The 165046-nt window shown below is 60.4% G+C and carries 166 protein-coding genes, 1 tRNA gene and 2 pseudogenes (1 of these 169 only partly in view); 83 read left to right on the forward strand and 86 right to left on the reverse strand.

What is annotated here, in order from left to right:
• From edd to KZX66_RS13105, 4 genes are all read left to right on the forward strand, one after another.
• A protein-coding gene (gene edd, locus KZX66_RS13090; protein WP_248079931.1) for a phosphogluconate dehydratase crosses the window boundary here: on the forward strand, nt 1-1072 show its 3' portion. 755 nt of this gene lie to the left of the window's left edge; only the last 1072 of its 1827 coding nucleotides appear in the window; its start codon lies off the left edge, out of view; the stop codon is at nt 1070-1072.
• Nucleotides 1069-2025 (forward strand): glucokinase, encoded by a 957-nt coding sequence (locus tag KZX66_RS13095; protein ID WP_248079933.1) that lies wholly within the window; start codon nt 1069-1071, stop codon nt 2023-2025. The genes edd and KZX66_RS13095 overlap by 4 nt, the downstream gene beginning before the upstream one ends.
• A gap of 86 nt (nt 2026-2111) precedes the next feature.
• Nucleotides 2112-2846 carry a response regulator transcription factor gene (locus KZX66_RS13100; protein WP_248079935.1) on the forward strand — a complete coding sequence of 245 codons (735 nt, stop codon included), beginning with the start codon at nt 2112-2114 and terminating at the stop codon, nt 2844-2846.
• On the forward strand, nt 2836-4302 hold the full coding sequence (locus KZX66_RS13105; RefSeq protein ID WP_248079937.1) for an ATP-binding protein: 1467 nt from the start codon (nt 2836-2838) through the stop codon (nt 4300-4302). The genes KZX66_RS13100 and KZX66_RS13105 overlap by 11 nt, the downstream gene beginning before the upstream one ends.
• A 43-nt stretch (nt 4303-4345) precedes the next feature.
• Here KZX66_RS13105 and KZX66_RS13110 read toward each other — a convergent pair whose 3' ends face one another.
• On the reverse strand, nt 4346-5275 hold the full coding sequence (locus KZX66_RS13110; RefSeq protein WP_248079939.1) for an AraC family transcriptional regulator: 930 nt from the start codon (nt 5273-5275) through the stop codon (nt 4346-4348).
• 329 nt (nt 5276-5604) lie between these two features.
• On the opposite strand from KZX66_RS13110, the gene KZX66_RS13115 reads away from it, so the two are divergent.
• Together KZX66_RS13115 and KZX66_RS13120 are read left to right on the forward strand one after the other, a co-directional pair.
• Nucleotides 5605-5946: an antibiotic biosynthesis monooxygenase family protein gene (locus tag KZX66_RS13115; RefSeq protein ID WP_248079941.1), complete on the forward strand. Its 342-nt coding sequence runs from the start codon at nt 5605-5607 to the stop codon at nt 5944-5946.
• Nucleotides 5947-5990: 44 nt separating this feature from the next.
• Nucleotides 5991-6233 (forward strand): hypothetical protein, encoded by a 243-nt coding sequence (locus tag KZX66_RS13120; protein ID WP_248079943.1) that lies wholly within the window; start codon nt 5991-5993, stop codon nt 6231-6233.
• Here the strand turns inward: KZX66_RS13120 and KZX66_RS13125 are convergent.
• The 5 genes from KZX66_RS13125 to KZX66_RS13145 all read right to left on the reverse strand — a co-directional run bounded on the left by KZX66_RS13125 (nt 6230) and on the right by KZX66_RS13145 (nt 13295).
• A complete protein-coding gene (locus tag KZX66_RS13125) occupies nt 6230-6853 on the reverse strand; it encodes a flavin reductase family protein (RefSeq protein ID WP_248079945.1) in 624 nt (207 codons plus the stop codon). The two genes, KZX66_RS13120 and KZX66_RS13125, sit on opposite strands and share 4 nt — an antisense overlap.
• A 124-nt stretch (nt 6854-6977) precedes the next feature.
• Nucleotides 6978-8297 (reverse strand): MFS transporter, encoded by a 1320-nt coding sequence (locus KZX66_RS13130; protein ID WP_248079947.1) that lies wholly within the window; start codon nt 8295-8297, stop codon nt 6978-6980.
• A gap of 166 nt (nt 8298-8463) precedes the next feature.
• Complete coding sequence (locus tag KZX66_RS13135; protein ID WP_248079949.1) at nt 8464-9798, reverse strand: sigma-54 dependent transcriptional regulator; 1335 nt, start codon at nt 9796-9798, stop codon at nt 8464-8466.
• Complete coding sequence (locus KZX66_RS13140; protein WP_248079952.1) at nt 9792-11558, reverse strand: ATP-binding protein; 1767 nt, start codon at nt 11556-11558, stop codon at nt 9792-9794. The genes KZX66_RS13135 and KZX66_RS13140 overlap by 7 nt, the downstream gene beginning before the upstream one ends.
• 213 nt (nt 11559-11771) lie before the next feature.
• A complete protein-coding gene (locus tag KZX66_RS13145) occupies nt 11772-13295 on the reverse strand; it encodes a fumarate hydratase (protein WP_248079954.1) in 1524 nt (507 codons plus the stop codon).
• 212 nt (nt 13296-13507) lie between these two features.
• On the opposite strand from KZX66_RS13145, the gene KZX66_RS13150 reads away from it, so the two are divergent.
• Both KZX66_RS13150 and KZX66_RS13155 read left to right on the forward strand, forming a co-directional pair.
• Nucleotides 13508-14440: an iron-sulfur-binding ferredoxin reductase gene (locus tag KZX66_RS13150; RefSeq protein ID WP_248079957.1), complete on the forward strand. Its 933-nt coding sequence runs from the start codon at nt 13508-13510 to the stop codon at nt 14438-14440.
• Between the two features lie 30 nt (nt 14441-14470).
• Nucleotides 14471-15220, forward strand: a complete 750-nt coding sequence (locus tag KZX66_RS13155; RefSeq protein WP_248079959.1) for an enoyl-CoA hydratase-related protein — start codon at nt 14471-14473, stop codon at nt 15218-15220.
• A 129-nt stretch (nt 15221-15349) separates the two neighbouring features.
• Here the strand turns inward: KZX66_RS13155 and pyk are convergent, their stop codons facing one another.
• Nucleotides 15350-16801 carry a pyruvate kinase gene (pyk, locus tag KZX66_RS13160; RefSeq protein ID WP_248079961.1) on the reverse strand — a complete coding sequence of 484 codons (1452 nt, stop codon included), beginning with the start codon at nt 16799-16801 and terminating at the stop codon, nt 15350-15352.
• Between the two features lie 175 nt (nt 16802-16976).
• Here pyk and KZX66_RS13165 point away from each other — a divergent pair, with 175 nt between their 5' ends.
• Together KZX66_RS13165 and KZX66_RS13170 are read left to right on the forward strand one after the other, a co-directional pair.
• The gene (locus KZX66_RS13165; protein WP_248079963.1) at nt 16977-17351 is read left to right on the forward strand and encodes a tetratricopeptide repeat protein; all 375 of its coding nucleotides are present in this window, start codon (nt 16977-16979) and stop codon (nt 17349-17351) included.
• 224 nt (nt 17352-17575) lie between these two features.
• A complete protein-coding gene (locus KZX66_RS13170) occupies nt 17576-17935 on the forward strand; it encodes a PilZ domain-containing protein (RefSeq protein ID WP_248079965.1) in 360 nt (119 codons plus the stop codon).
• Nucleotides 17936-17998: 63 nt separating this feature from the next.
• Here KZX66_RS13170 and KZX66_RS13175 read toward each other — a convergent pair whose 3' ends face one another.
• From KZX66_RS13175 to KZX66_RS13200, 6 genes are read right to left on the reverse strand one after another with little or no spacing between them, the layout of a single operon-like run.
• Nucleotides 17999-19333: a DUF58 domain-containing protein gene (locus KZX66_RS13175; RefSeq protein WP_248079967.1), complete on the reverse strand. Its 1335-nt coding sequence runs from the start codon at nt 19331-19333 to the stop codon at nt 17999-18001.
• Nucleotides 19334-19340: 7 nt separating this feature from the next.
• Entirely contained in the window at nt 19341-20336 is a 996-nt protein-coding gene (locus tag KZX66_RS13180) for a MoxR family ATPase (protein ID WP_248079969.1), read from the reverse strand.
• A complete protein-coding gene (locus tag KZX66_RS13185; RefSeq protein ID WP_248079971.1) occupies nt 20333-21490 on the reverse strand; it encodes a DUF4350 domain-containing protein in 1158 nt (385 codons plus the stop codon). The genes KZX66_RS13180 and KZX66_RS13185 overlap by 4 nt, the downstream gene beginning before the upstream one ends.
• Entirely contained in the window at nt 21487-23007 is a 1521-nt protein-coding gene (locus KZX66_RS13190) for a DUF4129 domain-containing protein (protein ID WP_248079974.1), read from the reverse strand. The genes KZX66_RS13185 and KZX66_RS13190 overlap by 4 nt, the downstream gene beginning before the upstream one ends.
• Nucleotides 22994-23974 carry a stage II sporulation protein M gene (locus tag KZX66_RS13195; RefSeq protein WP_248079976.1) on the reverse strand — a complete coding sequence of 327 codons (981 nt, stop codon included), beginning with the start codon at nt 23972-23974 and terminating at the stop codon, nt 22994-22996. Before KZX66_RS13195 ends, KZX66_RS13190 begins: the two co-directional genes overlap by 14 nt.
• Entirely contained in the window at nt 23971-24663 is a 693-nt protein-coding gene (locus tag KZX66_RS13200) for an RDD family protein (protein ID WP_248079978.1), read from the reverse strand. The genes KZX66_RS13195 and KZX66_RS13200 overlap by 4 nt, the downstream gene beginning before the upstream one ends.
• A 167-nt stretch (nt 24664-24830) precedes the next feature.
• Here KZX66_RS13200 and sbcB point away from each other — a divergent pair, with 167 nt between their 5' ends.
• A complete protein-coding gene (gene sbcB / locus KZX66_RS13205) occupies nt 24831-26258 on the forward strand; it encodes an exodeoxyribonuclease I (RefSeq protein ID WP_248079981.1) in 1428 nt (475 codons plus the stop codon).
• A 91-nt stretch (nt 26259-26349) separates the two neighbouring features.
• Here the strand turns inward: sbcB and mvaT are convergent, their stop codons facing one another.
• Nucleotides 26350-26724: a histone-like nucleoid-structuring protein MvaT gene (gene mvaT / locus KZX66_RS13210; RefSeq protein WP_003175830.1), complete on the reverse strand. Its 375-nt coding sequence runs from the start codon at nt 26722-26724 to the stop codon at nt 26350-26352.
• Nucleotides 26725-27070: 346 nt separating this feature from the next.
• On the opposite strand from mvaT, the gene purU reads away from it, so the two are divergent.
• Together purU and KZX66_RS13220 are read left to right on the forward strand one after the other, a co-directional pair.
• Nucleotides 27071-27919 (forward strand): formyltetrahydrofolate deformylase, encoded by an 849-nt coding sequence (gene purU / locus KZX66_RS13215; protein WP_017529236.1) that lies wholly within the window; start codon nt 27071-27073, stop codon nt 27917-27919.
• Nucleotides 27920-28003: 84 nt separating this feature from the next.
• Complete coding sequence (locus KZX66_RS13220; RefSeq protein ID WP_248079983.1) at nt 28004-28174, forward strand: hypothetical protein; 171 nt, start codon at nt 28004-28006, stop codon at nt 28172-28174.
• Nucleotides 28175-28187: 13 nt separating this feature from the next.
• Here KZX66_RS13220 and KZX66_RS13225 read toward each other — a convergent pair whose 3' ends face one another.
• Nucleotides 28188-30077: a methyl-accepting chemotaxis protein gene (locus tag KZX66_RS13225; protein WP_248079985.1), complete on the reverse strand. Its 1890-nt coding sequence runs from the start codon at nt 30075-30077 to the stop codon at nt 28188-28190.
• 192 nt (nt 30078-30269) lie between these two features.
• On the opposite strand from KZX66_RS13225, the gene KZX66_RS13230 reads away from it, so the two are divergent.
• The gene (locus KZX66_RS13230; RefSeq protein ID WP_248079987.1) at nt 30270-31748 is read left to right on the forward strand and encodes a helicase HerA-like domain-containing protein; all 1479 of its coding nucleotides are present in this window, start codon (nt 30270-30272) and stop codon (nt 31746-31748) included.
• Between the two features lie 4 nt (nt 31749-31752).
• Here KZX66_RS13230 and KZX66_RS13235 read toward each other — a convergent pair whose 3' ends face one another.
• A complete protein-coding gene (locus tag KZX66_RS13235) occupies nt 31753-32208 on the reverse strand; it encodes a DciA family protein (protein WP_248079990.1) in 456 nt (151 codons plus the stop codon).
• A 304-nt stretch (nt 32209-32512) separates the two neighbouring features.
• Between KZX66_RS13235 and secA the strand changes: the two genes are divergently transcribed.
• The 3 genes from secA to KZX66_RS13250 all read left to right on the forward strand — a co-directional run bounded on the left by secA (nt 32513) and on the right by KZX66_RS13250 (nt 37553).
• Entirely contained in the window at nt 32513-35248 is a 2736-nt protein-coding gene (gene secA / locus KZX66_RS13240) for a preprotein translocase subunit SecA (protein ID WP_248079992.1), read from the forward strand.
• Between the two features lie 123 nt (nt 35249-35371).
• The gene (gene argJ / locus KZX66_RS13245; RefSeq protein ID WP_248079994.1) at nt 35372-36589 is read left to right on the forward strand and encodes a bifunctional glutamate N-acetyltransferase/amino-acid acetyltransferase ArgJ; all 1218 of its coding nucleotides are present in this window, start codon (nt 35372-35374) and stop codon (nt 36587-36589) included.
• Between the two features lie 19 nt (nt 36590-36608).
• Nucleotides 36609-37553 carry a Nudix family hydrolase gene (locus KZX66_RS13250; protein ID WP_248079996.1) on the forward strand — a complete coding sequence of 315 codons (945 nt, stop codon included), beginning with the start codon at nt 36609-36611 and terminating at the stop codon, nt 37551-37553.
• A gap of 66 nt (nt 37554-37619) precedes the next feature.
• On the opposite strand, the gene KZX66_RS13255 is transcribed toward KZX66_RS13250, so the two are convergent.
• From KZX66_RS13255 to KZX66_RS13265, 3 genes are read right to left on the reverse strand one after another with little or no spacing between them, the layout of a single operon-like run.
• Nucleotides 37620-38198 (reverse strand): cob(I)yrinic acid a,c-diamide adenosyltransferase, encoded by a 579-nt coding sequence (locus KZX66_RS13255; protein ID WP_248079998.1) that lies wholly within the window; start codon nt 38196-38198, stop codon nt 37620-37622.
• Nucleotides 38199-38201: 3 nt separating this feature from the next.
• The gene (locus KZX66_RS13260; protein WP_248080000.1) at nt 38202-40238 is read right to left on the reverse strand and encodes an ATP-binding protein; all 2037 of its coding nucleotides are present in this window, start codon (nt 40236-40238) and stop codon (nt 38202-38204) included.
• 46 nt (nt 40239-40284) lie between these two features.
• A complete protein-coding gene (locus tag KZX66_RS13265) occupies nt 40285-41202 on the reverse strand; it encodes a putative 2-dehydropantoate 2-reductase (protein ID WP_248080002.1) in 918 nt (305 codons plus the stop codon).
• A gap of 123 nt (nt 41203-41325) precedes the next feature.
• Here KZX66_RS13265 and KZX66_RS13270 point away from each other — a divergent pair, with 123 nt between their 5' ends.
• Together KZX66_RS13270 and KZX66_RS13275 are read left to right on the forward strand one after the other, a co-directional pair.
• Nucleotides 41326-41811, forward strand: a complete 486-nt coding sequence (locus tag KZX66_RS13270) for a YajQ family cyclic di-GMP-binding protein (RefSeq protein WP_003175814.1) — start codon at nt 41326-41328, stop codon at nt 41809-41811.
• A 136-nt stretch (nt 41812-41947) separates the two neighbouring features.
• A complete protein-coding gene (locus KZX66_RS13275) occupies nt 41948-42790 on the forward strand; it encodes a mechanosensitive ion channel family protein (RefSeq protein ID WP_248080004.1) in 843 nt (280 codons plus the stop codon).
• A 192-nt stretch (nt 42791-42982) separates the two neighbouring features.
• On the opposite strand, the gene KZX66_RS13280 is transcribed toward KZX66_RS13275, so the two are convergent.
• On the reverse strand, nt 42983-44263 hold the full coding sequence (locus KZX66_RS13280; protein WP_248080006.1) for an OprD family porin: 1281 nt from the start codon (nt 44261-44263) through the stop codon (nt 42983-42985).
• A 743-nt stretch (nt 44264-45006) separates the two neighbouring features.
• Here KZX66_RS13280 and KZX66_RS13285 point away from each other — a divergent pair.
• Both KZX66_RS13285 and KZX66_RS13290 read left to right on the forward strand, forming a co-directional pair.
• Nucleotides 45007-45432 (forward strand): HIT domain-containing protein, encoded by a 426-nt coding sequence (locus KZX66_RS13285; protein ID WP_248080008.1) that lies wholly within the window; start codon nt 45007-45009, stop codon nt 45430-45432.
• A gap of 3 nt (nt 45433-45435) precedes the next feature.
• Nucleotides 45436-45642 carry a SlyX family protein gene (locus KZX66_RS13290; RefSeq protein ID WP_027605535.1) on the forward strand — a complete coding sequence of 69 codons (207 nt, stop codon included), beginning with the start codon at nt 45436-45438 and terminating at the stop codon, nt 45640-45642.
• A 70-nt stretch (nt 45643-45712) separates the two neighbouring features.
• On the opposite strand, the gene KZX66_RS26400 is transcribed toward KZX66_RS13290, so the two are convergent.
• Nucleotides 45713-46315, reverse strand: coding sequence for a cold-shock protein (locus tag KZX66_RS26400; RefSeq protein ID WP_282445919.1), 603 nt, complete (start codon nt 46313-46315; stop codon nt 45713-45715).
• Between the two features lie 426 nt (nt 46316-46741).
• Here KZX66_RS26400 and KZX66_RS13300 point away from each other — a divergent pair, with 426 nt between their 5' ends.
• From KZX66_RS13300 to nadA, 22 genes are all read left to right on the forward strand, one after another.
• A complete protein-coding gene (locus KZX66_RS13300; protein WP_122720393.1) occupies nt 46742-47215 on the forward strand; it encodes a Dps family protein in 474 nt (157 codons plus the stop codon).
• A gap of 183 nt (nt 47216-47398) precedes the next feature.
• On the forward strand, nt 47399-47740 hold the full coding sequence (locus tag KZX66_RS13305) for a ribbon-helix-helix domain-containing protein (RefSeq protein ID WP_248080010.1): 342 nt from the start codon (nt 47399-47401) through the stop codon (nt 47738-47740).
• 170 nt (nt 47741-47910) lie between these two features.
• Complete coding sequence (locus tag KZX66_RS13310; RefSeq protein WP_017139808.1) at nt 47911-48132, forward strand: zinc ribbon domain-containing protein; 222 nt, start codon at nt 47911-47913, stop codon at nt 48130-48132.
• A 108-nt stretch (nt 48133-48240) separates the two neighbouring features.
• The gene (aspS, locus tag KZX66_RS13315) at nt 48241-50016 is read left to right on the forward strand and encodes an aspartate--tRNA ligase (RefSeq protein WP_248080012.1); all 1776 of its coding nucleotides are present in this window, start codon (nt 48241-48243) and stop codon (nt 50014-50016) included.
• A gap of 136 nt (nt 50017-50152) precedes the next feature.
• Entirely contained in the window at nt 50153-50899 is a 747-nt protein-coding gene (locus tag KZX66_RS13320) for a YebC/PmpR family DNA-binding transcriptional regulator (protein ID WP_248080014.1), read from the forward strand.
• A gap of 157 nt (nt 50900-51056) precedes the next feature.
• Entirely contained in the window at nt 51057-51581 is a 525-nt protein-coding gene (gene ruvC, locus KZX66_RS13325) for a crossover junction endodeoxyribonuclease RuvC (protein ID WP_248080017.1), read from the forward strand.
• Nucleotides 51582-51649: 68 nt separating this feature from the next.
• Nucleotides 51650-52261, forward strand: coding sequence for a Holliday junction branch migration protein RuvA (gene ruvA, locus KZX66_RS13330; protein ID WP_248080019.1), 612 nt, complete (start codon nt 51650-51652; stop codon nt 52259-52261).
• Nucleotides 52262-53320 carry a Holliday junction branch migration DNA helicase RuvB gene (gene ruvB / locus KZX66_RS13335; RefSeq protein WP_248080021.1) on the forward strand — a complete coding sequence of 353 codons (1059 nt, stop codon included), beginning with the start codon at nt 52262-52264 and terminating at the stop codon, nt 53318-53320. It abuts the gene before it with no gap.
• Nucleotides 53321-53459: 139 nt separating this feature from the next.
• A complete protein-coding gene (gene ybgC / locus KZX66_RS13340; RefSeq protein WP_248080024.1) occupies nt 53460-53915 on the forward strand; it encodes a tol-pal system-associated acyl-CoA thioesterase in 456 nt (151 codons plus the stop codon).
• 1 nt (nt 53916) lies between these two features.
• Nucleotides 53917-54612, forward strand: coding sequence for a protein TolQ (gene tolQ, locus KZX66_RS13345; protein WP_032890916.1), 696 nt, complete (start codon nt 53917-53919; stop codon nt 54610-54612).
• Between the two features lie 23 nt (nt 54613-54635).
• Nucleotides 54636-55088, forward strand: a complete 453-nt coding sequence (gene tolR, locus KZX66_RS13350) for a protein TolR (protein ID WP_160384999.1) — start codon at nt 54636-54638, stop codon at nt 55086-55088.
• Nucleotides 55088-56161 carry a cell envelope integrity protein TolA gene (gene tolA / locus KZX66_RS13355; RefSeq protein WP_248080026.1) on the forward strand — a complete coding sequence of 358 codons (1074 nt, stop codon included), beginning with the start codon at nt 55088-55090 and terminating at the stop codon, nt 56159-56161. Before tolR ends, tolA begins: the two co-directional genes overlap by 1 nt.
• Before the next feature lie 17 nt (nt 56162-56178).
• Complete coding sequence (gene tolB, locus KZX66_RS13360; protein WP_248080201.1) at nt 56179-57459, forward strand: Tol-Pal system beta propeller repeat protein TolB; 1281 nt, start codon at nt 56179-56181, stop codon at nt 57457-57459.
• 55 nt (nt 57460-57514) lie between these two features.
• On the forward strand, nt 57515-58015 hold the full coding sequence (pal, locus tag KZX66_RS13365) for a peptidoglycan-associated lipoprotein Pal (protein WP_003209827.1): 501 nt from the start codon (nt 57515-57517) through the stop codon (nt 58013-58015).
• Nucleotides 58016-58021: 6 nt separating this feature from the next.
• Nucleotides 58022-58858 carry a tol-pal system protein YbgF gene (gene ybgF / locus KZX66_RS13370; protein ID WP_248080028.1) on the forward strand — a complete coding sequence of 279 codons (837 nt, stop codon included), beginning with the start codon at nt 58022-58024 and terminating at the stop codon, nt 58856-58858.
• A 164-nt stretch (nt 58859-59022) separates the two neighbouring features.
• Complete coding sequence (queE, locus tag KZX66_RS13375; protein ID WP_248080030.1) at nt 59023-59670, forward strand: 7-carboxy-7-deazaguanine synthase QueE; 648 nt, start codon at nt 59023-59025, stop codon at nt 59668-59670.
• A gap of 1 nt (nt 59671) precedes the next feature.
• Nucleotides 59672-60334: a 7-cyano-7-deazaguanine synthase QueC gene (gene queC / locus KZX66_RS13380; protein WP_248080032.1), complete on the forward strand. Its 663-nt coding sequence runs from the start codon at nt 59672-59674 to the stop codon at nt 60332-60334.
• Nucleotides 60335-60397: 63 nt separating this feature from the next.
• Nucleotides 60398-60473: transfer RNA gene (locus KZX66_RS13385), tRNA-Lys, on the forward strand.
• 236 nt (nt 60474-60709) lie between these two features.
• Nucleotides 60710-61285 (forward strand): NAD(P)H-dependent oxidoreductase, encoded by a 576-nt coding sequence (locus KZX66_RS13390; RefSeq protein ID WP_248080203.1) that lies wholly within the window; start codon nt 60710-60712, stop codon nt 61283-61285.
• A gap of 87 nt (nt 61286-61372) precedes the next feature.
• On the forward strand, nt 61373-61786 hold the full coding sequence (locus tag KZX66_RS13395) for a MerR family transcriptional regulator (protein WP_248080034.1): 414 nt from the start codon (nt 61373-61375) through the stop codon (nt 61784-61786).
• Nucleotides 61787-61859: 73 nt separating this feature from the next.
• On the forward strand, nt 61860-63434 hold the full coding sequence (locus KZX66_RS13400) for a lactate dehydrogenase (protein WP_248080036.1): 1575 nt from the start codon (nt 61860-61862) through the stop codon (nt 63432-63434).
• Between the two features lie 237 nt (nt 63435-63671).
• A complete protein-coding gene (gene nadA, locus KZX66_RS13405) occupies nt 63672-64730 on the forward strand; it encodes a quinolinate synthase NadA (RefSeq protein ID WP_248080038.1) in 1059 nt (352 codons plus the stop codon).
• Between the two features lie 67 nt (nt 64731-64797).
• Here the strand turns inward: nadA and KZX66_RS13410 are convergent, their stop codons facing one another.
• From KZX66_RS13410 to arcD (KZX66_RS13465), 12 genes are all read right to left on the reverse strand, one after another.
• Nucleotides 64798-65286: an RDD family protein gene (locus tag KZX66_RS13410; RefSeq protein ID WP_248080040.1), complete on the reverse strand. Its 489-nt coding sequence runs from the start codon at nt 65284-65286 to the stop codon at nt 64798-64800.
• A 94-nt stretch (nt 65287-65380) separates the two neighbouring features.
• Entirely contained in the window at nt 65381-65593 is a 213-nt protein-coding gene (locus KZX66_RS13415) for a cold shock domain-containing protein (protein ID WP_003175786.1), read from the reverse strand.
• 393 nt (nt 65594-65986) lie between these two features.
• On the reverse strand, nt 65987-67111 hold the full coding sequence (gene gcvT, locus KZX66_RS13420; RefSeq protein WP_248080042.1) for a glycine cleavage system aminomethyltransferase GcvT: 1125 nt from the start codon (nt 67109-67111) through the stop codon (nt 65987-65989).
• Between the two features lie 38 nt (nt 67112-67149).
• Nucleotides 67150-68526: an L-serine ammonia-lyase gene (locus tag KZX66_RS13425; protein ID WP_248080043.1), complete on the reverse strand. Its 1377-nt coding sequence runs from the start codon at nt 68524-68526 to the stop codon at nt 67150-67152.
• 101 nt (nt 68527-68627) lie between these two features.
• Complete coding sequence (gene gcvP, locus KZX66_RS13430; RefSeq protein WP_248080045.1) at nt 68628-71465, reverse strand: aminomethyl-transferring glycine dehydrogenase; 2838 nt, start codon at nt 71463-71465, stop codon at nt 68628-68630.
• A 10-nt stretch (nt 71466-71475) separates the two neighbouring features.
• Nucleotides 71476-71859 (reverse strand): glycine cleavage system protein GcvH, encoded by a 384-nt coding sequence (gcvH, locus tag KZX66_RS13435; protein ID WP_248080047.1) that lies wholly within the window; start codon nt 71857-71859, stop codon nt 71476-71478.
• A gap of 394 nt (nt 71860-72253) precedes the next feature.
• Nucleotides 72254-73762 carry a sigma-54-dependent transcriptional regulator gene (locus tag KZX66_RS13440; protein WP_248080049.1) on the reverse strand — a complete coding sequence of 503 codons (1509 nt, stop codon included), beginning with the start codon at nt 73760-73762 and terminating at the stop codon, nt 72254-72256.
• A 132-nt stretch (nt 73763-73894) separates the two neighbouring features.
• Nucleotides 73895-74257 (reverse strand): DUF5064 family protein, encoded by a 363-nt coding sequence (locus KZX66_RS13445; RefSeq protein WP_248080050.1) that lies wholly within the window; start codon nt 74255-74257, stop codon nt 73895-73897.
• An 18-nt stretch (nt 74258-74275) separates the two neighbouring features.
• Entirely contained in the window at nt 74276-75205 is a 930-nt protein-coding gene (gene arcC, locus KZX66_RS13450; protein WP_248080052.1) for a carbamate kinase, read from the reverse strand.
• Between the two features lie 87 nt (nt 75206-75292).
• Nucleotides 75293-76303 carry an ornithine carbamoyltransferase gene (locus KZX66_RS13455; protein ID WP_248080053.1) on the reverse strand — a complete coding sequence of 337 codons (1011 nt, stop codon included), beginning with the start codon at nt 76301-76303 and terminating at the stop codon, nt 75293-75295.
• A 69-nt stretch (nt 76304-76372) separates the two neighbouring features.
• Nucleotides 76373-77629, reverse strand: coding sequence for an arginine deiminase (gene arcA, locus KZX66_RS13460; protein ID WP_248080055.1), 1257 nt, complete (start codon nt 77627-77629; stop codon nt 76373-76375).
• Between the two features lie 24 nt (nt 77630-77653).
• Entirely contained in the window at nt 77654-79081 is a 1428-nt protein-coding gene (gene arcD, locus KZX66_RS13465) for an arginine-ornithine antiporter (RefSeq protein WP_248080057.1), read from the reverse strand.
• Between the two features lie 439 nt (nt 79082-79520).
• Here arcD (KZX66_RS13465) and arcD (KZX66_RS13470) point away from each other — a divergent pair, with 439 nt between their 5' ends.
• The gene (arcD, locus tag KZX66_RS13470) at nt 79521-80948 is read left to right on the forward strand and encodes an arginine-ornithine antiporter (RefSeq protein ID WP_248080059.1); all 1428 of its coding nucleotides are present in this window, start codon (nt 79521-79523) and stop codon (nt 80946-80948) included.
• A 94-nt stretch (nt 80949-81042) separates the two neighbouring features.
• Here arcD (KZX66_RS13470) and KZX66_RS13475 read toward each other — a convergent pair whose 3' ends face one another.
• From KZX66_RS13475 to KZX66_RS13505, 7 genes are all read right to left on the reverse strand, one after another.
• Entirely contained in the window at nt 81043-82392 is a 1350-nt protein-coding gene (locus KZX66_RS13475; protein ID WP_248080060.1) for a CoA transferase, read from the reverse strand.
• A 40-nt stretch (nt 82393-82432) separates the two neighbouring features.
• Nucleotides 82433-83776: a HAMP domain-containing sensor histidine kinase gene (locus KZX66_RS13480; protein ID WP_248080062.1), complete on the reverse strand. Its 1344-nt coding sequence runs from the start codon at nt 83774-83776 to the stop codon at nt 82433-82435.
• A gap of 68 nt (nt 83777-83844) precedes the next feature.
• Nucleotides 83845-84315 carry an LTXXQ domain protein gene (locus tag KZX66_RS13485; RefSeq protein WP_248080064.1) on the reverse strand — a complete coding sequence of 157 codons (471 nt, stop codon included), beginning with the start codon at nt 84313-84315 and terminating at the stop codon, nt 83845-83847.
• A gap of 164 nt (nt 84316-84479) precedes the next feature.
• The gene (locus KZX66_RS13490) at nt 84480-85157 is read right to left on the reverse strand and encodes a response regulator transcription factor (RefSeq protein ID WP_248080066.1); all 678 of its coding nucleotides are present in this window, start codon (nt 85155-85157) and stop codon (nt 84480-84482) included.
• A gap of 7 nt (nt 85158-85164) precedes the next feature.
• Nucleotides 85165-85572, reverse strand: coding sequence for a translation initiation factor 2 (locus KZX66_RS13495; protein ID WP_248080067.1), 408 nt, complete (start codon nt 85570-85572; stop codon nt 85165-85167).
• 106 nt (nt 85573-85678) lie between these two features.
• Complete coding sequence (locus KZX66_RS13500) at nt 85679-85978, reverse strand: YciI family protein (RefSeq protein ID WP_248080069.1); 300 nt, start codon at nt 85976-85978, stop codon at nt 85679-85681.
• Between the two features lies 1 nt (nt 85979).
• Nucleotides 85980-86576 carry a septation protein A gene (locus KZX66_RS13505; RefSeq protein ID WP_248080071.1) on the reverse strand — a complete coding sequence of 199 codons (597 nt, stop codon included), beginning with the start codon at nt 86574-86576 and terminating at the stop codon, nt 85980-85982.
• Between the two features lie 87 nt (nt 86577-86663).
• Between KZX66_RS13505 and KZX66_RS13510 the strand changes: the two genes are divergently transcribed.
• From KZX66_RS13510 to rluB, 5 genes are all read left to right on the forward strand, one after another.
• Complete coding sequence (locus KZX66_RS13510; RefSeq protein ID WP_248080072.1) at nt 86664-87527, forward strand: PHP domain-containing protein; 864 nt, start codon at nt 86664-86666, stop codon at nt 87525-87527.
• A gap of 13 nt (nt 87528-87540) precedes the next feature.
• Nucleotides 87541-88170, forward strand: a complete 630-nt coding sequence (locus KZX66_RS13515; protein WP_248080205.1) for an L-threonylcarbamoyladenylate synthase — start codon at nt 87541-87543, stop codon at nt 88168-88170.
• Nucleotides 88171-88290: 120 nt separating this feature from the next.
• A complete protein-coding gene (locus KZX66_RS13520; RefSeq protein ID WP_248080207.1) occupies nt 88291-88989 on the forward strand; it encodes a ScpA family protein in 699 nt (232 codons plus the stop codon).
• Nucleotides 88990-89001: 12 nt separating this feature from the next.
• A complete protein-coding gene (scpB, locus tag KZX66_RS13525; RefSeq protein WP_248080074.1) occupies nt 89002-89931 on the forward strand; it encodes an SMC-Scp complex subunit ScpB in 930 nt (309 codons plus the stop codon).
• 194 nt (nt 89932-90125) lie between these two features.
• Entirely contained in the window at nt 90126-91337 is a 1212-nt protein-coding gene (gene rluB / locus KZX66_RS13530; RefSeq protein WP_248080076.1) for a 23S rRNA pseudouridine(2605) synthase RluB, read from the forward strand.
• An 86-nt stretch (nt 91338-91423) separates the two neighbouring features.
• Here rluB and KZX66_RS13535 read toward each other — a convergent pair whose 3' ends face one another.
• Together KZX66_RS13535 and KZX66_RS13540 are read right to left on the reverse strand one after the other, a co-directional pair.
• Nucleotides 91424-92383, reverse strand: coding sequence for a leucyl aminopeptidase (locus KZX66_RS13535; RefSeq protein ID WP_248080078.1), 960 nt, complete (start codon nt 92381-92383; stop codon nt 91424-91426).
• A gap of 73 nt (nt 92384-92456) precedes the next feature.
• Complete coding sequence (locus KZX66_RS13540; RefSeq protein WP_163034543.1) at nt 92457-92594, reverse strand: hypothetical protein; 138 nt, start codon at nt 92592-92594, stop codon at nt 92457-92459.
• Nucleotides 92595-93232: 638 nt separating this feature from the next.
• Here KZX66_RS13540 and KZX66_RS13545 point away from each other — a divergent pair.
• Nucleotides 93233-94654 carry an amino acid permease gene (locus tag KZX66_RS13545; RefSeq protein WP_248080080.1) on the forward strand — a complete coding sequence of 474 codons (1422 nt, stop codon included), beginning with the start codon at nt 93233-93235 and terminating at the stop codon, nt 94652-94654.
• A 238-nt stretch (nt 94655-94892) separates the two neighbouring features.
• Here the strand turns inward: KZX66_RS13545 and KZX66_RS13550 are convergent, their stop codons facing one another.
• The 4 genes and pseudogenes from KZX66_RS13550 to KZX66_RS13565 form a co-directional block, all read right to left on the reverse strand.
• Nucleotides 94893-95036, reverse strand: a complete 144-nt coding sequence (locus tag KZX66_RS13550; protein ID WP_305393522.1) for a colicin E3-like toxin immunity protein — start codon at nt 95034-95036, stop codon at nt 94893-94895.
• Nucleotides 95037-95173: 137 nt separating this feature from the next.
• Complete coding sequence (locus KZX66_RS13555; protein WP_248080082.1) at nt 95174-95434, reverse strand: colicin E3-like toxin immunity protein; 261 nt, start codon at nt 95432-95434, stop codon at nt 95174-95176.
• Between the two features lie 11 nt (nt 95435-95445).
• A pseudogene (locus KZX66_RS13560) lies at nt 95446-95811 on the reverse strand (colicin E3/pyocin S6 family cytotoxin); the annotation flags it as partial.
• A 230-nt stretch (nt 95812-96041) separates the two neighbouring features.
• The gene (locus KZX66_RS13565; RefSeq protein ID WP_248080211.1) at nt 96042-96419 is read right to left on the reverse strand and encodes a cytochrome c; all 378 of its coding nucleotides are present in this window, start codon (nt 96417-96419) and stop codon (nt 96042-96044) included.
• Between the two features lie 70 nt (nt 96420-96489).
• On the opposite strand from KZX66_RS13565, the gene arfB reads away from it, so the two are divergent.
• Nucleotides 96490-96903 carry an alternative ribosome rescue aminoacyl-tRNA hydrolase ArfB gene (gene arfB, locus KZX66_RS13570; protein ID WP_042945196.1) on the forward strand — a complete coding sequence of 138 codons (414 nt, stop codon included), beginning with the start codon at nt 96490-96492 and terminating at the stop codon, nt 96901-96903.
• On the opposite strand, the gene KZX66_RS13575 is transcribed toward arfB, so the two are convergent.
• The 3 genes from KZX66_RS13575 to KZX66_RS13585 form a co-directional block, all read right to left on the reverse strand.
• A complete protein-coding gene (locus KZX66_RS13575; protein ID WP_248080084.1) occupies nt 96900-98096 on the reverse strand; it encodes an MFS transporter in 1197 nt (398 codons plus the stop codon). The two genes, arfB and KZX66_RS13575, sit on opposite strands and share 4 nt — an antisense overlap.
• Nucleotides 98097-98201: 105 nt before the next feature.
• Nucleotides 98202-98384: a hypothetical protein gene (locus tag KZX66_RS13580; RefSeq protein ID WP_248080086.1), complete on the reverse strand. Its 183-nt coding sequence runs from the start codon at nt 98382-98384 to the stop codon at nt 98202-98204.
• 363 nt (nt 98385-98747) lie between these two features.
• Nucleotides 98748-99059: a DUF962 domain-containing protein gene (locus tag KZX66_RS13585; RefSeq protein WP_248080088.1), complete on the reverse strand. Its 312-nt coding sequence runs from the start codon at nt 99057-99059 to the stop codon at nt 98748-98750.
• A gap of 161 nt (nt 99060-99220) precedes the next feature.
• Between KZX66_RS13585 and KZX66_RS13590 the strand changes: the two genes are divergently transcribed.
• Nucleotides 99221-100279, forward strand: coding sequence for an AraC family transcriptional regulator (locus tag KZX66_RS13590; protein ID WP_248080090.1), 1059 nt, complete (start codon nt 99221-99223; stop codon nt 100277-100279).
• On the opposite strand, the gene KZX66_RS13595 is transcribed toward KZX66_RS13590, so the two are convergent.
• From KZX66_RS13595 to KZX66_RS13620, 6 genes are all read right to left on the reverse strand, one after another.
• Nucleotides 100236-101690, reverse strand: coding sequence for a TrkH family potassium uptake protein (locus KZX66_RS13595; RefSeq protein WP_248080092.1), 1455 nt, complete (start codon nt 101688-101690; stop codon nt 100236-100238). The genes KZX66_RS13590 and KZX66_RS13595 overlap by 44 nt on opposite strands.
• Nucleotides 101691-101799: 109 nt before the next feature.
• Nucleotides 101800-103143, reverse strand: coding sequence for an imelysin family protein (locus KZX66_RS13600; protein WP_248080094.1), 1344 nt, complete (start codon nt 103141-103143; stop codon nt 101800-101802).
• Between the two features lie 162 nt (nt 103144-103305).
• Nucleotides 103306-105357: a bifunctional diguanylate cyclase/phosphodiesterase gene (locus KZX66_RS13605; protein WP_248080096.1), complete on the reverse strand. Its 2052-nt coding sequence runs from the start codon at nt 105355-105357 to the stop codon at nt 103306-103308.
• A 176-nt stretch (nt 105358-105533) separates the two neighbouring features.
• Nucleotides 105534-105731 carry a hypothetical protein gene (locus KZX66_RS13610; RefSeq protein ID WP_248080098.1) on the reverse strand — a complete coding sequence of 66 codons (198 nt, stop codon included), beginning with the start codon at nt 105729-105731 and terminating at the stop codon, nt 105534-105536.
• 156 nt (nt 105732-105887) lie between these two features.
• Complete coding sequence (locus KZX66_RS13615; RefSeq protein WP_003212997.1) at nt 105888-106484, reverse strand: Fe-Mn family superoxide dismutase; 597 nt, start codon at nt 106482-106484, stop codon at nt 105888-105890.
• Nucleotides 106485-106661: 177 nt separating this feature from the next.
• A complete protein-coding gene (locus tag KZX66_RS13620) occupies nt 106662-107264 on the reverse strand; it encodes a LysE/ArgO family amino acid transporter (RefSeq protein WP_248080100.1) in 603 nt (200 codons plus the stop codon).
• Nucleotides 107265-107355: 91 nt separating this feature from the next.
• Between KZX66_RS13620 and KZX66_RS13625 the strand changes: the two genes are divergently transcribed.
• The 10 genes from KZX66_RS13625 to KZX66_RS13670 all read left to right on the forward strand — a co-directional run bounded on the left by KZX66_RS13625 (nt 107356) and on the right by KZX66_RS13670 (nt 118473).
• A complete protein-coding gene (locus KZX66_RS13625) occupies nt 107356-108252 on the forward strand; it encodes a LysR family transcriptional regulator ArgP (RefSeq protein ID WP_248080102.1) in 897 nt (298 codons plus the stop codon).
• Between the two features lie 105 nt (nt 108253-108357).
• The gene (locus tag KZX66_RS13630) at nt 108358-109356 is read left to right on the forward strand and encodes an NAD(P)-dependent oxidoreductase (protein WP_248080104.1); all 999 of its coding nucleotides are present in this window, start codon (nt 108358-108360) and stop codon (nt 109354-109356) included.
• 127 nt (nt 109357-109483) lie between these two features.
• On the forward strand, nt 109484-110329 hold the full coding sequence (locus KZX66_RS13635) for an ATPase (protein ID WP_248080106.1): 846 nt from the start codon (nt 109484-109486) through the stop codon (nt 110327-110329).
• 117 nt (nt 110330-110446) lie between these two features.
• Complete coding sequence (locus KZX66_RS13640) at nt 110447-111706, forward strand: AGE family epimerase/isomerase (protein ID WP_248080108.1); 1260 nt, start codon at nt 110447-110449, stop codon at nt 111704-111706.
• A 104-nt stretch (nt 111707-111810) separates the two neighbouring features.
• Complete coding sequence (locus tag KZX66_RS13645; RefSeq protein WP_248080110.1) at nt 111811-113097, forward strand: ABC transporter substrate-binding protein; 1287 nt, start codon at nt 111811-111813, stop codon at nt 113095-113097.
• 87 nt (nt 113098-113184) lie between these two features.
• Nucleotides 113185-114093 carry a sugar ABC transporter permease gene (locus KZX66_RS13650; protein WP_003175732.1) on the forward strand — a complete coding sequence of 303 codons (909 nt, stop codon included), beginning with the start codon at nt 113185-113187 and terminating at the stop codon, nt 114091-114093.
• Nucleotides 114086-114931 carry a carbohydrate ABC transporter permease gene (locus KZX66_RS13655; RefSeq protein ID WP_015885553.1) on the forward strand — a complete coding sequence of 282 codons (846 nt, stop codon included), beginning with the start codon at nt 114086-114088 and terminating at the stop codon, nt 114929-114931. Before KZX66_RS13650 ends, KZX66_RS13655 begins: the two co-directional genes overlap by 8 nt.
• Nucleotides 114932-114933: 2 nt before the next feature.
• The gene (gene ugpC / locus KZX66_RS13660) at nt 114934-116094 is read left to right on the forward strand and encodes a sn-glycerol-3-phosphate ABC transporter ATP-binding protein UgpC (RefSeq protein WP_248080112.1); all 1161 of its coding nucleotides are present in this window, start codon (nt 114934-114936) and stop codon (nt 116092-116094) included.
• Between the two features lie 85 nt (nt 116095-116179).
• A complete protein-coding gene (locus tag KZX66_RS13665; protein ID WP_248080114.1) occupies nt 116180-117526 on the forward strand; it encodes a carbohydrate porin in 1347 nt (448 codons plus the stop codon).
• Nucleotides 117527-117627: 101 nt separating this feature from the next.
• Entirely contained in the window at nt 117628-118473 is an 846-nt protein-coding gene (locus KZX66_RS13670; protein ID WP_248080116.1) for a D-hexose-6-phosphate mutarotase, read from the forward strand.
• A 126-nt stretch (nt 118474-118599) separates the two neighbouring features.
• Here KZX66_RS13670 and KZX66_RS13675 read toward each other — a convergent pair whose 3' ends face one another.
• A complete protein-coding gene (locus tag KZX66_RS13675; protein WP_169851198.1) occupies nt 118600-119460 on the reverse strand; it encodes a MurR/RpiR family transcriptional regulator in 861 nt (286 codons plus the stop codon).
• A 219-nt stretch (nt 119461-119679) separates the two neighbouring features.
• Between KZX66_RS13675 and zwf the strand changes: the two genes are divergently transcribed.
• The 3 genes from zwf to KZX66_RS13690 are packed head-to-tail and all read left to right on the forward strand — an operon-like array spanning nt 119680 to nt 122529.
• On the forward strand, nt 119680-121146 hold the full coding sequence (gene zwf / locus KZX66_RS13680; RefSeq protein ID WP_248080118.1) for a glucose-6-phosphate dehydrogenase: 1467 nt from the start codon (nt 119680-119682) through the stop codon (nt 121144-121146).
• Nucleotides 121133-121846 carry a 6-phosphogluconolactonase gene (pgl, locus tag KZX66_RS13685; protein ID WP_248080120.1) on the forward strand — a complete coding sequence of 238 codons (714 nt, stop codon included), beginning with the start codon at nt 121133-121135 and terminating at the stop codon, nt 121844-121846. The genes zwf and pgl overlap by 14 nt, the downstream gene beginning before the upstream one ends.
• A 17-nt stretch (nt 121847-121863) precedes the next feature.
• Nucleotides 121864-122529 (forward strand): bifunctional 4-hydroxy-2-oxoglutarate aldolase/2-dehydro-3-deoxy-phosphogluconate aldolase, encoded by a 666-nt coding sequence (locus tag KZX66_RS13690; RefSeq protein ID WP_069076884.1) that lies wholly within the window; start codon nt 121864-121866, stop codon nt 122527-122529.
• Between the two features lie 114 nt (nt 122530-122643).
• Here KZX66_RS13690 and KZX66_RS13695 read toward each other — a convergent pair whose 3' ends face one another.
• Nucleotides 122644-123819: an aminotransferase class V-fold PLP-dependent enzyme gene (locus KZX66_RS13695; protein ID WP_248080122.1), complete on the reverse strand. Its 1176-nt coding sequence runs from the start codon at nt 123817-123819 to the stop codon at nt 122644-122646.
• 14 nt (nt 123820-123833) lie between these two features.
• Nucleotides 123834-124070, reverse strand: a complete 237-nt coding sequence (locus KZX66_RS13700; protein WP_248080125.1) for a DUF3820 family protein — start codon at nt 124068-124070, stop codon at nt 123834-123836.
• 209 nt (nt 124071-124279) lie between these two features.
• Here KZX66_RS13700 and KZX66_RS13705 point away from each other — a divergent pair, with 209 nt between their 5' ends.
• The gene (locus tag KZX66_RS13705) at nt 124280-124747 is read left to right on the forward strand and encodes a PA2169 family four-helix-bundle protein (RefSeq protein ID WP_248080127.1); all 468 of its coding nucleotides are present in this window, start codon (nt 124280-124282) and stop codon (nt 124745-124747) included.
• Between the two features lie 135 nt (nt 124748-124882).
• On the opposite strand, the gene KZX66_RS13710 is transcribed toward KZX66_RS13705, so the two are convergent.
• The gene (locus KZX66_RS13710) at nt 124883-125353 is read right to left on the reverse strand and encodes a MaoC family dehydratase (RefSeq protein WP_003175719.1); all 471 of its coding nucleotides are present in this window, start codon (nt 125351-125353) and stop codon (nt 124883-124885) included.
• 69 nt (nt 125354-125422) lie between these two features.
• Nucleotides 125423-126367, reverse strand: coding sequence for an alpha/beta hydrolase (locus KZX66_RS13715; RefSeq protein WP_248080129.1), 945 nt, complete (start codon nt 126365-126367; stop codon nt 125423-125425).
• Nucleotides 126368-126577: 210 nt separating this feature from the next.
• On the opposite strand from KZX66_RS13715, the gene fadD2 reads away from it, so the two are divergent.
• Together fadD2 and fadD1 are read left to right on the forward strand one after the other, a co-directional pair.
• Nucleotides 126578-128266 carry a long-chain-fatty-acid--CoA ligase gene (fadD2, locus tag KZX66_RS13720; protein WP_248080131.1) on the forward strand — a complete coding sequence of 563 codons (1689 nt, stop codon included), beginning with the start codon at nt 126578-126580 and terminating at the stop codon, nt 128264-128266.
• A 390-nt stretch (nt 128267-128656) separates the two neighbouring features.
• The gene (gene fadD1 / locus KZX66_RS13725) at nt 128657-130348 is read left to right on the forward strand and encodes a long-chain fatty acid--CoA ligase (RefSeq protein WP_248080133.1); all 1692 of its coding nucleotides are present in this window, start codon (nt 128657-128659) and stop codon (nt 130346-130348) included.
• 69 nt (nt 130349-130417) lie between these two features.
• Here the strand turns inward: fadD1 and KZX66_RS13730 are convergent, their stop codons facing one another.
• Nucleotides 130418-130795: a hypothetical protein gene (locus KZX66_RS13730; protein ID WP_248080135.1), complete on the reverse strand. Its 378-nt coding sequence runs from the start codon at nt 130793-130795 to the stop codon at nt 130418-130420.
• Nucleotides 130796-130994: 199 nt separating this feature from the next.
• Between KZX66_RS13730 and KZX66_RS13735 the strand changes: the two genes are divergently transcribed.
• The 3 genes from KZX66_RS13735 (at nt 130995) to def (ending at nt 132851) form a co-directional block, all read left to right on the forward strand.
• Nucleotides 130995-131180 (forward strand): CsbD family protein, encoded by a 186-nt coding sequence (locus tag KZX66_RS13735; RefSeq protein ID WP_248080137.1) that lies wholly within the window; start codon nt 130995-130997, stop codon nt 131178-131180.
• A gap of 181 nt (nt 131181-131361) precedes the next feature.
• Nucleotides 131362-132315: a YihY/virulence factor BrkB family protein gene (locus KZX66_RS13740; RefSeq protein WP_248080139.1), complete on the forward strand. Its 954-nt coding sequence runs from the start codon at nt 131362-131364 to the stop codon at nt 132313-132315.
• The gene (def, locus tag KZX66_RS13745) at nt 132312-132851 is read left to right on the forward strand and encodes a peptide deformylase (RefSeq protein WP_248080140.1); all 540 of its coding nucleotides are present in this window, start codon (nt 132312-132314) and stop codon (nt 132849-132851) included. Before KZX66_RS13740 ends, def begins: the two co-directional genes overlap by 4 nt.
• Before the next feature lie 38 nt (nt 132852-132889).
• Here def and KZX66_RS13750 read toward each other — a convergent pair whose 3' ends face one another.
• The 5 genes from KZX66_RS13750 to KZX66_RS13770 form a co-directional block, all read right to left on the reverse strand.
• On the reverse strand, nt 132890-133306 hold the full coding sequence (locus tag KZX66_RS13750) for a GNAT family N-acetyltransferase (protein ID WP_248080142.1): 417 nt from the start codon (nt 133304-133306) through the stop codon (nt 132890-132892).
• 325 nt (nt 133307-133631) lie between these two features.
• A complete protein-coding gene (locus KZX66_RS13755; protein WP_248080144.1) occupies nt 133632-134147 on the reverse strand; it encodes a hypothetical protein in 516 nt (171 codons plus the stop codon).
• A gap of 163 nt (nt 134148-134310) precedes the next feature.
• A complete protein-coding gene (locus KZX66_RS13760) occupies nt 134311-134946 on the reverse strand; it encodes a glutathione S-transferase (protein ID WP_248080146.1) in 636 nt (211 codons plus the stop codon).
• A 130-nt stretch (nt 134947-135076) separates the two neighbouring features.
• The gene (locus KZX66_RS13765; RefSeq protein WP_248080148.1) at nt 135077-135310 is read right to left on the reverse strand and encodes a DUF6124 family protein; all 234 of its coding nucleotides are present in this window, start codon (nt 135308-135310) and stop codon (nt 135077-135079) included.
• A gap of 316 nt (nt 135311-135626) precedes the next feature.
• Nucleotides 135627-136658: a LacI family DNA-binding transcriptional regulator gene (locus tag KZX66_RS13770; RefSeq protein ID WP_248080213.1), complete on the reverse strand. Its 1032-nt coding sequence runs from the start codon at nt 136656-136658 to the stop codon at nt 135627-135629.
• Nucleotides 136659-136871: 213 nt separating this feature from the next.
• On the opposite strand from KZX66_RS13770, the gene KZX66_RS13775 reads away from it, so the two are divergent.
• Nucleotides 136872-137405 (forward strand): gluconokinase, encoded by a 534-nt coding sequence (locus KZX66_RS13775; RefSeq protein WP_248080150.1) that lies wholly within the window; start codon nt 136872-136874, stop codon nt 137403-137405.
• Nucleotides 137406-137489: 84 nt separating this feature from the next.
• A complete protein-coding gene (locus tag KZX66_RS13780) occupies nt 137490-138842 on the forward strand; it encodes a GntP family permease (RefSeq protein ID WP_248080152.1) in 1353 nt (450 codons plus the stop codon).
• A gap of 74 nt (nt 138843-138916) precedes the next feature.
• Here the strand turns inward: KZX66_RS13780 and alaC are convergent, their stop codons facing one another.
• The gene (alaC, locus tag KZX66_RS13785) at nt 138917-140134 is read right to left on the reverse strand and encodes an alanine transaminase (RefSeq protein ID WP_248080154.1); all 1218 of its coding nucleotides are present in this window, start codon (nt 140132-140134) and stop codon (nt 138917-138919) included.
• A 194-nt stretch (nt 140135-140328) separates the two neighbouring features.
• Here alaC and KZX66_RS13790 point away from each other — a divergent pair, with 194 nt between their 5' ends.
• Nucleotides 140329-140811 carry a GyrI-like domain-containing protein gene (locus tag KZX66_RS13790; protein WP_248080156.1) on the forward strand — a complete coding sequence of 161 codons (483 nt, stop codon included), beginning with the start codon at nt 140329-140331 and terminating at the stop codon, nt 140809-140811.
• 60 nt (nt 140812-140871) lie between these two features.
• Here the strand turns inward: KZX66_RS13790 and KZX66_RS13795 are convergent, their stop codons facing one another.
• Nucleotides 140872-141369: a GNAT family N-acetyltransferase gene (locus KZX66_RS13795; RefSeq protein ID WP_248080158.1), complete on the reverse strand. Its 498-nt coding sequence runs from the start codon at nt 141367-141369 to the stop codon at nt 140872-140874.
• 116 nt (nt 141370-141485) lie between these two features.
• Nucleotides 141486-142340: a LysR family transcriptional regulator gene (locus KZX66_RS13800; protein WP_248080160.1), complete on the reverse strand. Its 855-nt coding sequence runs from the start codon at nt 142338-142340 to the stop codon at nt 141486-141488.
• Between the two features lie 88 nt (nt 142341-142428).
• On the opposite strand from KZX66_RS13800, the gene KZX66_RS13805 reads away from it, so the two are divergent.
• Nucleotides 142429-142941 carry a multidrug/biocide efflux PACE transporter gene (locus KZX66_RS13805; RefSeq protein WP_248080162.1) on the forward strand — a complete coding sequence of 171 codons (513 nt, stop codon included), beginning with the start codon at nt 142429-142431 and terminating at the stop codon, nt 142939-142941.
• On the opposite strand, the gene KZX66_RS13810 is transcribed toward KZX66_RS13805, so the two are convergent.
• On the reverse strand, nt 142840-143598 hold the full coding sequence (locus tag KZX66_RS13810; protein WP_248080164.1) for an SDR family oxidoreductase: 759 nt from the start codon (nt 143596-143598) through the stop codon (nt 142840-142842). The two genes, KZX66_RS13805 and KZX66_RS13810, sit on opposite strands and share 102 nt — an antisense overlap.
• Before the next feature lie 108 nt (nt 143599-143706).
• Between KZX66_RS13810 and KZX66_RS13815 the strand changes: the two genes are divergently transcribed.
• Complete coding sequence (locus KZX66_RS13815) at nt 143707-144603, forward strand: LysR family transcriptional regulator (RefSeq protein WP_248080166.1); 897 nt, start codon at nt 143707-143709, stop codon at nt 144601-144603.
• On the opposite strand, the gene KZX66_RS13820 is transcribed toward KZX66_RS13815, so the two are convergent.
• Nucleotides 144600-145517, reverse strand: a complete 918-nt coding sequence (locus KZX66_RS13820; protein ID WP_248080167.1) for a LysR family transcriptional regulator — start codon at nt 145515-145517, stop codon at nt 144600-144602. The two genes, KZX66_RS13815 and KZX66_RS13820, sit on opposite strands and share 4 nt — an antisense overlap.
• Before the next feature lie 121 nt (nt 145518-145638).
• Between KZX66_RS13820 and KZX66_RS13825 the strand changes: the two genes are divergently transcribed.
• Genes KZX66_RS13825 through KZX66_RS13835 form a run of 3 tightly spaced genes read left to right on the forward strand, consistent with a single transcriptional unit; the run spans nt 145639 to nt 148303 of the window.
• The gene (locus tag KZX66_RS13825) at nt 145639-146397 is read left to right on the forward strand and encodes a 5-oxoprolinase subunit PxpA (RefSeq protein WP_248080168.1); all 759 of its coding nucleotides are present in this window, start codon (nt 145639-145641) and stop codon (nt 146395-146397) included.
• A 56-nt stretch (nt 146398-146453) separates the two neighbouring features.
• On the forward strand, nt 146454-147332 hold the full coding sequence (locus KZX66_RS13830; RefSeq protein ID WP_248080169.1) for an allophanate hydrolase subunit 1: 879 nt from the start codon (nt 146454-146456) through the stop codon (nt 147330-147332).
• Nucleotides 147329-148303 (forward strand): biotin-dependent carboxyltransferase family protein, encoded by a 975-nt coding sequence (locus tag KZX66_RS13835; RefSeq protein ID WP_248080170.1) that lies wholly within the window; start codon nt 147329-147331, stop codon nt 148301-148303. The genes KZX66_RS13830 and KZX66_RS13835 overlap by 4 nt, the downstream gene beginning before the upstream one ends.
• Before the next feature lie 58 nt (nt 148304-148361).
• Here KZX66_RS13835 and KZX66_RS13840 read toward each other — a convergent pair whose 3' ends face one another.
• The 4 genes from KZX66_RS13840 to KZX66_RS13855 all read right to left on the reverse strand — a co-directional run bounded on the left by KZX66_RS13840 (nt 148362) and on the right by KZX66_RS13855 (nt 152795).
• Entirely contained in the window at nt 148362-149978 is a 1617-nt protein-coding gene (locus KZX66_RS13840) for an inorganic phosphate transporter (RefSeq protein ID WP_248080171.1), read from the reverse strand.
• A gap of 102 nt (nt 149979-150080) precedes the next feature.
• Nucleotides 150081-151103, reverse strand: coding sequence for a transporter (locus KZX66_RS13845; protein WP_248080173.1), 1023 nt, complete (start codon nt 151101-151103; stop codon nt 150081-150083).
• A 151-nt stretch (nt 151104-151254) separates the two neighbouring features.
• Nucleotides 151255-151569: a PepSY domain-containing protein gene (locus KZX66_RS13850; RefSeq protein ID WP_248080175.1), complete on the reverse strand. Its 315-nt coding sequence runs from the start codon at nt 151567-151569 to the stop codon at nt 151255-151257.
• A gap of 98 nt (nt 151570-151667) precedes the next feature.
• A complete protein-coding gene (locus KZX66_RS13855) occupies nt 151668-152795 on the reverse strand; it encodes a glycerophosphodiester phosphodiesterase family protein (RefSeq protein ID WP_248080177.1) in 1128 nt (375 codons plus the stop codon).
• A gap of 232 nt (nt 152796-153027) precedes the next feature.
• Between KZX66_RS13855 and KZX66_RS13860 the strand changes: the two genes are divergently transcribed.
• On the forward strand, nt 153028-153351 hold the full coding sequence (locus tag KZX66_RS13860) for a DUF2025 family protein (protein WP_248080179.1): 324 nt from the start codon (nt 153028-153030) through the stop codon (nt 153349-153351).
• An 8-nt stretch (nt 153352-153359) separates the two neighbouring features.
• Here KZX66_RS13860 and KZX66_RS13865 read toward each other — a convergent pair whose 3' ends face one another.
• Nucleotides 153360-153680, reverse strand: coding sequence for an antibiotic biosynthesis monooxygenase (locus tag KZX66_RS13865; protein WP_248080181.1), 321 nt, complete (start codon nt 153678-153680; stop codon nt 153360-153362).
• Nucleotides 153677-154378 carry a CTP synthase gene (locus KZX66_RS13870; protein ID WP_248080183.1) on the reverse strand — a complete coding sequence of 234 codons (702 nt, stop codon included), beginning with the start codon at nt 154376-154378 and terminating at the stop codon, nt 153677-153679. The genes KZX66_RS13865 and KZX66_RS13870 overlap by 4 nt, the downstream gene beginning before the upstream one ends.
• Before the next feature lie 80 nt (nt 154379-154458).
• Here KZX66_RS13870 and KZX66_RS13875 point away from each other — a divergent pair, with 80 nt between their 5' ends.
• Nucleotides 154459-155343, forward strand: a complete 885-nt coding sequence (locus KZX66_RS13875) for a LysR family transcriptional regulator (RefSeq protein ID WP_248080185.1) — start codon at nt 154459-154461, stop codon at nt 155341-155343.
• 31 nt (nt 155344-155374) lie between these two features.
• On the opposite strand, the gene KZX66_RS13880 is transcribed toward KZX66_RS13875, so the two are convergent.
• The 4 genes from KZX66_RS13880 to KZX66_RS13895 form a co-directional block, all read right to left on the reverse strand.
• Nucleotides 155375-155893 carry a DUF1003 domain-containing protein gene (locus tag KZX66_RS13880; protein ID WP_017529101.1) on the reverse strand — a complete coding sequence of 173 codons (519 nt, stop codon included), beginning with the start codon at nt 155891-155893 and terminating at the stop codon, nt 155375-155377.
• A gap of 84 nt (nt 155894-155977) precedes the next feature.
• Nucleotides 155978-157297, reverse strand: a complete 1320-nt coding sequence (locus KZX66_RS13885; protein ID WP_248080187.1) for a PAS domain-containing methyl-accepting chemotaxis protein — start codon at nt 157295-157297, stop codon at nt 155978-155980.
• Nucleotides 157298-157557: 260 nt separating this feature from the next.
• Nucleotides 157558-158616 carry a diguanylate cyclase gene (locus KZX66_RS13890; RefSeq protein WP_248080189.1) on the reverse strand — a complete coding sequence of 353 codons (1059 nt, stop codon included), beginning with the start codon at nt 158614-158616 and terminating at the stop codon, nt 157558-157560.
• Between the two features lie 191 nt (nt 158617-158807).
• Nucleotides 158808-159434, reverse strand: a complete 627-nt coding sequence (locus KZX66_RS13895; RefSeq protein WP_248080191.1) for a TetR/AcrR family transcriptional regulator — start codon at nt 159432-159434, stop codon at nt 158808-158810.
• Between the two features lie 123 nt (nt 159435-159557).
• Here KZX66_RS13895 and KZX66_RS13900 point away from each other — a divergent pair, with 123 nt between their 5' ends.
• Both KZX66_RS13900 and KZX66_RS13905 read left to right on the forward strand, forming a co-directional pair.
• The gene (locus KZX66_RS13900; RefSeq protein ID WP_248080193.1) at nt 159558-160610 is read left to right on the forward strand and encodes an MBL fold metallo-hydrolase; all 1053 of its coding nucleotides are present in this window, start codon (nt 159558-159560) and stop codon (nt 160608-160610) included.
• Between the two features lie 380 nt (nt 160611-160990).
• Nucleotides 160991-161446, forward strand: coding sequence for a hypothetical protein (locus tag KZX66_RS13905; RefSeq protein ID WP_248080194.1), 456 nt, complete (start codon nt 160991-160993; stop codon nt 161444-161446).
• A gap of 89 nt (nt 161447-161535) precedes the next feature.
• On the opposite strand, the gene KZX66_RS13910 is transcribed toward KZX66_RS13905, so the two are convergent.
• From KZX66_RS13910 to KZX66_RS13930, 5 genes and pseudogenes are all read right to left on the reverse strand, one after another.
• Nucleotides 161536-161916, reverse strand: a complete 381-nt coding sequence (locus KZX66_RS13910; RefSeq protein WP_248080195.1) for a helix-turn-helix transcriptional regulator — start codon at nt 161914-161916, stop codon at nt 161536-161538.
• Nucleotides 161917-162022: 106 nt separating this feature from the next.
• Entirely contained in the window at nt 162023-162973 is a 951-nt protein-coding gene (locus tag KZX66_RS13915) for a hypothetical protein (RefSeq protein WP_248080196.1), read from the reverse strand.
• A 167-nt stretch (nt 162974-163140) separates the two neighbouring features.
• Entirely contained in the window at nt 163141-163788 is a 648-nt protein-coding gene (locus KZX66_RS13920) for an HAD-IB family hydrolase (protein WP_053140030.1), read from the reverse strand.
• A gap of 71 nt (nt 163789-163859) precedes the next feature.
• Nucleotides 163860-164576, reverse strand: a complete 717-nt coding sequence (locus KZX66_RS13925; RefSeq protein WP_248080197.1) for an HNH endonuclease — start codon at nt 164574-164576, stop codon at nt 163860-163862.
• A 282-nt stretch (nt 164577-164858) separates the two neighbouring features.
• Nucleotides 164859-165046, reverse strand: a pseudogene (locus KZX66_RS13930) (ribonucleotide-diphosphate reductase subunit beta); the annotation flags it as partial.

The following is a 165046-nucleotide window of genomic DNA, read 5'->3' on the forward strand; positions in this document are numbered from 1 at the left end:
GTTGCGTGATGCGCTGACCCGCGAAGCCGCGCACCAGGTCACGCGCCTGACCAAAGCCAACGGCAATTTCACCCCGATCGGCGAGATCGTCGACGAGAAATCCATCGTCAATTCCATCGTTGCCCTCAACGCCACCGGCGGTTCCACCAACCACACCCTGCACATGCCGGCCATCGCCATGTCAGCGGGCATCATCCTCACCTGGCAGGACATGGCCGACCTCTCCGAGGTGGTGCCGACCCTGTCCCACGTGTATCCAAACGGCAAGGCCGACATCAACCACTTCCAGGCAGCGGGCGGCATGTCGTTCCTGATCCGTGAGTTGCTCGAAGCCGGTCTGCTTCACGAAGACGTCAACACCGTGGCGGGCAAGGGCCTGAGCCGTTATATCCAGGAGCCCTTCCTGGTCGACGGCGAGCTGGTATGGCGCGACGGCCCTATCGAAAGCCTCGACGAAACCATCCTGCGCCCCGTGGCCCGTGCGTTCTCGGCCGAAGGTGGACTGCGAGTGATGGAAGGCAACCTCGGGCGTGGCGTGATGAAAGTCTCCGCCGTGGCCCTTGAACATCAAGTCGTCGAAGCACCGGCGGTGGTGTTCCAGGATCAGCAGGACCTGGCCGACGCGTTCAAGGCAGGTCAGCTGGAAAAAGATTTTGTCGCGGTGATGCGCTTCCAGGGCCCGCGCTCCAACGGCATGCCTGAGCTGCACAAGATGACCCCGTTCCTTGGCGTGTTGCAGGATCGTGGCTTCAAGGTGGCATTGGTGACAGACGGGCGTATGTCCGGCGCCTCGGGTAAGATCCCCGCCGCGATCCACGTCAACCCCGAAGCCCAGAGCGGCGGGCCACTGGCGCGGGTGCGCGATGGCGATATCATTCGCGTGGATGGCGTAACAGGCACCTTGGAGCTTAAGGTGGACGCCGAAGAATTTGCAGCGCGCACGCCTGCCACGGGCCTGTTGGGCAACAACGTGGGGGCCGGTCGCGAGCTGTTTGCATTTATGCGCTTGGCCGCAAGCTCCGCAGAGCAGGGCGCCAGCGCCTTTACCTCTGCCTTGGAGACGCTTAAGTGAAGCTTGCGCTGGTCGGTGACATCGGCGGTACCAACGCCCGGTTTGCGTTGTGGCGGGATTCGGCGCTGCACTCGATTCGGGTGCACGCCACCGCGGATTACCAAAGCCCGGAAGACGCGATCAAGGTTTATCTGCAGGAAGAAGGCCTGAACATCGGCGATATCGGCGCGGTGTGCCTCTCGGTGGCCGGGCCGGTGAGTGGCGATGAATTCAAATTCACCAACAACCACTGGCGCCTGAGCAAGACTGCCTTTTGCAAGACCTTGCAGATAGATGAGCTGCTGCTGGTCAACGACTTCTCGGCCATGGCCCTGGGCATGACACGCCTCAAGCCCGACGAATTTCGCGTGGTCTGCGCGGGCACGCCCGAGCCGTTGCGCCCGGCGGTGGTGATCGGTCCGGGCACCGGCCTGGGCGTCGGTACCCTGCTGGACTTCGGCGCGGGGCGTTACGCGGCCTTGCCGGGGGAGGGCGGCCACGTCGACCTGCCCCTGAGCAGCCCGCGGGAAACCCAGTTGTGGCAGCACATCCACAACGAAATCGGCCACGTCAGCGCCGAAACAGCACTGAGCGGGGGCGGCTTGCCGCGTCTGTACCGCGCTATTTGTGCGGTCGACGGCCACACGCCGCTGCTGGAAACGCCCGAAGCCATCACGGCCGCAGGCCTGGCCGGTGATCCGCTGGCGATGGAAGTCCTGGACCAGTTCAGCATCTGGCTGGGCCGGGTGGCGGGTAATAACGTGCTGACCACGGGTGGGCGCGGTGGCGTGTACATCGTCGGTGGGGTGATTCCCAGATTTGCCGACTTCTTTATCAACAGTGGTTTCGCCAAAAGCTTCGCCGACAAAGGCTGCATGAGCGACTACTTCAAGGGCATCCCTGTGTGGTTGGTGACCGCGCCCTATTCGGGGTTGACCGGGGCAGGTGTGGCGCTCGAGCAGGCTGTTGCTTAGGTCGCAATGGCCCCTTGGCTTGCTCGCGAAAGGCGCTCGCAGGCGACAAATGCCTTAAGCTTGGCCATAACAACAAGGAGGACCCTGTGAGCGTAATCAGTAAATCGATTCTCCTCGTCGACGACGACCAGGAAATCCGCGAATTGCTGCAAACCTACCTCAGCCGTGCCGGCTTCCAGGTGCGTGGCGTGCCGGATGGCGCGGGGTTCCGCCAGGCGATGAACGAGGCGCCATGCGACCTGGTCATTCTCGATGTGATGTTGCCCGACGAGGATGGCTTCAGCCTGTGTCGCTGGATCCGACAGCACCCGCGCCAGGCCCAGGTGCCCATCATCATGCTTACCGCCAGTTCCGACGAGGCCGACCGTGTGATCGGCCTGGAACTGGGCGCCGACGACTACATCGGCAAGCCGTTCAGCCCCCGCGAACTGCAGGCGCGGATCAAGGCCCTGTTGCGTCGCTGCCAGTTCGGCCAGGAGCGTAGCGTGGGTGGCGATGTCTGGGAGTTTGATGAATGGCGCCTGGACATGATCAGTCACCGACTGTTCCACGTGGATGGCGAGGAAGTGATCCTCTCCGGCGCTGATTTTGCCCTGCTCAAATTGTTTCTCGACCATCCCCAGCAGATCCTCGACCGCGACACCATCGGCAACGCCACCCGTGGCCGCGACCTGATGCCGCTGGACCGTATTGTCGACATGGCCGTCAGCCGCCTGCGCCAACGCCTGCGTGACACCGAAAAGCCGCCGAAGCTGATCCGCACCGTGCGCGGCAGTGGTTACCAACTGGCAGCCAGCGTGGTTGCCGGCAATGCCCACTGAACTAGTGAGCGAACGCCGGCGCTTCCCGGTGCCGCGCTCACTGCTGGGGCGCATGCTGCTACTGACCTTGTTGGTGGTGTTGTTTGCCCAGGCGCTTTCCAGCGTGATCTGGGTCTCGCAGCTGCGCGCCACACAGCTCGAAGGCCTGGTCACCAGTGCGCGTAGCCTGGCGCATTCGATGACCGCCAGCGTGAGTTACTTCCGTTCGTTACCGGTGGCCTATCGCCCGTTGGTGCTCGACCAGTTGCGCAGCATGGGCGGCACCCGGTTTGTGGTGACCCTTAACGATCGTCCGCTGGACATGGAGGTCTTGCCCGCAACCCCGCGCAAGCAGGCGGTGCTGGTGGCCGTGGATGAAGTGCTGCGCCAGACCCTGGGTGCCGACGTGCATATCTCGGTGGAGTTCGTCAGCGCCGAAGACCTGCGCATTTTCAATGCCGGCCTCAAGCTCGACGAATTGCCGCGCTCCTGGGCCCATTACGCCTTGACGCTTGAACCGGTCAACCCGCCGGTGCTGGTGACCCAGATCCAGCTCGCCCCCGGCGAATGGCTGTACATCGCTTCGCTGCTGCCCGAGCCCTACACCAGCCTTGAAGAGCAAGGCCTGCCGTCCCAGCAGGTGTGGTTCATTGTGTTGACCAGCGGTTTTCTGCTGCTGTTTATCGGCCTGCTGGTGCACTGGCAGAGCCGGCCGCTCAAGCGCCTGGCGCGGGCGGCGCGGGATATGTCCCTGGGGGCCGATGTTGAACCGGTGGCCGAAGGCGGCGGCAGTGAAGTGGTGGAGGTGGGCCGCGCGTTCAATGCCATGCGCGAGCGCATCAGCCGCTACCTGACCGAGCGCAGCCAATTGTTCAGCGCGATTTCCCATGACCTGCGCACCCCCATCACCCGCCTGCGGCTGCGCGTGGAACTGCTGGAAGACGAGAATCTGCAAGCCAAGTTCGGTCGCGACCTGGATGAGTTGGAGTTGCTGGTCAAAGGCGCGCTGCAGTGCGTGAAGGACACCGATATTCACGAGAATATCCAGCCGGTCGACCTCAACCATGTGCTCGAATGTCTGGTGGAGCCTTACGTGGCGCCTAACGGCAACGGCCGCGTGACCCTGGATGGCGCTGCATTAACGACTTATCCAGGCAAGCCCTTGGCGCTTAAGCGCTGCATCGGCAACCTGATCGACAACGCCTTGAAGTATGGGCAGAACGCGCATTTGCATATCGAAGACGACGGCGCGCAGTTCGTCCTGCACGTGGATGACGAAGGGCCGGGGGTGCCGGAACAGCGTCTGGAGCAGGTGTTTGAGCCGCACTTCCGCCTTGCCGGTCAGCAACAGGGTTACGGCTTGGGCTTGGGGATTGCGCGAAATATCGCTCACAGTCATGGGGGGGAAGTGAGTCTGCAGAATCTTCGCGAAGGTGGCCTGAGGGTCACCTTGCAACTGCCCCGCGGATTGGACTGACTCTGCGCCGGCCAACTGTCGGGGCCGGCTTGCTCAGCGTGAATCAGATGCTTTGGCGCAGCCTGGCCAGATCGCGCAGAGGCGGCGCCCCAAACAACCGGCTGTACTCCCGGCTGAATTGCGACGGGCTTTCATACCCCACCCGATACCCGGCCGCCGAAGCTTCGAGCCCTTCGGCAATCATCAGCCGGCGCGCTTCCTGCAACCGTAACTGTTTCTGGTACTGCAATGGGCTCATGGCGGTGATCGCCTTGAAGCGGTGGTGCAGGGTCGAGACGCTGAGGTTCACTTCTTTGGCCAGGTCATCAATGCGCAACGGCTGTTCGTAGTTGCTGTTAAGCCATTTGATCGCCTGGCTCACTCGGTGGCTCTGGCTGTTGGCCACGGCGATTTCGTACAAACGATAGCCCTGGGGCCCACGCAGCAAGCGGTAAAGGATTTCACGATTGATCAACGGCGCCAGCATGGCGATGTCTTTGGGTGTATCCAGCAGGCGCGCCAGGCGCAGCACCGCATCGAGCAATTGATGGTCGATGCGGTCCACGTACATCCCACGCGATGTCGGGCGCGTGGGCACCCCCATGGGGCCAGCTTCGGCAATCAGGGCGGTGAGCTGCGCCGGGTCGATGTTGATGCGTACCGACAGGTTCGGGTCTTGCGGCGTGGCATCGATGATCCGTCCGGCCACCGGCATCGCCACCGAGAACACCAGGTAATTGAGCGGGTCGTAGGCAAAGATTTCATCGGCCAGACGCACCTCTTTGCTGCCGTTGGCGAGGATGCACAGCGCAGGCTCCACCAGCACCGGCATAAAGTCGCGCGGCGTGTTATGGCGGTTAAGGTACAGCGAGGTGATCGCGGTGCCGTAGGAGCCGTCTTCCCAGGTATGCCGGTGCACGATACCGGCCAGTTCGGCGCGCTGTTTTTCCATCTCGGCATCGAGGGGCGTGGGCTGATATTCGGGCGACGACATGGCGCGTCCTCTGCAGGCTGCTTTGATGGGGGTCAGCTTAGCGGCGGCTTTGCAAACAGTGTTAGGTCGATTCTGCACAATCCTTGCCTGATCCTGCGGCCTGTCGCCAATCAGGCAAGCGCGGGCCCGGTCATCTGCCTGAAATACGGCGTTTGCCCATGGCCTGAACCTCCCGGGCTTAAAGTGCGTTCTACGCGTCTCGCAGGATTGTGCAATAAGCCGGCAGGAATCGACTAACCGCGTCTGCACCGCCGCCGCTATGGTTGATCCTGTGGCAGCACACCCCCACAGTGCTTGCCGAGCATCACTTCTCAACGGGAGAGTCGAACATGTCCACCCCCATTCCCGCGAGCCATATGGCCTTTATCCGCGCCCGTAGCGGGTGCAGCACCGAACTGGGTGCACGCTTGAGCAGTTTGATCGAACCGGGCCGCGAGGCGCAGGGTTGCCTGCAATTCTCGTTGCAGCACTCCCAGGTCGACCCTGATGTTTGGCTGGTCTCGGGCTTCTGGAGCAGCGAGCAGGCGATGAGCGCCTACTTCAACTCACCGGCCCTGATGATCTTTACTGAGCTGTTGAACGACATGGTCGTGCGCAGCATGGACTTCCAGACCTTCACCGACGTATCCGCCGTGCGCGCCTACGGTGAGTACCTGCAACTCGCCGGCTGAACCGGTTTAGAATGGCCGACTTTCCATTGGCCAGGACCTGCAACATGGCACGTAAACAATTTGCCCACCACGAAGCCGTATCCGCCGTCGTACCGGGGGAGGGGGGCTACAGCGCCGCCGTCGCCGTCAAGGCCCTCGATGGCATGGGCGCCCCGCAGTTTCACAAGATCCTGGATGGGCAAACGTTCAAGACTGCGTCCGACGCCGATGATGCCGCCAGCGCGCAGCTTGAGCGGTTAAGCGATGTCGACGCAGACGGCCAACTGGTCTGGACGGCTGCGTCTTAAGCGTTAGGCCGGTACATCTTGAACAGCGCTTCCGGCCCCAGCTGGAAGTAGTCCGCCGGACCGCCGCCCCGCAGGATCGGCTCGGCGGCGGCGGTGTCGTAGATGCCATCCTTGAGCAGCCACTTGGCAATGTGCACCGCGACCACTTCGCCCAGCACCAGCCAACTGGGCACCAACGTGCTGTCGGCGCGTTGCAGCTGGATGATCTGTGTCACCTTGCACTCGAACGACACCGGGCTCTCACCGACCCGTGGCACGCCGACGATTTTCGAGGGCACCGGCGTCAGGCCGGATAACTCGAATTCATTCACCTCAGGCGCCACCGCCGCGCAGCTCTGGTTCATCTGCTCGGCCAGCGGGCGGGTGGCCAGGTTCCAGACGAACTCGCCGGTCTGTTCGATATTGTTCAGGCTGTCTTTACGCCCGACACTGGAAAACCCAATGATCGGCGGAATGTAATTGAACGCATTGAAGAAACTGTAGGGCGCCAGGTTCAGGCGGCCTGCGCCGTCATGTGACGAGATCCAGCCGATCGGCCGGGGGCCGACGATGGCATTGAACGGGTCATGGGGCAGGCCGTGACCGTTGGCGGGTTCGTAGAAATGGATATCGTCAGACATGGGCCGGGGTTCCTGCTGGGGTTCTGGGAGGGCGTAATAGTGCACCGCAAGGTCGCGGGTTTCAAAATAAAAAGGGGCTGTGCCGTTAACCGGCACAGCCCCCTCTTTTACGGGCGGTGAACCTTTAGTCGGTGGTAATCCGCGAATGTTTGCGGGTGTCTTTCATGGTCACGTAGACCAACAGCGACACGGCAATACAGGCGGTCACGTACCAGTAGTAGCCGGTTTCCATACCGATGCTCTTGAACCACAGCGCGATGTATTCAGCGGTACCGCCGAAGATCGACACGGTCAGTGCATACGGCAGGCCTACGCCCAGGGCGCGGATTTCGGTAGGGAACAGTTCGGCTTTGACCACCGCGTTGATCGAGGTGTAGCCGCTGACGATGATCAGTGCGGCCATGATCAGGAAGAACGCGCCCCACCAGGTTTGGATGGTGTGCAACGTGGTGAGGATCGGCACGGTGAACAGGGTGCCGAGGATGCCGAAGGCGATCAGGATCGGACGACGGCCGACCTTATCCGACAGCCCGCCGACCAGAGGCTGCAGGCACATGAACAGGAACAGCGTGGCAGCCGAGATGGTGGTGGAGTCGGAGATGCTCATGCCGACGGTGTTCACCAAGTATTTCTGCATGTAGGTGGTGTAGGTATAGAACGCCAGGGTGCCGCCCATGGTCAGGCCGACCACGGTCATCAGTTCCTTGGGGTGGCGCATCAAGGTGCGCATCGCGCTTTCCTTGGCTTTTTCTTTCTTGGTGAACGACTCGGTTTCTTCCATGCCACGGCGCAGGTACAGCGCAACCACCGCGCACAGAGCGCCGATGGCAAACGGGATGCGCCAGCCCCAGGCGTAGAGTTGTTCGGTGGTGAGTGTTTGTTGCAGCACGATCAGCACCGCCAGGGCAATGAGCTGGCCGGAAATCAGGGTCACGTACTGGAAGCTGGAGAAGAAGCCGCGACGCTCCTTGGTCGCCATTTCGCTCAGGTACGTGGCCGAGGTGCCGTATTCGCCACCCACCGACAGGCCTTGCAGCAAACGGGCGAACACCAGAAGGATCGGCGCGCCGATTCCGATGGTTTCGTAGCCTGGGCTCAGCGCGATCAGCAGCGAGCCGAAGCACATCAACAGCACCGAGGCCATCAGCGCGGCCTTGCGGCCCTTGTAGTCGGCATACATGCCCATCAACCAGCCGCCGATAGGGCGCATCAGGAAGCCCACGGCGAAAATCGCGGCGGTGTTCATCAACTGAGCGGTGGAGGAGCCGGCGGGGAAGAAGGCTTTGGCGAAGTACAGCGAGAAGGCGGCGTAGACGTACCAGTCGTACCACTCGACCATGTTGCCGACCGAGCCGCTGAAAATCGATTTGATCCGGCTGGTGGTGGTGCGTTCCTGTGCCGGCGCGGCCGCCGACCCCAGAGGCAAAGTGTTGGAGTTATCCATTGAAGGATCCTTCATCTAGTTGTTTTTATGGAGCGGCGCGAACGCTGCCTGGCTGGGGCTATAGCAGGAGCTGTGCCAGGTGGATGAAGGGCCGGTCTAGAGGGGTTGGCGGATTTTTTTGAGCGGAATGTCGCTGATGTTTTGGGGTGGGTGAGCGGAAATCCGCTCATTCATCCTTGAGAAACATGTCCCGGGCCAGGCCATGTCGCTGCATTTTTTCGTTGAAGGTTCGGCGGGGCAGTTGCAGCTCCGCCAGCACCGCTTTGATATCGCCTTGATGACGGGTCAGGGCCGCTTTCAGGCAATGAGCCTCGAAGGCTTCCTGCTGCGCGGCAAGGGATTGTCCGGCCTCGATGCCTTCCGGTTCCGACTCGCCAAGGCCCAGCACCTGGCGCTCGGCGGCGTTGGCCAGTTCACGCACATTACCGGGCCAGTCGTGGCTGAGCAGGCGCCCCAGCGCCGGGCCGCTCAAAGGTTCGGCGCTGCGGCCCAGGCGCTCAGCGGCCTGCTGCGCAAAGTGTTCATACAGCAGCGGAATATCTTCACGACGCTCGCGCAACGGTGGCAGGCGCAACTGCGCCACGTTGAGGCGATACGCCAAATCTTCACGAAAGCGCCCGGCACGGGCCTCTTCCAACAGGTCCGGCTTGGTGGCGGCGATGATGCGTAGATCCACGTGGATGCTCTGGTTGGAACCCAGCCGCTCCAGCTTCTGCTCCTGCAACACGCGCAACAGCTTGACTTGCTGGGCCAGGGGCATGCTTTCGATTTCGTCCAGGAACAGCGTGCCGCCGTGGGCATATTCGAGCTTGCCGATACGTTTGCCCTGGGCACCGGTGAAGGCGCCGCTTTCGTGGCCGAACAGCTCGGCTTCGAACAACTGCTCAGGGATCGCCGCGCAGTTGAGCGCCACGAACGGCTTCTTGGCCCGCGGGCCGAAGTCATGCAGGCAACGGGCGACCAGCTCCTTGCCGCTGCCGGTCTCACCGCGGATCAATACATTGACCGGCAAGCTCGCCAGGTCGAGCACCTGGCGCCGCAGGTTCTGCAAACTTCTGGACACGCCGAGCAGGCTGGATTCGAGCTGAGCGCGGTGATCGGCCTGCTGGTGCAGACGGCGGTTTTCCAGGATCAGTCCGCGTTTATCCAACGCCCGGCGCAGGCTGTTGAGCAGGGCATCGGGGCTGAAGGGTTTTTCGAGGAAATCGTAGGCACCGTCGCGCATGGCTTCGACGGCCATCGGCACATCGCCATGGCCGGTGAGCAGGATCACCGGCAAGTCCGGGTCGCGACGGTGCACCTCGGCCAGCAGCTCCAGGCCGCTGAGGCCGGGCATGCGCACGTCGCTCAAAATCACCCCGGCAAAGTCCCTGGGCAATTGCGCCAGGCAGGCTTCGGCACGGCTGAAGAGCTGAACCTCAAACCCCGACAGGCTCAGCCACTGTTCCACGGCCGCGCGAATACTGGCTTCGTCATCGACCACAATCACCGCGTTCAGCATAGGTCCGGCGTCTCCAGCGCGATCGGCAGGGTCAGGGTAAATACTGCGCCGTCGCCGAGGTTGCCGGCGATCAGTCGCCCGCCCAGTTCGTGCACGATAGCGTAGGACACGGCCAGCCCCAAACCGAGGCCGTCACCCACCGGTTTGGTGGTGAAAAACGGGTCGAACACGTTGTTCAGGTGTTCCTCGGCAATACCGCCGCCGCTGTCGCTGACGGTCATTTGCCACAGTTGCTGGTCGGCGTGCAGGCGGATTTCCAGGCGTTTGCGCGGTTTATCGAGCATGGCGTCGAGGGCGTTGCGCAACAGGTTGATCAGCACCTGTTCCAGGCGAATCGCGTCCCCGCGTACCCAGGCGGGGCGGGTCAGGTCGAGCACGACGCCGATAGCTTCATCGCGCAACCGCGCGTCAAGCAAGTGCAGGGATTGGTCGACCACAGTGGCCAGGTCCAGGCGTTCGCGCAGGCCGCTGGGGCTTTTGCGTGCGAAGGTCTTGAGGTGGCCGGTGAGTGCCGCCATGCGCGTGAGCATGTCGTCCAGCGGCGTGATGGCCTTGTAGGCGTCGTCCACGCGGCCGTGATCCAGCAGCAGGCGCAGTGTCGCCAATTGCATGCGCTGGGCGGTCAATGGCTGATTGATTTCATGGGCGAGGGCGGCTGACATCTGCCCCAGCGCTGCCAGCTTGGCCGATTGCACCAAGCCATCCTGGGCCGTGCGCAGGGCCTGGGTGCGTTCTTCTACCAGTCGCTCCAGCTCTTCGCGGCTGCGCTGGCGCAGGCGGGCCAGACGCAAGCGTTGGCTCAAGAACAGCGCCAGGAACACCAGGGCCAACCATGACCCTGCGGCGGCAAGGGCAGCGTTGCGTTGGTCTTCAAACGGAAACTGCGGTTTGCGCAGCAGGTGCAGGGTCCAGCCTTCGGCCTTCAGGGGCAGGGATTCCCAGATGTAATTGGCGCTGGCATCGGGGCCATCGACGCGCATCAAGTGGCTGTTTTCGTCGAAGCGTTGCAGCGTCTGGGTTTGCAGCGCCAGCAGTTGTTTTTTGTCGTATTGGCGGGTGGCCTTGAGTTCGGCCAGATCGCTGTCCGACAGCGGCCGCAGGCTGCGATAACGCCAGCCCGGCTGGTTGGCGATAAACACGATACCGCGTGCGTCGCTGACCAGCAGCAGGTCATTGCCCTGGGCCCACTCGCGCTCCAGCTCGGGAAACTCCAGCTTCACCACCATGGCGCCGAGGAACTGCTGGTGTTCGTCGAGCACGGCGCTGGAGAGGAAGTACCCCGGAATCCCCGTGGTCACCCCCACCGCGTAAAAGCGCCCGGTGCCCTGGCTTTTGGTCTGGCTGAAGTAGGGACGAAACGCGTAGTTATGCCCCACATAACTGCTCGGCAACGCCCAATTGCTGGCGGCCACGGCCAGGCCGTTACGGTCCATCAATTCAAGGGTTGAGGACTGCGCGGCACCGTTGATGCGTTCGAGCTTGCGGTTGAGCATGTCCTGGGTGGCGGCATCCAGGGGACCTTTGAGCGCATTGATCATTTCCGAGTCCAGGGCCAGCACGGCGGGCAGGGCGCGGTAGCGTTCGATCAGGGTATGCAGGGAATTGGCGTACAGCGCCAGTTGTTGATTGGCGCGAGCGGCATCGTCCACCAGGGCCTGGCGTTCGGCATGGCGCGTGGCCCATGCAGCGGCCAGTACCGCACCGGCGATAATCAACAGGGAATAGACGGTCAGGCGCAGGGGACGAGGGATCGCGATCATACGGATATGAACAGCTGCAATAAGGGGGGAGCACCATAACACGCGCTGCTTGAATCGAGTGGACAGCGCAGGTGTTGTGGTGAGCAGGCTTGTCCCGCACCGGGCGGGGAAGCGCCCTGATAAGCCACCGCGGTTCTTCGGCAGAACCGCGGTGTCTGGGTTCAGGACGGCTTCGCCGTCCAGCGCGGGGCGAGCCCGCTCACTACATCGTGCTTACTGCACTTCTACCGCGAGGCTTTCACTGATTTTTTTCTGCCAGATGGCAGGGCCAGTGATGTGTACGGATTCGCCCTTGCTGTCCACCGCAACGGTGACCGGCATGTCTTTGACGTCGAACTCGTAGATCGCCTCCATACCCAGCTCGGCGAACGCGACAACACGCGACTTTTTGATGGCTTGCGCCACCAGATAAGCGGCGCCGCCCACGGCCATCAGGTACACGGCCTTGTTGTCCTTGATCGCTTCGATGGCGGTCGGACCGCGCTCGGATTTACCGATCATGCCCAGCAGGCCGGTTTGCTCGAGGATCTGACGGGTGAACTTGTCCATCCGCGTGGCGGTGGTCGGGCCTGCCGGGCCAACCACTTCTTCGCGCACCGGATCAACCGGGCCGACGTAGTAGATGAAGCGACCCTTGAGGTCTACCGGCAGCGCTTCGCCTTTGTTCAGCATTTCGACCATGCGCTTGTGCGCGGCGTCGCGACCGGTGAGCATTTTGCCGTTGAGCAGGACGGTTTCTCCCGGCTTCCAGCTCTGCACGTCTTCCGGCGTCAGGGTGTCGAGGTTGACGCGACGGGCCGACGGGCCGGCTTCCCAGACGATTTCCGGGTAGGCGTCCAGCGGTGGCGCTTCCAGGGCAGCGGGGCCCGAACCGTCGAGCACGAAGTGTGCATGACGGGTGGCGGCGCAGTTGGGGATCATGCACACCGGCAGGGACGCGGCGTGGGTCGGGTAGTCCATGATCTTCACGTCGAGCACTGTGGTCAGACCACCCAGGCCCTGGGCACCGATGCCCAGCTGGTTGACCTTCTCAAACAGCTCCAGGCGCATCTCTTCGATACGGTTGGACGGGCCGCGTTTGATCAATTCGTGGATGTCGATGGACTCCATCAACACTTCCTTGGCCATCACCGCAGCTTTCTCGGCGGTGCCTCCGATGCCGATGCCGAGCATGCCCGGTGGACACCAGCCGGCGCCCATGGTCGGAACGGTCTTGAGCACCCAGTCGACGATCGAGTCGGACGGGTTGAGCATGGCCATTTTCGATTTGTTCTCGGAACCACCGCCCTTGGCGGCCACGTCCACTTCTACGGTGTTACCCGGGACGATGGAGTAGTGGATCACCGCCGGGGTGTTGTCCTTGGTGTTTTTACGTGCACCGGCCGGGTCGGCGAGGATCGAAGCCCGCAGTACGTTTTCCGGCAGGTTGTAGGCGCGACGCACGCCTTCGTTGATCATGTCGTCCAGGCCCATGGTGGCGCCGTCCCAACGCACGTCCATGCCCACGCGCACGAACACGGTAACGATACCGGTGTCCTGGCAGATCGGGCGGTGGCCGGTGGCGCACATGCGCGAGTTGATCAGGATCTGGGCCATGGAATCACGGGCTGCCGGCGATTCTTCGCGCAGGTAGGCCTCGTGCATCGCCTGGATGAAATCAACGGGGTGGTAGTAGGAGATGAATTGCAGGGCGTCGGCAACGCTCTGAATCAGGTCGTCTTGCTTGATCACGGTCATGAGTCGCGCTCCTCTATAAGGGAACATTCAATAAAGGTGGCTTCAGTGTTGCATCGGTCGGCTGAGGCCACCTTTCCAAGGCACGCCATTGGTGCAGGCGCGACGCTAAAAAGGCGCGGCAGTATAACCCGGCACGGTGGCCGATACACCCGACTATGGTCAAACTGTCGCAGGCATGATTCCCTGTGCGCTCCTTTGGATTGAGACGTTATATGCCTGAACTGCACGTCGGCGAACGCCACTGGTCGGTAGCCACCGGCAGCAACCTGTTGGATGCCCTGAACCAGGCGGGCGTGGCCGTGCCCTACAGTTGCCGCGCCGGCAGTTGCCATGCGTGCCTGGTGCGCTGTCGGGGGGCGGTCGAGGACGCGCAACCCGACGCCCTGAGCCCCGCGCAACGCCAGGACGGTTGGCGGCTGGCGTGCCAATGCCGGGTGGTGGGGGATGTGCAGGTCGACACGTTCGACCCGCTACGCGACGGTCTGCCGGCCGAGGTGGTGGGGGCCGATTGGCTGAACGCGACGGTGCTGCGCCTGCGCCTGCAACCGGAGCGTGGCCTGCGTTACCGGGCCGGGCAGCACCTGGTGCTGTGGGCGGGGCACCTGGCACGGCCGTATTCCCTGGCGAGCCTGCCCCAGGAGGATGCGTTTCTGGAGTTTCATATCGATTGCCGCCTGCCCGGTGAGTTCAGCGACAGGGCGCGCCGGATGCACGTCGGCGACCGCCTGCGTCTGGGCGAGCTGCGCGGCGGCGCTCTGCAATACGACCCCGACTGGCAGGCACGGCCGCTCTGGCTGCTGGCCTCCGGCACCGGCATTGGGCCTTTGTGGGGTGTGCTGCGTGAGGCGTTGCGCCAGGATCACCAGGGCGCCATCCGCGTGATTCACCTGGCCCATGATGCCGATGGCCATTACCTGGCTGAGCCCCTGGCGGCGCTGGCTGCCGTCCATCCGAACCTTACGCTGGAGCTGTGGACGGCGGCGCAGCAGACCCAGGCATTGGCACAACTGCGGCTTGTTTCCCGGCAAACACTGGCCTTACTCTGCGGGCACCCGGTCAGCGTCGAGGCGTTTTCCAAGCGCCTGTTCCTGGCCGGCCTGCCGCGCAATCAACTGCTGGCCGATGTGTTCCTGCCCCGTGGTTGAGTGCTGAACGTTACCGTCGCGAGACCCGCCATGACTGACGCCATCCTGCAGCAACGCGAGCGTGGGCTGCTGATCCTGCAGCTCAATCGACCGGACAAAAAGAACGCCCTGACCCGCGCCATGTATACGCAACTGGCCGAGGCCTTGGAGCGGGCGGATGCGGACCCGGCGATCAGCGCCGTCGTGATCCAGGGCAGCACTGAGTGCTTTACCGCCGGTAACGACATTGGCGATTTCCTCGAACAGCCGCCCAGCGATCTGGACAGCCCGCCGTTTCACTTTATGAACAGCCTGCTCAACTGCCGCAAACCGGTGATTGCCGCCGTTGCGGGGGCGGCAGTGGGGATTGGTACCACCCTGCTGCTGCACTGCGACCTGGTCTATGTCAGCCGCGATGCCCGCTTGCGTATGCCGTTCGTCAACCTGGGGCTGTGCCCGGAGTTCGGTTCGAGCCTGATCCTGCCGCGGTTACTCGGCCACGCCAAAGCCGCTCAATTGTTGCTGCTGGGCGAGGGCTTCAGCGGTGAGCAGGCGGCTGCATGGGGGATCGCCACTGAGGCCTTGGCCAGCGGGGATGCGGCGGTGGCCAAGGCGCGGGAAATCGCTTTGCGCTTTGACACCCTGGGGCCGGGCGCGGTGCAGGTGACCAAGCAATTGATGAAGAGCGTCGATCGCGAACAGTTGCGGCAGGTGATCGAAGAGGAGGGGGCGTTGTTTACCCAGCGGTTGAGGTCACCGGAGGCGATTGCGGCGTTGTCGGGGTTTATGGCCAGGCATTGAGGCGATTGCCCCTCCGGCGTTTTCGCGCGATTGCTCGCGGCGAGGTGACCGCATCAAATAAAGACACCTGCCGATAAAGCAAAAAGCCCCGCCATTCACAGGCGGGGCTTTGTTTTTTCAGTGTGTCACTCAGAACTGCGGGTCGCCCACGTGCAGGATCTTCATGCCGTTGGTGCCACCGGTGGTGTGGTAACTGTCGCCCTTGGTCAGGATGACCCAGTCGCCTTTCTCTACGACGCCGCGTTTGACCAGCTCGTCGATCGCCTTCTGGCTGACTTCGTTCGGTGCCAGCGACGCTGGGTCGAACGGAATGGTGTACACGCCACGGAACATGGCCGCGCGTGCCTGGGCTTCGCGGTGCGGGGTGAACGCGTAGATCGGCACCGAGGAACGGATGCGCGACATGATCAACGGCGTGTAGCCACTTTCGGTCAGGGCGATGATCGCTTTCACGCCTGGGAAGTGGTTGGCGGTGTACATGGCGGCCAGGGCGATGCTCTGGTCGCAGCTTTCGAAGACCTTGCCGATACGGTGGCTGGAGGTCTTGCTGGTCGGGTGCTTCTCGGCGCCGACGCAGATACGCGCCATGGCCTGAACGGCTTCCAGTGGGTACGGGCCGGCAGCACTTTCAGCCGAGAGCATCACGGCGTCGGTGTAGTCGAGCACGGCGTTGGCTACGTCGGACACTTCAGCGCGGGTCGGCATCGGGTTCTGGATCATCGACTCCATCATCTGGGTCGCAACGATCACCGCTTTGTTGTGGCGGCGTGCGTGCAGGATGATCTTCTTCTGGATACCGATCAGCTCGGCGTCGCCGATTTCCACGCCCAGGTCACCACGGGCAACCATCACGGCGTCGGAGGCCTTGATCAGGCCGTCGAGGGTTTCGTCATCGGCCACGGCTTCGGCGCGTTCGATCTTCGCCACCAGCCAGGCAGTGCCGCCGGCTTCGTCGCGCAGTTTACGGGCGTATTCCATGTCGGCGGCGTCACGCGGGAAGGACACGGCGAGGTAGTCCACTTCCATTTCGGCGGCGAGCTTGATGTCGGCCTTGTCTTTTTCAGTGAGGGCCGGCGCAGTCAGGCCACCGCCGCGACGGTTGATGCCTTTGTGATCGGACAGCGGACCGCCGATGATCACGGTGCAGTTCAGTTCAGTCGGGGTGGCGGTGTCGACGCGCATGACTACGCGGCCGTCGTCCAACAGCAGTTCGTCACCAACGCCGCAGTCCTTGACCAGATCGGGGTAGTCGATACCCACGACATCCTGGGTGCCTTCGGTCAGCGGATGGCTGGTGGAGAAGGTGAATTTGTCACCGATCTTCAGCTCAATACGCTTGTTGGCGAATTTTGCGATACGGATTTTCGGGCCTTGCAGGTCACCCAGCAGTGCGACGAAGCGACCATGTTTGGCGGCCAGGTCACGCACCAGCTTGGCGCGAGCCTTGTGCTCGTCCGGGGTGCCGTGGGAGAAGTTCAGACGGGCAACGTCCAAACCAGCCAGAATCAGCTGTTCGAGGACTTCCGGCGAGTTACTGGCCGGGCCAAGGGTGGCGACGATTTTGGTACGACGGACGGACATGCACAGACTCCTGAGTTCAAGCGCTGGGGAAGGCTACTATGCTCTTTCGTTGTAGTCATTGTTCGTTTGCACTACTTATCGACGATTGACTTGTTTTGGCTGCGGTTGAATAGACGAACTGTCTTGAAGATTTTTGACGAGGGGTCGATACACTGCACAAGACTGGAGAACCCTCATGCGAATTTTGCTCATTGCTGTACTGGCCGTCAGTGTTGTCGGCTGCACCCGCTGGTCGATGGACCACCATTTGAACAACGCCTACCGTGCGTACAAGGTCGGTGACTGCGAGCGCGTAACCCTGGAGTTGTCCCAGGTCGACCGCGAAAGCCGTACCCGCCGTTATGTGCAGCCAGAGGTGTCGATGTTGCGTGGGCAATGCCTGGAACGGCAGAAACTGTTCGTCGATGCGGTGCAGACCTACCAGTTCATCATCAATCAGTATCCGTCGAGTGAGTACGCCTACCGAGCCCGCGCGCGGCTGGACACCCTGCAACAGTTGGGGCATTACCCCGGCGCGAGTGTTGCTCAACCGCGCCCGGCCTCATTGTAATGATATTCGTCATTTGATAACTGGCCCACTGCCAGTCTTGGGCTATCCTTTGAATGTTCGTTTGTACAAGTTTCTGTCCGAACGAATGAGGGGCCCGGACTCGGCAGCTGTCTGGTGACAAGAAGTTGATCGTTGTCACACCGAGATCCAGGGAGAGCGAGCGTGTGCGCTCGTTCCGAATCACTGGCACGGCCTAGTCATGGCCACTGGATGGCGATCTCATCATGTTTACCGACCGACGGATCGAGCGGCATCAGCTACCGTATTTCCTGCAAGTGTTTAACCGCCTCACCGACAAGCCCATCGGGTTTCTGGGTAATGTCTCTGAAGATGGGCTCATGCTCATCAGCCAGTTGCCCATGATGGTCAATGCGGACTTCGAGCTACGCTTGAAGATTCCCGAGGCTGACGGCTCCTTCCATGCAATTGATCTCACGGCAACCTGTTTGTGGAGCCACGAAGACATCAACCCGCAGCATTATGATTCCGGGTTCAGCGTGCTCCGGGCGCCTGAGGAATATGGGCAGTTGATCAGCCTTTTATTGCATTACTTCAGTTTTGATCCTCTGCAGGCTTCTGCCTGAATACAGCGTGTTGTCGATCCGGCTCGGGCAGTGCTGCCCCTGCCGTGGTCAGGCGCTGATTTTTCAGAGCACGCCGGCTTTCTTCCAGCCCAGGTAACGTGTCACCAGGGCAGCCCCCATGTCGGATGGCAACGTATCCAGTACCGTCAGCCCATGAGCGTTCAATCGGTCATGCAGTTCATCGCGGGTATTGAGGTAGTCGACGGTGCCACTGTAGGCCAACGCTTCAGGCAGGGTTTGTACGGGCGTATGGCGCAGTTGGTCGAGCACTTCTTCGCGCAGGCTGGCCACCAGTACCCGGTGTTGGCGACTGATGCGCTTCACGGCGCTCATCAGCGCTTCATCGTCTTCATCGCGCAGGTTGGTCACCATGATCACCAGTGCCCGGCGCTTTTGCCGGGCAAGCAGTTGACTGGCCGCTGCCTCGTAGTCGGCGGTTCGTCGAGTGGTGTCCAGGTCATACACGGCGTTGAGCAGCAGGTTCAATTGGCTGCTGCCTTTGACGGGGGCCAGGTACCGTGGCTGATCGCCGGCAAAGGTGCTCAGCCCTACGGCATCCCCCTGGCGCAAGGCGACGTAGCTCAGTAGCAGGCAGGCGTTGAGGGCGTGGTCAAAATGGGACAGCTCGCCATCCTGACTGCGCATGCGTCGACCGCAATCGAGCATGAACACGATCTGCTGGTCACGTTCGTCCTGGTATTCCCGGGCAATGGGTGTGCGTTGCCGAGCGGTGGCTTTCCAATCGATTTGCCGCAGGCTGTCACCGTCACGAAACTCGCGCAACTGATGAAACTCGAGCCCCAGCCCCCGCCGTTGGCGCTGGCGTACTCCCAACTGGCTCAGCCAATTATCCACCCCCAGCAATTGCGCGCCGTACAAACGTGCGAAGTCCGGGTAGACGCGGGTGTCATCCTTGGCTTCGATAAAGCGCCGCGCCGACCACAGGCCAAAGGGGCTGGGCAGGTGGATTTCGCAACGGCTGAAGGTGAAGTGCCCGCGCCGCAGGGGGCGTAGGCGATAGCCCAGTTCACTGCGTTCGCCAGGGCGCAGTTCGATGGATTGGGGCAGGTTTTCCAGGCTCAGTCCATCGGGGACGTGATCGAATACGTGCACTGTCAGCGGCTGTGGGTAGTCCTGGCAATCCAGGGTCAGGCGTACCTCGCCCCAGCGCCCCAGCGCGAGACTGCCGGGCATCTGTCGCTGCACGCGCGGCGATGGCCGGCGGCGCAATCGCAGGGCGTCGAGCAGGGCCAGCAGCAACAGTGCCAGAAGCAATCCCCACACCACTGAGTGCAAGGTGACGGGCACCTTGAACTGCAAGGCCTGCGCGGTGCCCAGCAAGAGGCTCAACCCCAGCAGTACGCCGAGCCAGATCAACAGCAGACGGGTTGGCTTCATGGGCGGCTCATTGGCGAGGGGCCGGGATCTGGTCCAGTAACTGCTTGAGCACCTGGTCGACCTCCAGCCCATCGATGTCCAGTTCCGGCGCGATACGTACCCGATGGCGCAGGACTGCCAGGGCACAGCCCTTGATGTCATCCGGTGTGACAAAGTCGCCGCCGCGCAACAATGCCCGGGCGCGGGCACCGCTGACCAGGGCGATGGACGCCCGAGGGCCTGCACCGATAGCCAATCCCGGCCAACTGCGGGTGGCTCGAGCAAGGCGTACGGCATAGTCGAGGACTTGTTCGTCCAGGGGCAAGTCACTGGCGATCTGCTGCAGTTGCAGCACGTCTTCGGCCTGCAGCACGGTGCGCAATGGCTGCACATCCAGCATGTCGGCCCGTGACGAGCGCGTCACTTCGCGGACCATCTCCAGCTCCTGCTGAGCATCCGGATAGTCCATGCGCACCTTGAGCATGAAGCGGTCCAGCTCGGCTTCCGGCAGGGGGTAGGTACCTTCCTGCTCGATAGGGTTTTGCGTGGCCAGGACCATGAAGGGCTGGCCGATGGGCAGCGCCTCGCCTTCGAGGGTTACCTGCCGTTCCTGCATGGCTTCGAGCAGTGCCGCCTGGGTTTTGGCCGGGGCTCGGTTGATTTCATCAGCCAGCAACAGGTGGGTGAACACCGGCCCTTTGCGCAGTTTGAATTGTTCGGTGTGCAGGTCGTACACGGCATGGCCGGTAACATCGCTGGGCATCAGGTCCGGGGTGAACTGGATGCGCGCAAAGTCGCCGTCGAAGCAACGTGCCAGGGCGCGTACCAACAGGGTCTTGCCCAGCCCCGGCACACCTTCGAGCAATACATGTCCACCGGCGATCAGTGCGGTGAGTACATCGTCGATCACCGGGTCCTGGCCAATCACCGCCTTGCGCAGTTCAGTGCGCAGAGCCTGGGCTTGCTCGGTGGCGTGCTGCAGGGTTTCGGTGGTCAGACGGGTGGCGCTGGTTGGTTCGCTCATAGGGCATTCCTGAGGGTTTGCAGGCACGCCACCTGCCGGCTGAAATCGGCGCTGGACAGCCGTTTTTCCGGGAGGGGGTCGAGGGCTTGACTGATGACATGAGAGGGTTGGCGCGTCAGGTGTTCAAGTACTCGCCGTTGTTCTGCGTTGTCGAGGTGCTCAAAGCCAGGGTGGCGGCGCCGGGCGGCGCGCTGGATATCGCGCTGCAACGCCTGCAACAGAGTGCCCTGGCCGCTGCGGCGCAGCAGGAAATCGGCGCTGGCCTTCAAGTGTTCCTGCAACTGGCGACGAGCCTTGGGCGCCGGCGCTCGGACCGGGCCTTGGCGCATACCCGCCTGCCACAGCGCCACGGCGATCAGCGTAATGAGGGCCACCACTGCCTGGGGGAAATAACGCAACAACAGGGTGAGCAGGTTGTCTGGGTCGCTGTTGAACACCAGTGTCGCCGCCGTGCCCTGGGTCAGGTACCAGAGCAGCCAGGCGTTGTCGTGCTCAGCGATGCTCGGCGTCTTCCACAGGTCGCTGTCGGTGATCACCGTAACGCGGCCTTGCCCAAGGTTGAGTTGCATCAGGTGACTGGACCTGGCGCTGTTGGCTGAGAACTGCGCCAGGTGCTTGGGGTCGATGAGGTTGAAGTCGGTGTCGAAGTTGAAGTAGGCCGGCGCGGTTTCATTGTCGACATAGAGTTTGGTCAGGTCTGGCGCCTTCTTTTTGCGCGCCGGGGCAGGATCTTCCGGCTCGTCACTCAGGGTTTGTCGGATATTCAGGCGATCGAGCAACAGGTCACCGCTCTTGCCGGTTTCTTCATCCCAAAGAGCCTCGGCGACCAGCAGCAGATGACCTCCGGACCTGGCCCAGTCCAGCAGTTGCTCGACCTGGCGTGGCGACATGGCACTTCGCTCGCCCAGCAACAACAGGCTATTGCCCTTGGCCGGCAGGGTGGCCAGGCGATCAAGGCCTTCGGCATGTGCCACGGTCAGGCCTTGCTCACGCAGGAAGTGCTCGGCGGCCAGGTAAGGGTTAGCTTGCGCTTCTGGAGCAGGACCGCGATCCACCACTTCCTCGTAGGGGGTCGCTTTGCTCCAGATGAAAAGGCCTCCCGCTCCGATCAGGCACGCCAGCACGAGCCCCAGCCACAGCAATATTCGGTTCATGGCGTGCCTCCGGCACTGAACAGGGCACGCCACTCGCTGCATAATTTTTGCTGGGTCGGGGCTGAAGGGAGTTGATGACCGTAGGCAAGGTTCTGCCAGTGCCGTGTCAATTCATCACTGAAGGCCAGCAGTTGCGGTTGCTGCAATTGGTGAACACGTGCCAGCACCTGGCCTTCGGTATCGGCGCTTTTAAGTGGCAGGTTGAAATCGTGCAGCAATCGGCTCAGCAAACCGCGATACAGCAGACCGAGGGCTTCCCTTGGTTGGGTGGCCCACAGTTGCTCGGCGGCGCTGGCGAGATCGTCGGGCAAGGTCTCGGTGCCCAGTTCCAGACCGAACAATTGCGACGGTACTGGTTTGGTCGCTCTGGGACCGGGTGAGGGGCGTCGGCTGACAAATGTGGACAGCCAGTCACGGTAACGCCAAATCAGCAGGACCAGCCCACCCGCCAACAGGCCCCATAGCAGTACTTCGAGACCTTGGCCCAGATGCTTGAAGTTATTGCCGTTGAGGTGGTCGAGTAGCGCCTGCAACCACGCGGGGAGTTTACCGTCGGCGCGCGCTTTGCTCTTGGTGGCGGGCTTTTCTTCGCCGAAGCGATAACGGGTGACGGTTTCCGGGTTTTTGAACGGGGGGCTGTCCAGCAACGACTTGATGGACTGGCTAGCGTCTTGGGGGCTCAGCGGCTTGGCTTCCTGCGCCATCGCCGGTGGATTGAAAGGCAGCAATGTCAAACCGATGACCAGCACTATCAGCGAGGCTGCATTGCTCAGGCGCTGGCGCAAGCGACGGAACACCAGTTCAAGGTCCCACGCCTCCAGTACCGTGCGGCGATTGAGGTAGAGGCTGAAGCCGCAGGCGACATAAATGGGTTCCCAAAACACCAGGATCAATGCGTAGAAAGCATTGCCCAGATGCTCCAGCCACAGACCTTCGGAGTTGGGTGCCAGTGCCAGGCGTTGCCAATCCCAGTCCAGTTCGAGTTGCTGTGGAATGAAGAGGTAGAACAGTGCCATGCAGCCGAACCACAGCCCTATTTCCAGATGCACGCCTACGGTGGTCAGCCAACGTGCGGCACCGGCGTTACGTTGTAGCAATACGCCCAGTCGTTTTTGACGCGCCTGGCCGTCCAGGCCTTCGAGTTGGCTGACGGGCATTACAAAGCTGCGACTGAAGCTCAGTCGACGCCAGGTCAGGCTGGCCAGCAGTTGCCCTTTGAGCAACCGTGGCCATTGGCGTACGGCTTGCTTGACGGTGGGCGTTTCGCCGAACAGGGCCTTGGACAGAATATAGAGAGGCAAACGGTCGAAGGCTGGCTTGAACCACCAGAACAGGAACATGGCCATGGAGGGGTATTGCCACAACACCGCGGTGAGAACGGCGAATACAGGCAGGGTGACCATCGCCCAACTGCTCATCAGCAGCAGGCGATGCTCTCTGGCCATTAATACCCCAAGGTCCATGGCCTCCCAGGCCGTACGCGGGCGAATCACCACGCTGGCATCACTCAGGCGCATGGCGAGTCCGTCCGGCAAAGATCAGGTAAACGGCAACCAGCAGCCACAGAGCCGCCCCCACCAGGTATTTGATCCAAGGGGCGACCTGGGTGGTGGACGACCAGTAGGCTTCGATAAACGCGGCGATCAGCAGGAACACCATGACCCCGCAAAGCAATTGCACACTTTTGCGGGCGGCCAGTTGCAAGGACTCACCTCGGGTCAACTGCCCTGGCGCGATCAATGCCCAGCCCAGTTGCAAACCCGCTGCCCCGGCGAGGGCGATGGCCGTCAACTCAAACGCCCCATGGCCGATGACGAAGGACCAGAACGTCTGCCCATAGCCAATCTCTGTCAGGTGACCCGAGATCGCGCCGATGATCAGCCCGTTGAATATCAGGAAAAACACACTGCCCAGACCGAACAGCAGACCGGCGGCGAATGTCTGGAAGGCGATACCGATGTTATGCATCACGTAGTAGCCAAACATCATCCAGTCTTCGCTGGATGCCCGCTCGGCCGCTCGGCCCAACCGACTGGCCTCAGGGTCATACATGCCTTGCATCTCAGTCACTTGCTGGGGGCTGACAATGCTGTAGATCAGATCGGGAAACAGGTACACCAACAGGGCAATGCCCAGCAGGCTGCCAAAGAACAACACGCTGGCGATCAATACGAAGCGCCACTGTTCGCGTACCAGCCGCGGGAAATCAGCCATTACGAAACTCAGCACCTTCGCCGTCAATTGGCTGCGATGGCGATACAGTTGTTGATGGCCGCGTAACGCCAGTTGTTGCAAGGGGTCCACCAAATAACTGCTGTAGCCGCGCTCCTGGGCCAGGGCCAAGTGCTGGCACAGGCGCCGGTATTGATGAGGAAAGTCGGCTACATCGGCGGCCTTGGCCTTACCTTTTTCCAGCTGCGCCAGTTGTTCGGCAAAGGCTTGCCACTGGGGTTGGTAACGGTTTTCGAACAGGCTCTGCTTCATGTCGGCCCCAGCAGGCCGCGGGCCACGCCATTGAGCTGCTCTGCAGCGCGGGCAGGGGATACCTGCAAGGGCGTGGCGAGTATCGCGGCCAGTTCGTGTACGCGTTCGCCCGACAACTCACCCTGACGCTCGGCGAAGCCAAGGATCGCCCGCTGCTCGCTCAGGTCCAGGGCAAAGGGTAATCGCAGCGGTGCGGCTTGCGGCAGCTTGGGGCGCGTGACGGGCTGCTCACGGTAGACCACCAGCGTGCCCGCCGCCAAGTCACCCAGGCGTTTGAAATGAGGATGGTGCAGGCAACTGATAGCGCCCAGAAAGTAACCGAAAGGCAACATGTCGACGAACCGCAGCAGGTTGCGGATGAGCGACGCGGACCAGCCGATGGGCGTGCCGTCGTCCTGCACCACCCGCAGGCCCATGACCTGTTTACCCGGTGAGCAGCCCTGATTGAGCACTTCGAACAGCACCATGTACCACCAGCTCACCAGGAACAGCAGCAGTGAGCCCAGACCGATACCAATATTGCCGAGCAGCGCCAGGGGCACCATAAGCACGCCCATGATCACACCGCGTGCGCCGAGGTCGAAGGCAAAGGCCAGCGAGCGGGGCACCAGGCCAGCGGGGCGCAGTGGCAGGTCGATACCTTCCGGGGTTTCGATCTGGTAACGAGTGTCCAACGGGGCTGAGGGCATTGCGATCCTTGGCAGCGCAGAGCGTTTGGGAGACACGGATGCTAGCAGTGTCGGCGATGGAAGCAACTATTCAAGGTTTTACTGGATATTTATACAGTTAAATTGGCGCTGGCCCCTGGCGCTGTTCAGCGCCTAGACTTTGCCGATCTTTAATACAGGACCCGCTCGTGACCTCTATTTTCTGGTACGACTATGAAACCACCGGCATCAACCCGCGCAGCGATCGACCGCTTCAGGTAGCCGGAATTCGTACCGATCTCGAACTCAACGAGGTCGGCCCGCCGGTCAATCTTTATTGCCAGCCCAGCGATGACATCCTGCCCCATCCCGCCGCCTGTGCGATCACTGGCATTACCCCTGGCATATTGGCGGAAAAAGGCTTGGCAGAAGCTGATTTCATGACCCGTGTGCATGCGGAACTGGCCGCTCCGGGTACCTGTGGTGCCGGCTATAACACCTTGCGCTTTGACGATGAAATGACGCGCTACAGCCTCTATCGCAACTTTTTTGATCCCTATGCGCGCGAGTGGCAGGGCGGTAACAGTCGTTGGGACTTGATCGACGTCGTGCGTACCGCCTACGCCCTGCGCCCCGAAGGTATCGAGTGGCCCCAGCAGGACGGCCGCGTGACGCTCAAGCTGGAGCGTCTGACCGCCGCTAACGCTATCGATCACGGCCAGGCTCACGATGCGCTGTCCGATGTGCGCGCCACGATTGCGTTGGCGCGCCTGGTTCGGGAGAAACAGCCGAAGTTGTACGACTGGCTGTTTCAATTGCGCAGCAAACAGCGAGTGATGGATCAGGTACGCCTGCTGCAACCGATGGTGCATATTTCCGGACGGTTTTCCGCTGAACGTCATTACCTGGGGGTTGTGCTGCCCCTGGCCTGGCACCCGCGCAACCGTAATGCGTTGATAGTCTGCGACCTTGGTCTCGACCCGCAGGCGCTGCTGGATGCGGACGCGCAAACCCTTCGCGACCGCCTGTACACCCGTCGTGACGAACTGGCCGAAGGCGAGCTGCCGGTGCCGCTCAAATTGGTGCACATCAACCGGTGCCCGGTGGTTGCCCCCTTGAATGTGCTGCGTGCCGAAGATCGCCAGCGCCTGGCATTGGACATGGACCTTTATCAGGCGCGGGCGCTGCGGCTAACTGACGCACAAGAACGGTGGCGCGATAAGTTGACGCTCATTTATGCCTCGGAAGATTTTGCGCCGAGTGCAGACCCGGAACAGCAGCTTTACGACGGTTTTATCGGGGATCGCGATCGGCGCTTATGTGAACAAGTCCGCATGGCTGAACCCTCACAATTAGCACGCCAGCAGTGGCCGTTTGATGACTCGCGGTTACCCGAATTATTGTTTCGCTACCGGGCACGTAACTTCCCCGAGACGTTGAATAATGAGGAGCAACAACGCTGGAAACTTTTCTGTCAGCAACGCTTGTCAAATCCTGAATTCGGCGCACCCAATACCCTCGACGCATTTAACCAGGCTGCGCAGAAGTTGGCAGTTAGTGCGACGCCGTTTCAGCGGCGTGTGCTGGCCCAGTGGCAGGAATATGCCAATTCTTTAGCCGCCCGTGTGAATTCATAATCAGAATTGTAAACAGCATAAACGGGCAATAAAAAACGCCAGCAAGCTGGCGTTTTAATGTGTTGCGTATCAGGCGCAGGCCTGGCGAAGCTTAGCCCAGCAGGGTAGCCCAGCCTTCAACCACGTCACCGCCCCACTTGGCTTTCCACTCTTTCAGGGTTTTGTGGTTGCCACCTTTGGTTTCAATCACTTCGCCGTTGTGCGGGTTTTTGTATTGCTTGACTTTGCGAGCACGCTTGGTGCCGGTAGTTTTCACGGCACCACGAGGTGCTTTAACTTTAGACTCTGGATCCAGCAGCGCGATGATGTCACGCAGGGATTTGGAGTATTCACCCATCAGGGTGCGCAGTTTGCCTTCGAATTCCAGCTCGGTTTTCAGTTTGTCGTCTTGGGACAGGTTCTTCAAACGGGCTTGCAGTTCTTTGATAGCTTCTTCGGTGGCACGGTATTCGTTGATCAGAGACATGTGGACTACCTTATGTAGAGCGCTGATTGACAGGACAGTGGCCCAATAATAGTCAGGCAGTTTGCGCAAGTAAACATTTAAGGTCGCATTTATGTGAATTACGTTGAATGTTGTTATCACGCCTAAGCAATCGAGTTAATTACAAGGGCGTTGCGCTTAAGATAATTCACCTGATATTCAGGAGCGCCCTGCGGTGAGGCCGTAAATTCAAATACGAACGGTAAACCATAGGCTGACAAGGGGGATAGCGCGCCCCGGCGATCAGAATAAGCGTTAACGAATACTGCAGTTTTTCTGCGTAATCGCTAGAATGGCGGCCTTTGCGAAGTTCTGGAGTTTCCCCCTAATGCGCACTTTTCGGCTGGTGATTGCTTGCCCGGACCGGGTCGGCATCGTTGCCAAAGTCAGTAACTTTCTGGCCTCCCACAACGGCTGGATCACCGAGGCGAGCCATCACTCGGACAATCTCAGCGGTTGGTTCTTTATGCGTCACGAGATTCGTGCCGACACGCTGCCCTTTGGTCTTGAGGCGTTTCGCGAGGCGTTCGCGCCAATCGCTGAAGAGTTTTCGATGACCTGGCGTATCACCGACACCGAGCAGAAAAAGCGCGTGGTGTTGATGGCCAGCCGCGAATCCCACTGCCTGGCCGATCTGCTGCACCGCTGGCACAGTGATGAGCTGGATTGCGAAATCGCCTGCGTGATTTCCAACCATGACGACCTGCGCAGCATGGTCGAATGGCACGGCATCCCTTACTACCACGTACCGGTCAACCCACAGGACAAGGAGCCGGCGTTCACCGAGGTTTCTCGTCTGGTCAAGCAGCATGAAGCTGATGTGGTGGTGCTGGCGCGCTACATGCAAATCCTGCCGCCGCAGCTGTGCCGCGAGTACGCCGGCAAGGTGATCAACATTCACCACAGCTTTCTGCCCTCGTTTGTCGGTGCAAAGCCATACCACCAGGCCTCCCTGCGTGGCGTGAAGCTGATCGGTGCTACGTGCCATTACGTCACCGAGGAGCTGGACGCCGGTCCAATCATCGAGCAGGACGTGGTGCGCGTGAGCCACAGTGACAGCATCGAAGACATGGTGCGTTTCGGTCGCGATGTGGAGAAGATGGTGCTGGCCCGTGGCCTGCGATATCACTTGGAAGACCGCGTGCTGGTGCACGGCAACAAGACCGTGGTGTTCTGATCGACGGCGGTTGATTGAACAAAGAAGGGCCTGGGCGTTTAATCGCTTCAGGCCCTTTTTTTATCTGCCCATCAGGACAACGCCATGACCGATCCACTTGATAAAGCCACGTCCAAGGCGCCCGCGACCCTGGGAGAAGGCTGTTTGAGCCGGTTTGACCCTGATGAGCTGGACAGTGAGGACGGCACCGAGTTTCCAGGTGCCGCCGAGTTGTGGGCACAGGAGCAGGCCAAACCCGAGACCGCCGCCGACTAAAGCGGCGGCGCCATCAGATGCGGAAGCTGCCCACCAGTTGTTTCAGGCGAGCCGCCTGTTGTTCCAGATCGGTACACGCGCGCAGGGTCGATTGCAGGTTTTCCACACCTTCCTGGTTGAGGGTGTTGATCTCGGTGATGTCGACGTTGATCGACTCCACCACTGAGGTCTGCTCCTCGGTGGCCGTGGCGACCGACTGGTTCATGCCATCGATCTCGCCAATACGCTGAGTGACGCTGTTCAGGCGTTCACCGGCCAGGTTGGCGATACCCACGCTGTCATGGCTGTGACGCTGGCTTTCACTCATGGTGCTGACCGACTCGCGCGCGCCGACTTGCAGCTCTTCGATCATGGTTTGGACTTGCTGCGCCGATTCCTGGGTGCGATGGGCCAGGTTGCGCACTTCATCGGCCACTACCGCAAACCCGCGTCCTGCTTCCCCGGCACGGGCCGCCTCGATCGCCGCGTTGAGCGCCAGCAGGTTGGTTTGCTGGGAAATACTGGTGATGACTTCAAGAATCTGGCCGATATTCACGGTCTTGCTATTAAGCGCTTCAATGTTGCTGCTGGAGGCGCTGATCATCTCGGACAACTGGGTCATGGCCTTGATATTGCGCTCCACCACCTGCTGTCCGTCTTCGGCCAGTTGCCGGGCATCACTGGCCTGACTTGAAGCCTGTGCAGCGTTGCGCGCGATTTCTTGAGCGGCGGCACCCAGTTCGTTGATGGCGGCAGCCACACTGTTGGTGCGGTTGGCCTGCTCGTCGGAGTTGACCATCGACGAGTTGGAGGCGCTGACCACCCGCATTGCCACTTCATTTACCTGTTCGGTGGCCGAGGACACTTCGCGAATGGACGTGTGAATCCGTTCCACGAACCGGTTGAATGCATTGCCCAAAGTGCCGAACTCATCGTGATTCTGGATGGTCAGGCGGCGCGTCAGGTCGCCTTCGCCATCGGCGATGTCTTGCATCGCACGGGTCATCACATGCAGCGGTTGCAACAGGACGCGAATCAGCATGCCGAGCAGGGCGATGATGATGACCACGGCAATGATCGTGGCGATCACCGCCGAGGTGCGGAATTTACTGAGCATCGCATAGGCTTCGGTCTTGTCCACCGATACGCCCAGGTACCAGTTCACCGACGGCAGGCCCTTGATCGGCATAAAGGTGACGATGTTGTCCTTGCCATTGGCTTGGACTTCGCTGAAGTCGCCGCTGATCTTCGGTGTGTTTTTCGGGTACACGTCGGCCAGGGTTTTCATCACCAGGTTTTTGTCCGGGTGCACCAGCACTTTGCCGTCGGCGCTGACCAGGAACGCATACCCCATGCCGCCGAAGTTCAGCGCGCCGATGTTATCCACCAGGGTCTGCAGGCTCAGGTCGCCGCCGACTACGCCGATGCTCTGGCTGCCCTTGGCGCTGGGGGTGGCGATGGAGATGATCAATTGCCCGGTGGCGGCGTCGATGTACGGTTCAGTCAGGGTCGAGCCGTTGCTGCTCTGTGCGCCTTTGTACCAAGGGCGCACGCGCGGGTCGAAGCCGTCCGGCATCTTGGTGTCGGGGCGGATGGTAAACGCGCCTTTGCTGTCGCCCACGTAGGTCGCCATGAACGAAGAGGTGAGCGCTTTCTGTTCCAGCAGGGCGGCAACGGCAGCGGGTTCAGGGTTTATGGCGATGTTTTGTGCGGCGTTTTCCACCAGGATGATGCGCCCGGTGAGCCAGGTCTGGATGTTGCTGGCGGTGACGTCACCCATCTCATGCAGATAGCTGTTGAGGTCGTCGCGAATGGCGTTGCGTTGCAGGTAGTCGTTGTAGAGGGTAAACAACGCGAAAGCCGCGATGACGATAAGGGAGGCCGCAAGCAGGATTTTATGGCTGAAACGCAGATTTTTATTCATAGCTTGAAGGGTCCGCTAAGGTCTTAAATATCCAGCGCGGATCCTTGTGGGACGCGCGCAAGGGGAGCGTCAAAGAAAGTTTGATATTTCCGTTGGTCCCTGTAGGAACTATCTGAGCGTTTTTTAGATTTTGTGGGTCTCACATCTGTTTTATCGACCTGGCGACACGAAAGATTAACCATGGGTGACGAAATGCCTGATTCCACGCAACTCCTTATAGGGGCCGGCCTAGATGGCCAGCCCATCGCCCAGGCCATGCGCCTGGCCAATCGTCACGGGTTGATAGCCGGTGCCACGGGGACGGGCAAGACGGTTACGTTGCAACGCCTGGCCGAAGCCTTCAGTGACGCGGGTGTGGCGGTATTTGCCGCTGACATCAAAGGCGATCTCTGTGGCCTGGGGGCGGCCGCCAACCCGCAGGGCAAGGTGGCCGAGCGTATCGCCGGCATGCCTTTTTTGAACTACACGGCAAAGGCCTATCCGGTGACGCTGTGGGATATCCACGGGCAGTCCGGTCATCCGTTGCGCACCACCATCAGCGAAATGGGCCCGTTATTGCTCGGCAGCTTGCTTGAGCTGACCGACAGTCAGCAGTCGGCGCTTTACGCAGCCTTTAAGGTGGCTGATCGCGAAGGCTTATTGTTGTTGGACCTGAAGGACCTCAAGGCACTGCTCAATCACCTGCGCTATCACCCGGAACTGCTCGGCGAAGACGCCGCATTGATGACCACCGGCTCCAGCCAGGCGCTGTTGCGGCGTCTGGCCGTGTTGGAGCAACAGGGCGCCGAGGCTTTGTTTGGTGAACCGGCCCTGCAACTTGAAGATATCTTGCAGCCCACTGGCGACGGGCGTGGGCGTATTCACTTGCTGGACGCCAGCCGCCTGGTGCACGAGGCGCCGAAGGTCTACGCGACGTTCCTGCTGTGGCTGTTGGCGGAACTGTTCGAGCAGTTGCCGGAGCGCGGCGATGCCGACAAACCCTTGCTGGCGTTGTTTTTCGATGAGGCGCACTTGTTGTTCGCCGATACACCCAAGGCCCTGCAGGATCGCCTGGAGCAAGTGGTGCGGTTGATTCGTTCCAAAGGCGTTGGCGTGTATTTCGTGACCCAATCACCGGGGGACCTGCCGGACAGCGTGCTGGCGCAGCTCGGTTTGCGTATCCAGCATGGCTTGCGGGCATTTACGACTAAAGAACAGAAATCCCTGCGGGCGGTGGCGGACGGGTTTCGGCCAAACCCGGCTTTTGATGCACTGTCGGTGCTGACCGAGTTGGGCACGGGCGAGGCCCTGGTCGGCACCTTGCAAGACAAGGGCACGCCGGAAATCGTCCAGCGCGTGCTGGTGGCGCCGCCGCAATCGCGTATCGGGCCGCTCAGTGAGGCCGAGCGCGCCGGGCTGGTCGCCGGTTCTGCGTTGCAAGGCCGCTATGACAAGCCGATCGATCGCGAGTCGGCCTATGAAGTGCTGATGGCGCGTAAGGAATTGGGCCCGAGCGAAGAGGCCAGGCAGGCCACCGAGGAACCGAGCTTCACTGACAAGGCCGGTGCATTCCTGGGAACTGCAGCCGGCAAGGCGCTCAAGTCAGCCATGCAGCAGGCGGCCAACCAGATGGGGCGGCAATTGGTGCGTGGCTTGTTGGGATCTTTGCTCGGGGGCAGCAAACGCAAGTGATGGTTCAGGGCTTGGGCTTGGCGTGGGCGGCCAGCCGCTCAAGCGCGGCGCGCAGGCCCGGATCGCTGATGCCGTCTGCCGTGGCCTGGATGGTCTCGGCCGCAGTCTCCGACAGGTCCATGGTATGCCCCACCGCGCCTTGCTGGACGGTGGGTGGCTGCACCTTGAACTGGATGCGCGTCAGGCTCGCGAACTCTTCGAACGCCATCAACTGGCGTTGCAGGCGCTTTTGCTGATAGCGCAAACGTGTGGCCCAGTGGCCATCTGTGACAATCAGCAGCAGGTTGCCTTCACGCCAGGACGCCACATGGCAATGTTCACGTGCGGCCGGTTGCAGCTGGCTTTCGAGCAGACGTTGCAAATGGCCCAAGCGTTGCGCATGGCTAAAGATGGCTTTCAACGGCTTGGCTTCGCGAAGCAACACGCTTGGCGCGCGGGCTGTAAGAGGGCGAAATGCCATGATTGGACACCTTAAGTAACAGAGCGGCCATCTTAACAGAAAGCTTCTGCGCAGCCCGTGGCAATGCACCGCCGTGCTTTGCCCGTGAAATCAATAGGTAACTTCTGCACGTCATGGGTTGAAGTTCGCACAAAAGCCCTTATTTTAAACAAGCCCTCTCACTGCCCCATGTCAGCCTCGGGGAACAACGCCACTTTCCTCACCCACGATTCCGGGTAGAATGCGCGTTCGCATGCGGCCGTGAGGGCTGCTCGGGCCACTCACGGTGCGCCCTCCATCCCTATGTGTGGAAGAACCTGCCGATATGTTTGCGCCTTTGTTAAAGAAACTTTTTGGAAGCAAGAATGAGCGCGAAGTCAAACGCATGCTCAAGACGGTGCAGCTGGTCAATGCCTTCGAAGAGCAGATGGTTGCCCTGTCGGACGAGCAATTGCGCGCCAAGACCCAAGAGTTCAAGGCCCGCATAGCCAAAGGTGAAACCCTCGACAAACTGCTGCCTGAAGCCTTCGCGGTCGCCCGTGAAGCCGGTAAGCGCGTGATGGGCATGCGCCACTTCGACGTCCAGTTGATCGGCGGCATGACCTTGCACGAAGGCATGATTGCCGAAATGCGCACCGGTGAGGGCAAGACCCTGGTAGCCACCCTGGGCGTTTACCTCAATGCACTGTCCGGCAAGGGCGTGCACGTTGTCACGGTGAATGACTACCTGGCTCGCCGGGACGCCAACTGGATGCGCCCGCTGTATGAATACCTCGGCCTGACCGTCGGTGTGGTAACGCCGTTCCAGCCGCCGGAAGAGAAGCGTGCCGCCTACGCTTGCGACATTACCTACGGCACCAACAACGAATTCGGTTTCGATTACCTGCGCGACAACATGGCGTTCAGCATGGATGAAAAATTCCAGCGCGAACTCAACTTTGCCGTGATCGACGAAGTCGACTCCATCCTCATCGACGAAGCCCGTACCCCGCTGATCATCTCCGGCCAGGCCGAAGACAGCTCGCGCCTGTACACCGAGATCAACAAGTTGATCCCGCGTCTTGAGCAGCACATCGAGGAAGTGGAAGGCGTGGTGACCAAAGAAGGTCACTTCAGCATCGACGAGAAGACCCGTCAGGTCGAACTCAACGAAGCCGGCCACCAGTTCGTCGAAGACATGCTCACCCAGATCGGCCTGCTGGCTGAAGGCGAGAGCCTGTACTCGGCGCACAACCTGGGCCTGTTGACCCACGTGTACGCGGGGCTGCGCGCCCACAAGCTGTTTCATCGCAACGTCGAATACATCGTGCAGGATGGCCAGGTGGTCCTGGTTGACGAACATACCGGTCGTACCATGCCCGGTCGCCGTCTGTCCGAAGGCCTGCACCAGGCTATCGAAGCCAAGGAAATGCTCAACATCCAGGCCGAAAGCCAGACGTTGGCGTCCACCACCTTCCAGAACTACTTCCGTCTGTACAACAAACTGTCCGGCATGACCGGTACGGCCGACACCGAAGCGTTCGAATTCCACCAGATCTACAACCTGGCCGTAATGGTCATTCCGCCGAACAAGCCGTTGGCGCGTAAAGACTACAACGACCTGGTGTTCCTGACCGCCGAAGAGAAATACGCGGCGATCATCAATGACATCAAGGACGGCCTGGCCCAGGGGCGTCCGATCCTGGTGGGTACCGCCACCATCGAAACGTCCGAGCACGTGTCCAACCTGCTCAACAAGGAAGGCATCGAGCATAAAGTGCTCAACGCCAAGTTCCACGAAAAAGAAGCCGAGATCATCGCCCAGGCCGGTCGCCCAGGCGCATTGACCATCGCCACCAACATGGCCGGTCGTGGTACCGACATCCTGCTGGGCGGCAACTGGGAAGTGGAAGTGGCCTCCCTGGACAACCCGACCCCTGAGCAAATCGCCCAGATCAAGGCCGATTGGCAGAAGCGTCACCAGGCCGTGCTGGAGTCCGGCGGCCTGCAGGTGATCGCCTCCGAGCGTCACGAATCGCGTCGTATCGACAACCAGTTGCGTGGTCGTGCCGGTCGTCAGGGTGACGCCGGTTCCAGCCGCTTCTACCTGTCCCTCGAAGACAGCCTGATGCGCATTTTCGCCTCGGACCGGGTGAAAAACTTCATGAAGGCCCTGGGCATGCAGTCCGGTGAAGCGATCGAGCACCGCATGGTGACCAACGCCATCGAGAAGGCTCAGCGCAAGGTTGAAGGCCGCAACTTCGACATTCGTAAGCAACTGCTCGAGTTCGATGACGTCAACAACGAACAGCGTAAAGTGATCTATCACATGCGTAACACGTTGCTGGCTGCCGACAACATTGGCGAGACCATCGCCGATTTCCGCCAGGACGTACTCAACGCCACCGTCAGCGCACACATTCCGCCGCAGTCGCTGCCGGAACAGTGGGATGTTGCCGGTCTGGAAGCCGCATTGAAGAGCGATTTCGGTGTCGATTTGCCGGTCCAGCAGTGGCTTGACGAAGACGATCACCTGTACGAAGAAACCTTGCGCGAAAAACTGATGGTCGAGCTGTTGGCCGCGTACAACGAGAAAGAAGAGCAAGCGAGTGCCGAAGCACTGCGCACCTTCGAGAAACAAATCGTTCTGCGCGTGCTGGACGACCTGTGGAAAGACCACCTGTCGACCATGGACCACCTGCGTCACGGCATCCACCTGCGTGGCTACGCCCAGAAGAACCCGAAGCAGGAGTACAAGCGCGAGTCGTTCACGCTGTTCTCCGAACTGCTGGATTCGATCAAGCGTGATTCGATTCGTGTGCTGTCCCACGTTCAGGTGCGTCGCGAAGACCCGATCGAGGAAGAGGCTCGTCTGCGTCAGGAAGCCGAGGCACTGGCTGCGCGCATGCAGTTCCAGCACGACGAAGCGCCGGGTCTGGAAGCGCCTGAAGCCTTGGGCGAAGAGGTCGATGTGGCGCTGGCTCAGACCCCGGTTCGCAATGATCAGAAGCTGGGCCGCAACGAACTGTGCTACTGCGGTTCGGGCAAGAAATTCAAGCACTGCCACGGCCAGATCGAATAAGATTTTCGCCTGACGCTGCAACACTCCGCGCCGCGACCGGCTTTTGCCGTCGCGGCGTTTTGCCATTAATTTCACCGTCGATTCCGACGGCACAGACATCACCTATTTTTAAGGAGCGCATTCATGGCTGTTGGTCTTGGTCCTTTGCCCACTTTGCACCCGGTCGCCGGTTTTGAACTCGGTATCGCTTCGGCCGGCATCAAGCGCCCAGGGCGCAAGGATGTGGTGGTGATGCGCTGTGCCGAAGGCTCGACCGTCGCGGGCGTCTTTACCCTCAACGCCTTTTGCGCCGCCCCGGTGATCCTGGCCAAGCAGCGCGTTGCGGGCAATATCCGTTACCTGCTGACCAACACCGGCAATGCCAACGCCGGTACCGGTGAGCCAGGCCTGGTCGCCGCTGCGCGTACCTGCGCCAAGCTGGCCCAGCTGGCCGGCGTGGACGCCAGCCAGGTCCTGCCGTACTCCACCGGTGTCATCGGTGAGCCGCTGCCGGTCGAGAAAATCGAAGGCGCTCTGCAAGCCGCGCTCGACGACCTGTCTGTGGATAACTGGGCCGCCGCCGCCACCGGCATCATGACCACCGACACCCTGCCCAAAGGTGCGAGCCGTCAGTTCGTGCACGACGGCGTGACGGTCACCGTCACCGGCATCAGCAAGGGTGCGGGCATGATTCGCCCGAACATGGCCACCATGCTGGGCTACATCGCCACCGACGCCAAAGTCTCCCGCGATGTGCTGCATAGCCTGATCCTGGACGGCGCCAACAAGTCGTTCAACCGCATCACGATCGATGGCGATACCTCGACCAACGACTGCTGCATGCTGATCGCCACCGGCCAGGCCAACCTGCCGGAAATCACCGAGGCCAGCGGCGCGCTGTTCGCGGCCCTCAAGCAGGCGGTGTTCGAAGTGTGCATGGACGTGGCCCAGGCCATCGTGCGCGACGGCGAAGGCGCGACCAAGTTCGTGACCGTTGAAGTCAACGGCGGTGGTAACCACCAGGAATGCCTGGATGTCGGCTACACCGTGGCGCACTCACCACTGATCAAGACGGCGCTGTTCGCCTCCGACCCGAACTGGGGCCGCATCCTCGCTGCCGTGGGCCGTGCCGGTGTGCCGGACCTGGACGTGAGCAAGATCGACGTGTTCCTGGGTGACGTGTGCATCGCCAGCCGTGGCGCGCGCGCCGAGAGCTACACCGAAGCCCAGGGTTCGGCCGTGATGCAACAGGAAGAAATCACCATCCGCATCGAACTGGGCCGTGGCGAGTGCAGCGAAACCATCTGGACCACCGACCTGTCCCACGAGTACGTGAAGATCAACGCGGAATACCGGACCTGAAGCCTGGAGGAGAAGCGCGGTGAAACGAGTGCATGTAGCTGCAGCAGTGATCCGCGGTGTCGATGGCAGGATTCTGCTGGCACGCCGCGCCGATACCCAGCACCAGGGCTGCCTCTGGGAGTTTCCCGGCGGCAAGGTGGAGGCCGATGAATCGGTCGCCGCGGCCTTGTCCCGCGAATTGCAGGAAGAACTGGGTATTCAGGTCACTACGGCGCGGCCGCTGATCAAGGTGCAACACGACTACCCGGACAAACAGGTGTTACTGGATGTCTGGGAAGTCTCGGCCTTTACCGGCGAGCCGCACGGGGCTGAGGGACAACCCTTGGAGTGGGTGGCGCCTCGGGATCTGATCAACTACGAATTCCCGGCCGCCAACACGCCGATCGTTGCCGCTGCACGTTTGCCTGCCGAGTATCTGATCACCCCTGGCGAGCTGGAGACGCCGACGCTGTTGCGCGGGATTCAAAAGGCCGTCGCCGGTGGCATCAAGCTGATCCAACTGCGCGCCCCCAACGGCTACGACCCTAAATACCGCGATTTGGCGGTGGATGCGGTGGGCCTGTGCGCCGGCAAGGCGCAGTTGATGCTCAAGGGGCCGTTTGAGTGGCTGGGGGACTTTCCTGCAGCGGGCTGGCACATGACGTCGGCCCAATTGCGCAAATACGCGAGCAAAGGTCGGCCATTGCCGAAGGACCGCTGGCTGGCGGCCTCATGCCACAACGCCGAAGAACTTGCGTTGGCAGAGCTGATGGACGTGGATTTTGTCACCCTGTCGCCGGTGCAGCCTACCCAGACCCACCCGGATGCCCAGCCGTTGGGTTGGGAACAGGCGGAGCAGTTGATCCGTGGGTTCAGCAAGCCGGTGTTTCTGTTGGGCGGCGTGGGTCCTGCCGAACGAGACAAAGCCTGGGGGGCAGGAGCCCAGGGCGTGGCGGGTATCAGGGCGTTTTGGCCGCAAGGCTGAGGGTGTTCTGGCGGGCTTTACCGGGGGCTCGCCCCCGCTAAGGCCCTACCATTCACTGAATAACCCTCAGTGTGGCTTCGCCGCCGCTTGCCAAAGCACCTCCGCCACCCCCTGGCGCCGAGCAATCACGCGCGCGGCCACAAACAGCAAGTCCGACAGCCGATTGATATACGCCAGGCCGACCCCTTCCAGCGGCTCCAGCGCGTTGAGGTGCTGACACCGTCTCTCGGCACCACGTGCCAGACTGCGGCACACATGGGCCTGGGCAATCAGCGCTGAACCGCCGGGCAGGATGAAGTTTTCCAGTGAGCCCACTTCTTCGTTCCATCGATCAATCGCGGCTTCCAGCCGATCCACTTCCGCGGCGTTCAGCGCCTTGTACACCGGCATTGCCAACTCACCGCCGAGGTCAAACAGGCGGTGCTGGCAAGGTGTCAGCACTTCAATCACGTCTTTGAGCCCAGGGTGTTTTCCGCTTTGTTCTTCAAGGCCGGCCAGCAGCAGTCCCAGTTGGCTGTTCAACGTATCGACTTCGCCGATGGCCTCCACGCGTGGGTGGTCTTTGGGCACGCGGCGGCCGTCGCCGAGGCCGGTTTCGCCCCCGTCGCCGGTGCGGGTGTAGATTTTCGACAGGCGAAAGCCCATAGATCAGTGCTCCAGTTGGGTCAGTTCGGAGGGCGGCAATTGGCTGCCGGCCAGGGGGATGCGCAGGGTAAAGCAGGTGCCTTGGCCGGGGGTGGAGTGCACCTCCATCTGGCCCTTGTGGTTGTTGGTGATGATGAAATACGACACTGACAACCCAAGCCCGGTGCCCTGACCGATTTCCTTGGTGGTGAAGAACGGTTCGAAGGTGCGCTTGCGCACGTTCTCGCTCATGCCAATGCCGTTGTCTTCCACCTGGATCTCTGCCCACGGCGGGTTGAGGCGAGTGCGCAGGATGATGCGTCCCGGTTCGTGATCGTCTTCGCGCTGATGAATGGCCTGGGCGGCGTTTTTCAGCAGGTTGAGCAACACTTGTTCGAGCTCGTTCGCAGTGCCGGGCACGGGGCCCAGTTGCGGGTCGAACTGGCGGATGATCGCCTGGCCCTTGAAGTCGAAACCGATCGCCAGGTCGAAGTCATTGCCGGCGATTTCCACAGCCTGGTCGATCAGCGCCGGCAAGTCGCACGGCGCCATCTGGCGGTTGCTGCGGCGGCTGAAACTGAGCATGTGGGTGACGATTTTGGCGGCCCGCGCGCCGGCCTGCTGAATGCCGTCGAGCAATTGCGGAACCTCGCGGCCCTCCAGGTAGCGGTTGACCGTTGCCAGCTCAATGCCCGCCTGCTCGGCGTACTCCAGGTTCTTGGGCAAGTCCGCGGACAAGCGTCGACGGATGTTCTGCACGTTATGCAGGATCGCCCCCAGCGGGTTGTTGATCTCGTGGGCCATGCCCGCGGCCAGCCCGCCGACGGAGAGCATTTTTTCCGACTGCACCATCATTTCTTCCAGGGACAGACGCTGGGTGATGTCATCGATGCGGATGACCACGCCACGGCCGGCACCACCCGTCAGCGGATAGAAGGTCAGGGCGTAATGCTTGGGCTCGTCATCCTTGACCCACGTGACGCGTTCGATGCGCTCGACCGTGTGTTGCTCGATCGTGGCCTTGATCTGCGGCAGGTAGGGCTTGAGCGGTTGGAAGGCGAGGTAGATCGGCTGGTTCAGGGCTTCATCCAGGCGCGTACCGGAAAGCGCGCTGGCTTCCTGGTTCCATTGGGTCACGTACAGCTGTTCATCCAGGGCGATCAGCGCTGAGGGCATTGAGTCGATGATGCTGTTGAGGTAGTTCTGGAAACCGGTGAGTTTTTTCTCGATCTTGCTGCGAACCTGGACTTCCAGCTCCAGCTTGCGGTTGGTGTGGCGCGTCTCTTCGGCCAGGCCTTGGGCTTGGTCGTATGCGGCCTGGGAGTCGTCCCGTGCGCGTTTGAGCTGTTGCTCACGGGCTTCGATGCGCGACAGCATGGTGTTGAACGCTTCGGCCAGGCTGCCGATTTCATCGCGGTTGCCACGCCCTGCGCGCAGGGCGTAGTTCTCTTCGCGGGTCACCTGGCGCGACAGCTCTTCCAACTCGTGGATGGGGCGCGTGATCAGGCGTTTGATCTGCCGGGCGATGATCAGCCACAGCAGCACGCTGAAAATCAGGATGCCCAGGCTTGCCGTCAGCGTGCCGGTATAGAAGGCCATCGGCAGTTCACTGCTGGCCACCAGCAGTAAATGTCCGGACGGCTGGCCCGGGCGGGGCAGGGTAATCACTTGGTTGCTGCGAAACTCGGAGACGCGCCACGCTTCGATATGCCGGTAGTTGTCGGGTAATTGCAGACGGTCACCGTGTTGCATCTGGGCCAGGAGATTGCCTTCGCTGTCATAGAGCGCGGCAGCGCGCAGCGGCGAATAGCTGGTCAGCTCGTTGAGCAATGCGTTGGCTTTGGCCGGGGATTCGAGGGCTTCGGCGGCGAGGGCCGGGTTGGACACCAGCCGGCCGATGGCCTGCAACGCCTGGGGCGCCATGCTTTCCTGGGAGATCCAGTAGGCGGCGCTGATAAAGGTGAGATTGGCCACCAGCAATACGGTGGTCAGCAGCACCAACAGGGCGGCCAGCAGTTTCTGCCCTACCGGTAAGTTTTCAAGACGCTGGCGCAGCGGCATCAGGGTTTTCCCAGGTGATAGACAGGCGGGCAGGGTAGCGCGTGCCTCAGTCGCGGGGCAATCCGCGTGCAACCAATAGCTCGATCAAGCGCACCTGCAACTGCTGTAAATGCGGCAGCTTCAAGTGGTGGCGGGCTGCAGCTTGGCAAGCATAGCCCAGCAGGTAGCTGATTTCGGTGCGGCGGGCGTTGGCGACGTCTTGGTACATGGACGAGTAATTGGCGGCGGTGGCGTGGATCACCCGTTCCACGTCCTGTTGCAGACCCTCTGCGGCGGCCGGTTGGCCGCAGCACGCCAACAGTTCGGAGAGTTCGGCACACAGGGTTGCGACTTCGCATTGATGTGCTTGCAGTTCGCCATTGCGGCAGTTGTAAAGCACCGTCAGCGGATTGATCGCGCAATTGAGCGCCAGCTTGCGCCACAGCCGCGTAAGGATGTCGGCGCTCCATTGATGGGGGATGCCAGCGGCGTGCAGGTCGTCCAGCCAGACCGGTGGCGTCGGGTGAGCGGCGTCGCCCAGCCAGGTATGGCCATGGCCGGCAAACACCACGCGCCAGTCACCGTCGCGGAAGGCGCCTTCGGTGCTGGAGGCGAAGATGCAGCGCGCCAGGGGCAGCTGTGCGGCTACCGCATCCTGGCTGCCGAGGCCGTTTTGCAGCAGGATAAGCTCTGCATCCGGCACCAGGCGATGGTGCAGCTGTGCGACAGCGTTTTGCGCGTCGTAGGCTTTGCATGCCACCAGCAGGCGATGGATTGGCTCCGGGCTGTCGGAAGTTTCGCCGGCTACCGCATAGGTGTGCGCCACGCCATGCTCCACCAGGGTCAGGCCTTTGGAGGCCCTGTAGCTGGCCAGGCGCGTATCATCGCGCAGGATCAACCGCACCGGTACGCCGGCGCGAGCCAGGCGCGTGGCCCAGAGCGTGCCCAGGCTGCCGGCGCCGAGAATATGCCAGGGGGTCGACATCAGTTTGTACTCCGAAAGGCCGCCTGCGGTGAACGGGGCGAAAGAACCGCTATAATGCCCCGGCATTTTAGCTCGGGCGCGCTCCATCTCTACTGAGTCCGCCCCTTATATTGGAGAAATCACATGCCTTCGTTCGACGTGGTATCTGAACTGGACAAACACGAAGTCACCAACGCCGTCGAGAACGCCGTCAAGGAACTGGACCGTCGCTATGACCTGAAGGGCAAAGGCAGCTTCGAGTTCAAGGAAAAGGAACTGACCGTCAACCTGACCGCTGAAGCCGATTTCCAGCTGGAAGCGATGATCGAAATCCTCAAGCTGTCGCTGGTCAAGCGCAAGATCGATGCCCAGTGCCTTGAAATCAAAGACGCCTACGCTTCCGGCAAGCTGATGAAGCAGGAAGCCGTGCTCAAGGAAGGCATCGACAAGGAGCTGGCGAAGAAGATCGTCGCCCACATCAAGGATGCCAAACTCAAAGTCCAGGCCGCCATCCAGGGTGAGCAGGTCCGTGTGACCGGTAAGAAGCGCGATGACCTGCAAGAGGCCATTGCGGCCCTGCGCGCCAAGACCTTCGACATGCCGCTGCAGTTCAATAACTTCCGCGACTGATGGCACTTTGCGGAACCCAAGGGCATTTTTGACGTCCCACGCCCCGGAATCCGCGCCTACACTTGAGCCCTACGGGGCTCATTTGCGTTTTTAGGCAGTCAATAAAGCCGCACATCCGCCACACAGGAGAAACCGCATGGATTTAAACGCTGAAATGGATCACTTGATCAAGACTTCACAGTCGTGGATCCCGATGATCATGGAATATGGCAGCCGGGTACTGCTGGCTGTGATCACCCTGGCCATCGGCTGGTGGCTGATCAATGTGTTGACCCACCGCGTAGGCCGCCTGCTGGCTATGCGCAACGCAGACCTGGCGCTGCAGCACTTCATCACCAGCCTTGCGAACATCGCGCTCAAAGTCATGCTGATCGTCAGCGTTGCCTCGATGATCGGCGTGGCCACCACCTCGTTCGTAGCAGCCATCGGTGCCGCTACCCTGGCCATCGGCCTGGCGTTGCAAGGCAGCCTGGCGAATTTCGCCGGTGGCGTGCTGATCCTGCTGTTCCGCCCGTTCCGCATTGGTGACTGGATCGAAGCCCAGGGCACCTCGGGTACTGTCGACAGCATCCAGATCTTCCACACCGTGCTGCGCACCGGCGACAACAAGACGGTGATCGTACCGAACGGCATCCTGTCCAACGGCATCATCACCAACACCAACCGTCAGCCGACCCGCAAAGTGGTATTTGACGTGGGTGTGGACTACGAGGCGGACCTGCAGAAAGCCCGTGAAGTGTTGCTGGAACTGGCAAAAGACCCGCGCGTGCTGACCGACCCGGCTGCGGTGGCGGTGGTGTCGACCCTGGGCGATAGCTCAATCACGGTTTCCCTGCGTTGCTGGACCAACACCCCGGATTATTGGGATGTGGTGTTTATGCTCAATGAACTGGCGCGTGATCGTTTGAAGGCAGCGGGGATTGATATTCCATTTCCGCAGCGTGTTATTCGCGTCATGCAGGAAGCTGCACCGAAGTAACGGGAAGCGTCATGTTTAACTTGGCCGAAAGGTCAGGTTAAACGTGTTGGTTTAATCTCATTAGTTACTTAGCTTGCTAGTTATTATCGGGCGACATGAAACTGCAATAAAAAAGCCGCTCCCTTGCAAACAGGGGAGCGGCTTTTTGTTTAAGGCCGAAGCCTTAAGTCATCGTTGTAATTAAACCGACAATTACAAGATGTTCAGCGGGTAGTTCGCGATCAGACGCAGTTCGTCGATCGAAGGCGAACCGTAGTACACGCCATCGCCGGAGCGGTAGGTCGCTTGACGCAGACGCAGGCTCAGGTTTTTGGCCGGGCCGCTCTGGATCACGTACTTGGCTTCGATGTCGCGTTCCCACTCTTTGCCGTTCGAGGTGGTGGCGGTGTTGGCGCCGCTACCGGTTACGTAACGGGTCATGAAGCTCAGGCCAGGAATGCCGAAGGTCGCCATGTTGATGTCGTAACGAGCCTGGTATGACTTCTCGCCTTCGGCGTTGAAGTCGGAACGGGCAACGGAGTTGGCCAGGAAGATCGAGCCGCCGCCGTCTACGCCGTAGCCGTAGTCGCCGTCGCCAGTGACTTTCTGGGCTGCCAGGGTGAAGGTGTGAGCACCGACGGTGTAGGCGCCCTGCAAGCTGAACGCGCGGTTGTCGAGCTTGGTGGTGCCATCTTTTTCGGCGCGTTGCAGGCCTGCGCCGTCGCTTTTGGTGTCATAGATGTTGAAGTCCAGAGCAAAGGACTGGTCATCGCTCAGCGCGTGGGTCCAGTTCACGTTGCTGTAGTACTTGCGGAAGTAATCTTCAGTCTTCGCGTAGTACAGACTGCCGGTGAGCTCTGGGGTGAACGAGTACACGCCGCCGACAAAGTCGGTCTTGGTCAAGCCCAGGCTGTCATGGAACGTCTGGTTTTGTGCGACGCTGGAAGTGAAGTGACCGCCTTCCAGTTTCAGGCCCTTGATCTCGTTGCTGGTGATCGAGATGCCTTGTGGCAGTTCCGGCAGCAGACGGCTGTCGTCGGAAGCGAACACAGGGGCTGTGGTGTATTGGTCACCGACTTTCAGGACGGTATTGGAGATACGGAACTTAACCGCGCCGCCGCCTTTGGAGTAGTCGTCCTGGGAACGACCGTCAGAACCGGTTGGGAACAGACCGGTACCTGCGCGACCTTTGCCGCTGTCGAGTTTCACGCCCAGCAGGCCGATTACGTCAACACCGACACCGATGGTGCCTTGGGTGAAACCGGACTCATACAGGGCGTTGAAGCCAAGCCCAGTCTCTTCTGCACGGCTCTTGGTGCCAGGGCCCGACGGGTTGTTGCGGAAATCGCGGCTGAAGTACAGCGCGCGAGTATTGATGCTGAAAGTGCTGTCTTCAACAAAGCCCTTGGAGTCGTCCTGGGCGGACGCCATTGCGAACTGCGAGGTGCCTGCTGAAACAGCCAGGGCGATCATGCTCCACTTCATCACGCGCATCGTGATTTGCTCCTTTGGTTTTAGGAAGAGTACTGCCGTCCCACCTGTATTTTTATCTGGGCGGCTCTTTCTTTTTTGTGTCGGCGCAAAGTTATATCACGCCGACGCTATTGACGATACTTACCCATCTTTCCTTTCAGCTTCTTTACGAGGCTGTCGTAAATTGCTAGCTCCCTGTCGCAAATCCACAGTCCACCTGTAACCGGACTGACAACTTCAATGCTGTTTTCAGACCTCTCGCGAAGTTTGAAGCCTTCCGTGAGATGCATTGAAACGCCACTGTTCTTTATCGCGAAACAGAGGCTTCCCAACCGCTGTCGTTGCCGACGATAGCTGTGAGAATGCAACAAGCGCGCCCAAAACGGTAACCGAATGTCATTTTTTCGTGAAAAACATGAAAAGCCTGTAAAAACCGCATAAGCACGGGCTTTTTACGCCGTTTGGTTTGGGCGTGACGCCCGACTGTTACCGCTGTGTGGTGCTGCGAAAAGCCTGTTCTTACGAAAAACGTTACCGGTTCACCCTCTCGGTGGGTAGTTGACGGATCCCTTTGAAGCACAAGTGGGTCATTTTGGTGCATCCCGGTGAGGCCCGAGTTAGCGTAGCTCAAATAGTGAGCTGCATCGAAAGAGGGCAGAATTTTTGCGCAAATGCGCAGACTTCAGTGCAATCGCCGTGAAAGCATGAGGCATTCGACGGTATGCTGGGCCCCAGAATCTGACCTGCCGAATGGAGTGCCCGCGGTGTTCGCCTTAGATCAACGCCTGCAACAAGACACACTGGTCATCGGGGACTTCCCGCTGTGCCGCCTGCTGTTGTCCAACGACTCAAACTACCCCTGGTTCATTCTGGTGCCGCGTATCGACGGTATCAGCGAAGTGTTTGAGCTGGATGTCGCAGATCAACAAACGCTGTGGCAAGAGACGACGGCGCTGGCGCAGTTATTGAATGATGGCTTTGCCGCCGACAAGATGAACATCGGCGCGCTGGGCAATGTCGTCAGCCAGTTGCATGTGCATGTGATCGTACGTAAACGCGATGACGCCGCCTGGCCGGCACCGGTGTGGGGCAAGCATCCGGCGCAGCCGTACACTCAGGCACAAGTCACGGCGATTCTGGCGCGTCTGCGCGAGCTGCCGCTTGCCGGCTTCACTTTTACCCAGGGCTGAATCATGGACCTGCAAGACCGCGTCACCGACTTGGAAAGCCGCCTGGCGTTTCAGGACGACACCATCGAGACCCTCAATGACATCCTGGTCGCCCAGCAGCGTGCGGTTGAACGCCTGCAACTGCAGATGACCGCATTGCTCAAGCGCCAGGAAGAAATGGGTGGGCAGTTCGAAACGTCCGAAGAAGAGGCGCCGCCGCCTCACTATTAATCTGCGTGCAATAAAAAACCGCGACCCAGCAAGGCTGGATCGCGGTTTTTTATGGCTGCGAGCGCGGGTGTCAGCGACGCGGCAATGCAGCGATCACGTCTTCGGCTTGCAGGCCTTTGTCGCGATTCATCACGGAGAACTCCACGCGCTGGCCTTCCACCAGAACGCGATGGCCTTCGCCGCGAATGGCCCGGAAGTGGACGAAGATATCGTCGCCCGAATCACGGGAAATAAAGCCGAAGCCTTTGGACGTGTTGAACCACTTGACGGTACCGGTATCCCGATTGGTCATGTCGTAGTTTTGCGACGCGGCCGCCGGGGACGAACGGTAGAAGCTGATGGCCAGGTGAAGAACGATGGCGACCACAGCGATCACCAGGCTGAGCAGGATGGCCGGGTGGCCGCCGACTTCAGGCATGGGTGCCAGGAGGGTGAGGGTTTGTAAGACAACGGTCAGTACCAGCAGAGCGCTGACCAGGTTTTGCAGTTGATGACGGGTGCCTTTGTTCCAGTAAGGGATTACCGGGGCGAGCGTCAGGTTAAGAAGGCCGAACAAGGCCAGGTACAAGGCATCGTGTTGTTGCAGGTAGGGCAGGCTTTCAGGCTGCAGGCTTGGGATAAAGGACAGCAGCAACGCTGCAACGCCCGTTAGCAGGTGGACGATTTTCAACATTTTGATTAACTCACGTTAAGACGGATCACAAGGAAGAGCTGACTGGCACGGTTCGCTTCTGAACAATGGGAGGCGTTGGGCACGTGCGCGGGGATCAGCCTATGCCGCTTGCCGTGGAGATTAACGGCGGCGACACGCTACCTATTTAACAGCAAAGGCCGTGCCTACTCAAATCAAGCATTTGCGGGCGTTTCGGTGCCTTTGGCATTTCTTCGCCAAACGCCTGTCCTAGACATGCGCAGGTGGTTTGGGTCGAGGTACAGAAAAATGCTTACCTTGTTCAAGATTTGTCTGTCGCTGAGGAAGACGTTACACCCGGGACCATTTGCCGCACCTATGACGAGTCGGGCTGCGCATCATCGGCTCTCTTGCTAGAGTGGTCCTGCACCTGACTCAATGAATGCTTGTCAATTGAAGGGGATAAACATGGCAATCGATATCGGTATCAGCGAAGCAGATCGTAAATCCATCGTCGACGGGCTTTCACGACTGCTCTCCGATACCTATGTACTGTACCTGAAGACCCACAACTTCCATTGGAACGTCACGGGCCCCATGTTTCGTACGCTGCACCTGATGTTCGAGGAGCAGTACAACGAACTGGCGCTGGCGGTGGACTCTATTGCCGAGCGTATCCGCGCCCTCGGGTTCCCCGCACCGGGTGCCTATTCTATTTACGCTCGCCTTTCTTCTATCAAGGAGGAGGAGGGGGTGCCGAGTGCGGAGGAGATGATCAAGCAATTGGTGGCGGGCCAGGAAGCGGTGACGCGGACCGCGCGCGGCATTTTCCCATTGCTCGACAAAGTCAGCGATGAGCCCACTGCGGATCTGCTGACCCAGCGCATGCAAGTGCACGAAAAAACCGCATGGATGCTGCGGTCCCTGCTCGAAAATCAGTAAGTCTCGAACCTGAGTGGCGCCGGCCTGGCGCCATTCGCTTTGTTTCTGCGCACTTCCTGGCGTTGTCCTACAACTATCGACTCCGCGTCTTCTGGCTGCCGCCTGTCTCCCTGCTGTTCCATAGAGCCATCGCCCAATGGGAGCAACCCATGGGTCAGTGTTTGGCAATGGAGTGTCAGGTGTATGTCACGCGGAGTGGGTAATGGAGCGATGGAAAATTGTGGTTTTCATAAAGTAAAGGTCGACCCCTTTGCCAAAGGGTTCGACATGGGGCTGGCCAGGCCGTTGTCCCGATCAGTCAGGCTCAATGGGTTTTCCACGTGCCTGCGGCTTGAACAGGTCTATTGGAATATCCTGGCTGAAATAGCCCGGATCAACGCCTGTTCTGTCAGTGCGTTGCTGTCCTACGTGGATCGGGAAGTGCATTTGCGCTATGGCGGTGTGAAGAACTTCAGTGGTCTGGTCAGGGTGGTGTGCGTGGTTCATCTGCTCAAGGACCATGTCGCTCCTTTAAACCCGGAGTAAACCTATGGTGCCGGAGTCGGTCCGTCGCCCTGGCGGGCGAGGCTCCGGGTAGAAAGCCGGCTGCGCTGCCTCGATTTACCAGATATAATCCCGCGCTTTGCTACGCATGCCGGGGCTTTGCCTCTGAGGCAGGCGTGGCGCAGTAACGATCTGATCGCCGAGACATCGCCATGCCCATGTACGACTATCAATGCGCTTCCTGTGGTCATCAGTTGGAAGCCATCCAGAAGATCAGCGCAGCACCGCTGGTCGATTGCCCGGCCTGCCAGGCCCCTGAGCTCAAGAAGATGTTGTCCATGCCGGGCTTCCGCCTGAGCGGCGGTGGCTGGTACGAAACCGACTTCAAGACCGGCGCCAAGAAGAATCTGGCGGGCGGCGACAAAGCAGACTGAGTTGAACTCTACGCGCCGGCTCCTGCATTATCCGTCCCCTGCTTAACTGTACGGTGACGAGGCACGCCTGCCACCGAATTACGAATTACGAGAAGTGAAACCACGACCATGATGCGCAGCCACTATTGCGGCCAACTGAACGAGACCCTGGAAGGTCAGGAAATTACCCTTTGCGGATGGGTTCACCGTCGCCGCGACCACGGCGGGGTGATCTTCCTCGATATCCGTGATCGTGATGGTCTGGCCCAGGTGGTGTTCGATCCGGACCGTGCCGAAAGCTTCGCCGCCGCCGATCGTGTGCGCAGCGAGTACGTCGTGAAGATCACCGGCAAGGTTCGCCTGCGTCCGGCTGGTGCCGTGAACAAGAACATGGCCTCCGGCGGTATCGAAGTGCTGGGCTATGAGCTGGAAGTGCTGAACGAGTCGGAAACCCCGCCGTTCCCACTCAACGAATACTCCGACGTCGGCGAAGAAACCCGCCTGCGCTACCGCTTCCTGGACCTGCGTCGTCCGGAAATGGCCGAGAAACTGCGTCTGCGTTCGCGCATGACCACCAGCATCCGCCGTTTCCTCGACGAGAATGGCTTCCTTGACGTAGAAACGCCGATCCTGACCCGGGCCACCCCGGAAGGCGCGCGTGACTACCTGGTGCCGAGCCGTACCCACGCCGGTTCGTTCTTCGCGCTGCCGCAATCGCCGCAGTTGTTCAAGCAACTGCTGATGGTGGCCGGCTTCGACCGTTACTACCAGATCGCCAAATGCTTCCGCGACGAAGACCTGCGCGCTGACCGTCAACCGGAATTCACCCAGATCGACATCGAGACCAGTTTCCTCGATGAAAAAGAGATCATGGGTCTGACCGAGCAAATGATCCGCAACCTGTTCAAGGAAGTGCTGGGCCTGGAGTTCGGCGAATTCCCGCACATGACCTTCGAAGAGGCCATGCGCCGCTACGGTTCCGACAAGCCGGACCTGCGTAACCCGCTGGAACTGGTGGACGTTGCCGACCAGCTAAAGGACGTCGACTTCAAGGTGTTCAGCGGCCCGGCCAACGACCCGAAATGCCGCATCGCCGCCCTGCGTGTGCCAGGCGGCGCGAGCATGCCGCGCAAGCAGATCGACGATTACACCAAATTCGTCGGCATCTACGGTGCCAAGGGCCTGGCGTACATCAAGGTCAACGAGCGCGCCAACGGTGTTGACGGTCTGCAATCGCCGATCGTGAAAAACATCCCCGAAGCCAACCTGAACGTGATCCTGGATCGCGTCGGCGCGGTCGATGGCGACATCGTGTTCTTCGGTGCCGACAAAGCCAAAATCGTCAGCGAAGCCCTGGGTGCCCTGCGTATCAAGCTCGGTCACGACCTGAGCCTGCTGACCTGCGAATGGGCGCCGATGTGGGTCGTTGACTTCCCGATGTTCGAAGAGAACGACGACGGCAGCTTCAGCGCCTTGCACCACCCGTTCACCGCGCCGAAGTGCTCCCCTGCGGAGTTGGAAGCCAACCCTGCAGGCGCGCTGTCCCGTGCCTACGACATGGTGCTCAACGGCACCGAACTGGGTGGCGGTTCGATCCGTATCCACCGCAAAGAGATGCAGCAAGCGGTGTTCCGCCTGCTGGGTATCAACGAAGCGGAACAGGAAGAGAAATTCGGCTTCCTGCTCGACGCCCTCAAATACGGCGCGCCGCCGCACGGTGGCCTGGCCTTCGGCCTGGACCGTCTGGTGATGCTGATGACCGGCGCCCAGTCGATCCGTGAAGTGATCGCCTTCCCGAAAACCCAGAGTGCTGCGGACGTGATGACGCAGGCACCCGGTGTGGTGGACGCCAAGGCGCTGCGCGAGCTGCATATTCGCCTGCGCGAGACACCAAAAGCTGAGTAAGGCTGCTGCGTGAAAGCGCGATAGAGTTTCAGGCAGTCAAAAAGGCGCATCTTCGGATGCGCCTTTGCGTTAAAGCGCTACATTCCGCCGAGGGCGGAGTTGACCAAGGTTTCTAGAGAATTTTCGGAGTTGTGTTATGGCTGGCCATTCCAAGTGGGCGAACATCAAGCACCGCAAAGAGCGACAGGATGCCAAGAAAGGCAAGATTTTCACCAAGTGGATCCGCGAGCTGACCGTCGCCGCCCGCCAGGGAGGTGGTGACCCCGGCTCCAACCCACGTTTGCGCCTGGCACTGGACAAGGCCCTCGGCGCCAACATGAGCCGCGACATCATCGACCGTGCGGTGGCCCGCGGTGCCGGCGCGGCCGACACCGACGACATGGTCGAGTTGACCTACGAAGGCTACGGCCCCGGCGGCGTGGCGGTGATGGTCGAGTGCATGACCGATAACCGCAACCGCACTGCGGCCGCTGTGCGCCATGCGTTCAGCAAATGCGGCGGTAACCTGGGCACTGACGGTTCCGTGGCCTACCTGTTCGAGCGCAAGGGCCAGATTACCTTTGCGCCGGGCACGGACGAAGATGCGCTGATGGAAGCGGCCATGGAGGCGGATGCCGACGACGTGGTAACCAACGAAGACGGCTCCATCGACGTGTTCACCTCCTTCGCCAGTTTCTACGCCGTGCGTAATGCGCTGGAGGCGGCGGGGTTCAAGGGCACCGACGCGGAAATCGTGATGCTGCCGACCACCAGTGCCGAACTGGACCTGGAGGGTGCACAGAAGGTGCTGAAGATGCTGGACATGCTCGAAGACCTGGACGATGTGCAGAACGTGTATTCGAACGCCGACATCCCGGAATCCGTGGCCGAACAGCTAGGCTGAAGAATGATGTAGATCCAAATGCGCGAGGGGGCTTGCCCCCGATGACGGTGTGTCAGTGACTTATAAATCGACTGAACCGCCGTTATCGGAGGCAAGCCCTCTCCCGCATTTGAACGTTGGTGTATCAACAAATGTGTTTATCCAACCCGCAGGCGTTATGACTTTAATCCTAGGTATCGACCCCGGTTCGCGCATCACCGGTTTTGGCGTGGTGCAACACACCCCGCGTGGCTGTGTTTACGTGGCCTCGGGGTGTATTCGCACGGGGGCGGGTGAGCTGGCCGAGCGCTTGCAGATTGTCTACCGCGGCGTGCGTGAAGTGATCCAGACCTACGGCCCGGTGACCATGGGCATCGAAAAAGTATTCATGGCGAAAAACGCCGATTCGGCCTTGAAGTTGGGCCAGGCCCGTGGCGCCGCGATCGTTGCAGGCGCCGAGGAGGGCATGGAAATCGCCGAGTACACCGCGACCCAGGTCAAGCAGGCCGTGGTCGGCACCGGTGGCGCCAATAAAGAGCAGGTGCAGATGATGGTCATGCACATGCTCAAGCTCACTTCAAAACCGCAGATCGATGCTTCCGACGCCCTGGCTATCGCCATTTGCCATGCGCACACCCGTTCCAGCCTGCTGCCTCATGGCTTGGGCACTGCACGCAGTCGTGGCGGACGCCTGCGTCTCTGATAGCATCAGCGCAATCGAATTTTGCGGTCAGGCCTTGATCTGACCCCTACGCTTTAAGGATCTGAACCGTGATTGGACGCTTGCGCGGCACCCTGGCTGAGAAACAGCCGCCGCACCTGATTCTGGATGTCAATGGGTTGGGGTATGAGCTGGAAGTGCCCATGACCACCCTGTATCGCTTGCCGTCCGTAGGCGAGCCGCTGACCTTGCACACCCATTTGGTGGTACGCGAAGACGCGCAATTGCTCTATGGTTTCATTGGCAAGCGCGACCGCGACTTCTTCCGCGAGCTGATCCGCCTCAACGGCGTAGGCCCCAAACTGGCCCTGGCATTGATGTCGAGCCTGGAAGTGGACGAATTGGTGCGTGCCGTCTCGGCCCAGGACACTTCGGCGCTGACCAAGGTGCCGGGGGTCGGCAAGAAGACCGCCGAGCGCTTGTTGGTGGAGCTCAAGGACCGCTTCAAGGCCTGGGAGGTTGTGCCGAGCATGTTTGCCCTGGTGCCCAACCAACCGGATATGCCGCCAGGCCAGGTGGCCAGTGCCGAGAGCGATGCGGTCAGCGCGCTGATTTCCCTGGGCTACAAGCCGCAGGAAGCCAGTAAGGCCGTGTCGGCCATCAAGGACAAGAACCTGAGCAGTGAAGACATGATCCGCCGAGCCCTGAAGGGAATGATTTAAGTGATTGAAGCTGATCGTCTGATCGCGGCCACCGGCTCGCGCGACCGTGAAGAAGTCCAGGACCGTGCCATTCGCCCCCTGAGCCTGGCCGACTACATCGGCCAGCCCACCGTGCGCGAGCAAATGGAGCTGTTCATTCAGGCCGCACGCGGGCGCAGTGAGTCGCTTGACCACACGCTGATCTTCGGCCCGCCGGGGTTGGGTAAAACTACGCTGGCCAACATCATTGCCCAGGAAATGGGCGTATCGATCAAATCCACCTCCGGCCCGGTGCTGGAGCGTCCGGGTGATCTGGCGGCGCTGCTGACCAACCTTGAGCCCCATGACGTGCTGTTTATCGACGAGATTCACCGGCTATCGCCGATCGTCGAGGAGGTGCTGTACCCGGCCATGGAGGACTTTCAGCTCGATATCATGATCGGCGAGGGCCCTGCGGCTCGTTCGATCAAGCTCGACCTGCCACCGTTCACCCTGGTGGGGGCGACCACCCGTGCCGGCATGCTGACCAATCCGCTTCGAGACCGTTTCGGTATCGTTCAACGTCTAGAGTTCTACAGCACTGCAGACCTGGCGACCATTGTCAGCCGTTCGGCCAGCATTCTCGGTTTACCACTGGACCCGGAAGGCGCATTTGAAATCGCGCGCCGAGCCCGTGGCACACCTCGAATCGCCAACCGTTTGCTGCGCCGCGTGCGTGATTTTGCCGAAGTACGCGCCAAGGGCCACATCACCAAGGCTGTGGCCGACCTGGCCTTGAACCTGCTGGACGTGGATGAGCATGGGTTTGATCACCAGGACCGGCGTCTGCTCTTGACCATGATCGAGAAGTTTGACGGCGGCCCGGTAGGGGTCGACAGCCTGGCTGCGGCCATCAGCGAGGAGCGCCATACCATTGAGGACGTGCTGGAGCCGTACCTGATCCAGCAGGGCTACATCATGCGTACGCCCAGGGGGCGGGTGGTGACGCGCCACGCCTACCTGCACTTTGGCTTAAACATTCCGTCACGATTGGGTGAGATGCCTGTGGTAGACGAATTTCTTGATGCGGTTGACGATTAAAAAGGCTATGTGGGTCGATTTATTCGAGGTTTGTGCTGTCCCAGTGTCTGGCGTCGTCATTCAGTCGTAGGAAATGTCATCGAGAATGCAAAAACAGTTGCCCAGCCGGATTGGCAACCTCAGGAGTAAGCACTAGAGTATGCGCGCGCAAAACGGGGAACAGTCGTTCGCACATCGCTGTCGCGTTTATTACGAGGACACCGATGCCGGCGGCATCGTGTATTACGTCAATTACCTCAAGTTTATGGAGCGGGCTCGAACCGAGCGGCTACGGGAGCTGGGCTTTGCCCAATCCCAGCTGGCAGGGGAGGACCTGTTATTCGTCGTGCACTCCAGCGAGGCGCGTTACCACGCACCGGCGCGATTGGACGACGAGCTGCTGGTCAGCGCTGAAGTAATCGAATTGAACCGTGCCAGCCTGCGTTTCAAGCAGCAGGTCAGGCGGGCAACGGATGCAACGCTGCTCTGTGAGGGGCAGTTCCTGGTGGCGTGTGTGCGCACCAACAGTTTGAAACCTCGGGCCATTCCCGAAACTCTACGTGCGGCCTTTGCCGCCGTGAGCGGCGCGGGTAAACAATCAAAGCAGGAGATTTAGCGTGGAACCTACCGTCGTCGACCATTCCTCCATGTGGAGCCTGGTCAGCAATGCCAGTGTTGTGGTTCAACTGGTCATGCTGATCCTGGTAGCCGCATCGGTTACCTCTTGGGTCATGATTTTTCAGCGCAGCAACCTGCTGCGTGCCGGTCGACGTGCCCTGGAGAGCTTTGAAGAGCGCTTCTGGTCGGGTATCGACCTGTCCAAGCTGTATCGCCAGGCCGGCAGCAACCCCGACCCGGACTCGGGCGTCGAGCAGATCTTCCGTGCCGGTTTCAAGGAATTTTCGCGCCTGCGCCAGCAACCGGGTGTTGATCCGGAAGCGGTGATGGAAGGCGTCGCCCGTGCCATGCGCGTGGCCATTTCCCGCGAAGAAGAGAAACTGGAGCAGAGCCTGCCGTTCCTCGCCACCGTAGGTTCCGTCAGCCCGTACATCGGCCTGTTCGGTACCGTGTGGGGCATCATGAACTCTTTCCGCGGCCTGGCCCAGGCTCAGCAAGCCACCCTGGCCACAGTGGCCCCAGGTATCGCCGAAGCCCTGATCGCCACCGCGATCGGCCTGTTCGCCGCGATCCCGGCTGTTATTGCCTACAACCGTTTTGCCGCGCGCGGCGAAAACCTGATTGGCCGTTACTACACCTTCGCCGATGAATTCCAGGCGATCCTGCACCGTAAAGTGCACACCAGCGAAGAATAAGCAGGTACTCCCCGATGGCTTTAATCACTCGAGCTCGAACCAAGCGCAAGCCGGTCGCCGAGATGAACGTAGTGCCTTACATCGACGTGATGCTGGTGCTGCTGGTGATCTTCATGGTGACCGCGCCGATGCTCAACCAGGGTGTGAAGGTTGATCTGCCCAAGGTTTCCAGCGAAGCCTTGCCTCAGGACAACAACACCCAGGTGCTGACCATTTCGATCAAGGCTGACAAGACCTACTACTGGAACCTTGGCAGCGAAGTCGATACCCAGAAGCAGCAGGACAAGGCCCTGACCCTGCCGGCGATGACCGACGCGGTGACCAAGATCATTCGTTCCGGCAACGAAGGCGGCAAGCATACCCAGGTGTTCATCCGCGGCGACAAGTCGGTCGACTACGGCTCCGTCATGGGCGCCATGGGCGGGCTGCAGAAGGCCGGCGTCGGTAACGTTGGCTTGATCACCGAGGCGCCCTGATGCAGCAACAGCGAGAGCCGTCCGCCTCGGAGAGCTACTTCTGGCCTAGCGTCTGGGCAATTGCCCTGCACGTCCTGGTCTTTGGCATGCTGTTCGTCAGCTTTGCCATGACCCCGGACCTGCCGCCAGCCAAGCCGATCGTGCAGGCGACCCTGTATCAGCTGAAATCGAAAAGTCAGGCCACCACCCAGACCAATCAGAAGATTGCGGGTGAAGCCCAGAAGTCGGCTGCGCGCCAGACTGAAGTCGAACAGATGGAACAGAAGAAGGTCGAGCAGGAAGCGGTGAAGGCTGCTGCGGAACAAAAGAAAGAAGAGGCGGCTCAAAAGGCCGAGGAATCGAAAAAGGCTGACGAAGCGAAGAAGGCCGACGAGGCGAAAAAGGCTGATGAAGCCAAGAAAGCCGAGAAAGCTGCCGAAGCGAAAAAGGCCGAAGAGAAACAATTGGCTGATATAGCCAAGAAGAAGTCTGAAGAAGAAGCCAAAAAAGCAGCTGAAGAAGAGGCCAAGAAAAAGGCCGCTGAAGAAGCCAAGAAAAAGATCGTCGAAGACGCGAAGAAGAAAGCCGCCGAAGACGCCAAGAAAAAAGCTGAAGCAGACGAGGCGAAGAAGAAAATCGCCGACGACGCGAAGAAGAAAGCTGCCGCCGATGCCACCAAGAAAAAGGCCCAGGAAGCAGCGCGTAAATCCGCCGAAGAGAAAAAGGCCCAGGCCTTGGCAGATTTGCTCTCCGACACGCCGCAGCGTCAGCAAGCCTTGGCCGATGAGCGTGGCGATGAAGTCGCGGGCAGTTTCGACGATTTGATTCGGGCGCGGGCAGCAGAGGGTTGGACCCGTCCGCCTTCGGCACGCAAAGGCATGACAGTAGTGCTGCAGATCGGCATGTTGCCGGACGGTACGGTGACTTCGGTCACTGTGGCCAAGTCCAGTGGTGACGGTTCGTTCGACAGTTCGGCGGTTGCCGCGGTCAAGAATATTGGCCGGTTGACCGAGATGCAGGGAATGAAACCAAGCGACTTCGCTCCCTATCGTTCATTCAAGATGACATTCACACCTGAGGATCTAGCCTTGTGAGAAACCTTCTTCGAGGAATGCTTGTCGTTATTTGCTGTATGGCAGGGATAGCGGCGGCGGATGAAAAGAACATCCTGGTCACCAGCGGTAGCGACCGGGCCACCCCGATCGCTGTAGTACCGTTCGGTTGGCAGGGCGGCAGTGTGCTGCCGGACGACATGGCCCAGATCGTCAGCGACGACCTGCGCAACTCCGGCTACTACGCGCCGATTCCCAAAGGCAATATGATCAGCCAGCCTAACCAGGCCAGCGAAGTCGTGTTCCGTGACTGGAAAGCGGTAGGCGCGCAATACCTGATGGTCGGCAACATTGTGCCGGCCGGCGGTCGCCTGCAGATCCAGTACACCCTGTTCAACGTGGCGACCGAGCAGCAGGTCTTGACCGGCAGTGTTTCGGGCACCACCGAACAATTGCGGGACATGGCCCACTACATTTCGGACCAGTCGTTTGAAAAGCTCACCGGTATCAAGGGGGCTTTCTCGACACGTCTGCTGTATGTAACGGCTGAACGTTTCTCCGTAGACAACACCCGCTATACCCTGCAACGTTCGGACTATGACGGCGCGCGCGCTGTAACCTTGCTGCAGTCGCGTGAGCCAATCCTGTCGCCGCGCTTTGCACCGGATGGCAAGCGTATTGCCTACGTGTCGTTCGAACAGAAGCGTCCGCGTATCTTCGTCCAGCACATCGACACTGGCCGTCGTGAGCAGATCACCAACTTCGAAGGCCTTAACGGTGCGCCGGCCTGGTCGCCGGATGGTTCGCGCCTGGCGTTCGTACTGTCCAAAGACGGCAACCCGGATATCTACGTGATGAACATGGCTTCGCGCCAGATCACACGTGTGACCAGCGGCCCGGGCATTAACACTGAACCGTTCTGGGGAAAGGATGGTTCGACCATCTACTTCACCTCTGACCGGGGCGGCAAGCCACAAATCTACAAATCGAGTATTGGCGGTGGCGGTGCGGAACGAGTGACCTTTATTGGTAACTACAACGCCAACCCTAAGCTTTCGGCTGATGAAAAGACGTTGGTGATGATTCACCGTCAGGATGGTTTCACTAATTTCCGGGTTGCGGCCCAGGATTTGCAGCGTGGAACGGTAAAAATCCTTACAGATACCAACCTTGATGAGTCAGCTACTGTTGCGCCCAACGGCACCATGGTAATCTACGCCACCCGCCAGCAGGGCCGGGGAGTCTTGATGCTCGTGTCCATTAATGGACGCGTGAGGCTCCCGCTTCCTACCGCTCAAGGCGAAGTCAGAGAACCGTCCTGGTCCCCTTACCTGAACTGACGCGGCGCTACAAAAAGAAGTACTTAACACACTGGGGTTCATTAGGAGTTTCACGATGGAAATGCTGAAGTTTGGTAAGTTTGCTGCTCTGGCTCTGGCTCTGTCCGTAGCCGTTGGTTGCTCGTCTAAAGGCGGCGACAATGCCGGTGAAGGCGCAGCTGTTGATCCAAACGCTGGTTACGGCGCTAACACTGGTGCAGTTGACGGCTCCCTGAGCGAAGAAGCTGCTCTGCGCGCTATCACCACTTTCTACTTCGAATATGACAGTTCGGACCTGAAACCAGAAGCCATGCGCGCTCTGGACGTTCACGCGAAGGACCTGAAAGCTAACGGCGCTCGCGTTGTTCTGGAAGGTAACACCGACGAACGTGGTACTCGTGAGTACAACATGGCACTGGGCGAGCGTCGTGCGAAAGCCGTTCAGCGCTACCTGGTACTGCAAGGTGTTGCTCCAGGCCAACTGGAACTGGTTTCCTACGGTAAAGAGCGTCCAGTTGCTACTGGCCACGACGAGCAGTCCTGGGCTCAAAACCGTCGCGTCGAACTGCGTAAGTAATTCGTCATGCGAACGTGCCGTCGTGCTCTGACTGTATTGGCTCTCAGCTTCGCACCGCTTGCGGTGTGGGCTGCGGTTCCTGTAACGGATAGCAACTCTGGCTATAACAATAGCGGGAGCAGCTATCCGCCAGCAGGTTATGGCACGAACGGCGCCTATGCTGGGGGGGCGGCTACGTCCGCTCCCTCGGCACAGGGCGAACTGTTCAACCAGTTGCAACGCATGCAGGATCAATTGGCGCAGCAACAGGGCGCAATTGAAGTGCTGCAAAATCAAGTGAACCAGCTCAAGCAAGAAGGCCTGGAGCGTTACCAGGATCTTGATCGACGTATAGGAGCCGGCGTTACACCAGCCGCTACTCCAGATAATTCTTCTACCGGTGGTGCGCCAAGCGCCGCCGCCGGTGGTGCGGCAGCAGGGGCCGCGGCTGCGGGCCAGGCCCCTGCCGCCAGCAGCGAACCGGGTGATCCGGCGAAGGAAAAACTGTATTACGATGCAGCCTTCGACCTGATCAAGGCCAAGGACTTCGACAAGGCCAGCAAAGCCTTTACCGCATTCCTTGGGCGTTACCCCAACAGCCAGTACGCGGGCAATGCCCAATACTGGTTGGGCGAGGTGAACCTGGCAAAGGGTGATTTGCAGGGGGCGGGCCAGGCATTTGCCAAGGTCAGCCAGCTGTACCCCAAGCATGCCAAGGTGCCTGATTCGCTGTACAAACTCGCTGACGTAGAGCGCCGCCTGGGTCATACCGACAAGGTCAAAGGCATTCTGCAGCAGGTCGTCGCCCAATATCCGGGGACTTCCGCTGCTCAGTTGGCTCAACGGGATCTGCAACGTTTGTAAGCAACGCAGCCCGTTTAGAAGAAACCCGCGCCTGGCGCGGGTTTTTTCGTTAGAATCCACGCCCTTTTATGAAACACGCTTTTTGGGGCCTGCGCGTTGGCGGGGTTCCTCTAAGTGCCTGACGGAGGCGGACAGCCTGTTTAGCTGTTACGCCCGTGGCGACTATGCAAGACACATTACGTATTACCGAAGTTTTTTACTCGTTGCAGGGTGAAACGCGAACCGCTGGGCTGCCCACCGTATTTGTGCGCCTCACCGGTTGCCCGTTGCGTTGCCAATACTGTGACAGCGCCTATGCCTTCAGTGGCGGCACCGTGCGCACCCTGGACGACATCCTCGAGCAGGTTGCTGGCTTCAAGCCGCGCTACGTCTGCGTGACCGGGGGCGAGCCGTTGGCCCAGCCCAATGCCATTGCGCTGCTCAAGCGGCTGTGTGATGCCGGTTATGAAGTGTCCCTTGAAACCAGTGGTGCCCTGGACATCTCGGCGGTCGACCCACGCGTCAGCCGCGTGGTCGACCTCAAGACCCCGGGTTCCAAGGAGGCGCACCGCAACCTCTATGACAACATGGACTTGCTGACGGCCAACGATCAGGTCAAGTTCGTTATCTGTTCGCGCGACGACTATGACTGGGCGGCCTCCAAGTTGATCCAGTACGGTCTCGACCGTCGTGCCGGCGAGGTGCTGTTCTCTCCGAGCCATCACGACCTCAATGCCCGCGACCTGGCTGACTGGGTCGTGGCCGACAATCTGCCGGTACGCCTGCAATTGCAGTTGCATAAATACCTGTGGAACGACGAGCCGGGGCGCTGAGATGAGCGAGCAAAAGCGCGCGGTCATCCTGCTGTCCGGCGGCCTCGACTCTGCCACGTTGGTGGCCATGGTCCGTGCTGACGGCTACAGCTGCTACACCATGAGCTTTGACTACGGCCAGCGCCACCGCGCCGAATTGAATGCCGCCGCGCGTGTCGCCCATGACCTCGGTGTGGTGGAGCACAAAGTGATTGGCCTGAACCTCAGCGGCATCGGCGGCTCTGCCCTGACTGACAGCGCTATCGACGTGCCGTTGGCGCCTACCCAGGGCATTCCGGTCACGTACGTACCGGCGCGCAATACGGTGTTCCTGTCACTGGCCTTGGGCTGGGCCGAAGTGCTGAATGCCCGCGATATATTTATCGGCGTGAACGCCCTTGATTACAACGGCTACCCGGACTGCCGTGCGGAATACGTCGAGGCGTTCGAACGCATGGCCAACCTGGCGACAAGGGCCGGGGTAGAAGGGCAGGGGTTTCGTATTCGGGCGCCGCTGCAGAACCTGAGCAAGTCAGACATCGTGAAGGCGGGCGTAGGACTAGGCGTGGATTCCTGCTATCAGGCCGACGATGCCGGTCGTGCATGTGGGAAATGCGACGCCTGCCGACTGCGTGCCGAGGGCTTCAAAATGGCCGGAATTACGGACCCAACGCGTTATTTCTGATTTATTTCAAATAAGGTGTTGAATAATCCTTAGAAATCAGTATTATACGCGCCACCACACAGCGGGTCGTTAGCTCAGTTGGTAGAGCAGTTGGCTTTTAACCAATTGGTCGTAGGTTCGAATCCCACACGACCCACCATTTTTGGCGGTTTAGAAAATCCGGAAGGCCCACGCAAGTGAGGATTTCCGGGTTTTTTTTTGCCTGGGATTTGGCGAGTGCGCAACGCACTGAGTGTCACGAAAAAATCGCCTGTTCAGGCCCATCGCAACTGCATCTCGGCGCATGCCGCCAATACCCGCCGACAACCCTCCTGTTGACTCTCCCGTTAAGGGCACACCCTATTCTGGGCGTCCAACGTTCAGGGTGAAGTGATGATGGGCAAGCGAGTATTGGTAATTCTGGGACATCCCTGCGCCGACAGCTTTTGCGGCGCATTGGCCGACACGTATGTGCAAGCCGCAATACGTGCCGGGCATGAGGTGCGTCTGCTACGAGTGGGGGCGCTGAACTTCGATCCCGTGCTGCATGAGGGCTACAACCGGATCCAGCCGCTGGAACCCGATCTGCTCCAGGCTCAGGTCGATATCACGTGGGCGCAACACCTGGCATTTGTCTACCCCATCTGGTGGGGTGCTATTCCGGCGCTGATGAAAGGCTTTTTCGACCGGACGTTCCTGCCTGGTTTTGCCTTCAAGTACCGTGAAGGCAAAGCCTTTCCCGATAAGCTGTTAAAGGGGAGGACGGCCCACCTGCTGGTCACGATGGATACGCCTCCCTGGTATTACAAGTGGGTTTATCGCATGCCGGGCGTGCACCAGGTGCGCACAACCACGCTGGCGTTCTGCGGTATCAAGCCGCTGAAAACCCTGATGTTCGGACCAATTCTGGGTTCCGGTCTGGCCCGGCGTGAAGCCTGGCTCAAGCACGCGCAGGCGATCGCCGAGCGTTGAGGTCCTCAGGTTCCCGATCCCGGACACATGTGTGAAGATGCGATGCGCCCTCGTGCGCCCATTCCTGCGCCGTGATAGGGACTTTTCATGTATATCGGCAAAGCCGCCCTGCTGTCGGGCACCACTGTTAAGACGATCCGCCATTACGAGAACATCGGCTTACTGCCGCCGCCCGTGCGTGAAGGTAAGTATCGGGTTTACAACCAGCAAAGTGTCGAGTTGCTGATGTTCATCAAATGCGCTCAGCAACTGGGCTTCAAACTCAAGGAAATGCAGGCGATCCTTCAGGATCACCGGGGGCAGGCACTGCCCTGGGAATTGGCCTGCAAGGCCATTGCAGATAAAAAATACGAGCTGATAACCCGAATCCAAAATTTGCAAAGCCTCTACGATGGCCTTGAACAGTTTGAAAGCAGCCTCGAGGACGCCCGATATCAGTGCCTCGCTGCGCCGGCAGGTGCAGCTAATATGGCGTCATTGAGTTCGACGCTTCATCAGTGATTTTTTTATCGCTTGCCTCGCGTCCGAGGGTTTGTGTTAAATCGAGTTCGTTCACCTCAAGACAGGGATTGTCATGACGACGCTTTCGCCTATCAGCTCCGCCATCGCACGCGCTATTCGGCCTATCGAACCTGCCCCCGTCAGTGTGGTGCAGAACGCCGCTGGCGCCGTTGCCCGCCCTTCGTCGGTGGTCAGCCTGGGCAATGTGGTGTCCGACACGCTATCCGATACTTATTCGCGCCGCGGGCAACTGCCTGGCCAGGAGCTCGTGCGAGCGTGGGAGAACACCAGCCAGGACGCCCTCAGCAAGACGATTAATACCAACTTCAACGCGCTGTCCACGGCCAGCCGCTTCAGTGGCCTCGGTGCGAGCCTGATAGAGCAGTTCGCCAAGGGCGGCACGGACATTTCCCAGTCTGTGCTCTATGCGAGCGCCGACCGCGCGCAAAATGCCGGCGAGATGCGAGTCGACCAATCGCTGCTGCACAGCAAGGCCGACAACCAGGTCAGCCTCAGCATCAAGACGGCCAGCGGAAAAACCGTCACTTTCAGCCTGTCCAGCCAGAACGATGGCCTGGGCGTAAAGGCAACGGTCGAGGGTGGCAGCCTGAGCGATGACGAGCTCAAGGCGGTTGGCCAATTAGGCAGCGCCTTCCAGGCGGCGATCGATGGCCTTGGCGCAACGCCGCCCAAACTTGATCTGGGCAAACTGACCACGTTTGACTCGAAGGTATTGGCGTCGGTGGATCTCAACGCCAAACTGAAGACGCTGGAAGGGCAGAACCAGACCCTGGCCTTCCACGCGGATACACAAAGCCGCACCACGCGCATGAGTGGCCCAAGCGGCGAAGTGAGCCTGGCCGTGGACCTGAAAAACGCCGCGATCCTGGGCAATGCCCAGCAACAGGCCAAGGCCTTGAGTAGCTACCTGGCTCAATTTGATCGTGTGCAGGAGCGTGGCAACGCCAAGGCCGAGCTGATGACCCTGTTCAAGGACGCATTCAGCGCCTTGAACAGCAACTACCCGCAGGGCGTCGGCCTCCCCGAAGCACTCACGCGCAACCCGACCGACCAGGGCATACTGACTGGCCTGGCGGACTTCAAGGCCTCCATCAAGCAGGTCAGCGAATCGTCCAACCCGATGCGCCCGTCTGAAGTCGACAGTTTTGCTTACAACGTGTCGCAAAAGACCCGGGTCAGCGGCAGTAGCCAGTTGGATCGCAGCGTTACCCAGGACCAGCAGTCGAGCCTGTCGGCCAGTTACCATAAGGGCCTTGATGGCAGTAAAAATCCCGGTCTGACGCGCGATGAAAACTCGCAAAACTACCTCTACGTCCAGGTTGAGGACAAGGCCAGCACGTCGGCCAACCTGTCTTACAAAGACGGCCAGTTGATCAACGCTTCGGTTTCCCAGGAGGCCAGCCAGGTGACCCGCACCCAGAAATACGTATTGGGCAAGTTGGTGGACGAGACCTTCGTGCCCAAGCAGGCCTCGGTCAGCCATGACTACGTGGTGTTGCTGGAATATGCGGCCACGGAAAGCAAAAAATCCAAGGACGCTTTGGAGGAGGCTACCTTGAAGGACGCCCTGGCGAAGATGCATGAATCAGTCATGTTGCAGCAGGACCCCAATGCGCTGACACGCTGAGGGCACAGACGAAAACGGGAAGCCCCAGCGCAGGGGCTTCCCGTTTTTTTGCCTGAAAGACGCACCCGCGAATACCAGATTAGGCTTTTGAATCCATTCGATATTCTGTAGCCTTGCGCAGCTTCACCTTTACCCGTGCTTGATGAACACAATCACTTCGTCCGGCGGCGCCCGAAGGGCTCCAGAGCCGGTGGTACACTCGACTTTCGCGCAACTGCGCCTGCAGGTCTTGCGAACATGACGCACATTTCCGAACGCCTACTGGTTCAAGCCCACCTCGATGCCAAGCAGCCCAAGGCGCTAAGCGCCGAGGAAGAGGCAAGCCTGCGTACCGCCATCGCCGCCGAGCTCAAGGCTCAGGACGCGGTGCTGGTGGCGCACTTTTATTGCGATCCGGTGATTCAGGCCCTGGCCGAAGAAACTGGCGGCTGTGTCTCCGACTCCCTGGAAATGGCCCGCTTCGGCGCCGCCCACCCGGCCAAGACCGTACTGGTCGCCGGTGTGCGTTTCATGGGCGAGACCGCCAAAATCCTCACCGCCGAAAAACGCATCCTCATGCCAACCCTGGAAGCCACGTGTTCCCTGGATCTTGGCTGCCCGGTGGATGAGTTTTCGGCATTCTGCGACCAGCATCCCGAGCGCACCGTGGTGGTGTACGCCAACACCTCGGCGGCGGTTAAAGCGCGGGCCGATTGGGTGGTGACCTCCAGCTGTGCGCTGGAAATCGTCGAAAGCCTGATGGACAACGGCGAGACCATCATCTGGGGCCCGGACAAGCACCTGGGCACCTACATCCAGCGCCAGACCGGCGCCGACATGTTGCTGTGGGACGGTGCGTGCATCGTCCACGAAGAATTCAAGTCCAAGCAGTTGGAAGACATGAAGGCGCTCTACCCGGATGCGGCGATTCTGGTGCACCCTGAATCCCCGACCTCGGTGATCGAGCTGGCTGACGCGGTAGGCTCCACCAGCCAACTGATCGCCGCAGCGCAGCGTCTGCCGAACAAGACCTTTATCGTCGCCACCGACCGCGGCATCTTCTACAAGATGCAGCAGCTGTGCCCGGACAAGGTCTTCGTCGAGGCGCCTACGGCCGGCAACGGTGCCGCGTGCCGCAGTTGTGCACATTGCCCGTGGATGGCGATGAACACGCTGGAGCGCACCTTGCAGTGCCTGCGTGAGGGCAGTAACGAGATCTTCGTCGAGCCTTCGGTGATCCCCCACGCTGTGCGCCCGCTCAAGCGCATGCTGGATTTCACCCAGGCAGCGCGCCTCAAGCTGGCGGGCAACGCCTGACTTCGGCTGAATGCGTTAAATAGGGTGGGGGGAAGCCGCCTCCCACCCTTGATTGGCGTCGCCCTGATTACTTCTTCTGTTTCGGAATCCGCACCAACTGCGTATCCGAATAAATGTCATGCCAGCTGCGTTTGTGCTTGTCGAACAGTGACCAGACAAAGCCCAGCCCCACGCACAACCACGACGCAATCGACACCACAAAGCGCAGCAGCGCCTGCCACAGGCTGATGCGCGAGCCGTCGGCATTCTGCACGCGCACGCCCCACACCTGCATGCCCAGGGTCTGCCCGGAATGGGTCCAGAACTTGGCGAAGAAGCCAAACAGCACGAACAATAAAATCGTCGACAGCAACGGGTCGCCGTCCAGTGCGCCGGATTCGGTGAGGGTGCGCATTTTGGCTTCGCCGACGAACGCGATCCAAATCAGTTTGTAGATAAACGCGGTGACGATCAGCAGGGCGGTGCACAGCAGGAAATCGTAGAACATCGCTGCCAGACGACGGCCCAGGCCAACGGCGGGGAAGTCGCCTTGGGGGCTCAGTAAGGGTTTGGACATGGCAGGGCTCTCGGAATAAAAGACGCAGTTTACGGAATCGCGCCCATAAAAAAGCCCCTGATGTCATATCAGGGGCTTTTTGTCGCAGAAAGAATCAGGCTTCTGCTTGTACTTCGTCAGCCTGCATGCCTTTTTGGCCCTGCACCGCAACGAAAGTCACTTTCTGGCCTTCTTTGAGGCTCTTGAAGCCGTTGCCCTGAATAGCGCGGAAATGCACGAACAGATCCGGACCGCTTTCTGGAGTGATAAAACCAAACCCTTTCTCGTCGTTAAACCACTTGACGGTACCGCTCTGACGTTGGGACATTTTCTTATTTCCTTGACGCTAAAAATTAATGACAGCCCCTTTCACATGAAAGAGTACTGGGCTGGGTTGCAGGAAAGTAAGAGACGTCGAACGGGTTGTAGCACAACTACTTCAGCTACTGCCCAGGTCCAGGTTCCAAGCGACCCATGCAAACACAGTGGGCAAACTCTACGCCAACTAATATGGAAAAAACAAGCCCCGCAAAACCTCAGGTTTTGCGGGGCTTGGTGACACTTCGCGGAATAATCTGCACTAGCCTTATTCGATAGAACGGATCACTTGTTATAGGTTAATCCCTATAACAATGACTATCGTGGGTGCACTGTTTTATGGCGGTTGCGTTACAGATTAGTGCACGTTTTCGCAACTGCGTTACTTATAGGAACAGTCAAATCAACCGCGGAAGTAACGCTGTGGCACGAATGGCATTTTACTTACACGAAGAGGCACCTTTTTCCCACGCACCAGCGCAGAAACCTCGGTGTCCAGCGCCGTGAACGCGCTGTCCAGGTAACCCATGGCCAGCGGGCCACCCAGGCTCGGGCCAAAGCCGCCGCTGCACACGCTGCCGATGACGGTGCCGTGTTCGTCGACGATCTCTGCGCCTTCACGTACCGGCGTGCGCTCTTGCGGCAGCAGGCCCACACGCTTGCGGCTCACGCCGGTCTGCTGTTGGGTGAAGATGCGGTCGGCACCGGGGAAACCACCGGCGCGCGCGCCATCGGTACGACGGGGCTTGGAGATGGCCCACAACAGGCTGGCTTCGATTGGTGTGGTCTCGCTGTTCATGTCGTGGCCGTACAGGCACAGGCCGGCTTCCAGGCGCAGCGAGTCGCGGGCGCCCAGGCCGATGGCTTGTACTTCGGTCTCGGCCAGCAGACTGCGGGCGAGGCTTTCGGCGTTGGCGGCAGGCACGGAGATTTCAAAGCCGTCTTCACCGGTGTAACCCGAGCGGCTTACGTAGCAGTCCACACCCAGCAGGCGCAGCGAGGCGAACTGCATAAATGTCATCTTGCTGGCTTGCGGTGCCAGGCGCGCGAGCACTTTCACCGCCGCCGGGCCTTGCAGGGCCAGCAGGGCGCGCTCTTCGAACAGCGGCTCAATGGTGCATTGATCGCCGATGTGTTGGCGCAAGTGTGCCAGGTCCTGATCCTTGCAGGCGGCGTTGACCACCAGGAACAACTCGTCATTGCCCAGGTTGGCGACCATCAGGTCGTCAAGGATGCCGCCGTTTTCGTTGGTGAACATGGCGTAGCGCTGCATGCCCACCGGCAGGTCGATAATGTCGACGGGCACCAGGGTTTCCAGGGCTTTGGCGGCGTTGGCGCCGGTCAGGCGGATCTGGCCCATGTGAGACACATCGAACAACCCGGCCTGATCACGGGTGTGCAAGTGCTCCTTCATCACGCCCAGCGGGTATTGCACCGGCATGTCGTAGCCGGCGAAGGGCACCATGCGCGCGCCCAGTTCGATGTGCAGGGCATGCAATGGGGTTTTCAACAGGGTTTCGGTGGACATATTCAGCTCCTGAAAAACGTGCTGGCGCGCCGTAGGCGTCAGCACTCGATAATGTTGACCGCCAAACCGCCACGGGCGGTTTCCTTGTATTTGCTTTTCATGTCGGCGCCGGTCTGGCGCATGGTGCGGATGACCTTGTCGAGGGATACAAAGTGCTGCCCATCGCCGCGCAAGGCCATGCGCACTGCATTGATGGCCTTGACCGAACCCATGGCGTTGCGCTCGATGCAGGGCACCTGCACCAGGCCGCCAATCGGGTCGCACGTCAGGCCGAGGTTGTGTTCCATACCGATCTCGGCGGCGTTCTCCACCTGGGACACGCTGCCGCCCAAAACTTCGCACAGCGCGCCTGCGGCCATGGAGCAGGCCACGCCGACTTCACCCTGGCAGCCGACTTCGGCGCCGGAGATCGAGGCGTTTTCCTTGTACAAAATGCCGATGGCGGCGGCAGTGAGCAGAAAGCGCACCACCCCGTCTTCGTTGGCGCCGGGGATAAAACGCATGTAGTAATGCAGCACCGCCGGCACGATCCCGGCCGCGCCGTTGGTGGGCGCCGTCACCACGCGCCCGCCATTGGCGTTTTCTTCGTTGACCGCCAGGGCGTACAGGTTGACCCAATCGAGCACTGACAACGGGTCGCGCAACGCCGATTCCGGGTTTTTGCACAACTGGCGATGCAGGGCCGCGGCGCGGCGCTTGACCTTCAAGCCACCGGGCAGAATCCCTTCATTGCGACAGCCCGCGTCCACACAGTCCTGCATCACCTGCCAGATCTTCAGCAGGCCGCTGCGGGTTTCCGCTTCCGGGCGCCAGGCACTTTCGTTGGTCAGCATCACCTGGCTGATTGACAGCCCGTAGGTGGTGCAATGACCGAGCAAGTCCTTGGCGTGCTTGAAGGGGAAGGTCAGGGGCGTGGCGTCTTCAACAATACGGTCAGCGCCGGCGGCGTCTTCGTCGACCACAAAACCACCGCCGACCGAGTAGTACTCGCGGCTGCGGATCTGGATACCGGCGGCATCGAAGGCGCGAAAAATCATGCCGTTGGGGTGATAGGCGAGGGGTTTGCGGATCATCGCCAAGTGTTCTTTCTCGTTGAACGCAATGCTGTGTTCGCCGAGCAGGTTCAGGCGGCCGTCGCTGCGCATCTGCGCGAGGCGTGCGGCGACGGTTTCAGTGTTCACGGTGTCCGGGTGTTCGCCTTCCAGACCCAGCAATACGGCCTTGTCGCTGCCGTGGCCTTTACCGGTGGCGCCGAGGGAGCCATAGAGTTCGACCTTGAGGCCGGTGGTGCTGCTCAGCAGGTTGTCGCGCTTGAGGCCTTCGACAAAACGCGCGGCGGCGCGCATCGGGCCGACGGTGTGGGAGCTGGAAGGGCCGATGCCAATCTTGAACAGGTCGAACACGCTTAAAGACATGGTGGCTCCTGGTGGCGCAGTGGCGAGCTACACGCTACAAGCGACAAGTAAAAGCCCAGCGGCTCTTTCTTGCGGCTTGCAACGTGATGCTTGCAGCTGCTTTATGCATAAAGCTCGATTGAGGGGCACGCACACACCAGGTTGCGATCACCAAACACGTTGTCGACGCGGCCCACCGGCGGCCAGTATTTGCCTTCGATCAACGACGCAACCGGGTACACCGCCTGCTCACGGCTGTACGGGTGGCTCCATTCGCCAACCAGTTCGGCGGCGGTGTGTGGCGCGTTTTTCAACGGGTTGTCGTCCTTGTCCAGGGTGCCGTTTTCCACGGCGCGAATTTCTTCGCGGATGGCGATCATGGCGTCACAGAAACGGTCCAGTTCTTCCTTGGATTCGCTTTCGGTCGGCTCGATCATCAGCGTCCCAGCCACCGGGAACGACATGGTCGGGGCGTGGAAGCCGAAGTCGATCAGGCGCTTGGCCACGTCGTCCACGCTGATGCCACTGCTGTCCTTGAGCGGGCGCAGGTCCAGGATGCATTCGTGCGCCACCAGGCCGTTGCTGCCGGTGTACAGCACGGGGTAGTGCTCTTCCAGGCGACGGGAAATGTAGTTGGCATTCAGGATCGCCAGTTGCGAGGCGCGCTTGAGGCCTGCGCCGCCCATCATGCTGATGTACATCCAGGTGATCGGCAAAATGCTCGCGCTGCCGAACGGTGCGGCGCAGACCGCGCCTTCCTTGCGTTCCATGGCCGCATGACCGGGCAAAAACGGCGCAAGGTGGGACTTGACGCCAATCGGGCCAACGCCGGGGCCGCCACCGCCGTGAGGGATGCAGAAGGTTTTGTGCAGGTTCAGGTGGGACACGTCGCCGCCGAACTTGCCCGGTGCGCAGAGGCCCACCATCGCGTTCATGTTGGCGCCGTCGATGTACACCTGGCCGCCGTTGTCGTGGATGATCCCGCAGATTTCACGGATGCCTTCCTCGAACACGCCGTGGGTGGACGGGTAGGTGATCATCAGCGCGGCGAGGTGCTCGCGGTGCTCGACGGCCTTGGCGCGCAGGTCTTCGATGTCAACGTTGCCGCGGGCGTCGCAGGCCGTCACCACCACACGCATACCGGCCATGTTGGCGGTGGCGGGGTTGGTGCCGTGGGCGGACGAGGGAATCAGGCAGATGTCGCGGCGTTCGTCGCCACGGCTCTGGTGGTAGGCACGGATGGCCAGGAGGCCGGCGTACTCACCTTGGGATCCGGCGTTGGGCTGCAGCGAAATCGCGTCGTAACCGGTGGCCGCGCAGAGCATGGCTTCCAGTTCGGTGGTCAGTTGCAGGTAGCCGGCGCTTTGTGCGGCGGGGGCGAACGGGTGCAAGGCACCGAATTCGGCCCAGGTCACCGGGATCATTTCGCTGGCGGCGTTGAGCTTCATGGTGCACGAGCCCAATGGGATCATGGTGCGGTCCAGGGCCAGGTCCTTGTCGGCCAGCTTGCGCAGATAGCGCATCAGCTCGGTTTCCGAATGATAGCGGTTGAACACCGGGTGGCTGAGAATCGGCGACTGGCGCAGCAGGGCGGCGGGCAGCGTGCTTTGCGTCTCGGCGAAGGCTGGCAGTGCTTTGCCCTCGGCGAAGAGGCTCCACAGTGCTTCGATATCGGCCTGGCTGGTGGTTTCGTCGACGGACACGCCAACACGCTCGGCATCCACCACACGCAGGTTGATGCGCTGGGTGCGGGCCTTGTCGTGCAGGGCAGCGGTCGCGGCGCCGATGTTGAGCGTGAGGGTGTCGAAGAAGTGCGCTTGCTCGACCTTGAGCCCCAGTGCGGTCAGGCCCTTGGCCAGGATCGCGGTCAACTGGTGAATGCGCTGGGCGATCTGGGTCAGGCCTTTGGGCCCGTGGTACACGGCGTACATGCTGGCGATGTTGGCCAGCAGCACCTGGGCGGTGCAGATGTTGCTGGTGGCTTTCTCGCGGCGGATATGTTGCTCGCGGGTCTGCATGGCCAGGCGCAGGGCCGGCTTGCCGAAACGGTCCACGGACACCCCGACCAGACGGCCCGGCATGTCGCGCTTGAACGCGTCCTTGGTAGAGAAGTACGCCGCGTGCGGGCCACCAAAGCCCAGCGGCACGCCGAAGCGTTGCGCGCTGCCGATGGCGACGTCGGCGCCGAACTCACCCGGCGGGGTCAGCAGGGTCAGGGCCAGCAGGTCGGCGGCCACGGCCACCAGTGCGTTGGCGGCGTGGAAGCGTCCGGTCAGTTCGCGGTAGTCGAATACATCACCGTTGCTCGCCGGGTATTGCAGCAAGGCGCCGAAAAACGCGCTCACGTCGCTCAGTTCGCGCTCATCGCCCACCACCACGTCAATGCCCAGTGGCTCGGCACGGGTACGCAGTACGTCCAGGGTTTGCGGGTGGCTGTGGACCGAGGCGAAGAAGGCATTGCTGCCTTTGTTCTTGCTCAGGCGTTTGCAGAAGGTCATGGCTTCGGCGGCGGCGGTGGCTTCGTCGAGCAGAGAGGCGTTGGCGATCGGCAGGCCGGTGAGGTCGCTGATCAGGGTCTGGAAGTTGAGCAGCGCTTCCAGGCGGCCTTGGGAAATTTCCGGCTGGTACGGCGTGTACGCGGTGTACCAGGCCGGGTTTTCCAACAGGTTGCGCAGGATCGGCGACGGCGTATGGCAGTTGTAGTAGCCCTGGCCGATGTAGGTCTTGAACAGTTGGTTCTGGCCGGCGATGGCTTTGATCCTGGCCAGGGCGTCGGCTTCGCTCAGGCCGTCTTCCAGGCCGAGCACGCTGGTGCCCTTGATGCTTTCCGGGATGACGCTGGCGCTCAGGGCTTCCAGGGAATCGAAGCCCAGGCTGGCGAGCATCTGCTGCTCATCTTCCTGGCGTGGGCCGATGTGGCGGGCGATGAATTCGTTGGCGGTGCTCAAGTTGATCGTCATGGCGCGCTCCTCAGGCTTCAGCGTTGGCTTTGATCAGGCGGTCGTACGCATCCTGATCCAACAGCTTAGCCACTGCGCTGGCATCGGCCGGTTTAAAGCGGAAGAACCAGCCTTGGCCCATTGGGTCTTCGTTGACCAGTTCAGGGCTGCTTTCGAGGGCCGGGTTTACGTCGAGCACTTCTCCGTCCAATGGCATGTAAACGCCGCTGGCTGCTTTGACCGACTCCACGGTGGCCGCTTCAGCGCCCTTGTCGTAGGCCTGCAACTCCGGCAGTTGCACGAAAACCACATCGCCCAGCGCGTTCTGCGCAAAAGCGGTAATGCCTACGGTCACGCTGCCATCGGCTTCGGCGCGCAGCCATTCGTGATCTTCAGTGAAACGCAACTCGCTCATGGAAACTCCTCAAGGCCAGATTCGTCTGGTGGACGGGATTGGAATAATGGGGGTTGCCAAGCAAAATCGCGGCCAATGTTATTAAATCCTTATAATTCAATAAGTTAATAAAATGGGTTATGACGTTATGCCATTCAGCTGTAGCGATTTCGCTACAGTCGGACCTTCGAAAAAAAGCCTATGTGGATCAAAGCCTTGCATGGCGCGCGAAAAGCAGGGTTGTAGCGATATCGTTCCACTGTAGCGCTTTCAGTACAGCGGATGTCGTTCTCAGACCAAATGTGCAGGTGGGTTTGGGTGGGAGGGGGCTTTTGAGGACTGCTGCGCAGCCCCGGCGCGGGGCAAGCCCGCTCACCACCGAGAGCCGCGCGCCACCGTTAACCAGCTTCCCTGCTCAGGGCTTGTTGGGGATGCCGTACTTGCGCAGGCGATGGGCGATGGCCGTGTGCGAGGTGTGCAGGCGGCTGGCCAGTTGGCGGGTCGAGGGGTAGTGGGTGTAGAGCTTTTCCAGCAGGTCGCGCTCGAAGTCTTCCATGGCCTGTTCCAGGCTGTCGATTTCGCCGTCGCTTTGGCGTGCCACCGAGGTGCCGGCGATGTCCAGGTCGCCAATATCTATGAGGCTGCTTTCGCAAATGGCGGCGGCGCGGAAGATCACGTTCTGCAACTGGCGCACATTGCCTGGCCAGCGGTTGCCCAGCAACGCCGGGTAAGTGCCGGGCGCCAGGCGGCAGACCGGGCGCTGAATCTGCGCGCAGGCCTGCTGCATGAAGTAGCGGGCCAGCAGGAGGATGTCCTGGCCGCGTTCGCGCAGGGGCGGCACTTCGACGTTGAGCACATTGAGGCGGTAGAACAGGTCTTCGCGGAAGGTGCCTTCGCTGACCATTTTTTCCAGGTCGCGGTGGGTGGCGCTGAGGATGCGCACGTTGACCTTCACTTCGCGGTCGCCGCCGACCCGGCGAAAGCTGCCGTCATTCAGAAAGCGCAGCAACTTGGCCTGCAGGTACGGCGACATCTCGCCGATCTCATCCAGAAACACCGTGCCTTGGTTGGCCAGTTCCATCAGCCCGGGTTTACCGCCGCGCTGGGCGCCGGTGAAGGCGCCGGGGGCATAACCGAACAGCTCGCTCTCGGCGAGGTTCTCCGGCAGCGCGGCGCAGTTCAAGGCCAGAAACGGTGCACTGGCGCGCGCGCTGATGGCGTGGCAGGCGCGGGCCACCAGCTCTTTGCCGGTGCCGGTTTCGCCCTGGATCAACAGCGGCGCATCCAGGGCCGCCACTCGCTGCGCGCGCGCCTTGAGCGTACGGATTGCCGGCGATTCGCCGAGCAGCGCGTCAAAGCCTTCGGCATGGTCGTGGTGCAGCGCCGACAGTTGTTCACCGATACGGTTGGGCTGATACAAGGTGAGCAGCGCGCCGGCGTCGGTGATCGGCGTCGCGTCCAGCAGCAAGGTCTGGCCGTTGACGCTGATCTCGCGCAGGGGCAGGCGAAAGCCGTTTTCCAGCAGGGTGTCGAGCAGCGCCGCGTCGTTGAACAGTTCGGCGATGCTTTCCCCGGCAGGTTCGCGCCCATAGAGAGCGATCAGTGCCGGGTTCGCCAGCAGGATCTTGCCCGCGCTGTCCAGCGCCAGGACCGGGTCGGTCATGGCGGCCAGCAGGGCGTCCAGTTGCAGGTGGCGACGTTGGCCGGGAAGGATGTCGACCACGGTCACGGCCTGTACACCCTGCACACTGAACAGCGCATCGCGCAGTTCTTCAAGCACCTCGGCGCTGAGCGTCGGCGCATCGATGTATACGTTGGGCGGCACCATTTCCACCGCATCCAGGTTGAGATTACGCCCACCGAGCAGGGCCAGGACTTCCTGGGTAATGCCGACGCGGTCGATAAAGCTGACGTGGATACGCATGGAGACGATTCTGAAGAGCGAGAGGCGGCAAGTATGCCTTGGTGGAAGGGGTCAGGTGAAATCTGAGGGCAAACAGAGATCAAAAATGTGGGAGCGGGTGTGCCCGCTCCACACGAGGGATTTGCAGTGTCGCTACGCCAAGTGCTCGGGTTTGACCGGATCGCCGGATTTCATATCCAGCTGCACGCGTACGTCTTCAAACATCAAGTCGTAGTGCTTGTGCTGCGCGCCGACGCTGCTATGGGTTTTGGGAATACCGTACTTTTCGACAATCTTGGTCACATTGCTGGCGAAGTTGTACGCCTGATCCTTGGGCAGGAAGAACGTTTCCTTCATATCCGTGCCTTGAATGCTGCCATGCAGGGTGAACTGCATGCCCTTGCCTTCGTGATCATGGGTGATGACTTCGTAGTCCAGGCACAGGTCGTAGCTGACATCGTCCTTGTTCAGTGCATGTCGCTCGATATGCAGGTGACCGGGTTCAAAGGTGGCCATAGGCGTCTCTCCTTTACTTCACAGATAGGTGATGCCAGGTGCTGCGGTGCTGATGCGTGTGCCGGCAGTGCCCTGGACGATGGCTTCGATGTCCGAGAGTGAACCGATCACCGCGGTTTTGCCAGTTTGGCGGGCGAACTCGCACGCGGCTTGCACCTTGGGGCCCATGGAGCCAGCGGCGAAGCCGAGTGTTTCCATGTCGTCGGGGTGAGCCTGGCTGATCGCTTTCTGGGTCGGTTTGCCGAAGTCGATAAAAGCGGCGTTGACGTCGGTGGCGATCACCAGCAGGTCGGCATCCAGTTGCGCGGCGAGCAAGGACGAACACAGGTCTTTGTCGATCACCGCTTCAATGCCGCGCAGCTTGCCGTCTTCGCCATACATCGTCGGGATGCCGCCGCCGCCGGCGCAGATCACGATGGCCTTTTTCTCCAGCAGCCACTTGATCGGGCGGATTTCAAAAATGCGTTTAGGGCGAGGGCTGGCAACCACACGGCGGTATTTGTCGCCATCGGGGGCGATGGCCCAGCCTTTCTCGGCAGCGAGCTTTTCCGCTTCAGCCTTGCTGTACACCGGGCCGATGGGCTTGGTGGGGTTCTGGAAGGCCGGGTCCTTGGCGTCCACTTCCACCTGGGTGAGCAGCGTGGCGAAGGGCACTTCAAAGTCCAGCAGGTTGCCCAGTTCCTGTTCGATGATGTAGCCGATCATGCCTTCGGTTTCGGCGCCCAACACGTCCAGCGGGTAGGGTGAAACGCTGGTGTAGGCCGCCGCCTGCAACGACAGCAGGCCGACTTGCGGGCCATTGCCGTGGGCGATCACCAGTTCGTTGCCGGGGTGGATCCTGGCGATCTGTTCTGTGGCGATGCGGATATTGGCGCGTTGGTTGTCCGCGGTCATGGGTTCACCACGGCGGAGCAGGGCGTTGCCGCCCAGGGCTACGACGATGCGCATAATGCAATCCTTCTAGAGTTCAGCCTGTGAGCACAGGACACCCTGTGGAAGGGAGCTTGCTCCCCGCCACATTTGACCGTGTGGCCTTTAGATATCCGCCAGTGCCGACACCAGAATCGCCTTGATGGTGTGCATGCGGTTTTCCGCCTGCTCAAAGGCAATGTTGGCCGGCGACTCGAACACCTCTTCGGTCACTTCCACGCCATTGGCCAGGTTCGGATAACGCGCGGCAATGTCCTTGCCAACCTTGGTTTCGCTGTTATGGAACGCCGGCAGGCAGTGCATGAATTTCACTCGAGGGTTGCCCGAGGCTTTCATCATGCTGGCATTGACCTGGTACGGCAGCAGTTGCTCGATACGCTCGTCCCACGCTTCGACCGGCTCGCCCATGGACACCCAGATATCGGTGTGGATGAAGTCCACGCCTTTCACGGCTGCTTTCGGGTCTTCGGTGATGGTGATACGCGCGCCGCTTTCTTCGGCAAACGCCTGGCATTGCTTGATGAAGTCTTCGTGTGGCCACAGGGCTTTCGGCGCGCCGATGCGCACGTCCATGCCGAGCTTGGCGCCGATCATCAGCAGCGAGTTACCCATGTTGTAGCGCGCGTCGCCCAGGTAGGCGTAACTGATGTCATGCAGCGGCTTGTCGCTGTGCTCGCGCATGGTCAGGGTGTCGGCGATCATTTGGGTCGGGTGGAATTCAGCGGTGAGGCCGTTGAACACCGGAACACCGGCAAACTTGGCCAGCTCTTCGACGATTTCCTGCTCAAAGCCACGGTACTCGATGGCATCGAACATGCGCCCGAGCACGCGGGCGGTGTCTTTCATGCTTTCTTTGTGGCCGATCTGCGACGACACCGGGTCGATGTAGGTGACGTGGGCACCCTGGTCGTGGGCCGCGACTTCGAAGGCGCAACGGGTGCGGGTCGAGGTTTTTTCGAAGATCAGCGCGATGTTCTTGCCCTGCAGGTGCGGACGCTCTGTGCCGGTGTATTTGGCGCGTTTGAGGTCGCGGGACAGGTCCAGCAGGTAATTGAGCTCGCGGGTAGTGTGGTGCATCAGCGACAGCAGGCTGCGATTGCGCATATTGAAAGCCATGGTGGATCTCCTTCGGTTTAGGTTATCCCCTTGGCCGGCGCCTTGTGGGCGGCGGCCAAGGTGTGAAAGTCAGTAGTCGATTGGGTCGCGGATAATCGGGCAGGTCATGCAGTGACCGCCGCCACGGCCGCGGCCGAGTTCACCGGCGCTGATGGTGATGACTTCCACGCCCGCCTTGCGCAGCAGGGTGTTGGTGTAGGTGTTGCGGTCGTAGCCGATCACCACGCCAGGCTCCACGGCCACCACGTTGTTGCCGTCGTCCCATTGCTCGCGCTCGGCGGCGAAGCTGTTGCCGCCGGTCTCGACCACGCGCAGGGCCTTGAGGTTGAGCGCTGCGGCCACGGTCTGCAGGAAGTTGGTTTTCTCCCGTTGGATATCGATGCCGTGCGGCTTGCTGTCGTCAGGGCGCAGGGTGAAAGGCACGATCTGGTTGACCACTTCGGGGAAAATCGTCACCAGGTCGCGGTCGCAGAAGCTGAATACCGTGTCCAGATGCATCGCCGCGCGGGATTTGGGCAGGCCGGCGACGATCACGCGTTCCACGGCTTTGTTTTTGAACAGGTTGCGCGCCAGTTGGCCGATGGCCTGGTGGGAAGAACGCTCGCCCATGCCGATCAGCACGACGCCGTTGCCAATCGGCATGACATCGCCACCTTCAAGGGTGGAGGCGCCGTGTTCCTGGTCGGGGTCGCCGTACCAGATCTGGAAATCGGCGTTGGTGAACTCAGGATGGAATTTGTAGATGGCGCTGGCTAACAGGGTTTCCTGACGTCGCGCCGGCCAGTACATGGGGTTGAGCGTCACGCCGCCGTAGATCCAGCAGGTGGTGTCGCGGGTGAACTGGGTGTTGGGCAGCGGCGGCAGAATGAAGCTGGCGTGGCCGAGGAAATCGCGGAACATCTCGATGGTCTTGCCGCCGAAGCTGCTTGGCAGGTCATCGGCTGAGACACCGCCGATCAGGAACTCGGCAATCTTGCGTGGCTCCAGGCTGCGCAGCCAGGAACTGACCTCGTCGACCAGGCCCAGGCCTACCGTGTTGGCGGTGATCTTGCGCGCCAGGATCCAGTCCAGCGCTTCGGGGATGGCAACGATATCGGTCAGCAGGTTGTGCATTTCCAGCACATCAATGTCCCGCTCGCGCATTTTGGTCACAAAGTCGAAATGGTCGCGCTTGGCCTGGGCCACCCACAGCACGTCATCGAACAGCAGTTCATCGCAGTTGTTGGGGGTCAGCCGCTGGTGGGCCAAACCTGGGGAGCACACCATGACTTTGCGCAGTTTGCCGGCTTCGGAATGTACGCCGTACTTCACTTTTTCCGTGGTCATTTCAGATCCTCCAAGGAACAACAATTACAGGGTCAGGAAACCGTCGTAGAGCCCATAGGCCGCCACGAGGGCGCCAATGACCACTGCGGCAAAAATCAGTTTCTCGACAGGGGTGAAAATCGGTTTGCCCAGTTCATGCTTGGCCTTGGCGAACAGGATCGCGCCGGGCGCATACAGCAGGGCGGAAAGCAGCAGGTATTTGGTGCCGCCGGCGTAGAGCAGCCACACCGCGTAGATCAGCGCGACGGCACCGATGAACAAGTCTTTCCTGCGCTCTTTGAGGGCGTTTTCGTAGGTCTCGCCGCGGACCGCCAGCAGCAGGGCATACGCCGCCGACCACAGGTAAGGCACCAGGATCATCGAGGTGGCGAGGTAGATCAGCGACAGGTAAGTGCTGGCGGAAAACAGCGTGATCACCAAGAACACCTGGACCATGGCATTGGTCAGCCACAGGGCGTTGGCCGGCACGTGGTTGGCGTTCTCCTTGCGCAGGAACTCCGGCATGGTGTGGTCCTTGGCGGCTGCGAACATGATCTCCGCGCACAGCAGCACCCACGACAGCAGCGCACCCAGCAGCGAAATGATCAAACCGACGCTGATCAGCACCGCACCCCAGTGGCCCACCACGTGTTCCAGTACAGCCGCCATCGACGGGTTTTGCAGTTTGGCCAGTTCCGGCTGAGTCATGATCCCCAGGGACAGAACGTTCACCAGCATCAGGAACAGCAGCACGGTGATAAAACCGATCACGGTGGCCTTGCCCACGTCGCTGCGTTTTTCGGCGCGAGCCGAGAAAATGCTCGCGCCTTCGATGCCGATGAACACCCACACGGTGACCAGCATCATGTTGCGCACCTGGTTCATCACACTGCCCAGGTCGGGGTTTTTCAGGCCCCAGATGTCGGCGGTGAAGATCTCCAGCTTGAACGCGAACACAGCGATCAGCACGAACAGCACCAGCGGCACGACCTTGGCGACGGTGGTCACCAGGTTGATGAACGCTGCTTCCTTGATCCCGCGCAGCACCAGAAAGTGCACGGCCCACAGCAACACCGACGCGCCAATCACCGCCGCCGGCGTGTTGCCTTCGCCGAAGATCGGAAAGAAGTAGCCGAGGGTGCTGAACAGCAGCACGAAGTAGCCGACGTTGCCCAGCCAGGCACTGATCCAGTACCCCCACGCGGACGAGAAGCCCATGTAGTCGCCGAACCCGGCCTTGGCATAGGCGTACACGCCGCCATCGAGGTCAGGCTTGCGGTTGGCCAGGGTTTGGAACACGAAGGCGAGGGTCAGCATGCCGACGGCGGTGATCAGCCAGCCGATCAATACCGCGCCGACATCGGCGCTGGCCGCCATGTTTTGCGGCAGAGAGAAAATCCCACCACCAATCATTGAACCCACGACCAGTGCAACCAATGCGCCCAGTCGAAGTTTTCCGGGAGATTCAGACATTGCATAACTCCAATGCAGGAGAAGAGAGACCACAGAATAAATCCGTGTGCTAATCAAACAGCTGACTCAGATCACTTCATTGGCACATTCCATTGTGAATTAATGACTTGGGGCTAAATCATCAGGCAATATGCTGCCTTGCAAAGCCGCGTTCCAGAGCGGTTGCTGCGAGATAATTAGTTATTTGGTGCTGCGTATGGACGATTGAAGTTAGACCGTTTTTCTGAATAAGCAAACTTTTCACGCAGGCGACGATAAATGGCGCAAAAGCGACAGAAGTAGTTGCTGTATTTAAATTCTAAATAAGCCTAAAGATTGTCATGCCGTTGAGTTATGAGTGCGCGGTTTTTATTGCGCTCTCTAATAAACGCTACACTCGCTGAGTTAATTAGTTGAGTACACGGTGGTCAGCTCATACTTTATGGATTCAGGAGTCTGCATGTCTCAACCGGCCGAAAAACTTCGACTCAGCGCCCTGATCGCCCTGGTGGTGGGTTCGATGATTGGCGGAGGGATCTTTTCTCTGCCGCAAAACATGGCCGCACGCGCTGAGGTGGGGGCGGTGTTGATCGGCTGGGCGATCACCGCCGTCGGCATGTTGACCCTGGCTTTTGTGTTCCAGACCCTGGCCAATCGCAAACCCGAGTTGGATTCCGGGGTGTACGCCTATGCCAAGGCGGGTTTCGGCGATTACATGGGGTTCTCGTCCGCCTGGGGGTACTGGATCAGCGCGTGGATGGGCAACGTTGGCTACTTTGTATTGCTGTTCAGCACCCTCGGCTATTTTTTTCCGGTGTTTGGTCAAGGCAATACTCCGGTGGCCATTGGTTGTGCGTCGTTGCTGCTGTGGGCCGTGCATTTCCTGGTGATGCGCGGGATCAAGGAGGCGGCGTTCATCAACCAGATCACCACCGTGGCGAAGATCGTGCCGTTGCTGATGTTTATCGTGATCGCCGCCGTGGCATTCAAGGCCGATGTTTTTACCCGCGATATCTGGGGCCTGGGCAATCCACAGATCGGCAGTGTGGTCGATCAAGTGCGCAACATGATGCTGGTCACCGTGTTTGTATTCATCGGTATCGAAGGGGCGAGTATCTATTCGGCGCGGGCCGAGAAGCGCTCGGACGTCGGCCGGGCCACGGTGATCGGGTTTCTCGGCGTGCTCGCGTTGTTGGTCATGGTGAACGTGCTGTCCCTGGGCGTCATGAGCCAGCCGGAGTTGGCCGGTCTGCAAAACCCTTCCTTGGCCGGAGTGCTTGAGCACATCGTCGGTCCCTGGGGAGCGATGTTGATCAGCCTCGGCCTGGTGGTGTCGCTGCTGGGAGCCTTGCTGTCGTGGGCGCTGCTCTGTGCAGAAATCCTCTATGCCACGGCCCATGACAAGACCATGCCGGCCTTTTTGAAAAAGGAAAACGCCAACCAGGTACCGATCAACGCCCTGTGGCTGACCAACCTGATGATTCAGGTGTTTCTGGTGATCACGCTGTTTTCCCAGAGCACCTACACCACGCTGATTTACCTGGCGTCGTCGATGATTCTGGTGCCGTACTTGTGGTCGGCGGCCTATGCGGTGTTGCTGAGCGGGCGCGGCGAAACCTATGAAGGCGCCCAAGGCCAGCGCATGAAGGATCTTTTGGTGGGATTGATTGCTCTGGGTTACGCGGTATGGCTGCTCTATGCCGGGGGCCTGAAGTACCTGCTGCTGTCGGCGCTGTTGTACGCACCGGGCGTGATCCTGTTTGCCCTGGCCAAGCGCGAACAGGGGCAGCCGTTATTTACCCACCTGGAAAAAGGCATTTTCAGCTGCGTGCTCGCGGGCGCGGGGCTGGCTGCGTATGGGTTGTACAGCGGGGTATTGGCGCTTTGATCGGGGTGGCGAGCGGATTGGGGGGCTGCTGCGCAGTTCGGCGCGGGGCGAGCCCGCTCACTCCAACAAGCGTGGTGCCCACAGCAAAGCGTGTTCACCACTGCGGGCGGTGTGAGCCCAGTTCGCCCGCGGGCAAATCCCACTGCAACGGGGAGCCGCTGATGGTCAGCGGCGCGAGCAAACGATGGGCCGGGCCCCAGGCGGTTTGCTCAATCACCTGCCCTTGATCACCGGGTGCTTCGGCGCGTAACGCCGGTTGCTCCGGCACCGGGCCTGCCTCCACCAACAGCTTGGCCGTGCGCGCCAGCGACAACCGCGCCGAACCGCCACGGCCGGTTTGCAAACGTTCGCTCAAGGCGCGTATCACGCTCGCCGCCATCAAATACCCGGTCGCGTGATCCAGCGCCTGCACCGGCAGCGGCAGCGGAGTGTCCGACTGTTTCCAGACCATCCCTGCGTGGGCAATACCGCTGCTCATCTGCACCAGGCTGTCGAAGCCCCGGCGATTGCGCCACGGGCCGCTCCAGCCATAGGCGTTAAGACTGACGTCGATCAGACCGGGGGCGAGGGCTTGCAGTTGGCTGGCGGTGTAGCCCAGTTGCTCCAAGGCGTCGGCGCGGTAACCGTGCAGCAGGATGTCGGCGTCTTTGAGCAACCCTTCAAACACCTGACGGCCTTCGGGCGTCTTCAGGTCCAGACGAGCGCAGCGTTTGCCCAGGGTCATTTCCGGCACCACGCCGGGTTCGTTCCAGGTGGGGGCGTCGATGCGCAGTACGTCGGCGCCCAGCCCGGCCAGAAAACGGCTGGCCACGGGGCCGGCCAACACACGGGTCAAATCCAGCACCTTGATACCGGCCAGCGGGCGCGCCACCGAGCCGAGCCAGGGTTTATTGCAGGTTGTCTCGTAGGCCTGGCGCTGGACCAGCGCCTCGGCATTCACCGCCAGCCCCTGGGGATGGGCTTGCCAGGCCGGCCACGAACGCATCTGCGCCGCACAGCCGCCGGCTTCGACGATCGCCTGTTCCAGCTCGGCGGCATGCCATGGCGCGACGTGCCTGGCCATTTCGGCACGCTCAGTCACTTTGCCCAGTACCCGCTCGGCGGCGGCCCGATGATGGGGCGCGTTAGTGTGCAGGCGGATCCAGCCATCGGCGCTGGCGTAGTCGCCGGCCACCGGGTCCCACAGGGGCGGCACGTGCCAGCCCACGGGGCGAATCGAGGACGAGAACCAGAAGGACGCGAGGCGTCGGTCAACGCTGACGCCGGGTAAACGGTCGGTCTGTTGGCGGATCAGCTCTGCAACCGCTTGCCCGGCGGCGCCGATGCTGGCGCTGGCCAACTCGGTCACGGCGTAGGTCGAGGGCAGCGCACCGGCTTCGCTAAAGGCCAGTGGCGTGAGGGGCAGGTCGAGTGCGGCTTGGATGGGGGTCAGCAGGTCAGTCATCAAAGGCCCTCCGTAAGAGAAGGGCCACTATAAAAGATCATCACACCGACGTGGCAACCCCCGGTTCCAACGGCAGATCAATGCTGGCGATGAAGCCGCCGTCCGGGTGGTTGGCCAGGATCAGGCTGCCGCCATGGCGTTCGGCGGCGCGCCGCGCGATGGCCAGGCCAAGGCCATGGCCCTGCGCGGTCTGGCCGGGGGCGCGATAGAAGGGTTCGCCCAGTTGGCTCAGGTATTCGGCTTCGACGCCGGGGCCGTGGTCGCGCACGCTGATCAGAATGCGTTCGCCGTGGCGCTGCGCCTGCAATTGAATGGCCTGGCCTGGCGGGTTAAAGCGTTGGGCGTTGCGCAGCAGGTTATCCACCGCCCGCTCGATCATGGTTGGCCAGCCCTTCAGATGCAGGTCAGGGGCGGCGGTCAAGTGCACCTCCTGGTCCGGCGCACTGAGCTGGGCGTCCTTTTGCAGGGTTTTGAGCAGGGGATTGAGGTCGACGTCTTCGGCGCTGGCGTTGTCGGCATCGACACGGGCCAGCACCAGGATTTCGCTGATCAACGCTTCGAGGCGGTCGCACTCGCGGGTCAGGCGTGGCCAGAGTTTTTCCCGCGCTTCGGGGCTGGCGCGTTCGGCCAGGGCCAGGGCGATGCGCAGGCGGGCCAGGGGCGAGCGCAGCTCGTGGGACACGTCGCGCAGCAACTGGCGCTGGCTGCCTATCAAGCTTTGCAGGCGAGCGCCCATGCGGTTGAAGTCGGTGGCGAGTACGCCGAATTCATCGCGACGATTGGCCAGGCGCGCCAGGCTGTTTTGCTGGTAGGTGGCCTGGCCCAGGTCATGCACGGCACCGCGCAGACGGCTGAGCGGACGGGTGATGGAGAGGGTAACGAACAGGCTGAACAGGGTCAGCACCACCAGGGCAATGGCCAAGGCGCTCAAGGGCCAGGTCAGGCTGCTGCGGTGCCATTGATCGAGTTCCGGGTGCGGGATGCGGTAGATCAACAGGTAGGTGTCGCCGGTCTTCTCGCTGGTGTATTCGGCGGTCAGGCGTCGCCAGGGCAGGTGGCCTTCCTGGCTGTCGTTCTGGCGGGCTTCAAAGGCGGCGGCGCGGCGCGGGAAAGTACCGCGCACCACCGGCTCGCCGCTTTCGTTGAGCACTTGCACGTCGATGTGGTACTGGCGCTTGCGCTGTTGCAGCAAGTCCTGGGCGGCGTTCTCACCTTGGGCTTCGTAGAGTTGGGTCCACTCTTGCGCCAGGTTATTGAGGCCGGGGTGACGGCTGAGAATCCAGGCATCCTGATTGAGCATGTGCCCAAGCAGGATCGACAACCCGGCAACCAAGGCGATGGCCAGCCAGAAGCTGGCCAGGATGCGCCAGAACAATGAACGCACAGGAAACCCTCAAACAGGAAAAGCCCAGTGGCGGGGGCCACTGGGCTGGGAGCATTAACGCGAGGGCATTATTGCGCTTTTTGCGCCTGTTGCGCTTTCCAGGCCTGGAATTCCTTCCACTCGGCACGGCGCTGTTCTTGCCGCTTGATGATGTCGTCGAACTTCTTCTGCTGGTCCGGCTTGAGCACGGCACGGATATCCGCCTGGGTTTTCTGCTTGCCGGCGGCGATTTCGTCCTGCATGGCCTTCTGGTCAGCGGCCGGCAGTTTGTCCAGGTACTTTTTGGTCAGGTCTTTGCGAGCGTGCCATTGGTCGCCCATCAGCTTGCCGATCTGCTGACGCTGTTCGCGGCTCAAGTCCAGTTGGCTGAAAGGACCGCCTTTGCCGCGCGGACCGTGTTCACCGTCGTGGCCCGGCCCGCCCATCATGTGACCTTCAGGGCCGCCCATCGGGCCTGGGCCTGGGCCTTCCGGCATGGCGGCCATGGCAACGGTCGGCAGGGCTGCGGCGAACATCAAAGCGATAAGGGTCTTGCGCATGGTGATTCTCCTGTCTCTATTCCGGTGAGTCCGGATGTGAGTAGATTACGGAGATCAAGGTCAGCCGCCGTCAGCGGAGCGTAAAGGTTTGGTAAGGGGGAGGGGGGCAGCTGCGAGCGTTCAGCGGCAAGTGGAGAGCCGCTGACTTGCTGCGTGCAACTGCTTCAAACGCTGTAATAGTAACCTCGGCTGCGCAACGCAACGATCCGTGGCCGACCATCCGGGTGCGGGCCGATTTTTTTGCGCAGGTTGCTCACATGCATGTCCAGGCTGCGATCGTAAAGGGTCAGCTTGCGGCCCAGGGCGATCTGCGCCAGTTCCTGTTTGTCCAGGGGCTCGCCGGGCTGGCGCAGCAAGGCTTCGAGCAGGCGGCTTTCGGAGACGGTGAGGGTGAATTCCTGCTCATCGATACTGACCACGCCGCGCACCGGGCTGAAGCACAGGTCGCCCAGTTCCAGTTGAGTGGACACGGCGGCCGGGTGGCTGCGGCGCAATACGGCACGCAGGCGCGCGGTAAGCTCGCGCGGATCGCACGGTTTGGCCAGATAATCATCGGCGCCGAGTTCCAGGCCGAGGATGCGGTCCAGCGGTTCGCCCCGAGCCGAGAGCATCAGCACGGGCAGCTCCGGGTGGTCGTTGCGCAATTGCTTGAGCAACTCCAGGCCGCTGCCGTCGGGCAGCATGACGTCGAGCACCACGGCGGCCGGTGCGCTGTCGGCCAAGGCCTTGCGCGCGCTCAAGCCATCGTGACAGGCACGCACCTGGAAACCTTCCTGGCTCAACCAACTGCTCAGCAGCTCGCAGAGCTCCTGGTCATCATCTATCAGTAACAGCTCGCTCATGACTCACTCAATTTAGCCATTGTCGACGGCGACGGTGCCCACCGCTGGCGAAGATCCCGCACAGCAAGGCGATCAGCGCGACGGCCCCGCCGGTGACAAACCACTGCTGTTGCTCGGTCAGCCATCGGCTCAAGGCGACGCCCTGTGAATCTTTGAGTTGCTGTGCCAGGCGTTGGTTCTCTTGGCGAAGGCGGTTCAGTTGAGCGTTTTCACGGCTGGCATCCGCGCTTTGCAGTTGCTTGCTCAGCTCTTCACGCTGGCGTTCGCTTTCTTTCAAACGTTGCTGCAGCTCGGTGATCTGGGCGCCGGCACTCAAGGACAGGGGCGTGGAACTGCCGGTGTTTGAGGTTTCTTCAGCGTGGGCCGTAGCCCCGATCATTAACACTGCCAATAGACACAACTGACGTAAGCGCATCGGAACTCCTGATTCCACACGAATATTCAGAATGTTGTCGGCAGGTTACCGGGAATAATGAGCAATTAGGAGCGCGCCGAACGCAAATGGTTCGGCGCGACCCTGGTCAAGGCAGGACTTGCTTGAACGGCTTGATCACGACGTCGGCGTAAACACCGGCTGCAACGTATGGATCGGCCTTGGCCCAGGCCTGTGCGTCGGCCAGGGAGGCGAACTCGGCCACGATCAGACTGCCGGTGAAACCGGCGTCGCCTGGGTCGTTGCTGTCCACGGCCGGATGAGGGCCGGCGAGCACGATGCGCCCCTCGGCTTGCAGCACTTTCAGGCGCTCGACGTGAGCTGGGCGTACGCTAAGGCGTTTTTCCAGCGAGTTTTCAACGTCGGTGGCAATGATTGCGTAGAGCATGTCAGTCCTCGGTTTTCGGCGTGGTGGGCTCGGTGTCATGCAGGTGGCGCGACAGGTAGATGCCCTGGCCGACCAGGAACAACACGGTCATGCCCAGGCTGCCGAACACTTTGAAGTCGACCCAGTAGTCCTGGAATGTGAACGCCACGAACAGGTTGGCGGCGCCGCAAAAGATGAAAAACACGATCCAGGCCACGTTCAGGCGTGTCCATACCGGCTCCGGCAGGGTCAGCGCATGGCCCATGATCCGCTTGATCAGCAGGCGGTCGCCGATGAAGTGGCTGCCGATGAACGCCAGGGCGAACAGCCAGTTCACCACCGGGGCTTTCCATTTAAGGAAGGTTTCGCTGTGAAAGGCCAGGGTCAGGCTGCCGAAAACCAGGCACGCGACCAGGGTCAGCCATTGGCTTTTTTCCAGTTTGCGCTGGGAGATGAAGAGCGCACCGTAGACCACGATGGAGCTGATGATCAGCACCGCGGTGGCGCTGTAGATGCCGCCGACAGTCAGCTCATGGCCGGCCAGATCGACGACCCGAGGGTCAAGTTTGTAAACGATGAAAAACAGCAACAGCGGGATGAAGTCGATGAATTGTTTCACAGTAAGAGCCAGAAGCTGGATGTGGCGGCATAATAACAAACATCCTTGGTTGCGAAAGCGCCAGCTGACTTGAGGTTACAAACACCCGTGAATGTTGATTTGCACTGCCACAGCACGGCCTCCGACGGCGCCCTGGCGCCCGCGGTACTGGTTGCGCGTGCGTTTGAAAAAGGCGTGCGAGTCCTGGCGTTGACTGACCACGACACCCTCGAAGGCCTTGATGAGGCCCGTACGGCGGCCCATGCCTTGGGCATGCAACTGGTCAACGGTGTCGAATTGTCCTGCACCTGGGGCGGCGCCACCATTCATGTGCTCGGTTATGGTTTTGATCAAACCGCGCCGCCGCTGGTACAGGCCATCGCCGATTTGCACGATGGCCGCTGGCTGCGGTCCGAAGAAATAAGCCGCAAGCTCAGCCTCAAAGGCATGCCCAACGCCCTTGAAGGCGCCCGCGCCATCCAGCAGGAACTGGGCGACAGCGGTAATGCGCCGGCCCGTCCGCACTTTGCTGACTGGATGGTGCGTGAAGGGTTTGTCAGGGACCGCGCCGAAGCCTTCCGCAAATGGCTGGGCGCCGGCAAGTTGGGCGATGTGAAGCAACATTGGCCGACCCTTGAGGACACCGTCGAGACGCTGCGGGCCGCCGGGGCCTGGGTCAGCCTGGCGCACCCCTGGCATTACGATTTCACCCGCAGCAAACGCCGCAAGCTGATAGGCGACTATATTGGAGCGGGCGGCCACGCTATCGAAGTGGTCAACGGGCATCAACCCGCCGAACAGGTCGGCAGCCTGGCGATACTTGCCCGCGAGTTTGGTCTGCTGGTCAGTGCCGGCAGTGACTTTCATGGCCCAGGCGGCTGGTCCGAGATCGGCGAGTATCGCCCCGTCCCGGACGATCTGCCGCTGTTGTGGGGGCGATTCAAGCATGACCCCATTATTGCCACCGTCTGAACAGGTAGAACACGTGAGTCAATTCTTCCAGATTCATCCGGAAAACCCCCAGGCGCGCCTGATCAAGCAGGCCGTTGAGATCATTCGCGCCGGTGGCGTGGTGATCTACCCCACCGATTCGTCCTACGCCATTGGTTGTCAGATCGGCGACAAGGGCGCGGTCGAGCGCGTCAGGCGTCTGCGTCAGCTGGACGACAAGCACAACTTCGCGCTGATCTGCAGCGACTTGTCGCAACTGGGGCTGTTCGCCAAGGTCGATACCGGTACCTTCCGCCTGCTCAAAGCGCACACACCGGGGCCCTACACCTTCATTCTCAACGCTACCCGCGAAGTGCCGCGCCTGCTGCTGCACCCCAAGAAGCGCACCATTGGCCTGCGCGTGCCGGAGCACCCGATTGCCCTGGCGCTGCTGGCCGAGTTGGGCGAGCCGTTGATGAGTGTGTCGTTGATCATGCCGGGCGATACCGAGCCCCTGGAAGATCCTTACGAAATGCGCCAACTGCTGGAAAAACAGGTGGACCTGATCATCGACGGCGGTTTCGGCGGCGCTAAAGCCTCCACCGTGATCAACCTGGCAGATGGCGAACCCGAAGTGATTCGTGTGGGCTGCGGCGATCCAGCGCCCTTTATGGTCGAGGCCTGAATGTCGTCTGTGGAAACCGTCGACCCGCAGGCGGGCGCCCAGCAGGAACTGCCGTTTGCCATGGTGTATGGTCAGGCCGTGCTGGAAATGCCGCTGGATCTGTACATTCCGCCGGACGCTCTGGAAGTCTTTCTGGATGCCTTCGAAGGCCCGCTGGACTTGCTGCTGTACCTGATCCGCAAGCAGAACATCAATATCCTCGACATCCCGGTGGCGGAAATTACCCGCCAGTACATGGGCTATGTCGAGTTGATGCAGTCGGTGCGCCTGGAACTGGCGGCCGAGTACCTGGTGATGGCCGCCATGCTCGCCGAGATCAAGTCGCGCATGCTGCTGCCGCGCTCGGAGACGGTGGAGGCCGAAGAGGACGACCCGCGCGCCGAACTGATCCGTCGCTTGCAAGAGTACGAACGTTTCAAGGCGGCCGCGGAAGGTATCGACGGTCTGAGCCGTGTGGGCCGTGACGTGGTGGTGCCCAAGCTCGACGCGCCCGAGGCCCGTGCGCGAAAGCTATTGCCGGACGTGAGCCTGGAAGAATTGCTGATGTCCATGGCCGAGGTGCTGCGCCGTGGCGATATGTTTGAAAGCCACCAGGTCAGCCGTGAGGCCTTGTCGACCCGCGAGCGCATGAGTGATGTGCTGGAGCGCCTCAAGGGCGGCGGCTTCGTGCCGTTTGTCGAGTTGTTTACCCAGGAAGAAGGGCGTCTGGGGGTAGTGGTGACCTTTATGGCGATCCTTGAGCTGGTCAAGGAATCCTTGGTCGAACTGGTCCAGAATGAGCCTTTTGCGGCTATCCACGTGCGGGCGCGAGCCGAATAAAGAGCTGAATCGATGAATCTGACTGAACCCCGCGAACTGGCCCCTTTGCTGGAGGCTTTTCTCCTGGCCTCGGGCAAGCCGCAATCCCTGGAGCGCCTGTTCGAACTGTTTGAAGAGGCCGAGCGCCCCGAACCGCCGGTTTTCAAAAAGGCGCTGGAGATCCTGCGCAAGTCCTGTGACGGCCGCGCCTTTGAACTGCGCGAAGTGGCGTCGGGTTATCGCCTGCAGATCCGCGAGAAATTTTCCCCGTGGGTCGGTCGCCTGTGGGAAGAGCGTCCGCAGCGCTATTCACGGGCGATGCTGGAGACCATGGCGCTGATTGCCTATCGCCAACCCATCACCCGTGGCGAGATCGAGGACGTGCGCGGCGTTGCGGTCAACAGCCATATCGTCAAGACGCTGCTGGAGCGTGAGTGGATCCGCATCGTCGGTTACCGCGATGTGCCGGGCAAACCGGCGATGTTCGCCACCACCAAAGTGTTTCTCGATCACTTCAACCTGAAAAACCTCGACGACCTGCCACCGCTCGCCGAACTGCGCGAGATGGAAGCCGAGCCGGTGCTGGACTTCGACGACGCGCCGGTGCCCCCAGGCTTGCAGGAGCTGGCTGACGCGACGGCCGAGCCGGAAGAGCCCAAGGACGAAACCAGTTTCCATACCTTGCTGCTGGAACTGGACGACATGGAGCAGGGCATCAAGACCGACTTTGATGACTTGTTGCGTGATGGCGCCGCCGAGCCTGAAGCCGCGGTAACGGCGGACGTTGAGGCTGAGCCGGAGACCCCGGAGCCCGAAGAAGACATCCTCGGCGTGGCACAAGCCCGCGAAAAACTCCTGGCCGCCGTCGCCGCCCTTGAGCAACCGCCCCTGAGCGACGAGGAAGACGAAGCCCGGGCCCTGGCCGAAGCCATCGAGAACGAACGCCGCCAGTTCGAAGACTGAGGCCGTCTCATGGTGCTCCGGGCACCACCGGTCGGCGGAAAAACCGATGACGTCGGCCTTATCGACTAGTCTCTGATGCGCAACGCGCGCCATACGCGTATGATTCGCGACCCTTTGCCGACCTATTCGGCGAAAGCCCAGCTTTCAACACTCTTCAGGCCAGGCCTGAATCGACCCACCGGGAGGTGCTTACGATGAACGACAAAGACCAGAACGACAGCCAGGAAATCGGCCCAGCAGGCGAAAAACTGCAAAAGGTGCTGGCGCGTATCGGCGTGGGCTCGCGCCGCGACGTCGAAGCCTGGATCACCCAGAAGCGCATCAAGGTCAACGGCGTCGAGGCCACCCTCGGCCAGCGCGTCGACCTGCACGATGCAATCACCATTGATGGCAAGGTCATCAAGCGTGAAGAGGCCGCCGAATCGGTGCGCCGCGTGATCATGTACAACAAGCCCGATGGCGAGATCTGCACCCGTGACGACCCGGAAGGCCGTCCGACCGTGTTCGACAAGATGCCCAAGCCCAAAGAAGGCCGTTGGATCAACATCGGTCGTCTGGACATCAACACCACCGGTTTGCTGATGTTCACCACCGACGGTGAACTGGCCAACCGCCTGATGCACCCGTCCTACGAGATGGACCGTGAATACGCGGTGCGTGTGCGCGGCGAAGTCGATGACGAGATGATCGAACGCCTCAAGGCCGGCGTGGTGCTGGAAGACGGCCCGGCCAAGTTCACCGACATCAAGCAGGCCCCTGGTGGCGAAGGTTTCAACCATTGGTACCACTGCGTGGTGATGGAAGGCCGTAACCGCGAAGTGCGTCGCCTGTGGGAATCCCAGGGCCTGGTGGTCAGCCGCCTCAAGCGCGTGCGTTTCGGCCCGGTGTTCCTGAACTCCGACCTGCCGATGGGCCGCTGGCGCGAAATGAGCCAGTACGAAGTCGACATCCTCAGTGCCGAAGTAGGCCTGACGCCGGTTGCTATGCCGCAGATGAACGCCAAGAGCAAAGACAAGCTTGAGCGTATGCAGCGTAAATCGTCGCGCCCTGTGGCCCGTACCGAGCGCGTGGCCCGCACCGTGCGCCCGGCGCTGGATGCACCAGCCACCGGCGGGCGTATCTCGCGTCAGCCGCACATCGAAGGTGAACGTCGCCCAACGGCACCGTCCCGTCAGGAAGGCGAGCGTGCCCCGCGCGCACCGCGTCCTGCGCCGGCCGGTGGTCGTAGCAACCGTGGTGAAGCGGATCGCCCAGCCGACAACGCCAGCACCAAGCGTCCAGCCAAGCCGGCAGCGAACAAGCGTCCTGGCCCGAAACTGGTCGCCGACGAGCCGTCGGGCAAGCGCCGTGGCGCTCCGGCCGGTTCGGGTCAGCGTCCTGGTTTTGGTCGCAAGAAGCCGCAGTGATTTAATCGCCGCATAAAGAACGCCAACCCCAGGGTTGGCGTTTTTTTTTGCGCTGAATTTGAAATACCAACACCTGAGGGAGTGGCTCAGAAAGCAAATCTGCCATCGAACACCGGCTTGTCATCCAGCGCCAACACCCCACTGGCAAAGATCAAGTCCAGGTGATGACTGCCTTTCTGGCCGCCGCCCAAGCCCAGGTGCAAACCGCAATGGCGCTCCTCGAACCCGGCGTTGCGCGCATACAGGTCCAGCACCCCTTCGTTGGTGCCGATGCCCAGTTCCTCCACGCGGCGATTGGACGGGTTGGCGTTCAGGTACTTATTGAAATCATCCACCAGTCCCGGCACGTCACTGGCCACGCTGCAGACGGTCGAGTTCTCGATCCACAACTCCAGCGGTGACTCCAGCACGCCGTATTTGCGCGCAAAGGGGATGGTGCTGAGAAAGGTGCCGACAAACCGTACCTGGCCATTGATGGCTTCGCTGTGGGTGGCGATTTCGCCGGGGGCCAGGTCGTGGTTGCCGACGCCGTTGATATTGGTCCACTTTTTGATGCTGCTCAGCGGCGTCTCCAGGCGGGAGCCGTGCTTATCAGTGAAGCGCAGAACATTGGCCTGGGACATGCGTCGGATCAGCGTGGCATTGAGATCGGCGATGCGCTGGGGCGCGACGCTGAAGGTGTCGTAGAAGTAGTCGCCGTAATCCTTGAACAACAGCGACTTCTTCCAGTGTTCGGCCATCACGCCCTGTAGGGCACGGATAAAGTCCGGGCCTTCGGCGCGTGGGTTGGGCAGCGTGGATGAATCGTAGAAAAACACGTACAGGTCGCACGTCTCGATGGCTCGCGCCAGCGTATCGGGGGCGGCCTGGTCCAGGCGCTGCCTCTGGACATTGAAGCGCGCGGCGCTGCTGTGGGTGATGGCCTGGGCGATGGCGTCGTAGCGCTCGGTATGGCCCAGCAGCACCGTGGGGCAGCTCACGCCGCTGAGGGCCGGGTGATGGGCGAGGTAGTAGAGAAAGTGTTCGACGGCGCGGGCCTTGTCCATGACGGGTGTCCTTCTGTGCCTTGGGTAAGGGGGCGGGCGCCATGCGCGGCGCCCGCCGGATGCCTGCCGGTGGTTAGAACGGCCACATCGCGGTGCCGAATGGCACGACGGCGTCTGCTTGCATCATTTCGACGGCGGCGTCGTGGGTCGGCGCTTCAAACCAATCGTCGAGTTGCAGTTCGGTTTCCAGGTCGTTTTCCAGTGCTTGCATGGTGGATCTCCTAGAGGACGGTATTTGAGAACGGCTCGCCAGCGGGCTTCGCCGGCAAGTGGAATGAACCTAGGAGAGGCGCATGGTTTATGCAAAATGTTTATTGCCACGGTTTCATTTGGATTTTCTTTTCTGTTTTTTCTGCAGGTTTTTTTCTTGAAGAAATTCAGAGAGCTGGCGGTGTCGATTTATCCGGTGGGTGCGTTCGCCAATTTTCCTTCGTGTGACATTTGTAACGCGGATTTTCCGCGTTGTAACGATTAGTTTACGCTTGGTCCTCGCGCTCATTGCGTCGACATTTGCTGTAAGGAATAGCTGACAGATCGTCGCATGCACCTTTCGGGTGCGGGCGTAAGCGGTCGAGCGGTGTACAATGCGCCGCGTTTTACTGTGACTCCCTTGCGTAACCACGCAAAAGGCCAAGACCTCTGGGTGTACCCACCCTGATCACTCCGCCCTGCCACGAGCCGGACGGGTTCGATTTCGTCACAGATAAAAACAAACAGGTGACGCATGACCGTTAGAAAGACGCTGTACTCCTGGTGCCTGCGCTGGGGTTTGAGCGGCGCTGCTTGAGTCGTCAATTCAAGGCAGCAACCTGCATTCAACATCATCAAACCTTGCGTGAGAGCCTTTTCATGAGTGGACCCCATTCCCCTTCGGGCGAGCTGAAACGCGGCCTGAAAAACCGTCATATCCAGTTGATCGCCCTCGGTGGCGCCATCGGTACCGGCCTGTTCCTGGGCTCGGCCGGGGTGCTCAAATCCGCCGGTCCGTCGATGATCCTGGGCTATGCGATCTGCGGCTTTATTGCCTTCATGATCATGCGCCAACTCGGCGAAATGATCGTCGAGGAGCCGGTTGCCGGCTCCTTCAGCCACTTTGCCCACAAGTACTGGGGCGGTTTTGCCGGCTTCCTGTCGGGCTGGAACTGCTGGATTCTGTACATCCTGGTGGGGATGTCGGAGCTGACGGCCGTCGGCAAATACGTGCACTACTGGTGGCCGGAGATCCCGACGTGGGTCTCGGCGGCGGCGTTCTTCGTGCTGATCAACTTGATCAACCTGGCCAACGTCAAAGTGTTCGGCGAGGCTGAATTCTGGTTTGCGATCATCAAAGTGGTGGCCATCGTCGGCATGATCGCCCTGGGCAGCTACCTGCTGGTCAGCGGCAGCGGCGGCCCGCAAGCCTCGGTGAGCAACCTGTGGGAACACGGCGGCTTTTTCCCCCATGGCGTCGGCGGCCTGGTGATGGCCATGGCGATCATCATGTTCTCGTTCGGCGGCCTGGAAATGCTCGGTTTTACCGCTGCCGAAGCCGACCAGCCACGCACCGTGATCCCCAAAGCGATCAACCAGGTGATCTACCGCATCCTGATCTTCTACATCGGCGCATTGGTGGTGCTGTTGTCGTTGACGCCGTGGGACAGCCTGCTGTCGACCCTCAACGCGTCCGGCGATGCCTACAGCGGCAGCCCGTTCGTGCAGGTGTTCTCCATGCTGGGCAGCAACACCGCCGCGCACATCCTCAACTTTGTGGTACTGACCGCGGCGTTGTCGGTGTACAACAGCGGCACCTACTGCAACAGCCGCATGCTGCTGGGCATGGCCGAGCAGGGCGATGCGCCCAGGGCTCTGGCCAAGATCGACAAACGCGGCGTACCGGTGCGCTCGATCCTCGCCTCGGCGGCGGTCACCCTGGTGGCGGTGCTGATGAACTACTTCATCCCGCAACACGCTCTGGAATTGTTGATGTCGCTGGTGGTGGCCACGCTGGTTATCAACTGGCCGATGATCAGCTTCTCGCACTTCAAGTTCCGCCAGCACATGAACCGCACCGGCCAGGTGCCGTTGTTCAAGGCGCTGTGGTACCCCTATGGCAACTACATCTGCCTGGCGTTCGTGGTGTTTATCCTGGTGGTCATGCTGATGATTCCGGGGATTCAGGTGTCGGTGTACGCGATTCCGGTGTGGGTGGCGTTTATGGCGGTGTGTTACTGGGTCAAGAACAAGCGCCGTGCTGAAGCGGCGCTGAACCCTGCGAGCGCGGGGTTGAAGTAAGCGGCGTCATGTAACCAGAACCGGCAGACGGTGTGATAACGCTGCCTGGACCGCCTGAAAGCAAATGCCCTGACGTGTCGGGGCGTTTGCTTTTCAGGGGTGATGAAAAAAGAGAACTGGACGTCTGGTATTCCAGTGCTCTCACCACCGAAGTTACCAATGCTGCGATCATATCTATCTCTTTCTTTGCCCTCATAAAAGGCATCTCGGTCTGTATCACTCGTGTGCATCTTTGTAATCAAACGCGATGGAAGTAGTCGCTTTCTGAAAAAGCAATCTCATGAGAGAAGTATGTTTGGATCGGTGATAACCACTCCTGCCGCAGTTCAAACATGCCGTTATTGATGTCCTCGTTTACTGACAACCCGAGCTTGAAAATCACGGAGTAATCGTTTCCTCAATCCGCAGAGTCCTCCCTTCCGCTTAGCCACTTTGTGGTTCTGTCGAACCATTCCAATCTCACTTTGAGTCCCATGTGGCTCCCATCACTGAACTGTATACTCGCTGCCAGTACCATACTCAGTATGGCCAAGGCCCCTGATGGTGGAATGAAATCTGGTAGTCATAGTTGTCTTGTTTTATCTCATGTTTGAAGTGAGGTTGTAGGACCGCTATCCACTTTTTCTTAAGATTGTAGGCGCCATCGAAAATCTGATAGTCTTTCTCTAGCTCAAGCGAAGCAAGTATCGAATGAGTATCTTCAAATATAGTTGACGCTTCTTCTCCAACTCCGAACTTCGTAGGTTTTTCAAACCATTCGAGTATGACTCTGAGACTCATGGATGTTTTCCTCACAGGTATTTTTTGATGTTTCTCTTTGGATTTGGCTGTTTTGTTCTTTCGCCAGTTATATGATTGAACGCACCAATATGGCTGCCGTCACTTATTAAGTAAACTTCCAGTTCCCCTTCTGCCGAGTCCCATTCAAAGATTTTTCTGTTTTTGGCATCCATCCATCGTTTCCGTACACCCGCACCTCCCTGCTTTGGGGTCATTCCTTTTATGCTCCTCAAACCAGAGAAACCGGTGATTTGTTCCGTAGTCGGCGCCGTGTGATAACCGTGACCCAGTGCAGGAAGTGTTTTTCTTCGAACACTCACCACCACATACAGCGGCCGAACCCCCGACTCCACCGGGAACACCAGAATAAAATCCCGATCATGATGGGCTCACTTCCTTGTGTGGGGGGAGTGAGCCTACGAGGGAGGATCAAGTAACTGGAATTGGCATTATTCGATGATAAACGTGGGAAAAGTAGACGGAAAATTCAGTTTGTTTCGAATGCATTTTTTAATGCTGAGTGTGTACCACGCGACCCCCCGGGGCTGACAGCGTTTCCGGATGCGGTACTCAGTCCCTCGAAAAGCTCAGGTAAAGGTGGAGCCATTCACCGGCTTTTTAAAATCACACCAGTCATGTATTGATTCAAATCGCGAAAATCCTCAACGCTCCACGCATGCGGCGGTACACGCACTCCATTCTCCTGTAATGTTTTTGGAATCAGGCTTCCGTTAGGACGAAGGATGACCGAAGAGACAATAACCCCCGGATAATCAGCCAGGCGTTTTTTGAACGCGGGCGTCGTCAGGTCAGGTGTAGGCGGGCTGCTTTTCCTGGCCAATGGTCCCGTCGCCTTGAGGTCCGCTCCGTGGCACATGGCGCATCGCTGTGAATACAGAGTCTTGCCGTTGGCACTATCGGCGAAGGACTGCGAAGTTTGAATGAGTGCTAAAGTGCCGAGCAAAGCCATCAAGGGTATTTTCATTCCACGGGTGACCTTGTTGCCTATGTTGTTATCCACGATTGGCTTATCCGTTGCCTAAGGTTTTTCAGTAATGCTGGTCATTTCCAACAACGTGCACCTGCCCGATGCCGAAATCGAGCTGACTGCCATCCGCGCCCAGGGCGCTGGTGGGCAAAACGTCAACAAGGTGTCGAGCGCGGTGCACCTGCGTTTTGATATTCCGGCGTCGTCGCTGCCGGATTTCTATAAAGAGCGGCTGCTGGCACTGCGTGACAGTCGCATCACCAGCGACGGCGTGTTGATCCTCAAGGCCCAGCAATACCGGACCCAGGAACAGAACCGCGCCGATGCGCTGGAGCGCTTGGTGGAGTTGATCCTCAGCGCCACCAAGGTCGAGAAGAAACGCCGCCCGACCAAGCCCACTCTGGGCTCGAAGAAACGCCGCCTGGAATCCAAGACCAAGCGCGGCAGCATCAAGGCCGGGCGCGGCAAGGTCGACTTCTAAGCGTCGCGTGTTTCGCGGGCCTTGGGCGCCTGCCGGTACAGGTACACGCTCAGCAGTAAACCGCCGAGGGCGGCGAGGGCGGCAAACAGGAAGATTGACGCAAAGCCGAAGCCTGCCGCCACTGCCCCGGCCAACGGGCCGGTGATGCCCAGTGACAGGTCGATAAACAGTGAGTAAGCCCCCACCGCCGAACCGCGGCTCGATGCGGGCACCAAATTGACTGCCTCCACCCCCAGCGCAGGAAACACCAGCGAAAACCCAAACCCGCTCAAGGCAGCGCCGGCCAGGGCCAGGTGCGCATCCGGCGCCAGCCACAGCAACAGCAGGCCAAGGATCTCCACTGACAGGCAGGCGATCGCCACGCGAAAGCCGCCGATACGGTTGATCAAGTTGCCGAACAGCAGGCGCGCGCCAATAAAGCTGGCGCCGAACAGGCTCAGCGCCCACACCGCGTTATCCCAGTGTTGGGTGGTGTAATACAGGGTGATGAAGGTGGCGATGGTGCCAAAGCCGATGGAGCCCAGGGCAAGCGCGCAACCGTGGGGCAAGACGCGACCGAGTACATTCATGAACGGCAGGCGCACGCCGGTCACAATCGGCGCCGCGACTTTGTTCCAGGCCAGCAGTAAGCCCAACAGCGCCAGCACAATAATGCTGACGCCCATGCTCCACAGCCCCAGGTGACTGACCAGCAGCACGCCCAGCGGTGCGCCGACCGCCAGCGCGCCATAACTGGCAATGCCATTCCACGAGATGACCTTGGCGGTATTGGCCGCGCCTACCCGGCCGATGCCCCAGCCGATGGCACCCGAGCCGACCAGGCTTTCCGCGCTGCCCAACACCAGGCGGCCCACCAGCAGGCTGCCCAGGCTCAGCGCCGGCAGGCTGGCGGACCAGGCCGCGATCAGCATGAACACCCCGCTCAGGCCGCAGCCTGCCAAGCCGATCAGCACGGCGCGCTTACTGCCCAAGTTATCGATGATTTTGCCCGCGTACGGGCGGCTCAGCAGGGTCGCCAGGTACTGCACGCTGATGACCAATCCGGCAATCACCGCGCCATAGCCCAGCTCGCTGTGGACATAGCCCGGCAATACGGCCAGGGGGATGCCGATATTCAGGTAGCCGATGAAGGTGAACAAGACGATGGAAACAACTTGCAGCGTGACCGCCATGGGGCGCTGGGTATCTGGCATGGGGAGAGGTCCACTGTCGCAGCAGGTAAAGATAGGCTGCTAATGATAGCGGTGCTTTGGCCCGAACAGGACGGTAAAACGCAAAAACGTCGGATCAACCAGACTTCAGGCTTGCGCGGGGGCCAGCAATTGCGTGGTGACCAGGGCCGCCAGCGCGTTCTCCTGGGTGCCGAAGCGCTTGAGCAGCAAGGCCTGCTTGTCTGCGCTGAGGCGGTTCCACACCTCGACCATCTGCAAGGCAGCGTCGAGTACAGCGGTGTCCGGGGTGTTGGGGAGGTTGTCGGTCATGCGGGGTACCTCGGGTCATTCAGGCGGTGTGGAAAGCGCGCAACGGTGCGCTTTCCACACGGTCTGGTACGGCGTCAGTCCTGGCGTTCGCTGTCGACTGGTTTTGCTTCTTTGGCCTCAGGCTGCTGGGGGCTGGCCTGCTGCGGTGTTGGCTGCTCAGTTTCGTGCAGGCTTGGGAAGGGGAGATTAGGTATCTCGTGCATCGTCGTCGCTCCTCGCAAAGTCTGTTTTATCAATCGCAGGTGATTCCGCGCTCTCAAAAAGCTTTCGCAGGATACAGCACTGTAAATGACAAAAAGACTTTTAAATCGACGGATCAACGAACCTTCTGCGTTTTTGCGCAAGTGACACGCTGCCGCAGGGCTAGAACGGCACCTTGCCCAGAATCATGTCGCGGTACATCACAAAGTCCCCGAGCAAGCTGTACAACGGGTGCTGAAAGGTCGCCGGGCGGTTCTTTTCGAAGAAGAAGTGGCCGAACCAGGCAAAGCCGTAACCGGCAATCGGCACGGCCAGCAACAGCCCCAGTGACCCCCTGCCAATGGCGTAGGCCAGGATACCGATCACCAGAGTGGTGCCAATAAAATGCAGGCGCCGGCAGGTGCTGTTGGCGTGTTCGGCCAGGTAGTAAGGGTAAAACTCGGCGAAGCTATTGAATCGCTTGACGTTTTCCACAGTGACGAGCCCTTTGATTGTTGTGCCGCCGGGCAGATGTTCGGCGGGGAGCTTATTTGAGTCTAGAGTGAACACTGGTAACAGCCAGTGACATTAGATGCCACTTTAGTATCCTTGGCTTCCTGGCTGCCGTTTTGAGCCTGCTTTATTAAGAAGACGCCATGAGCGAACGAACAACTTCTGCAAGCTGGGCAATGGGGATCGTCAAGGCGCTGGAAATGGATGGCCTGGACTGCCGCAGCCTGTTCAAACAAGTGGGCCTGGATTACGCGGCCCTCGATGACCCCGACGCACGTTTTCCACAGGACGCCATGACGCGCCTGTGGCAGCGCGCGGTCGAACTGTCGGGCAACCCGGCGATTGGCCTGAACATGGGCAAAGTGGTGCGCCCGGCGTCGTTTCATGTGGCCGGTTACGCGTTGATGTCCAGCAACACCCTGGCTGAAGGTTTTATGCGGCTGGTGCGCTACCAGCGGATCATCGCCGAAAGCGCTGACTTGAGTTTCCGACTGTTGTCCGAAGGCTATGCGCTGATTCTGACCGTGCATGGCGACCATCTGCCGCCCACCCGGCAAAGTGCCGAAGCGTCGCTGGCCTGTGCACTGGCGCTGTGCGGCTGGCTGACGGGCCGCACCCTGCAACCGCGCAAAGTCCTGCTGCAAGGCGAGCCGCCGGTGGACCTGACGCCCTATAAACAGGCGTTCCATGCGCCGCTGGAGTTCAACGCGACGTATGACGCGCTGATCTTCGAGCGTGCTGATATGGAGGCACCGCTGCCTACGGCCAACGAGGCCATGGCGCTGTTGCATGATCGGTTTGCCGGTGAGTATCTGGCACGCTTCTCTGAAAGCCGCGTGACCCATAAGGCACGCCAAGTGCTCTGCAGATTGCTGCCCCAGGGCGAACCCAAGCGTGAAGTGGTGGCTCAGACCCTGCACCTGTCCCAGCGGACCTTGCAGCGGCGTTTGCAGGAGGAGGGCACCAGCTTTCAGACCCTGCTCGACGACACCCGTCGCGAACTGGCCGAGCAATACCTGGCGCAGCCGAGTATGACCCTGTTGGAGATCGCCTATCTGTTGGGCTTTGCCGACCCGAGCAACTTTTTCCGTGCGTTTCGCCGGTGGTTCGATACCACGCCCGGCGAATACCGGGCGCGGTTGCAGGAGGCGTCGACGGTCAGTGACGCCAGAACGCCGGGATACACAGAACAAAGACTGTAATGATCTCCAGGCGGCCCAACAGCATCCCCAGGGACAAGATCCATTTGGCGGCATCCGGCAGGCTCGAGAAGTTGCCGGCCGGGCCGATGGTTTCACCCAGGCCCGGGCCGACGCCGGACACGGTGCTGGCGGCGCCCGTCAGCGCGGTCATCCAGTCCAGGCCCAGCAGCGACAACGCCAGGGCGATGGCGCAGATGGTGATGGCGAAGAAAAACGAAAAGGTCAGAATCGAACGCACAATTTCTTCGTCGAGCCGGTGGCCGTTGTACTTCTGCTTGATCACCGCACGCGGGTGAATCAACTGGTTCAAGTTGGCCTTGAGCAGGATATAGGCCACCTGGAAGCGGAAGATTTTGATCCCGCCGGCGGTCGAGCCCGAACAGCCGCCGATAAACCCCAGGTAGAAGAACAGCATCAGCGAGAAGTTGCCCCACAGGCTGTAGTCCCCTAGCGCAAAACCAGTGGTGGTCACCACCGAGGTCACGTTCAGCGCTACGTGGCGCAGGGCTTCGAGCCAGTGCAGGCTGGTCGTCCACCAGTACCAGGTGCCGAGCACCAGCCAGGTCACCACCAGCAAGCCGAGCAAACCCTGTACCTGTTGGTCCTTGATCAACGCCTTGCGGTTGCCGCGCAAGGTGGCCACGTACAAGGTGAACGGCAGGCTGCCGAGGATCATCACCACCACCGCTACCCAGTGCACCGCCGGCTGTTTCCAGTGGGCCAGGGACTCGTCGGAGGTGGAGAAACCACCAGTGGAAATCGCCGACATCGCGTGGTTGATCGCATCGAACAAGCCCATGCCCGCCCACCAGAACGCCAGGCTGCCGAGGATGGTGATGCCCACGTAGGCCGCCACGATCAGCCGCGCCACCATGTGCGAACGGGGCATGACTTTTTCCGAGCGGTCCGAAGATTCGGTCTGGAACAGGCGCATGCCACCGATGCGCAGCAGCGGCAGAATCGCGACCGCCATGCCGATAAAGCCGATGCCGCCGAGCCAGTGCAGCAGCGAGCGCCACATCAGAATCCCCGGTGACATGCTGTCCAGCCCGCTCAACACCGTAGAACCGGTGGCGGTGATGCCGGACATGCTTTCAAAAAACGAGTCGGTGTAGCTGATGTGCTGGGTCAGCAGAAACGGCAGCGCGGCGAATACGCACACCACCACCCAACTGGTGACGGTGAGCAGGTACATGTCCCGCGGACGCAGGTGCACATGCTCGGGGCGCCCGGGAATCACCAGCGCCAGGCCGGCGATAAACGTGATCATGCTGGCCCACAGGAACGACGGCAGGTCGCTGGTGCGTTCGAAGATCACCAGGGTGGCCATGGGCACGACCATGGCGATCGCAAGGGTGATCAGGAAGATGCCGATGATGAAACCGATGATGCGTAGGGTCGGCAACGCCATGAAGTTCGCTCGAGATGGGGCAGAGGCGCCATTCTACCTGGGGTGCAGGGCATGTAAACCGCCCATGAAAAAGGCGACCCGAAGGTCGCCTCGTTCAACTGCACACGAATCAGAACTCGTGATCAGCGTTATCCGGATTCAGGTCGCTGATGCCCAGCTTGCCCGCCGCGGCTTCGATCGAACCGGTCTGCTTGACCAGGGCCGCGATTGCGTCGCGCACGATCTGGTTGCCCGCATCGTTACCGGCTGCGATCAACTGGTCGTAGTGCTCACCCTTGTTGGCGTGATCGACCATGACCTGAATTTTCGCTTCGGTCGCGGCCAGGTCGGCCTTCAATGCGCTGTCGGCTGCCGGGTCGGCCTTGGCCACCAGGGACGACAGGCTGGCGCCGGTCATTTTGGTGCCGTCAACGCGGGTGTATTCGCCCAGGTAGACGTTGCGCACGCCCTTGGCGTCGTAGAAGTGCGAGTAGTGAGTGTTGTCGCTGAAGCAGTCCTGCTCGTCTTCCGGCGAGTTGGCTTCCAGGGACACCTTCATCCGCTCACCGGCCAGTTCGCCCAGGGACAGGCTGCCCATGCCGAACAGCATCTTGCGCAGGCCATCGGTGGCAGGTTCTGCCTCCAGGGTGGCGCGGTAGTTGTCTTCAACGTTTGGTTTCCAGTTGCCGACCATTTCCTGCAGGTCGCTGACCAGCAGTTGGGTCACGGCGCTCAGGTACGCACGGCGACGCTCGTTATGGCCACCAGTGGCGCCGTCGCCGGTCAGGTAGTCCGACGCAGGACGGTTGCCGGCGCCAGGGCCGGTGCCGTTCAGGTCCTGGCCCCAGAGCAGGAATTCGATGGCGTGGTAGCCGGTGGCGACGTTGGCCTCGGAACCGCCCAGCTCGTTCAGGCTGGCGAGTTTTTCCGGAGTGATGTCCTTCACGTCAACCTTGTCTTCGCCGACCTGCACTTCAGTGTTGGCGATGATGTTGGCAGTGGCGCCAGGGTTGCCCAGGGCGTGCTCGTAGGATTTGTCGACGTAGTCGATCAGGCCTTCGTCCAGGGGCCAGGCGTTAACCTGACCTTCCCAGTCATCAATGATGGTGTTGCCGAAGCGGAACACTTCGCTTTGCAGGTAAGGCACGCGCGCGGCAACCCAGGCAGCGCGGGCGGCTTTCAGGGTGTCGGCGTTCGGCTTGGCGAGGAAGGCGTCGATTGCAGTCTGCAGGGTTTTTGCGGTGGTTTCGGCGTCGCTGTACACCGCGAACACCATGTCGGCGTAATGCGCGACGACAGCCTTGGCGGCCGCTTCATCGACCTGGCCGGCAGGGGCGGCAGCCGCTGGAGCGGTAGTGCTGGCGGCCGGGGTCGGCGCCTGGTTGGCAGCAGGTTTGTCTTTACCTTCGCCGCAACCGGCTAGAGAAATGGCAATGGCCAGCAGACTGGCGGTGGCCAGGGGCATACGAATCATGGCGAACATCCTGCTTCGGTTGTTGATAGGGCGCGCGGGGGAGCGCAAAAACTGCGACATAATGCGAAAGATTTGCATTTTGTGTAAAGGGTTATACGCAGGAAATATCAACTATCTCGTGTGTGGCAAGCCTGCGAGCCACAACCCGCCCCGTTTGCCCCGTCAAAGAATGACGGCGTTGTTGCGCTCGGCCTGCTTCAAGAAAGCCGCAAGTTCCCTGGCCTGCAAGGGTTTGCTGTAGTAATAACCCTGACCTTCGTGGCAGCCCTCGGAGATGATATAAGCCTCCTGTTCCGCGGTTTCCACGCCTTCGGCGATCACCTGCATGCCCAGGCTTTTGCCCAGTTGGATGATCGCGCGCACGATGGTCGCGTCGTCGTCATCGTCCAGCAGGTCCTGGACGAAGCTCTTGTCGATCTTGATCTTGTCCAGCGGCAGACTCTTGAGGTAACTCAGCGATGAATAGCCGGTGCCGAAATCATCGATGGCGATCAACGCGCCGGAGCGGCGCAGGCTCAACAGGTGCTGGGCGGCGGTGCTGATGTCTTCCATCAGGCCGGTTTCGGTGACTTCCAGCTCCAGGCTGCGCGGCGGCAGGCGGTAGATCTGCATCAGGTTATTGACCACCCGTGGCAACTCGGTGTGGTGCAATTGCACGGTGGACAGGTTGACCGCCATGCGCAGCGCGGTGAAGCCCATGTCGTGCCATTCGCGCAGTTGCCGGCAGGCCTGGTCCAGCACCCACTCGCCAATCGGAATGATCGTGCCGTTCTGCTCGGCCAGCGGGATAAACAGGTCCGGCGGAACCAGCCCGTGTTCCGGGTGCTCCCAGCGAATCAGCGCCTCCACCCCCACCACGTGCTGGTCGCGGTAGCTGATCTGCGGCTGGTACACCAAATGAAACTGGTCGCGGCCCAAGGCGTCGCGCAGGTCTTTTTCCAGCTCGCGGCGGCGGCGCATTTCGCTGTCGACGCTGGCGATATAGAACTGATAGCGGTTGCGCGAACGGCTCTTGGCCAGGGTCATGGTCTGTTCGGCTTTTTGCAGCAGCTTTTCGGTGCTGTCGCCGTCTTCCGGGAACAGGGTGATGCCAATGGTTGCGCGCAGGCGGATCTGCTCGTGGTCGAGGGCGAACTCCGCTTCGAGGTCATCCAGGATACTTTGCGCCAGTTCGGCGGCTTCGTAAGGCTGGTCGATGTCGGCTTGCACCAGGGCGAACTGGTCGCCGCCCAGCCGTGCGAGGGTGCCGAGGCGGCCGCTGTGGGCACGCAAGCGATCGGCCAGGGCCAGCAACAATTTGTCGCCGGCCTGGTAGGTAAACTGCTCGTTGACGCTTTTGAAGTCATCCAGCCCCACGCACAACACCGCCACGCGGCGCTGGCGCCGGCCAGCGTCGATCAGGATCTTGTCCAGTTGCTCCTGCAGCTTCTGGCGGTTGGGCAGGCCCGTCAGGAAATCGTACTGCGCCATGCGCAGCAGGCTGCTTTCGGCTTCGTGGCGCAGGTGGGTATTGCGTTCGATGGACTCGAGCAATTGGTTCGCGGTGTTGATCCACAGCCCCAACTCGTTGCGCTCGTGGCCCTTGAGTTGCGGAATCTTATGCTCGCTGGGCCGGTCCGGATTGATCGAGGTCAGGTGCTCGATTATCCGCGACAACGGTTTGGTCAGCAGCCAGTGATACACCAGGTACAGCACCAGACCCATGGCCAGCGCGCGTAGAACCCCGGAGATAAAGATGATCACCGAGCTGACAATAAAGCCCTGGCCGTAGGTGGCGGTGTCGAGGGTGATACTCAAATCGCCGTAATATTCGCTGTAGGGGCCTTTGCCAACCAGTGCAGTGGTGAATGTGCGCTCTTTGCCAAGTATCAGGTCGGTCAACCAACGGCTGGGGGAGTGCTGCAAGGCGCGGCTTTTTTCCGCCAGCATGGTTTCGTTGGGATGGCCGATGGAGGCCATGCGCACGGCCTCGTCCTGAAACAGGCCTTCGATCACCTGCATACCCATCTCTCGGTCCAGGCTGTAGACGGCTTGGGTCGAGGGGTCGCGGAACATGTCGAGGATGCGTTGGGCATCGCCGTTCACGGCCTGGCGTGTCTTGTAGGCGTCGAAGACGATCTGCGCCACGCTCAGCGCCACGCCCACGATCAATGCAGACAGCAGCACAACCCGTAGCAACTTCACCGACAAGCTGTTTTTGAGTTCCAGCTTCAAAGGGGCATTCCTTGTCTCATGCGGGTGGCCTTCAATATGCCATGAGTATTGGCAATCTGATGGCGGCCGTCAAAGGAACATTGGGGCGTGAGCGGCGGGAAGCGGGCGAATGAAGGCGGGGCAGGAAGAGGGCGGATAAAATCCGCCGCTCTCTGGTACGGCACGCGACGGTTTTATCAGTTGAAATTGATCTGAACAGCGTTGCTCTGGTGCGTATCTGCGCCGATTTTGCCTTGGTCCTGGCTTGCGTTCGCGCTTTTTGCGTCTACCAGCTTTCCGAGCAAATCCATGCCTTTGCCCAGCAAATCCATGCCTTGACCGACGATTGGCATCACTGATGACACCGCCGACATACCCATCGATAACGGATCCATTGCACACTCTCCTGCCTGAAATGAGAGAGGTATTTCTCTCGTTGTCTGGGTGGCGAATTCGTTTCGGTGAGTTCCACACTTCCCGCATGGCGTTCCTTTTTAAGCGTCCACAAAAAAGCCCGGCGATCGCCGGGCTCTCTCTACTGCAAGGGTTGCTTAGGCAGTGAAGGTCTTGCCTTCGAACTGCTCAGCCACGAACTTCCAGTTGACCAGGTTCCAGAACGCTTCCACATACTTCGGACGCACGTTGCGGTAGTCGATGTAGTAAGCGTGTTCCCACACGTCGCAGGTCAGCAGCGGGGTGTCGCCGCTGGTCAGCGGGTTGCCGGCGCCGATGGTGCTGGCCAGGGCCAGGGAACCGTCAGCCTTTTTCACCAGCCAGCCCCAACCGGAACCGAAGGTGCCGACGGACGTCTTGGTGAATTCTTCCTTGAACTTGTCGAACGAACCGAACGCAGCGTTGATGGCTTCAGCCAGCGCGCCGGTAGGTTGGCCGCCGGCGTTTGGCGCCAGGCAGTTCCAGTAGAACGTGTGGTTCCAGACCTGAGCGGCGTTGTTGAAGATGCCGCCCGAAGAAGACTTGACGATTTCTTCCAGGGTCTTGCCTTCGAACTCGGTGCCTGGCACCAGGTTGTTCAGGTTCACGACATAGGTGTTGTGGTGCTTGTCGTGGTGGTACTCCAGGGTTTCCTTGGAGATGTGCGGCTGCAGGGCATCGTGTGCGTAGGGCAGCGGCGGCAATTCGAAAGCCATGATAATTCTCCTAATCAGGTCAGTTGCGGTGAGCGCAAGGCCGATCACGGGCGGCCAAACAAGCGCCGGGGAGTTTGTACTCTTTGCGGCGCAGGGGCAGGATCATAGCACCGGGGGTGCGGCAAAACCACGCAACAACTGTGTGGGATAGAGGTTCCAGAGCCTTTTGGAATAACTTCACGATGCGCTTATTAATTGATAGGCCACGCTGAACATCATCACTGCCACCAGCAGGTCCAGCAGGCGCCAGGTCGCCGGGCGTGCCAGCCACGGCGCGAGCCATGCCGCGCCGAGCGCCAGGGTGGCGAACCACAGAAATGACGCGCTGGCGGCACCGGCCACGTAGGCGCCGGGTTCGGTCTGTTGCGCCCCCAGCGAGCCGATCAGCAGCACGGTATCCAGGTAAACGTGGGGATTGAGCAGGGTTACCGCCAGGGCGCTGAGCAACACCGCGCGCAAGGAGCGGCTCTTGAGGCTGTCGCCTTGGTCCAGGCTCTGTTTCGAGCAGGCCCTGCGCAACGCACACGCGCCGTACCACAACAGGAACGCGGCGCCGCCCCAACGCGCGACCGCCAGTAATATCGGACTCTGCGCCAGCACGGTCGCCAGGCCGAATACCCCGGCCGCCACCAACAACGCATCGCAGACCACACACAGCGCCGCCACCGGCAGGTGGTGTTCACGGCGCAGGCTCTGGGCCAGGACGAAGGCGTTTTGCGTGCCGATCGCCATGATCAGCCCCAGGGCCACCAGCAGTCCGTTCATATAGCTTTGCCACATAGGTAAAGTTCCTCTCATCGATGCTGGTCATTCTCGGGCTCGACGCGGTATAAGAAAAACCAATATTGCTGATCGCTCATTAGAGAAACTGATGTTCGACTATAAGTTGCTTTCCGCCCTGGCGGCGGTGGTGGAGCAGGCCGGCTTCGAACGTGGCGCCCAGGTGCTGGGGTTGTCACAGTCGGCGATCTCCCAGCGCATCAAACTGCTCGAGGCACGCATCGGCCAGCCGGTGCTGGTGCGGGCGACACCACCCACGCCCACCGATATCGGCCGGCGCCTGCTTAACCACGTGCAGCAGGTGCGGTTGCTGGAGCGCGACCTGCAAGGCCAGGTGCCGGCGCTGGACGAAGAAGGCATGCCCGAACGTCTGCGCATCGCGTTGAATGCCGACAGCCTGGCGACATGGTGGGCCGAGGCCGTCAGCGATTTTTGTGCCGAGCAGCATTTGCTGCTCGACCTGGTGGTTGAGGACCAGACCGTAGGTCTCAAGCGCATGCGCGCCGGCGAAGTGGCCGCCTGCATCTGCGCCAGCGAACGCCCGGTGGCCGGGGCGCGCAGCCTGTTGCTCGGCGCCATGCGCTACCGTGCGCTGGCCAGCCCGGCGTTTATTGCCCGGCACTTCCCCCAGGGCGTGCGTGCCGACCAACTGGCGCGCACGCCGGCGCTGGTGTTTGGCCCCGATGATTTCCTGCAGCACCGTTACCTGGCCTCCCTGGGGGTGGAGGGAGGTTTCGAGCATCACCTGTGCCCGTCGTCTGAAGGTTTTATCCGTCTGACAGAAGCCGGGCTTGGGTGGGGGCTGGTGCCCGAACTGCAGGTGCGCGATCAGCTTGAAAAAGGTGTGCTGGTGGAGTTGCTGCCAGATAAGCCGATCGATGTGCCGTTGTACTGGCATCATTGGCGCAATGGCGGACAACTGTTGGGCTTGTTGACTGACCATCTGGCCCAGGTGTGCGGTCAGTGGTTGGTGCCCTATCAGCCGTGACGGGCGTCAAGCTGCAGCCTGCAAGCGAAAAGCTTGCGCACCGTTTTTAACTTGCAGCTTGCAGCTTGAAGTTTGGCGCTCGCAACTGCATCCGTAGGAGGCTCCATGAAAATTCTGGTCACCGGCGCAAGCGGCTTCATCGGCGGGCGCTTTGCGCGTTTCGCCCTGGAGCAGGGCTTGGACGTGCGGGTCAACGGGCGTCGCGCCGAAGGCGTGGAGCACTTGGTCAGGCGCGGTGCCGAGTTTATCCCGGGCGATCTGAATGATGCCGACCTGGTGCGTGACCTGTGCCGCGATGTTGAAGCCGTGGTGCACTGCGCCGGCGCCGTCGGGCTGTGGGGGCGTTACCAGGACTTCTATCAGGGCAACGTGCAGCTTACCGAAAACGTGGTTGAGGCCTGCTTGAAGCAGCACGTCGGGCGACTGGTGCACCTGTCCTCGCCGTCGATCTACTTCGATGGCCGCGATCATCTGGGCCTGACCGAAGAGCAAGTGCCCAAGCGCTTCAAGCACCCCTATGCCGCCACCAAATACCTGGCCGAGCAAAAGGTATTCGGCGCCCAGGAGTTCGGTCTTGAAGTGCTGGCCCTGCGCCCGCGGTTCGTCACCGGTGCCGGCGATACGAGCATCTTCCCGCGCCTGCTTAACATGCAGCGCAAGAACCGCCTGGCGATCGTCGGTGACGGCCTGAACAAGGTCGACTTCACCAGCATCCACAATCTTAACGAAGCGCTGCTCAGCAGTTTGCTGGCCCCCGGCTCTGCGTTGGGCAGGGCCTACAACATCAGCAACGGCACGCCGGTGCCGGTGTGGGATGTGGTGAACTACGTGATGCGCCAAATGCAGTTGCCTCAGGTGACCCGCTATCGGTCCTACGGTTTGTCCTACAGCGTGGCGGCGCTGAACGAAGCATGCTGTGCGCTGTGGCCCGGACGACCGGAGCCCGCGCTCTCGCGCCTGGGCATGCAAGTGATGAACAAAGATTTCACCCTCGACATCAGCCGGGCCAGGCATTATCTGGATTACGCGCCCAAGGTCAGCCTATGGGCCGCCCTCGACGAGTTCTGCAGTTGGTGGAAAGCCCAGGATCCGGGGGGCAACTAAGGTCACACCAGGCAACACATCGGGAACCGAATTCAGGGTTCCCGGTCGATCAGTGCGTCGGGGCAGCGGTTTATACTCCCGTCGCTCGGCGTTCCCGCCAGCCACTTCAGCGATTCAGGGTTGATTCATGCGTAACGATGCTAACGACGACTTCGACAACGTTCCCAGCCTGCGGGCCGATCTCGGGGATGACGATGATTTCGAACCTTCACCGGCCACCTCGGTGCGTTCGCGCACCACGCCCGTGGTCAAGGTCAAGGGCGCCAGCACCGGCCCGTTGTGGGCGCTGATCGGCGCACTGCTGATCGCCTTTGCCGGTTTGGCCTGGTGGAGCTTCCAGCAGATCTCATTGATGGGCCAGCAATTGGTCGCCACCCAGGAAAGCTTCGCGCGCATCAGCGAAGAAGCGGCGGGGCGCCTGCAGGACATTTCCGGCAAGGTCGTCGCCAGCGAGGCCAGCGTAAACAATGGCAGCGAGGCGCTGAAACTGCAGATCAAGCAACTGGAAAGCCAACTGCTGGAGCAGGGCAAGCAGCAGCTCGGGGTAGCCGGCCAGGCCACAGAGCTGGATAAACGTTTGGCGCAAATGACCGCCAGCACCACGGAACTCTCCACCGCCAACAGCAAGCTGCAAGGCCAGGTACAAGCCTTGACCGATGCCGTTGCCAGCCTCAAGGCGGCGCAAGGCGACGGCGGCAAGCGCGATACCGAGATCAAGGAATTGGCTGCCGACGTGGCCGCCCTGAAAAAACAAGGTAACCCGAGCGCTGCGATTGCCCGCCTTGAGCAGGACCTTGTCGTCCTCAAAAGCGCCCAGGACAGCCAGCCGGCCAACAGCGATGCGCCGACCAACAAAGAGTTCGACGTGTTCCGCATCCAGACCACCCGCAATATCACCACCTTGCAGAGCCAGGTACAAAACCTGCAGCAGCAGCTCAATACGTCCGCCAAGAGCCCGACGCCCGGTCAGTAACGCGTGTCCTGGAGAAATGTCACCGCCCGGTGACATTTCCGATCCCCTTCGTTACATGCCCCGCGCACGCCCTTGTTTAGACTCCGGTCATCCCACAAAAAACAATAAGGGCCACCCATGACCACGCCTCCACTGCCTGCCAGCAGTTGGCTGAACGCGCCTGCCCATTACGCCTGGCTCGCCGCCGAAGGCCAGCGCCTGCTGTCATTCGCCAAGGCCTCCCGTATGCCTGACGGTTTTGGCAACCTGGATGACAAGGGCCATCTCCCGGCCGATGCCCACGCCGAAACCATGAACACCGCACGCATGACCCACAGCTTCGCCATGGCCCATGCCATGGGGTTGCCGGGGTATGCCGCATTGGTCGAACACGGTGTTGCGGCTCTCAGCGGGCCTCTGCGCGACACTGAGCACGGTGGCTGGTTTGCCACGTCTCGTGCGCTGGATGGCAACACCGGCAAAGCCGCCTACCTGCATGCCTTCGTCGCCCTGGCCGCCAGCTCTGCCGTGGTCGCGGGCGCGCCCGGTGCGCACACCTTGCTCAATGACGCCGTCCATATCATCGACCAGTTCTTTTGGAGCGAGGAGGAGGGCGTGATGCTCGAGTCCTTTGCCAAGGACTGGAGCGGCGTCGAAGCCTATCGCGGTGCCAACAGCAACATGCACGCCACCGAAGCCTTTTTGGCCCTGGCGGATGTCACCGGTGACACCCGCTGGCTGGACCGTGCGCTGCGCATTGTCGAGCGGGTGATTCACAGCCATGCCGCCGCCCATCAATTCATGGTCATTGAGCATTTCGATACCCAGTGGCAACCCTTGCTCGATTACAACGCAGACAACCCCGCCGACGGCTTCCGCCCTTACGGCATCACCCCCGGCCACGGCTTTGAATGGGCGCGACTGGTGCTGCACCTGGAGGCCGCGCGCCTGCAAGCCGGGCTGGTCACGCCGGACTGGCTGCTGAGCGACGCCAAAGGTCTGTTCGCCAGTGCCTGCGAATACGCCTGGGCCGTGGATGGTGCGCCCGGCATTGTCTATACGCTGGACTGGAACCACCGCCCGGTAGTGCGGGAGCGATTGCACTGGACCCACGCCGAAGCGAGCGCGGCGGCCCAGGCTTTGCTCAAACGTACCGGAGAGTTGCATTACGAAACCTGGTACCGGCGGTTCTGGGAGTTCTGCGACAGCCATTTTATCGACCGGCTCAATGGCAGCTGGCACCACGAACTCAGCCCGCATAACCAGCCCAGCAGCAGCATCTGGGGTGGCAAGCCGGACCTGTACCATGCCTGGCAAGCGGTGGTGCTGCCTGCACTGCCTCTGGCGCCGAGTATGGCCAGCGCGTTAGGCGCTGGGCGTTATGTCACTAACTGGTGACATTTGGGCATCCCTTTGTTACCTGCACTTGAAATATCCATGTTTAAACTCCGTGCAGCGCAAGCTCCAGACTTGCATGCATAACAACAAGAAAAGGTATTCAGATGAACGCGATTAATCGCCTCGCCGTAGCTATTTCCGTTGCCTCGTTGTTTCCCCTCAGTGCATTTGCCGCCGACTCCAAAGGTACGGTTGAAGTTGTGCATTGGTGGACCTCGGGTGGCGAAAAAGCGGCTGTAGATGTCCTGAAGGCCCAAGTCGAAAAAGACGGCTTCACCTGGAAGGACGGTGCTGTCGCAGGTGGCGGTGGCGCCACGGCCATGACCGTGCTGAAAAGCCGCGCGGTGGCAGGCAACCCGCCAGGCGTCGCCCAGATCAAAGGCCCCGACATCCAGGAATGGGCATCTACCGGTCTGCTCGACACCGACGTCCTGAAAGACGTGGCCAAACAGGAAAAGTGGGACTCGCTGCTCGACAAGAAAGTCTCCGACACCGTGAAGTACGACGGTGACTACGTGGCCGTGCCGGTGAACATCCACCGCGTCAACTGGCTATGGATCAACCCGGAAGTCTTCAAGAAAGCCGGCATCACCAAAAACCCTACCACCCTCGAAGAATTCTATGCCGCCGGCGACAAGCTGAAGGCCGCAGGTTTCATCCCGCTCGCCCACGGTGGCCAACCTTGGCAGGACAGCACGGTCTTCGAAGCCGTTGTTCTGTCGGTGATGGGTGCCGACGGCTACAAGAAAGCCCTGGTCGACCTGGACAACGGCGCACTGACCGGTCCGGAAATGGTCAAGGCCCTCACCGAGCTTAAGAAAGTCGCGACCTACATGGACGTCGACGGTAAAGGCCAGGACTGGAACCTGGAAGCGGGCAAGGTCATCAACGGCAAGGCCGGCATGCAGATCATGGGTGACTGGGCCAAGTCCGAGTGGACTGCCGCCAAGAAAGTCGCGGGCAAGGATTACGAGTGCGTAGCCTTCCCGGGCACCGAAAAAGCCTTCACCTACAACATCGACTCCCTGGCGGTGTTCAAGCAGAAAGACAAAGGCACCGCTGCCGGCCAGCAGGACATCGCCAAAGTCGTATTGGGTGAAAACTTCCAGAAAGTCTTCAGCATCAATAAGGGCTCGATCCCTGTGCGCAATGACATGCTGACCAAAATGGAGTCGTACGGTTTCGACTCCTGCGCCCAGACCGCCGCCAAGGACTTCCTGACAGACGCCAAGACCGGCGGCCTGCAGCCAAGCATGGCGCACAACATGGCTACCACTTTGGCGGTGCAAGGTGCGTTCTTTGATGTCGTGACCAACTACATCAACGACCCGAAAGCCGACCCGGCCGACACCGCCAAGAAACTCGGCGCTGCGATCAAGTCGGCTAAGTAAATAAGCTACAAGCTGCAAGCTACAAGTGGGCGCGGTTGTCTTCGCTTGTAGCTTGCAGTCGCCCTTATTCTTTCAGTGGATTTTCCCATGAGTTCTGTTGCTGTGTTCAGCAAAGCCTCGCCGTTCGATGCGCTGCAGCGCTGGCTCCCCAAACTGGTGCTGGCGCCCAGCATGTTCATCGTGTTGGTGGGTTTCTACGGCTACATCCTGTGGACGTTTGTACTGTCGTTCACCACGTCTACGTTCCTGCCGAGCTACAAATGGGCGGGTCTTGCGCAATACGAGCGGTTGTTCGACAACGATCGCTGGTGGGTGGCGAGCAAGAACCTGGCGCTGTTTGGCGGGATGTTCATTGGCATTACCCTCGTTATCGGCGTGACGCTGGCGATTTTCCTCGACCAGAAAATCCGTCGCGAAGGCTTTATCCGCACCATTTACCTGTACCCGATGGCGCTCTCGATGATCGTCACCGGTACCGCCTGGAAATGGCTGCTTAACCCGGGCATGGGCCTGGACAAACTCCTGCGTGACTGGGGCTGGGAAGGCTTCCGCCTGGATTGGCTGATCGACCCGGACCGCGTGGTCTACTGCCTGGTGATCGCCGCCGTGTGGCAAGCCTCCGGTTTCATCATGGCCATGTTCCTGGCCGGCCTGCGTGGCGTTGATCAATCGATCATCCGTGCCGCGCAGATCGACGGTGCGAGCCTGCCGCGCATTTACTGGAGCGTGGTGCTGCCAAGCCTGCGTCCGGTGTTCTTCAGTGCGGTGATGATTCTGGCGCACATTGCGATCAAGAGCTTCGACCTGGTGGCGGCCATGACCGCCGGCGGCCCTGGCTACTCGTCCGACCTGCCGGCGATGTTCATGTACTCGTTCACCTTCAGCCGTGGCCAGATGGGCATGGGCTCGGCCAGTGCAATCCTGATGCTCGGTGCGATCCTCGCGATCATCGTGCCTTACCTCTACTCCGAGCTGAGGACCAAACGTAATGACTAGTCTCGCTTCTAAACCCGCCATCAGCCTGAGCCGCATCGCGATCTACGCGGTGCTGATCCTCGCGGTGCTGCTGTACCTGGTGCCGCTGGTGGTGATGCTGCTCACCAGCTTCAAAACCCCGGAAGACATCAGCACCGGCAATCTGTTGAGCTGGCCCACCGTGGTCAGCGGCATCGGCTGGGTCAAGGCGTGGGCGACGGTGGATGGCTACTTCTGGAACTCGATCAAGATTACCGTTCCGGCGGTACTGATCTCCACGGCCATTGGCGCATTGAACGGCTATGTGCTGTCGTTCTGGCGTTTTCGTGGCTCGCAGCTGTTCTTCGGCCTGCTGTTGTTCGGCTGCTTCCTGCCGTTCCAGACCGTGCTGCTGCCGGCGTCGTTCACCCTTGGCAAGATGGGCCTGGCCAGTACCACCACCGGCCTGGTGTTTGTGCACGTGGTCTACGGGCTGGCGTTCACCACGCTGTTCTTCCGTAACTACTACGTGAGCATTCCCGATGCGCTGATCAAGGCTGCCCGCCTGGACGGTGCCGGCTTTTTCACCATCTTCCGTCAGATCATTCTGCCGATGTCCACCCCGATCATCATGGTCTGCCTGATCTGGCAGTTCACGCAGATCTGGAACGACTTCCTGTTCGGTGTGGTGTTCTCCAGTGGCGACTCCCAGCCCATCACCGTGGCGCTGAACAACCTGGTCAACACCAGCACCGGGGCCAAGGAATATAACGTTGATATGGCGGCGGCGATGATCGCTGGGCTGCCGACCCTGCTGGTCTATGTGATCGCAGGCAAGTATTTCGTGCGCGGCCTCACGGCCGGCGCGGTCAAGGGGTAATCATGGCTACGCTTGAACTTCGCAATGTAAACAAGACCTATGGCGCGGGCTTGCCCGACACCTTGAAGAACATCGAACTGTCGATCAAGGAAGGCGAATTCCTGATCCTGGTCGGCCCTTCGGGTTGCGGCAAGTCCACCCTGATGAACTGCATCGCCGGTCTGGAGACCATCACCGGCGGCGCGATCATGATCGGTGACCAGGATGTCAGCGGCATGAGCCCCAAGGATCGCGACATCGCCATGGTGTTTCAGTCTTACGCGCTGTACCCGACCATGAGCGTGCGCGAGAACATCGAATTCGGCCTCAAGATTCGCAAAATGCCTCAAGCCGACATCGACGCCGAAGTGGCGCGCGTGGCCAAGTTGCTGCAGATCGAACACCTGCTCAATCGCAAGCCGGGCCAGCTCTCCGGCGGCCAGCAGCAGCGCGTGGCCATGGGCCGTGCCCTGGCGCGTCGGCCGAAGATCTACCTGTTCGACGAACCGCTGTCCAACCTCGACGCCAAGCTGCGCGTCGAGATGCGCACCGAAATGAAACTGATGCATCAGCGCCTGAAAACCACCACCGTCTACGTCACCCACGACCAGATCGAAGCGATGACCCTGGGCGACAAAGTGGCGGTGATGAAGGACGGCATCATCCAGCAGTTCGGCACGCCAAAAGACATCTACAACAATCCCGCCAACCAGTTCGTGGCGAGCTTTATCGGCTCGCCGCCGATGAACTTCGTGCCCCTGCGCCTGCAGCGCAAGGACGGTCGCCTGGTGGCCCTGCTGGACAGCGGCCAGGCCCGTTGTGAGCTGGCGCTGAACGTGACCGATGCCGGCCTTGAAGACCGCGACGTGATCCTGGGCCTGCGCCCGGAGCAAATCATGCTGGCGGTGGGCGAGGGCGACAGTGCGTCGAGCATTCGTGCTGAAGTCCAGGTGACCGAGCCGACCGGCCCGGACACCCTGGTGTTTGTGCAACTCAATGACACCAAGGTCTGCTGCCGCCTGGCGCCCGATGTGGCCCCTCAGGTGGGTGAGACCCTGACCCTGCAATTCGATCCGGCGAAGGTGCTGCTGTTTGACGCCAACACCGGTGAGCGCCTGGGCACGGCAGCGTCACTGCCGACGCACGGGCATGCCGATAACGTGGCCCAGTTCAAGGGTCGCTGAGCACGTTAACCTGTTGTTTTAGCTAAAAAATGTAACCCGCGTTAGATAAAAACAGTTTAATAACAATAAAGACGAGGATGTAGGGATGAAAAAGCAACACAACAACACCCGGCTGATCTGCCAACTGTCAGCTGCAGCCGTTCTGGTTTTGTCCGCCAATGCGATGGCGGACGAGGCTTTCAGCGCCGACTCCAAATGGATGACCGGTGATTGGGGTGGTGAACGTACCAAGCTGATCGAGCAAGGTATCGACATCAAGGCGGACTACGTTGGGGAAATGGGCGCCAACCTGCACGGCGGCTACAACGACGACAAAACCGGGCGTTACTCCGACCAGTTCGGTCTGGGCGTGGCACTGGATCTGCAAAAGCTGTGGGGCTGGGATAACACTCAGGCCAAGATCCAGTTGACCAACCGTAATGGCCAGAACATTTCCAACGACCGTATTGGCGACCCGCGTGCCGGCACGCTCAGCTCGTCGATGGAAGTCTACGGCCGTGGCCACATGGTGCGTCTGACCCAGTTCTGGATCCAGCACCAGATGTTCGACAACAAGCTGGATGTGAAACTCGGTTACTTCGGTGAAGGCGAAGATTTCAACACCTTCCCATGCGACTTCCAGAACCTGTCGTTCTGCGGTTCCCAAGTGGGTAACTACGTCAGCACCTGGTACAACTGGCCGGTCAGCCAGGCGGCAATCCGCGTGAAGTACCACATCACGCCTGAACTGTATGCGCAGATCGGTGCTTACAACCAGAACCCATCGCAGCTCGAGCACGGCAACGGCTTCAAGCTCAGCGGCAGCGGCACCAAGGGCACCGTGATCCCGGTGGAATTGGTCTGGTCGCCGAAGGTGAACAACCTGCCGGGCGAATACCGCGTGGGTTACTACAAGAGCGCCGCCGATGCCAGCGACGTGCGTGAAGACGTCAACGGTAACGATGCCGCTACCACGGGCGCCAACTACCGCACCCGCAGCAGTAAGAAAGGCTACTGGTTCGTTGCCCAACAACAACTCACGACGCACAACGGCGACGCTTCGCGCGGCTTGAATATTGCGGCCAACGCCACCTTCCACGACAAGGAAACCAACCTGGTCGACAACTACCAGTCGATCATGCTGGTGTACAAAGGCCCATTCGATGCGCGTCCAAAAGACGACGTCGGCATTGGCGCGGCGCGTTTGCACGTCAACGATGACGTGAAGAAAAACTCGGAACTGCTTAACGCTGCCAACGGCGTGAGCGATTACGACAACCCGCTGTACACGCCGATTCGCGAGACCGAATACAACTTCGAAATCAACTACGGCTTCCACGTCACCAACTGGTTGACCGTGCGTCCTAACCTGCAATACGTCGTGCAACCGGGCGGCGTGGATAAAGTCGACAACGCGCTGGTGGCGGGTCTGAAAATTCAGTCGACCTTCTAACGCTTTGCGATAAGCTCCTTCTCTCTGTGCGCATTTGCGGGTAGCCATGGCTATCCGCTTTTTTTTGAGCAGCACTGCGATGAATTTCAGGACCGTGGCACATGCATGAGCATCCGCTGCAACGCTTTTTCAAATCCTTGCGCGAGCGTCCGGTGTTCGCCTGGGAACGCTTTCAGCTGCGCGACGTGTTGGTGATTGACCATCCGCTGTGCCAGGCGGTGTTCAGCCGTCAGGGCGCGCAACTGTTGCATTTTCAACCCCGTGGCCAGAAACCCTGGCTGTGGTGCGCGGCCAAGTGGCCTCAGGTCGGTGCCATCCGTGGCGGCGTGCCGGTGTGCTGGCCGTGGTATGGCCGTCACCCGAGCGAGAACGCGTGGCCATCCCACGGTTGGGCACGGTTGATCGACTGGAAGCTGCTCGACACCCGCACCGACGACGACGGCGTGCGCCTGCACTGGCAATTGCAGCTGTGCGACTGGCAGGTTGACCTGCACGCGCACCTGGGCGACACCCTGGAGCTGCGCTTGAGCACCGAGCACCAGGACGAGTTGCCGTGCCAGTTGAGCCATGCTTTGCACGCTTACTGGCGTATTGGTCACGTCGACGAGATAGCGCTGTCTGGGCTTGATGGCGCTCAAGGTTACGACCAGCTCAATCGCCAGGTCTGCCAGCAGGAAGGCGAGTTACGGGTGGAGGGTGGGTGCCAGCGGGTGTTTCAGCATGAGGGTGAGTTGCACCTCAAGGACCACGCCTGGCAGCGCGAACTGTGCATCGACACTGGCGACAGCGCTGACACCGTGGTGTGGCATCCGGGCAGCCGGCCGCTGCTGGGGGTGAGCTTCAACGAGGCGTCGGGGTTTGTGTGCGTGGAGTCGGCGGTGGCCGGCGCCCGTTTGGCGCCGGGGGAGAGAGCACACCTGAGTCTGCAGGCCCGTGCTGGGCTTTAGCGGTGTGGCTGGTGGGCTCTTTGCGAGCAAGCCCGCCCAATTCGCGCGTATTTCAAGGTCGAAATCGGTCAAACGTGGCGCAGGGCTCGCTCGCGAAGGGTTGGAACTGACGGCAAAGATTGCGGCTTAGTTGAACTCATCCCCCACCGGATACCGACTGTCATTCAAGCTCTCTTTGATCTTGCGCAAATGCGGCTGGAAATCCACGCCACGGCGCAAGGTCATGCCGGTCGCCAGCACGTCCAGCACGGTCAACTGGATGATCCGCGAGGTCATCGGCATATAGATGTCGGTGTCTTCGGGCAGCGGAATGTTCAGGCTCACCGTACTGGCCTTGGCCAGTGGCGAGTTCTCGGCGGTGACGCCGAGCACTGAGGCGCCGTTTTCCCGCGCGATACGCGCCACTTCCACCAACTCACGGGTACGCCCGGTGTAGGAAATAATCACGAACAGCTCGCCCGTATGGGCCACCGACGCGATCATGCGCTGCATCAGCACATCGGCGTGGGCCGTGACCGAGAGGTTAAAGCGGAAGAACTTGTGCAGTGCATCCATGGCCACCGGGGCTGACGCACCGAGGCCGAAGAAATGGATCTGGCGCGCCTGGATCAGCAGGTCTACGGCCTTGCTGATCAGGTTGGGATCCAGTGCCTGGCAAGCGCTGTCCAGGGACGCGATCGCGCTGCCAAAGATCTTCTGGGTGTAGGCCTCGGGGTTATCATCGGCCTCCACGGCGCGGCTGACGTACGCCGCGCCGCTGGCCAGGCTTTGCGCCAACTGCAATTTAAGTTCAGGGTAACCGCTGACGCCGAACGAACGGCAGAAACGGTTGACCGTCGGTTCACTGACCGAGGCGGCTTGGGCGAGGGCGGCGATAGAGAAGCGGGTCGCCTGCTGCGGGTTGAGCAGGATGACCTCGGCGACTTTTTTCTCGGCCTTGTTCAATTCTTCGAGGCGGTTCCGGATCTGTTCCAGAAGATTTCGCACGCGGTCCATTCAGTCTTTCCTTCGGGCGACGATGCAAATAAAGGGCGGCAGCCAATCGACGAGTGGCTTTTCGCGGTGGCCTATCCTACTGAGGGTAGCTGAACACCACCACTCGGAATGCGTATTTCCGGAAAATGTTGTGGTTATTACTACATTTTTCCTTGAGTGATGCCTTGAAAAAAGGTATTTGTAGCTTAACTTGATAAAAGAACAAACATCATGCCTTCGATAACCGTAGAACCCTGCACCTTTGCCCTGTTTGGCGCCTTGGGTGATCTGGCGCTGCGCAAGTTATTTCCTGCCCTCTATCAACTCGATGGCGCCGGGCTGCTGCACGACGACACGCGCATCCTGGCCCTGGCCCGTGAAGCCGGCTCCGAGCAACAGCACCTGGCGCACATCGAAAAAGAGCTGCGTAAGTACGTCGGCAAGGAACTGGACGAAACCATCGTCCTGCGCTTCCTGGCGCGGCTGACCTACGTGCATGTCGACTTCATGAAAGCTGACGACTACGTGGCCCTGGCGGAAATCGCCGGCACCGCGCAGACCCTGATCGCTTACTTCGCCACGCCCGCAGCGGTTTATGGCGCGATCTGCGAAAACCTGTCCAAGGTTGGCCTGGCGGAAAACACCCGCGTGGTGCTGGAAAAACCCATCGGCTCGGACCTGGAATCCTCGCGCAAGGTCAACGACGCCGTAGCGCAGTTTTTCCCGGAAAACCGCACGTACCGTATCGACCACTACCTGGGCAAAGAAACTGTCCAGAACCTGATCGCCCTGCGTTTTGCCAACAGCCTGTTCGAAACCCAGTGGAACCAGAACTACATCTCCCACGTGGAAATCACCGTGGCCGAGCAGGTCGGTATCGAAGGCCGTTGGGGTTACTTCGACAAGGCCGGCCAACTGCGCGACATGATCCAGAACCACCTGCTGCAGCTGCTTTGCCTGATCGCCATGGACCCGCCGGCCGACTTGTCCGCCGACAGTATCCGCGACGAGAAGGTCAAGGTGCTCAAGGCCCTGGCGCCCATCAGTCCGGACGGCCTGACCACCCAAGTGGTACGTGGCCAGTACATCGCCGGCTACAGCGCCGGCAAAGCGGTACCGGGTTACCTGGAAGAAGAAAACTCCAATACTCAGAGCGACACCGAAACCTTCGTCGCATTGCGGGCCGATATCCGTAACTGGCGTTGGGCCGGGGTGCCGTTCTACCTGCGCACCGGCAAGCGCATGCCGCAAAAGCTGTCGCAGATCGTTATCCACTTCAAAGAACCGTCCCACTACATCTTCGCCCCCGAGCAGCGCTTGCAGATCAGCAACAAACTGATCATCCGCCTGCAACCGGACGAAGGTATTTCCTTGCGTGTGATGACCAAGGAGCAGGGCCTGGACAAAGGCATGCAACTGCGCAGCGGCCCGCTGCAACTGAATTTTTCCGACACCTATCGCAGCGCACGCATCCCGGATGCTTACGAGCGTCTGCTGTTGGAAGTGATGCGCGGCAATCAGAACCTGTTTGTTCGCAAAGATGAAATCGAAGCCGCGTGGAAGTGGTGTGACCAGTTGATCGCCGGGTGGAAAAAATCCGGTGATGCGCCCAAGCCGTATGCGGCGGGGTCCTGGGGGCCGATGAGCTCCATTGCACTGATCACGCGGGATGGGAGGTCGTGGTATGGCGATATCTGAATTGAAACTGCCTCAGGGCGTAACGGCCCATGAGTACCGCACGCCGGCATTGTTGGCCGAAGGCCTGGCCAACGATGTGGCCGAGCAACTGCGCGCGGCCATCAGTGCCCGTGGCGAAGCGACCCTGGTGGTGTCCGGTGGCCGCAGCCCCGTGGCGTTTTTCCAGCACCTGGCCAAGCAAGGCCTGGACTGGTCCAACGTCACCGTCACCCTGGCCGATGAGCGCTGGGTGCCGGTAGAGCATGCCGACAGCAATGCCGGTTTGTTGAAGCAGCACCTGTTGCAAGGCCCGGCGGCCAAGGCCAAATTTTTGAGCCTGTACAGCGCCACGGCAACCCTTGAAGACGCTGCAGAGCAGGCCGATCGCCTGCTCGCCGAATTGCCGGCCATTGATGTGCTGGTATTGGGCATGGGCGATGACGGCCACACCGCATCGCTGTTCCCCGACAGCCCGAATCTGGCGCACGCCCTGCAGGCCGACGGTACCCGCCGTTGCTGGCCGATGCTGGCGCCGACCGTGCCGCACCAGCGCCTGACCATGAGTCGCGCGTTGCTGGCCACGGCCAACTACACCGTGCTGTCGATTTCCGGCAGTGCCAAATTGACGACCTTGAGCGCCGCCCTGGCCAGTGACGACGTTGCTGCCATGCCGATTCGCGCGTTTTTGCAACCTACATTAGAGATTTACTGGTGCCCATGAGCCAAGGATCAGCCGCTATGAAAAGCCCTCAACCGACCGTTTCCATGGCGGACAAAGTTGCCCTGATCGACAGCCTCTGCGCCAAGGCGCGGATCCTGCCGGTGATCACTATCGCTCGCGAACAGGACATCCTGCCGCTGGCCGATGCCCTGGCGGCCGGTGGTTTGACCGCCTTGGAAGTGACCCTGCGTTCCGAGTTCGGCCTCAAGGCCATTCAGGTGCTGCGCGAACAGCGCCCTGAACTGTGCACCGGCGCCGGCACCGTGCTCGATCGTCACATGCTCGAAGCGGCCGAGGTGGCGGGCTCGCAGTTCATCGTCACCCCCGGCATTACCCGCGACCTGCTGGAAGCCTCGGTGCACAGCCCGATCCCGTTGCTGCCGGGTATCAGCAATGCCTCCGGCATCATGGAAGGCTATGGCCTGGGTTACCGCCGCTTCAAGTTGTTCCCGGCCGAAGTCAGCGGCGGCGTGGCGGCGATCAAGGCCCTGGGCGGCCCGTTCGGCGAGGTGAAATTCTGCCCCACCGGCGGCGTCGGCCCGGCCAACATCAAAAGCTACATGGCGTTGAAAAACGTGATGTGCGTGGGCGGTAGCTGGATGCTCGACCCTGAGTGGGTCAAGAACGGCGACTGGGCGCGTATCCAGGAAGTCACCGCCGAGGCGCTGGCGCTGCTGGATTGATCTGATTTACCGAATCGTTGTTGCTGTGCTTGACGGCATTTTTGCGGTGCACTTGGTCGGTGTACCGCATTTTTTTTGCCTGCCAAAACCCGCGGGGCGCCCGCTCATCGATCGCTAGTCCGTATTGAGTCGCCCAATCGCATTGGCCAAGGCATTGATCTGCAATGCCGACGTGACCAACCCCGGCGTCACCCGAATACAGGTACCAAACGCTGCCCCCGTTCGGGTGGTCACAAACAGGTCGTGCTCCTTGAGCAAGCGATCCACCATCAGTTCCTGATCGCGCCCAATGAACTTGAAGGCGGTGATCCCGCAATACAGTCGCGGGTCATCCGACGTCAGCACCTCAATGCCTGCGAGAGGCCGCACCTGGCCCACCCATAAATCCCGCAGGTAGTTCACCCGCGCACCCTTGGCCGCCGCGCCGCCCAAGGCCCGATGTTCCTCAAATACCAATGGCAGGGTCATCAGCGCTGGAAAGTTCGGTGTGCTGTAGGAGGTGCGAGCGCGTACATCCGTGATGGGGTAGTGAAACTCGCCCATGTCCGGGTCGATATCGGCCAGGCGCTCCGGGGCGATGTACATAAAGCCCAGGGTCAGTGGCGCGCCGATCCATTTGTGCAGGTTGAAGCCTGCGAACTCAATACCCAGCGCGGCCAGGTTGAAATCGATCTGGCCCAGGGCGTGGGCGCCGTCGAGGATCACGTCGATGCCATGCTCGCGGGCGTGCCTGGCAACCTCGGCAACGGGCATTACCAGGCCGGTGCGGTGGGTGACGTGGGTCAGCGCCATCAGCTTTAAACGTGGGTGCCGGGCGAAGGCATCGCGATAGGTCTGCACCAGGCTGTCGACATTCGCCGGATGCACGTGGCACACCTCGATCACCTCAACACCACGAACCCCGGCCAACCATCGCATGGCGCCTTTGACCGTGTCGTATTCCAGGTCGCTGATCAGTATCTGATCACCCGGTTTCAGGCGGTTGTAGTTGCGGATCAGCGATTGCAGGGCTTCGGTGGCGTTGCGGGTGAAGGCGACCGCCTGTGGATCTACGTCGATCAGCTCGGCCAATTGCCGGCGGATCTCGACGTTCTGGCCTCGCTCGAAACGTTGGCGCACGTGCACCGAGTTGCTGCGATTGATAAACGCGACGTGCTCCAGGTACTGCGCCTCTACGTCACGGCTCATGCGTCCGAAGTAGCCGTTTTCCAGATTGATCGGACCTGGCTCCAGGGCATAGCGCCCGGCGATGGCCTGCCAGTGACGTTCGTTGTCTGCATTCCTTGGCATGGCGGGGCTCTCAATTAATGGCGAGGGGCGGGTTTGCCGTGTTTCGCGCGCAGCGGTTCGAGCAGTTCGCAGAGTCCGTTGTGGTCGATTTCCTGCATCAAGGCCAGCAAACCACCCAGTTCACCGTGGGGGAAACCTTCGCGGGCAAACCAGTTCAGGTAAGGCCCCGGCAGGTCGGCGATGATCCGGCCTTTGTATTTGCCGAAGGGCATCTGGCGGGTGATCAGCAGTTCCAGTTTTTCGGGGTTCATGGGCTTTCAGCGGCGAGAGTAGAGACTTGGGAAAATACAGGCATTCTGCATGAAGGCCAAATGACAGATCATGCAAATAACGTCGATACAGATGGTTCAATAATTTTTAAGTTGTTGATATTTAAAATAAAAGTACTTTTTAAAAACCTGGCACGGGCGCTGCAATCACTAAGACAACCCTTTGTTTAACCTGCCTAAGGAATTGGAAAATGACTGATATCAACAAAGAATCGATCTCTGTACTCAACGACCTGATCGAGACCAGCATTGACGGCCAGAAAGGCTTCAAGGAATGCGCCGAAGACATCAAGCATCCAGAGCTCAAGGCGCTGTTCGCCAAGCGCTCCGCTGATTGCGCCACCGCCGCCGCCGAGCTGAAAACCGCTGTGCGTGCCCTGGGTGGTGATCCGGAAGACTCCGGCAGCGTGGCTGGCGCGCTGCACCGTGGCTGGGTCGACGTGAAGTCGATGGTCACCGGTAAAGACGAAGAGGCTGTGTTGAACGAAGCCGAGCGCGGTGAAGACCACGCACTCAAGGCTTACAAAGACGCGATCGAGAAGATCAACAAGCACAACCTGCTGGGCATTCGTGACCTGGTTGAGCGTCAGTACCACGGCGTACAGCGCAACCACGACCAGGTAAAAGCCCTGCGTAACCAGGCTCGCGCTCAGTCGTAAGCCCTGTGCTGTAAATGTGCTAAGAAAAGCGGGAGGGGGTTTGCTCCCGATGGCGGTAGATCAGTCCATATCCGGTGACTGACAAGACGCTATCGGGGGCAAGCCCCCTCCCACATTTGTTGTGTGGCGCTTGAATCAGCCGATGCTGATCGGCGGCAGCTCGGTCAAGGTCACGACCTGCTGTTTGCGCGGCGCAAGGATTTCCGCCTCGCCGTCCACCACCAGCTCATCACGCTGGTTGAACACACGGGTGGCAATGCGTACACGAAACTTCGGCAGTTTCTCAAGGATCTCCAGGCGTACGGTCAAGGTGTCGCCGATCTTGACGGGCTTCTGGAAGCTCATCTGCTGGCCAATATAGATAGTTCCCGGCCCAGGCAGCTCGCAGGCTACCGCTGCGCTGATCAAGGCGCCGCTGAACATGCCATGGGCGATCCGCTCCTTGAACATGGTCGCTTTAGCGTATTCGGCATCCAGGTGCACCGGGTTGTGGTCGCCGGACATCGCGGCGAACAGCTGGATATCGCGCTCTTCAACCGTTTTGCTGTAGCTGGCGGTCTGGCCGACTTCGAGGGCTTCGTACGGGGTGTTGGTTACCTGGGTCATCTAAAGGTGCATCCTGTGGCTAATCGGTAAGTATCGGCCGATTTTAATCGGCTGATTTTAAAATAAAATTTATTCGCAGCGGGCCGGCCTGCGCAAAGTCAGGGCCTGGTCGAGCCATGCCAGCAGATCTGCGGTCACTTCATCGCGGTTGGTTTCGTTGAACACTTCATGACGCGCCTGCGGGTAAATGTTCAATTGCAAATGCCGGCTACCGGCCGCACGCAGTGCGTTGGCCAGGCTGGTGAGACGCTTGCCCTCACTCACCGGATCACATTCGCCGCCCATTACCAGGATCGGCAGGCCCGGATCGATCTGGGCGAGATTGGACGCTTTGCTGATTTGCTGCAAGCCGCCGAGCAGGTCGACCCACAGCTGGTTGGTGCAGCGGAAACCGCAGAGCGGGTCGTTGATGTACTTGTCGACTTCAACCGGGTCACGGCTGAGCCAGTCGAATGCCGTGCGGTTGGGCTTGAAGGCTTTATTGAACGAGCCGAACGACAGGAACTCGATCAGCGCACTGCGGCCGCGCAACCCCTGGCGCAAGCGCTCGGCACGGGCGATCACTCTAGCGGCGCGGTACAACGCCACCGGCTGGAAATTCGAGCCGCTGAGAACCGCGCCATGCAGGCTGGCACTGTGGTGCAATAGGTAGGCCTGCGCTATGTAGCTGCCCATGCTGTGGCCCAGCAGAATGATCGGCAGCCCCGGATGCTGCTGGCCGATGTGCTGGTTGAGGCTGGCGAGGTCGCCCACCACTTTGTTCCAGCCATCCTTTTCGGCGTACAACCCCAGCGTGCCTTCATCGGCGGTGCGCCCGTGGCCGCGCTGGTCCGCTGCGTACACGCCGTAGCCTGCGCCGCACAAGGCCTCGGCCAACCGCCCATAGCGCCCGCTGTGCTCGGCCATGCCATGGGACAGCATGACCACCGCAAGTGCCGGCCCGTCAGGCATCCATTGATTGACGTACAGGCGGCTGTGGTCATTCGCGGTCAGCCAGAAGGTGCTGTGGTTCATGGCGCTTCCTTTCTTCAGGGTCTGCTCGGGTCGTTGCAGTGTATAGCTGATCTGCCGCAGGGCGCGGTATCTGCCTACGCGTCAGGTGCAAGATTCATACAATCAATGACACGATTGAGTGTATTTGCCTGTTTGGCCATAGCTGCTAACGTCCCCAAAGCTCCGCTTTCTATAAGCGGCCGGACACACTCAGGTAAGAGGACAAGAATAATGCAACCTGAATTCTGGAATGACAAACGCGCGGCGGGCGTTCCCAGCGACATCGACCTCTCAGCCTATAAATCGGTGATCGAAGTTTTCGAGCGTTCCTGCAAGGCCTTTGCCGACCGTCCGGCATTCAGCAACATGGGCGTTACCCTGACCTACGCCGAGCTTGAGCGTCAGAGCGCGGCGTTCGCCGGCTACCTGCAACAGCACACCGACCTCAAGCCCGGCGAGCGCATCGCGGTGCAGATGCCCAATGTGCTGCATTACCCCATCGCGGTGTTCGGCGCCCTGCGCGCCGGGCTGATTGTGGTCAACACTAACCCGCTGTACACCCCGCGCGAGATGCGCCATCAATTCAAGGACGCCGGTGTGCGTGCGCTGGTCTACCTCAACCTGTTCGGTTCGCGGGTGCAGGAAGTGTGCACAGATACCGAGATCGACTACCTGATCGAAGCCAGGATGGGCGACTTCATGCCCGCCGCCAAAGGCTGGCTGGTCAACACATTGGTCGACAAGGTCAAAAAGATGGTCCCGGCCTATCACCTGCCGCGTGCGGTGTCGTTCAAGCGCGCGCTGCGCCTGGGCGCGGGCCTTGGCCTGACCCGCCACCCGGTGACCCTGGATGACATCGCCGTACTGCAATACACCGGCGGCACCACCGGCCTGGCCAAGGGCGCGATGCTCACCCATGGCAACCTGGTGGCTAACATGCAGCAGGTGCGCGCCTGCATGTCGCAGACCGGCGACGACGGCCACCCGTTGATCAAGGAAGGGCAGGAGGTGATGATCGCGCCGCTGCCGCTGTACCACATCTATGCCTTCACCGCGAACTGCATGTGCATGATGGTCTCGGGCAACCACAACGTGCTCATCACCAACCCACGGGACATCGGCGGGTTTATCAAAGAGCTAAAAAAGTGGCGCTTTACCGGGCTGCTGGGGCTCAACACGCTGTTTGTGGCACTGATGGATCACCCCGACTTCAAGAGCCTGGATTTCTCCCACCTCAAACTCACCAACTCCGGCGGCACCGCGCTGATCAAGGCCACGGCCGAGCGCTGGCAGCAACTTACCGGCTGCGCGATCGGCGAGGGCTACGGCCTGACGGAAACCTCGCCGGTGGCCAGCACCAATCCCTATGGCGACAAATCCCGCCTCGGCACCGTGGGCATCCCCGTGCCGGCGACGGCGATGAAGGTGATCGATGATCAAGGCGTCGAGCTGCCCCTGGGCGAGCGCGGCGAGTTGTGCATCAAGGGCCCGCAGGTGATGAAGGGCTACTGGCAGCAGCCGGCCGCCACCGCGGAGGCCCTGGACGCCGAGGGCTGGCTCAAGACCGGTGACATCGCGGTGATCGATGAGGATGGCTTCGTACGTATCGTCGATCGCAAGAAAGACCTGATCATCGTTTCAGGTTTCAACGTGTACCCCAACGAGATCGAAGACGTGGTGATGGCGCACCCGGCCGTCGCCAACTGCGCAGTGATCGGCGTGCCGGACGAGCGTACGGGCGAGGCCGTGAAGCTGTTTGTGGTGGCGCGCGCCGAAGGGGTCAGCCTTGAGGAGTTGAAGAGCTACTGCAAGGCCAACTTCACGGGGTACAAGGTGCCCAAGCAGATCGTGCTGCGCGATTCGTTGCCGATGACGCCGGTCGGCAAGATCCTGCGGCGTGAGTTGCGCGACATGGCGTGATATTGAATTAAAAAGCAATCAAAAATCTGGGAGCGGGCGTGCTCGCGAATGCGCGGTATCAGTCGACATGTTCAGTGACTGAATACGCTGTATTCGCGGGCACGCTCGCTCCCACATATGGTTCAGGTGTGCTGAAAGCCTTATTCCAGAGCCTTTTACTGCGGTATTTGAGCGTCGTTTAAAGTGTGACCAGATATTGTAGGACAGTCATGATTATGACTGTAGGACCCTCTTTAGGCTCTAGTCGGCCTCTGGCAAAGCTGCTACTCTCGGCGCGCTTTGTGACGTCTCGGCCTGCTTGAAAGCGCCAGATTCACCTAAAAAAACATACACCAATAATAATCGCATCAAATGCGATGATGAATTCGCGTCGCTGAGGAGTGGGCTTCCATGCACGAAGACTTTTGGAAGGATAAGTACCCCGCCGGGATTGCTGCACACATCAATCCAGACGAGTATCCAAATATTCAGGCGGTACTGAAGCAGTCCTGCCAGCGCTTCGCTAACAAACCGGCTTTCAGCAACTTGGGCAAGACAATCACCTACGGTGAATTGTACGAATTGTCCGGCGCCTTCGCCGCGTACCTGCAACAACATACCGACCTCAAGCCCGGCGATCGAATCGCCGTGCAACTGCCCAACGTCCTGCAATACCCGGTCGCCGTGTTCGGCGCCATCCGCGCCGGGCTGATCGTGGTCAACACCAACCCGCTGTATACCGCGCGGGAGATGGAACACCAATTCAATGACTCGGGCGCCAAAGCCCTGGTATGCCTGGCCAACATGGCCCACCTGGCGGAAAAGGTCGTACCCAAGACCGCCGTCAAGCACGTGATCGTCACGGAAGTCGCCGACCTGCTGCCGCCGCTCAAGCGCCTGCTGATCAACAGCGTCATCAAGTACGTGAAGAAGATGGTTCCGGCCTACCACTTGCCGCAGGCGATCAAGTTCAACGACGTGCTCGCCAAAGGGCACGGTCAACCGGTGAGCGACGTCAGCCCGGCCAGCAGCGATGTGGCCGTGCTGCAATACACCGGCGGCACCACCGGAGTGGCCAAGGGCGCGATGCTCACCCATCGCAACCTCGTCGCCAACATGCTGCAATGCAAGGCGCTGATGGGCTCCAACCTCCACGAGGGCTGCGAGATCCTGATCACCCCGTTGCCGCTGTACCACATCTATGCGTTCACGTTTCATTGCATGGCGATGATGCTGATCGGCAACCACAACATCCTGATCAGCAACCCGCGCGACTTGCCGGCGATGGTCAAGGAACTGTCGAAGTGGAAGTTCAGCGGCTTTGTCGGCCTGAACACGTTGTTCGTGGCGCTGTGCAACAACGAAGGCTTCCGCAAGCTGGACTTCTCCGCGCTCAAGGTCACCCTGTCGGGGGGCATGGCCCTGCAACTGGCAGCGGCCGAGCGCTGGAAGGCTGTGACCGGCTGCAGCATCTGCGAAGGCTACGGCATGACCGAGACCAGCCCGGTCGCGACGGTCAACCCGATCCAGAACATCCAGATCGGCACCATTGGCATCCCGGTGCCCTCGACCCTGTGCAAGGTCATCACCGATGACGGCGTGGAGTTGGACCTGGGCGAAGTCGGCGAGCTGTGCGTCAAGGGCCCGCAGGTGATGAAAGGCTACTGGCAGCGTGAAGACGCCACCGCCGAGATCCTCGACAGCGAAGGCTGGCTGAAGACCGGTGACATCGCGATCATCCAGCCGGACGGCTACATGCGCATTGTCGACCGCAAGAAGGACATGATCCTGGTCTCCGGCTTCAACGTGTACCCCAACGAGCTGGAAGACGTACTGGCAGGCCTGCCGGGCGTGCTGCAGTGCGCGGCCATCGGTGTGCCGGACGAGAAGTCCGGGGAACACATCAAGCTGTTCATCGTGGTCAAGCCGGGAGCCACCCTGACCAAAGATCAGGTGATGGAGCATATGCGTGCCAATGTTACCGGCTATAAGGTGCCCAAGGCCGTGGAGTTCCGCGATGCATTGCCGACCACTAACGTGGGCAAGATCCTGCGGCGTGAGTTGCGGGATGAAGAGTTGAAGAAGCTGGGTCTTAAGAAGTAACCCATAAAAAACCCCGCAATGCGGGGTTTTTTAATGCGTGCTGCCTGACGTGCGGTTTTAACCTCGTTGTTACAGGGCAAACTGCGCGAAGCTCACACCCGCACCGGACGGGCGCACATCCTTGAGGAACGAGTCCTTATCGGCGCTCAGCTCCAGGGTGATCTCCGGCTTGCGCTTGCCGGCATTGCGCACTACGAGCCCTTCGAGTTTTTCACGCAAGTAAGCCGTCGGTACCTTCAGGTGCAGCAACTGATCGGACTCGGCGTCATGCATCAACAAGTGAATCCACTCGTACTGGCCCACCGCAATACGGCCTACCGGCAGGTCGAACCACCAGATATTGCGTTTGCGGTCCAGGTCGGTGAAATGGCAGTTGTTGACGCCGAGTACGGCACCGCCCAGTTCGGTGTTTCTGCGGGCGATAGCCTGTGCTTTATTGAGTTTCATAACCTTCCTACGGGATCTGTTATTCAGCGGTATAGCCTGAATGTGCCCGGCATTCTCGTGGGTTGGCTGCAAAACATAAAGTCAAACCTGCCGCTTTCGATCAAATGCCCGCCGAAAATAATTGAAACTCTGCCGAACGGCCTCCGGTCAATCTTTAGGTAATGACCAAAACCCTTGATTGTTCCTTCGGAGAAATACCATGAGCAGCACATCGGATAAGGCAAAAGGTTTGGCGAACGAGGCAGTGGGCAACATCAAGCAAGGCGTCGGCAAAGTAACCGATAACGACAAGCTGCGTGCTGAAGGCGTGATCCAGGAAAAGAAAGGCGAAGTGCAGCAAGCGGTCGGTGACACCAAAGACGCAGTCAAGAAAGCGACCAAGTAAGTCGGCGTCTAAGGCGATGCCTGGACTGCACAGCGGCCATCCACGGATGGCCGTTTTTATGTGCGCCTTTGCAACTAAACTTTCGAAATTGTTTCAAAGTCGCCAAATGGGCTACTTTGATGTAGAAAACGGCCCCTGAGTCGCCCGCGACCTCACCCTCTTTGCGGCGAAAGGAGACGCTATGATTTTTTCGGTTCTCGATGGCCTCAAGCTGCACAAGGTGCTGGCGCGCACCATCAAGGAATTCGTCGACGACGAGATGTCCACCTACGCCTCGGCACTGGCCTACCAGATGCTGTTTTCGCTGTTCCCCTTCCTGCTGTTCCTGATTGCCCTGATCGGTTTCCTGCATTTGCCGGACTTTTTCAGCTGGTTGCGCCTGCAATCGGAGTTGGTGTTACCGCCCCAGGCCCTGGAGCAGGTCAACCCGGTGATCGACCAGTTACAGCAGTCCAAGGGCGGCCTGCTGTCGGTAGGTATCGTGATTGCGCTATGGACCGCGTCGGCCGGTGTGCGCCTGATGATGAGTGCGATGAACGCCGCCTACGATGTGGTCGAAGGCCGGCCGATCTGGAAGCGTTTCCCTCTGTCGATTTTCTACACCGTCGGCATTGCCGGCATGCTGCTGGCCGCCGCCGCGTTGATGGTCCTCGGCCCGCAGGTGATGGAGTGGCTGGCGGGGCAGATTGGCATGCAGGAATTCGTGGTGACCCTGTGGACCATCGTGCGTTGGCCGCTGATCGTGATTTTGCTGATGTTCGCCGTGGCCCTCATGTATTACGTCATGCCGGATGTCGAGCAGAAATTCCGCTTTATCACCCCTGGCTCCGTGCTGGCGGTGGTGGTATGGATCGTCGCCTCCCTGGGGTTTGGCTACTACGTTAAAACCTTCGCGGACTACAACGCGATGTATGGCAGTATCGGTGCGATCATCGTGCTGCTGCTGTACTTCTATATTTCCGCGGCGGTGCTGCTGCTCGGTGCGGAGATGAACGCAGTGATCGAACATATGTCGGCCGAAGGTAAGGGCCCTGGTGAAAAGGAGTTCGATGAGCCCGGCCACACCGTTGAAAAACAGCACGTCTCTGGCCTCGGCCGGGACCACTCCAAGCCCACTCCTGAGCCTGATCAATGATCCGTGAAATCCTGAAAATGGGTGACGAGCGCCTGCTGCGTATCGCGCCTGCCGTCCCGCCAGAAATGTTCGACAGCCCCGAGTTGTGGCAATTGATCGATGACATGTTCCAGACCATGGAGCACGTGGGGGGCGTCGGCCTGGCTGCCCCGCAGATTGGCGTTGACCTGCAGTTGGTGATCTTCGGCTTCGAAGCCAGCGAACGCTACCCGGATGCCCCGCCGGTGCCGCAGACCATCCTGATCAACCCCTTGATCACTCCGCTCAGCCCCGTGCTGGAAGAGGGCTATGAAGGCTGCCTCTCCGTCCCAGGCCTGCGTGGCGCGGTGAATCGTTACCAGCAGATCCGCTACGAGGGTTTCGACCCCAAGGGTGAGCCCATCGTGCGTTTTGCCGACGGCTTCCATGCGCGGGTGGTGCAGCATGAGTGCGACCACTTGATCGGCCGCCTGTACCCGTCGCGCATTACCGACTTCAGCAAGTTCGGCTTTATCGAGGTGATGTTCCCCGACATGGACCCTGCCGCTGACGAATAAACCCCGCTCAAGCCCCACCAAAGCCCTGTAACAGGTGATCACCCCCGAGGCGAAAGCCCCATCGCGATCATCGGCTTGTTGCGCTTATAGCGCACCAGCCGTTCGCTGAGCGATTGTGGCAACACCGTGTCTTGGGTGAACCCCATGCGCCGATACAACCCCTCCAGGTCTGGATGGCACAGCAGCCACACCGTCCCTTCCACCTCGGCCACCGCGCGCAGTATCAAACGTGTGGCCAGCCCCTGGCCGCGGTAGTCCGGCGCCACAAACACCCCGGTCAGGAACTGCCCGCCCACCACGGGCGTCAGGCACAGCCCGGCGACAATCTCGCCATCGCGTGCCACCCATAAGCGACCACCCTTGAGTGCCTTCATTGGTGAGTTGTGGCTGCGGTAAAACTTGTTCAGCAGCGGCCACAGGGGCTCTGCCAGCGGTTCGATGGGCAACTCGGGCATGGTGTTCAGGCAGCGTGGTGAAGGGGCGGGGATTATAAGCGCCTTCTGCCGGGCAATAGGTGGTATACCCAGTGCTGCATCCCTTCACAGTGGAGTACGCAACATGGCCAAAGGTATGGATTCAAAGAAAGCCGCGAAGAAAAAACCGGCAAAGACCGCCGATGAAAAACGTGCCGACAAGAAAGCCAAGAAGTCCGACAGCGGTCTGTTCGGGCATTGAGTAGCTTTCAGCTCAGGGGTGTTCGACGGCAGACACGTTTCCTGTCGGTACACCCCGTCGAGGGGTGGGAGAGCAAGCCCTCCCGCCTTTGATCATCTATGAGGCTTAGATCGCCGCCAGGGTTTCTTTCAGTGTTTGCGCCTGCGGGTCTACCGCTTTAGCCGTCAACTGCTGCTCTTGTTGCTGTTTCAAGCGCTCGGCCACTTGCTGGGTAATCGCGTCCTGCTTTTCCTGGGACATGTTCTGCACATCCGCTTCGGTCAAGCCCTGCTCCTTGAGCAGTTGCTCACGGATGCGTTCTGCCGGGGATTTGCTCATGTAGTCGGTGAACTCCGACCGTGCGCCGGAGGCAGACGTGGCCGCAGGCACTTCGGTCGAAGTCGAGGTCGTGGCGGCCGCTGCGCAGGCTTGCAACTGCACGCGGGTCTTGGCGAAGGCTTCGTCGATACGGCCGGCGGCCTTGTCCAGATCCTTCTGCGCGGCCGGCATGGTCACGCTTTGCTGCGCGGCCTGCACGGCACCGCTGTACAACGCACTGGCGGCGGCGTTGGCGGGGTCCATGTCGGGCCGCTTGATCTTTTCGACGATCGACATGGCTTGAGCGTTGTTGTTAACCAGCATGATCGGTCACCTGTGTAAATGTACGGTGTGACAGCTGGAGCAAATACCGTGCCGGGCGCGGAATACCCGTATTTGTTGGCGATGGCATGGCCGCTGCGGCAACAGTTGTCCCCCGGCCGGCCATGCGTTGCCGTCTGCGCTGTACCAGCGGCGCGTCGGGGATTCAGTTAGCGAGGTCGAGTGCGAACGTCTTGAAGCCGGGATGCTGGCCGAGTCGTTGGTAGTACGCTGCGACGGCGGGGTAGGGCGGGCGCTCCATCGGGGTCATCTGCCAACGGTGCACCGATAGTCCGATCAGGATATCGGCCAGCGTGAACTCATCACCCGCCACATACGCGCCGGTCTTGGCCAACTGTTGCTCCAGAATGCCCATCTTGTCGTTCCAGACCTTCACGGCGATTTTAATCTGCCCGGCGTCGAGGCCATCAGGGTTGTTACGCACCAGGGCGGTGAATGCATCGCCCCAGGCGCGATTGAGCTCTGTGGCTTGCCAGTCCATCCATTGCTCCACACGGGCCCGTGGGGCGGGATCGGCAGGGAGCAGGTCGTACCGTTGGTAGAGGCTGACGAGGTAACGGCAGATGGTGTTCGACTCCCACAGCACACCGTGGTCGTCGATCAGCACCGGTATTTGCGCGTTGGGGTTCAGGGCGAGGAATTCGGCGGATTGGGTGGGCTTGAAGCCGATGCCCCAGTCGTCCTGGTGTGCGTAGTCTATGCCCAGTTCGTGGCAGGTCCAGAGCACTTTGCGCACATTGATGGAGGAGGTGCGACCCAAGATTTTCAGTGAGTGTCCCATGATATTTCCCTCGCATTTGGAGAGCAGCCAATCTAACAGGCACCCTAAGCGACGGCGAGACTTCAACGCGCGAGTAGATTAAAAATGTGGGAGAGGGCTGGCTCCCCACACGTTTGACCGGGCAGAAGCCTTAGCAGCGCGGTGTATGTTGGTCGATGGCCTTGCCGACCAGCAGGACGGACAGCTCACTCAGCTGATGAATGGCCAGGGCGACATCGCGCTGTTTGCCGCTGAGTTCATCTGACAGGTCGAGCAGCAAGGTGCTGACGGAGCACATGGTTTCGTAGCTGTTGATCAGCAGGGTTTCGGTGGGCGTCTCGGGGATGACGGTGAAGAGCGCATGCGTGGGATGGGTGCTTTGCATAATTGAAGTACCTGATTTGGGCTGATACCTCATCGCTACTAAACGAGGGTGGCAGCTGTACGCAAGTTAGTAGACCGGTACCCCACACAAACCCGGCGCACCCGAAGGCGCCCTGCGCACAGCCACCATCAAGCATCGATAGGCTCATGCATCTTGTGTGAGCAAGGTCGGGCTACTAAACCCGATCACCGAGAAATTCAGCGACCGGCAAACCTTAAAGACCGCTACTCATGCGCACAAGCCGGCGGATTCTGACGTAAGCGTAGGCAACCGGGCAAGGCGCTTACCGCAATGTCAGGCGCTTCCTACAAGGGGCCTACGTACTCTCCCGCACCTGCAATTCAAATCCCATATCTACTACGGGCTTGGCGATCTTGTTGCCCGCCATGATCGTCAACAAATGCTCTGCCGCACGCCGACCAATCGCCTCACGCGGCGTGCTGATGCTGCTCAGGCGCGGCACCATAAAGGACGAGGCCGGCAGGTCGTTAAAACCCAGCACCGCCACGCGCTCCGGCACCTTGATGCCATGGCGCAGGGCTTCGAGCAGTGCGCCCTGGGCCAAGTCGTCGTTGCCGAAAAAGATCGCGTCCACATCCGGGTGCGCCGCGAGCAACTGCAGGAACAGTTCACCGCCCAGGCCCACGGAGGAGGGGCGCGGAGTGAGCAGCTCCAGCGCCGGGTCATACAACCCCGCCTGTTGCAGCGCGCGGCGGAAGCCTTCGCCACGCAGCAAGGTGCGTTGGTCCAGTTGCGCGCCGATATAGGCCAGGCGCTTGCGCCCACGGGACAACAGATGCGCCGCCGCGGTTTCACCGGCCGCCAATTGCGAGAACCCCACGCAGTTCACGCCAGCGTTAGGGTCCAGGTCCATCATGTAGACGCAGGGCACGTTACTGGCCTCGACCATCCGTCGGGCACTTTCGGTGCGATCAAACCCTGTCAGCAGCAACCCCCGTGGCTGGTAGGCCATGTAGTTGCGCAGCAGGTTTTCTTCTTCATCGCGGGAATAGTGGAAGTTGCCGATCAGCACTTCGAAGCCCTTGGGCCGCAGTATCTGATGAATGGCTTCCAGTGTTTCGATAAACAGGAGGTTGGACAGCGATGGGACCAGCACCACCACCGAATGGCTCTGGGCCGAGGCCAGGGCACGGGCGGCGGGGTTGACCACGTAGCTGAGTTCGGCAGCGGCCTGCTGCACTTTTTCCACCAGGTCCACGGCCACGGTGCTGATGCCACGCAAGGCGCGGGAGGCGGTAATCGGACTGACGCCGGCCAGGCGGGCAACTTCATTGAGGGTCGGGCGACCCGTGGTGCGCGTATTTTTATCGTTCTTAGAGGTCATCAGGCGGCTTGCCAAACAAAAATCGAGGCACTAAGGTAGCGCTGTCTCCAAAAGGCTGCAAATTCTTGAACAAAGGGTTGCCTGATCCTGTTCAAAGCGTTGGAGCGGATGCACGCGTCACTCCATAAAAAAAGACAAGACGGCGCGGGAAAAGCCTGTTTTTGCACTAGCCTTACAGCGTGCAAAGGTAGCGCTATCTGCGTCCTGAGGTGTTCCATGAGTCAACCTGTTACCGCCCTGGTCATCATGGGTGTTGCCGGCTGTGGCAAGACCAGCGTCAGCGAGGCGCTGTGCCGCCTGAACGGCGCCACCGCCATTGAAGGCGACAGCTTTCACCCCGCCGCCAACATCGAAAAGATGAGCGCCGGCCACCCCCTCAACGACGACGACCGCGCCGGTTGGCTCGACATCCTGTGCGATGAACTGCGCCGTTCGCTCAAGGCCGGTGAACACCCGGTACTCACTTGCTCAGCCCTGAAAAAGAAATACCGCGACCACCTGCGCGAAGCTGCGCCGGGTTTGGGTTTCGTGTTTCTGGAACTGACCCGTGAAGTGGCCTCGGACCGCGTGTCCCATCGCCCCGGTCATTTCATGCCGGCGAGCCTCATAGACAGCCAGTTCGCCACCCTCGAATCGCCCAAAGGCGAGCCGCTGACCCTGGCCCTCAACGCCAGCGAAGACAGCGTCGAAGCCCTGGCCGAGCAGACCCATGCCTGGTGGCTCAAGCACGGTTTTGAACGAACTCAATAATTTTTTGCCGGAAAAGATAGCGCTATCCCCGGCAGGAAATTCATCACCCGCTTTAATAACAACAACAAACAGGAGAGACCCCCCATGTTTGGCATGTCCCACGAGTCGTACCTGCTGTTAGATGCAGTCGTCACCATCATCGGTTTGATCGTTCTGATCACCAAATTCAAAGTGCACCCGTTCATCGCACTGATCATTGCGGCCGGCTTTCTCGGCCTGACCTCGGGCATGCCCGTGGACAAGATCATCAAGGCCTTCCAGGACGGTTTTGGCGGCGTGCTCGGCTTTGTCGGCATCATCCTCGCGTTGGGCACCATGCTCGGCAAGATGATGGCCGAGTCCGGCGGCGCCGATCAGATCGCTCAGACCCTGATCCGCGCCTTCGGCAAGGAAAAAGTGCAATGGGCCATGATGTTCGCCGCGTTCCTGGTGGGCATCCCGCTGTTCTTCGAGATCGGTTTTGTGTTGCTGATCCCGCTGGTGTTTATCGTCGCACGGCGTACCGGCGTGTCGCTGATCAAGATCGGCATCCCGCTGCTCGCCGGCCTGTCGGCGGTGCACGGTCTGGTGCCGCCGCATCCAGGCCCGTTGCTGGCCATCGGCGTGTTTGGCGCGGACATCGGCAAAACCATCCTGTACGGCCTGATCGTCGCACTGCCGACCGCCATCATCGCCGGCCCGATCTTCGGTACGTTTATCGCCAAGTACATTCCGGGCAACCCGTCCCAGGAACTGGTCGACCAACTGGCCCGCGAGACCGATAACAAGTCGCTGCCAAGCTTCGGCGTCACCCTGGTCACCGTGCTGTTACCGGTGTTCCTGATGCTGCTTAAAACCTTTGCCGACATCGCCTTTGCCGAAGGCAACGTGGTGCGCAACTGGATGGACATGATCGGTCACCCGATCACCGCTTTGCTGCTGGCCCTGCTGCTGTCGCTGTACACCTTTGGCAGTCGCCAGGGTATTCACGCCAAGCAGATCCTCAAGCTGCTCGACGCCAGCCTTGCGCCGACCGCCGCGATCATCCTGATCATCGGCGCCGGTGGTGGCTTCAAGCAGATGCTGGTGACCAGCGGCGTGGGTGACGTGATCGGCCATATGGCGGTGAACGCGCAGATCAACCCGATCCTGCTGGCATGGCTGGTGGCGGCGGTGATTCGTGTGGCGACCGGTTCAGCGACCGTGGCGACCATCACCGGCGCCGGCATCGTGGTGCCGGTGGTGGGCATGATCCCTGGGGTCAACCGCGAGCTGCTGGTACTGGCGACGGGGGCGGGCTCGTTGATTCTGTCTCACGTCAACGATGCAGGGTTCTGGCTGGTCAAGCAGTACTTCAACATGACCGTGGCCGAGACCTTCAAGACCTGGACCGCGATGGAAACCATCCTGTCGGTGGTGGCGTTGATCTTCATCATGTTGCTGTCGTTGGTGGTCTAACCGACACATGTGTATGGGGTGATCGCCCCATACACTGTGGGAGCGGGCCAGCCCTCTCCCACATAGTGACCGCGTCAGGCGTCGGTTTTTCTAACTGCGCCATCCGCCCGGAACATCCCGCGAATGCCCCGCACTGCCTGGCGTATCCGGTCCTGGTTCTCGATCAGCGCAAAGCGCACATGGTCGTCGCCATACTCGCCAAAGCCGATCCCCGGCGACACGCACACCTTGGCTTCAAGCAGCAGCTTCTTGGCAAATTCCAGCGAGCCCATGGCGGCATACTGCTCGGGGATCTTGGCCCAGACGTACATCGAGGCCTTGGGGTTTTCCACCATCCAGCCCAGCTCGTGCAGGCCCTTGACCAGCACATTGCGGCGCTGGCGGTACTGCTCGGCGATGTCTTTGACGCACTGCTGATCGCCTTCCAATGCGGCAATGGCCGCCACTTGCAGCGGGGTAAAGGTGCCGTAGTCGTGGTAGCTCTTGATCCGCGCCAGGGCGTTGACCAGCTCCGGGTTACCCACCATGAAACCGATGCGCCAGCCGGCCATGTTGTAGCTTTTGGACAGGGTGAAGAACTCCACCGCAATATCCTTGGCGCCCGGCACCTGCATGATCGACGGGGCTTTCCAGCCGTCGTAGACGATATCGGCGTAGGCCAGATCGTGGATCACCAGCACGTCGTATTGCTTGGCCAGCGCAATCACGCGCTCGAAGAAATCCAGTTCCACGCACTGTGCGGTGGGGTTGGAAGGGAAGCCAAGAATCATCATTTTCGGCTTGGGGATCGAGCCGCGAATGGCCCGTTCCAGCTCGGCAAAGAAGTCCACCCCAGGCACCAGTGGTACCGACCGCACCTGGGCGCCGGCAATCACGGCACCGTAGATATGAATCGGGTAGCTCGGGTTCGGCACCAGCACTGTGTCGCCCTGATCCAGGGTGGCCAGCATCAAATGCGCCAGGCCTTCCTTGGAACCGATGGTCACGATGGCCTCGGTTTCCGGGTCGATGTCCACTTCGTAGCGGTCTTTGTACCAACGCGAAATGGCGCGGCGCAGGCGAGGAATGCCCTTGGAGGTGGAATAACCGTGGGTGTCTTCGCGTTGGGCCACTTGCACGAGTTTTTCGACAATGTGCGGCGGCGTGGGGCCGTCGGGGTTGCCCATGCTCAAGTCGATGATGTCTTCGCCACGACGACGCGCGGCCATCTTCAGCTCGGCAGTGATGTTGAATACGTAAGGGGGGAGTCGATCTATGCGCGCAAAGCGGCGCGGCGAACCTTGGTCTGCCATTGTGGCCTCGAAGTACGTAAGCGCCCGGAACCGTCCGAGCGACGTCGGCCACTGCGGTGGCCTGCGGGCAGACAATACGGTCGATGATGGCCAGTTGTCCAGATGCGTAGGAAAATTTTCTACAGGGCACGTAGCGTGGATATGCCCCTATACTCGATGCGGGTTTGTTCCCTCATAAGAAGGAGACTGTTCGTATGGATCAGCAGACAAAACAACCGTTAGAGCCACGCATGGAAGCAGGCAAAGCCCTGGTGATCGCCGGGGTGCAAGGGCGTTATTCAAAGGCCACCGTGGGCGATATCCCCAAGTTATGGGAGTTGTTCGACTCCTGCGTAAAGGACATCAAAAAACGCGTCGGCGCTTTCACCTATGGGGTCTGCCATAACCCTGGCCACGGCGAATTCGACTACATGGCAGGGGTGGAAGTCCCCAGCAAAAGCGACGTGCCGAGCAACTTCGAAGGGGTGGAAATTCCACCCCTCAACTACGCCGTATTCGCTCATTACGGGCCGGTGCAGGCGTTGGAGCAGACCTACGAACGCATCATGTTCGAATGGCTGCCGCACTCGGGCTACAAAGTGATGGGCGCGGATTTCGAGCGCTATAGCGCTGACTTTGACTCGAGGAAGGGCACCGGAACGGTGGAGATCTGGCTGCCGGTTGGCGAAAGAGGCTGAGCCCGCGGCCAGTGTCACGTAAACAGAGGCGGGCCTGTAAACCTTATGTTTACGTGACATTCACCCCGTGGGCGTGAGGGCCCGGCTCAACCTGCGCTCATAGCCAACCCGCCCCTTATACGCCTCGCCGCAGTCCTGCCAGCCCGCGCCCAGATACAAGCCCATCGCCGCGACATTGTCCGCGTCCACCGACAGTTCCAATCCCTTGATCTGCGGCCACGCTTCAAGCGTCGCCAGCGGCAACGCCTGCATGCACGCTTTACCGAACCCACGGCCCTGTTGCCGCCGATCCACTTGCAAGGCATGCAGCGTGGCGCTGTGTTCATCGGCCCAGTGGGGCAGGCATGGCGCTCGTTTGAGCAGGAGGAAAGCTACCGGCGTGTCATCGGCCAGCAAGGCAAAGCCCTTGACGCTGGGGTTCGGCCTGGCCAACAGCGCATTGAGCGCGCAGTACATATCGCCGCAAAACGGCAACTGCTCCGGGTGAACTTCGAGGGCGCTGAGCTGCTGTTGCTGCACGGCAGTCAGCGTCTCGTAAGGGACAAGGCGGGTGTGCATCGGGGTGTCCGAAGGGCTGCAAGTAGCGCGCAGTCTATCGGGTTTGCCCCAGGGGCGGGCGAGTTGAAGAGGGACTCTGCCCATCAACCGATGTGCATCACAGGTGTGATGTTCAGTTATTCCAACATCTTGCCCAGCAACCAACTGCCCGCCGGCCCTGGCGGGTGGTGCCGTGACCACAGGGCGTCGACGGCCACCGAACGCGGCCAGCCACGCACCTTGAGTTCGACCAGTTGCCCGCCACCAAAGCGCTCCGCCAGCCAGCGCGGAATAGGCGCCCAGCCGAAACCCAACTGAGCCATTTCCAGCAACATCAAATAACTGGGCGCCGACCAGACCCGGCCATTGGCGCGGATTTCATTGGGGTTGATGATGCTGGCCAGGCGCAGTTCGCGGTGTTGTTGCAGAGCGTGCGCGGTGATGGACTTGAGCGCTGCCAAGGGGTGTTTCGGCGACGCGAACAGCGCAATTTCCGTGTGTTCGTCCACGGTCGCCGCAGTCAGGTCCGCTGGATAAACGTTCTGTTGCTCAATAAACGCAATCTGCGCCCGACCACTTTGCACCAGGGCGATCAGGTCTTCGCATTCGGCGATCAGGCATTCGAGTTCCAGGTCCGGGTAGCGCTCATCGAAGCAGCGCAGGGCGACCTCGAAGCGGTCGGACTGGTAGGTGTCCGACATCGCGATGGTCAGCTTCGGCTCCAGGCCCTGAGCCAACTGGCTTGCAGCCAGCGCCAGACGGTTGCTGGCCTCCAGTACCTGCTCGGCGCGTTGCAGCAAGACATGGCCGGCGGGGGTGAGCGTGGGTTTGCGGCTGCTGCGGTCGAACAGCACCACATCCAGGTCGATTTCCAGGCTTGCCACGGCCGCGCTGACGGTCGACTGGCTTTTGCCTAATTTACGTGCGGCGGCGGAAAACGAACCCTGTGTGGCCGCCTGGACAAACGCCTGCAGCACTTCATGAGACGCCATGACTATCGCCTTGATCGATGGTTATTGGTTATGAAGTATCGAGTCAAAGGGTAATGATGGCAACCATCATCACCTGCGGAGACGGCGCATGAGCCCGACCAAATCCATCACTGAACGCGTCGGCCAGGCCATCGGTTTCGAAGCCCTGGCCTTGTTGATCTGCACCCCATTACTGGCGTGGATCATGGATAAACCGGCCCTGGAAATGGGCATGGTCACCCTGGCGATCAGCCTTATGGCATTGACCTGGAACGTGATCTTCAACGGCCTGTTCGACCGCCTCAAGGTGCGCCTGCAACTGGCCGACAACGCCCGGACCCGGATACTCCACGCCCTCCTGTTCGAAGGCGGGCTGATCCTGGTGTGCGTGCCGTTGATCGCGGCATGGCTTAACGTCAGCCTGTTGCAGGCGTTTATCCTCGACATCGGCGTACTGCTGTTCTTTTTGCCGTACACCTATGTCTATCACTGGGGCTATGACGTACTGCGCGAAAAGCTCTTACAAAAACATGCCGCCCGAAGCCTCGATACGCTGGCCGGTGATCCAGTGGCTGCCGTCGGCCAGCAGCGCGGCGATCGCACCACCGATATCCTCCGGTAAACCGACACGGCCCAGGGCGGTGTTGTTGGCCACCATGGTATTGAGGTCGGCATTGTCGCGTACGGCGCCGCCGCCGAAGTCGGTTTCAATGGCGCCGGGGGCCAGGGTGTTGACGCTGATGCCACGCCCGCCCAACTCCTTGGCCTGGTAGCGGGTCAGCACTTCCATCGCGCCTTTCATCGCCGCATACGCCGCATAACCGGGCAGGCTGAACCGGGTCAGACCGCTGGAGACGTTAAGGATGCGGCCACCGTCGCGGATCAGCGGCAAGAGCTTCTGAGTCAGGAAAAACGGGCCCTTGAATTGGATCGCGACCAATTGGTCGAACTGGGCTTCGGTGGTTTCGGCAAAGCTGGCATGAATACCGATCCCGGCGTTGTTGATCAGAAAATCCAAGCGATCCTGTGCGAAGACTTCCGTGAGCACGTCAGCGACATTGCCGACGAAAGCGTCGAACGTCGCGCTTTGGCTCACGTCCAGGTGCAGCATCGCGGCGCGGCCCCCAAGTTGTTCGATCTGGGCCACCACGGCCTGCGCCTCGTCGGCCTTGCTGTGGTAAGTGCCGATGATGTCCACGCCTTGTGCAGCCAGGTGCAGCGCGGCGCTTTTGCCCAAGCCACGGCTGGCGCCGGTGATGAGTGCGATTTTACGGGTCATGGTGCAGTCCTCTTCGGTTGTCAGTGTGGGATTGAGTGTATTTGTCCGCTCACAACGTGATAAACAGGGCCATACCGGAATCACTGGCCGGATAAGGCGAACAATCCCATGAACAAACTTGAGCTGCTGCGCACCTTCGTGCGCGTGACCGAACTGTCGAGTTTTACCCAGGCCGGTGAGAGCCTGGGCCTGCCGCGCTCCACGGTGTCCGAACATGTCCGGGCGCTGGAGGAACTGCTCGGCGCACGCCTGTTGCAGCGCACCACGCGCAAGGTGCAGGCCACCCAGGACGGTCGCGTGTTGTATGAGCGCAGCAAGGACTTGCTGGCCCATATGGAAGAACTGGAAGGCATGTTTCGCCAGGATGAAGCCCAGCTGTCCGGGCGCATTCGGGTGGACATGTCCAACGTCATGGCACGGGACCTGATCCTGCCGCGCCTGCCGCAGTTCATGGATGCCCACCCGCTGATTGAGCTGGAGATCAGCACCACCGACCGCCAGGTCGACCTGCTCGCCGAAGGCTTCGATTGTGTGTTGCGCGTGGGCGCGCAGCCTGATCAAACCGTGGTAGCGCGGTGGCTGTGCAGCATGCCGATGATCAACTGCGTCAGCGCCACCTACCTGCAACGCTTCGGCGTGCCGCACACACTGGCCGACCTGGCCAATCACCATCTGGTGCATTACGTGCGGCCGTTGGGCTCACGCTCGCCGGGGTTCGAATACATGCTGGGCAACAAGGTGCAACGCATCACCATGGCCGGGCGCGTCACGGTCAGCAGCACCGACGCGTATAAGTCGGCGTGCCTGGGTGGCTTCGGGATCATTCAGGTACCGGCGTTGGGCATTGGCGATGAGTTGGCCAGCGGTGAGTTGGTCGCGGTCCTGCCGGACTACCCGGCACCGCCGCTGGACGTGTCGTTGCTGTACGCCGGGCAACGGCATCTACCGCTGCGGGTGCGGGTGTTTATGGAGTGGCTGGCCGACACCTTGCAAACCCAGCTTTAACGCCTGGCCGACAACTGCTGCGGCGCCAGGAATGCATCGTGGAAGTAATCGCGAAACGCCTGCATCGCCGGGGTAAAGGCGCGCTCGCGGTGCCAGGCCAGGCCCACGCTCATGGGCGTGACCGGGTCGGTGACAGTCAGGGTTTCGATGCGCTTGCCTTCCAGTGACCAGGGCCGGTGTACCAGGTCCGACAGAATCGCCACTCCGCTGCCATTGGCAACCATGCTGCGCACCGCCTCCACCGAGCTGGTGCGCAGGCGCACATCCGGCGTCTGCCCGGCCTGTTCCCAGTAACGCATGGCGCTGTGTTCGGCCTCGTCGACGGTGAGCAGGATGTAGGGCTGCTGCGCCACGTCCGCCAGGCTCACGGCGCCGCGTTCGCACAACGGGTGATGGCTGGGCAGCCACAGGCGGCGCTCGGAGTTGAACAGAATTTCAGAGACGATATCGGGGTGCTTGAGGTTGGCGGTGAGCACCACCGCCATGTCGAACTGCCCGTCGAGCAAGCCCTGTTCGATGGCCTGACGCTCTTGCTCGAACACCTCGATGCTCACGTCCGGGTGCCAGTGCTCCAGGCGTTGCAAGTGGTGCGGCAGGAAATAACCCAACACCGTGTAACTGGCCGCCAGGCGCAGCACGCCGCTGGCGCGGTGGTCGGGCAACGGGCTGTTCAAGGCGTCGTCGACACTGCGCACGATCACGTAGGCCCGATTGAGAAAATGCCGTCCGGCGTCGGTCAGGCTCATGCCCTGGGCCGAGCGCACAAACAGCTGCACGCCGAGCATCGCCTCCAGCTCCTTGATCGCCGTGGTCACGGCCGACTGGGAAATGTTCAGGTGGATTGCCGCCTGGGAAATCTGGCCGATCTCGGCGGTGGCGACAAAGTAGCGCACTTGACGCAAGGTCAGGGACATCGGCCTCTCCAATCGGTAGGCGTATCTGATTTTCAGAAGAAGGCCCATCTGATAATAGATCTTCCCAAGGGGTCAAGACGCAGCCTACTTTTCTTACATCACCTTGGGCGGAGCGACTTCGATGCAGGCAGTGGATTTCAACTCGGACATGGGCGAAGGCTTCGGCCCCTGGACCATCGGCGATGGCGTCGACGCGGAACTGATGGCCTACATCAGCTCGGCGAATATCGCCACCGGCTTTCACGCCGGCGACCCCGGCACCATGCGCCGCACCGTGGCGCGTGCCAAGCAGTTGGGCGTGGCCATTGGCGCGCATCCAGGCTTTCGTGACCTGGTGGGGTTCGGCCGTCGGCATATCAATGCGCCGGCCCAGGAACTGGTGGACGACATGCTCTACCAGCTCGGCGCGCTGCGTGAGATCGCCCGTGCCCAAGGCCTGACCCTGCAACACATCAAGCCCCACGGTGCGCTCTACATGCACCTGGCCCGCGACGAAGAAGCCGCGCGACTGCTGGTGCAAAACCTGCAACTCATCGAGCCGACGCTGTTGCTGTACTGCATGCCAGATTCGGTGATCTGGCGGGTCGCCAAAGAGCTGGGGCAACCGGTGGTGCGCGAGTTTTATGCCGACCGTGAATACGACCTGACGGGCTCAATCGTGTTTACCCGCCAGGTGCGTGCGCTGGATCCTGCAACGGTGGCGGCGCGTGTCCTACGGGCTTGTCAGACTGGGCTGGTGCGCACCGTGGAAGGTGAAGACCTGTTTATCGAATTTGACTCCATCTGCCTGCACAGCGACACCCCTGGTGCCCTGGAACTGGTGGAGGCGACCCGCGAGGCGTTGGACCTGGCGGGCATCCTGGTAAGAACACCCCAATAAGATCACCTCATTACTTTTTTGCCTGCCTTTCTATAACGATTCCAAGAGGAACAGACATGGCTGAAACGTCCCCCATCCGCTACAGCTTCGGCGGCGATGAACACCTGTTCGCCGAGGTCAGCGACAGCATGTCGCTGCAGGCCTTCTTCAAGGGCATGGCGGTGACCCGTGCGGTGGAACGCCTGGCGTTGGACGGTGTGCTGGATGTGTGCCTGGCCAATGCCTCGTTCCAGATCCGCTTCGACCCCGACCGGATCGCGCCCCATGTGCTGCTCGACGCCGTGCAAGGCGCCGAAGCCCAGGCCGTGGCCGAACGCACCTTGCACACGCGCATCATCGAAATCCCGGTGCTCTATAACGACCCCTGGACCCACGAAACCCTGATGCGTTTTCGCGACCGCCATCAGGACCCCGGCGGCACCGACCTGGAGTACGCCGCGCGCATCAACGGCCTGGCCGATGTGGACGCGTTTATCGCCGCCCACAGCGGCGCGCCGTGGTTTGTGTCGATGGTCGGGTTTGTGGCGGGCCTGCCGTTCATGTTCCAGATGGTCGAACGCGCGCGGCAATTGCAGGTGCCCAAGTACCTGCGTCCACGCACCGACACGCCCAAACTCACCCTCGGCCACGGCGGCTGTTTCGGCTGCATCTACTCGGTGCGCGGCGCCGGTGGTTACCAGATGTTCGGCGTGACCCCGGCCCCGATCTACGACCCGGCGCAGCAGTTGGCCTACCTCAAGGAGCACATGGTGTTCTTTCGCCCCGGTGACATCGTGCAGTTCAAACCCATAGAGCGCGATGCATACGATTTGGCGGTGGCCGAGGTGGACGCCGGACGTTTCGACCTGCGCATCCGCCCGGTGGAATTTTCCCTCGATGCGTTTCTCGCCGATCCCATCGGCTATCCGAAAACCCTGCAGGAGGCGCTGGCATGATCAAGGTCCTCAAACCCGGCCTCGCCACCTCGGTGCAGGACCTCGGCCGCGAAGGCTATTACCACTTGGGCATTCCGCCTTCGGGGGCCTTGGACCAGTACGCGTTGAGCGCGGCCAACCACCTGGTGGGCAACCCGCCTGGCGCGGCGGGGCTGGAATGCACCTTGATCGGGCCTGAGTTGGAGTTCCAGCAGGATGCGCTGGTAGCCGTGAGCGGCGCGTTAATGTCGCCGCGCCTGGACGGTGAAGTGGTGCACCAGGACACCGCCTTCCATGTGCGTGCCGGGCAGGTGCTGCGTTTTGAGTTTCCCAAGGCCGGCGCGCGCACCTACCTCGCCGTGGCCGGCGGTATCGACGTGCCGCTGGTGCTCGGCAGCCGCTCCACGTACACCCTCGGTGCACTCGGCGGGTTTCACGGGCGGCGCTTGCAAGAGGGCGACGAGTTGCCCCTCGGCGAACCCAGCGGGCAGGGGCGGGCCGGCAACAGTCTGCCGATGGCGTTGCGCCGTTCGGTGGGCGGCGATATCACCCTGCGTGTCGTCCCCGGTCTGTATTACGAGCGCCTGACGGCTGCGGCTAAAAGCAGCTTTTTCGCCGAACCGTGGACCGTTGGTTCCGAAGCGGACCGCATCGGTTATCGCTTCAAGGGCGGCAGCGCGTTGAGCTTCGAGCCGCGGGAACAGCCGTTCGGTGCAGGGTCGGACCCTTCCAATATCGTCGACAGTTGCTACCCCATCGGTTCGATCCAGGTGCCGGCGGGGTTGGAGCCGATTGTGTTGCATCGCGATGCGGTGTCAGGCGGTGGCTACGCGATGATCGGCACCGTGATCAGTGCCGACCTGGACTTGATCGGGCAGATGCAGCCGAACCAGCGGGCGGGGTTTGTGGCGGTGACGTTGGAGCAGGCGCTGGAGGCGCGGCGGGTGTACAAAAAACGGCTCAAGGCAATGACTGCGCTGTTCAACCATTAATGCCCGTTTCGCAAGTGGGAGGCGGCGAGCCCCTCCCATCTGTTCAATCGGTGTCGCGTCAGAAGAGTTTAGTGAACAGCCAGTAGAGGCTGCCGGATAACACAATCGCCGCCGGCAAGGTCAGCACCCAGGCCATCAACAGATTACGGATGGTGCGCATCTGCAAGCCCGCGCCATTGGCCACCATGGTCCCCGCCACGCCGGAGGACAACACGTGGGTGGTCGACACCGGCAATCCATACATATCCGCCGCGCCGATGGTCAGCATCGCCACGGTTTCCGCCGCAGCGCCTTGGGCGTAAGTCATGTGGGTCTTGCCGATTTTCTCGCCGACTGTCACGACGATGCGCTTCCAGCCGACCATGGTTCCCAGCCCCAGGGCGATGGCCACGGCGATCTTGACCCACAGCGGAATAAAGCGCGTGGCGTCGTCGATCTGCTGCTTGAACAGTTGCAGCTTGCTTTGGGTGTCGGCGTCAAAATTGCCGACCTTGCCTTTGTCCATCAGGCGAATGGTTTCGCTGGTCAGGTACATGTCGTTACGCACGTTGCCGACGGCTTCGGCGGGCACTTTGGCCAGCGAGCCGTAACCTTTGACTTCTTCACCGATATGGCCGGTCAGCGAGGCGAGGGCCGGCACCAGTTGCGGGGTCGGTTCTTTGGTGCGCACATAAGTCGACAGGATCGGTCGCGGGTCACCCGGCAATGCCTGTGGCGCGGTTTTCATCAGCGCCACCTGGGTCACTTCGGCCACCGCCGCAAACTGCAACGACTGCTCGGCGGGCATGGTGCGGTTCAGCGCATAGGCCATCGGCAGAGTGCCGACCAGAATCAGCATGATCAGGCCCATGCCTTTTTGCCCATCGTTGGAGCCATGGGCAAACGACACGCCGGTGCAGGTGGCGATCAGCATGCCGCGGATCCACCACGGCGGCGGGCTGTTGCCTTTGGGGGCTTTGTACAGGGCGCGGTTCTTCACAAAGGCGCGCAGGGCCAGCAGCAACATTGCGGCAAACGCGAAACCGATCAGCGGCGACAGCAGCAGCGCATAACCGATCTTGATTGCCTGGCTCCAATCCACGCCGCTGGTGCCATCACGCCCGTGCATCAAGGCGTTTGCCACGCCCACGCCGATGATCGAACCGATCAGTGTGTGGGACGACGACGCCGGCAGCCCCAGCCACCAAGTGCCCAGGTTCCACAGGATCGCGGCGATCAGCAGGGCGAAGATCATGGCGAAACCGGCCGAGGAACCCACCTGCAGAATCAACTCCACCGGCAGCAGGGCGATGATGCCGAACGCCACCGCGCCGCTGGACAGCAACACACCGAGAAAATTGAAGAAGCCCGACCACACCACCGCAAAATGCGGCGGCAGCGAGTTGGTGTAAATCACCGTTGCCACCGCGTTGGCGGTGTCGTGGAAACCGTTGACGAACTCGAAACCCAGGGCGATCAGCAGTGCCACGCCCAGCAGCAGGAACGGCGTCCAGGTGGTGACCACCGTGCCCAGTTCTTTCATGTCGTGCATCAGGCTGTAGGCGGTGAACAACAGGCCCATGGCCAATACGGCGAAGAAAATGATCACCGTCACCAGGCTGGGTTTTTTGTCCAGCCTGGGGGTGGGATCAGCGTGTGAGGTGTGGGTGGAGGCGGTGAGTGACGGGGTGGCCATGCCGGAGCATCCAGATAATGAAGGATGTCGTTCATAGTCATTGCAGAATGTTACAAAGATGCTGCCCTATGTCAGTCTTTGGGTGATTGAGCGCGCCGCTGGTCAGTAATCCCTGCGCTTGCGAAAGGCCCAGCGCCCGGCAATCAGGGTGAAGGTCGCCACCAATGCCACCAGAATCCAGAAGCCTTCAGGGTCCTGGGAAAGCGGTACGCCGCCGACGTTCATGCCGAAAAAACCGGCGATGATGTTGATCGGCAACGCCAGCACTGTGACCACCGTGAGGGTGAACAGTGTGCGGTTGCTTTGTTCGTTGAGGTTGGCGGCAATCTCTTCCTGCAACAGCTTGATGCGTTCGCCCAGGGCCGTGAGGTCGTTGATGATCAGCGCAAACTCTTCAGTGGATTTGCGCAGTTCTTTCACGTCTTCCTTTTGCAGCCATTGCGGTGGGCGGTTGAGCAGGCGCAACAGTGAACCCGGCTCCAGCGCCAGCAGGCGTTGCAGGCGCACCAGCACACGACGGGCGGCCCCCAGTTCGGCGCGGTTGGTGGACAGGCGCGAAGACAGCAACTGGTCTTCGATGTGGTCGACGCTGATGCTGGTCTTGCGCACGATCTGCGTCAGCACTTCGCCCTGGTCGCGCAGCAAATGCACCAGCAACTCCAGGGGCGAGCGAAAGCGTTCGCCGGCTTTGACCGAGGAACGCAATTTGTCCACGGAGTGCAGGGGTTGCAGGCGTGCGCTGATCAACAAGTGGCTGCGGGCGCACACCCACAGCGTGGAAATATCCGACGAGACCATGCTGTTGAAGTTGAACACTACGTCGTTGACCACGGCCAGCAAGGCCGAATCGACATGTTCGATACGCGTGGAGCGCGAGCCCTCGTGCAGGGCTTCGAAGAATTCTTCCGGCAGATCCAGATGCGCCTGCATCCAGCGCTCGCAGGCGGCGTGGGCCAGGTTCAGGTGCAGCCACAAAAACTCTTGCGGGTCTTGTGGTCCTTTCAATGCCGCCAGCGCCGCGGCCGAATCAAGCTGTTCGCCTTTTTCACCGGCGCGAAAACGAAAACCGTAAAGCAGGCCAAACAGATCGGAATCCTGATGGCTGTGGTCAATGCTGTGGTTCATGGAGGCTCGCAGAGAAAGCGCCTGTAGGACGTTTCACAGGATCGCGTGGGCGAATCATTGCAAGCCGATATGACGGTTATGTGACGGTTTAACGGTACCCATAAAAAAACCGCGTCACCCGAAGGTGACGCGGTTTTTTTAGAGATTTAACTCAGGTGTCTTGCTTGTTTTCCAGCACAGCGCCGGTTTTGGCGTCGAGCTTGACTTCAAACTTCTTGCCTGCGGTGTCGGTCAGATCGACTTCGTAGACATATTCATTAGCCATACCGTGTTTAGTGTCCAACTCGGTGTCGGTGATGGTGGCGCCCTTGTGCAGGTTGACGGCGGCGGCGTTGAGCTTGTCGAAAGGCATCACGGCGCCGGACTTGAGCAGGCCTTCGATCTGGTCCGGACGAACATCAGCCTGGGCCAGGCCGGCAGTCAGGGTCAGGGCAGCGGCAGTGAACAAAGCGGTCAAAGTTTTCATGGTGTGTCCTTCTTTGGTGAGCTGTTTAAGTGGCGCCAGATTAACCAGCGCAACTTAATTCATCCTTAATGGCGCACTGAGATCAGCGGCCGTCTCACTCAGTATTTATAGTCGTTGAGCAAATCCTGCACGCTCGACGACGGCCAGCGCTTGTAGAACTTCAGCAGTTCGGCGGCGCGGTTGGTGAAGATGCCGTCGACGCCGGCGTTCATCACTTTTTCAAAATCCACCGGCTCATCCACGGTATAGACATGAACGAGCAAGCCTTTGTCGTGGGTCAGCTTGTTCATCTCAGGCTTGACCAGGTCGGAGTAGCTCTGGTCGCCATGGTCTGTCAGTTCTGCTGACGGGCCGGTGCCGATGGCGCCGAGGCGCTTTGCTTCGTCGACCCACTTCTCGAATTCGGCGGCGTCTTTCGGCTCTTGCTTGGCGTAGTAGGCGGCCTTGGTCGGCTCGCCGGACTCGGCGAAGGTCTGCTTGGATTTCGGTTCGATGCTGCCTTCGCCCACCCACAACAGCAGAATTTTCGGGGTGTTGGGCATCTCTTTTTGCAGCGCTTCGAGGCTCGCGGTTTCAAAGGTTTGCAGCACGACGCGGCCTTTACCCTGGCCGACGCCGGTCTTGCTCTTGCCCAGCTTGGAACCGGCGGAGCTCAGCCAGCCTTTGTCCAGCAGCTTGTTTTTCAGGTCGGCTTCGATGCCGGGGAATTGCTTGGGTTCTTTGGTTTCGATGTACAGCCCGGGTTTGTGCTCGGGGTTGCCTTCGGCGATCTTGATGATGTCGTCCAGGCTGAGGATCTTCAGGCCGACGAAACCCGGGCGTGCGCGGTCCGGGTAGGCGGCGTTGAACCAACTGCCGGCGTCGAGGGTTTGCAATTCTTTCCAGGTGAATTCGTTGGCCGGCGCATCTTTGCGCTCAGGGAACTTGGTGGCCACGTCGGTGGTACGTTGCAGGTTGTTGTCGTGCAGGGCGAACAGCACGCCGTCCTTGCTGCGTTGCAGGTCCAGCTCCAGGTAGTCGGCGCCCAGGTCGCGCGCGACCTTATAGGCAGCGGCGGTGGATTCCGGAGCATCGTACGAGGCGCCTCGGTGCGCGATCACGGCGGGGTACGGGATGCCTTCGTTAGTTGCCAATTCAGCCGGGCTGATCGGGTCGGCCGCCTGCGCCTGGCCAAGGCCGAGCATCAGAGCCAGCAGCAAGGCGCTCTTGGTAAACGTGACAGGCATATGCGAAGTCCTTTCGTGGAGGTAGCTTTGAGAAGGCCTCCTTTTTAACAATTGATTGCCAAAGGCGCTATCACCAAACCGACATTAACGTGCGCAGGCGCCAATTTTTTCGGTTTTTTTGCCAGGCATTGCAGTACTCTTGAGCGCAGCCGCCCCATCAGAGGGCGGTACTTTTCGCCACGCGTGTAAACCATCTTTCCAGTCCCAGTGGGACTTTTCAGTGAGGTTTACCATGCGCATCACCTCCGAGCTTATCTGCCAGGCCGCCGACGCACTCCACGGGTTTGTGGGCCTTAACCGCAAGACCGGCCAGTACATCGTGCGTTTCAGCGAAGATTCTTTCGGTATGGACGTGGCCGATGACGGCATTATCCCTACCGCCGAATTCGTCTGGCTGCCGGCTCCCGAGCAAACCATGACCCTGTCCCGCGAGCGTATCCAGTTGCTGCTGGACCAGAACATCGACGACCGGATCAACATCACCGAACCGCTGCGCGTGTATATGCGCCGGGTGGAGATCCCGCAGATCAGTGCGTTGCGCAGTCTGGTGAGTTGACATTGCGCTCAGTGGGCAAAGCCATAAGCCCTCTGCACCTTGCACACCCGTGTATGAAACGCCGAGTACCAGGTAGCGCGGCCTTGCTCGCGCACCGCCTGGTGCTCGGCCTGTTGCTTCCAGGCCAGGATCGCCGCTTCGCTGCTCCAGTACGACACGGTAATCCCCAACCCATCCTCCCGTGCCGATTCCACCCCGAGAAACCCAGGCTGCTCGCGTGCCAGCGCCAGCATACGCGTGGCGGCTTCGGCGTAACCCTGATCACCTTCGGTGCGCAGTGAGCTGAAAATCACCGCGTAATAAGGCGGGGCCGGCGTTGTGGCGATCATACCGCTTGCCCCTGGCAGGCCTTGAGCCAGGCGATCGCCAGGGGGGGGGTGATGCCCTTGAGCGCCGCACGCTCGGGTTGGAACAAGGTGGCGACAAAGAACGGATGATCCAACCACTCAATCGCCCGCAGGTCACCTGCCGCATCGTAGCCGCTGGGTATCACATCGCCCTCGAGCAACGCGTCGGCAAACGCGGGGTTCATGCCATAACGGCAGCGATAGCCTTCCTCAATAGTGAGCGTACCGTAGGCCTCGGCGATGCGCGTGTAAGGCACCAGACGCACCGTGTCGCTCGCTTCCACCAGCGCGCAGCTCAGGGGGGTGATCACCGCGCGTTCAGCGTCGGGTGCCAGCTCGCCATGTTCGGCATCGGCCCAGCCCAGCACGTTGCGGGCATATTCGAGCACCGCATGTTGAAAACCGCCGCAGGTGCCGAGGAACGGTCGCTTGTGTTCGCGGGCAAACCGGATCGCGCGCAGTGCGCCGTCGGGATCACGGTAGGGGCTGGCGGGCACGCACCAGAAACCGTCGAACTCATGCAGGGACGGGGGCAGTGTATCGGTGTCGAGCCAGTGCACCTGAATGCTCAGGTCCAGGTTGTCGGCGGCCAGCGTTAAGGCGACCGGTATGGCCTGGTGGGCGGTGACGTCAGGGTTGTAATCGCCGATCAGGGCGAGCTGCAGGGGGCGGGTGTTCATCGTATGCGGTCCATGGCTTGTGGGGGGCTGGGTAGCACTATAGATTGGCGTTCACGCAATCAATATTGGCGTTTGCCCATATGCTCAATGCAACCACGCACTATTCACTGGAGTATGCCGACCTGGCGCTGATCCTCGCCCTGGTGCGGGGCGCCAGTCTGGCGCGGGCCGCGGCGTTGCTGCGGGTGGATGTGTCCACAGTGTTCCGCGCGGTGCGGCGTCTGGAAGCGGCGCTGGGCCAGACGCTGTTTGAAAAAAGCCGCGCCGGTTACCTGCCCACCAGCCTGGCCAGAGACCTGGCGCAACAGGCCGAGCGTGCCGAACAGGCCCTGGAAGCGGCGCGCATTGGCGTGGAGCAGGGGGGTGAAGTGATCAGCGGCACGGTGCGCCTGACCTGCACCGACTCGGTGTTGCAAGGCCTGCTGCTGCCGGCGCTGGCGCACTTTATGCCACAGTACCCGGCGCTCACGCTGGAGCTGAGTACCTCCAATGATTTCGCTAACCTCAGCCGTCGCGATGCGGATATCGCCCTGCGCTTGACCAAGACGCCACCGGAGCATCTTGTAGGACGCTGCCTCGGCACTGTGTCATACGTCGTGTGTGCCAATGCCGACTATGCCCGGCGCCATGCCGATCGCGAGCTGGCTGAGTTGGCCTGGATCGCCCCGGATGATTTCCTGCCCGACCACCCCACCGTCGCCTGGCGCCGCGAACACCTGCCGGGCGTGCGCCCTGGCTATCGTTGCAACAGCATGTTGTCGGTGACCGAACTGGTGCGGGCCGGGCTCGGCGTGGCGGCGTTGCCCGACTTTTTGTTGGATGACGCCCTGCAACCGCTGGGGCCGGCATTGGCAGGGCACGACACGGCGCTGTGGTTGCTCACGCGTCCCGACTGCCGGGCGTTACGCTCGGTGGTGACGTTGTTTGATGAACTGGGACGGCATGTGCGCCTGTTGAATAAATGAGCGTTTAGGGCGCACTCCACCGACCTGGGCTTCAGGTTTTTCTCACAAAATGCTCATGCATTTCACACGTCAGGGTTTCGATGTGTTCCGTCAGTTGTTTGGTCATCTCTGTGAGCCGGGTGTTTTGTTCGAGCAGTTCCAGCAGCTGTCTGGTGGTCTGCGCGGCCTGGGCCTGGCGTTCGGTATTGGCGATGGCCAGGGCCTCGCGGTGTTGCGCGTCGGCGTCTGACTGGGCCTTGTCCCGTGCCGCTTGCCGGGTCTGGGCCAGCAGGATCAACGGTGCGGCATAGGCCGATTGCAGGCTGAAGGCCAGGTTGAGCAGGATGAACGGGTACACGTCGAAGTGGGTGATGCCGGTGGCGTTCAGTGCCACCCACAGCACCACGATGGCGGTTTGCGCGCCGAGGAAGGTCGGCGTGCCGAAGAAACGGGCGAACGCTTCGGCCTTGAGCGCAAAGGTGTCGTTGCCGAAGGTGGGCGCCAAATGGGCATGGGCGCGGTGGAAGCGCAGGTGGTCAACGGGCGCTGTGTCGGGCTTTTCTGAGTGCATGGCGGGCTCGGGTCATCATCGTTAAGACAGGGATTGACTATAACCCTGGCGACCTGTCTTACCCATGAATAACCCGTAACCTGCTTAGCGCCCGGCGCGCTCACTGGCAAACGCACTCACCGCCTGTACCGCCTCGCTGGTGCCCTCGCGAATCTGCAGAATCACACTGCCGACCCGATTGGCCAGATCCACCCCTTGGGCGGCGCGGTCGCGGGTGCCGTCCATGCTCTCGATGGCCAAGCGGGTTTCGTTCTGGATCATCGCGATCATGCTGGAAATTTCCGCCGTTGAGCCGCTGGTGCGTGCCGCCAATTGCCGGACTTCGTCGGCCACCACGGCAAATCCGCGTCCTTGCTCACCGGCGCGTGCGGCCTCGATTGCTGCGTTGAGCGCCAACAGATTGGTCTGGTCGGCAATGCCGCGAATGGTGTTGACGATGGTGGTGATCTGCTGTGATCGCTCACCCAATTTGGCGATAAGTTGCGATGAACCGTCGATGTCGGCGGCAATTTCGCGCATGCCGTTGGCACTCTGCTGGATCACCTCGGCGCCTTTTTCGGCGATGTCCCGGGTACTCAGGGAAATGTGGTACGCCTGCGCCGCGCTGGCAGCATCGGCCGCGTGCTGTTGCACGCTTGCGGTCACGTCAGAGGCGAATTTGACCACTTTGCACAGCTGGCCGCTGGCGTCGTACACCGGGTTGTAGTTGGCTTCGAGCCAGACCGTATGACCGTTTTTATCCACGCGTTCGAACTGGCCGCTGAACAGCTCGCCCTGGTTCAGGCGCTGCCAGAACTCCTTATAGGCCGTGCTGTTGACCAGCTCCGGCGGGCAGAACAAACGGTGATGCTTGCCTTGGATCTGCGCAAGGCTGTAGCCCATGCGCTGCAGGAAATTGGCATTGGCGGTGATGATGGTGCCGTCGAGGTTGAACTCGATTACCGCCATCGCCCGGCCAATCGCTTGAAGTTTGGCGTTGGCTTCGCTTTCGGCTTGCAGGCGCGGGGTGACATCCATGGCGTACTTCACCACCTTGACCACCTGGCCCGTAAAGTCACGTACCGGGTTGTAGCTGGCTTCCAGCCACACTGACTGACCCTGGTGGCCCACGCGTTCGAACGTCCCTGATTGAAATTGGCCGTTGCGCAGGTTCGACCACAGTTGGTTGTACTCGGCACTGCGGGCGAATGCAGGCGTACAGAACATACGGTGGGGCTGGCCAAGGACTTGCTCGGCGCGGTAACCCAGGGTGTTCAGGAAGTTGTCATTGGCGCGCAGCACATGGCCTTGCAGATCAAATTCGATCACAGCCATGGAGCGCTCGATGGCGTCCAGCAGGCCTGTCTGTTGGGCAAGGGTGTGTTGCAGCGTGCTGATGGTTTTTTTATGCGCGTTGAATAGCATGTTCGCGGGCTCGGACAAGCAAGCGTATGAGGTATCCCTGATTATTCGCGTACCCCCGTAGGCGCTGGGCCTCACGGTTGGCATGCTCATTGTCAGACTTCCTGGTGCTGACAGAGGGGGGAACAACGGGTTCAGAGTGATCAGCCTGACAAGAAGTTCGCTCCGGGAGGAGGACCTTTTTTGGGTAGGCGACCAGTGGCGGCATTTTGCTATTGTCGAGGGCAGGGCGGACGGTTCAGGCGATGTGCATCAGGGCAAATTCATGCGAACTGGGCAACCCGCGTGTCACTGAGGTTGACCCGGTTCCGACCCGTATGTTTGGCGGCATACAGGGCCCGATCCGCCGCATTGAGCCACATGGCCGCGTCGGTGAAGGCGGGCTGGAAATCCGCCAGGCCGATGCTCAGGCTCACGCGCAGCTCCGGGATATGGGGCGCGCGGTAATTGCTGAAGGTTTCACGCATGCCTTCCATGATGCGCGCGGCTTCTTCCAGGCGCATTTGCGGAAGAATCACACAAAACTCGTCACCGCCGTAACGGCCGGCCAGATCGTTTTGCCGCAGGTTGCGTCGCAGCTCCAGGCTCAGTTGGCGTAGCACGGCGTCACCGACAATATGGCCGTGGGTGTCGTTGATCTGTTTGAAGTGATCAATATCGATCAGCGCAATGGTGGCACTGCTTCGCTGCTGCTGGCACTCATGGTACTTGAGCTGCAACAGGTCCTTCCAAGAGCCGTGGTTGAGCAGGCCGGTCAGGCTGTCGATACGACTCAAGGCGCTGAGGGCGCGCTTGTGTTCCGACAGTTTGATCGCCAATTGATAGCAGACCATGCCGATGGCCATCGGGTAGAGGGTGAGCATTGGCAGGCACGCGTAAACCTGCGCCATGTTGACGCTGGGGTTCAAGTGCACACCAAACAGCAACCCCGCGACCCCGACGCCGAGCAGTTGGGCCAGTGCACCGCGTAACAGCAGGTGCTTGCCGCCAGCGGCGACGTTGTTCATCGACACCATCGACAGCAGGGTCACCGTGATGAGCGGCGTAAACTGCAAGGTCGCAGCCCAGAACCCGCTGAATAACGCGTCATACATCAGGTTGCGCTGTTCGGCGTCGTAGGGGACTTTGGCGCGGGTTGCCAGTTGATACGCCAAGTGGGGCCAGACAAAACCATTGACCAGCAGCAAGGCCCAGACCCAGTCCGGCATCGCCAACGGATACAGGGCCGCAGTCACACCGATGCTGCACATGGCGGCGCCGATGATTCTTGGCCTGTAGATACGCCTGGCAAACGAAAGCCCTTTGCCTTGTCTGTTTTCCATAAATGTCCGGTTCAACTGCTTTTTACCTGTACGGCGGTACGCGCGCGTTGGATTAGCCGTTGATCGGATAATCCCGGTGAATATTGTCAGTGATCGGCGGGGTATTAATCAGTGTCCTTAGAGGCCATTTGCGCAAATGACAGGGCGAAAGCGTCAAAAGCGACCTGAAATGTCGCGCACGCAACAGGGTGTTACTGGGGCTGAGGGCGCGAGACTTCGTAACCGGCCAGGAACAGGTCGATGGCGGACTCGATCACACTGGCCTGGTTGGCCGCATCGAGGGTTGGTTGACCCAGCGTGATCTGTGGCCAGAACGCAAACGCCTTGAGCAGGCTCTGGATCTGGTGCGCGGCAAATGCCGGGTCGGTGCAGGACAGGCGGCCGTCTTCCTGGGCCGCGCGTACCCATTGGGTGAAGCCTTCTTCGCGTTGGCTCAGGCGGGTGACCATGTCTTGGGCACGTTCCGGCGAATGGATGGTGGCGGCGATAGCCACGCGGGCCAGGTCCAGAAAGTTAGCGTCCGACATCATCTTCATCTTGGCCTGCAATAGCCCACGTAACTGCTCGCGCAGGGGGCGGTCGCTGGCGTAGTTAACGTCCAGTTGCGCGACGCTGCTGGCCCAGAGCTGATGAAGAATTTCGGCAAACAATTCTTCCTTGCTGGGGAAGTGGTTGTACACCGTACGCTTGGACACCCCGGCAGTGGCGGCGATTTTGTCCATGCTGGTGACCTCGAAACCGTTATCGCGAAACTCAGCGATGGCCGCAGCCACGATGGCTTGACGTTTGCGGTCGGTGAGGCGTTGAGGGGCAGTCATGGGTGGCGTTCGGCTCTTGAAGGAAAATTACACTCGGTAGTTTACTTGCTCCGGATTTTGTTGCAATCTTGAAACTACACTGTGCAGTGTAGTTTTTCTGCGGACCGTAGGAGTCACTTTGCAATGGCCATCGTCTCATCCCGTGTCGACGCGTCATCTACTGCCGAGCAGGGCAAGTCGCCCTTCAGTAATGAGGCCCCTGTGCAGCACGGCGGCTTTGGCAAAACCTTACGTATTTTCTGGAACATGCTGTTCAACAAACCGCGCAGCACACGGCCGGTAGGGACGATCCCGGTGCAACCGCTGACGCGCGAACAGCTGCTGGCAGCGCCGGATCACAGCGTGTTTCGCCTTGGGCATTCCACCGTACTGTTGAAAATGCGCGGCAAATTCTGGGTGACCGACCCCGTGTTTGCCGAGCGCGCTTCGCCGTTCAGTTGGGCTGGGCCTAAACGCTTTCATGAGCCGCCGATCAGTCTTGAAGCGCTGCCGCCCCTGGAGGCGGTGATTCTTTCCCACAACCATTACGATCATCTTGATCGCAAGGCTGTCGTCCAGTTGGCCGCCAAGACCCGTTATTTTCTTGCCCCGTTGGGCGTGGGCGACATCCTGGTCAAATGGGGCGTGGAGGCCAGCAAGGTGCGTCAACTGGATTGGTGGCAGGGCACCGAGGTGGACGGCATCCGTTTTGTCGCGACGCCTGCGCAGCACTTTTCCGGGCGTGGGCTGTTTGATGCCAACCAGACGCTGTGGTGTTCCTGGGTGATAGTTGACGGTGCGCGGCGGATATTTTTCAGTGGTGATACCGGTTATTTCGATGGCTTCAAACGCATCGGTGAACAGTACGGCCCGTTCGACCTGACGCTGATGGAAACCGGCGCCTATAACGTCGACTGGCCCCATGTGCACATGCAGCCGGAGCAAACCTTACAGGCGCATATCGACCTTAAAGGGCGTTGGCTGCTGCCGATTCACAATGGCACTTTCGACCTGGCGTTCCATGCCTGGCACGAACCGTTTGACCGCATCATGGCGCTGGCGTGGGAACGTAATGTGTCGATTACCACACCGCCGATGGGCCAGGCGTTCAGCCTGAGCCAGCCTGAGCGCGGGCATGCCTGGTGGTTGGAGGTGGAAACCCAGGGTGAGGGCACACAGGAGCAACTCGTGAGTTGAAGGCCGAGGTGTCGGAAAAAGGAGTTTTCAAGCTGTTTCAGGGCTGCGACAGGCGTCAGTGAAGGGTGCGATGATCCCCGGAAAATTACTGTTCAGGGGCGGTCCTGATGGCCGGAAAATGCACTACACATTGGACATTGGGGTTGGTATGCCCGGCGGAATGGGGGCCGGCACGCGATCCAGCCTGCTCATCGCTCGTCGCCTCGCGCTCTGCAAGCCCGTCCAGCATTGATTTTGGGAGCGCGCCCCATCCTCGACTTCTACCCGAGAAAGGTACGCCCATACCCGGCTATGACGCACCGGCGCTCTCGCTGAAGCCTGTGCGTGACCCTGCGTTGTCGCTCATTGCTTCAGGCGGGATCGAGCCTCGGGGGCCGGTGATGGTGGAGGTACCCCTGGTACAGAACAACAGCACCCTGACTGCCGCCAAGGTATTGGCTGGCAAGCGTGTGGGCTTTGCCGACCGATATGATCTCGGCTCCATTGAGCACCGTGCGTGCTTCATTCGTGCGCTAAACGTCCTGCGGCAAGCCGGGGCACATCTGGTGCCGGTCTTTGCGCGCTCGCTTGATGAAACCCTGCAGTTCAACCTGCACGCCCGTAATGAAATCGATGACTTGCTCAATGACCATCAACTGGATGCCCTGGTATCGGACAGCCGGAGTGCGGCGTTCCATTCGGCTTGCTGGCACGGTTACCCAAGGCTGGGTGAGCCATTGGGGGATGGCACGACGCTATGGTTCTACGGCGCGCGGTGGTCCAAGGACGCGCTTGCGGCGCTCGTGCAGGGATACAGAGTTACCTGTCGCCTGACGCACGCGGGGCACGGCCTCTAACATCCGCATCCTGAGTACCGCAGGCGCCGGCGCCACCATCGAGGGGCCAGCCCTGGCTGAACCGCTGGTTGAGGGCGCGGACCCGGACGCTACGCACCATTGGGTAGCGAGCCTGATGACTCAATGGAGAGCGCTGTCGAGCCCATCAGCCGAGAGATAACCCCCTGTGTAACGGGCTCGCTGGCGGTGCTGCTGAATCGGCGAGCGCTCATGCCCCACCCCGGCGCGAACCCTGGGAAAAACACCAGACCTTCCGCTTCCAACCGAAATGCCAGGCTCAAACGGGTTTGATCATCGACATCGCCCTGGCCTTCAAACTGCCGTACCAACGTGACAGCCACGCCGGCCTGACGCGCCAGGTCTTCCTGGCTCCAACCCAGCATGACCCGGGCCTGTACGCTGTGTTTGGCGGTGAATTGGTGCAGGACGATCTGCTGTTCTACGAAAGAGCTCATTGCCAGAGAGGACATGGGGTTTCTCCAGGGTTCGACGGGGAGGACAAACTATACTGTGTTTTTGTACAGTTGTTTTGACCGCTCATCAACTGGATTTTTTTGAGGGCTTTTCAGCCACCCGTCACTCCACCCCCGGCGCCTCTCGAATAATCAGATGATCCAGGTTCTCGATATTCGCGCTGAACACCCCGAACGTCTGCTCGGGATGCTTCTTGCTGGGTACCTGTTTCAGTTCAGGCGTCACACCGTAGAAGAAGCAATACAACGCGCGTTCGCTGTCCACCGCGGCCTTGATCTGCTCCAGGAACGCCGTGCGCTTGCGGTAGTTCTCAATGAGTTTTTTGCTCAGGTAGACGTTGACCGAGTAGGGCTTCCTGTCGAGCCATACCTTCTTTTCGAAGTCGATGCGAAAGCTGCTGGTGTAGTCCTTGATCGCCTTGATTCTGCCCCAGTAGATCAGGCCCTTGTTGTCTTGCAGGTATTCGATTTTCTTGAAAAACGTCCAATAGGTTGCTGTGTGCTCGCCGATCTTCAGCGGCATGCGCTTGAGCCTGTCCTTGTCGTCGATATTGGAGACGTAGCATTCCACCGGGTGAGCAAACACGCTGGTTTTATCCGGGGGGCTATCGCTGAAGGCCACCGAGGCACTGGGGCTGCCTGACAGAATTTTCGCTGGACCTTGTGGGCTAATAACGGCGTCCACCCCGGCAATCGGCGTTTTGCGCTTGTAGGTACGGCGTACCAAAACAAATTCCGACGGGAAGTGGTCTTCGCGCTCGTCGTCGTGTTCGCCGGCAGCGGCTTTGTGCGTGGTGGCGTAGCGACAACCCTCGATGTGCAGGGTGCTGGTCTTGTTCTTGAAGTGCGGTGTACGCACATAGTTGACGTTTTTCGCGTTGAAGGTGCTCAACGCATTGCGCGCATCGAACGCCGCGCGGCAGGCATCGTCAGGGCACAGGAAACTGTCCTGTTCCGAATCGTAAGCGGTGGTTTCGTCGAAATTCAGGTCTCGCACGTCGTAGATCGACAGCTTGTCATCGAGACTCAGGCTGTAGGCCGTGTCGAATTTCATGGGGCTCGGGTCCGTGAGTGGAATAGCGCGATACTACGCAAATATCAGCGGCTACGGCGCCGAATCTGGCCAAGCCTGCGCTCACATCAATCCGTGGGAGCTCTCAAGCCCCAGCGAGGCAGCCAAGGGGGGGCGACCCGGTCTGACGGCCAACCCCATCACCGGCATCAGCGCTGCAACCGAGCGCGCTTTTTCTTCTTGGCATGAAAATGCCGAAAATGCGCATCCTGCGCCGCCGCCAGCAACTCCCGATCGCCACGCGTATCGCCCCAGGCCCGCAGCCGATACTCCCCGAGGTCGCCATACACCGCCTCAAGCCGCAGCACTTTGTTCTCACAGCGGCAATTATTGCCGGTGAGCTTGCCGGTCAGCACCCCGTCGACCACCTCAAGCTCAGTCCCGATCAACTTGATCCCCAGCCGATCGGCAAACGGCTGCAACACCAACGCCGGCGACGCCGAACACAGCGTCACCACCGCCCCCGAGCCCAACTCCTGCTCCACCGACAACACCCCCGCCGGACGCATCAACCGCGCCCAGTTGCGCTGGCAATACTCCTCGGCCTTCTGCTGCACCCACGCCTTCTCCACCCCGGTCATAAAGGTGCGGATCAACTGCGCCTTCAACTCATCCCGGCTGATCTGCCGCACCAAAAAGCGCAGCCCCGGCACCGCCAGCTTGACCATCCGGCCATAGAACTCACCGGTGCCAAAGGCAAACTTGAGGAAGGGCACGAAACTGTCGTGGTGGGTGAGGGTGCCGTCGAAGTCAAAGACAGAGAGTACTTTGGCGTCTACGGGGCCGGCTTCGAGCATGTCTTGGGTCACGGGTTGGCCTCGGTCCTATCTAATAGTTTTGAACGTGCATCAGGTGTGACAGCAGGAGTCTACTCCCGTGCCAATCTTCCGATTTTGGCGTAAAGCTCCTCGGTGAAAGCCTCCCGATCACTCGACCGGTGACAACGCTGATGGCAATTGGGGCACAAGGCTACAGCATTGGTGATGCGATCCGAACCCTTCTGGGCCAGGTGCTTGACGTGATGTACTTCAAGAAATGGCTGGCCGTCGTCCAGCTTAAACGGCGCGGACAACCCGCAACCCTCGCAAATACCTGCCGCTTGCTGACGTACCCACGCACGTACTTCCGGGGCTCGTACGTAGGATGTGCTGGTGGTACTGACCTGATGGGGAGTAGCAATGCCTTCTGGTTTGGTCTTGATAGGTTTGCTTTGAAGCTTTGCTGCACGCCGTTCCAGTAGCACTTCATCAAAAGTTGGGGCGTTGTCTTGAGATTCAACGATGCCCCGCTGCGCGAGTATTCGGATGATACGAGAGACGATTCTAGAGCCGACATTATTTGCAGCGGTATAACCAGCAATCGGCTTCTGATTCAACGTCTCAAACACGGCGGAAATGTTGCGCATGCGATAGTCGACTGACGCTGAGGACCTAGCGCTTAGCGGGCCAGTGCGTAAAAGGGCATGTTCGACCGATTTTTTGTACGGCTGGCCAGCGTCCTCCAGCTTCAACATTTTGAGATAAGCATCCACGGAAGCTTCAAGCTCCGCGTCGCTCCATCCGGTATTAACTTTTTGCGTATCCATACAGCCGCCGAGGGTAGAAAACCCTCGGACGATACTGAGTAGCCACTATTGAGTCTACGAAATTTCCTACGTGTTGGTCGGATGCGACGGGCACCTAGGTCAGTAAATTCGCTGTTTTATTCGGAATTGATGGGTGAGCTTCCGCCAGTATGCCCACTTTAAGGCTTCGCCCGACTTATTAACTAACAGGGCATGGCCTATGACTGTTTGGTGGTATTCAATCCACTGGGCATTAAAAAGCCCTGAACAAGTCAGGGCTTCTCTGTGTTGCTTGGCTCTGGATCAATCCCAGCTCAACGCCCCACCCGTCTGATACTCAATCACCCGAGTCTCAAAGAAATTCTTCTCTTTCTTCAAGTCCATAATCTCGCTCATCCACGGGAACGGGTTAGTCGTCCCTGGGTACTCTTCCTTCAACCCAATCTGCGACAACCGACGATTCGCGATGAACTTCAGATAATCCTCCATCA

Origin of the sequence: Pseudomonas sp. EYE_354 (assembly GCF_023148575.1) — a bacterium.
Lineage (GTDB): Bacteria > Pseudomonadota > Gammaproteobacteria > Pseudomonadales > Pseudomonadaceae > Aquipseudomonas.

What these genes read in the sequence shown, in the direction of transcription:
- fadD1 (WP_248080133.1), top strand. Translation starts at nt 128,657, where the DNA reads ATGCACGAAGACTTTTGGAAGGATAAGTACCCCGCCGGGATTGCTGCA.
- KZX66_RS13740 (WP_248080139.1), top strand. Translation starts at nt 131,362, where the DNA reads ATGATTTTTTCGGTTCTCGATGGCCTCAAGCTGCACAAGGTGCTGGCG.
- KZX66_RS13130 (WP_248079947.1), bottom strand. Translation starts at nt 8,297, where the DNA reads ATGGATAACTCCAACACTTTGCCTCTGGGGTCGGCGGCCGCGCCGGCA.
- KZX66_RS13300 (WP_122720393.1), top strand. Translation starts at nt 46,742, where the DNA reads ATGGCAATCGATATCGGTATCAGCGAAGCAGATCGTAAATCCATCGTC.
- KZX66_RS13840 (WP_248080171.1), bottom strand. Translation starts at nt 149,978, where the DNA reads ATGGCCACCCCGTCACTCACCGCCTCCACCCACACCTCACACGCTGAT.
- KZX66_RS13630 (WP_248080104.1), top strand. Translation starts at nt 108,358, where the DNA reads ATGAAAATTCTGGTCACCGGCGCAAGCGGCTTCATCGGCGGGCGCTTT.
- KZX66_RS13555 (WP_248080082.1), bottom strand. Translation starts at nt 95,434, where the DNA reads ATGAGTCTCAGAGTCATACTCGAATGGTTTGAAAAACCTACGAAGTTC.
- KZX66_RS13695 (WP_248080122.1), bottom strand. Translation starts at nt 123,819, where the DNA reads ATGCCAAGGAATGCAGACAACGAACGTCACTGGCAGGCCATCGCCGGG.
- KZX66_RS13545 (WP_248080080.1), top strand. Translation starts at nt 93,233, where the DNA reads ATGAGTGGACCCCATTCCCCTTCGGGCGAGCTGAAACGCGGCCTGAAA.
- KZX66_RS13795 (WP_248080158.1), bottom strand. Translation starts at nt 141,369, where the DNA reads ATGCACACCCGCCTTGTCCCTTACGAGACGCTGACTGCCGTGCAGCAA.
- KZX66_RS13595 (WP_248080092.1), bottom strand. Translation starts at nt 101,690, where the DNA reads ATGGCGTTGCCGACCCTACGCATCATCGGTTTCATCATCGGCATCTTC.
- KZX66_RS13650 (WP_003175732.1), top strand. Translation starts at nt 113,185, where the DNA reads ATGAGTTCTGTTGCTGTGTTCAGCAAAGCCTCGCCGTTCGATGCGCTG.
- KZX66_RS13865 (WP_248080181.1), bottom strand. Translation starts at nt 153,680, where the DNA reads ATGATCGCCACAACGCCGGCCCCGCCTTATTACGCGGTGATTTTCAGC.
- KZX66_RS13875 (WP_248080185.1), top strand. Translation starts at nt 154,459, where the DNA reads ATGCTCAATGCAACCACGCACTATTCACTGGAGTATGCCGACCTGGCG.
- gcvT (WP_248080042.1), bottom strand. Translation starts at nt 67,111, where the DNA reads ATGTCCACCGAAACCCTGTTGAAAACCCCATTGCATGCCCTGCACATC.
- KZX66_RS13910 (WP_248080195.1), bottom strand. Translation starts at nt 161,916, where the DNA reads ATGTCCTCTCTGGCAATGAGCTCTTTCGTAGAACAGCAGATCGTCCTG.
- KZX66_RS13485 (WP_248080064.1), bottom strand. Translation starts at nt 84,315, where the DNA reads ATGCGCAAGACCCTTATCGCTTTGATGTTCGCCGCAGCCCTGCCGACC.
- KZX66_RS13310 (WP_017139808.1), top strand. Translation starts at nt 47,911, where the DNA reads ATGCCCATGTACGACTATCAATGCGCTTCCTGTGGTCATCAGTTGGAA.
- tolB (WP_248080201.1), top strand. Translation starts at nt 56,179, where the DNA reads ATGCTTGTCGTTATTTGCTGTATGGCAGGGATAGCGGCGGCGGATGAA.
- KZX66_RS13305 (WP_248080010.1), top strand. Translation starts at nt 47,399, where the DNA reads ATGTCACGCGGAGTGGGTAATGGAGCGATGGAAAATTGTGGTTTTCAT.
- KZX66_RS13775 (WP_248080150.1), top strand. Translation starts at nt 136,872, where the DNA reads ATGAGTCAACCTGTTACCGCCCTGGTCATCATGGGTGTTGCCGGCTGT.
- secA (WP_248079992.1), top strand. Translation starts at nt 32,513, where the DNA reads ATGTTTGCGCCTTTGTTAAAGAAACTTTTTGGAAGCAAGAATGAGCGC.
- KZX66_RS13640 (WP_248080108.1), top strand. Translation starts at nt 110,447, where the DNA reads ATGACCACGCCTCCACTGCCTGCCAGCAGTTGGCTGAACGCGCCTGCC.
- KZX66_RS13915 (WP_248080196.1), bottom strand. Translation starts at nt 162,973, where the DNA reads ATGAAATTCGACACGGCCTACAGCCTGAGTCTCGATGACAAGCTGTCG.
- def (WP_248080140.1), top strand. Translation starts at nt 132,312, where the DNA reads ATGATCCGTGAAATCCTGAAAATGGGTGACGAGCGCCTGCTGCGTATC.
- KZX66_RS13275 (WP_248080004.1), top strand. Translation starts at nt 41,948, where the DNA reads ATGGATTTAAACGCTGAAATGGATCACTTGATCAAGACTTCACAGTCG.
- KZX66_RS13575 (WP_248080084.1), bottom strand. Translation starts at nt 98,096, where the DNA reads ATGCCAGATACCCAGCGCCCCATGGCGGTCACGCTGCAAGTTGTTTCC.
- KZX66_RS13165 (WP_248079963.1), top strand. Translation starts at nt 16,977, where the DNA reads ATGCGAATTTTGCTCATTGCTGTACTGGCCGTCAGTGTTGTCGGCTGC.
- KZX66_RS13805 (WP_248080162.1), top strand. Translation starts at nt 142,429, where the DNA reads ATGAGCCCGACCAAATCCATCACTGAACGCGTCGGCCAGGCCATCGGT.
- KZX66_RS13830 (WP_248080169.1), top strand. Translation starts at nt 146,454, where the DNA reads ATGGCTGAAACGTCCCCCATCCGCTACAGCTTCGGCGGCGATGAACAC.
- KZX66_RS13855 (WP_248080177.1), bottom strand. Translation starts at nt 152,795, where the DNA reads ATGCCTGTCACGTTTACCAAGAGCGCCTTGCTGCTGGCTCTGATGCTC.
- KZX66_RS13610 (WP_248080098.1), bottom strand. Translation starts at nt 105,731, where the DNA reads ATGGATCCGTTATCGATGGGTATGTCGGCGGTGTCATCAGTGATGCCA.
- KZX66_RS13825 (WP_248080168.1), top strand. Translation starts at nt 145,639, where the DNA reads ATGCAGGCAGTGGATTTCAACTCGGACATGGGCGAAGGCTTCGGCCCC.
- KZX66_RS13895 (WP_248080191.1), bottom strand. Translation starts at nt 159,434, where the DNA reads ATGACTGCCCCTCAACGCCTCACCGACCGCAAACGTCAAGCCATCGTG.
- mvaT (WP_003175830.1), bottom strand. Translation starts at nt 26,724, where the DNA reads ATGTCTCTGATCAACGAATACCGTGCCACCGAAGAAGCTATCAAAGAA.
- KZX66_RS26400 (WP_282445919.1), bottom strand. Translation starts at nt 46,315, where the DNA reads ATGTTGAAAATCGTCCACCTGCTAACGGGCGTTGCAGCGTTGCTGCTG.
- KZX66_RS13665 (WP_248080114.1), top strand. Translation starts at nt 116,180, where the DNA reads ATGAAAAAGCAACACAACAACACCCGGCTGATCTGCCAACTGTCAGCT.
- KZX66_RS13425 (WP_248080043.1), bottom strand. Translation starts at nt 68,526, where the DNA reads ATGTCTTTAAGCGTGTTCGACCTGTTCAAGATTGGCATCGGCCCTTCC.
- KZX66_RS13110 (WP_248079939.1), bottom strand. Translation starts at nt 5,275, where the DNA reads ATGTCGTCGCCCGAATATCAGCCCACGCCCCTCGATGCCGAGATGGAA.
- KZX66_RS13535 (WP_248080078.1), bottom strand. Translation starts at nt 92,383, where the DNA reads ATGGACAAGGCCCGCGCCGTCGAACACTTTCTCTACTACCTCGCCCAT.
- KZX66_RS13255 (WP_248079998.1), bottom strand. Translation starts at nt 38,198, where the DNA reads ATGGGCTTTCGCCTGTCGAAAATCTACACCCGCACCGGCGACGGGGGC.
- KZX66_RS13200 (WP_248079978.1), bottom strand. Translation starts at nt 24,663, where the DNA reads ATGCCCTCAGCCCCGTTGGACACTCGTTACCAGATCGAAACCCCGGAA.
- queC (WP_248080032.1), top strand. Translation starts at nt 59,672, where the DNA reads ATGAGCGAGCAAAAGCGCGCGGTCATCCTGCTGTCCGGCGGCCTCGAC.
- KZX66_RS13230 (WP_248079987.1), top strand. Translation starts at nt 30,270, where the DNA reads ATGCCTGATTCCACGCAACTCCTTATAGGGGCCGGCCTAGATGGCCAG.
- KZX66_RS13290 (WP_027605535.1), top strand. Translation starts at nt 45,436, where the DNA reads ATGGACCTGCAAGACCGCGTCACCGACTTGGAAAGCCGCCTGGCGTTT.
- KZX66_RS13880 (WP_017529101.1), bottom strand. Translation starts at nt 155,893, where the DNA reads ATGCACTCAGAAAAGCCCGACACAGCGCCCGTTGACCACCTGCGCTTC.
- KZX66_RS13760 (WP_248080146.1), bottom strand. Translation starts at nt 134,946, where the DNA reads ATGGGACACTCACTGAAAATCTTGGGTCGCACCTCCTCCATCAATGTG.
- KZX66_RS13270 (WP_003175814.1), top strand. Translation starts at nt 41,326, where the DNA reads ATGCCTTCGTTCGACGTGGTATCTGAACTGGACAAACACGAAGTCACC.
- KZX66_RS13860 (WP_248080179.1), top strand. Translation starts at nt 153,028, where the DNA reads ATGCGCATCACCTCCGAGCTTATCTGCCAGGCCGCCGACGCACTCCAC.
- KZX66_RS13400 (WP_248080036.1), top strand. Translation starts at nt 61,860, where the DNA reads ATGACGACGCTTTCGCCTATCAGCTCCGCCATCGCACGCGCTATTCGG.
- KZX66_RS13150 (WP_248079957.1), top strand. Translation starts at nt 13,508, where the DNA reads ATGCCTGAACTGCACGTCGGCGAACGCCACTGGTCGGTAGCCACCGGC.
- KZX66_RS13590 (WP_248080090.1), top strand. Translation starts at nt 99,221, where the DNA reads ATGAGCGAACGAACAACTTCTGCAAGCTGGGCAATGGGGATCGTCAAG.
- KZX66_RS13445 (WP_248080050.1), bottom strand. Translation starts at nt 74,257, where the DNA reads ATGGCCACCTTTGAACCCGGTCACCTGCATATCGAGCGACATGCACTG.
- arfB (WP_042945196.1), top strand. Translation starts at nt 96,490, where the DNA reads ATGCTGGTCATTTCCAACAACGTGCACCTGCCCGATGCCGAAATCGAG.
- KZX66_RS13645 (WP_248080110.1), top strand. Translation starts at nt 111,811, where the DNA reads ATGAACGCGATTAATCGCCTCGCCGTAGCTATTTCCGTTGCCTCGTTG.
- KZX66_RS13615 (WP_003212997.1), bottom strand. Translation starts at nt 106,484, where the DNA reads ATGGCTTTCGAATTGCCGCCGCTGCCCTACGCACACGATGCCCTGCAG.
- KZX66_RS13500 (WP_248080069.1), bottom strand. Translation starts at nt 85,978, where the DNA reads ATGCTCTACGCAATCATTGCCACCGACGTTGAAAACTCGCTGGAAAAA.
- KZX66_RS13105 (WP_248079937.1), top strand. Translation starts at nt 2,836, where the DNA reads ATGCCCACTGAACTAGTGAGCGAACGCCGGCGCTTCCCGGTGCCGCGC.
- KZX66_RS13700 (WP_248080125.1), bottom strand. Translation starts at nt 124,070, where the DNA reads ATGAACCCCGAAAAACTGGAACTGCTGATCACCCGCCAGATGCCCTTC.
- KZX66_RS13540 (WP_163034543.1), bottom strand. Translation starts at nt 92,594, where the DNA reads ATGCAAGCACTGGAAAACGACCTGGAAACCGAACTGCAACTCGACGAT.
- KZX66_RS13920 (WP_053140030.1), bottom strand. Translation starts at nt 163,788, where the DNA reads ATGCTCGAAGCCGGCCCCGTAGACGCCAAAGTACTCTCTGTCTTTGAC.
- gcvP (WP_248080045.1), bottom strand. Translation starts at nt 71,465, where the DNA reads ATGACGATCAACTTGAGCACCGCCAACGAATTCATCGCCCGCCACATC.
- KZX66_RS13850 (WP_248080175.1), bottom strand. Translation starts at nt 151,569, where the DNA reads ATGAAAACTTTGACCGCTTTGTTCACTGCCGCTGCCCTGACCCTGACT.
- purU (WP_017529236.1), top strand. Translation starts at nt 27,071, where the DNA reads ATGCGCACTTTTCGGCTGGTGATTGCTTGCCCGGACCGGGTCGGCATC.
- ybgF (WP_248080028.1), top strand. Translation starts at nt 58,022, where the DNA reads ATGCGAACGTGCCGTCGTGCTCTGACTGTATTGGCTCTCAGCTTCGCA.
- nadA (WP_248080038.1), top strand. Translation starts at nt 63,672, where the DNA reads ATGACGCACATTTCCGAACGCCTACTGGTTCAAGCCCACCTCGATGCC.
- pyk (WP_248079961.1), bottom strand. Translation starts at nt 16,801, where the DNA reads ATGTCCGTCCGTCGTACCAAAATCGTCGCCACCCTTGGCCCGGCCAGT.
- KZX66_RS13690 (WP_069076884.1), top strand. Translation starts at nt 121,864, where the DNA reads ATGAAAAGCCCTCAACCGACCGTTTCCATGGCGGACAAAGTTGCCCTG.
- KZX66_RS13835 (WP_248080170.1), top strand. Translation starts at nt 147,329, where the DNA reads ATGATCAAGGTCCTCAAACCCGGCCTCGCCACCTCGGTGCAGGACCTC.
- KZX66_RS13120 (WP_248079943.1), top strand. Translation starts at nt 5,991, where the DNA reads ATGGCACGTAAACAATTTGCCCACCACGAAGCCGTATCCGCCGTCGTA.
- KZX66_RS13870 (WP_248080183.1), bottom strand. Translation starts at nt 154,378, where the DNA reads ATGAACACCCGCCCCCTGCAGCTCGCCCTGATCGGCGATTACAACCCT.
- KZX66_RS13815 (WP_248080166.1), top strand. Translation starts at nt 143,707, where the DNA reads ATGAACAAACTTGAGCTGCTGCGCACCTTCGTGCGCGTGACCGAACTG.
- KZX66_RS13820 (WP_248080167.1), bottom strand. Translation starts at nt 145,517, where the DNA reads ATGTCCCTGACCTTGCGTCAAGTGCGCTACTTTGTCGCCACCGCCGAG.
- KZX66_RS13490 (WP_248080066.1), bottom strand. Translation starts at nt 85,157, where the DNA reads ATGAGCGAGCTGTTACTGATAGATGATGACCAGGAGCTCTGCGAGCTG.
- tolA (WP_248080026.1), top strand. Translation starts at nt 55,088, where the DNA reads ATGCAGCAACAGCGAGAGCCGTCCGCCTCGGAGAGCTACTTCTGGCCT.
- KZX66_RS13195 (WP_248079976.1), bottom strand. Translation starts at nt 23,974, where the DNA reads ATGAAGCAGAGCCTGTTCGAAAACCGTTACCAACCCCAGTGGCAAGCC.
- arcD (WP_248080059.1), top strand. Translation starts at nt 79,521, where the DNA reads ATGTCTCAACCGGCCGAAAAACTTCGACTCAGCGCCCTGATCGCCCTG.
- zwf (WP_248080118.1), top strand. Translation starts at nt 119,680, where the DNA reads ATGCCTTCGATAACCGTAGAACCCTGCACCTTTGCCCTGTTTGGCGCC.
- KZX66_RS13810 (WP_248080164.1), bottom strand. Translation starts at nt 143,598, where the DNA reads ATGACCCGTAAAATCGCACTCATCACCGGCGCCAGCCGTGGCTTGGGC.
- arcC (WP_248080052.1), bottom strand. Translation starts at nt 75,205, where the DNA reads ATGCGCATCGTCGTAGCCCTGGGCGGCAACGCCCTGCTCCGCCGTGGT.
- KZX66_RS13410 (WP_248080040.1), bottom strand. Translation starts at nt 65,286, where the DNA reads ATGTCCAAACCCTTACTGAGCCCCCAAGGCGACTTCCCCGCCGTTGGC.
- KZX66_RS13155 (WP_248079959.1), top strand. Translation starts at nt 14,471, where the DNA reads ATGACTGACGCCATCCTGCAGCAACGCGAGCGTGGGCTGCTGATCCTG.
- KZX66_RS13900 (WP_248080193.1), top strand. Translation starts at nt 159,558, where the DNA reads ATGGCCATCGTCTCATCCCGTGTCGACGCGTCATCTACTGCCGAGCAG.
- KZX66_RS13580 (WP_248080086.1), bottom strand. Translation starts at nt 98,384, where the DNA reads ATGACCGACAACCTCCCCAACACCCCGGACACCGCTGTACTCGACGCT.
- KZX66_RS13415 (WP_003175786.1), bottom strand. Translation starts at nt 65,593, where the DNA reads ATGTCCCAACGTCAGAGCGGTACCGTCAAGTGGTTTAACGACGAGAAA.
- KZX66_RS13140 (WP_248079952.1), bottom strand. Translation starts at nt 11,558, where the DNA reads ATGATCGCGATCCCTCGTCCCCTGCGCCTGACCGTCTATTCCCTGTTG.
- fadD2 (WP_248080131.1), top strand. Translation starts at nt 126,578, where the DNA reads ATGCAACCTGAATTCTGGAATGACAAACGCGCGGCGGGCGTTCCCAGC.
- KZX66_RS13845 (WP_248080173.1), bottom strand. Translation starts at nt 151,103, where the DNA reads ATGAACCACAGCATTGACCACAGCCATCAGGATTCCGATCTGTTTGGC.
- KZX66_RS13175 (WP_248079967.1), bottom strand. Translation starts at nt 19,333, where the DNA reads ATGAAGCCAACCCGTCTGCTGTTGATCTGGCTCGGCGTACTGCTGGGG.
- KZX66_RS13905 (WP_248080194.1), top strand. Translation starts at nt 160,991, where the DNA reads ATGGTGGAGGTACCCCTGGTACAGAACAACAGCACCCTGACTGCCGCC.
- gcvH (WP_248080047.1), bottom strand. Translation starts at nt 71,859, where the DNA reads ATGAGCGAGTTGCGTTTCACTGAAGATCACGAATGGCTGCGCGCCGAA.
- KZX66_RS13635 (WP_248080106.1), top strand. Translation starts at nt 109,484, where the DNA reads ATGCGTAACGATGCTAACGACGACTTCGACAACGTTCCCAGCCTGCGG.
- KZX66_RS13265 (WP_248080002.1), bottom strand. Translation starts at nt 41,202, where the DNA reads ATGTCGACCCCCTGGCATATTCTCGGCGCCGGCAGCCTGGGCACGCTC.
- KZX66_RS13235 (WP_248079990.1), bottom strand. Translation starts at nt 32,208, where the DNA reads ATGGCATTTCGCCCTCTTACAGCCCGCGCGCCAAGCGTGTTGCTTCGC.
- argJ (WP_248079994.1), top strand. Translation starts at nt 35,372, where the DNA reads ATGGCTGTTGGTCTTGGTCCTTTGCCCACTTTGCACCCGGTCGCCGGT.
- arcD (WP_248080057.1), bottom strand. Translation starts at nt 79,081, where the DNA reads ATGTCTGAATCTCCCGGAAAACTTCGACTGGGCGCATTGGTTGCACTG.
- KZX66_RS13455 (WP_248080053.1), bottom strand. Translation starts at nt 76,303, where the DNA reads ATGGCTTTCAATATGCGCAATCGCAGCCTGCTGTCGCTGATGCACCAC.
- ugpC (WP_248080112.1), top strand. Translation starts at nt 114,934, where the DNA reads ATGGCTACGCTTGAACTTCGCAATGTAAACAAGACCTATGGCGCGGGC.
- rluB (WP_248080076.1), top strand. Translation starts at nt 90,126, where the DNA reads ATGAACGACAAAGACCAGAACGACAGCCAGGAAATCGGCCCAGCAGGC.
- KZX66_RS13800 (WP_248080160.1), bottom strand. Translation starts at nt 142,340, where the DNA reads ATGGCGTCTCATGAAGTGCTGCAGGCGTTTGTCCAGGCGGCCACACAG.
- queE (WP_248080030.1), top strand. Translation starts at nt 59,023, where the DNA reads ATGCAAGACACATTACGTATTACCGAAGTTTTTTACTCGTTGCAGGGT.
- KZX66_RS13565 (WP_248080211.1), bottom strand. Translation starts at nt 96,419, where the DNA reads ATGAAAATACCCTTGATGGCTTTGCTCGGCACTTTAGCACTCATTCAA.
- KZX66_RS13220 (WP_248079983.1), top strand. Translation starts at nt 28,004, where the DNA reads ATGACCGATCCACTTGATAAAGCCACGTCCAAGGCGCCCGCGACCCTG.
- KZX66_RS13710 (WP_003175719.1), bottom strand. Translation starts at nt 125,353, where the DNA reads ATGACCCAGGTAACCAACACCCCGTACGAAGCCCTCGAAGTCGGCCAG.
- KZX66_RS13620 (WP_248080100.1), bottom strand. Translation starts at nt 107,264, where the DNA reads ATGTGGCAAAGCTATATGAACGGACTGCTGGTGGCCCTGGGGCTGATC.
- KZX66_RS13625 (WP_248080102.1), top strand. Translation starts at nt 107,356, where the DNA reads ATGTTCGACTATAAGTTGCTTTCCGCCCTGGCGGCGGTGGTGGAGCAG.
- KZX66_RS13765 (WP_248080148.1), bottom strand. Translation starts at nt 135,310, where the DNA reads ATGCAAAGCACCCATCCCACGCATGCGCTCTTCACCGTCATCCCCGAG.
- KZX66_RS13750 (WP_248080142.1), bottom strand. Translation starts at nt 133,306, where the DNA reads ATGCCCGAGTTGCCCATCGAACCGCTGGCAGAGCCCCTGTGGCCGCTG.
- KZX66_RS13135 (WP_248079949.1), bottom strand. Translation starts at nt 9,798, where the DNA reads ATGCTGAACGCGGTGATTGTGGTCGATGACGAAGCCAGTATTCGCGCG.
- KZX66_RS13925 (WP_248080197.1), bottom strand. Translation starts at nt 164,576, where the DNA reads ATGGATACGCAAAAAGTTAATACCGGATGGAGCGACGCGGAGCTTGAA.
- KZX66_RS13115 (WP_248079941.1), top strand. Translation starts at nt 5,605, where the DNA reads ATGTCCACCCCCATTCCCGCGAGCCATATGGCCTTTATCCGCGCCCGT.
- KZX66_RS13495 (WP_248080067.1), bottom strand. Translation starts at nt 85,572, where the DNA reads ATGCGCTTACGTCAGTTGTGTCTATTGGCAGTGTTAATGATCGGGGCT.
- arcA (WP_248080055.1), bottom strand. Translation starts at nt 77,629, where the DNA reads ATGACCACGGAAAAAGTGAAGTACGGCGTACATTCCGAAGCCGGCAAA.
- pal (WP_003209827.1), top strand. Translation starts at nt 57,515, where the DNA reads ATGGAAATGCTGAAGTTTGGTAAGTTTGCTGCTCTGGCTCTGGCTCTG.
- KZX66_RS13280 (WP_248080006.1), bottom strand. Translation starts at nt 44,263, where the DNA reads ATGCGCGTGATGAAGTGGAGCATGATCGCCCTGGCTGTTTCAGCAGGC.
- KZX66_RS13180 (WP_248079969.1), bottom strand. Translation starts at nt 20,336, where the DNA reads ATGAGCGAACCAACCAGCGCCACCCGTCTGACCACCGAAACCCTGCAG.
- KZX66_RS13730 (WP_248080135.1), bottom strand. Translation starts at nt 130,795, where the DNA reads ATGAAACTCAATAAAGCACAGGCTATCGCCCGCAGAAACACCGAACTG.
- KZX66_RS13655 (WP_015885553.1), top strand. Translation starts at nt 114,086, where the DNA reads ATGACTAGTCTCGCTTCTAAACCCGCCATCAGCCTGAGCCGCATCGCG.
- KZX66_RS13755 (WP_248080144.1), bottom strand. Translation starts at nt 134,147, where the DNA reads ATGCTGGTTAACAACAACGCTCAAGCCATGTCGATCGTCGAAAAGATC.
- KZX66_RS13890 (WP_248080189.1), bottom strand. Translation starts at nt 158,616, where the DNA reads ATGGAAAACAGACAAGGCAAAGGGCTTTCGTTTGCCAGGCGTATCTAC.
- KZX66_RS13190 (WP_248079974.1), bottom strand. Translation starts at nt 23,007, where the DNA reads ATGCGCCTGAGTGATGCCAGCGTGGTGATTCGCCCGCGTACGGCCTGG.
- KZX66_RS13705 (WP_248080127.1), top strand. Translation starts at nt 124,280, where the DNA reads ATGACTGATATCAACAAAGAATCGATCTCTGTACTCAACGACCTGATC.
- KZX66_RS13145 (WP_248079954.1), bottom strand. Translation starts at nt 13,295, where the DNA reads ATGACCGTGATCAAGCAAGACGACCTGATTCAGAGCGTTGCCGACGCC.
- KZX66_RS13125 (WP_248079945.1), bottom strand. Translation starts at nt 6,853, where the DNA reads ATGTCTGACGATATCCATTTCTACGAACCCGCCAACGGTCACGGCCTG.
- ruvC (WP_248080017.1), top strand. Translation starts at nt 51,057, where the DNA reads ATGACTTTAATCCTAGGTATCGACCCCGGTTCGCGCATCACCGGTTTT.
- KZX66_RS13790 (WP_248080156.1), top strand. Translation starts at nt 140,329, where the DNA reads ATGGATCAGCAGACAAAACAACCGTTAGAGCCACGCATGGAAGCAGGC.
- KZX66_RS13320 (WP_248080014.1), top strand. Translation starts at nt 50,153, where the DNA reads ATGGCTGGCCATTCCAAGTGGGCGAACATCAAGCACCGCAAAGAGCGA.
- KZX66_RS13670 (WP_248080116.1), top strand. Translation starts at nt 117,628, where the DNA reads ATGCATGAGCATCCGCTGCAACGCTTTTTCAAATCCTTGCGCGAGCGT.
- KZX66_RS13885 (WP_248080187.1), bottom strand. Translation starts at nt 157,297, where the DNA reads ATGCTATTCAACGCGCATAAAAAAACCATCAGCACGCTGCAACACACC.
- KZX66_RS13260 (WP_248080000.1), bottom strand. Translation starts at nt 40,238, where the DNA reads ATGCCGCTGCGCCAGCGTCTTGAAAACTTACCGGTAGGGCAGAAACTG.
- KZX66_RS13185 (WP_248079971.1), bottom strand. Translation starts at nt 21,490, where the DNA reads ATGAACCGAATATTGCTGTGGCTGGGGCTCGTGCTGGCGTGCCTGATC.
- KZX66_RS13735 (WP_248080137.1), top strand. Translation starts at nt 130,995, where the DNA reads ATGAGCAGCACATCGGATAAGGCAAAAGGTTTGGCGAACGAGGCAGTG.
- KZX66_RS13600 (WP_248080094.1), bottom strand. Translation starts at nt 103,143, where the DNA reads ATGATTCGTATGCCCCTGGCCACCGCCAGTCTGCTGGCCATTGCCATT.
- KZX66_RS13475 (WP_248080060.1), bottom strand. Translation starts at nt 82,392, where the DNA reads ATGACTGACCTGCTGACCCCCATCCAAGCCGCACTCGACCTGCCCCTC.
- KZX66_RS13390 (WP_248080203.1), top strand. Translation starts at nt 60,710, where the DNA reads ATGGGCAAGCGAGTATTGGTAATTCTGGGACATCCCTGCGCCGACAGC.
- pgl (WP_248080120.1), top strand. Translation starts at nt 121,133, where the DNA reads ATGGCGATATCTGAATTGAAACTGCCTCAGGGCGTAACGGCCCATGAG.
- KZX66_RS13780 (WP_248080152.1), top strand. Translation starts at nt 137,490, where the DNA reads ATGTTTGGCATGTCCCACGAGTCGTACCTGCTGTTAGATGCAGTCGTC.
- ybgC (WP_248080024.1), top strand. Translation starts at nt 53,460, where the DNA reads ATGCGCGCGCAAAACGGGGAACAGTCGTTCGCACATCGCTGTCGCGTT.
- KZX66_RS13225 (WP_248079985.1), bottom strand. Translation starts at nt 30,077, where the DNA reads ATGAATAAAAATCTGCGTTTCAGCCATAAAATCCTGCTTGCGGCCTCC.
- KZX66_RS13395 (WP_248080034.1), top strand. Translation starts at nt 61,373, where the DNA reads ATGTATATCGGCAAAGCCGCCCTGCTGTCGGGCACCACTGTTAAGACG.
- alaC (WP_248080154.1), bottom strand. Translation starts at nt 140,134, where the DNA reads ATGGCAGACCAAGGTTCGCCGCGCCGCTTTGCGCGCATAGATCGACTC.
- KZX66_RS13715 (WP_248080129.1), bottom strand. Translation starts at nt 126,367, where the DNA reads ATGAACCACAGCACCTTCTGGCTGACCGCGAATGACCACAGCCGCCTG.
- KZX66_RS13170 (WP_248079965.1), top strand. Translation starts at nt 17,576, where the DNA reads ATGTTTACCGACCGACGGATCGAGCGGCATCAGCTACCGTATTTCCTG.
- aspS (WP_248080012.1), top strand. Translation starts at nt 48,241, where the DNA reads ATGATGCGCAGCCACTATTGCGGCCAACTGAACGAGACCCTGGAAGGT.
- KZX66_RS13440 (WP_248080049.1), bottom strand. Translation starts at nt 73,762, where the DNA reads ATGCGTATCCACGTCAGCTTTATCGACCGCGTCGGCATTACCCAGGAA.
- scpB (WP_248080074.1), top strand. Translation starts at nt 89,002, where the DNA reads ATGAATCTGACTGAACCCCGCGAACTGGCCCCTTTGCTGGAGGCTTTT.